General features: G+C 54.3%; 209 protein-coding genes, 1 tRNA gene and 1 riboswitch (2 of these 211 only partly in view). Of the genes, 114 read left to right on the top strand and 96 right to left on the bottom strand.

Annotated features, from left to right (window positions below):
- The 12 genes from ABD920_RS19905 to ABD920_RS19850 form a co-directional block, all read left to right on the top strand.
- Positions 1-1,795, top strand: the 3' portion of a protein-coding gene (locus ABD920_RS19905) for a SusC/RagA family TonB-linked outer membrane protein (protein ID WP_345161545.1). 1,565 nt of this gene lie to the left of the window's left edge; only the last 1,795 of its 3,360 coding nucleotides appear in the window; the start codon falls outside the window, past its left edge; its stop codon occupies positions 1,793-1,795.
- 19 nt (positions 1,796-1,814) lie between these two features.
- The gene (locus tag ABD920_RS19900) at positions 1,815-3,458 is read left to right on the top strand and encodes a RagB/SusD family nutrient uptake outer membrane protein (protein ID WP_345161542.1); all 1,644 of its coding nucleotides are present in this window, start codon (positions 1,815-1,817) and stop codon (positions 3,456-3,458) included.
- Between the two features lie 152 nt (positions 3,459-3,610).
- Positions 3,611-5,041, top strand: coding sequence for a nucleoside hydrolase-like domain-containing protein (locus tag ABD920_RS19895; RefSeq protein ID WP_345161541.1), 1,431 nt, complete (start codon positions 3,611-3,613; stop codon positions 5,039-5,041).
- A gap of 87 nt (positions 5,042-5,128) precedes the next feature.
- On the top strand, positions 5,129-6,766 hold the full coding sequence (locus ABD920_RS19890; protein WP_345161540.1) for a glycoside hydrolase family 140 protein: 1,638 nt from the start codon (positions 5,129-5,131) through the stop codon (positions 6,764-6,766).
- 272 nt (positions 6,767-7,038) lie between these two features.
- Entirely contained in the window at positions 7,039-8,067 is a 1,029-nt protein-coding gene (locus ABD920_RS19885; RefSeq protein WP_345161538.1) for a cellulase family glycosylhydrolase, read from the top strand.
- Positions 8,068-8,117: 50 nt separating this feature from the next.
- The gene (locus tag ABD920_RS19880) at positions 8,118-10,223 is read left to right on the top strand and encodes a right-handed parallel beta-helix repeat-containing protein (protein WP_345161535.1); all 2,106 of its coding nucleotides are present in this window, start codon (positions 8,118-8,120) and stop codon (positions 10,221-10,223) included.
- A 189-nt stretch (positions 10,224-10,412) separates the two neighbouring features.
- Positions 10,413-10,727 carry an alpha-L-fucosidase C-terminal domain-containing protein gene (locus tag ABD920_RS19875; RefSeq protein ID WP_345161533.1) on the top strand — a complete coding sequence of 105 codons (315 nt, stop codon included), beginning with the start codon at positions 10,413-10,415 and terminating at the stop codon, positions 10,725-10,727.
- Positions 10,728-10,874: 147 nt separating this feature from the next.
- Entirely contained in the window at positions 10,875-13,529 is a 2,655-nt protein-coding gene (locus ABD920_RS19870; RefSeq protein WP_345161531.1) for a PQQ-dependent sugar dehydrogenase, read from the top strand.
- Between the two features lie 52 nt (positions 13,530-13,581).
- A complete protein-coding gene (locus ABD920_RS19865; RefSeq protein WP_345161529.1) occupies positions 13,582-13,836 on the top strand; it encodes a hypothetical protein in 255 nt (84 codons plus the stop codon).
- Positions 13,837-14,004: 168 nt separating this feature from the next.
- On the top strand, positions 14,005-14,709 hold the full coding sequence (locus ABD920_RS19860) for an endonuclease/exonuclease/phosphatase family protein (protein ID WP_345161527.1): 705 nt from the start codon (positions 14,005-14,007) through the stop codon (positions 14,707-14,709).
- A gap of 196 nt (positions 14,710-14,905) precedes the next feature.
- Complete coding sequence (locus ABD920_RS19855) at positions 14,906-16,180, top strand: Gfo/Idh/MocA family oxidoreductase (protein WP_345161525.1); 1,275 nt, start codon at positions 14,906-14,908, stop codon at positions 16,178-16,180.
- A 65-nt stretch (positions 16,181-16,245) separates the two neighbouring features.
- Positions 16,246-19,665, top strand: a complete 3,420-nt coding sequence (locus ABD920_RS19850; protein WP_345161523.1) for a DUF1080 domain-containing protein — start codon at positions 16,246-16,248, stop codon at positions 19,663-19,665.
- A 101-nt stretch (positions 19,666-19,766) separates the two neighbouring features.
- Here ABD920_RS19850 and ABD920_RS19845 read toward each other — a convergent pair whose 3' ends face one another.
- Positions 19,767-20,642, bottom strand: coding sequence for an AraC family transcriptional regulator (locus tag ABD920_RS19845; RefSeq protein ID WP_345161521.1), 876 nt, complete (start codon positions 20,640-20,642; stop codon positions 19,767-19,769).
- 297 nt (positions 20,643-20,939) lie between these two features.
- Between ABD920_RS19845 and fucP the strand changes: the two genes are divergently transcribed.
- From fucP to ABD920_RS19800, 9 genes are all read left to right on the top strand, one after another.
- Complete coding sequence (fucP, locus tag ABD920_RS19840) at positions 20,940-22,274, top strand: L-fucose:H+ symporter permease (protein ID WP_345161519.1); 1,335 nt, start codon at positions 20,940-20,942, stop codon at positions 22,272-22,274.
- 84 nt (positions 22,275-22,358) lie between these two features.
- Complete coding sequence (locus ABD920_RS19835; RefSeq protein ID WP_345161518.1) at positions 22,359-22,700, top strand: L-rhamnose mutarotase; 342 nt, start codon at positions 22,359-22,361, stop codon at positions 22,698-22,700.
- 18 nt (positions 22,701-22,718) lie between these two features.
- Positions 22,719-23,483 carry an SDR family NAD(P)-dependent oxidoreductase gene (locus tag ABD920_RS19830; RefSeq protein ID WP_345161517.1) on the top strand — a complete coding sequence of 255 codons (765 nt, stop codon included), beginning with the start codon at positions 22,719-22,721 and terminating at the stop codon, positions 23,481-23,483.
- 516 nt (positions 23,484-23,999) lie between these two features.
- On the top strand, positions 24,000-24,857 hold the full coding sequence (locus tag ABD920_RS19825; protein WP_345161516.1) for a fumarylacetoacetate hydrolase family protein: 858 nt from the start codon (positions 24,000-24,002) through the stop codon (positions 24,855-24,857).
- Positions 24,844-25,677, top strand: a complete 834-nt coding sequence (locus ABD920_RS19820; protein WP_345161515.1) for an amidohydrolase family protein — start codon at positions 24,844-24,846, stop codon at positions 25,675-25,677. Before ABD920_RS19825 ends, ABD920_RS19820 begins: the two co-directional genes overlap by 14 nt.
- A 12-nt stretch (positions 25,678-25,689) precedes the next feature.
- Positions 25,690-26,478, top strand: coding sequence for an L-fucose dehydrogenase (locus ABD920_RS19815; protein ID WP_345161514.1), 789 nt, complete (start codon positions 25,690-25,692; stop codon positions 26,476-26,478).
- Positions 26,479-26,491: 13 nt separating this feature from the next.
- Positions 26,492-27,511 carry a zinc-binding alcohol dehydrogenase family protein gene (locus ABD920_RS19810; RefSeq protein WP_345161512.1) on the top strand — a complete coding sequence of 340 codons (1,020 nt, stop codon included), beginning with the start codon at positions 26,492-26,494 and terminating at the stop codon, positions 27,509-27,511.
- 135 nt (positions 27,512-27,646) lie between these two features.
- Positions 27,647-29,299 carry a UxaA family hydrolase gene (locus ABD920_RS19805; RefSeq protein WP_345161510.1) on the top strand — a complete coding sequence of 551 codons (1,653 nt, stop codon included), beginning with the start codon at positions 27,647-27,649 and terminating at the stop codon, positions 29,297-29,299.
- 342 nt (positions 29,300-29,641) lie between these two features.
- Complete coding sequence (locus tag ABD920_RS19800; protein ID WP_345161508.1) at positions 29,642-33,073, top strand: HEAT repeat domain-containing protein; 3,432 nt, start codon at positions 29,642-29,644, stop codon at positions 33,071-33,073.
- 70 nt (positions 33,074-33,143) lie between these two features.
- On the opposite strand, the gene ABD920_RS19795 is transcribed toward ABD920_RS19800, so the two are convergent.
- Entirely contained in the window at positions 33,144-33,635 is a 492-nt protein-coding gene (locus ABD920_RS19795; protein ID WP_345161506.1) for a VOC family protein, read from the bottom strand.
- 159 nt (positions 33,636-33,794) lie between these two features.
- Complete coding sequence (locus tag ABD920_RS19790; RefSeq protein ID WP_345161504.1) at positions 33,795-34,496, bottom strand: DsbA family oxidoreductase; 702 nt, start codon at positions 34,494-34,496, stop codon at positions 33,795-33,797.
- A 352-nt stretch (positions 34,497-34,848) separates the two neighbouring features.
- Here ABD920_RS19790 and ABD920_RS19785 point away from each other — a divergent pair, with 352 nt between their 5' ends.
- From ABD920_RS19785 to ABD920_RS19760, 7 genes are all read left to right on the top strand, one after another.
- Positions 34,849-36,390, top strand: a complete 1,542-nt coding sequence (locus ABD920_RS19785) for an alpha-N-arabinofuranosidase (protein WP_345161502.1) — start codon at positions 34,849-34,851, stop codon at positions 36,388-36,390.
- Between the two features lie 69 nt (positions 36,391-36,459).
- Positions 36,460-36,708 carry a DUF3823 domain-containing protein gene (locus tag ABD920_RS25010; protein ID WP_425568673.1) on the top strand — a complete coding sequence of 83 codons (249 nt, stop codon included), beginning with the start codon at positions 36,460-36,462 and terminating at the stop codon, positions 36,706-36,708.
- 367 nt (positions 36,709-37,075) lie between these two features.
- Complete coding sequence (locus ABD920_RS19780; RefSeq protein WP_425568653.1) at positions 37,076-38,941, top strand: glycoside hydrolase family 2 protein; 1,866 nt, start codon at positions 37,076-37,078, stop codon at positions 38,939-38,941.
- A gap of 81 nt (positions 38,942-39,022) precedes the next feature.
- The gene (locus ABD920_RS19775) at positions 39,023-40,132 is read left to right on the top strand and encodes a glycoside hydrolase family 43 protein (RefSeq protein WP_345161500.1); all 1,110 of its coding nucleotides are present in this window, start codon (positions 39,023-39,025) and stop codon (positions 40,130-40,132) included.
- Between the two features lie 79 nt (positions 40,133-40,211).
- Positions 40,212-41,813 carry a family 43 glycosylhydrolase gene (locus ABD920_RS19770; protein ID WP_345161498.1) on the top strand — a complete coding sequence of 534 codons (1,602 nt, stop codon included), beginning with the start codon at positions 40,212-40,214 and terminating at the stop codon, positions 41,811-41,813.
- Between the two features lie 82 nt (positions 41,814-41,895).
- A complete protein-coding gene (locus ABD920_RS19765; RefSeq protein ID WP_345161496.1) occupies positions 41,896-43,113 on the top strand; it encodes an aldose epimerase family protein in 1,218 nt (405 codons plus the stop codon).
- A 219-nt stretch (positions 43,114-43,332) separates the two neighbouring features.
- Positions 43,333-44,007 (top strand): HAD family hydrolase, encoded by a 675-nt coding sequence (locus ABD920_RS19760; protein WP_345161494.1) that lies wholly within the window; start codon positions 43,333-43,335, stop codon positions 44,005-44,007.
- 83 nt (positions 44,008-44,090) lie between these two features.
- Here the strand turns inward: ABD920_RS19760 and araA are convergent, their stop codons facing one another.
- The 5 genes from araA to ABD920_RS19735 all read right to left on the bottom strand — a co-directional run bounded on the left by araA (position 44,091) and on the right by ABD920_RS19735 (position 50,930).
- Entirely contained in the window at positions 44,091-45,596 is a 1,506-nt protein-coding gene (gene araA, locus ABD920_RS19755) for an L-arabinose isomerase (protein ID WP_345161492.1), read from the bottom strand.
- A gap of 83 nt (positions 45,597-45,679) precedes the next feature.
- The gene (locus tag ABD920_RS19750) at positions 45,680-47,554 is read right to left on the bottom strand and encodes a sodium/sugar symporter (protein ID WP_345161490.1); all 1,875 of its coding nucleotides are present in this window, start codon (positions 47,552-47,554) and stop codon (positions 45,680-45,682) included.
- Positions 47,555-47,699: 145 nt separating this feature from the next.
- Positions 47,700-48,398, bottom strand: a complete 699-nt coding sequence (locus tag ABD920_RS19745) for an L-ribulose-5-phosphate 4-epimerase (RefSeq protein ID WP_345161487.1) — start codon at positions 48,396-48,398, stop codon at positions 47,700-47,702.
- A gap of 9 nt (positions 48,399-48,407) precedes the next feature.
- Positions 48,408-50,126, bottom strand: coding sequence for a ribulokinase (locus ABD920_RS19740; protein ID WP_345161485.1), 1,719 nt, complete (start codon positions 50,124-50,126; stop codon positions 48,408-48,410).
- Between the two features lie 93 nt (positions 50,127-50,219).
- Positions 50,220-50,930 (bottom strand): NUDIX hydrolase, encoded by a 711-nt coding sequence (locus tag ABD920_RS19735; protein ID WP_345161483.1) that lies wholly within the window; start codon positions 50,928-50,930, stop codon positions 50,220-50,222.
- A 358-nt stretch (positions 50,931-51,288) separates the two neighbouring features.
- Between ABD920_RS19735 and ABD920_RS19730 the strand changes: the two genes are divergently transcribed.
- From ABD920_RS19730 to ABD920_RS19720, 3 genes are all read left to right on the top strand, one after another.
- Entirely contained in the window at positions 51,289-52,497 is a 1,209-nt protein-coding gene (locus tag ABD920_RS19730) for a DUF4861 domain-containing protein (RefSeq protein ID WP_345161481.1), read from the top strand.
- Positions 52,498-52,639: 142 nt separating this feature from the next.
- Positions 52,640-53,590: a UTP--glucose-1-phosphate uridylyltransferase gene (locus ABD920_RS19725; protein WP_345161479.1), complete on the top strand. Its 951-nt coding sequence runs from the start codon at positions 52,640-52,642 to the stop codon at positions 53,588-53,590.
- A 206-nt stretch (positions 53,591-53,796) separates the two neighbouring features.
- A complete protein-coding gene (locus ABD920_RS19720) occupies positions 53,797-57,132 on the top strand; it encodes a UTP--glucose-1-phosphate uridylyltransferase (RefSeq protein ID WP_345161477.1) in 3,336 nt (1,111 codons plus the stop codon).
- 174 nt (positions 57,133-57,306) lie between these two features.
- Here the strand turns inward: ABD920_RS19720 and ABD920_RS19715 are convergent, their stop codons facing one another.
- Genes ABD920_RS19715 through ABD920_RS19705 form a run of 3 tightly spaced genes read right to left on the bottom strand, consistent with a single transcriptional unit; the run spans position 57,307 to position 60,140 of the window.
- Entirely contained in the window at positions 57,307-58,713 is a 1,407-nt protein-coding gene (locus ABD920_RS19715; protein ID WP_345161474.1) for an NAD(P)(+) transhydrogenase (Re/Si-specific) subunit beta, read from the bottom strand.
- A gap of 6 nt (positions 58,714-58,719) precedes the next feature.
- Positions 58,720-59,010: an NAD(P) transhydrogenase subunit alpha part 2 gene (locus tag ABD920_RS19710; protein WP_345161472.1), complete on the bottom strand. Its 291-nt coding sequence runs from the start codon at positions 59,008-59,010 to the stop codon at positions 58,720-58,722.
- Positions 59,007-60,140, bottom strand: coding sequence for a Re/Si-specific NAD(P)(+) transhydrogenase subunit alpha (locus ABD920_RS19705; protein WP_345161470.1), 1,134 nt, complete (start codon positions 60,138-60,140; stop codon positions 59,007-59,009). The genes ABD920_RS19710 and ABD920_RS19705 overlap by 4 nt, the downstream gene beginning before the upstream one ends.
- Positions 60,141-60,945: 805 nt before the next feature.
- Between ABD920_RS19705 and ABD920_RS19700 the strand changes: the two genes are divergently transcribed.
- Entirely contained in the window at positions 60,946-61,479 is a 534-nt protein-coding gene (locus ABD920_RS19700; protein ID WP_345161467.1) for a TetR/AcrR family transcriptional regulator, read from the top strand.
- A gap of 369 nt (positions 61,480-61,848) precedes the next feature.
- On the opposite strand, the gene ABD920_RS19695 is transcribed toward ABD920_RS19700, so the two are convergent.
- The 9 genes from ABD920_RS19695 to kduI form a co-directional block, all read right to left on the bottom strand.
- The gene (locus tag ABD920_RS19695; protein ID WP_345161465.1) at positions 61,849-63,147 is read right to left on the bottom strand and encodes a TRAP transporter large permease; all 1,299 of its coding nucleotides are present in this window, start codon (positions 63,145-63,147) and stop codon (positions 61,849-61,851) included.
- A gap of 152 nt (positions 63,148-63,299) precedes the next feature.
- Positions 63,300-63,794: a TRAP transporter small permease gene (locus tag ABD920_RS19690; protein ID WP_345161463.1), complete on the bottom strand. Its 495-nt coding sequence runs from the start codon at positions 63,792-63,794 to the stop codon at positions 63,300-63,302.
- A 21-nt stretch (positions 63,795-63,815) separates the two neighbouring features.
- Positions 63,816-64,862, bottom strand: coding sequence for a TRAP transporter substrate-binding protein (locus ABD920_RS19685; protein ID WP_345161461.1), 1,047 nt, complete (start codon positions 64,860-64,862; stop codon positions 63,816-63,818).
- Positions 64,862-65,536 carry a bifunctional 4-hydroxy-2-oxoglutarate aldolase/2-dehydro-3-deoxy-phosphogluconate aldolase gene (locus ABD920_RS19680; protein ID WP_345161459.1) on the bottom strand — a complete coding sequence of 225 codons (675 nt, stop codon included), beginning with the start codon at positions 65,534-65,536 and terminating at the stop codon, positions 64,862-64,864. Before ABD920_RS19680 ends, ABD920_RS19685 begins: the two co-directional genes overlap by 1 nt.
- Before the next feature lie 35 nt (positions 65,537-65,571).
- Positions 65,572-66,585 carry a PfkB family carbohydrate kinase gene (locus tag ABD920_RS19675; protein ID WP_345161457.1) on the bottom strand — a complete coding sequence of 338 codons (1,014 nt, stop codon included), beginning with the start codon at positions 66,583-66,585 and terminating at the stop codon, positions 65,572-65,574.
- A 159-nt stretch (positions 66,586-66,744) separates the two neighbouring features.
- A complete protein-coding gene (locus ABD920_RS19670) occupies positions 66,745-68,190 on the bottom strand; it encodes a tagaturonate reductase (protein WP_345161455.1) in 1,446 nt (481 codons plus the stop codon).
- 85 nt (positions 68,191-68,275) lie between these two features.
- Positions 68,276-69,331 (bottom strand): LacI family DNA-binding transcriptional regulator, encoded by a 1,056-nt coding sequence (locus tag ABD920_RS19665; protein WP_345161453.1) that lies wholly within the window; start codon positions 69,329-69,331, stop codon positions 68,276-68,278.
- A gap of 45 nt (positions 69,332-69,376) precedes the next feature.
- Positions 69,377-70,165: a gluconate 5-dehydrogenase gene (locus ABD920_RS19660; RefSeq protein ID WP_345161451.1), complete on the bottom strand. Its 789-nt coding sequence runs from the start codon at positions 70,163-70,165 to the stop codon at positions 69,377-69,379.
- A gap of 6 nt (positions 70,166-70,171) precedes the next feature.
- Positions 70,172-71,011 carry a 5-dehydro-4-deoxy-D-glucuronate isomerase gene (gene kduI / locus ABD920_RS19655; RefSeq protein WP_345161449.1) on the bottom strand — a complete coding sequence of 280 codons (840 nt, stop codon included), beginning with the start codon at positions 71,009-71,011 and terminating at the stop codon, positions 70,172-70,174.
- 472 nt (positions 71,012-71,483) lie between these two features.
- On the opposite strand from kduI, the gene ABD920_RS19650 reads away from it, so the two are divergent.
- Positions 71,484-71,891 (top strand): VOC family protein, encoded by a 408-nt coding sequence (locus ABD920_RS19650; RefSeq protein WP_345161447.1) that lies wholly within the window; start codon positions 71,484-71,486, stop codon positions 71,889-71,891.
- A gap of 203 nt (positions 71,892-72,094) precedes the next feature.
- Here ABD920_RS19650 and fbp read toward each other — a convergent pair whose 3' ends face one another.
- The 5 genes from fbp to ABD920_RS19625 all read right to left on the bottom strand — a co-directional run bounded on the left by fbp (position 72,095) and on the right by ABD920_RS19625 (position 80,788).
- Entirely contained in the window at positions 72,095-73,099 is a 1,005-nt protein-coding gene (gene fbp, locus ABD920_RS19645) for a class 1 fructose-bisphosphatase (protein ID WP_345161445.1), read from the bottom strand.
- Positions 73,100-73,611: 512 nt separating this feature from the next.
- Positions 73,612-74,904 (bottom strand): MgtC/SapB family protein, encoded by a 1,293-nt coding sequence (locus ABD920_RS19640; protein ID WP_345161443.1) that lies wholly within the window; start codon positions 74,902-74,904, stop codon positions 73,612-73,614.
- Between the two features lie 131 nt (positions 74,905-75,035).
- On the bottom strand, positions 75,036-76,373 hold the full coding sequence (locus tag ABD920_RS19635) for a TolC family protein (RefSeq protein ID WP_345161441.1): 1,338 nt from the start codon (positions 76,371-76,373) through the stop codon (positions 75,036-75,038).
- A 30-nt stretch (positions 76,374-76,403) separates the two neighbouring features.
- The gene (locus tag ABD920_RS19630) at positions 76,404-79,487 is read right to left on the bottom strand and encodes an efflux RND transporter permease subunit (RefSeq protein ID WP_345161439.1); all 3,084 of its coding nucleotides are present in this window, start codon (positions 79,485-79,487) and stop codon (positions 76,404-76,406) included.
- Between the two features lie 218 nt (positions 79,488-79,705).
- Positions 79,706-80,788, bottom strand: coding sequence for an efflux RND transporter periplasmic adaptor subunit (locus tag ABD920_RS19625; RefSeq protein WP_345161437.1), 1,083 nt, complete (start codon positions 80,786-80,788; stop codon positions 79,706-79,708).
- A 205-nt stretch (positions 80,789-80,993) separates the two neighbouring features.
- On the opposite strand from ABD920_RS19625, the gene ABD920_RS19620 reads away from it, so the two are divergent.
- Positions 80,994-81,335, top strand: a complete 342-nt coding sequence (locus ABD920_RS19620; protein WP_345161435.1) for an MGMT family protein — start codon at positions 80,994-80,996, stop codon at positions 81,333-81,335.
- Positions 81,336-81,479: 144 nt separating this feature from the next.
- Here ABD920_RS19620 and ABD920_RS19615 read toward each other — a convergent pair whose 3' ends face one another.
- Positions 81,480-82,052, bottom strand: coding sequence for a hypothetical protein (locus ABD920_RS19615; RefSeq protein ID WP_345161433.1), 573 nt, complete (start codon positions 82,050-82,052; stop codon positions 81,480-81,482).
- Positions 82,053-82,822: 770 nt separating this feature from the next.
- Between ABD920_RS19615 and ABD920_RS19610 the strand changes: the two genes are divergently transcribed.
- The 4 genes from ABD920_RS19610 to ABD920_RS19595 all read left to right on the top strand — a co-directional run bounded on the left by ABD920_RS19610 (position 82,823) and on the right by ABD920_RS19595 (position 85,662).
- Entirely contained in the window at positions 82,823-83,236 is a 414-nt protein-coding gene (locus ABD920_RS19610; protein ID WP_345161431.1) for a hypothetical protein, read from the top strand.
- On the top strand, positions 83,233-83,433 hold the full coding sequence (locus ABD920_RS19605; RefSeq protein WP_345161429.1) for a helix-turn-helix transcriptional regulator: 201 nt from the start codon (positions 83,233-83,235) through the stop codon (positions 83,431-83,433). The genes ABD920_RS19610 and ABD920_RS19605 overlap by 4 nt, the downstream gene beginning before the upstream one ends.
- Positions 83,434-83,608: 175 nt before the next feature.
- Entirely contained in the window at positions 83,609-84,721 is a 1,113-nt protein-coding gene (locus ABD920_RS19600; RefSeq protein ID WP_345161427.1) for a sensor histidine kinase, read from the top strand.
- Positions 84,722-84,903: 182 nt separating this feature from the next.
- Positions 84,904-85,662, top strand: coding sequence for a LytR/AlgR family response regulator transcription factor (locus ABD920_RS19595; protein WP_345161425.1), 759 nt, complete (start codon positions 84,904-84,906; stop codon positions 85,660-85,662).
- Between the two features lie 259 nt (positions 85,663-85,921).
- Here ABD920_RS19595 and ABD920_RS19590 read toward each other — a convergent pair whose 3' ends face one another.
- A complete protein-coding gene (locus tag ABD920_RS19590; protein WP_345161423.1) occupies positions 85,922-86,299 on the bottom strand; it encodes a cupin domain-containing protein in 378 nt (125 codons plus the stop codon).
- Between the two features lie 117 nt (positions 86,300-86,416).
- Here ABD920_RS19590 and ABD920_RS19585 point away from each other — a divergent pair, with 117 nt between their 5' ends.
- Together ABD920_RS19585 and ABD920_RS19580 are read left to right on the top strand one after the other, a co-directional pair.
- On the top strand, positions 86,417-86,767 hold the full coding sequence (locus ABD920_RS19585) for a hypothetical protein (protein ID WP_345161421.1): 351 nt from the start codon (positions 86,417-86,419) through the stop codon (positions 86,765-86,767).
- A gap of 190 nt (positions 86,768-86,957) precedes the next feature.
- Positions 86,958-87,494: a ferritin gene (locus ABD920_RS19580; protein WP_345161419.1), complete on the top strand. Its 537-nt coding sequence runs from the start codon at positions 86,958-86,960 to the stop codon at positions 87,492-87,494.
- 64 nt (positions 87,495-87,558) lie between these two features.
- Here ABD920_RS19580 and ABD920_RS19575 read toward each other — a convergent pair whose 3' ends face one another.
- Positions 87,559-87,846, bottom strand: a complete 288-nt coding sequence (locus ABD920_RS19575) for a (2Fe-2S) ferredoxin domain-containing protein (protein ID WP_345161417.1) — start codon at positions 87,844-87,846, stop codon at positions 87,559-87,561.
- Between the two features lie 355 nt (positions 87,847-88,201).
- On the opposite strand from ABD920_RS19575, the gene ABD920_RS19570 reads away from it, so the two are divergent.
- Positions 88,202-88,888: a TIGR04283 family arsenosugar biosynthesis glycosyltransferase gene (locus ABD920_RS19570; RefSeq protein ID WP_345161415.1), complete on the top strand. Its 687-nt coding sequence runs from the start codon at positions 88,202-88,204 to the stop codon at positions 88,886-88,888.
- 168 nt (positions 88,889-89,056) lie between these two features.
- Positions 89,057-91,159 carry a M13 family metallopeptidase gene (locus ABD920_RS19565; protein WP_345161414.1) on the top strand — a complete coding sequence of 701 codons (2,103 nt, stop codon included), beginning with the start codon at positions 89,057-89,059 and terminating at the stop codon, positions 91,157-91,159.
- A 123-nt stretch (positions 91,160-91,282) separates the two neighbouring features.
- Here ABD920_RS19565 and ABD920_RS19560 read toward each other — a convergent pair whose 3' ends face one another.
- Positions 91,283-92,056: a peptidylprolyl isomerase gene (locus ABD920_RS19560; RefSeq protein ID WP_345161412.1), complete on the bottom strand. Its 774-nt coding sequence runs from the start codon at positions 92,054-92,056 to the stop codon at positions 91,283-91,285.
- 460 nt (positions 92,057-92,516) lie between these two features.
- On the opposite strand from ABD920_RS19560, the gene ABD920_RS19555 reads away from it, so the two are divergent.
- Positions 92,517-93,695, top strand: coding sequence for a S8 family serine peptidase (locus tag ABD920_RS19555; RefSeq protein WP_345161410.1), 1,179 nt, complete (start codon positions 92,517-92,519; stop codon positions 93,693-93,695).
- Positions 93,696-93,765: 70 nt separating this feature from the next.
- On the opposite strand, the gene ABD920_RS19550 is transcribed toward ABD920_RS19555, so the two are convergent.
- A complete protein-coding gene (locus tag ABD920_RS19550) occupies positions 93,766-94,266 on the bottom strand; it encodes a GNAT family N-acetyltransferase (protein ID WP_345161408.1) in 501 nt (166 codons plus the stop codon).
- Positions 94,267-94,393: 127 nt separating this feature from the next.
- On the opposite strand from ABD920_RS19550, the gene ABD920_RS19545 reads away from it, so the two are divergent.
- A complete protein-coding gene (locus tag ABD920_RS19545; RefSeq protein ID WP_345161406.1) occupies positions 94,394-95,392 on the top strand; it encodes a quinone oxidoreductase family protein in 999 nt (332 codons plus the stop codon).
- A 337-nt stretch (positions 95,393-95,729) separates the two neighbouring features.
- Here the strand turns inward: ABD920_RS19545 and ABD920_RS19540 are convergent, their stop codons facing one another.
- Positions 95,730-97,934, bottom strand: a complete 2,205-nt coding sequence (locus ABD920_RS19540) for a S9 family peptidase (RefSeq protein ID WP_345161404.1) — start codon at positions 97,932-97,934, stop codon at positions 95,730-95,732.
- Between the two features lie 166 nt (positions 97,935-98,100).
- Here ABD920_RS19540 and ABD920_RS19535 point away from each other — a divergent pair, with 166 nt between their 5' ends.
- Positions 98,101-98,358 (top strand): acyl-CoA-binding protein, encoded by a 258-nt coding sequence (locus ABD920_RS19535; protein ID WP_345161402.1) that lies wholly within the window; start codon positions 98,101-98,103, stop codon positions 98,356-98,358.
- Positions 98,359-98,416: 58 nt separating this feature from the next.
- Here ABD920_RS19535 and ABD920_RS19530 read toward each other — a convergent pair whose 3' ends face one another.
- The 4 genes from ABD920_RS19530 to ABD920_RS19515 form a co-directional block, all read right to left on the bottom strand.
- Complete coding sequence (locus tag ABD920_RS19530; RefSeq protein WP_345161400.1) at positions 98,417-98,860, bottom strand: putative signal transducing protein; 444 nt, start codon at positions 98,858-98,860, stop codon at positions 98,417-98,419.
- 20 nt (positions 98,861-98,880) lie between these two features.
- Positions 98,881-99,105 (bottom strand): CDGSH iron-sulfur domain-containing protein, encoded by a 225-nt coding sequence (locus ABD920_RS19525; RefSeq protein ID WP_345161398.1) that lies wholly within the window; start codon positions 99,103-99,105, stop codon positions 98,881-98,883.
- Positions 99,106-99,333: 228 nt separating this feature from the next.
- Complete coding sequence (locus tag ABD920_RS19520; RefSeq protein ID WP_345161396.1) at positions 99,334-100,011, bottom strand: hypothetical protein; 678 nt, start codon at positions 100,009-100,011, stop codon at positions 99,334-99,336.
- 378 nt (positions 100,012-100,389) lie between these two features.
- Complete coding sequence (locus tag ABD920_RS19515) at positions 100,390-102,834, bottom strand: GAF domain-containing protein (protein WP_345161394.1); 2,445 nt, start codon at positions 102,832-102,834, stop codon at positions 100,390-100,392.
- A gap of 246 nt (positions 102,835-103,080) precedes the next feature.
- On the opposite strand from ABD920_RS19515, the gene ABD920_RS19510 reads away from it, so the two are divergent.
- Complete coding sequence (locus ABD920_RS19510) at positions 103,081-103,710, top strand: hypothetical protein (RefSeq protein WP_345161392.1); 630 nt, start codon at positions 103,081-103,083, stop codon at positions 103,708-103,710.
- A 93-nt stretch (positions 103,711-103,803) separates the two neighbouring features.
- On the opposite strand, the gene ABD920_RS19505 is transcribed toward ABD920_RS19510, so the two are convergent.
- Complete coding sequence (locus tag ABD920_RS19505) at positions 103,804-103,953, bottom strand: hypothetical protein (RefSeq protein WP_345161390.1); 150 nt, start codon at positions 103,951-103,953, stop codon at positions 103,804-103,806.
- A gap of 220 nt (positions 103,954-104,173) precedes the next feature.
- On the opposite strand from ABD920_RS19505, the gene ABD920_RS19500 reads away from it, so the two are divergent.
- The 3 genes from ABD920_RS19500 to ABD920_RS19490 all read left to right on the top strand — a co-directional run bounded on the left by ABD920_RS19500 (position 104,174) and on the right by ABD920_RS19490 (position 107,256).
- On the top strand, positions 104,174-104,788 hold the full coding sequence (locus tag ABD920_RS19500) for a deoxynucleoside kinase (RefSeq protein WP_345161388.1): 615 nt from the start codon (positions 104,174-104,176) through the stop codon (positions 104,786-104,788).
- A gap of 296 nt (positions 104,789-105,084) precedes the next feature.
- Entirely contained in the window at positions 105,085-106,758 is a 1,674-nt protein-coding gene (locus tag ABD920_RS19495) for a dipeptidyl-peptidase 3 family protein (protein WP_345161386.1), read from the top strand.
- A 285-nt stretch (positions 106,759-107,043) separates the two neighbouring features.
- Positions 107,044-107,256: a hypothetical protein gene (locus ABD920_RS19490; protein ID WP_345161384.1), complete on the top strand. Its 213-nt coding sequence runs from the start codon at positions 107,044-107,046 to the stop codon at positions 107,254-107,256.
- Positions 107,257-107,460: 204 nt separating this feature from the next.
- Here the strand turns inward: ABD920_RS19490 and ABD920_RS19485 are convergent, their stop codons facing one another.
- The 8 genes from ABD920_RS19485 to ABD920_RS19450 form a co-directional block, all read right to left on the bottom strand.
- Entirely contained in the window at positions 107,461-107,964 is a 504-nt protein-coding gene (locus ABD920_RS19485; RefSeq protein ID WP_345161382.1) for a hypothetical protein, read from the bottom strand.
- A 209-nt stretch (positions 107,965-108,173) separates the two neighbouring features.
- Positions 108,174-109,313 (bottom strand): NAD(P)/FAD-dependent oxidoreductase, encoded by a 1,140-nt coding sequence (locus ABD920_RS19480; RefSeq protein WP_345161379.1) that lies wholly within the window; start codon positions 109,311-109,313, stop codon positions 108,174-108,176.
- A gap of 3 nt (positions 109,314-109,316) precedes the next feature.
- The gene (locus ABD920_RS19475) at positions 109,317-109,568 is read right to left on the bottom strand and encodes a hypothetical protein (protein ID WP_345161377.1); all 252 of its coding nucleotides are present in this window, start codon (positions 109,566-109,568) and stop codon (positions 109,317-109,319) included.
- Positions 109,534-110,217, bottom strand: a complete 684-nt coding sequence (locus ABD920_RS19470) for an alpha/beta hydrolase (protein ID WP_345161374.1) — start codon at positions 110,215-110,217, stop codon at positions 109,534-109,536. Before ABD920_RS19470 ends, ABD920_RS19475 begins: the two co-directional genes overlap by 35 nt.
- 212 nt (positions 110,218-110,429) lie before the next feature.
- The gene (locus tag ABD920_RS19465; protein WP_345161372.1) at positions 110,430-111,080 is read right to left on the bottom strand and encodes a hypothetical protein; all 651 of its coding nucleotides are present in this window, start codon (positions 111,078-111,080) and stop codon (positions 110,430-110,432) included.
- Between the two features lie 447 nt (positions 111,081-111,527).
- Positions 111,528-112,619: an acyltransferase family protein gene (locus ABD920_RS19460; RefSeq protein ID WP_345161370.1), complete on the bottom strand. Its 1,092-nt coding sequence runs from the start codon at positions 112,617-112,619 to the stop codon at positions 111,528-111,530.
- Between the two features lie 114 nt (positions 112,620-112,733).
- Positions 112,734-113,117: an SPW repeat domain-containing protein gene (locus ABD920_RS19455; protein ID WP_345161368.1), complete on the bottom strand. Its 384-nt coding sequence runs from the start codon at positions 113,115-113,117 to the stop codon at positions 112,734-112,736.
- A 2-nt stretch (positions 113,118-113,119) separates the two neighbouring features.
- On the bottom strand, positions 113,120-113,680 hold the full coding sequence (locus tag ABD920_RS19450; RefSeq protein ID WP_345161366.1) for a vitamin K epoxide reductase family protein: 561 nt from the start codon (positions 113,678-113,680) through the stop codon (positions 113,120-113,122).
- Between the two features lie 715 nt (positions 113,681-114,395).
- Here ABD920_RS19450 and ABD920_RS19445 point away from each other — a divergent pair.
- Positions 114,396-114,599, top strand: coding sequence for a hypothetical protein (locus tag ABD920_RS19445; protein WP_345161364.1), 204 nt, complete (start codon positions 114,396-114,398; stop codon positions 114,597-114,599).
- A 27-nt stretch (positions 114,600-114,626) separates the two neighbouring features.
- Here the strand turns inward: ABD920_RS19445 and ABD920_RS19440 are convergent, their stop codons facing one another.
- From ABD920_RS19440 to ABD920_RS19420, 5 genes are all read right to left on the bottom strand, one after another.
- Positions 114,627-115,094, bottom strand: a complete 468-nt coding sequence (locus tag ABD920_RS19440; protein ID WP_345161362.1) for an STAS/SEC14 domain-containing protein — start codon at positions 115,092-115,094, stop codon at positions 114,627-114,629.
- A 149-nt stretch (positions 115,095-115,243) separates the two neighbouring features.
- On the bottom strand, positions 115,244-115,603 hold the full coding sequence (locus ABD920_RS19435; RefSeq protein WP_345161360.1) for a Rieske (2Fe-2S) protein: 360 nt from the start codon (positions 115,601-115,603) through the stop codon (positions 115,244-115,246).
- Positions 115,604-115,608: 5 nt separating this feature from the next.
- Complete coding sequence (locus tag ABD920_RS19430; protein WP_345161358.1) at positions 115,609-115,989, bottom strand: DUF3221 domain-containing protein; 381 nt, start codon at positions 115,987-115,989, stop codon at positions 115,609-115,611.
- A complete protein-coding gene (locus ABD920_RS19425; protein ID WP_345161356.1) occupies positions 115,990-116,655 on the bottom strand; it encodes a DUF2461 domain-containing protein in 666 nt (221 codons plus the stop codon).
- A gap of 291 nt (positions 116,656-116,946) precedes the next feature.
- Positions 116,947-117,648, bottom strand: a complete 702-nt coding sequence (locus tag ABD920_RS19420) for a hypothetical protein (protein WP_345161354.1) — start codon at positions 117,646-117,648, stop codon at positions 116,947-116,949.
- Between the two features lie 434 nt (positions 117,649-118,082).
- Here ABD920_RS19420 and ABD920_RS19415 point away from each other — a divergent pair, with 434 nt between their 5' ends.
- From ABD920_RS19415 to ABD920_RS19400, 4 genes are all read left to right on the top strand, one after another.
- Complete coding sequence (locus ABD920_RS19415; protein WP_345161352.1) at positions 118,083-120,629, top strand: PIG-L family deacetylase; 2,547 nt, start codon at positions 118,083-118,085, stop codon at positions 120,627-120,629.
- A 63-nt stretch (positions 120,630-120,692) separates the two neighbouring features.
- The gene (locus ABD920_RS19410; protein ID WP_345161350.1) at positions 120,693-120,839 is read left to right on the top strand and encodes a hypothetical protein; all 147 of its coding nucleotides are present in this window, start codon (positions 120,693-120,695) and stop codon (positions 120,837-120,839) included.
- A complete protein-coding gene (locus ABD920_RS19405; protein ID WP_345161348.1) occupies positions 120,836-122,533 on the top strand; it encodes a sodium:solute symporter family protein in 1,698 nt (565 codons plus the stop codon). Before ABD920_RS19410 ends, ABD920_RS19405 begins: the two co-directional genes overlap by 4 nt.
- A gap of 165 nt (positions 122,534-122,698) precedes the next feature.
- Positions 122,699-124,054 (top strand): IS4 family transposase, encoded by a 1,356-nt coding sequence (locus ABD920_RS19400; RefSeq protein ID WP_345161346.1) that lies wholly within the window; start codon positions 122,699-122,701, stop codon positions 124,052-124,054.
- 208 nt (positions 124,055-124,262) lie between these two features.
- Here ABD920_RS19400 and ABD920_RS19395 read toward each other — a convergent pair whose 3' ends face one another.
- Both ABD920_RS19395 and ABD920_RS19390 read right to left on the bottom strand, forming a co-directional pair.
- The gene (locus ABD920_RS19395; RefSeq protein WP_345161344.1) at positions 124,263-125,180 is read right to left on the bottom strand and encodes a class I SAM-dependent methyltransferase; all 918 of its coding nucleotides are present in this window, start codon (positions 125,178-125,180) and stop codon (positions 124,263-124,265) included.
- A gap of 90 nt (positions 125,181-125,270) precedes the next feature.
- Positions 125,271-126,137: a DUF2911 domain-containing protein gene (locus tag ABD920_RS19390; protein ID WP_345161342.1), complete on the bottom strand. Its 867-nt coding sequence runs from the start codon at positions 126,135-126,137 to the stop codon at positions 125,271-125,273.
- 233 nt (positions 126,138-126,370) lie between these two features.
- Positions 126,371-126,467, top strand: a riboswitch (TPP riboswitch).
- A 75-nt stretch (positions 126,468-126,542) separates the two neighbouring features.
- Between ABD920_RS19390 and ABD920_RS19385 the strand changes: the two genes are divergently transcribed.
- Genes ABD920_RS19385 through ABD920_RS19370 form a run of 4 tightly spaced genes read left to right on the top strand, consistent with a single transcriptional unit; the run spans position 126,543 to position 129,245 of the window.
- Complete coding sequence (locus ABD920_RS19385) at positions 126,543-127,268, top strand: class I SAM-dependent methyltransferase (protein WP_345161340.1); 726 nt, start codon at positions 126,543-126,545, stop codon at positions 127,266-127,268.
- On the top strand, positions 127,265-128,329 hold the full coding sequence (locus tag ABD920_RS19380; protein WP_345161338.1) for an AIR synthase-related protein: 1,065 nt from the start codon (positions 127,265-127,267) through the stop codon (positions 128,327-128,329). Before ABD920_RS19385 ends, ABD920_RS19380 begins: the two co-directional genes overlap by 4 nt.
- Positions 128,326-128,976: a thiamine phosphate synthase gene (locus tag ABD920_RS19375; RefSeq protein ID WP_345161336.1), complete on the top strand. Its 651-nt coding sequence runs from the start codon at positions 128,326-128,328 to the stop codon at positions 128,974-128,976. The genes ABD920_RS19380 and ABD920_RS19375 overlap by 4 nt, the downstream gene beginning before the upstream one ends.
- On the top strand, positions 128,973-129,245 hold the full coding sequence (locus ABD920_RS19370) for a Trm112 family protein (RefSeq protein ID WP_345161334.1): 273 nt from the start codon (positions 128,973-128,975) through the stop codon (positions 129,243-129,245). Before ABD920_RS19375 ends, ABD920_RS19370 begins: the two co-directional genes overlap by 4 nt.
- A 100-nt stretch (positions 129,246-129,345) precedes the next feature.
- Here the strand turns inward: ABD920_RS19370 and ABD920_RS19365 are convergent, their stop codons facing one another.
- The 4 genes from ABD920_RS19365 to ABD920_RS19350 form a co-directional block, all read right to left on the bottom strand.
- A complete protein-coding gene (locus tag ABD920_RS19365; protein WP_345161332.1) occupies positions 129,346-129,873 on the bottom strand; it encodes a hypothetical protein in 528 nt (175 codons plus the stop codon).
- A 146-nt stretch (positions 129,874-130,019) separates the two neighbouring features.
- The gene (locus ABD920_RS19360; protein ID WP_345161330.1) at positions 130,020-131,837 is read right to left on the bottom strand and encodes an ABC transporter ATP-binding protein; all 1,818 of its coding nucleotides are present in this window, start codon (positions 131,835-131,837) and stop codon (positions 130,020-130,022) included.
- 219 nt (positions 131,838-132,056) lie between these two features.
- On the bottom strand, positions 132,057-132,980 hold the full coding sequence (gene rsgA, locus ABD920_RS19355; RefSeq protein ID WP_345161328.1) for a ribosome small subunit-dependent GTPase A: 924 nt from the start codon (positions 132,978-132,980) through the stop codon (positions 132,057-132,059).
- A complete protein-coding gene (locus tag ABD920_RS19350; RefSeq protein WP_345161326.1) occupies positions 132,977-134,227 on the bottom strand; it encodes a 3-deoxy-D-manno-octulosonic acid transferase in 1,251 nt (416 codons plus the stop codon). The genes rsgA and ABD920_RS19350 overlap by 4 nt, the downstream gene beginning before the upstream one ends.
- A 492-nt stretch (positions 134,228-134,719) precedes the next feature.
- Between ABD920_RS19350 and ABD920_RS19345 the strand changes: the two genes are divergently transcribed.
- Positions 134,720-137,194 carry a family 16 glycosylhydrolase gene (locus tag ABD920_RS19345; RefSeq protein ID WP_345161324.1) on the top strand — a complete coding sequence of 825 codons (2,475 nt, stop codon included), beginning with the start codon at positions 134,720-134,722 and terminating at the stop codon, positions 137,192-137,194.
- 320 nt (positions 137,195-137,514) lie between these two features.
- On the opposite strand, the gene ABD920_RS19340 is transcribed toward ABD920_RS19345, so the two are convergent.
- The 9 genes from ABD920_RS19340 to yihA all read right to left on the bottom strand — a co-directional run bounded on the left by ABD920_RS19340 (position 137,515) and on the right by yihA (position 143,893).
- Positions 137,515-138,153, bottom strand: coding sequence for a peroxiredoxin (locus ABD920_RS19340; protein ID WP_345161322.1), 639 nt, complete (start codon positions 138,151-138,153; stop codon positions 137,515-137,517).
- A 16-nt stretch (positions 138,154-138,169) separates the two neighbouring features.
- Complete coding sequence (locus ABD920_RS19335; protein WP_345161320.1) at positions 138,170-138,646, bottom strand: Fur family transcriptional regulator; 477 nt, start codon at positions 138,644-138,646, stop codon at positions 138,170-138,172.
- A 505-nt stretch (positions 138,647-139,151) separates the two neighbouring features.
- On the bottom strand, positions 139,152-139,925 hold the full coding sequence (locus tag ABD920_RS19330; RefSeq protein ID WP_345161318.1) for an enoyl-CoA hydratase-related protein: 774 nt from the start codon (positions 139,923-139,925) through the stop codon (positions 139,152-139,154).
- A gap of 107 nt (positions 139,926-140,032) precedes the next feature.
- The gene (locus tag ABD920_RS19325; protein ID WP_345161316.1) at positions 140,033-140,209 is read right to left on the bottom strand and encodes a hypothetical protein; all 177 of its coding nucleotides are present in this window, start codon (positions 140,207-140,209) and stop codon (positions 140,033-140,035) included.
- Positions 140,210-140,402: 193 nt separating this feature from the next.
- A complete protein-coding gene (locus ABD920_RS19320; protein WP_345161314.1) occupies positions 140,403-141,677 on the bottom strand; it encodes an aspartate kinase in 1,275 nt (424 codons plus the stop codon).
- A 274-nt stretch (positions 141,678-141,951) separates the two neighbouring features.
- The gene (locus ABD920_RS19315; protein ID WP_345161312.1) at positions 141,952-142,257 is read right to left on the bottom strand and encodes a hypothetical protein; all 306 of its coding nucleotides are present in this window, start codon (positions 142,255-142,257) and stop codon (positions 141,952-141,954) included.
- 64 nt (positions 142,258-142,321) lie between these two features.
- Positions 142,322-142,774, bottom strand: coding sequence for a DUF5606 family protein (locus ABD920_RS19310; protein WP_345161310.1), 453 nt, complete (start codon positions 142,772-142,774; stop codon positions 142,322-142,324).
- Positions 142,775-142,797: 23 nt separating this feature from the next.
- Positions 142,798-143,208 carry an energy transducer TonB gene (locus ABD920_RS19305; RefSeq protein ID WP_345161308.1) on the bottom strand — a complete coding sequence of 137 codons (411 nt, stop codon included), beginning with the start codon at positions 143,206-143,208 and terminating at the stop codon, positions 142,798-142,800.
- Positions 143,209-143,287: 79 nt separating this feature from the next.
- Positions 143,288-143,893 carry a ribosome biogenesis GTP-binding protein YihA/YsxC gene (yihA, locus tag ABD920_RS19300; protein ID WP_345161306.1) on the bottom strand — a complete coding sequence of 202 codons (606 nt, stop codon included), beginning with the start codon at positions 143,891-143,893 and terminating at the stop codon, positions 143,288-143,290.
- Between the two features lie 729 nt (positions 143,894-144,622).
- Between yihA and ABD920_RS19295 the strand changes: the two genes are divergently transcribed.
- From ABD920_RS19295 to ABD920_RS19275, 5 genes are all read left to right on the top strand, one after another.
- Positions 144,623-146,584, top strand: coding sequence for an OmpA family protein (locus ABD920_RS19295; RefSeq protein ID WP_345161304.1), 1,962 nt, complete (start codon positions 144,623-144,625; stop codon positions 146,582-146,584).
- 147 nt (positions 146,585-146,731) lie between these two features.
- Positions 146,732-147,454, top strand: coding sequence for a bifunctional demethylmenaquinone methyltransferase/2-methoxy-6-polyprenyl-1,4-benzoquinol methylase UbiE (gene ubiE, locus ABD920_RS19290; protein WP_345161302.1), 723 nt, complete (start codon positions 146,732-146,734; stop codon positions 147,452-147,454).
- Positions 147,403-148,170 (top strand): type IX secretion/gliding motility protein PorT/SprT, encoded by a 768-nt coding sequence (gene porT, locus ABD920_RS19285; RefSeq protein ID WP_345161300.1) that lies wholly within the window; start codon positions 147,403-147,405, stop codon positions 148,168-148,170. Before ubiE ends, porT begins: the two co-directional genes overlap by 52 nt.
- 7 nt (positions 148,171-148,177) lie before the next feature.
- The gene (locus tag ABD920_RS19280; protein WP_345161298.1) at positions 148,178-148,930 is read left to right on the top strand and encodes an SDR family NAD(P)-dependent oxidoreductase; all 753 of its coding nucleotides are present in this window, start codon (positions 148,178-148,180) and stop codon (positions 148,928-148,930) included.
- Positions 148,931-149,033: 103 nt separating this feature from the next.
- The gene (locus tag ABD920_RS19275) at positions 149,034-149,309 is read left to right on the top strand and encodes a hypothetical protein (RefSeq protein ID WP_345161296.1); all 276 of its coding nucleotides are present in this window, start codon (positions 149,034-149,036) and stop codon (positions 149,307-149,309) included.
- Between the two features lie 167 nt (positions 149,310-149,476).
- On the opposite strand, the gene ABD920_RS19270 is transcribed toward ABD920_RS19275, so the two are convergent.
- The 4 genes from ABD920_RS19270 to typA form a co-directional block, all read right to left on the bottom strand.
- The gene (locus ABD920_RS19270) at positions 149,477-151,069 is read right to left on the bottom strand and encodes a hypothetical protein (protein ID WP_345161294.1); all 1,593 of its coding nucleotides are present in this window, start codon (positions 151,067-151,069) and stop codon (positions 149,477-149,479) included.
- 233 nt (positions 151,070-151,302) lie between these two features.
- Positions 151,303-152,403, bottom strand: a complete 1,101-nt coding sequence (locus ABD920_RS19265) for a PepSY-associated TM helix domain-containing protein (RefSeq protein ID WP_345161292.1) — start codon at positions 152,401-152,403, stop codon at positions 151,303-151,305.
- Between the two features lie 4 nt (positions 152,404-152,407).
- Entirely contained in the window at positions 152,408-154,744 is a 2,337-nt protein-coding gene (locus ABD920_RS19260; RefSeq protein ID WP_345161290.1) for a TonB-dependent receptor, read from the bottom strand.
- 258 nt (positions 154,745-155,002) lie between these two features.
- Positions 155,003-156,808 carry a translational GTPase TypA gene (gene typA, locus ABD920_RS19255; protein ID WP_345161288.1) on the bottom strand — a complete coding sequence of 602 codons (1,806 nt, stop codon included), beginning with the start codon at positions 156,806-156,808 and terminating at the stop codon, positions 155,003-155,005.
- Between the two features lie 214 nt (positions 156,809-157,022).
- On the opposite strand from typA, the gene msrB reads away from it, so the two are divergent.
- The 4 genes from msrB to ABD920_RS19235 all read left to right on the top strand — a co-directional run bounded on the left by msrB (position 157,023) and on the right by ABD920_RS19235 (position 159,490).
- Positions 157,023-157,571, top strand: coding sequence for a peptide-methionine (R)-S-oxide reductase MsrB (gene msrB / locus ABD920_RS19250; protein ID WP_345161286.1), 549 nt, complete (start codon positions 157,023-157,025; stop codon positions 157,569-157,571).
- Between the two features lie 164 nt (positions 157,572-157,735).
- Positions 157,736-158,512, top strand: coding sequence for a DUF3050 domain-containing protein (locus ABD920_RS19245; RefSeq protein ID WP_345161284.1), 777 nt, complete (start codon positions 157,736-157,738; stop codon positions 158,510-158,512).
- Between the two features lie 130 nt (positions 158,513-158,642).
- Positions 158,643-158,909 carry a hypothetical protein gene (locus tag ABD920_RS19240; protein ID WP_345161283.1) on the top strand — a complete coding sequence of 89 codons (267 nt, stop codon included), beginning with the start codon at positions 158,643-158,645 and terminating at the stop codon, positions 158,907-158,909.
- 236 nt (positions 158,910-159,145) lie between these two features.
- Positions 159,146-159,490 carry a hypothetical protein gene (locus ABD920_RS19235; protein WP_345161282.1) on the top strand — a complete coding sequence of 115 codons (345 nt, stop codon included), beginning with the start codon at positions 159,146-159,148 and terminating at the stop codon, positions 159,488-159,490.
- Between the two features lie 67 nt (positions 159,491-159,557).
- On the opposite strand, the gene ABD920_RS19230 is transcribed toward ABD920_RS19235, so the two are convergent.
- On the bottom strand, positions 159,558-159,773 hold the full coding sequence (locus ABD920_RS19230) for a hypothetical protein (protein ID WP_345161280.1): 216 nt from the start codon (positions 159,771-159,773) through the stop codon (positions 159,558-159,560).
- A gap of 138 nt (positions 159,774-159,911) precedes the next feature.
- Between ABD920_RS19230 and metG the strand changes: the two genes are divergently transcribed.
- The 7 genes from metG (at position 159,912) to ABD920_RS19195 (ending at position 166,246) form a co-directional block, all read left to right on the top strand.
- On the top strand, positions 159,912-161,951 hold the full coding sequence (metG, locus tag ABD920_RS19225) for a methionine--tRNA ligase (protein WP_345161278.1): 2,040 nt from the start codon (positions 159,912-159,914) through the stop codon (positions 161,949-161,951).
- A gap of 257 nt (positions 161,952-162,208) precedes the next feature.
- The gene (locus tag ABD920_RS19220) at positions 162,209-162,445 is read left to right on the top strand and encodes a hypothetical protein (protein ID WP_345161276.1); all 237 of its coding nucleotides are present in this window, start codon (positions 162,209-162,211) and stop codon (positions 162,443-162,445) included.
- Complete coding sequence (locus tag ABD920_RS19215; RefSeq protein WP_345161274.1) at positions 162,427-162,732, top strand: type II toxin-antitoxin system RelE/ParE family toxin; 306 nt, start codon at positions 162,427-162,429, stop codon at positions 162,730-162,732. Before ABD920_RS19220 ends, ABD920_RS19215 begins: the two co-directional genes overlap by 19 nt.
- Before the next feature lie 72 nt (positions 162,733-162,804).
- The gene (locus tag ABD920_RS19210) at positions 162,805-163,302 is read left to right on the top strand and encodes a hypothetical protein (protein ID WP_345161272.1); all 498 of its coding nucleotides are present in this window, start codon (positions 162,805-162,807) and stop codon (positions 163,300-163,302) included.
- 77 nt (positions 163,303-163,379) lie between these two features.
- On the top strand, positions 163,380-163,874 hold the full coding sequence (locus ABD920_RS19205; protein ID WP_345161270.1) for a putative quinol monooxygenase: 495 nt from the start codon (positions 163,380-163,382) through the stop codon (positions 163,872-163,874).
- Between the two features lie 126 nt (positions 163,875-164,000).
- Positions 164,001-165,527 (top strand): glycosyltransferase family 39 protein, encoded by a 1,527-nt coding sequence (locus ABD920_RS19200; protein ID WP_345161268.1) that lies wholly within the window; start codon positions 164,001-164,003, stop codon positions 165,525-165,527.
- 140 nt (positions 165,528-165,667) lie between these two features.
- Complete coding sequence (locus ABD920_RS19195; RefSeq protein WP_345161266.1) at positions 165,668-166,246, top strand: O-methyltransferase; 579 nt, start codon at positions 165,668-165,670, stop codon at positions 166,244-166,246.
- Between the two features lie 230 nt (positions 166,247-166,476).
- On the opposite strand, the gene ABD920_RS19190 is transcribed toward ABD920_RS19195, so the two are convergent.
- The 7 genes from ABD920_RS19190 to purL form a co-directional block, all read right to left on the bottom strand.
- The gene (locus ABD920_RS19190; protein ID WP_345161264.1) at positions 166,477-167,139 is read right to left on the bottom strand and encodes a GAF domain-containing protein; all 663 of its coding nucleotides are present in this window, start codon (positions 167,137-167,139) and stop codon (positions 166,477-166,479) included.
- 545 nt (positions 167,140-167,684) lie between these two features.
- A complete protein-coding gene (locus tag ABD920_RS19185; RefSeq protein WP_345161262.1) occupies positions 167,685-168,953 on the bottom strand; it encodes an MDR family MFS transporter in 1,269 nt (422 codons plus the stop codon).
- Between the two features lie 53 nt (positions 168,954-169,006).
- Entirely contained in the window at positions 169,007-169,570 is a 564-nt protein-coding gene (gene pth / locus ABD920_RS19180) for an aminoacyl-tRNA hydrolase (RefSeq protein WP_345162365.1), read from the bottom strand.
- A gap of 287 nt (positions 169,571-169,857) precedes the next feature.
- On the bottom strand, positions 169,858-170,445 hold the full coding sequence (locus tag ABD920_RS19175) for a 50S ribosomal protein L25/general stress protein Ctc (protein ID WP_345161260.1): 588 nt from the start codon (positions 170,443-170,445) through the stop codon (positions 169,858-169,860).
- A gap of 184 nt (positions 170,446-170,629) precedes the next feature.
- Positions 170,630-171,559: a ribose-phosphate pyrophosphokinase gene (locus tag ABD920_RS19170; protein ID WP_345161258.1), complete on the bottom strand. Its 930-nt coding sequence runs from the start codon at positions 171,557-171,559 to the stop codon at positions 170,630-170,632.
- Between the two features lie 159 nt (positions 171,560-171,718).
- A tRNA-Gln gene (locus tag ABD920_RS19165) sits at positions 171,719-171,791 on the bottom strand.
- 108 nt (positions 171,792-171,899) lie between these two features.
- Positions 171,900-174,116, bottom strand: a complete 2,217-nt coding sequence (gene purL / locus ABD920_RS19160; RefSeq protein ID WP_345161256.1) for a phosphoribosylformylglycinamidine synthase subunit PurL — start codon at positions 174,114-174,116, stop codon at positions 171,900-171,902.
- Between the two features lie 268 nt (positions 174,117-174,384).
- On the opposite strand from purL, the gene ABD920_RS19155 reads away from it, so the two are divergent.
- The 5 genes from ABD920_RS19155 (at position 174,385) to atpC (ending at position 177,228) form a co-directional block, all read left to right on the top strand.
- Positions 174,385-174,585, top strand: a complete 201-nt coding sequence (locus ABD920_RS19155; RefSeq protein ID WP_345161254.1) for a hypothetical protein — start codon at positions 174,385-174,387, stop codon at positions 174,583-174,585.
- A gap of 175 nt (positions 174,586-174,760) precedes the next feature.
- Positions 174,761-175,036 carry a hypothetical protein gene (locus ABD920_RS19150; RefSeq protein WP_345161252.1) on the top strand — a complete coding sequence of 92 codons (276 nt, stop codon included), beginning with the start codon at positions 174,761-174,763 and terminating at the stop codon, positions 175,034-175,036.
- Between the two features lie 4 nt (positions 175,037-175,040).
- On the top strand, positions 175,041-175,169 hold the full coding sequence (locus ABD920_RS19145) for a hypothetical protein (RefSeq protein WP_345161250.1): 129 nt from the start codon (positions 175,041-175,043) through the stop codon (positions 175,167-175,169).
- A 208-nt stretch (positions 175,170-175,377) separates the two neighbouring features.
- Positions 175,378-176,889: a F0F1 ATP synthase subunit beta gene (atpD, locus tag ABD920_RS19140; RefSeq protein WP_345161248.1), complete on the top strand. Its 1,512-nt coding sequence runs from the start codon at positions 175,378-175,380 to the stop codon at positions 176,887-176,889.
- A 93-nt stretch (positions 176,890-176,982) separates the two neighbouring features.
- A complete protein-coding gene (gene atpC / locus ABD920_RS19135; RefSeq protein WP_345161246.1) occupies positions 176,983-177,228 on the top strand; it encodes an ATP synthase F1 subunit epsilon in 246 nt (81 codons plus the stop codon).
- A gap of 235 nt (positions 177,229-177,463) precedes the next feature.
- Here atpC and ABD920_RS19130 read toward each other — a convergent pair whose 3' ends face one another.
- Positions 177,464-177,829 carry a VOC family protein gene (locus ABD920_RS19130; RefSeq protein ID WP_345161244.1) on the bottom strand — a complete coding sequence of 122 codons (366 nt, stop codon included), beginning with the start codon at positions 177,827-177,829 and terminating at the stop codon, positions 177,464-177,466.
- 214 nt (positions 177,830-178,043) lie between these two features.
- Between ABD920_RS19130 and ABD920_RS19125 the strand changes: the two genes are divergently transcribed.
- Positions 178,044-179,174, top strand: a complete 1,131-nt coding sequence (locus ABD920_RS19125) for a trans-sulfuration enzyme family protein (RefSeq protein WP_345161242.1) — start codon at positions 178,044-178,046, stop codon at positions 179,172-179,174.
- 133 nt (positions 179,175-179,307) lie between these two features.
- Here the strand turns inward: ABD920_RS19125 and ABD920_RS19120 are convergent, their stop codons facing one another.
- Both ABD920_RS19120 and ABD920_RS19115 read right to left on the bottom strand, forming a co-directional pair.
- Entirely contained in the window at positions 179,308-180,441 is a 1,134-nt protein-coding gene (locus ABD920_RS19120; RefSeq protein ID WP_345161240.1) for an aminotransferase class I/II-fold pyridoxal phosphate-dependent enzyme, read from the bottom strand.
- Positions 180,442-180,850: 409 nt separating this feature from the next.
- Positions 180,851-181,465, bottom strand: a complete 615-nt coding sequence (locus tag ABD920_RS19115; protein WP_345161238.1) for a sugar transferase — start codon at positions 181,463-181,465, stop codon at positions 180,851-180,853.
- A gap of 194 nt (positions 181,466-181,659) precedes the next feature.
- Between ABD920_RS19115 and ispE the strand changes: the two genes are divergently transcribed.
- A complete protein-coding gene (gene ispE / locus ABD920_RS19110; protein WP_345161236.1) occupies positions 181,660-182,469 on the top strand; it encodes a 4-(cytidine 5'-diphospho)-2-C-methyl-D-erythritol kinase in 810 nt (269 codons plus the stop codon).
- Here ispE and ABD920_RS19105 read toward each other — a convergent pair.
- The 3 genes from ABD920_RS19105 to tgt all read right to left on the bottom strand — a co-directional run bounded on the left by ABD920_RS19105 (position 182,425) and on the right by tgt (position 185,701).
- Entirely contained in the window at positions 182,425-183,366 is a 942-nt protein-coding gene (locus tag ABD920_RS19105) for a DMT family transporter (RefSeq protein ID WP_345161234.1), read from the bottom strand. The two genes, ispE and ABD920_RS19105, sit on opposite strands and share 45 nt — an antisense overlap.
- 1 nt (position 183,367) lies before the next feature.
- Positions 183,368-184,444 (bottom strand): LptF/LptG family permease, encoded by a 1,077-nt coding sequence (locus tag ABD920_RS19100; protein WP_345161232.1) that lies wholly within the window; start codon positions 184,442-184,444, stop codon positions 183,368-183,370.
- Between the two features lie 126 nt (positions 184,445-184,570).
- Positions 184,571-185,701, bottom strand: coding sequence for a tRNA guanosine(34) transglycosylase Tgt (gene tgt / locus ABD920_RS19095; RefSeq protein WP_345161230.1), 1,131 nt, complete (start codon positions 185,699-185,701; stop codon positions 184,571-184,573).
- 430 nt (positions 185,702-186,131) lie between these two features.
- On the opposite strand from tgt, the gene ABD920_RS19090 reads away from it, so the two are divergent.
- The 4 genes from ABD920_RS19090 to rsmG all read left to right on the top strand — a co-directional run bounded on the left by ABD920_RS19090 (position 186,132) and on the right by rsmG (position 188,908).
- Entirely contained in the window at positions 186,132-187,196 is a 1,065-nt protein-coding gene (locus ABD920_RS19090) for a glycosyltransferase (protein ID WP_345161228.1), read from the top strand.
- Positions 187,187-187,795, top strand: a complete 609-nt coding sequence (locus ABD920_RS19085; protein ID WP_112303596.1) for an RNA polymerase sigma factor — start codon at positions 187,187-187,189, stop codon at positions 187,793-187,795. Before ABD920_RS19090 ends, ABD920_RS19085 begins: the two co-directional genes overlap by 10 nt.
- A 224-nt stretch (positions 187,796-188,019) precedes the next feature.
- Positions 188,020-188,268, top strand: a complete 249-nt coding sequence (locus ABD920_RS19080; RefSeq protein WP_345161224.1) for a hypothetical protein — start codon at positions 188,020-188,022, stop codon at positions 188,266-188,268.
- A 7-nt stretch (positions 188,269-188,275) separates the two neighbouring features.
- Positions 188,276-188,908 (top strand): 16S rRNA (guanine(527)-N(7))-methyltransferase RsmG, encoded by a 633-nt coding sequence (rsmG, locus tag ABD920_RS19075; protein WP_345161222.1) that lies wholly within the window; start codon positions 188,276-188,278, stop codon positions 188,906-188,908.
- A 37-nt stretch (positions 188,909-188,945) separates the two neighbouring features.
- Here the strand turns inward: rsmG and ABD920_RS19070 are convergent, their stop codons facing one another.
- On the bottom strand, positions 188,946-189,899 hold the full coding sequence (locus tag ABD920_RS19070) for a YheT family hydrolase (protein ID WP_345161220.1): 954 nt from the start codon (positions 189,897-189,899) through the stop codon (positions 188,946-188,948).
- Positions 189,900-190,030: 131 nt separating this feature from the next.
- Here ABD920_RS19070 and ABD920_RS19065 point away from each other — a divergent pair, with 131 nt between their 5' ends.
- From ABD920_RS19065 to ABD920_RS19055, 3 genes are all read left to right on the top strand, one after another.
- The gene (locus ABD920_RS19065; RefSeq protein ID WP_345161218.1) at positions 190,031-190,453 is read left to right on the top strand and encodes a hypothetical protein; all 423 of its coding nucleotides are present in this window, start codon (positions 190,031-190,033) and stop codon (positions 190,451-190,453) included.
- 254 nt (positions 190,454-190,707) lie between these two features.
- Positions 190,708-190,968 (top strand): 30S ribosomal protein S20, encoded by a 261-nt coding sequence (gene rpsT / locus ABD920_RS19060; RefSeq protein ID WP_115567336.1) that lies wholly within the window; start codon positions 190,708-190,710, stop codon positions 190,966-190,968.
- Positions 190,969-191,076: 108 nt separating this feature from the next.
- A complete protein-coding gene (locus ABD920_RS19055) occupies positions 191,077-191,241 on the top strand; it encodes a hypothetical protein (RefSeq protein WP_345161210.1) in 165 nt (54 codons plus the stop codon).
- Between the two features lie 223 nt (positions 191,242-191,464).
- Here ABD920_RS19055 and pyk read toward each other — a convergent pair whose 3' ends face one another.
- Both pyk and ABD920_RS19045 read right to left on the bottom strand, forming a co-directional pair.
- Positions 191,465-192,892, bottom strand: a complete 1,428-nt coding sequence (gene pyk / locus ABD920_RS19050) for a pyruvate kinase (RefSeq protein WP_345161208.1) — start codon at positions 192,890-192,892, stop codon at positions 191,465-191,467.
- Between the two features lie 2 nt (positions 192,893-192,894).
- On the bottom strand, positions 192,895-193,311 hold the full coding sequence (locus tag ABD920_RS19045) for an IPExxxVDY family protein (protein ID WP_345161206.1): 417 nt from the start codon (positions 193,309-193,311) through the stop codon (positions 192,895-192,897).
- 153 nt (positions 193,312-193,464) lie between these two features.
- Here ABD920_RS19045 and ABD920_RS19040 point away from each other — a divergent pair, with 153 nt between their 5' ends.
- From ABD920_RS19040 to lgt, 5 genes are all read left to right on the top strand, one after another.
- Positions 193,465-193,701, top strand: a complete 237-nt coding sequence (locus ABD920_RS19040; RefSeq protein WP_025609494.1) for an acyl carrier protein — start codon at positions 193,465-193,467, stop codon at positions 193,699-193,701.
- Between the two features lie 62 nt (positions 193,702-193,763).
- The gene (fabF, locus tag ABD920_RS19035; protein ID WP_345161195.1) at positions 193,764-195,017 is read left to right on the top strand and encodes a beta-ketoacyl-ACP synthase II; all 1,254 of its coding nucleotides are present in this window, start codon (positions 193,764-193,766) and stop codon (positions 195,015-195,017) included.
- A gap of 3 nt (positions 195,018-195,020) precedes the next feature.
- Positions 195,021-195,761 (top strand): ribonuclease III, encoded by a 741-nt coding sequence (rnc, locus tag ABD920_RS19030; protein WP_345161193.1) that lies wholly within the window; start codon positions 195,021-195,023, stop codon positions 195,759-195,761.
- Between the two features lie 206 nt (positions 195,762-195,967).
- The gene (nadE, locus tag ABD920_RS19025; protein ID WP_345161191.1) at positions 195,968-197,851 is read left to right on the top strand and encodes an NAD(+) synthase; all 1,884 of its coding nucleotides are present in this window, start codon (positions 195,968-195,970) and stop codon (positions 197,849-197,851) included.
- Positions 197,852-197,948: 97 nt separating this feature from the next.
- Positions 197,949-198,785, top strand: coding sequence for a prolipoprotein diacylglyceryl transferase (gene lgt, locus ABD920_RS19020; RefSeq protein WP_345161189.1), 837 nt, complete (start codon positions 197,949-197,951; stop codon positions 198,783-198,785).
- Positions 198,786-198,861: 76 nt separating this feature from the next.
- On the opposite strand, the gene ABD920_RS19015 is transcribed toward lgt, so the two are convergent.
- A complete protein-coding gene (locus ABD920_RS19015) occupies positions 198,862-199,698 on the bottom strand; it encodes a hypothetical protein (RefSeq protein WP_345161187.1) in 837 nt (278 codons plus the stop codon).
- 130 nt (positions 199,699-199,828) lie between these two features.
- Between ABD920_RS19015 and ABD920_RS19010 the strand changes: the two genes are divergently transcribed.
- Complete coding sequence (locus ABD920_RS19010) at positions 199,829-200,221, top strand: VOC family protein (RefSeq protein WP_345161186.1); 393 nt, start codon at positions 199,829-199,831, stop codon at positions 200,219-200,221.
- A gap of 171 nt (positions 200,222-200,392) precedes the next feature.
- Here the strand turns inward: ABD920_RS19010 and ABD920_RS19005 are convergent, their stop codons facing one another.
- Complete coding sequence (locus ABD920_RS19005) at positions 200,393-201,049, bottom strand: alpha/beta hydrolase (RefSeq protein WP_345161184.1); 657 nt, start codon at positions 201,047-201,049, stop codon at positions 200,393-200,395.
- 73 nt (positions 201,050-201,122) lie between these two features.
- Positions 201,123-201,605: a cytidine deaminase gene (gene cdd / locus ABD920_RS19000; protein WP_345161182.1), complete on the bottom strand. Its 483-nt coding sequence runs from the start codon at positions 201,603-201,605 to the stop codon at positions 201,123-201,125.
- A 129-nt stretch (positions 201,606-201,734) separates the two neighbouring features.
- Between cdd and ABD920_RS18995 the strand changes: the two genes are divergently transcribed.
- The gene (locus ABD920_RS18995; RefSeq protein ID WP_345161179.1) at positions 201,735-203,081 is read left to right on the top strand and encodes a saccharopine dehydrogenase C-terminal domain-containing protein; all 1,347 of its coding nucleotides are present in this window, start codon (positions 201,735-201,737) and stop codon (positions 203,079-203,081) included.
- 92 nt (positions 203,082-203,173) lie between these two features.
- On the opposite strand, the gene ABD920_RS18990 is transcribed toward ABD920_RS18995, so the two are convergent.
- From ABD920_RS18990 to ABD920_RS18970, 5 genes are all read right to left on the bottom strand, one after another.
- The gene (locus ABD920_RS18990) at positions 203,174-203,884 is read right to left on the bottom strand and encodes a tRNA1(Val) (adenine(37)-N6)-methyltransferase (RefSeq protein ID WP_345161177.1); all 711 of its coding nucleotides are present in this window, start codon (positions 203,882-203,884) and stop codon (positions 203,174-203,176) included.
- Between the two features lie 332 nt (positions 203,885-204,216).
- Positions 204,217-204,681 carry a ribonuclease HI gene (rnhA, locus tag ABD920_RS18985; protein WP_345161175.1) on the bottom strand — a complete coding sequence of 155 codons (465 nt, stop codon included), beginning with the start codon at positions 204,679-204,681 and terminating at the stop codon, positions 204,217-204,219.
- A gap of 120 nt (positions 204,682-204,801) precedes the next feature.
- On the bottom strand, positions 204,802-205,362 hold the full coding sequence (locus ABD920_RS18980; RefSeq protein ID WP_345162363.1) for a MarC family protein: 561 nt from the start codon (positions 205,360-205,362) through the stop codon (positions 204,802-204,804).
- A 125-nt stretch (positions 205,363-205,487) separates the two neighbouring features.
- Positions 205,488-206,549 carry an aminotransferase class V-fold PLP-dependent enzyme gene (locus ABD920_RS18975; RefSeq protein WP_345161173.1) on the bottom strand — a complete coding sequence of 354 codons (1,062 nt, stop codon included), beginning with the start codon at positions 206,547-206,549 and terminating at the stop codon, positions 205,488-205,490.
- A gap of 75 nt (positions 206,550-206,624) precedes the next feature.
- The gene (locus tag ABD920_RS18970; RefSeq protein ID WP_345161171.1) at positions 206,625-207,089 is read right to left on the bottom strand and encodes a type II 3-dehydroquinate dehydratase; all 465 of its coding nucleotides are present in this window, start codon (positions 207,087-207,089) and stop codon (positions 206,625-206,627) included.
- Between the two features lie 174 nt (positions 207,090-207,263).
- Here ABD920_RS18970 and xerD point away from each other — a divergent pair, with 174 nt between their 5' ends.
- Complete coding sequence (gene xerD / locus ABD920_RS18965) at positions 207,264-208,163, top strand: site-specific tyrosine recombinase XerD (RefSeq protein ID WP_345161169.1); 900 nt, start codon at positions 207,264-207,266, stop codon at positions 208,161-208,163.
- Between the two features lie 237 nt (positions 208,164-208,400).
- On the opposite strand, the gene ABD920_RS18960 is transcribed toward xerD, so the two are convergent.
- The gene (locus tag ABD920_RS18960; protein WP_345161167.1) at positions 208,401-209,543 is read right to left on the bottom strand and encodes a DEAD/DEAH box helicase; all 1,143 of its coding nucleotides are present in this window, start codon (positions 209,541-209,543) and stop codon (positions 208,401-208,403) included.
- 230 nt (positions 209,544-209,773) lie between these two features.
- Between ABD920_RS18960 and ABD920_RS18955 the strand changes: the two genes are divergently transcribed.
- The 15 genes from ABD920_RS18955 (at position 209,774) to ABD920_RS18885 (ending at position 226,788) form a co-directional block, all read left to right on the top strand.
- On the top strand, positions 209,774-210,091 hold the full coding sequence (locus ABD920_RS18955; RefSeq protein WP_345161165.1) for a hypothetical protein: 318 nt from the start codon (positions 209,774-209,776) through the stop codon (positions 210,089-210,091).
- Between the two features lie 183 nt (positions 210,092-210,274).
- On the top strand, positions 210,275-210,649 hold the full coding sequence (locus ABD920_RS18950; protein WP_345161163.1) for a DUF2255 family protein: 375 nt from the start codon (positions 210,275-210,277) through the stop codon (positions 210,647-210,649).
- Positions 210,650-210,866: 217 nt separating this feature from the next.
- Positions 210,867-211,901: a putative sugar O-methyltransferase gene (locus ABD920_RS18945; RefSeq protein WP_345161161.1), complete on the top strand. Its 1,035-nt coding sequence runs from the start codon at positions 210,867-210,869 to the stop codon at positions 211,899-211,901.
- 117 nt (positions 211,902-212,018) lie between these two features.
- Positions 212,019-213,050, top strand: a complete 1,032-nt coding sequence (locus tag ABD920_RS18940) for a quinone-dependent dihydroorotate dehydrogenase (protein ID WP_345161159.1) — start codon at positions 212,019-212,021, stop codon at positions 213,048-213,050.
- Positions 213,051-213,331: 281 nt separating this feature from the next.
- Positions 213,332-215,941 (top strand): FtsK/SpoIIIE family DNA translocase, encoded by a 2,610-nt coding sequence (locus ABD920_RS18935; protein WP_345161156.1) that lies wholly within the window; start codon positions 213,332-213,334, stop codon positions 215,939-215,941.
- 24 nt (positions 215,942-215,965) lie between these two features.
- Positions 215,966-216,610, top strand: coding sequence for an outer membrane lipoprotein periplasmic chaperone LolA1 (gene lolA1 / locus ABD920_RS18930; protein ID WP_345161153.1), 645 nt, complete (start codon positions 215,966-215,968; stop codon positions 216,608-216,610).
- 191 nt (positions 216,611-216,801) lie between these two features.
- Complete coding sequence (locus ABD920_RS18925) at positions 216,802-217,905, top strand: J domain-containing protein (protein WP_345161151.1); 1,104 nt, start codon at positions 216,802-216,804, stop codon at positions 217,903-217,905.
- Positions 217,906-218,445: 540 nt separating this feature from the next.
- Positions 218,446-219,273 (top strand): orotidine-5'-phosphate decarboxylase, encoded by an 828-nt coding sequence (gene pyrF, locus ABD920_RS18920; RefSeq protein WP_345161149.1) that lies wholly within the window; start codon positions 218,446-218,448, stop codon positions 219,271-219,273.
- A 58-nt stretch (positions 219,274-219,331) separates the two neighbouring features.
- A complete protein-coding gene (locus ABD920_RS18915) occupies positions 219,332-219,799 on the top strand; it encodes a YehS family protein (RefSeq protein ID WP_345161147.1) in 468 nt (155 codons plus the stop codon).
- A 52-nt stretch (positions 219,800-219,851) separates the two neighbouring features.
- The gene (locus tag ABD920_RS18910) at positions 219,852-221,135 is read left to right on the top strand and encodes a DUF2851 family protein (protein WP_345161145.1); all 1,284 of its coding nucleotides are present in this window, start codon (positions 219,852-219,854) and stop codon (positions 221,133-221,135) included.
- Complete coding sequence (locus tag ABD920_RS18905; protein ID WP_345161143.1) at positions 221,132-222,430, top strand: hypothetical protein; 1,299 nt, start codon at positions 221,132-221,134, stop codon at positions 222,428-222,430. The genes ABD920_RS18910 and ABD920_RS18905 overlap by 4 nt, the downstream gene beginning before the upstream one ends.
- A complete protein-coding gene (locus ABD920_RS18900; RefSeq protein ID WP_345161141.1) occupies positions 222,431-223,771 on the top strand; it encodes a N,N-dimethylformamidase beta subunit family domain-containing protein in 1,341 nt (446 codons plus the stop codon).
- A 65-nt stretch (positions 223,772-223,836) separates the two neighbouring features.
- Positions 223,837-224,472, top strand: a complete 636-nt coding sequence (locus ABD920_RS18895; RefSeq protein WP_345161139.1) for a NeuD/PglB/VioB family sugar acetyltransferase — start codon at positions 223,837-223,839, stop codon at positions 224,470-224,472.
- A 210-nt stretch (positions 224,473-224,682) separates the two neighbouring features.
- On the top strand, positions 224,683-225,651 hold the full coding sequence (gene trhO / locus ABD920_RS18890) for an oxygen-dependent tRNA uridine(34) hydroxylase TrhO (protein WP_345161137.1): 969 nt from the start codon (positions 224,683-224,685) through the stop codon (positions 225,649-225,651).
- A gap of 279 nt (positions 225,652-225,930) precedes the next feature.
- Positions 225,931-226,788: a nucleoside phosphorylase gene (locus ABD920_RS18885; RefSeq protein WP_345161135.1), complete on the top strand. Its 858-nt coding sequence runs from the start codon at positions 225,931-225,933 to the stop codon at positions 226,786-226,788.
- Positions 226,789-226,938: 150 nt separating this feature from the next.
- Here ABD920_RS18885 and ABD920_RS18880 read toward each other — a convergent pair whose 3' ends face one another.
- Together ABD920_RS18880 and ABD920_RS18875 are read right to left on the bottom strand one after the other, a co-directional pair.
- Entirely contained in the window at positions 226,939-227,238 is a 300-nt protein-coding gene (locus ABD920_RS18880; protein WP_345161133.1) for a hypothetical protein, read from the bottom strand.
- 100 nt (positions 227,239-227,338) lie between these two features.
- On the bottom strand, positions 227,339-228,349 hold the full coding sequence (locus ABD920_RS18875) for an aldehyde dehydrogenase family protein (RefSeq protein ID WP_345161131.1): 1,011 nt from the start codon (positions 228,347-228,349) through the stop codon (positions 227,339-227,341).
- A 109-nt stretch (positions 228,350-228,458) separates the two neighbouring features.
- Here ABD920_RS18875 and ABD920_RS18870 point away from each other — a divergent pair, with 109 nt between their 5' ends.
- Positions 228,459-228,809 carry a 4Fe-4S dicluster domain-containing protein gene (locus tag ABD920_RS18870; RefSeq protein WP_345161129.1) on the top strand — a complete coding sequence of 117 codons (351 nt, stop codon included), beginning with the start codon at positions 228,459-228,461 and terminating at the stop codon, positions 228,807-228,809.
- Between the two features lie 204 nt (positions 228,810-229,013).
- Positions 229,014-230,686, top strand: the 5' portion of a protein-coding gene (locus ABD920_RS18865) for a valine--tRNA ligase (RefSeq protein WP_345161127.1). 964 nt of this gene lie beyond the right edge of the window; 1,673 of the gene's 2,637 nt are visible here — the first part of the coding sequence; its start codon is at positions 229,014-229,016; its stop codon lies beyond the right edge, outside the window.

Raw genomic sequence — 230,686 nt, 5'->3', positions numbered from 1 at the left:
GTGGGTAAAAGGGCTTTCTGTGAGATCAGAAGGGTCTTTCGACCTGATCCAGGCGAACACGGTGTACTGGGTATCGCGCGACATTCGCAGCAATACAGCTGAACATGACGGGTCGTATGCGCAGGATAACACGGCTACCATTCAGAACTACAACTATAACTTATATGCCAACTACGCACTCGACTTAGGCGAGAACCATGACTTAACGCTCACTGCAGGTACCGAGTCACAGCGTACGTCCAGGTACGGTCGCGGTATGTCCGGCATGAACCTGACAGGCTCGTATCAGCAGTTGGGTAACCCTGGCTTGAGAACAGGCATGAGCGCAGGGCTTGGTGGAGAGCGCTATATACGTGCCTACTTCACAAGAGCCAACTACAAGTTGCTGGACAAGTACCTGTTTGGCGTGAGCTTCCGCCGCGATGGCTCCTCTGCTTTCCGCGACGACTTGCGCTGGGGTAACTTCGCCGCTGTTTCTGCGGGTTGGATCATCTCAGAGGAAGCGTTTATGCGCTCCATTCCGTTCATCAACTTCCTGAAGGTGAGAGGTAGCTTTGGCCAGACGGGTAACCAGAACATTCCGGGCAATGTGGACGTGATGACCTTCCGGGGCGATGTGAAGTATGGGTATGATGATGCCGGAGGAAGCCTGGGAACACGTGTTTCCAATATAGGCGCGGCTGATGTTACCTGGGAAACCACGGACAGCTATGACCTTGGTGTTGATTTCGGATTCTTCCAAAACAGATTGTCAGGCTCCGTAGTGTACTATCATCGCGACGTGACAGACCTGCTGTTGCAGGTGCCGCTGCCTCCGTCTGTGCAGCCAAGCCAGATATGGGCCAACATTGGCGATATGCAGAACAAAGGCTTTGAGTTCAACGTCTCCACGGTCAACATATCTTCCGAAGACTTCCAGTGGACCACTAATTTCAACTTCACTACAAACAGGAACAAGGTGGTGAAGCTGAACCCGCAGGCAGACCAGACAGGCAGCGGTATCCGGGACGGGAACACGCTTACTAAATCCGGCGAGCGGTTAGGCACCTGGTATATGGCGGACTATGCAGGCATCGATCCGGACAAAGGAGTGGAACTGGTGTGGGAACTGGATCAGGAAGAATTCGCAGCCTCCGGCCAGACGGTAAGGACTGGAAACAAAGTTCCGGCCACGATAAACAACCTGACCAACAACAGGTTCTTCCTCGAAGACAAAACCACGCTGCCTACCTACTTTGGCGGTTTCGACAACACCTTTACCTACAAAGGCTTCGACCTGAACGCGTTGTTTACTTTCTCGGGAGGGAACTACCTGTACGACAACTCGGAGAAGGCCACCAGCTATGCCGCCTACGGCCAGATGTTGTTACGCAAGAGCATTATCGGAAACACCTGGACGCCTGAAAACCGCAATGCGGAGTACCCGGAGCTGCGCTGGGACCACCAGTACCTATATGACGACGAAGGCAAACCAAGCACCGGAACCAACTATAACAACGAGACCCAGATCCATAACAAGTATCTGTACAAAGGAGATTATATCCGGTTACGCAATGTGCAATTAGGCTATACCTTCTCGTCGGCCTTCACAGAGCGCCTCAGAATTCAAGGGCTTCGGGTGTTTGTATCCGGTACGAACCTATTGACGTTCACAGATTTCCCTGGATGGGATCCGGAGGTGGTGACGAACGTAGGAAGCGGCCAGTCTGCCAACCTGAACCAGGGCTTTATCAGCACCAACCTTCCTGTGCCGTCGCTGAAGACATATACCGCCGGGGTTTCATTTAAATTCTAATTTTGAAAATCAAATCAATATGAAAAGTATATATAAAAGAAGCAGTTGGGCGCTGGCCGTTATGCTGCTCTTCCTGTCGGTGAGCTCCTGTAAAGAGGATGAGTTTTTCGAGCAGACGAACCCACCCGAGACGCCGTGGCTGAATGTGAATGAGTTTGAAAGAGCCGTGATTGGCGCATATTCCGCTTTGCTGGAGGATTGGTGGGGAGCCCCGATCAGTGCCCACAACTTTGTGAAGATCATCGGTTCTGATGTCACCTACTGGATACCCGGCGAAGGCGGAAACATGCCGTCCGACGCCATGTATTACCGCAAGACAGACCAGGAAGTAGGCTATGCCGCTGGCTTTTTTGCCACCAGCTACCGCGTGATCAACAACGTGAACGTCGCGCTTGACTTTATGGCCGCGCATGATGGCAACCCGTTTCCGAACGCATCGCAATCCGATATAGAGAACAACCTGCCGCGAATGGAAGGTGAGCTGCTCTTCCTCCGGGCTGTTACGTACCGGTCATTAGCTGCCATGCACCTGCCCTGGTACAAGCCTGAGGGGGGCAACGATGCCCGAATATTGCCTTTGCGCACCACGTTCCCGACTTCCGCAGAAGAAGCCGCTAACTCCAAGATCGGCACAACAGAGGAGATCTGGCAGTTGATTGTATCTGACCTGACCAGGGCCAAAGAGCTGCTACCTGAAAGATACGTCTCCGGTGTACACCATCCGTCTTACGAGCACGGCAGAGCAAACAAGTTTGCAGCCGCGGCGATGCTGGCCAGGGTGCATTTTCAGATGGGCAACTGGGATGCTGCCATGAAGGAACTGAACTTTGTGATCGATGAAAACGGCGGCCAGTATGATATGAGCGAAGACCCGATTGCGGCCTGGAACAAAGATAATCCGTCGCGTGGCCGGGAAGTGATCTGGTATCAGCTCTTCTCCGATCCGAACGACGGCGGACGTAACTTCCTGCACTATGCCAGTATCAACAAAAGCCACTATGAAGCCACCGGAGGCGGAGGGCCGGCATCCACAGGCGGTAATAACAGCGTTGCCCCGTGGAACGGCTTTACCGTGAGCTATGATGCCCTGAACCGTGTGGGTTGGATGGCCGATCCGAAGAACGGCGATTACACCGAAACCGAGGAAGCGAAAAGAGACAAGCGGTACCAGCAACTGTATTACCGCTACGAAGGCTACAAAGGTCCGCTTACGCCTGAAGAAGAGGCCCTTGGTATATGGGAAGCGCGTTTTGTGAACGTGACCACACCCATGGTTTGGGCAAATAAATACTACAGAGGCCCTGTGGGCATGGAGACAAACGTGCCCCTGCTGCGCCTCGCTGAAATGTACCTGACGCGCGCCATTATCCGTCACCGACAGGGCGACGTGGCCGGGGCCACTGCCGACGTGAACGTAATCCGTGTGCGTGCAGGCCTTGACCCGCTCGGCTCTGTGACGGAGGAAGACATTCACAACGAGCGCATCAAGGAGATGCACCAGGAAGGTGACCGCCTGGATTACCTGCGGGCACTGCACTTGCCGATCCCTCCGGGAGACCGTGACCCGAGCCTGCCGTTCAGCACCATCGAGTATCCTTACGAGGATTATACTTGGGCGATACCGCAGCGCGAGATAGACCTCAACGCAGGTTATGGCAAATAATTGATGATAAAAATAAAAGTTTTGAGATTGGATAACGCAGGGGGAATTCTTTGGATTTCCCTTGCTATTTCCCCCTTAAGCCTTCACCTGTTTCTATACAAGTAAGCCGGTGAACAGCAACACGATCAGCACCAAACCCTACTGAACAAGAAATGAACAACAGGCAACCGTTTTATTTGCTCGTACTCCTTCTCATCCTATATATAACTGGGCCAGCCACTGCGTCTGCGCAGGCAGGCGAAAGACTGAGAACCGTTGTACTGACAGACATTGAAAACGAACCGGATGATGCACAGTCGCTGGTCAGGTTCCTGACCTATGCCAACCAGTGGGATATAGAGGGCATCATCGCGACGACGTCCACGCACTCTAAAGATAAAATCGCCGACTGGCGCATCCACGAAATACTGAAGGCCTATCAGAAAGTGCAGCCCAACCTGCTGAAGCACGAGAAAGGTTACCCTTCCTACAATGAACTGCGAGAGAAAGTTAAGAAAGGACTGCCTGTATATGGCATGAACGGGGTAGGCGAGGGCCATGACTCCGAAGGCTCCGAGTGGATCATCAGATCACTGGAAAAAGAAGACAACAGGCCGCTCTGGATACAGGTCTGGGGAGGCCCCAACACGCTGGCGCAGGCGCTCTGGAAGATCAGGCACACCAAAGCACCCGCTGAGGCCGAGAAGCTTTACAGCAAAGTAAGGGTATATACCATCTCCGACCAGGACGACTCAGGTCCCTGGATCCGGAAAGAATTCCCCAACCTCTTTTATATATGCAGCCCCGGTTTCGACAACAAAGGAGGCTACCACCATGCCACCTGGCCCGGCATATCCGGCGATACTTTTCTGGGGCGTTTTCAGGGAGCGAACAGGGACGTGATCAGCAAAGAATGGCTCCGGCAGAACATCCAGCAGGGGCACGGACCCTTGGGAGCGGAATATCCGGATGTAGCTTACCTGATGGAAGGAGATACGCCATCTTTCCTGTACCTGATCCCGAACGGCCTCAACAGCCCCGAAAATCCCAACTATGGAGGCTGGGGCGGCCGATACGAGTTTTACACCCCCCGCATGCAGAAGTGGTTCCTGATGCCCGAAACCCGCCCCTTCTGGACAGATGCCGTGGATGAATACTTTTCGCCGGTGGACGAGAGCCACCACACCAGTAACAAGGTAACCGTCTGGCGCTGGCGCGAAGAGTTCCAGAACGACTTTGCCGCCCGCATGGACTGGTGCGTGAAAAGCTACAAAGAGGCAAATCATCCGCCGGTTCCCATGCTGGCACATCCGGAAAACATCACGCTAAAAGCAGGAGAAGAATTAAAACTAAGTGCGAAGGGAACCACTGATCCGGATAAGGATGCGCTGGCATATACCTGGTTTCACTATCCTGAGCCCGGCACCTACGGCAGCTATGAAGGGGCCATGAAAATAGAGAATGCCAATGCGATGGAGGCAAAAGCAAAAATGCCCGAAGTGGAAGTGCCGCAGACAGTTCACTTCATCCTGAAGGTTACGGATAACGGCAGCCCTGCGCTGACGCGCTATAAAAGAGTGATTGTAAGTATCCTGCCGGAGTAAATTCCTGATTTATTTGGAGCCAGCGTCATCTTCGGCATACAAAAAGAGCCGCTGACGTACTGGCTGAGAAAGATCAAAACAAATGAAATGCAAAAGCTAAAACCTCTACTTTTTACGATTCTCTTCTGCTTCTTTCTCCTGATTCCGGCGCTTGCGCAGGAGCAGGAGGGCATCTGGATGAAGTTTGACAAAAGCTTCACCAGCGCAAAAAGCTACAACAACCCGCTATATGATGTCAGCAAGTTTGAGGTACACCTTACTTCACCGTCGGGCAGGAAGAAAATGGTGAACGCCTTCTGGGACGGAGGAACGACATGGCGGTTCCGGTTTGCACCGGATGAGGTGGGCACCTGGACCTATATAACCGCGTGCTCCGACGAAAGTAACAAAGGACTGCACCAGGTAAAGGGTTCTTTTGCCTGCGTGCCGCATAAGAGCAAGCACGACATCTATACCAAAGGCGGTATTGTGCATCCGAAAGGAGCTTACCACCTTGCCCACGCCGACGGCACTCCCTTTTTCTACACGGCCTGCACCGCCTGGAACGGCCCCCTGAAATCCACAGAAGAAGAGTGGAGCACCTACCTGCAGCACCGGGTGAAGAACAATTACAACGTAGTCCAGTTTGTGACGACGCAATGGCGCGGAGCCGACCAAAACAGCCTGGGGCAGGTCGCTTATGCGGGCAACGGGAAGATCAGCATCAACCCGGAATTCTTCCAGCACCTGGACGGCAAAGTGGATGAGATTAACAAATATGGCCTGGTGGCCGCCCCTGTTTTGTTATGGGCGCTTCCGTTTGCGGATGGCAGGGAACTTAACCCCGGCTATGCCCTCCCGGACCCCGAAGCGATCCTGCTGGCGAAGTACCTGGTGGCACGCTATGGCGGTAACCAGGTGATCTGGATATTGGGCGGCGACGGGCAGTATGAATACCATTACGAGCAGCGCTGGAAAAACATAGGCCGGGGCGTATTTGGTGAGATGCAGCACCCGGGGGTGGTTTCGCTGCACCCCTATGGCGCCTCCTGGATCGGGGATGAATATGCAAACGAGGAATGGCTCGACATCGTGGGGTATCAGTCGGGGCACAACAACGAGGCCAAAACTGTTAAATGGATAAATGAAGGACCCGTGGCGGAGGGGTGGAAGCAGTTGCCACCCAAAGCCATCATCAACATGGAGCCCTGCTACGAGGAAATCTTCTTCAAGATCACCGATAAGGATGTGCGCAACGCCTCGTACTGGAGCCTCTTCGCCACGCCTGTGGCTGGCATTACGTATGGCGCAAACGGTATATGGCCGTGGCTCCGGCCGGGGGAGAATATCCTGAACCACGAGGACGCCACCGGCACGCACCCCTGGTACGAAAGCATCAATTTTCCGGGCAGCATGCAGATCGGCTACCTCGCCGGCTTCTTCAAAAAACTGGAATGGTGGAAGCTGGCCCCGGCAAACGAGCTGCTGGCGGAGCAGCCCGGCGCAGAGACGCCTCACCAGTTCGTCTCGCTGCTGAAATCAGAAGACAATAACACCATCCTGGCCTATATACCTGAAAAGGCAACGGCTAAAATCTATAACCGAGCTAACGCCCTATATGACGCGCAGTGGTTTAACCCCGTTAGCAACCAATATTCCAAAGCCAAACTGGTAAACAGGAACGGGCTGATAGAGGCCGCACCGCCAGTGGCGAACGATATGGTGCTGGTATTAAGGAAGAAATAGGCTGCTTCTCCGGCATATATGTATTCGGACAAAATTAGCTCAGCTTGTTTAGTCATCCTGAAAGGATCTTGTTAATAGAGGGACCCTACCCCCGCAAGCCATAAAATCTTAACCTCTCTTTAACCAAGATTCTTCCAGAATGACAGAAGGAAAGGGACAGTATAACTTAAATATGTTCCCTTACATATAAGAATGGATTTATATATACAGGACGTGCTGTCCTATATAAACTGCCTGCATTGAACACTACAAGTCATCAAAACCTATACAGAATGAGAAAAGATTTATCCCTGCTGTTCCTTTGCCTGTGCCTGCTGCTGGCACCGGCAGCCTTTGCCCAGAAACAGAACGGCCTGACGGTTTCCGGCACTTCCTTTTTAAAGAACGGCAAGCCTTTCTATTTTACCGGCATCGGCTTTTTTAATGCTTTGTATAACCCTGCATTCAATAAAAGCGCACAGGAGCGGGAGCAGTGGCTGGGCAAATTTCAGAAATACGGCATAAATGTGCTGCGGGTGTGGGGCCAGTGGAACAACACGCACGGCTTTGTGGACACCGCCCCGGATGCCACGCTATATATGCCTAGCGGGGAACTGCGCCCGCAGCCGCTGGAGCGACTGAAAGCCTTGATAACCGCTGCCGATAAAAAAGGAATGGTGATTGAGCTGGTGCTATTTTCGCAGGAAACCACAGACTCTGACAGGAAACTGAGCGATAAAAGCGCAGACAAGGCCGTGGCCAGTATTACCCGCGAACTAAAGCCTTACCGCAACGTGGTCTTCCAGGTGTGGAACGAGTCATCGGATCGGGTGGCGGACTATTACAAAGCCATCAAGCAAATCGATCCGCAACGGCTGGTAACCAACTCTCCCGGCCCTGGCGGTGACCTGGGCGATCAGCCCCAAAACCACATGCTCGATTTCCTGTCGGCACACACCACGCGGCAGTTTGCCGGAAGGCATTGGGAAATTGCTCCCAAAGAACTTGCCTACCTGCAGGCACGCTACCAGAAGCCCATCGTGGACGATGAGCCGGCACGTAACGGCACCCCGGATCATGGCGGGCCGCATGATGGATCCTCGCCCTACGACCATATTCTGCAGATATACAAGGTGTGGCAGCTCGGGGGCGGCATTGTGTACCACCACGATATGTTCCAGAAAGGCTACGGTGATCCATCCATTTCGCCTACCGGCATCCCGGACCCCAAGTTCAACCCTTACCACCAGCAGGTGCTCGAATTTATAGCCATGCAGGAGCGCTACCGCCCGGCATTAAAAGGGCAGGAGAAGGGAGAATAAATAATGTTTGGAAAACAGTTTTCAAGCCAGGTCGAAAGAAGCAAGCGGTTATGAAGCAGAAATTTATATATGTTTTGAGTGCAATGCTCTGGCTGCAGTTGCTTTCCTTTTCTTCAGAGGCTACGGACCAGGCTGCTGCGGACACGCTTACTTTTTTTGTGTCGAAAGGAGGAAGCAGTTCTCCCAAAACTATTCACCCAGATCAAACTTTTGCCACTATTGGTGAGGCGAAAACAGCTGTCAGGGAACTGAAAAATCAGGGGAGGCTCGACAGGCCGGTGAAGGTATACATCGAAGCCGGAGTCTATTTTCTGGATACTCCGCTGTTGTTCACGCCCGACGATTCCGGAACGGAGACGGCTCCGGTTATATATACCTCCTATGGCGGCAGGGCGCTTTTGCATGGCGGCAAAAAGATAAGTAACTGGAAGAAACACAAAGGCGATATTTACTCTACCACCCTGCCGGAGGTAAAAAAAGGAAACTGGCATTTCAACCAGTTATATATAAACGGGGAGCTACGACAGCGTGCCCGCACACCGAACAAGGGCTTTCACCGGGTTAAGGGCTTTCCGGACGGAGCCCACGACATTCACTACCACACCGACTGCCAGCGCTTTGAGTTTGCTGAAGGCGACATCAATCCTAAATGGAAGAACCTGGAGGATGTAGAGGTGATCGTCTATCATTTCTGGACCGATTCTCACCTGCCCATTCAATCCATCGACACGAAGAACAACATCGTGACCTTCCGGCATAAAGCGGGGAAAATATTTACAGACGGCTTCTCGGATGCCGGGGCCAAATATATCGTGGAGAATGTGTGGGAAGGACTGGACGAGCCGGGGGAGTGGTACCTGAACCGGAAAACGGGCAAGCTTTATTATATACCCTTGCCCGGCGAGGACATGGCCAAAGTGGAAGTGGTCGCGCCTTTCACGGAGAAGTTTATCACGATCGAAGGCGACCCGCTACAGAACCAGTATGTAGAGCATATAACATTCGACAAGCTGGATTTCAGCTACACTAACTGGCAGCTTCCGCCCGGTAACTCCAACGACGACCAGGGCTCAGCCAGCGTTCCGGCGGCCATCACGCTTACTGGTGCCCGGCATATAGCCTTTACAAATTGTGAGGTAAAGAACATCGGCACCTTCGCGTTTGAGGTGGGCAAGGGGAGTACATACAATCAATTTATATATAACACGATCAGCCAGATAGCCGCGGGAGGCTTCCGGGTGAACGGTGGCACAGACGAAGACCCGCCTGTGCTCCGGACCGGCAACAACATCATCTCTGACAATGACCTGCACCATTTCGGTGAAGTTTATCCCTCTGCGGTAGGCGTGCTGCTGATGCAGACCTACGGGAATAGGGTGGAGCACAACAACATATACAACGGCTGGTACACAGGCGTTTCGGTGGGTTGGGAGTGGGGCTACCAGCGCAGCATCAGCCGCGACAATATCATCGCCTACAACCATATCCACACCATCGGGCAAGGGCTATTATCTGACATGGGCGGCATCTATACGCTGGGCGTTTCGCCGGGCACCATCATCCGCAACAATTTGATCCATGATGTGCAGGCAAACCAGTACGGTGGCTGGGGGATATATAACGACGAAGGCTCCTCTTACCTCCTCGTGGAGAACAACGTGGTCTACAACACCAATTTCGCGGGCTACAACATCCATTACGCCAAAGAGATCACTGTTCGAAACAACGTTTTTGCTCTTGGGAAACTGGCACAACTGAGTAGGGGAAAATCAGAACCTCACAAGAGCGTATACTTCGAGAACAACATCATTTACTGGAAAGAAGGAGAGCTGCTGAGCGAGAACTGGAGCGACCAACCTTACCCGTTCTACAGGAAGCCCGAAGGGAAAGTGCAGGAGGCAAACAGCACCTTCGAGATGGACTGGAACATATACTTCAACCCGGACATGCCCCTCGAAAAAGTCAGCTATAATGGCAAGACCTGGGAGGCCTGGCACAGCATGGGGAAAGACCAGCACTCTGAATATGCCGATCCCCTTTTTGTTGATCCGGAAAACCACGATTTCAGACTGCGAGCGGAATCGCCTGCTTTTAAGCTCGGCTTCAAACCGATCGATATTAGTACAGTTGGCCCGAGGGAGGTTAAGAAGCTTTAGCGCTTTACCTCGGTCCGAAGATTTATATACCCTTCAGGTCAGGATATGGATTCTAACACCAATACTAAGAGAATATACGCTCCATATGCTAAAGAACCTTAATACAGAGATAAGCAAGAAATGGGAAAGACACCGATATGCCAAAACATAGCATCTGATAATTTTCACAGCTATACAATCAAGCGGTATATGATTTCAGACTACACGAAATTGACCATCTACGGCACCACCGCCTGGGAGAAGCGCCCGCAGGATATGAAAAAGCAAGGCATCTACTACACCGCCAAGGGCAACGACTTATATATGATTTGCACCAAATGGCCGGAGAAGCCTTTGACGGTGAATGGCATCGGCAAAGCCGGGAAAGTGAGTATGCTGCTCACCAATGCACAGGTGAAGTCGTCGGTGAAGAATGGCAAACTTACCATCACCCCACCGGCTCTGAAACCGGGAAATACGCCCAGCCAGTATGCGTGGGTATTTAAAGTGGATAAAGTTAAATAGAGTCTCACCTCAAAATGAGCGGAGGAGGCCCTGCCTTCTCCTGTTTCCAGTATGTTTTCAAAAAATACACTTACTGCTTGCTATAGCCAGTTAAAAAAAATCAGTCTCCTGCCTGCTGTTTTGCTGCCAGTACTACTGCCGGGCCTGATGACAGCCTGTACCAGTTCATCACAGGAGCATATACATGAGAACTACCAGGACAACGTGCTTCCAGAGGAAAACCGGTTTACGGTGGAAGTGCTCGAGACGAAGCTATTCGAGCCCATGGAACTGGCCGTGAGGCCTGATGGGAAGATTTTATATATAGAACGGAGGGGCGTGTTGCGCCTGTACGAGCCGGAGAAAAAGACCAGCCGCACCATCGGGGAACTCGATGTGTTTCACGAGAACGAGGACGGTTTGCTGGGCCTGGCACTGGACCCTCAGTTCGGGGAAAACAATTGGATCTATCTGTTCTATTCGCCGGTAGGCAACGAACCCATTCAGCGGGTATCGCGCTTCGATTTGGTGCAGGACAACCTGATCCTGTCCAGCGAAAAAATCCTGCTGCAGTTCCCGGTGTTAAGGCAATGCTGCCATTCGGGTGGTGCACTGGAGTTTGCCCCTGATGGCAATTTATATATATCCGTAGGCGACAACACCGTGGCCAGCACGTCTGATGGCTATGCTCCCCTGGATGAGAGGCCCGGCAAACTCATCAGCGATGCCCAGAAATCGGCCGCCAACTCAAGCGACCTGCGGGGCAAAATCCTGCGCATCAAGCCTACCCCCGATGGCACCTACAGCATCCCGGACGGCAACCTTTTCCCGAAAGACGGCTCCAAAGGACGGCCCGAAATCTACACGATGGGCAACCGCAATCCTTTCCGTATATCCATCGATCAGAAAACCGGGGACTTGTATTGGGGGGAGGTAGGCCCGGACGCTGGGAAAGATGAGGAAAGCCGCGGTCCAAAGGGGTATGATGAAATCAACCGCGCGAGCAAAGCGGGTAACTTCGGGTGGCCCTACTTTGTAGCGGATAACAAGCCCTACCGCGCCTACAACTTCCAGGACAGCACCTCTGGTGAATACTTCAACCCTGCCGCACCCATAAATGAATCGGTGAACAACACCGGCATCCGCGAGTTGCCTCCGGCGCAAAAAGCGCTGATCTATTACCCGTACGATGCGTCCCCGGAGTTTCCGCTGGTGGGGGAGGGCGGCCGCAATGCGATGGCAGGACCTGTCTTTTACCGAAGCCTGTTCTCCGCAAATACCCAAACATTCCCGGCCTACTACGAAGGACAGCTGTTTATATATGACTGGATGCGGGAATGGATCATGACAGCCAAAGTGGATGCCGACAGCATAAAGCTGGAGCGTTTCCTGCCTTCCACGCATTTTGCACATCCCATCGACATGCAGTTCGGGGCCGACGGCGCTTTGTATGTGCTGGAATACGGTACCTACTGGCACGCCAACAACGACGACTCTAAACTCATCCGCATCCAGTATCACCCCAACAACCGGAAGCCCATGGCCCGTGTTGCTGCTGACAAAGTCGCGGGGGCTGTGCCATTCAAAGTGCAGTTCTGCTCCGAAGGCACCATGGACTATGACAAAGGGGATGAGCTGACGTATGCCTGGTCTTTTGACGGGAGTACGGTGCAGTCTCAGGAAGCTACACCTACCTTCACCTTTAATAAACCCGGTATATACCAGGTAAGCCTGACGGTAACGGACAAGGAGGGCTACTCGGATGAAGCGAAGCTGGAGATACGAGCAGGCAACGAGCCACCGCAGATAAGTATCCAGACTGATCAGAACCGCTCTTTTTACTGGGATAATCATTCCTTTCATTACCAGGTGAAAGTGGAAGACAAGGAAGACGGAACCATCGTGACAGGTACTCCGCAGGGGCAGGAGGTAAAGGTGTTTTTCGATTACCTGCCGGAAGGATTTGACTTGGTGCAAACAGCTTTAGGACAGGATCTAACAGCCGTTTATTCTAACCTGAAAGGGAAAGCGCTGATCGAGAAAAGCGATTGCAAAGCCTGCCACGGGGTAACAAATAAATCCGTTGGCCCAAGCTATATGGAGGTGGCCACGCGCTACAAAGGAAAAGACAGCAAGGCAGTGCTGGCGGCAAAAGTAATCAAGGGCGGATATGGTAAATGGGGCGAGGTACCCATGTCCGCGCACCCGCAACTGTCGCAGGCGGAGGCGGAGGAAATGGTGGACTATATACTGGGCCTGGCGAATCCAAAAAGTGACCTGGAGCCTTTGCCTCTGAAAGGAAAAATGTCCACAAACCGACATAAAGGCAAAGAAGGAACCTACTTCCTCACCGCAAGCTACACAGACAAAGGCCATAACGGTATAGGGCCGATCACGACGCGGGAAGTGCTGACACTGCGGCACCCGGAAATCGACCCCTCCACCTGCGATGCGAGCAAAGGCGTCATGATCCGGAAAGACATCGGGCGCGTCCGGTTTACCGAAGATGGATCCTATATAACTTTTAAAGGAATTGACCTGACAGGCATCAGCGGACTGACCATAAACGTTGTGCCTACAAAAGTGACGGCTACGCTCGAAGTGCATACCGCTTCTCCGGCCGGGCCTACAATAAGTAAGGCATCACTTCTTGCAAATGAAAAAGAAAGTGACTATACTGTTAAATTAAAACCTACAGCAGGGGTGCATGACCTGTATTTTGTGCTGAAGGTAGAAAACAAAGAGGCGATCGGCATCTGGAACACATTGGACATCGGGCAGATTAAGTTCTCGCGAGCCAGGGAAAGCCAGGTAGTACAGTAAGCAGGTAGCACCTGACTGTAGAAGCTGATTATACCATACGTAACAAGCGCGAATGAAAAAGCATGCTTTAATCACCCTTTTAGCTGCCATTGTAACATCCTCCACTTCCGTAGCGCAAGAGCTGCCGAAGCCCACCCCCCGCCAACTGGAGTGGCAGAAAGCAAATCAGTACAATATTATCGGTTATAAACGGCTGTTACGGTTCCCGCTGATCAAAACCTTTAAAGTCCGGATAACGGTGCTGGAGGCAAAGCAGTCGGTTCAATTAGCCGAAGTGGGATTGTACAAAGTCTCCGCAAAAGCATAAGTGATGGAGCAGGGTAAAGCAAAGCTATCGTCTCTCAGACATTCATGTAGGTTCAGCAGGAAGCATGGCATATTGTGCCAGGCGGCTCTGCTTGGTATTACAGCTCTGCTGGCAGCTTGCTCCGGAAGCCAGCCTTCGTCTGTGAAAGGGGCGAAGGAGGTGCGGGTCATGACTTACAACATCCATCACGCGAACCCGCCGAGTAAAGAGGAGACCGGAGAAATTGACCTTGATGCCATCGTCCACGTCATCCGGAAAGAAAACCCGGACCTGGTTGCGCTCCAGGAGGTGGATGTCAATACAAAGCGCTCGGGCAAAGGTAACCAGGCGGAGATAATCGCTGGGAAGCTTGGCATGAAGGCGTTCTTCGGCAGGGCCATCGACCACCAGGGAGGTTTTTACGGAGTGGCTATTTTATCCAGGTACCCGCTCCTGGAGACCTCAGTGACACCTTTGCCAGAGGATGCGGCGCCAGCGTCGGAAGACCGCGTGCTGGCCACGGCAAAAGTAAAATTGCCTGGCGGCATGGTTATCCGCTTTGGCAGTACGCATTTAGATGTGGACAGCCCCGAGAACCGGGAGCAGCAGGTAAAGGCGATCAATGCGATAGCCGCGAAGGAAAACATGCCTTTCATCGTGGCAGGTGATTTCAATGCGGTGCCCGAAAGCAGCGCAGTCAGGGAGCTGGACAAGCGATTCACCCGCACCTGCGTCAGCGACTGCGCGCCCACCATTCCGGTGGACAAACCAGACAGGGCCATCGATTTTATTGCTTATTCAAAAGAGGCTCCTTTTAAAGTTGTCTCGCAGAAGGTGATCCCGGAAAGGTATGCGTCAGACCACTTGCCTGTTGTCGCGACGCTGCGTTATTAGCCTGGGCTTCTACAGTGCACAGAAGATGGTTTTTATCAGTGTACCCGGATGGTTGCTGCCAAGGGTCCAACGCTTTTAAAACCAGGGATACCATGGCAGAGAGGAGTCTATTACTTGCTATCTCCTGCATGCAGGAGTGCAAATTACTATATAAAGTATATAAAGAAAGTGTAAGGCTTTTAATCTTAATTTTTTCATGAAGAAAAATAGTGATCATTCGAGAAGGGACTTTATAAAAAAATCTGCGGCCACCATTGCCGCTTTCACCATCGTTCCCCGGTTTGTGCTGGGAGGCAGGGGCTACGTGGCCCCCAGCGACCAGCTCACCAAAGCCGTGATCGGCGTGGGTGCCATGGGGCGCAATCACTTCCCCTACGGCGACACCCGCGTGGTGGCTATCTGCGACGTGGACCGCCGCCACCTGCAAACCGCGATGGGTATGCTGGACAAGGGGGTAAAGACCTTCGCCGATTACCGCGAGATGATACAGCTTCCGGAGGTGGACATCGTGCACATCGCCACCCCGCCGCACTGGCATGGCATTATGGCAGCCGACGCGGCCAGGGCCGGCAAGGACATCTGGTGCGAGAAGCCCATGACCCGCACGATCGGGGAGGGCAAGCGCGTGGTGGAGGCGGTGCAGCAGCACGGCCGTATCTTCCGCCTCAACACCTGGTTCCGGTTCGAGGATATCTTCTACGGCATGGGCACCCCTGTCAAGCCGATCAAAAAGCTGGTGGAAAGCGGCATGCTCGGCTGGCCGCTGAAAGTGACAGTAGGACGCGGCACCGGCTTCGACTGGAAGTTCTACTGGGTGGGCAAAACCAACCTGGACCCGGAGCCTGTGCCGCAGGAACTAGACTACAACATGTGGCTGGGGCCCGCGCCCTACAGGCCCTATAACGCGCACCGCGTGCACCAGACCTTCCGGGGCTACTGGGACTATGACGGCGGCGGACTCGGCGATATGGGCCAGCACTACCTGGACCCCGTGCAGTACTTCCTGGGCAAAGACAACACCAGCCCTGTTTCCGTGGAGATCGATGCGCCACAGCAGCACCCGGACGCCGTGGGCACCTGGCGCAGGATCACCTATACCTACGAGGACGGGTGCCAGATCATCCTCGACGGTGAAGGCAAAGAGGAAAACATCCCCTATATAGAAGGTCCGAAAGGCAAGCTCTACCCCGGTTTCCGCTCCGATATACCGGACATATGGAAAAAGCTGGCCGCTTTCCCTGACCCCGAGCCGCAGGCGACGGACTTTATACAGGCGGTGAAGAACCGAACGAAATTCGCGCTGAACGAGGAGAACGGCCACCGGTCCTGCACCCTGGTGAACATAGGAAAAGCGGCAGTGCACCTGGGCCGGTCCCTGAAGTTCGATCCCGTCAAGCAGGTGTTTATAGACGACGAAGGCGCCAACCGCCTGATCAATCAGCCCATGCGACCGGACTGGACGCTGGTGTAACCTTACTGTCAAATTCATTTAGGTCCATGCTATTAATATATCGAGATTCTACTGAGAAATATATCATGAGAAAAATACCGTTACTGTTTATTGCCCTCATCACTGTCTGCGCATCCGCTTTCGGACAACGGAAGGATGACCAGCGGACGCTAACCACCAAGATCGCCGACCTGCTGGCGGAAATGCCGGCAAAGGACAGCGAACAGTTTAAGGCCAGCATGGGCGAGATCGCGGCCATGGGCAAGGAGGGGATTACCGCCATGGCCGGAATGCTGGTTTCCCCGGAAGAAGGGGATAACACCGGCATAGAGTATGCCCTTGGCGGCTTCTCCTATTATGTGGCGCAGCCGGCGCAGGAAAACTTGCGGCAAATGAGCGTGGAGGCATACTGCCAGGCCTTAACAGCGGCCGGAAACGAGGAAAGCAAAGCCTTCCTGATCAGGCAGCTCCAGCTGGTGGGCAAGGACGATGCCGTGCCCTGCCTGCAGGCCTACCTTAACGATGACCGCCTGTGCGCCCCCGCCGCTAGAGCGCTGATCAACATCAACACGCCCACAGCCAGCCGTGCCCTTCTGCAGGCCCTGCCGCAGGCAAAAGGAGACTGCCAGCTGTCGTTGGTGGAGGCGCTGGGAGACACCCGCACGAAAGAAGCTGTGGCCGCGCTCACCCCGTTGGCTGCCAGCCAGGACGGGAAGCTCCGGAAACTGGCGCTCTACGCCTTGGCCAACATCGCAGACCCTGCCTCAGAGCCGGTGCTGGCGAAAGCCGCCGGGGAAGACAATTTCACCTACGGAAGCGATAATGGGACCTCCGCCTATCTATTGTACACGCAGCGCCTGGCCGAGAGCGGGCAGCAGCAACAGGCGGAGAAAATAGCACAGTCGCTGCTCAGCGGTGCCGGGCAGGACACGCAGGTGCACACCCGCACGGCTGCTTTGGCGTTGTTGACGCACATACAGGGTGAGAAAAGCATGCCCCTGCTGCTGAACGCGGCGGCAGACAAGAACCCGGAGTACCGTGCCGCCGCCCTGAAGTTCGCAGGCGATTACATGACTCCCGCTACCACGGATATGTGGGTAAAGAAAATGAGAAGAGCGGATCCTGCGGTAGAAGCCGGCATCATCGAGATGCTGGGGATGCATGAGGCGGAGGCCGCCATGCCTGCCGTCCTGAAAGCGCTCAAAAGCAGGGACCGTCAGGTAAAACTGGCCGCGATGGGCGCGGTGGGTCGGATGGGCAACGAGGAGGCGCTGCCCAAGCTGCTGAAAGCCATCCGCAAGGGCGATACAGTAGAGATAAACGCCGGTAAAGAGGCCCTGCTGATCATGAAAGCCAACGGCCTGACGGATGCGGTGGCAGATGCCCTGCCGAAAATGCCGTCGGAGGCGCAGGCCGCCTTGCTTTCGGTGCTGGGCAACCGTGCCGCCAGCGGAAGGATAGATGATGTGTTCGCTTATGTGAAAGACAAGGATGCCGGTGTTCGGATGGCCGCGATCGCCGCGCTGGAGCAGATGGTGACAAAAGAGCACCTGCCCCGCCTGTTTGCCTTGCTGAACGAAACATCCCAACCGGAAGAAGTGCTTGCCGTGCAGGATGCCGTGGTGGCGGCCGTTAAGGACAATGAGGATTCGACGCACCAGGCTGATATCGTTCTGCAGCAGATGGCGACGGTTCCGGCAGAGAAGACGCCGCTGTACTTTAACATCCTCGCCAGTATCGGGGGCGAGAAAGCGCTGAACACCGTGGTAGCCGCCTTTGATGCGGGCGATGCCGCCACCAAACAGGCCGCTGTCGCTGCCCTGGCGCAATGGTCTGATGTGAGCGCGGCCAGTGCGTTGTACCGCATCAGCGAAAACCCAGCGAATGCCGCTTACCTGGACCAGGCTCTCAAAGGCTATATCCGGGCAATCAGCCAGTCGGACTATGCCGCTCCGCAAAAGGTACTGCTGCTCCGCAAGGCCATGGCCGTGGCGAAGACCCCGGAGCAGAAACAGCTGATCCTGAATCAAACCGGGCGAAACAGGACGTTCCCGGCGCTGGTTTTCGCCGGTCGCTACCTCGATGATCCCGCCCTGCAACAGGAGGCTGCCCATGCCGTGATGAACATCGCCTTGTCTGACACAGCTTTTCAGGGCGACATCGTGCGGGAACTGCTCACCAAAACCGTGCAGGTGCTGGAAGGCCCCGACAGCGAGTACCAGAAGCAGTCCATCAACAAGTTCCTGGCGGAGATGCCACAGGGCGAGGGTTTTGTGGCGCTGTTCAACGGCAAGGACCTGACCGGCTGGAAAGGCCTGGTGGAGGACCCGATCAAGCGGGCGAAGATGGACAAAAAGACACTGGCGGAGAAGCAAAAGGCTGCCGATGAGGAAATGAGAAGAGACTGGAAAGTGGCGGACGGCGAGATAACCTTTGTCGGCAAGGGGTATAACAACCTCACCACGGAAAAGAAATACGGCGACTTCGAAATGTTTGTGGATTGGAAGATATACGACGATGGCAAAGGGGAAGGCGACGCCGGTATATACCTGCGGGGCACGCCCCAGGTGCAGATGTGGGACACCTCGCGCGTGGCGGACGGCGCGCAGGTGGGTTCCGGTGGCCTCTATAACAACCAGGTGAACCCGAGCAAGCCGCTGAAGGTAGCCGATAACCCGCTCGGGGAGTGGAACAACTTCCATATCATCATGAAAGGCGACCGGGTGACGGTATACCTCAACGGGGAACTGGTGACGGACAACGTGATACTGGAGAACTACTGGGACCGGAGCATGCCGATCTTCCCTATGGAGCAGATTGAGCTGCAGGCACACGGCTCGCCGGTGGGCTACCGCGACATCTATATACGCGAGCTCCCGAGGCCGGAGCCGTTCGAGCTGAGCGCCGCCGAGAAGAAAGAGGGCTTCAAGGTGCTGTTCGACGGCACCAACATGCACAACTGGCAGGGCAACACGAACGACTACGTGATTGAGGACGGCGTGATGGTGGTGCGCGAGCCGAAGTTCGGCAGCGGGGGCAACCTGTACACCAAGGAGCAGTACGGCGATTTCGTGTTCCGCTTCGAGTTCAAGCTGACCCCCGGCGCTAACAACGGCCTGGGCATCCGCGCGCCCCTCGAAGGCGACGCCGCTTATGAGGGCATGGAAATCCAGATACTGGACAACGACGCTGCCATATACAAAGACCTGAAGGAATACCAGTTCCACGGATCCGTGTACGGCGTGATACCCGCGAAGCGCGGTTACCTGAAGCCGGTGGGCGAGTGGAACACCGAGGAGGTGACTGTGAAGGGCAATAAAATTAAAGTAGTCCTGAACGGCACCACGATCCTGGACGGCGACATTGCGAAGGCCAGCAAAAACGGCACGCTGGACGGTCAGAAGCACCCCGGGCTGAGGCGCGACAAAGGCTATATCGGCTTCCTGGGCCACGGCTCCACGGTCTTCTTCCGGAACATCCGGGTAAAGGATTTGGGTAAAAAGTAGAACCCCAACTATGTCCCTAACGAGAATCCCCCTGTCAGCATATAAAAGCAGCTGGCAGGGGGATTCTCGTTTTTATATATGGCTGCAATTGAAAGTCGCGTTTAAACTTCCACTTTCAGGTACTCATGCTGGTAGGCTTGCGGCGTTTTGCCCATGATCTGCTTAAAGTTCTTGTGGAAGCAGCTGAAGTTGTTGAAGCCGCTCTCGAAGCAGAGCTGCTTAATGCTCATTTTATTGTCAACGATCAGCTTACAGGCAAAGCCCACCCGGATCTCCGTCAGAAACTGGGAGTAGGTTTTTCCTGTCCGTTCCTTGAAATAACGGCAGAACGAGTTAGGCGTCATGCCGGCAATATCGGCAATCTCCCCGAGTTGAATCTTTCTTTTGAAGTGGGAGAGAGTGTGCTCATAGATGGCGTTGATGCGCTCGTTCTCCGCATCCGAGAGGTCAGCCTGGAAGCCGATGGAGGAGAGCATTGTGAGCTGCTCTTCCTCTGCAATAGCCAGCAGGCATTTCAGCAGGGCGATTATCCGGTGCACGCCTGCCGTCTGGTGTGCCTTCCGCATCAGCTTGCTTACTTTTTGCCCGGCCTTGCCCGTTATCAGGATGCCTCTTTTGGCTTTATCCAGCAGCACTTTCAGCTGTTTGTTTTCGGGCAGATGCAGGAACCGGTCGCCCCAGAAATTCTCCATGAAATGGATGGTGGTGGTATAGGCGACGTCGTCATTTTTATCGCACAGGTATACATCGTCAAAGCGCCAGTAGTGCGGCAGGTTTGCGCCCACCAGCACCACATCGTCCGGCCGGAACCGCATGATGCTGTCTCCCACGAACTGCATGCCGCTCCCTTTATGGAAATGGATCAACTCCACTTCCGGGTGAAAATGCCACCTGTTGTTCATATAGGGGATCATGTTCTGGCGGACACTGAAAGAGTTTGTGGGTCCTGTTGCAACTTTGAGAAGCTGTAGTTTCATGGATTATATCCTGGAATTACGGGTAGTTTTGGTTAAATAAGATAAAATACCATAATCATAGGTTAATTAGAGCCTATAAAGTTTCCTGAAATAGGCATTACTTTGAAAGATTTCGGTTAAGTGAGCAGTTACGCAAATTTTTGGCTCAGATACTACTTTTAGTTAAATTGGTTCAAATGTGTTAGTTTACCTGAACGGCGGGCCACAGGAGCACCATTCGTTTGTGCCGCTGCTTTGGGTTCAGGGATGGCGCTAGCACTGAGATACAGGACAAATTACCGGAAACATATATAAAACATGGCGGCAGGCACAAGCAAACTTTCTCTTATCAAGCCGGGCAACCTCTGGCCTTTTCTCCTCATCACCAGCCTGTTTTTCCTCTGGGGCCTGGCCAATAACATGACCGACACGCTGCTGGCGGCCTTCAAGCGCATCATGAGCATGTCCGATTTCCAGACCTCCTGGATACAGCTGGCCTTTTACGGGGCCTACTTCTGCCTCGCGCTGCCTGCGGCCATCCTCATTAAAAAGTACAGCTACAAAACCGGCATCCTAGTGGGCCTCGGCCTTTTCATTCTGGGTTCGCTGCTTTTTTACCCGGCCAGCATCACGATGGCCTACAGCCATTTCCTGATCGCCCTCTACGTGCTGGCCGGCGGCCTCTCGATCCTGGAGACGGCTGCCAACCCCTATATCGTGGCCATGGGGCCGGAGGAAACCGGGACCCGGCGCCTGAACCTGGCCCAGTCCTTCAACCCGATCGGCTCCATCACCGGTGTGCTGCTGAGCAAGATCTTCATCCTCTCCCAGCTTAACCTCTCCAGCGCCGATGAGCGGGCCAGCATGGACCAGGCGCAGCTGGCCGCGATCCAGTCGGAGGAGCTTACCTCGGTGATGGGGCCTTACGTGGGCGTGGCGCTGTTCCTGGTGCTCATCTGGCTGGCCGTGAAGTTCACCAACATGCCCAAGGCATCGGACGCCGGGGCGAAGCTGGACCTGCTGCCCACTTTCAAGCGGCTGTTGAAAACACCGCACTACGTATGGGCGGTGGTGGCGCAGTTCTTTTATGTGGGCGCCCAGATCGGCGTGTGGTCCTATACCATCCGGTACGTGATGCAGGAAATCCAGCTGAACGAGGACGACGCCTCCAGCTACTATATGGCCGCGCTGATCCTTTTCATGGTTTCCCGCTTCGTCTTTACCGCCCTGATGCGCTATGTGAGCCCGAGAAGCCTGCTGCTGCTAAGCGCCGCGGCCGCTTCCGTCTGCACGCTGCTGGTAATATATGGCAGCGGCTACCTGGGCGTGTATGCCCTGATCGGCATATCCGGCTGCATGTCGCTCATGTTCCCGACCATCTACGGCATGGGCATCCGGGGGCTCGGGGACGATACCAAGATCGGGGGCTCGGGCCTGATCATGGCGATCCTGGGTGGGGCCGTGATCACGGCCGTGCAGGGCTATGTGTCGGACCTGACGCAGGACATCAGCATGGCCTTTTATGTGCCGCTGGTCTGTTTCGTGGTGGTGGCCCTCTATGCGATAGCCTCCGGGAAACTGGAGCGCAACAGCGGCAGGCCCGGCAGCGAGGCAGAGGCTTTGCCGGGCGGCATGTTCCAGAAGGCGGGCTAAGGAGTCTGGAGTATAAGATTCTGTTTGATTTTGACGGGGAGCAGGCAATTTGCCGCCCGTTGCCTATATATAAAGAGCAAAGGAATGAAAAGGTATTGCCTGGCGCTGGACCTGAAAGACGATCCTGCGCTGATAGCCGAATATGAGCGCTGGCACAAGGCTATATGGCCCGAGATCAGGCAGAGCATCCTGGGTGCCGGCATCACGGTGATGGACATCTACCGGTTCGGTAACAGGCTCTTCATGATCATGGAGACGGACGATTCCTTCAGCTTTGAAAGAAAGGCGGCGATGGACCGGGCAAACCCCTTTGTGCAGGAGTGGGAGCAACTGATGTGGAAGTATCAGCAGGATATACCAGGGGCCGGGCCAGGGGAGAAGTGGGTGCTGATGGACAGGATCTTCTCGCTGCAGCAAAAGAGTTAATCAAATGATATATAAAATATGTTCCAACTGAACGACAAGACGGCCCTCGTGACCGGCGGCGGCAGCGGCATCGGGAAAGCCGTGGCGCTGACCTTCGCCCGCCAGGGTGCTACCGTGCATGTGCTGGATGTAAACCAGGACCAGGCCGCCCAAACGGCAGATGAAATCACGGGCGCGGGCGGAAAGGCCTTCTCCCATACATGCGACGTGACCAGGCAGCAGGAAGTGGTGGAGAAATTCCGGAGCATCGGCAAACTGGATATACTCGTCAACAGCGCCGGCGTCTCCCATATCGGTAAAGTCGAGACCACGCAGGAGCAGGACTTTGACCGCGTGTTCCAGGTGAACGTGAAAGGGGTATATAACTGCCTGTTCGCGGCTATCCCGCTGATGAAGGAGAACGGGGGCGGGGCCATCCTGAACCTAGGCTCCATCGCGGCCAACCTCGGCCTGCCCGATCGCTTCGCCTACTCCATGAGCAAGGGGGCGGTGCAGGCCATGACCCTGTCGGTGGCCAAAGACTACCTGCACGACGGCATCCGCTGCAACAGCATTTCGCCGGCGCGGGTGCACACGCCTTTTGTGGACGGCTTCCTAGCCAAGAACTACCCCGGGCAGGAGCAGGAGATGTTCGAGAAGCTGTCGAAGACGCAGCCCATCGGCCGCATGGCGAAGCCCGATGAGATAGCGGGCCTGGTCCTATACCTCTGCTCCGACGAGGCCTCCTTTATCACCGGCAACGACTACCCGATCGACGGCGGCTTTGTAAAGCTGAATAATTAAGATAGCTCTCAGATATATTCTACGAGTTGTGCAAAATCAGTAATCAATGAAATGGGTCATAAAGCAGTCTGTCTAAATTGTAGAAAGGCATTTAGCCTTGGCTCAACAAGTTTAAAAGAACAGACTTGTACTGAATGCGGTAATGCTTTAGTGTACTTTAACCATAAGTTCAGACCACCCAGAAGGGCTAATTTAAAGGCATGGAAAGTGGTGAGCTTCCTCTATGACCACGGTTTTACTTATCAGCACTTATACAAAGACATCTCACACAGTACTAAAGTGGATAGAAACAGCAGCAGTAACTATATTGAATATCCCGTGAGTATGGAAGAAGCAAAAGAATTTGTTGAGAAGAATAGTAACCAAGCACGAAAACTTAAAGAATAACTTTACACTACAAGGTTCAGCCTTTATGCTCGGCTACGCCATGATCATTGGCTGCACGAGTAAAGTTCAACATCAAAATCATAAACCAAAAGCCTGCTCTATATATAGAAAAGGCCTTACAGAAACACTATGAAATTAATACGCTACGGAGAACCGGGAAAAGAGAAAACAGGAGTGCTGCTGGGCGATGTGGCCTACGACACATCCGCTTTCGGGGAAGATTACAACGAACAGTTTTTCGAGTCCGGGGGGATATCCCGGCTGGGAAAATTCCTGTCGGAAAATGAAGGAAAGCTGGAGCGCATACCAGCGAACGCCCGCCTGGGGAGCCCGGTTGCCCGCCCCTCCAAAATTGTGTGCATTGGGCTAAACTACGCCGACCACGCCAAAGAAACAGGTGCCGCGCTGCCGCCCGAACCGGTAATCTTCATGAAATCCACCACCTCGCTGGTGGGGCCGAACGATGACATCATCATCCCAAAAAACTCCGTGAAAACAGACTGGGAAGTGGAACTGGCCTTTGTGATGGGCAAAAAAGCGAGCTACGTAAGCGAGGCCGAGGCGATGGACTACGTGGCCGGCTACTGCCTGCACAACGACGTGTCGGAGCGGGAGTTCCAGCTCGAGCGCAACGGCACCTGGGACAAGGGCAAGGGCTGCGACACGTTTGCGCCCCTCGGTCCGTTACTGGCCACCAAAGACGAGGTAGCGGACGTGGATAACCTACGCCTGTGGCTGAAGGTGAACGGTGAGACGATGCAGGACGGCACCACCGCCAACTTCATCTTCCGGATCCCTTTCCTGGTGTCGTACGTGAGCCAATTCATGACTTTACTGCCAGGCGACGTGATCTCCACCGGGACACCGGCCGGCGTGGGCCTGGGCATGAACCCGCCCCTGTACCTGAAGCCGGGCGACGTGGTGGAACTGGGAATAGATGGGCTAGGCACCTCAAAGCAGCAGGTAAAGGCCTATGCAAAGGCTTGATGCCCACCAGCATTTCTGGAAGTACGACCCGTCACGGGACAGCTGGATAACAGACGATATGGCCGCCATCCGCCGAGATTTCGGGCCGGAGGACCTGCAGCCGCTCCTGCGGCAGCACGGGTTTGACGGCTGCGTGCTGGTGCAGTCGGCGGAGCCGGAGTTGGAGAATGCCTTTCTGCTGAAGCAGGCCGAGCAGCATGCTTTCATCAAGGGAGTGGTTGGCTGGGTTGATTTTTTCTCAGAGACCCTGGAAGAGCAATTGGCGCAGTATGCCAGTTCCGTCAAGCTAAAAGGGTTTAGGTATATCCTGCAAGGGACGGAAGACCGGGCGCTGATGCTGCGGCCGTCGTTTATGCAGGGCATCCGGAAGCTGCTGCAGCACGGCTTCACCTACGATATCCTCATTTTCCCGGACCAGCTGCCCTATGCAGCTCAATTGGTCGCTGCCTTGCCGGATCAACCGTTCGTGATCGACCATATGGCCAAACCCTATATAAAGGCAGGGAAGATCACCGAGTGGAAAAAGGACATGAAAGCAGTGGCAAAGTATGCGAACGTGAGCTGCAAAGTGTCGGGGATGGTGACGGAGGCCGACTGGCAGAACTGGAAGCCCGAAGACTTTGCCCCCTATATGGATGCGGCGGTGGAGGCTTTCGGCACCGACAGGTTGATGTACGGGTCTGACTGGCCGGTTTGCCTCGTGGCGGCCACGTACGGGGAGGCGCTGGCCATCGTGCAGGAGTATTTCTCTGCCTTCAGCAAGGCGGAGCAGGATGCGGTTTTCGGCGGGAACGCCGCCAGGTTTTATAAGCTTTCATAACACAAAACATATATGGATTTAGGGCTGAAAGACAAAGTGATCATCGTTTCGGGCGGCGCGAAGGGCATCGGGAAAGGCATTGTGGAGGTACTGGCCGCGGAGGGAGCCATCCCCGTGATCCTGGGAAGAGATGGGCAGGACAATGCCAGTGCCGTGGCTGAAATCGAGGCGAAGGGAGGCCGGGCTTTCCAGGTGGCGGCAGAGCTCTCGAAGCCGCAAGAATGTGAGAAAGCGATCAGGGCGGTGATTGACCAGTTCGGCGAGATTGAAGGGCTGGTTAATAACGCGGGTTACAACGACGGGGTGGGGCTGGAAAACGGCAACTATGAGATGTTCATGGCCTCGCTGCACAACAACCTCACCCATTACTACCTGCTTGCCCATTACGCGCTGCCATATTTGAAAGAGTCTGCGGGAGCCATCGTCAACATCAGCTCTAAAACCGCCGAAACAGGGCAGGGGGGCACCTCGGCTTACGCGGCGGCCAACGGCGGCCGCAACGCCTTGACACGCGAGTGGGCTGTAGAGCTTGCCAAATACAGGATCCGGGTAAACGCCATCATCGTGGCCGAAAGCTGGACGCCCGCCTACGATAAATGGATCCGGACACTGCCCAATCCGGAAGAGAAACTGAAGGAAATCACTGCCCGGATACCGCTGGGGCAGCGCATGACCACGCCAGAAGAGATCGCCAACACCGTTGCCTTTTTGCTCTCGGAGCGGTCGAGCCACACCACCGGCCAGTTGATCCATGTGGACGGCGGCTATGTGCACCTGGACCGGGCAATGGCCAACGCTTAAACATACGTTATTTATGAAATCATTAGTGTGCACCACGCCCGGGATGCTTGCCTATACCGAGGGAGAAAAGCCTGGACTTACCAAAGGCAGCGCCTTGATACGGATAAAGCGGATAGGCATCTGCGGCACCGACCTGCATGCCTTCGAGGGCACGCAGCCTTACTTTACCTATCCGCGCGTGTTAGGCCATGAACTCGCCGGGGAGCTTGTTGATTTTGACGATGCACCTGGCTTTAGCAAAGGAGAGGCCGTTACCTTTGTCCCGTATTTTAACTGTGGCCACTGCGTTGCCTGCCGCACCGGTAAGCCGAACTGCTGCACCCGCCTGCAGGTATGCGGCGTGCACATAGATGGCGGAATGGCGGAATATATCTCCGTGCCTTCCGCTGCCCTTGTGCACGGCGCAGGGCTGAGCTACGACGCTCTGGCATTGGTGGAGCCGCTGGCGATAGGGGCGCATGGCGTGAGGCGCGCAGCCGTGAAAACCGGAGAATTCGTGTTAGTGGTCGGGGCCGGCCCCATAGGGTTGGGCACCATGGAGTTTGCCCGTATTGCCGGAGCCAGCGTGATCGCCATGGATATAAATGAGGCGCGCCTGGAGTTTTGCAAAGAGAAATTGGGCATTCCCCATACCGTTTATGCGGGTGCACCCGATGTGGAAGCGCAACTGCAGCGCATTACAGACGGCGATATGCCTACCGTCGTGATAGATGCGACCGGCAACCAGAGGGCTATAAACAACGCATTCCGGTATATGGCGCACGGTGCGCGCTATGTGCTGATCGGGTTGCAGAAGGGTGACATCTGCTTCAGCCACCCCGAGTTCCACAAGCGGGAGGCCACCCTGATGAGTAGCCGCAACGCTACCCGCGATGATTTTGAACACGTGATAGCCTCCATGAAAAAGGGATTGATTGACCCCACCACCTATATCACGCACCGGGTATCGTTTGATGACGTTGCCGGGGAATTTGAGGGTTGGCTGAACCCCGAATCGGGTGTTATCAAAGTGATGGTTCAGATGGACAGTTGAAGTTTGGAGAGGTATATGATGCAGAGGGTGGGGGAGAAGCTTATTCAGGTCTGCGCACTGTGTTTTTATCTCATTTTTGTAATAAATCCTGCTTTGTATTTGCAGCAATGGGCAGAGATAGATAAATATTTAACAATGATAAGTAAAATTTTAAAGGTGCATCCGCAGGATAATGTGGCTGTCGCTTTAACGGATCTGGAAGCAGGGGAGGCATTGGCCTATGGGGACGAGCATTATCTGTTAAAAAGCTTTGTACCGGCCAAACATAAGTTTGCCACCGTTGACATACCGAAAGGGGCAGAGGTGACCATGTATGGCGTGCTGGTGGGAAAAACGGAAACAGACGTGCCTGCCGGCGGGCTGCTTACTACCGCGAACCTGAAACACGCCGCACAGGACTTCTCTACCGGTGAGCGCAGAACAGGCTGGCAGCGGCCGGACGTGTCGCAGTGGGAGCAGATGACCTTCAACGGCTACCACCGTGCGGATGGCAGCGTCGGGACGGCCAACTACTGGCTGGTGGTGCCGATGGTGTTCTGCGAGAACAGGAACCTGGATGTGTTGCAGGAGGCGCTGGTGAACGATTTGGGCTATGGCCGCAACCAGGGCTACCAGCAGCAGACGAGGCAGCTGATAGAACTCTATAAGACCGGCAAAAGCGTGGAGGAGATTCTGCAGGCAGATATAAAAGTCAACAGCACCCGGCAGGCCTCACACCGTTTGTTCCCCAACGTGGACGGCATCAAGTTCCTGACGCACGCTGGCGGCTGCGGCGGCACGCGCCAGGATGCGCAGGCGCTGTGCGCCCTGCTGGCCGGCTATATCACCCATCCCAACGTGGCCGGTGCCACGGTGTTGAGTCTGGGCTGCCAGCATGCGCAGGTGGCGATGCTGCAGGAAGAGATCGGCAAGCGCGCGCCTGTGCTCGGCAAGCCTTTTTATGTGCTGGAGCAGCAGGAAATCGGGTCTGAGTCGGAGATGCTGTCTGAGGCCCTGAAGCGCACCTTTGCCGGAATCATGCAGGCAAACGAAAATGTGCGCCGCCCGGCCCCGCTGAGTAAGTTGTGCATCGGCCTGGAGTGTGGCGGCTCCGACGGGTTCTCCGGCATTTCTGCCAATCCGGCCATCGGCTATACTTCCGACCTTGTCGTTGCCCTAGGTGGCTCAGTTATCCTGTCTGAGTTCCCGGAGCTCTGCGGCGTGGAGCAGGACCTGAGCGACCGCTGCGTCAGCCAGGAAGACGCAGAGCGCTTCTCCTTCCTCATGCGCACCTACAACGACCGGGCCCATGCCGTGGGCTCCGGGTTTGATATGAATCCCTCGCCCGGGAACATCAAGGACGGTTTGATCACGGATGCCATCAAATCGGCGGGGGCGGCCAAAAAAGGCGGGACCTCCCCGGTGGTGGCAGTGCTTGATTACCCTGAGAAAGTGACCAGGCCCGGCCTGAACCTGCTCTGCACGCCTGGCAACGATGTGGAGTCCACCACGGCTGAGGTGGCATCGGGGGCTAACATCGTGCTTTTCACAACAGGCCTGGGTACCCCAACCGGCAATCCGGTGGCGCCGGTTATCAAAATTGCGAGCAACACCAAGCTCTACAACAAGATGCGCGACATCATCGATATCAATACCGGAACCATCACAGAAGGGGAGGAAACGATCCAGCAGGCTGGCGCGCGCATCCTCGACTATATCATTGCGGTGGCCAGCGGCGAAGCGGAAGTGGCCGCCGTGCGGCACGGGCAGGATGACTTTATCCCCTGGAAGAGGGGTGTGTCACTCTAACTGGTTGTTCATTGAGTCGGTATATATAGCTGAAGATTAACCACGGGCAGTTGGAGGAGCCAAAACGGGTAATCTGCTAAGGAAGAGACGGATGTTGTGCCACAAGAATGTGTGAGTTTTGCCAAAACTGTTAATCTCACACTAATAAATCGACGGGTTTTAGTATATTGCTGTGAGGTACAAAGCAATTCCTACAGTCTTTGTCTGTCTGTTACTTGTGCAGTTATAGTACGCGTGGCAAAAGCATATATAAACTGAGAAGCTCCGGCAACAGGAAAGCTGTTTTTTAGAGACGGTATTCCTACATAAATCCATAAGAAACTTTTCCTTAGATAATCTTACATGAAAAAGGCTGTTTTAGCATCCCTCAAAAACAACCCCAAGGCCTTCTGGCTGGCCGCCCTGATTCCGGGCATGCTCCTGGCTGGGTGCAAGGATTCAGAACCTGTCGATACGCGCATCACCACCATGGCACCTGAGAAGGCTGCCCAGCTGGCTGCATCCATCGAGAGCACCGTAAACCCGGAGCTGGCCGAGGGCCTTACGATGCGGTTGTGGGGCATGGACTCCCTTGTGGCAGATCCTATCTCTATTGATATGGATGACCAGGGCCGGCTGTACTACACCCGCACCAACCGGCAAAAGAACTCCGAGTTTGATATCCGGGGGCACCAGGACTGGGAGATCGAGTCGATACAGCTGCAGACGGTAGAGGACAAGCGGAAGTTTCTCCACAAGGTTCTCTCGCCCGAGAACAGCAAGAAGAACGAGTGGCTGGCTGACCTGAACAAGGACGGCTCCCATGACTGGAGGGACATGACCGTTGAAAAGGAGCACGTGTATCGCCTCGAGGACACCTCCGGTGATGGCGTGGCCGATCTTTCGCAGCTGGTGGTAGAGGATTTTAATGACGAAGTCACCGACGTGGCCGGTGCTATTTTAGCGCATGACGGTGATCTTTTTGTGGGCGTGGCACCCGACCTGTGGCGCATAAAGGACGAGAACGGCGACGGGGTGGCAGATGAGAAAACCTCTATCTCGCATGGCTACGGCGTGCATGTTGGTTTTGGCGGCCACGGCATGTCCGGGCTTGAGGTGGGACCCGACGGAAAGATCTACTGGGGCATCGGCGACATCGGCTTCAACGGAAAAGGCCCTGACGGGCAGAAGTGGGAACATCCGAACGGCGGCGTTATCGTTCGGGCGAACCCGGATGGCAGCGACTTCGAAGTGTTTGCCCACGGCCTCCGCAATACGCACGAGTTTGTGTTTGACGAATACGGAAACCTCATCAGCGAAGACAACGACGGGGACCACCCGGGGGAGAACGAGCGCCTGGTATATGTCGTGAACGGCTCGGACACCGGCTGGCGCATTAACTGGCAGTTTGGCAAATACCGCGACCCGGAAAACAACACCTACAAGGTGTGGATGGATGAGAAAATGTACAAGCCGCGCTTTGAAGGGCAGGCCGCCTATATAACGCCGGCCATTGCCAACTTCGTGAGCGGCCCGACCGGCATGCTGTACAACCCCGGCACCGCCCTGAGCCCGAAGTACAAGAACACGTTTTTCATTGCTGAGTTTGTGGGTAACCCTGCCAAATCCGGTATCCATGCATTCAAGCTGAAGCCCAAGGGCGCTTCGTTTGAACTGGGGGAATCGGAGAAAATCATGAGCGGCGTGCTGGCGACCGGCATCGACTTCGGCCCCGACGGCGCGATGTACGTGGCCGACTGGATAGACGGCTGGAACACCAAAGACCACGGCCGCATCTGGAAACTGGATGACAAGGACGGAGCCGCCTGGCCGGAGCGCCAGCAGACGGAAAAGCTTTTAAAGGAGGATTTCTCGAAGCGGAAGGACAACGAGCTGGGTGATCTGCTGAAAAACCCGGACATGCGCGTACGGCAGAAGGCGCAGTTCGAACTGGCCAAGCGCGGCTCCGATGGCGCCGAGGTTTTCGAGAAGAGCATCAACCAGACAGCACACCAACTGGCCCGCGTGCACGGCATCTGGGGCATCAGCCAGCTGGCCCGCGAAGACAAGGAGTACGCGAAGCTGCTGCTGCCCCTGCTGAAGGACAAAGACCCGGAGATCAGGGCGCAGGCGGCTAAGTGGCTCGGCGATATCCGTTATAAGGAGGCAGGCGCTGCCCTGGTGCCGGTACTGAAGGACACCAACAGCCGTGCCCGTTTCTTTGCTGCCGAGGCCTTGGGCCGCATCGCCTACGAGCCTGCAGTAGAGCCGATCATTGCGTTACTGAAGGCCAACAACGACGAGGATGCCTATATACGCCACGCCGGCAGCCTTGCCCTGGCGCGCATCGGTAAGCCTGCTCCTGTGGTCGCCTTAGCAAAGAATCCATCGCGTGCCTTGCGTATAGCGGCTGTAGTAGCCCTGCGCCGCATGCAGCACCCGGGTGTTGCCAACTTCCTGAATGACCAGGATGAATATATCGTGACGGAAGCGGCACGCGCCATCAACGACGACTTATCGATCAAAGAGGCTCTTCCGGCACTTGGCAATGTGTTGCAGAATCCCCGCTTTACAGACGAGGCGCTGATCCGGCGCGCCATCAACGCCAACCTGGAGGTAGGAACGCCGCAGGCCATGCAGAACCTGATCAACTATTCGCAGAAGGACGGTGCGCCGTTGGCGATGCGCGCAGAAGCCGTGGCAGCGCTCAGCACCTGGGCAAAACCATCTGTGTTAGACCGTGTGGACGGGCGCTACAGAGGGGAAATCAAGCGCGACCCGGCGCTGGTAAGGAACAAGGCGGCGGAGACAATCATCGAGTTAACGGGGCATCGGGATGCACCGCTGCGGCTCAGCGCTGTGAAAGCCATCGGCAAACTTGGGATAGACCAGGCGTCTCCGGAATTGTTCGCTCTCCTAAAGAGCGACAAGAACCCGGAAGTGCGGGTGGAGGCGTTAAAATCACTGACAGCCCTTGACGATGCCCAGATCGGGAAAGCCATCGAACAGGCGCTTTCTGATCCGGAAAAAAGCGTTCGGGTGGCAGGGCTTGACATGCTCGGGCAATTGGATATCCCCAAAGACCTGATGGTGAACCTGCTGTCTGATGTGATCAGCAAGCGAACCCCGGAGGAAAAGCAGGCCGCGGTCCTGACGCTCGGCACGCTGCCCGTAGCAAATACGCAGCCGGTATTTGACCAGCTACTGACAAAGATGGAGAACGGGAAACTCCCGGCCGAAATTCACCTGGAGCTGGCAGATGCGATAGACAGTACCGGCTCCGATCAGCTGATGGCCCGCTACAAGGCAATCAGTGAGAAGCAGAGCCCGGACGCGGTGGCTGCCGCCTTCGAAGGCAGCTTGTTTGGCGGGGATGCCGACAAAGGCAGGAGAATCTTCTTCAGCCACCAGACGGCACAGTGTATCCGCTGCCATTCCTATGACGACCTGGGCGGCAACGCCGGCCCGCGCCTGAACGGAATATCCAAAAAACTCACGCGCCCGCAGTTACTGCAGGCGCTCATCGACCCGAGCGCGCGGCTCGCCCCGGGGTATGGCATGGTAACCGTTGAGCTGAAGAACGGCCAGACGGTAAGCGGCGTGCTGCAGGAAGAGAAAGACAACAGCCTGTCGGTGAAAGTAGGCGGGCAACCGGACACGCTCATCCAGAAAACGGACATCGCGAAGCGCATCAATGCCTCCTCGAGTATGCCTAACATGCAGCATCTGCTGACCAAAAGGGAGATAAGGGACGTAGTGAGCTTCCTGGCTACCTTAGAGGAAGACCATATATAAAAGTCCTATATAATGCATCATAAAAAAGAGCGGGTTATATATAGCCCGCTCTTTTTATTGCTCCTTGGTATTAGTCAAGTTCCTTCAGAAGACTGTCGAGGTCGAGTGGGCGCGTGTACATATCGAGCGAGCCGTCGGGTTTGGAGGGCCAGTTCTCCTTTGGCCGGTCCCAGTACAGTTCCACGCCATTCCGGTCGGGGTCCGACAGGTATAACGCTTCCGATACGCCATGGTCCGAGGCACCGGCCAGCGGGTATTCTGCGTCGAGCAGTCGGCGGAAGATAGTAGCCAGGTCCTTGCGGGTAGGGTATAGAATAGCGGTGTGGAAGAGGCCAGTGCTGCTTGCCGGGGGCGGTGAACCGTTTTTGCTGTACCAGGTGTTGAGCCCGATATGGTGATGGTAACCGCCCGCGGAAATAAACGCAGCGTCCGCACCGTAGGTAGTGGTCACTTCGAAGCCGAGCAGGTCGCAGTAGAATTTTAAGGCGCGGGGCAGGTCCGCTACCTTCAGGTGCACGTGCCCGATCCTGGTTTGCGACGGAAGGGTATAAACTGGTTCCATAAGTTCGCTTTTCTTTATATATAAGTAGGGCTGAAGCTATATAAACCTCAGCCCTACCTGTATGATACGTGCTGTCAGCCGACTGTGGTGCTGTAGCGTCTGTTTTTTAGGTTACTCTATTCCAAGTCTTCAGAATTATAACGACTTGAAATAACCTGTTTAGCAATTGCCGTTGATGTCGCAGCTGCCGCCTTCCACCACGATTTCCTCCAGGGCAGGCGCAACCTGCGAAAATACCTGATGGAACGTTTCGGTTGGCTGTGCGCCACTTACCAGGTACTTGTCGTTGATGATGAAGGCTGGCACGCCTTTAATCCCGGCCGACTGCGCCCACTGCTCCATCTCCCGCACCTCCTTTTTGCCTTCTTCCCCGCTGAAGAAACCTTCCAGCCGCTCTGCAGGGATGCCGTTTTCAACCCCGATTTCCGTTAGCAGCGCCGGATCGTTCATATTCCGGCCTTCTGTAAAATAGCTGTGGAAAAGCGCGTTCGCCACCTGCTCCTGCACCCCGCACTCACCGGCCAGCCAGAGCAGGCGGTGGCCGTTAAAAGTATTGTTCACGGTTGTCAGCTTATCAAAGTTGAATTCGATGCCATCTGCTGCGCCGGCTTCTTTCAGGCGCTGGTTCATAGTGTCGAGCTGTGTCAGGATCTGCGGCCCGTAGTTGTTCCTGAAATAGGCAATGCGGTCCATGCCCTCCTGCGGAATAGTGGGGTTGAGCTCAAACGGCTTGAAGTGGATGACAAACTCATAATTGTCGCCTGCCGCTGCAATGGCTTTGTTCAGGCGCTGCTCGCCCACATAACACCACGGGCAGTTTATGTCAGATACAATATCAATTTTTATTTTCTGCTTATTCATCTGTTTATCTCCTGTAAATTAATATGTAGTTGCTACTTCATTGAATGAAGCGCGACTACATTTAGTGTTGCAACATATAAAACGGCTGTTTTGTTTAATCTGCTTTCATATATTTTATATCCCTGCATCGCTGTGACAAACGTTCCCTCTTGCCTCCTGCTTCTAAAAAAGTATGAGCGGATAAAAGATTCCTATGGAAGAGAATATATAAACAAGATTGTCGGGAAAATTTCAAAGCTAAAAATTCTGGTGGATGTTTTTTAAATGTAAGGTAAACACTTATATTGAAGTCTTGAAATTATAGAGGCCTCCTTTGTGCCTGAATCAGCAGATAATCAAACATAAACCCAGTATGAAAAAAACATTTACAGCATTTCTCGTCCTTGTCTGCAGCTTCTCCGCGTTTGCGCAGAACTCCGGTGAACTCACCGTGCCCGCTAAACCAGACCATGAAATCAATCGCCATATATACGGCCATTTTGCCGAGCACTTGGGCCGGTCAATCTACGGCGGTTTTTATGTGGGGGAGGATAACACTAAAATCCCTAATACCAATGGCGTCCGGAACGATGTGGTTGTCGCTTTAAAGAAACTGAAGATACCGAACCTGCGCTGGCCCGGCGGCTGCTTTGCCGACACCTACCATTGGAAGCACGGCATCGGCCCAAAGGAGGACCGGCCCACGATTGTGAACACCTGGTGGGGAGGCGTGACCGAAGACAACAGTTTTGGCACACACGACTTCCTGAACATGTGCGAGCTGCTGGAGACAGAGCCTTACCTGGCAGGCAACATAGCCACTGGCCTGGTGCAGGAAATGGCTGATTGGGTGCAGTATGTGAACTTTGCCGGGAAGAGCCCGATGTCGGACCTGCGCCGCGAGAACGGCCGCGACAAGCCCTGGAACGTGAAGTACTGGGGCATCGGCAACGAGGCTTGGGGCTGCGGCGGCAACATGACCGCTGAGTATTATGCAAACGAATACCGCAAATACGCCACTTTCCTGGCCGACTGGAACAACACCGGCGAACTCTTCCGCATCGCTTCCGGCGCCAGCTCCGATGACTACCACTGGACGGAGGTGCTGATGAAGAACGTTCCGGAGAGCCTGATTGAAGGCGTGGCGCTGCACCATTATTCTGTGATTGACTGGGAGAAGAAAGGCCCGTCCACCACGTTTACAGAGCAGCAGTATTTCACCACCATGCAGCGGGCACTGTTGATGGAGGAGCTGATACAGAAGCACACAGCCATCATGGACAAGTACGACCCGGAGAAGAAAATTGCCCTGGTAGTAGACGAGTGGGGCGGCTGGTACGAAGTGGAGCCGGGCACCAACCCCGGGTTTCTGTACCAGCAGAACACCATGCGCGACGCCATGATAGCCGGTGCGACGCTGAACATCTTCAACAACCACAGCGACCGCGTGCGCATGGCCAACCTGGCGCAGGCCATCAACGTGCTGCAGGCGGTCATCCTCACCGACGAGGAGAAGATGCTCCTGACGCCTACATACCACGTGATGGAAATGTACAACGTGCACCAGGATGCCGCATGGCTGCCGCTCAAGATCAAGAGCGCGGATTATGTGATGGGCAACGACAAACTCCCGGCCATATCGGGTTCGGCTTCCAAAGATAAAAACGGGCTGACGCATGTATCGCTGGTGAACATCGACCCAAAGAAAGCGCAGGAGGTCACCATCAACATCGACGGCGCGAAATACAGGGACGTGACCGGCCGCGTGCTGACGTCTAAAAAACTGCAGGATTACAATACCTTCGACAAGCCGAACACCATCAAACCTGAAAACTTCAAGGGTGCCAAACTGAAAGGGAACACCCTCACTGTAAAGCTACCGCCTTTTTCTGTGGCAGTGCTGGAGTTAAAGTAGCTGTAAGCGGAAGAGGTGCACGGGAAACCTGTAAAAACCAGCTGTTGCAGATAATAGTTAGACAAGGGAATTCTTTCAGGACATGAACCGCATCACTTTTATGTCGGAACCACCACGATCGTAGACGCGAACAATTTTGCTGCCGTCACAGATATTTGGGAGCCGAATGCCGAGACACTCAGTGCTCCTCTGAACTTAAGCATAGGCCTTCCTGCTGACCTGGCCGGAGGGGCATATGTTTACGCCCGGGCAGGTGTTAAAATGGCGGGAGTACAGGAAATGATTTATACCCCTGTTCAGAAAATAGCGCTTAGGTAAGTGCACGATCATGTGCTGGAGCTAGTCCAGGCAAGCCCCTTTAGAGGCTTGCCTGGACTAGCTCCTTTATTAGGGAGATACAGGCCTATCTCACGTGATATGAACGCTACCTTTATAGAGTCAGGGGCTTTTAAAGGTAAAAATCAGGACCGGGTCCTGTTTGGAAGGAGGCGCCACCGGAGCGCAGTCCCCGTTCTGCCCGCCATATAATTTTGCCGATGAGTAAGACTTGGTAAAGCCGGAGGAGGGGGAGCGCAGAAAGCTCCCCTCAATAAGGAGCTGCCTGGGGGAGACATAAATCCCAAGGATAGAGCAGCCAGATTATCATCCCTGCATGGAAAAATGATAATAATCTTTATATTTAGATATGAGAAGACCATATATACACTTTCTGATCTTCCTGTTGCTGCAGACAGGCATAACACAAGCGCAGGGCACTTCCGGCTGGAGCATGGTGAAAGGAAAAATCACCACGCCCTGGGCAGAGAAGGTAGACCCCGCTAATCCGCTGCCCGAGTACCCGCGCCCGCACCTGGTACGTGAAAACTGGCAGAACCTAAACGGCCTCTGGGACTATGCCATTGTGCCGAAAGCGCAGCAGGAAGCCATTCCGGACGAATTCCAGGGCAACATACTGGTGCCCTATGCCATTGAATCTGCCCTGTCGGGAGTAGGGAAGAGAGTTGGGAAAGACAGCCTGCTCTGGTACCGGAAAAGCATTAGTGTCCCCTCCAGAATGCGCAGGCAGAACGTGCTCCTGCACTTTGGCGCCGTGGACTGGCAGTGCGATGTCTATATAAACGGCAAGAAAGCGGGCTCCCACGAGGGTGGCTACGATCCTTTCTCCTTCGACATCACCCCGCACCTGAAGAACGGCAACAAGCAGGAAGTCGCCATCCGCGTGTGGGACCCCACCGATGACGGCCCGCAGCCGCGCGGCAAGCAGGTGAAGAAGCCGGAGTCAATCTGGTACACACCCGTGACCGGCATCTGGCAAACCGTGTGGCTGGAGCCCGTTCCCCAGACCTATATCATCTCCACGAGGCAAACCCCTGACATCGACAAAGGAACGCTTACCGTGGCGGCTGAGGCACAGTACCTGCAGACAAACGACCGGCTAAGGGTGTCGGCCTGGGACGGAAAAAAGATGGTGGCAGAGCAGGAAGTTGCCGCCTTAGAACCGGCTGTTCTTTCTATCAAAGATGCGAAGCTGTGGTCCCCCGAAAACCCTTTCCTGTATGATCTGCGGGTGGCGGTGGTACGGAACGGCAAAGTAGTGGATGAGGCGAAAAGCTACTTCGCGATGCGCAAGATCAGCATGGCCCCCGACGTGGACGGCGTACAGCGCATGCTGCTGAATGATAAGTTCCTGTTCCAGTACGGCCCGCTGGACCAGGGCTGGTGGCCGGACGGTTTGTACACGGCGCCAACGGAAGAGGCCCTTGTGTTCGATATCGACAAGACCCGGGAAATGGGTTTCAACATGATCCGGAAGCACGTGAAGGTAGAGCCTGCCCGCTGGTACTTCCACTGCGACAAAACAGGGATGCTGGTCTGGCAGGATATGCCCAGCGGCGACCTCGGCGCCCGCTGGGGAAACCACCCCGGCATCGAGGGGCAGGGCCACGACATGGACCGTTCTGCGGAGTCGGAGAAGATTTATCGCACAGAATGGGCCGAGATCATGCAGGATTTCCACAACTTCCCGAGCATCGTGGTGTGGGTGCCTTTCAACGAGGCGTGGGGGCAGTTCAAGACAGCTGAAATCACGAACTGGACGCTAGAGAAAGACCCTTCGCGGCTGGTGAACAGCGCCAGCGGCGGCAATTTCCACCCGGTGGGGCAGATCATCGACCTGCACAACTACCCGGACCCCGTGATGCCGCGCGCTGACCTGTTCGGAGCGGAGCAGGTGATTGTGCTGGGCGAGTTCGGCGGGCTTGGGCTGCCCGTGGATGGGCACACGTGGCAGCAGAAAGACAACTGGGGCTACCAGAGCTTCAAGAACGCGGACGAGCTGTTCGAGCGGTATAAAGCCTTTACCGAGAAACTGGAGGACCTGATCAAAAGAGGCTTATCGGCGGCGGTATATACCCAGACCACCGACGTGGAGATCGAGACAAACGGCCTGATGACGTACGACCGCAAAGTGATAAAGATCCCTGCCGAAAAGCTGAGACAGGTGCACAGCAAGCTGTATAATCCTGAGCTGGTGAAACTGAAGCAACAGTAAGGCAGCCAAAGGGGAAGGATTCAACAAGCCCTGCATGTGCTGGCTGAGCAGTCAGGCGACATTCCTTACATATACTTCTTCATGCTCTTCGATCATTCTAAATATACCTGTTTAATTAAGAAGGCGATTTTCGTTCTGCTGCTTTACCCTTCCTTACTTGTTGGGTGCACTACCGCTGAGGCACCGGCTATAGCGGAAAAAATCAACCTGCCGGCGGAGGAGGCGTACTTCACGAATCCGATTGCTGACGGTGCCGACCCGTGGGTAGTCAGGAATGACAGCGTGTACTATTTCTGCAGTGCAGGGAGCGGTGCCATCTATGTATCAAAATCCGGGAAGCTGACGGAGCCGGGGGAAAAAGTAGCTGTGTGGGAGACGCCTGACTCGGGCTGGAACAAGAGCAATGTGTGGGCACCGGAGCTGCACCGCTTCGGCGGCAAGTGGTACATCTACTACGCCGCCGCCCGAAAGCCCGGCGGGCCGTTTCTGTACCAGCGCTCCGGGGTGTTGGAGTCGCAGGGGGACGACCCGTTCGGACCCTATTTAGACAAAGGCATGCTGTACACCGGCGACAGCATCCAGTATGCTTCCGCCGCGCCGAAGTGGGCCATCGACCTCACGCCGATGCCGCTCAACGGGCAGCTGTACGCAGTTTGGTCGGGTTGGGAAGCGGATGCGGAAACAGACAGAACGAAGCAGCATTTATATATGGCCAGGATGCTAAACCCCTGGACGATCAGCAGCAACCGGGTGCGCATCTCATCACCCGAGGAGCCCTGGGAAACCGGAGGCGAGCTGGACCTGAACGAGGGGCCGCAGGTGCTGAAGCACAAGGGGAAAGTGTTCATCATCTACTCCACCCGCGAGTCGTGGCTGAAGGAATACCGGCTGGGGCAACTGACGTTGTCGGATACGCTGCTGAACCCGATGGAGCCGGCACACTGGGAGAAAGCCGGCCCGGTGTTCCAGGGAACGGACAAGGTGCTGGGCGTCGGGCATTGCAGTTTCACCACTTCGCCGGACGGCACGGAGCACTGGGTGCTGTATCACTCTAAAAAAACCGAGGCACCGGGCTGGGACCGGAACATCAGGGCACAGGAGTTCACCTGGACAGCGGACGGCTTCCCGGATTTCGGGGCGCCTGTACCGGTCGGGGTGCCTTTGCCTCTGCCTTCCGGGCAAGAGGAGTGAGGGGATATATAAATCGGCCCAAGGTGCTGACCCGATATATGACCTGCAAAGACATTACGCGAACATCGAAACGGAAAACATGAAAATAGAAACACTGCTCTGCTATATGGCTGGCCTGCTGGCTTTCTCCTGCAGCACCAACCCGACCACCAACCCGCCCGATGCGACAGACAGCGTCACCAGTCAGGAGATCACCTACACCAACCCGGTGATGCCCGGCGACTATGCCGATCCGTCGGTGGTGCGGGTGGGGAAAGATTACTGGGCAACGGCTACTTCCTCGGAATGGGCGCCCCTGTACCCGATCCTGCACTCTACCAACCTCGTGGACTGGGAGACGGTGGGGCATGTGTTCCCGGACAGGCTGCCGGAATGGGCGGATGCGCACTTCTGGGCGCCCGAGATCGCCTACGACAACGGGAAATACTACATCTATTACACAGCCAATAAAAAGGGCGGCAACCTGTGTGTGGGCGTGGCCAGCGCCACAAGTCCCACAGGACCCTATACCGACCACGGCCCGCTTGTTTGCCAGGAAGCGGGCTCTATCGACGGCTTTCAGGTGCGGGACAAAGACGGGGAACTGTACCTGGTCTGGAAAGAGGACGGCAACAGCCGGAGCTTGCCAACGCCTATTTGGGGCCAGCGCATGAACGAGGAACGCACGCAGTTGCTGGGAGAGAAGTTTGAGATGTTCCGCAACGAGCCCGGAACGTGGGAGGGCGGGCTGGTGGAAGGCCCGGCCATCGTGCGCCACGGCGATTATTTCTACACGTTTTATGCCGGGGACAAGTGCTGCGGACGGGAGTGCACCTACGGCGTAGGGGTGGCGCGGGCCAAAAGCATCAAAGGCCCCTGGGAGAAATACGGACAAAACCCGATCATGAAGCAGAACGAGGAGTGGAAGTGCCCCGGCCACGGCACGGTGGTGTCCGATGAGAGCGGCCGGGATTATTTCCTGTACCATGCCTATAGCACGGACGCCTTCGTATACCCCGGTCGGCAGGGCCTGCTGGATGAGATCATCTGGGGCGAAGACGGCTGGCCGCATTTCGAAAACGATGCGCCGAGCGTTACAGCGCAGCTACCTGCACCTGGGGCAGCGGCTGCCGCCACGGAAACAGACCTGGATATAAAGGAGGAGTTTGAAGGCGGTGAACTCTCCGAAACCTGGCAGTGGCCCGTTGCGCAACAGCAGGCCTATAAACTGAACGATGGCCTTTTGGTGCTGAATGCCTCCCCTGAAAAAATCGGGACCGTGCTTGGCAAGCGCACCATCGACGGCGACTATACCGCAACCACGGCCCTTCGAACAGGTAACGCGCACGGGGGCACCATGGCAGGCCTCACGGCCATCGGCGACAACGACAATGCCGTGGGCATCGCCCTGAGCGATGAGCAGATCGTGCTTTGGGCGATGAAGGGAGGTTCCTTCTCTACGATCGCCAGAGCCGCAGCACCGCAGGAGGGAATGGTGCAGTTTCAGCTGACCACCGAAAACGGAGACCAGATGCAGTTTGCCTGGAGCCCGGATGGCACCACCTGGCACACCCTGAACGAAGGCAAGGCTGTGGACGCGTCTTACCTGCCGCCCTGGGACCGGGGCGTGCGCGTGGGCCTCACGGCCAAAGGCCCGGCCAACGCCACGGCCGCGTTCGACTGGTTCCGGGTGGACAATTAGCTGGGCAGATAAGCAGAGGCTATATGATATTAATGCTTAAATTGAATTCAAAACTATACCCATACATTGCCTATATATCTATATGAAAAAAAGAGACCTGAGTAAAAAGCTTTTACTGTTAACTTTGGTGGGAAGTATCGGCGCCACGGGCTTGAGCAGCTGCTCCAGCCAGGAGACAAACGAGGCCGAAACCGAGACAACCACCGCATCAAACGATCAAGAGAACATGGAAATCAAAAAAGAGCCTTTCGGCAAAACCAAGGAAGGAGAGGAAACAACGCTGTACACGCTGACGAATGCGAACGGCATGCAGGTGAAGATCACAGACTACGGCGCCACCATCACGTCGGTGCTTACGCCGGATAAGAACGGGAAGATGGGCGACGTGGTGCTTGGCTTCGACAGCCTGGCCGGCTACCAGAGCCCCGAATACCTGAAGAGCGGGCCTTACTTTGGGGCGATTGTCGGCCGCTACGGCAACCGCATCGCGCAGGGAAAATTCACGCTGGACGGCAAGGAGTACACGCTGGCGAAGAACAACGGTGAGAACACCCTGCACGGTGGCAAGAAAGGCTTTGACAAAGTGGTGTGGGAGGCAGAGCCCCTGCCAGAGCAGAATGCCCTGAAACTGACTTACGTTAGCCCTGACGGGGAAGAAGGCTACCCGGGTAAACTCACCACCACCGTAACCTACACCCTGACGGACGAAAACGAGATCAAAATTGACTATAACGCCACGACCGACAAGGCCACCCCGGTAAACCTGACCAACCACAGTTACTTTAACCTGGCCGCCGGCCAGGCCGAGGATGCGCTGGACCATGTGGTGACGCTGAACGCCGACAAGTACACGGTGGTGAACGAGTCGCTGATCCCGACCGGAGAGCTGCGCGACGTGAAGGGCACCGTGATGGATTTCACGACTCCGCAGCCCATTGGCGCGCGCGTAGACGAGGTGGAAGGCGGTGGCTATGACCACAACTACGTGCTGACCGGCGCGGACGGAACTTTGAAAAAGGCCGCCACGGTATATGAGCCGACGAGCGGCCGTGTGATGGAAGTGTTCACCACCGAGCCCGGTATTCAGTTTTACTCAGGCAATTTCCTGGATGGCACCATTACCGGCAGCGGAGGCAAAACCTACAGGAAGCACTACGGTTTCGCGCTGGAGACGCAGCACTTTCCGGACTCTCCCAACCAAAAGGATTTCCCTTCGACCATTCTGGAGCCCGGAGAAACCTACGAGACGACCACCGTTTATAAATTCTCGGTAAGAGACGGTGCACAGAACGCGCAGTAAAAAGGCGCGATGTGTATAAGCGCCACCGCTGCAAAAGCCGCTTGAGCAAAAGCTCGGGCGGCTTTTGCCATATATGACACCACGCGGGCAGCGAGTTGAAAACAAATTGAAACCGGTTCAAGCAAAAAATCGGTAAACCCCCTGGGTGCCACTGCTCTTTTGTATGAACCCAACCGCCTGCTGCAAAGGTAGCAGGCATATATAAACCAAGCATATAGGATGAAGAATAAGAAAACCGCGTTCCTGTTCGATCTGAATGGAACGGTGATAGATGATATGGAGTACCACGCTGAGGCCTGGCACGAGATCCTGACCAATGACCTCGGCGCTGACCTTACCTGGGAGGAAGTGAAGAAGGAGATGTACGGCAAGAACAGGGAGGTGCTGAACCGCATTTTCGGGGAAGGCCGCTTCTCAGATGAGGAAGCAGACAAACTCTCGGTCCAGAAGGAAGAATACTACCAGCAGGCCTATAAACCCCACCTGAAACTGATCAATGGGCTGCACGACTTCCTGAAACAAGCCGCTGCCAACGGTGTGAAAATGGCCATTGCCTCGGCTGCCATCACGGATAACATCGACTTTGTGGTGGACAACTTGGCCATCCGGCAGTATTTCGATGCCGTTGTGAGCGCCGACGACGTGACGACCAGCAAGCCGGACCCGGAGACTTTCCTGAAGGCTGCCGAAAAACTACAGGCAGACCCGGCAGACTGCATCGTGTTTGAGGACGCGCCCAAAGGCGTAGAGGCGGCGCAGAACGCCGGCATGCGCTGCGTGGTCATCACCACCGCCCATCCCAAAGAAGACTTTGAAAAGTATGACAATGTGATCGCCTATATAGCGGATTACACGGATGCCTATATAACCAGATTTTTCTCAGAGCAGTCGTAAGCTATATATGGGATGGTATATAACAGCAACAGCGGGCTTTCGGGCCCGCTGTTGCTGTTATATACTGAATTGTATATGGCTTATCAGAACGTGCGGTTCACCTGGTAATACATTTCGCTCCAGCGCAGTTCGTTCTGTAACTGGCGCAGGCGGGTGTCTTTGTCGATCACCACAGACTCAATGCCCGCCATATCCGCGAAATCCTGGAGCTGCTCGGAGCTCAGGTTTTGGCTGTAGCAGGTATGGTGCGCGCCACCGGCCAGAATCCAGGCAGCGCAACCAGTTTTCATGTCCGGGTATGGTTTCCAGAGCACGCGCGCTACGGGCAGGTTCGGCAGGTCGTGCTGCGGCTCCACCGCCTCCACCTCATTTACCAACAGCCTGAAGCGGTTGCCCATGTCGATGATCGAGGCATTCAGCGCCGGTCCGCCGGCCACGTTGAATACCAGGCGCACCGGGTCGGCTTTGCCGCCGATACCCAGCGGATGCACCTCGCAGGAAGGCTTGCCGTTGGCGATAGACTCATCGATCTCCAGCATATGCGAGCCCAGCACGAGTGAATTATTCGGGTCGAAGTGGTAGGTATAATCTTCCATGAAGGCGTTGCCGCCTTTCAGGCCGCTGCCCATCACTTTCATGGCGCGCACGAGTGCGGCAGTCTTCCAGTCGCCTTCCCCGGCAAAGCCGTAGCCCTGGCCCATCAGGCGCTGTGCCGCGATACCCGGTAACTGCACCATGCCATGCAGGTCTTCGAAGGTATCAGAGAAGCCTTTAAAGTTGCCTTCCTCCAGGAAGGTGCGAAGACCGAGCTCGATTTTGGCGGCGTCGCGCAGCGCATTATATTGGTTTCCGCCTTTGCGAAGCGCTTCCACCACGGCATAGCGTTCTTCGTACTCCTGCGTTAACCGATCCACTTCCCCGTCGCTGACCTGGTTGATGACCTGCACCAGGTCACCGATGCCGTAGGTGTTCACGGAGAAGCCAAGCTTCATCTCAGCCTCCACCTTGTCGCCGTCGGTCACGGCCACAAAGCGCATGTTGTCGCCGAAGCGGGCGAATTTGGCGCCCTGCCAGTCGTGCCAGCCGCAGGCCACGCGTGCCCAATCGCCTAGCTGTTGCAGCACCTCGGTTTCCTGCCAGTGCCCCACCACCACCTTGCGGTTCATGCGCAGCCGCGACACGATAAAGCCGAACTCACGGTCGCCGTGCGCGCTTTGGTTCAGGTTCATGAAGTCCATGTCGATAGAGCTCCAAGGAATATCCCGGTTAAACTGGGTGTGCAGGTGCAGGAGCGGCTTCTTCAGTATCTTCAGGCCCCCGATCCACATTTTGGCAGGGGAGAAGGTGTGCATCCAGGCCACCACGCCCACACAGTTCTCCGCCACGTTGGCGTCCTGGCAGATGCGGTATATCTCTTCCGTAGTCTTCACCACCGGCTTAAACACCACCTGTACCGGCACCTGGCCAGCCTGGTCGAGGCCCTGCGCGATCTGCTGCGAGTGCTCTGCCACCTGGCGCAGCGTTTCCTCGCCATATAAATGCTGGCTGCCTGTCACAAACCAGATTTCGAATTGCTTTAAGTCTACCATATATATAAAGTGTATTTTTAACAGTAATTAGCAAAGGCAAAAAGAAAGCGTTGCGGCATCTTTGCCGCAACGCTTTCGGGATATTAGAACCACAGGAAGTAATAGATCAGACCGATAATAAGGATCACACCGGCCGCACCGATATTGAACGGGGTACCGGTGTTGAACAGCACCGGGTCCGACACAATGGCTTTCGGGTCAGAGAGCGGCATCTTGGCGTTGGTGTACAGGATGATGCCGATCATAGCGAACAGCGCTGCCAGGAAAAAGAGTGACTCAATGGCGTAATAGCTGTACTCCGGCGTGAAGATGATACCGGCGATGAGCGTAACCACGGCCAGCACTAAGAAGATATAGGAGTAAACTGCAATTTTACGCTGTCTGCTCTCCGGCGGGAGGGGCGACTTCACTTTAACCCCTTTCTCTGCAAAGCTGATAACGGAAGCGATCAGGCAAAGAATAATAAACACATAGCCCATGCGCAGCAGGAATGGCATGTCAGGGCTGATGATCTTGAAGAGTATACCGGCCGGAATGGTCGCGATAGCGGTCCAGAGCGCGGCATTGGCGGTAATCTGTCGCCAGAAAAGGCCCATGCCGAACACGGCCACCACGCCAGGGTATATATAGCCCGTGTACTCCTGTATGTACTGGAACACTTGGTCGAGCGAGCTCAGCTGCGGCGCCACTAAGGCGGCGATGGCAAGGGAAACAAGCGCTACGATCCTGCCAACCCGCACCAACTGGCGGCTGGAGGCGTTCGGCTTAAAGTAAGGGTTATAGATGTCCATCGTGAAGATGGTGGCGGTACTGTTCACCATGGAGGCCAGGGAAGAAACAATGGCGGCGGTGAGGGCGGCAAACGCAAGGCCCCTGATGCCGGACGGCACGAAGTTTTTCAGCAGCCACGGGTACGCCTCATCCGACTTGTCGATGGTGCCGATTTCCGCAACAGTCTTACCTAAGATGGCCGCGAGCTCATCCGGCGTGTGCGCGTTCAGGAGTACGTAGGCCGCAATACCAGGTATTACCACGATAAGCGGCATCAGTATTTTAAGGAAGGCAGCGAACAGAAGGCCGCGCTTGGCCTCGTTGATGCTCTTGGCCGCCAGGCCTTTCTGGATGATATACTGGTTAAAGCCCCAGTAGCCCAGGTTGGTAGCCCACATGGCACCGGCGATCACGGCGATACCGGGCAGGTCGATAAAAGCGTCTTTTTGGCCGCCTGTGCCATCCGGTACGTAAATCTTGCCTTCGGGAATAACCATGGTAAAATGCTCCCTGGACCTTTCATACAGATTAGCAAGGCCCGTGATAACGCCATCTCCCGCGCCCACGGCATCTAAGGCGAGGTACGTTGTCACGAGACCACCGCCCACCATAAACACTACCTGCACCACATCCGTCCAGGCTACCGCCTCCAATCCACCATATATAGAGTAGATTGCCGAGAAAAGCAGCAACCCGATGATGCCATACTGAAGCGGAACGCCCATGATGCTCTCCATCGCCAGTGCGCCGAGGTAACTCACGGAGGTCAGGTTCACGAACACGTACACCAAAAGCCAGAAAACAGCGAACGCCGTACTCACGCCCCTGTTAAAACGCTGGTTGAGGAACTGGGGCATGGTATAGATGCCCTTGTCAATGAACACTGGCAGGAAGAATTTGGCTACGACAAGCAGCGCGATGGCCGCCATCCACTCATAAGCCGAAATTGCCAGACCAATGGCAAAGCCTGAGCCGGAGGTGCCGATGAAGTGCTCGGCGGAGATGTTGGCCGCGATCAGCGAGGCGCCTACTGCCCACCAGGTCAGCGATTTGTCGGCCAGGAAGTACTCTTCAGATGTTTTCTCCACACCAGCCTTGGTTCTGGAGACCCAGAGCCCCAGAAACAGAATGGTAGCGGCATAAAGGACAAAGACTATATAGTCTAGTGTTGAGAATCCAGAGGTCATGTAGAAATAGTGTTATAGTTAAGTTCTTTAAATTTTTTTAAGATATGAGAAAATATTCATTTCTCGCAATTTTTAATTCGCAATCCTGTTTTTAAACCCTCAGCCAACCATTCAGGATTTCTGATACCTTACAAAACCGAAAGCGCTATTGCCCATAATAGGAGTCCGGGCCGTGCTTGCGCTCGTAGTGCTTTTTGATGAGAGAGTCCTGCAGGCGGGGCGCGTCTGGCCTGATCTGCTCCGTCAGGAAGGCCATCCGGGCGACCTCTTCCAGCACGGCGCTGTTGTAAACGGCCTTGGCTGCTGTTTTGCCCCAGGTAAAGGGCGCATGGTTGCCTACCAGCACCATCTCCACTTCTTCGTAGCGCATGCCTTTCTCCCTCAGGTAATCCATAATCTGGAATCCTGTCTCGTATTCGTAGTTCCCCTGGATCATCTCATCGCTCATGGGTGGGGCGCAGGGGATGTCCACGGTGTTGTGGTCGGCGTGCGTGGTGCCGTAGATCGGGATATCGCGCTGCGCCTGCGCCCAGGAAGTGGCGTAAGTGGAATGGGTGTGCACAATGCCGCCGATGTTCTCCCAGTGCTTGTACAGCACGGCGTGCGTCTTGGTGTCGGACGAGGGCCTGAGGCTGCCTTCCACGGTGTTGCCGTCAAAATCCACGATCACCATTTTCTCCGGCGAAAGCTCTTCGTAGGGTACTCCACTGGGCTTGATGGCGAATACACCTGCGCCGCGGTCGGCAGCGCTTACGTTGCCGAAGGTAAACAGCACCAGTCCCAGTTTAGGTAGTTGCATGTTCGCCTCGTAGGCTTCCTGTTTGATATGTTGATACTTGCTCATATATATGTGTTATCTCACCGCTTCTTCCTGAATGTCTGTTACCTGCGCCGTGGCCGGTGGAATCAGTTTCTCGATGGCCTCGCCGTGTGCCTTGTACTGCTCGTAGCGCTTGGCATAGATAGCGGCGCGGGTAGCGTCCGGGTGGTAGGCTGCGTCGAAGCCCTGGCCCATGGCCTCCATGGCGTCTTCTACCCGGCTATATATACCCGCTGCCGTGGCGGCAAACATGGCGGCCCCGATGGCGCATGTCTGCTCTGACTTATGGATGCGGATCGGCATGTTCATCACGTCGGCCATCATCTGCATGATGAAAGGCGACTTCTTCGCCACGCCTCCCAGCCCGATCAGCCCCTTCACCGGAACGCCCTGCTCGTTGAACCTGTCCACGATTTTTTTGGCGCCGAAGCAGGTAGCCTCCACCAGCGCCTTGAACACGCGCGGCGCGTCGCTGCCCAGCCCCAGCCCCAGGATCGCGCCCTTCAGCACCTGGTTGGCATCCGGGGTGCGGCGTCCGTTAAACCAGTCGATGGCAAAGGCATCCTGCTCTGATAGCGGCAGTTGCGCCGCCTGGTTGGTGAGTTCCGGTATTATTTTGTCTGAGATTTCCTGGTAAAGCGCGTCTGCCGTTTCATTGGATATCGTCTGCGATTGCGACAGCAACTGCTGGAGCGGCCAGAGCAGGAGATTCTTGAACCAGGCATACGTGTCGCCGAAGGCAGACTGGCCCGCTTCGAGGCCCATCATGCCGGGGATCACAGAGCCGGGCACCTGGCCGCATATGCCGCGCACCAGTTTGTTTTCCACCTCCGCGGTGGGGGCAACCAACATATCGCAGGTGGAAGTGCCCATCACCTTGCTTAGGTGGTATGGCTCTACCTGGCCGCCCACGGCACCCATATGGGCATCAAACGCACCCACTCCTATGACCACTTCTGTGCTGAGCCCTAAACGGTCGGCCCATTCCTGGCTGAGGTGCCCGGCGGCTTTGTCCGAGGCATAGGCATCCTTGAACAGCCGCTCCGTGAAGCCCTGCAGCAGCGGATCGAGGGAGGCAAAGAACTCATCCGGCGGAAGCCCCCCGAAGTCGGCGGCCCAAAGCGATTTGTGGCCGGCGGCGCAGACGCTGCGCTTCATCTGCATCACGTCGTTTCCGCCGGTCAGCAGGAACGGGATCCAGTCGCAGTGCTCAACCCAGGAGTATATGGCCTCCCGCACCTGTGCATCCTCGCGCAGTACGTGCAGCAGCTTGGCCCAGAACCACTCTGAGGAATAGATACCACCTACATACTGCAGGTAATTGGTGTCGAATTTGGTGGCGTGCTCGTTTATTTCTGCCGCCTCCCGCACAGAGGTATGGTCTTTCCAGAGCACAAACATGGCATTGGGGTTTTCCCCGAACCCCGGAAGCAGGGCCAGCGGCGTACCGGTTTTGTCCACGGCCACGGGTGTAGAACCTGTAGTGTCAACAGAAATGCCTTTGACGGCGGCCGCCACGTTTGCCCCGGCTTTGCGCACGCATTCTTTGATGGTATGCTCCAGGCCCTCCATGTAATCCAGCGGGTGCTGCCTGAACTGGTTTATACCGGCATTGCAGTATTGCCCCTGTTGCCACCTCGGATAGAAATAGACAGAAGAGGCTACCTCTTCCCCGTTTTGTGCATTTACCAGCACTGAGCGGACAGAGTCTGTTCCGTAGTCCACTCCAATCACATAGGATAGATCTTTCACAAGCACATTGCTATTAAGTTTTGTGTCAAATTAACACTTATTATGAAAAATAAAAAATTCCACTCCACATTCTGCTCTAATAAGTGAGCTTTGTCAGGGAACAAGGAATTTTTCGGGGTTCGGGATAAATTTCAGGAACGCCTGAAAGTTGTTGAGGTACTTGCCCTGGTCGAGCTTGAAGAAAAAGGCCCCCTTCTTGGAGCTGTCTTTGTCTTTGTCCTTCTGCTTTACAAAAAGCCCGGTGGAGAGGAGTTTCCGGTTGAAGTTTCTTTTGTCGAAGGTTGTGTCATATAGTCCCTCGTAGAGGGCCTGCAGTTGCGGCAGCGTGAACTTTTCGGGGAGCAGTTCGAACAGGATGGGGTGCAGCGCGGCCTTATAGCGAAGCCTGTTTTTGGCCATCTCCACCATCTGCGAGTGGTCGAAAATTAGCTCCGGCATTTCCTTCAGCGGAAACCATTCTGCGTGGTACTCTTTGCTTAGCTGCTTCTCGTATTTCTGGATGTCGATCAGGGCGAAGTAAGCTACCGCGATCGTTCTCTCCACCGGGTCGCGCCCTGGAGCGCCAAACGTATGGAGCTGCTCCAGGTACACGCTTTTCAGGCCTGTCAGCTCCCCCAGAATGCGGCTGGCGGCTTCGTCCACGCTCTCCTGCGGTTGCACAAAACCGCCCATCAGGCTCCATTTCTTCTTCTCGGGTGCAAAGCCTCTTTGGATGAGCAGTATCTTGTAGCCTTCGCCATCGAATCCGAGAATGATACAGTCCACGGCAACAAGCAGTCGTATTTGCCCAGAGTATTTCAACATAGAAAGGTTAATTTTTTAACAGCAACAGCAATATTTTACCAAAACTATAAGATAAATAGATTGCGAACCGCTTTTTAAATAAATTTATATATCCCGAAGCGCAACAGGTGCCTCTCAAAATAACTTTACATGTTAATTTAACAGGTATATATGATATATAAAATACGTTAGACATTTAATCGAAATATACCTGTGCAATTTTGCGCATACAACACTCTTTTTCCTGATTCAAGGGGGCCTTTCGTTTTAGATGCTGCTGTTACCGGGAAAGTGGATAGGGTAGGAGCGGTTAGTTGCTCCCATACCCAAGCAGCATAAAATCTTTGTTACATTTACATGATAAGCGCAGACGCCATACATGACCAATAGAATAAGAACCTGGGCGGGGCTGCTCTTCACCGCCGCCCTCTTTACATCCTGCCAGCAGAACGACGGTGCTATATCCATCACCGTAAAAAACCACCTGAACCTCGCGCGCGAATCTGAGACTGTCAGCATCCCGGTTGGGGAGGTGGAGGGCCTTGTGCGGGAGTTCGGAGTGGAAAATCTCCTGATCAGGGACGGGGAGACAGACATCGTGCTCGTGAGCCAGCCACTCGACATGAATGGAGACGGCACCGTCGACGAAATCCTTTTCCAGACCAACATAGGCGCCAGCGCCGAAAAGGCGTTCACCATCACAGGCGCAGCGAATGCGGCGGCGCTAAGGCCAGCCAGCGAAAGCAGGACGTACTCGCGCTTCGTGCCTGAGCGCACCGACGACTACACCTGGGAGAACGACCGGGTAGCCTTCCGCACCTACGGGCCTGTGGCACAGCAGCTGGTGGAACAGGGGAAGCCGGGCGGTACGCTCACCAGCGGGATGGATGCCTGGCTGAAGCGGGTGCCTTATCCCATCATCGACAAATGGTATGAAGGGTATCAGCAAAACAGCAACTTTTACCATATTGACCGCGGCGAGGGCTACGACCCTTACCACGTGGGCAAGAGCAGGGGCATTGGCGGCATCGGCGTGCTGGAGAACGACTCGCTGTATGTCTCCAAAAACTTTACGGGGTATAAAACCATCGCGGAGGGTCCCATTCGCACGGTCTTTGAGCTCACGTACGCGCCCTGGCAGGCAAACGGCAGAACGATTACCGAGACAAAGCGTATCAGCCTTGACCTGGGCAGCAACCTGAGCTACTTCGAGGAAGTACTGCAGAGCGACCGGCCTGTGCCAAACTACACAGTGGGCATTTCGCTGCACGAGAAGAAAGGGGAAGTGAAAGCCAACCCGGAGCAGGGGTGGTTCCGCTACTGGGAGCCGATGGATAGCGCGATGCTGGGAACCGCTATTGTGCTGGCCCCCGCCGCCGTGCAGTCCTACAAAGACCACCGCGTAGACAAGCCGGACCAGAGCCATTTATATGTTCTTGTGAAACCCGACAACGGCAAGGTAGCGTATTACGCGGGTTTTGGCTGGTCTGAGAGCGGGCAGTTCCGCACAAAACAGGAGTGGGACGAGTACCTGGCTGACTTTGCAAAACGGCTGGCATCGCCGCTGGATGTGAAGGTTGGAGAATAAGCGCCTACTCCATATATAAACAGTAGAATATAAACAGTAGAGAACACCGGATATAATGGAAGCCAACCCTGAAATAGACAGTTGCTGCCCTGATATCCTTGATTAAGCATATCTTTAAGTTCTGGAACATCATATATAAACAATGAGAATTAAAAAGGCTGTTATTACCGCGGCTGCCCGTGGCGAAAGACTTTACCCGGTGGCTGACACCATTCAGAAGGCCATGCTCCCGATCATAGACATCGACGGGTTGCACAAACCGGTTATCCAGATTATTGCGGAGGAGGCTTTTGCCAGTGGCATCGAGGAATTGTGCGTGGTATGCGCCCCCGGCGACGGAGAAAGGTATCTCAGCGCCTTCGCCTCGCTGCGTGATAACCTGCTGCGATCATATAAAGGCGTTGACTGGGCGAAAGAGGAAACCGATAAGTTGGACCTGTTGCTGAGCCGCATCCAGTTTGCGGAGCAGCAGGAGGCGCTGGGCTATGGGCACGCCGTGTACTGCGCCCGCGAATTTGTGAACAACGAGCCTTTCCTGCTGCTTTTGGGAGACTACCTGTATGTATCCAATCTGCTGCAGAAGCGTTGCGCCACCCAACTCATTGAGCTTTCCGCGCAGGAGAACTGTTCTGTGTCGGCGGTGAACCCCACCATTGAGCACCAGATTGGCCGCTACGGCACGCTTACCGGGAAGCAGCTCCCCGGCAACGCCGGTATATACCAGATCGAGAAGATCATTGAGAAACCCTCTTTGAGTGTGGCGGAACTGGAGTTGCAAACGCCGGGGCTGCGGGTAGGGTACTACCTGTGCTTCTTCGGGATGCACGTTTTCACGCCGGCCATTTTTGATATACTGGAGAAGTACATCGCCCGCGACGGCAGCAACATCCTGCTCACGCCCGCGCTGCAGGAACTCGCCGAGGCAGACAAGTACCTGGCGCTGGAAGTAAAGGGAAACCGATACGACCTGAGCAAAAAGCTCGGCTGGCTGCAGGCGCAGATTGCACTCGGCCTGGCAGGCCAGGCGCACGACGAGACGCTGACGGCAATGGTAGATCTGCTGGCCGAAGCCAACAGCCGGAAATCTGTTTAATCTTTATCAGAAATAAAGTGCGGAGAAAGTAACACATCCCTCCCAGCAGGAGATGTTTAGACTCTAATGTATTCCCCTCCTCCGAGGGATAGGGATGGGTAGCAGGCAATTGCCAATAGCCAATCACCCGCAACCATATATACCAAAACTGCCTGCTGCACAGCAAAGCTCAGGCAGGCTATATAGTGCTGCACCAAAAAAGCAACATGAATATCTTTATCCAAACCATTACCGCTACAGAGGCCGCCACGCGCAACCGCTCCTTTTTCGAGATCAGCCGGAAGCTGTCGGCAAAGGAAATGGGGACGGCCCTGCGCGAGCTGGACACGTTCCGGAAAACCACGCCAAACCTATATGAGAAGGTAAGGGCTATTCTCTTTTTATATGCCGGTTACCGGTTTTTCCTGATGGAGGCAAAAGAGACGCCTTCGGTCGGGAAAATCTCTTATGACGGGTTTGAGGACCTGCTGGCCCGCCGCTTTGAGCACGCCATCGCCACTTTTCTTCGCGAACTGGACAAGCACGGGCCCAATGCAGCCCTGTTCAGCGCCCTGGCCGATAGTTACCACCAGTTGTCGTTCCAGATCCTGGCCGATCAGGTTCGGAAAAGCGTGCGCTCGAGCAAGGGCAACCAATGGATGTTCCGGGTAGGGCACCAGGAGGAGCACCCGATCCGCATACACCCGAAACTGCTGGCGCGCCACGACAACTCGCTTTTTTACCCGATCCTGCACGAGAACACCTCCGTTCGGATGGACCTGACCCACAGCGGATGGTCCGATATCTTCTTCCTGGGGATGGATTACCCGGAAGGCGCGCGCGTCATCAACGTGTCCATCGACTTGGGTGTTTTTGGGCGCGATAAGGACATCAGGCCACCCCTGCACAGTTATGTGCGGGTGATTCCGGAGCCGGTGCTGCGCCTGACGAGCATCGACCTGAACACCTCAAAGGATATACACGACCTGGCGGACCTGTTCAACTTCGGGAATGATTACCTGAGCCTGGTGAAAGCCGGTGTGATCGCCTCCGGGCTTATTCCGCCTTCTTTTGAAGGAACAAACCAGGCCTTGCCTGAGATTTTGGCGCGCATCGTGGCCCCCGGCATGGGGATTGAGCTGGTGACGAAGGTGAATGATATCCCGAAAGGCTCCCGGTTTGCCGTTTCCACTAACCTGTTGGGCTCCATCATTAGTTTGCTGATGCGTGCCACCGGCCAGACACAGCGGCTGGAAGGCGGTCTGGAGGAGAGCGAAAGACGACTGGTTGCCTCGCGCGCCATTCTGGGCGAGTGGATCGGAGGCTCCGGCGGCGGCTGGCAGGATTCGGGCGGCGTGTGGCCGGGCATCAAAGCCATCCAGGGCACGTTTGCGCAGGAGGGCGACCCGGAGTTCGGTATCAGCCGGGGTACGCTGCTGCCGCGCCACCGGGTGCTGCAGGGCGAGGAAGTGCATCCGGAGATCGGTGAGAAGATCATGAACTCGCTCGTGCTGATGCACGGCGGCATGGCCTCGAACGTAGGCCCGATCCTGGAGATGGTTACTGAGAAATACCTGCTGCGGGGAGAGCGGGAGTGGGCTGCCCGGCAGCAGACAAACCAGATATTCGATAACATCCTGGGTGCTATCCGGGAAGGAGACGTCCGGAAGTTAGGCGCTAACACAGCCCGTAACTGGGAGCAGCCGATCAAGACGATCATCCCCTGGGCATCCACTTATTTCACGGAGCAGATCATCGCCAAAGCTCAGAAAGCGTTTGGGGAGGATTACTATGGCTTTCTGATGCTGGGCGGTATGTCGGGCGGCGGTATGGGCATGTTTGTGAACCCGGAGCGCCACGAGGCATATAAAACGGGCGTGCTGGAGATACTCCGCCAAACCAAGAACGAGCTGTCTGACGCGCTGCCGTTTGCCATGGAGCCGGTGGTATATAACTGGAGCATCAACCCCAAAGGGACCTGGGCGACGCTGCACGAGGGCAACGAGGCGCTGATGCCCGAGCAGTACTATGCCATTCATGTGTCGCAGCTGGTGCGGAAAGACCCCGCCACAATATCATATATACGCCGGGCGGAGATCGATTACTTTACGACGTACTGCGAAAAGAACAACCTGGCCTACCCGCTGCTCCGCACCATCATCAGCAACCTGTTTAAGGTATCGGACCCGAGCTCGCAGGGCAACCGCAGCGTGGAAAATGAGAAAGCGGAGAGCATCAAAAAAGAGAACGGATTTGACTATATACAGCACGAAGACATCCGGGAGGAGCTACAGAAAGGCCGCATCGGGCTGTCGCGCAACCGGTTGGCGGCGGAGACGACGATAGAGGATGTGCGGCCGCAGGACATTGTGCGGCTGGAAGAACTGGCCGCTTCCGGTAACACCGGCGAAGAAGCGATCAGAGCCGGCAAAGTAGCGGTGATGAGCCTGGCGGCAGGCGTGGGCAGCCGCTGGACAAAGGGAGCCGGTGTGATCAAAGCGCTGAACCCGTTTGTGGAAATAGAAGGCAAACACCGCAGTTTCCTTGAAATTCACGTGGCGAAGACACGCAAGATAGCGGAACGGTATGGCGCGAGAGTCCCGCACATTGTGGCTACCAGTTACCTGACGCAGGCGCCTATCCGAAAACAACTGGAAAAGACACAGAACTTCCAGTACGATGGTGCCATTCTATTGTCGGAAGGTCGTTCGATTGGCCAGCGCTTCGTGCCGATGGAGCGCGACCTGCGCTTTATGTGGGAGGAGATGCCCCAGGAAACGCTTGACGAGAACAAGCAGAAAGTCCGGGACGCTGTGCGCCAGAGCATGATCAACTGGGCAAAGTCCAAAGGCGAAGGCACGGATTATATGGACAACATCGCGGCGCAGCGCTTTTCGCCGCTCGGCCACTGGTACGAAGTTTCGAACCTGCTGCGCAACGGCACACTGGCTAGGCTCCTGCAGGAGCAACCGCAGTTGCAAACCATTATGCTGCACAACATTGATACCCTGGGGGCCGATATAGACCCGGCAGCGCTGGGCTACCACCTGGAGTCGGGGAACGCGTTGACATTTGAGGTGATCCCGCGCCGCATCGAGGACCGGGGCGGCGGGTTGGCGCGCGTGAACGGGCAGCTGCGGCTGCTGGAAGGCCTGGCCCAGCCACGTGAGGAGGACGAGTTGAACCTGAGCTACTACAACTCCAACACCACCTGGATCCAGATCGACCCGCTGCTCACGCTTTTCGGCCTGACGCGCGAGTCCCTGCAGGGTGCTGATGCAGGGCAACTGGCCAAAGCTGTCCGAAGCGTGGCGCACCGCATCCCCACCTACGTCACCATCAAAGATGTGAAATACCGCTGGGGCCACGGGCAGGAGGATATATACCCGGTTGCGCAGATCGAGAAGCTCTGGACGGATATGACGGCGCTTCCCAACCTGAAGTGCGGTTATATTGCAGTGCCGCGTTACCGGGGCCAGCAAATGAAAGACCCCGCACAACTGGATGCCTGGGTAACCGACGGCAGCAAGGACTACGTCGCCTCGCTTGGTACATTTGCCTGATGACTCAAAGACCTCGCGGCGTGCGCAGCTCCCGCGAGCGTCTGGGGCAAGGCCGTTCCATATAAGAGGCAAGTCACTTGCAAGTCCTGCGGATTGCCATATATAGACCCTGAAAAGAGACGCCCTCCCGATTTATAATGTCGGGAGGGCGTCTCTTTCTGTTTTATAAGCGAACTATGCCGGCATGAGCTCCTTTAGCTCGCTTACTACTTTCGTCATGGAGGACTTGGCATCGCCGAAGAGCATCAGGCAGTTAGGGAAGCCGAAGAGCTCGTTTTCGATACCGGCGTAGCCGGCGCTCATGCCGCGCTTGCAGACGATGACCGTGCGGGCCTTGTCGGCGTTCAGGATCGGCATGCCGTAGATAGGGCTGCCGGGGTTGGTGCGGGCCGCCGGGTTCACCACGTCGTTGGCCCCGATGATCAGGGCGATGTCGGTGTTGGCGAATTCGTCGTTGATCTGGTCCATCTCGATGAGCTTATCGTAGGAGATGTTGGCCTCGGCCAGCAGCACGTTCATGTGCCCGGGCATGCGGCCCGCCACCGGATGGATGGCGAACTTGACGGAGATGCCCCGCTTCTCCAGCATGTCGGCCAGTTCCCGCACAATGTGCTGCGCCTGCGCCACGGCCATGCCGTAGCCCGGCACGATGATCACCGAGGAGGCAGATTCGAAGAGCATGGCTGTTTCCTCCACACCTACTTCTTTCACCACAATGTCTTCCCCGCCTCCGGCAGCGGCGGCCGAAGAGCTTGTCTGGCCGAAGCCGCCCAGCAGTACGTTGACCAGCGAGCGGTTCATGGCCTTGCACATAATCTGGGTGAGAATGATACCGGAGGCGCCCACGAGCGCACCCGCGATAATCAGCACCTGGTTGTTGAGCACGAAGCCCGTGGCGCAGGCGGCGATACCGGAATAGGAGTTGAGCAACGAAATCACCACCGGCATGTCAGCCCCGCCAATCGGGATGACCGTGAGGACACCCAGCAGCAGGGCAATCGCCAGCACGCCCAGCATCCATATCTCTGCATTCGGCTGCAGCACCACCAGCACCGAGAGCGCCAGCACCGCCAGAAACAGGATGGCATTCACGGCATGCTGCCCACTGAACACCACGGCACGGCCGTTGATCAGGCCTTTTAGCTTTCCGAACGCCACCAGCGAGCCTGTCAGGGTGACGCAACCGATGATGACACTGATGATGATGGTGACGCCAACCACCATTTCCATGCTGTAGCCCGCCTCATGCGCCATGCGCCAGTACTCGGAGGTAGCCACCAGCACGGAGGCAGCCCCGCCGAAGCCGTTGAAGATGGCCACCATCTCCGGCATCGAAGTCATTTCCACGCGCTGTGCGATCACCGTGCCGATAACGGATCCGATGAGGATGGTCACAAATATCTCTGTGTAACTCAGTATCTGGCTGTCGAGCAGCGTCACGAGCACTGCAATCAGCATTGCAATGGCCGACACGAAATTTCCCCGGCGGGCCGTGGATGTTTTACCTAGCATCTTGATGCCGATGATAAACATCACCGAAGCGATCAGGTACGCAATCTTTATAATTAAATCTCTTTCCATAAGGGCTTACTTCTTTTTCTTCTTAAACATCTGCAGCATGCGGTCCGTCACCACGTAGCCACCCACCACGTTCAGGGTGGCCAGCAGCAGCGCGGCAATAGCCAGCCACTTGCTCACCGACCAGTCTTCCGGCCCGGCAGCCACAATGGCCCCCACAATGGTAATACCGGATATGGCGTTGGAGCCGGACATCAGCGGCGTGTGCAGCGTGGGCGGGACCTTGGAGATAAGCTCGAAGCCTACAAAACTGGCCAGCACCAGCACGTAAAGAAGTACAATTAATGTTTCTGCATTCATACTGTTTTAGCTAATATTTCTCTTGTAAACTGATGTACCAACTCCCCCTGGTGCGTAATCAGCGAACCTTTTGTCACTTCCTCGTCCATCTCCCACTTAAAGCCGTCCTTGGTGGCCAGGTGAAGCAGCAGGGTGCTGATGTTCTTGGCGTAGAGCTCGCTGGCGTTCACCGGCACCATGGCGGGCAGGTTCGACTCGCCGATGATGGTCACGCCGTGGCGCACCACCGTCTGGTTAAACTCGCTCAGCGCGCAGTTGCCGCCCGACTCCACGGCCATATCCACAATCACCGAGCCCGGCTTCATGCTGGCTACCATCTCTTCCGTTACCAGCAGCGGAGCCTTCTTTCCGATCACGAGAGCCGTGGTAATTACCAGGTCCGCGTCGGCTATGTGTTTGGTGATGAGCTCTTTCTGTTTCTGTAGATACTCGGCAGACACCTCGCGGGCGTAGCCGCCCTCGGTTTTCACGCCCTCGGCCTGCACCTCCAGGAAGCGGCCGCCCAGCGACTCTACCTGCTCCTTTGTCTCGGGGCGCACATCGGTTACCTCCACTACGGCCCCCAGGCGCTTGGCGGTGGCCACAGCCTGCAGGCCGGCCACGCCCGCCCCGAAGATGAGCACACGGGCCGGGGTAATGGTGCCGGCCGCCGTCATCATCAGCGGAAAAATCTTGCCCAGGGCGTTGGCCCCCAGCAGTACCGCTTTGTAGCCTCCCAAGTTGGCCTGCGAACTCAGGGCGTCCATCTTCTGGGCGCGCGAGATGCGCGGCACGGCATCCATGGCGAAGGCGCTGATGTTCTTGCTCAGGCATATATCCACCAGTTCGGGCACAGTGTAGGCATATAGAAAGGAGATCAGCGCGCTGCCGTCCCGCATCAGCAGGGCCTCCTCAGGCGTGGGGGCGTTTACCTTCAGCAGCACATCCGAATCTTTAAGCAATGCGGCCCTGTCCGGGAAAATAATGCCGCCTGCCGCTTCGTAGGCACCATCATAGAAGCCGGAAGCATGCCCGGCGTCGCTCTCGATGCCACATTTAAAACCGGCTTTCGTGAGTGACTTTACCACGTCCGGTGTCAGGGCTACCCTTCTTTCGGATAATTTGCCCTCTTTGAGTACAGCTATGTTCAAGGATTAAATGTATTAAGTGTAACCTGAAATAATATTGCAAATAGTTGTTGTGCAGCAGGCGCCTCTGTATCTGAATGCAGGGCTAAGCTGCCGGAGAGGCTACATGAAGCACCCTGTTTGCCATGGCCGCCCGTGCTCTTGCGAAAAGCCACCCCCGAAGGAATGGGAGAAAAAGTGTACGATATCCAGAAAGACGCCTCCTCTCACCCGTTGCCTTGCCCCGGAGGCTTCAATTTATCCAAAGCTTCGCCAGCCGGTTACTGCGCATAATCGACAAGCTAAGATAATAAAATTTTTAAACAGCCTTGCGTTTTGTTGAAAAGATAGCTTAAAAATTGATGAATAATTGTAAAAAGCGTTAGAACGGCAGCAAAAAAGGTAAGTTTGAGTCATTTTATATATACTTCAGCTCACGCTGCGTATAATCCTCAAAGAGGTTTCGAACTGCGGAGCGGCAGGTGAGTTGTAGGCAATAACAGGAAACTTCCGCTGCCTGTGGTTTAAGCCTGGCAGGCGCTGCAACGCGCAGCCGCATATTTTCTTTGCGTTTATTTATACCTTTTTGATGGTGATTCCGCTCACAGTACTTAATTTTGAGCGGTTATTTGTACGTACAAAATTTTTCCAGCTTCCCGTTATATATAGCTGACCGATCGCTATGCTATGGAATATCAGAAGGGGGACTTTGCAACTTCTTATCTATAAACACTATAGATAGCTTTTGTGGGTTCTCAAACCTGGGCCAACAGGGTAGTGCCCGGTCAGGTATCAGAACAGATGCTGAAACCCATTTCGCTATTGTAAGATGCTTAAAACGAAGAAAGAAATTATTTTAGAAACGGCTTTGAATCTTTTTGCTGATAAAGGATACGAAGCCACGCCCACCAGCTTAATTGCGAAGGAGGCAGGCGTGTCAGAAGGCCTGATTTTTAAACACTACCTCAGCAAAGAGAACCTGCTGGAGGCAGTGGTGAAGGCCGGGTACCGGCGTATCACGGACAGGAGCAAAGGACTTGTGGTGGAGGATGACCCGATCAGGCTGATCGAGAACGTGCTTGACATGCCACTGAAACTGGTGGAGGAGGAGCGCAATTTCTGGCGCATGCAGTTTCGCCTCGTAGACGAGGAAATCTCGCAGAAGCACCACATGCGCTACTCGCACTCGGTGATGCAGAAGCTGGAAGGGGCCTTCAAAAAACTGGGCTACGAAGAGCCGGAACTGGAGACGGAGATCCTGATGCTGCTGGTAGAGGGGCTGTGGAGGATGTACCTGACCAACGAGGACAAAGGGCACTTTGTGAAGATGCTGGACCTCATCAAGGCCAAGTACAGGAAGTAAGGAGCTTTAAGCAGACAAGCTGCAGAGCAGGTAAGCGCTCGTATTATATAGAGACTGGTTTATCTAACGCAGCACGCACCGGGCGATCATGCCCATGTGCGTGCTGCGTTCTTGTTTGGAGGATGTTATACCAAGTCTTCTAAACCTTCTTCCATATATGGCTTTATCATTTTAAATGAAATGGGAATGGCATTCTTTCTATAGCTATGGAAGGAAGAATAGTGGGTATGGCACTATGTATATAGAATCGTTTCCGCACAGCTCTTCATTGATTCGCGCGCAGAAACCTTTAGCTAAAGGAAGAAGAGGGATTGCCAACTTACAGCAGTTGCCATCGTGACGACACAGCAGGCTATATATACTGACCTGCTACAATCCAAACACCCTTGGCAGCCAAAGGCTGAGCGCCGGTATATAGGTTACCAGCAGCAGCGCAACCACCATGGCGAGGAACAGCGGGATAAGGGGCTTGATGACTTTGCTGATGCTAATTTCGGCTACCCCGCAACCCACAAACAGCACAGAGCCCACAGGCGGCGTGCACAGGCCGATACAAAGGTTCATCACCATCATAATGCCGAAGTGAACCGGATCGACTCCGAGCTCGCGCACAACCGGCAGGAAGATCGGGGTGAATATCAGTACCGCCGGCGTCATGTCCATGAAGATGCCCACAAACAGCAGAATTAGGTTAATGATGATGAGGATAATGATCTTGTTGTCGCTGACAGATAGCAGCGCGTCGCTGAAAGCCTGCGGGATGTTGGCATACGACATCACCCACGACATCCCCATCGACGTGCCGATCAGCAGCATCACGATGGCCGTGGTGATGGCCGTATGAATCAGGATATCCGGGAGGTCGCTCACCTTCACCTGGCGGTATACCAGCATCGAGAGAATGACGGTGTAAAGCACGGCCACGGCAGAGGCTTCGGTCGCGGTGAACACGCCGGCGATGATGCCACCGATTACCACCAGCAGCAGCAGCAGGCTGGGCAGGGCATCTAAAAACTTTCTGAGCACCTCCCGCAAAGAGGTGCGGTCTCCCACCGGGTATTTCTTCTTATAGGATATAACGCCAGCCACCAGCATCAGCACAAACCCCAGCAGGAACCCGGGTATGTAGCCGGCCACAAAGAGCGCGGCAATGGACACGCCGCCGCTGGCAAGGGAATACACGATCAGGATGTTGCTGGGCGGGATGATCATGCCCGTGGTGGCGGAGGTAATGTTCACCGCCGCGCTGAAAGGCCTGGAGTAGCCTTCCTTCACCATGCGCGGGTTCATGATGCCCCCGATCGCCGAGGCAGCCGCTACGGCAGACCCGGAGATGGCGCCAAACAGCATGCAGGCCACAATGTTCACGTAGGCCAGGCCACCCGGCAGCGTGCCCACCAGGCTTTTAGCCAGGTCGATGAGACGGGTGGCGATGCCGCCCCTGTTCATGAGCTGCCCCGCCAGTATGAAGAAGGGGATGGCGAGCAGCGCAAAGCTGTCGAGGCCGGTGGCCATGCGCTGGGCAAGGGTGGTGAAGGCGGGCTCCGGCGCAATGCTCACGAGCATCGTCAGGAGCGCGGCAATGCCGATGGAAAAGGCAATGGGTACCCCTAAAATAAGCAACACAACAAAGCTGACGACCAGTACGAGTATTTCCAAGAGTTCCATGTATGCCTGTTTATATATAGCCTGTCGGCTGTTGGGAATGAGATTTCAAATGAGGGCTTTATATCATCGCCATAAAAAATGGAGAATGTCACCCGTGCGAGCGGGCTATATATAGCAGGGCACTTTATTGTCCTGCGTCTTTTGCCTTAAGCCTACATCATCTCCTTGCCGATCTCCTCCGGATCTTCCGGGCTTTCGGTCAGGCCCGCGAGGCTGTAGTAGATGATGAGCAGGCCGCTGAGGGGAAGCACCATATACACATAGCCCAGGGGCACGTTCAGGGCGGCAGACGTCTGCCGCAGCTTCAGGGTGATATAGACCAGGTTGATGCCGCCCCACACCATCGCGAAGAACGCGAAGAGCGCCACCAGCACATGGATCAGCACGTTCAGGTTGCGCTGTTTCCTGCCCTCCAGGCTGGCAGGCAGCAGGTCGATGGCCAGGTGCATGCGTTTGCCAGTCACGTAACTGGCCCCGAGCAGGCTTACCCAGATCAGGAGGTACCGCGCCAGCTCATCGGTGAAGGAACTCGGCGCCCGCAGGATAAAGCGGGAACCCACCTGCCACAGCACGTTCAGCACCATGGCCGCCATCAGGGTTACCAGCACCCAGTACAGGGCCGTGTCCAGTCTTTCTCTGAATGTCATATCGGTTGCTTTATTTTGTCGTTAAGGGGCGGGTTGCGCCTGGGGGTTTTTCCCAGCGGCCTGGATCCGCTTGATGAGGCTGTACACCTCCGGTTCAGTTTTGTAGCTCTCGTAGAGTGGCTCCACCATTTTAGCGAAAGGCTCCTTATCGGGATAAGATACCTCGACACCAGCCTTTTTCACTTCCCGCAGCGCTTCCTCCTCCGCTTCCTGCCAAAGCTTCCGCTGCACCACCGCCGACTCCTCTGCCGCCTCCTGCAGCCACTGCTGCTCCTGGGGCGTTAGCTTTTCCCACACCTTGGTGCTCACCAGGAGGATGTCCGGAACCATGGTGTGCTCGTTCAGGGCGTAGTGCCGGGCCACCTCGTAGTGGCGCGACAGGTGAAAGGTGGGCGGGTTGTTTTCTGCACCGTCTACCACCCCTTGCTGCAGCGCCGTGTATATCTCGCCGGTGGAGATGGGCGTGGCGGCACCCCCGAAGGCGTTCACCATCTGGATGGCGGTGTTACTGGCCTGCACCCGGATCTTCAGGCCCTTCAGGTCGTCGGGGGTGTTGATGGGTTTGCTTGCCGTGTAGAAGCTGCGGCTGCCGGCATCGTAGTAGGTCAGGCCGCGCAGCCAGTACTGTTCCCCTTCCGTCAGGAGCTCCTGGCCAATTTCGCCCTCCAGCACACTGAAGAAATGCGCCTTGTCGCGGAAAATGTAAGGCAGGCTCAGCACCTTGAAATTAGGGGAGAAGCTCTCCATGGTGGCCGCAGACACTTTGGTCATGCCCAGGCTGCCGATCTGCAGCAGCTCCACCGACTCCCGCTCACTGCCAAGCTGCGAGTTGGGGTAGATCCCGATGGACAGCGTGCCCCCCGATTTCTCCTTTAACCTTTCGGCCATGTACAGCATCGCCTGGTGCACCGGGTGCGACACCTCCAGGCTATGCGCCAGCTTTATCTCCTTTTTGTCTGAGATTTCCCTGCACGAGGGGGCCAGGAGCAGGAGGAGAAAGGCGCAGAGGCCTGGAAGCAACCGCTGCAGCAGGAGACGCCGGGGACGGGGGTGAGGGTATATAAGCATTATTTTTTCCTTACTTTACTGATCGTCTCCAGCGCTGTCCGCGTCAGTTCTTCTAACCGGCTGTAATCCTGTGTAGCAATCAGGTCTTTGCTGATGAGCTGAGAGCCCATGCCCACGCAGTGCGCGCCGGCGGCAAACCAAGCCCGCAGGTTCTCTTCCTTCGGCTCCACGCCGCCGGTGGGCATAATGCTTGTCCAGGGGCAGGGACCTTTGATGGCAGCTATAAAATCCGGGCCGCCCACCTGCTGCGCCGGGAAAATCTTGATGACCTCGGCTCCCAGCTCCTCCGCCCGCGATATTTCGGTTAAGCTGCCGCAGCCCGGCGCCCACATGATCTTGCGCCGGTTGCAGACAATGGCCACATCCTCCTTCAGAACCGGCGACACGATAAAGTCGGCGCCGCACTGTATATATAACGCAGCGGTAGGCGCGTCCACCACAGAGCCTACCCCTAGCATTAGCTCCGGGAACGAGGCACGGGCATATTTGATGAGCTGCGTGAACGTCTCGTGGGCGAAATCGCCGCGGTTGGTGAACTCGAACACCCGCACGCCGCCATCATAGCAGGCTTTCAGCACCTGCCGGCACACTTCTACATCAGCGTGGTAAAACACAGGCACCATGCCCGTCTCTGCCATTTTTAACGCTACTTCTATTCTGCTGAATTTTGCCATATGGTTTGTGAATTTTTGGATTAGTACTGATAAAACTATCTCACGAGCCTTCCGGAGGTGTTGCCGGCCAGCAATGCCTCCACCTCTTCCACCGTCGCCAGGTTGGCGTCTTCCCGGATGGTGTGCTTGAGCACCGACGCGGCCACGCCAAAGTCCAGGGCCTTCTGATCGTCCCCGTACGCCAGCTGGCCATATATAAAACCGGCCATAAAAGCATCGCCGCCGCCAATGCGGTCAATGATCGGGTTCATTTCGTAGGTCTGGGTTTCGAGCATCTCCCGCCCGTTCCACAGCATGCCCGACAGTGTGTTGTGCGAGGCGCTGACGGAGCCGCGGGTGGTGTTCAGGATCTTCCTCACCTTCGGGAAGCGCTCCATGATCTGGCTGTAGACGGAGGCAAGTTCGTTGCCCTCCGGTTTTTTGGCGGTGATGCCCAGTATATCCCTCGCGTCGCCTTTGCCGGACACGATGATGTCGCAGCCGGCAATCAGCCCGGGCATGACCTCACCGGCGGTTTTACCGTACTGCCACAGGTTCTTCCGGTAGTTGATGTCCGCCGACACGGTCAGCCCTTTGCGGTTGGCCACGTCGATGGCTTTGGCGCAGCAGGCGGCGGCCCCGGCGGATATGGCCGGCGTAATGCCCGTCCAGTGAAACCAGTCGGCACCGGCAAACACCTCGTCCCAATCGATCATATCCGGCTCCAGCCCCGCGAAGGCAGAATGGCTTCGGTCATATATAACCTTGCTGGCCCGCACGCTGGCGCCGGTCTCCAGGAAATAGATGCCGAGCCTGTCGCCGCCATAGCGGATGTGCTGCGTGTCCACGCCATACTTCCGCAGCAGGTTCGTGGCCGATTTCCCAAGCTCGTTGTCGGGGAACCGGGTAACGTGGGCGGCGCCGATACCGAGCTGGGCCAGCGACACGGCCACGTTTGCCTCGCCGCCGCCGTACGTGGCGTCAAAGTGTGTGGACTGTATAATGCGTGCGTAATCAGGCGTAGAGAGCCTGAGCATGATTTCACCGAAAGTGATGACTTTTTTCCCCATATCAGAATCCGATATATGATGTAGCGTTGTTATAGCCTGTACTCTCCGCCACCTGACTGACATATATTTTCTGCTGGCAGTCGGCAAGGATCATATGGCTATATAGTTCTCTTTATTATTGATTTACAATGTAAACACTATTGCAGACTTCTGCAGCCCCTACTGTAGATTATCCCTTTCCAGTGGTTTGGTTTCGGATTTCATGAGCAGGAGGACCTGCTGCGTGACCATGTCCTGCAGCCCCCGGACGCGCGTCAGATCCGTGCCCCAGAGCCCTGCGTTTGCCAGGGCCTCGGCCACGGCGGCGGCCGGGTCGCCCCCCCGCCAGGCCTGTTCAAAGAATTGCAGCACCCCGGGCTCATCGCTGAGCGGGATCCGCTCGCCGCGCCACTCCCCGCGGTAGAAGAGCAGCAGGGCGGCCAGGGCGTGCAGCAGGCGCTCCGGCAGCTCTCCTCTCCGCTCTGTGTAGGCCAGCACCGAGGGCAGCACGCGCACCCGGTACTTGGAGACGGCGTTCAGGGCGATGGAGAGCAGCTCGTGGCGGATGAAGGGGTTCCGGAAGCGCTCCAGCACGTCGCCGGCGAACTGCTCGAGCTCCCCCCGCGGCATGTCCAGGGTGGGCAGGATCTCCTCATGTATAGCCTCCCGGATAAACCGGCCCACCTGCTCGTCCTCCACCGCCTCGCGCACCGTGCGCAGCCCCCGCAGGTAGGCCACCGGCACCAGGGCGGTGTGGGCGCCGTTGAGGATGCGCACCTTGCTGGCGCGCCAGGGGGTGAGGTCGGGGACGAACTTCACCTGCAGGCCGGCCTCCCCGGCCGGGAATTCCTGCTTCACCGCCTCCGGGGCCTCCATCACCAGCAGGTGGTAGGGCTCGGCCGTGACCACCAGCTCGTCGGCGTAGCCCAGCTCCCGCTGCACCTCCCCGATGGTGCCCCGCGGGAAGCCGGGCACGATGCGGTCCACCAGCGTGTTGCAGAAGAGGGTGTGCCCCTGCACCCAGTCGGCGAAGCCCCGCGGCAGGCCCCAGGTCCGGGCGTACTGCAGCACGATGCGGCGCAAAGCGTCGCCGTTGCCCTCGATCAGCTCGGTGGGGATGATAACCAGCCCCTTGCCTTCCGCGCCGTGGAAGTGCCCGTAGCGGCGGTGGAGCAGGGCCGTCAGCTTGCCGGGGAAGCTGGCCGGGATGGCGTCTATGCTGGTGTCGTTTTCATCATACATGATGCCGGCCTCGGTGGTGTTGGAGAAGATGAAGCGCAGGTCCGGGTTCTGGCCCAGCCGCAGGAAGGCCGCGTAGTCGTCGTAGGGGTTCAGGGCGCCGGCGATGCAGGTGACCAGGCGGCTGTGCCGGGTGGGCTCGCCGCCCTGCAGGCCGCTGAGCAGCACGTGGTAGAGCCCGTCCTGCCGGCGCAGGGCCTGGATCGTGTGCCGGGGCCGGTCCCTTGGCTGCACCACCACCACGGCCCCGGCGAAGGCGGTCTTCTCGTTGAGCACGTCGATGATCCAGTCCGCGAACCCGCGCAGGAAGTTGCCCTCGCCGAACTGGAGCACTTTCACCGGGTAGGCGGGGGGGAGCCCGGCGGTCTGTCTGTTGAGTGGCCTCATGGTTGTCTCTTGCCCTGCGGGCGTTTAGTTTCTATGTATACAGATGCGGGGCGTCCCTCTGACGGGCCCCGCCCGTTGGCTTTGCTTACAGATGGCCGGCTTCCCCGGCCAGAGGCCCTGTCCTCAGGGAGGAGGCGCGGACGATGAGCTCGGGCTTGAGGACGATCTTCTGGGGCACCGGGTTTTTGTTACCCGCCTTGAGCTGCTCGAAGAAGACCTCGGCCGTGCGCTTGCCCATCGTCAGGCTGAACTGGTCCACGGTGGTGAGGGCCGGGTCGGTGAAGGAGGTGAAGGGCTCGTTGCTGAAGCCAGCCAGGGCCACCTCCTGGGGGATCTTTATCCCGTGCTCTTTGAGCACCTGCATGGCCCCCATGGCCCCGTAGTCGCTGGAGGAGAAGACGGCGTCTGGGCGGTGCTCGAGCCCCAGCAGCCGCTGCATGCTCTCCCTCCCGTCCTCGAGCTGCAGGTTGCTGCTGACCACCAGCTCCTCGTCGTAAGGCAGGCCGTTGTCCTTCAGGGCGTCTGCGTACCCGCGCAGGCGCTCCTTGAAGATGCTCACCTTCTTGGGGCTGGTGAAGTGGGCGATGCGGCGGCAGCCCTGCCGGATCAGGTGTTCCACTACTTTGTAGGCGCCCAGGTGGTCGTCGACCATCACCTGGCTGACCTCCAGGGCGTCGGTGGTGCGGTCGAAGAGCACCAGCGGGACGCCGGCCCGCTGCACCCGCTGGTAGTGGTCGAAGGTCTCGGTGTTCTTGCCGATGGAGGCGATCACGCCGTCGACGCGGGCGCTGAGCAGGGCGTCGATGGTCTGCACCTCCTTCTCGTAGCTGTCGTAGGACTGGCAGATGATGACCTTGTAGCCCAACTGGTTGGCCATCTCCTCGATGCCGCGCACCACCGAGGCGAAGAAGGCCCGGTCGGCGGTGGGCACGATGATGCCGATCAGGCGGCTCCTGCCGTGGCGCAGGGCGGCGGCGATGTTGTTGGGCTGGTAGTTCATCTGCCGGGCGGCCCGGTGGACGGCCTTGCGGGTGGCCTCGCTGATGCGGGGGTTGTCGTTGAGGGCGCGCGAGACGGTGGAGGCCGTGATGCCGAGCCGCTGGGCGATGTCGTGGATGGTTACCTTGGGGTTGTTGTCCATATGTCTTGAATAGCCTGGAGGCCAGCCTGTAGCCGGCCCGGTTGCTTATTGCTCGTTGCGGGGTTTGCCGATGGTGGCCAGGATACCCCCGTCCACATAGATGATCTGCCCGTTGACAAAGTCACTGGCCTTGCTGGAAAGGAAAATGGTGACGCCCTCCAAATCACTGGGGTCGCCCCAGCGGCCGGCAGGCGTGCGGTTGATGATGAAGTCGTGGAACGGGTGCCCTTCCACCCGGATGGGGGCCGTCTGCTCGGTGGCGAAGTAGCCCGGGCCGATTCCGTTTACCTGTATGTTGTGCCGCGCCCACTCGGTGGCCAGGTTGCGCGTCAGCATCTTCAGGCCGCCCTTGGCCGCCGCGTAGGCCGACACTGTGTCGCGGCCCAGTTCGCTCATCATCGAGCAGATGTTGATGATCTTTCCCTGCTTCCGCTCCACCATATACCGGGCCACGTGCTTCGACATGATGAAAGGTCCGGTCAGGTCCACATCCAGCACCTTTCGGAATTCCTCCACTTCCATCTCCAGGGCCGGCACCCGCCTGATCATACCGGCATTGTTGACCAGGATGCTGATCGGGCCTACCTGCTGCTCTATCTGCGCAATGTTCGCTTTGGCCTGCTCCTCGTCCGTCACATCAAACAGGAAACCGTGCACTTCAAGCCCATCCTGCCGGTAACTTTCCAGCGCTTTTTCCATTTTGGCGGGCGTGTTGCCGTTAATCACGAGCGTGGCGCCCGCCTTGCCCAGGCCTTTGGCCATGGCCATGCCCAGGCCATGCGTGGCACCCGTAATCAGGGCAACCTGCCCGGTTAAATCAAATAAACTGTTCATCCGCATTTATTTTAGATCGGTTGGGGCCACTTTGTCCATGTCGTTGTAATCGAGGTTTTCGCCGGCCATGCCCCAAATAAAGGAGTAGCTGGCCGTGCCCGCCCCGCTGTGGATAGACCAGGGCGGTGAGATAACAGCCTGGGTGTTCTTCACGAACAGGTGGCGCGTTTCCTGCGGCTCGCCCATAAAATGCGACACCACCTGGTCTTCCGGCAGGTCGAAGTAGAGATAAGCTTCCATCCGCCTGTCGTGGGTATGGGCGGGCATGGTGTTCCAAACGCTGCCGGGCTGAAGCTCCGTCAGGCCCATCTGCAGCTGGCAGGTTTCCACCACCGAGTTGATGAGCACCTTCCGGATGATGCGATGGTTAGAATTTTCCAGCGAGCCCAGCTCCACCGTCTCCGCTTCCTCCAGCGAGACCTTCTTGGTGGGGTAGGCGTGGTGGGCAGGGGCGGAGTTGAAATAGAACTGCGTTTTGCCGGAGTCAGCCGGGTGGAAAATTACTTCCTTTACGCCTTTGCCTATATATAGAGCCTCCTTGTTTTGGAGTGAAATCACCTTGCCGTCTACGGTCACCGTGCTGGCAGCGCCAATGTTGATGATACCCAGTTCACGCCTGTCCAAGAAGTTCTCGGAGCGCAGCGTCGGGATCGTTTCCAGTTGCAGCGGCCCTGCGGCTGGCTGCGCCCCGCCTACGATCAGGCGGTCGTATAGGGTGTACACCATCCGCACTTCGTCTTGCAGAAACAGGTCCTCTATCAGGAAGGCCTCACGGAGTTTCGTGGTATCATAGGACTTGCTGTCGGCGGGATGGATGGCGTGCCGGGTGGTGTATTGTGTGCTCATGGCTCAGTATGAATATGGGTAAACTTCCGCGCAGAACTCCCTGATCGGATCCTGCTGCTCAGCGGAAGCGGTGTTAAAAAAATTCTTGTTAAATTGAATCACTTTACTGATCGAAGCAATGCAAGTCTTGATTTAACCTGTTCGCAGGTTTTATATATGGTATGTGCTGTTTCAACCGCCTTTAATTCGATCAATTATAATATTACAATCGATTGCGCATAAAAGCAAGTTAATTTTAAACCAATATGTAAGTGAGTACAAAGTCAAGTGCTATGAAATTGCTGTTTCTGGTCCTGTGCTGCTGTATTTCATCACCAAATGCCAGCTATTCGACCTGTGGGACCTATGTGCAAATTGTTTCAAACCGGCTGTAGCGGCGTATATAGCACCTGAAAGCGCGGATTGAGTGGCAGGATTAAATCGGGGCTATATTAGGACAAATCGAAAGAAATAGACTTAAAAAATAAATGAAATGAAACTAGAACATTTTGCGCTGAATGTTGATGATCCTGTTGCTATGGCTGCCTGGTACGTGGATAATTTGGGCATGCAGGTGGTGCGGCAGATGCAGGAGGCGCCTTACACCACATTTCTTGCCGACGACAGCGGCAGGATCATGCTCGAGATTTACAGGAACCCGGCCAATGAGGTGCCTGACTACCGCCATATGAACCCGCTGCTGGTGCACCTGGCTTACGTGTCGGAAAGGCCGGGGGAGGACAAAAATCGGTTGATGAAAGCGGGCGCAGGCTTTGAGACGGAGATGCAACTGGAGGATGGTTCGCACCTGGTGATGCTCCGCGACCCCTGGGGGCTTGCGCTGCAACTCTGCAAGCGGGGAGTACCGATGCTGCTAAAGGAGGAGGTAACCGGCCGGTAAAGTTCTTTTGATGCGGGAGTATGGGCAGCAACGAGAGCTAAGGATATCGGAGCGAAAGGTTTTAAGCCCTTGTAAAAGCCAAAGAGCGCCTTGCGGATCCGTCTAAAGAAGTTAACCATCCGGTAAAGAGAAGCCGGGGCTGCCTGTTGGCGGCCCCGGCTTCTCTTTTTATATATCCAATGCTAATATATGGTATGCTTCATCTATACAGCCACTAACTCTGCCTTCATAAACTCCTCCACCTTGTCGACCATATCGGGCGAGCCGATGACGAGCGGGCAGCGCTGGTGCAGCTCGGTCGGTGTCTTGTCCAGGATGCGCTCCGATCCGTCCGAGGCCTTGCCGCCCGCCTGCTCCACGATTAGGGCCAGCGCGTTGCACTCATACACGAGGCGGAGCTTTCCGTTCGGCGACGTTGCCGTTGGCGGGTATATATAAACGCCGCCCTTGAGCAGGTTGCGGTGGAAATCGGCCACGAGCGAGCCGATGTAGCGGCCCGAGTAGTTCTGCTCCTTGCAGTAGCTGATATAGGCCTTGATGCCATCGGGGAAGCTGTTGATGTTGCCCTCGTTGCAGGAGTAAAGTTTACCTTTTTTCGGCGTCCTGATGTTGGGGTGGGAGAGGAAGAACTCGCCCAGCGAAGGCTCGTAGGTGAAGCCGTTCACGCCGCAGCCGGTGGTGTAGACCAGCATCGTAGACGAGCCGTAGATGATGTAGCCGGCCGCCACTTGCTTCGTGCCGTTCTGCAGGCAGTCCTCCAGCGTACCGTCGCCGCCCTCCGACACCCGCCTGTAGATAGAGAAGATGGTGCCGATGGCCACGTTCACGTCGATGTTCGAGGAGCCGTCCAGCGGGTCCATGGCCACGATGTACTTGCCCCGGGCGTTGCCTGTCTGGATGATATGGTCCTCCTCCTCGGAGATGATGGCACATACCTCGCCGCCGTTGCGCAGGGCCCGGATGAAACGGATATTGGCGATCACGTCCAGCTTCTGCTGCTCCTCGCCCTGTATGTTCTGCTGCCCGAAGGTGCCCGTCACGCCCAGCAGGCCGGCGCGGTTGATCTCCCGGTTCACGATTTTGGTGGCCAGGGCGATGTCGCGCAGCAGCTGCGAGAGCTCCCCGGTGGCGTAGGGAAAGTCCTCCTGCTTTCTCATGATGAACCTGTCGAGGGTAGTGCCTACAGGTAATGCCAGTTGATCGTTCATAGATGTCCTTTCTAAGGGGTATGGTATGAGGTTTCGCGAGAGCATGCGGCCTCGCGTAGTCCAAGATGAACAGGAGTTAAATGGAAAAAAACAAGCACATGCCTGCCGGACAGGCATGTTCAGCAAGTGATTACACAACTCCTACAGGCCTCTATACTCCAAACAACTACCGAAAGATTTCGCGGAAGCCTTAAATTATTCCGCCCTTCCAGAGACCGTTCAGGCTTCCCACAGACCCGGAAATCAGAAAAGAATTTCAGCCATCGGAAGAAACATCTGGACCCTTGAGGAAGCTATAGTAATAGAGACGAAACCTGTCTAACCTGTTAAAAAGAAGACGCAAAATTGCGAAAATTATATTCAGGTTATTCGAAGACGGGAAAGGGTTAGAAATTTATATAAACCGGACTGCCTTGGAAATTAGGTGAGGGCTTGCGCAGTGATTTCGCAGGACGCTGACATTTGGGCCTCAGTTTCAGGCCCGGTGCAGGCCATGGCTTAAGGAAGCTGGATTAGAGAATTTCTTCAGCCACCTGATTAGGCGAAGCGGTGAACAACTGCAGATTTTCGGGCCACAGCCACAGCACCAGCAGACCGCCGATCAAAATCACCCCGAAGAGCACGGCCACTTTCCCGAACATCGCCCTGCTGCCCAGCACCCCGACCAGCACGCCCTTAAACGCCAGGTTAGAAAGCGCAGCCACCAGAATAACGCGCCAGCCGTTGTTGAACTCCAGCCCACCGGTGTTCATGAGCCTGGCCGTCGAAAGGGTGATCGCATCCACGTCGGTGAGACCCGAGATGACAGCCACAACATATAAGCCTTTGTCGCCGAAGTGGTCTTTTGCGAAAGCGGTCGCCAGTATAACGGCGGCATATATAGCCCCGAACACCAGGGCGGTTTTCAGTTGCGCCGGGTTGCCTTGGGGCGGCATTTCGTCGCGGCCCTTTTTCTGGTAGAAGTAAACGGCGCTCCCCAGGAGCAACATCAGCAACAGCACGGCGGCCAGCGGCGGCCCCACTGTGGCGAGCGTGGCAGGCGCCACTACCGCTACCTCTGTGATGATGCGGGCTACGGAAACGGCTGATGCAATGTAAACAACGAAGGCCGCCAACGTGCTGCTGGTGGCGCTGTCGTGTGTGCGGCGGGCATAGGTAACGGTGGTGGCAGTGCTGGAGATGAGGCCGCCTAAGGCTCCTCCCAACAGCGAGCCTGCTTTATGCCCGAATATCTGGTAAGCAAAATAACCCAGCAGGCTGATACCCACAATCAGCACCACCATGAGCCATATATTGTGGGGGTTCAGCACATCATAGGGGCCGTAGGTTTGGTCGGGCAGCACCGGCAGCACCACAAGCGAAATGAGGACAAACTGCATGATGGCCTTCAGGTCTTTTTCCCCGATTTTGGAGACGATGCCGTGCAGGGTGCTTTTTAACTGGAGCAACACGGCAACGGTGGCCCCAACGGCAATCGCCACGGTGCCGTCGCCGAGCACCAGGTATGCGCCCACGACATACATCAGCAGGGCGGCGGCCTCTGTCGTTAATCCGGCTTTGTAAGGCAGGCTTCTGCTTTTGATCACGTTGCCTGCCACGGTAAGGGCCGCAATACTCAGGATGCCCGCCGCGATTACCCAGCCTCCGAACTCCTGCGCCAGCATGGCCGACAAGGTGCCGAAGATGGTAATGAACGGAAACGTGCGGATGCCCGCGAGCTCAGACTGATCGTACTGGCGCTGTAACCCTACTAACAGCCCCAGCGCCAGCGATATGCCCAGTTTTTGGAAGAGTTCGTGCTCCATAGGTGATGGCAATGGTGCTTCAAGGTACGTCCTATAACTGCAAAAGTATAGCCGCGGCTATACTTTTGCAGTTATATATGGATTGCCGCAGTTATATATGGATTGCCGCAGTTATATATGGATTGCCGCAGTTACAGCTGCGTTTCCTGCAGCAGCGAGCTTGTCAGGCGTTTGATTTCTACCTCGGCGGCTTTGGCCTCGTACCGGATATCGATCAGGCGGTTGGACGCGATTAGTTCGTTGCGCTGCGCCTCTCTCAGCTCAATAGCGGTCAGCAGGCCTAATCGATAGCGTTCCAGCGCGATGGCGGCGTTTTCCTGTGCAAGCTTCACGTTTGATTCCTCGAGCTCCAATAGCTGTAGCCGGTTGGCATACTGGCTGTAAGCACGCGCTAAGTCTGCCTGCAGGCGGTTCTCGGCCTGCTGAAATGCCAGGTTTGCGGTCTCCTGGCTGATGCGGGCGTTCTGTGCCTGGCGGTTTATGTTAAAGCCATTGAAGATGGGCAGGTTAACCGTGAGGCCATAATTGTACCCTCTGTTCTGGTTAAACCGTGCCTGGAACTCGTTCAGGGGCTCGGCCTCCGAACGGTTAAAATTGTAGGCGCTGATAATGCCGACGGTCGGGTAGCGGCTGGCCTGGATGGCTTTTCTGTTGAGCTGTGCCAGTTGCCTGTCTAGCTGCAGGCGCTGCAACAGGGGGTTAGAGGCATATAAGCCATTGTCTGCTGCACTATATTTAAGGGTGGTGTCTACTACAATGCTGTCCGTAACAGCGAAATTTATATCCGGGTTGCGGCCCAGTAGCTGGTTCAGGTTAATCTTGGCATTCTGCAACGCCTCCTGCTGTAGCAGCAGCTCCGATTTGTCTGCATTGTAATCTACCTGCGCCCGCAATATCTCTACCTTGGCGCTCACGCCCACCTCATACTGCGCCTGCGCAATCTCCACCCGCGCCTCTGATATGGCAATGGCGTCCTGCAGCGCCTGGATCTTATAGGCCTGGCGGACTACCTCATAATAGCTGGCTGTAATATCGGAGAAGGTGTTTTCTACCGTTTCCTTCGTTAGGAGGCTGCCTGCTTTCTCCAGGGTTTTCAGCCGTTCCAGGTTGATGAACATGCCAAACCCGTCAAAAATAACCCAGTTGAGGTTAACACTGGAGTTCAGGTTATTAGAGCCGGCCCCGGTGCGTACCCGGTCCGGCCCGGTTGGGAATTCCTGCCTTGAGTTGTTCTCGCTGAAGGTGCGGGTGGCCCGTGCCTCCAAGGATGGCAAGAATCCTGCATTGCCGAGCGTGACGTTGTTTTTGTCGATCTGCTGCTCGTTTGCCACCACCTGGATGTCGAAGTTATGCTTTAACCCGATCCGGACGGCGTCCTGCAATGACAACCTGTCCTGGCTTTGGCCCAGGCGGGGCAGCAGCAGACCTACAGTTAAAAGTATTAAAACGGCTTTTTTATAAATCAGCATGCGTTGTTGCGGTAGTATATGCTTTAATGATTATGCCTTCACGGCAGCTTTGTGCTTCTTGGGTTCTTCCTCCGGCTCCTCGATGCGTTTCGACACTTTGGAAGAGAAGTAAGAGTAGATGGCCGGAATCACATACAGGGTTAAGCCCGTGGAGAAGAGAAGCCCGCCCACCACGGCGATACCCATAGATACCCGGCTTTCAGCGCCCGCGCCCCATGCCAGCGCGATCGGCAGGGTGCCGAGGATGGTGGCGAGTGACGTCATCAGGATCGGGCGGAAACGGGAGACGGCGGAGTCGATGGCGGCATCATATCTGCTTAGCCCTTCCTCTTTTCGCTGGTTCGAGAACTCCACCAGCAGGATGCCGTTCTTGGTTACCAGGCCCACCAGCATGATCATCCCGATCTGGCTGAAAATATTTAGCGTCTGGTCAGAGAACCACAGACTCAGGAGTGCGCCGGCAAGTGCCAGCGGCACCGTGAACATGATGATGATCGGGTCGCGGAAGCTCTCGAACTGTGCCGCAAGCGCCAGGTATATCAGCCCGAGGGCCAGCACGAAGGCAAACAGCAAACTGCCGGAGCTTTCCGAAAAGTCCCTTGACTGCCCCGTGAGCGCCGTCTGAAACGTTTCGTCCAGTACTTCGTCGGCAATGCCGTCCATCACCTCGATCCCGTCTCCAATGGTTTTGCCTTTTGCAAGCGTCGCGCTGAAGGTGGCGGACGCAAAGCGGTTAAAGCGGTATATCTGCGGAGAGGCGCTTTCCTCCCCGAGCTCGATCAGGTTGTCCAGCTGTATCAGCTCTCCCTTGTTGTTCTTCACATGCAGGCTGCGCAGGTCGAGCGGCTCGCTCCTGTCTTCCCGCGCCACCTGCCCGATGATCTGGTACTGTTTTCCGCCCTTCACAAAGTAGCCGAAGCGCATGCCGCTCAGCCCCGATTGCAGGGTCTGTGAAATATCCCGGGCGCTCACGCCCATCGAGAGGGCCTTTTCCCGGTCAATCTCCACCCGCAACTCAGGCTTGTTGAACTTCAGGTCCACATCCACAAAGTTGAAAGTAGGGTCTTTCTGAGCCGCTTCCAGGAACGGCGGGATGATCTCGCGCAACTGGTTCATGCTTTGCGCCTGCACCACAAATTGAATCGGTTGCCCGGCGCCACGGCCGCCACCCAGTCCTTTGTCGCCGGAGGCGAAGGCCCTGGCGCCCGGAATCTGGTTAATCAGGGTGGGGATATCCTCCACCAGCTCCTGCTGCGTTTTGTCGCGCTCACCCGGTGCTACCAGCCGCAGGCGAATAAAACCGGAAGTCGGGTTTCGCGTCATGCTCGTGATGCTGGCGATGCCGCCCACCGAATCATTTACCAGCGCCGTTACCTCGTTCATATACCTGTCCATAAACTCGAAAGAGGCACCCTCCGGGCCGGTGGCGTTGATGCGGATTCCGCTTCTGTCCTCATCCGGGCTCAGCTCGGATGGGAGCGTCGCCATCAGCCACCAGATGGCGCCCGCCGAGCCGATGATAAACACGAAGGCGAGCCAGCGCACATGCATAAAGCTCTCGAGGCTGCTACGGTAGCCCTTGGTCATGGCGGCAAAGAAAGGCTCTGTCTTGCGGTAGAACCAGTTTGGTTTTTCACGGTGCCGCAGCATCTTCGCTGTCATCATCGGCGTCAGCGTCAGCGAAACGAAGGCCGATATGATGACGGCACTCGCCACCACGATACCGAATTCACGGAAAAGCCGGCCGGTGGTATCTTCAAGGAAGGCAACCGGCATAAACACCGCGGCAAGCGCCACGGTGGTGGAGATAATGGCAAAGTATATTTCCTCGGAGCCCTTTTTGGCCGCCTTGTTGGGTTCCTGCCCGTCCTCTATGCGGGCATATATGTTCTCGAGCATCACGATGGCGTCATCCACCACCAGGCCAATGGCGAGCACGATCCCCAGGAGCGTGAGCACATTGATGGAGAAATCCATCAGGTACATCACAAAGAAGGTACCCACCAACGACACCGGTATGGCAACGATCGGGATGATGGTGGAGCGCCAGTCGCGCAGGAAAAGGAAGATAATGAGCACCACCAGGCCAAAGGCGATCAGGAAAGTTTCTTCCACTTCTGCCAGTGAGGCCTTGATGTACTGGGAGTTGTCGAAGCCGATCAGGAGCTCTATATCATCCGGAACGTCTTTTTTGATCTGCTCCAGGCGCCTGTAAAACTCATCGGCTATTTCTATCTGGTTTGAGCCCGGCTGCGGAATGAGCACAACGCCCAGCATGGGGATGCCATTGGTTCGGAGAACAGTTTTGTCATTCTCGGGCGCCAGCTCGGCGTAGCCTATGTCCTGAAACCGAATGAGGCGGTTGGCGTCTTCCCTGATCACCACGTTGTTGAACTCCTCAACGGTAGAGATACGGCCCATTGTCCTGACGGAAAGCTCTGTCGAGGCGCCCTCGATGCTGCCGGACGGCAGTTCCACGTTCTGGCGGGTGATGGCTTGCTGCACCTCCACGGGGGTTACCTGCAGGGCGGCCAGCTTGTTAGGGTCCATCCAGAGGCGCATGGAGTAGCGTTTATCGCCCCAGATCCCGACGGAGCTCACACCGGGTATCGTCTGCAGCTGCTCTTTGAAAACATTGGCCGCCAGGTCGGATAGTTCCAGGAGCGAGCGTGTCTCACTCTTAATGCCCAGCATCAGGATAGGGTTGGAGTCTGCGTCTGCTTTGGACACGGTGGGCGGCTCGGCGTCTTCCGGGAGCCTGCGCTGCGCCCGCGCCACGCGGTCGCGCACGTCGTTTGCGGCCGTCTCCAGGTCAACGCTCAGGTTAAACTCCACCGTGATGTTGCTCTGGCCCTCGCTGCTGGAGGAAGTGAGGGTGCGGATGCCGGCGATGCCGTTAATGGACTCTTCCAGCGGTTCCGTAATCTCAGACTCGATGGTCTCGGCGTTAGCCCCGGTGTAGGAGGTGGAAACGTTGATGATAGGAGGGTCAACGCTGGGGTACTCCCGAACGCCGAGGAAATTGATGCCGATAATGCCGAACACGATGATCGTGATGCTCATCACGATCGCCAGCACGGGGCGCCTGATGCTTATATTTGATAAACTCGCCATACTTTTCCTGTAATTGCGGAAGTTAAGATCCGGTAATTATTTGTTTTCAGTACTGGTGCCGGTCGGGCTGCTTTGCTGAGACTCAAGCTAAAGTCAGTTGCAGCAGCTACCGCTTTTTCCCCTCACATCCCTCCCCCGTACAACGGCAGGTATGGGGATATGCGTCTGTAGAATCTTTCATAACACTCGTTGCGGCCTTGATGCCGGCTGCGGAAGGGTTACTCTTTCGAAGACCGGACATTCCGGATGCTCAGGTCAGAGCCCGGGCGCGCCTGCAGTATGCCTGAGCTGATGATCGTGTCGCCGGGCTCGATGCCTTCCATAATCTGGATCATGGTTTCGGAGCGTTGCCCTATCTTCACCATCTTAGGAGCCGCCTTACCCGCTCTCACCAGGAACACTTTGTGCCCCGTGGCTTCGGGTATAATGGATTCCGTCGGGATCAGGATGGCTTCCTCTACCTCCTTCAGGGGCATGCTGATGCTTACGAATGCACCCGGCTTCACATCGTTGTTCCTGTTTTCGTAAAGCGCGCGTATCTGAAGGGTACGGGTCACGGGGTCGATATTTGGCTGGACGGCATAGATTTTGGCCTTGTACACTTCCGCGCTTCCCTCTGTTGTGAAGGTTATTTCCTGGCCTTCCTGCACCATCTGGCTGTAGCGGCCGGGTATGGCGAAATCGATCTTCACGGGGCTTACGTCCACAATGCGGGCGATGGGCGAGCTGGCGGTCACGTAGCTTCCCTCGCTCACCTGGCGCAGACCGATAATGCCGTCGAACGGCGCCCGGATATAGGCTTTGTCCATCGTGGCTTTCAAGGCCTGGATATCGGCGGTGGCGGTGGCCAGCTGGTTGCTTACCTGGTCATATTCCTGTGCGCTTATATACTCTTTCTCCAGCAGGATGCGCTGGCGGGCCTCCATGTCCTTGTACAGGCTTTGGTTTGATTGCAGCTTCTGTAACTGCGCCTGCATCTCGGCGGCATTAATGGTGAGGAGCAACTGCCCTTTCTTCACGCGGCTGCCCTCCTCAAAATTGATGTTCGTGATGCGCCCGGATATCTCGCTTCGCAGCTCCACATCTTCGTTCGGGATTACGCTGCCCGTAGAGGTAATATTGTTCTGGTAAGCCATCGGCGACACGACAAATACGTCCACGGCCACTTTCTGCGCCATAGGGCCGCCGCCCTTCGCCGCACTTTTTTGTTCTTCTGTCCCGGAAAATACTTTACTTACGAAGAGGTAGGCGATGGCCGACAGCGCCACCAGAATCAGGAGGGTTTTAACAGTTTTATTCATGTATGTTTGAACACTGGTTTGGGTCGGGTAAGCGACTGCAAGAAGAACACACTGGCCTAAAATTAGGTTTAGGCGGTAGCAGGATTAAAATTACGCCCTTATTCAGTATTTTAAAAGGAACAGGGCCTATTCGTCTGCAAACAGGCGCTAAGCTTAGACAGAAAACCCTATGAAAGGTTTAAAGTGTGTATGATTATTTTTTGCCATGACTGAGAAGCCAGCGAAAGGAAATTTTTTTGAGGACGTGTATGCCGTGGTGCGGCTCATCCCGAAGGGGCGGGTGACGTCTTACGGGGCTATCGCCAGTTATTTAGGATCCAAGGGCTCGGCACGCATGGTGGGCTGGGCGCTGATTGCCTCGCAGCCCTTCACGAATATCCCGGCGCACCGCGTGGTGAACCGCATCGGCATGCTCACGGGAAAACAGCATTTTGAGGACGCCAACGCCATGCAGGAGCGCCTGGAGCAGGAGGGGGTGCGGGTTACTAACAACCAGGTTGCCAATTTTAAGGAGCTGTTCTGGGACCCGGCAAAGGAACTGCTATAGCGGGCGGGTAAAAGCCTGTGCTTAGGCAAAAACAAAACACCTCGTCCCGGGATGGTATATATACCGGAACAAGGTGCTGTGGGGAGGTACGGCTGCTGTGCGTGTAGGCGAGCGCCTGGATGCGGACGCTTTATATTCCTTCAGCTAATTTCTGCTTTTCGCCACTTTGGGTTGCAGGCAGTGAAACTCCGCGGCAATGATCGAATTGCCCTGCCCGTCGGGTGTGCGGATCACTTTTTTAAAGGAACCGTCATCGAAGAAGAAGTACTGCCAGATAACTTTGTCGGAGATGTGTTTCTGCCCCTTCGCAGGTGAAAAGGCGATCATATTAAAATCAGGGTCCCACTTTCCGAACATGATCAGGTTGGTGTTGCCCACCTTGTCTATCTGCACAAACTCGAAGCGCTTGTTCGTCTCTGAGTAACGGAGCAGGCCTTCTGTCTCTTCATAACGGCCATCCGGCTGCTCTATGGCCAGTCTTTCGTGCACACAGCCGTCATCATCGTAGCGGAAGCTGGCTGCGCCGCTCGAGAAGGCAAACTTGCTTAGCCACGGCTGCCACGTCACGGACTTGATCTCCCAACTGCCTATCGATTTCTTCAGGAGATCGTTGGCCTGTTCAGTGGTGAGTCTGGCTCTGTGTTGTGCGCTTGCATTGGGTGCGGTCCACGCCAGCAGCACCGCAGCCAGCAGGAAGAAACTGATGATTTTTTTCATGGTTTTATTGGGTTTAGGGTTTGTCACAGCGTTTTTCTGCTTGGGTGTATACAAGTATATGTAATAAATCGAAGCTTGTTTTGGCTTTTAGACGAGCGCAGCATACAAGTAGCCATAGGCAGGTTTTGTATGTACTAATGTCTTCGGAGTAAGCTTTTATATCGATGAACGGACAGAGCCATCTTTCCCTCCTGAATGCATTCCACGGAAGCATATGGAGTTGAGTAGGAATAGGGGAAACCAAATTCTGTGAGCGCAGCTGTTGCTTAAAATGGCAGCGCCTCGCTCCATCTGCAGGCAGCAAATACTTCTAAAATGGTCAGCGGGGGAAGGAGGTCAGTGAAAATGGTTATGGCAGGTAGGTGCATACAGCCCAAAACACTCACGCAGATAGAAAGGAAAGTATGAATGGTTTCGATTAGTGGTTTATATAGCAACTTCAAGAAAACTGCACCAGCTTAAATTAAGAAATGGAAGATAAGGTTGTCGGTTCTAAGCTGATAAATTGTGCGTTTGTTTTGTGGTGATGCTGCAGTAAGTGACCTATAGCCTGTTTCTCCTGGACAGTATATAGGCCGCCATCCCCTCAGCCGCCGGGTAAGGTTCTAACGGTTGCGAAAAGAAAAATCACGCTGTATACCGTAACCTGAGTTTTTAATATTGAGAAAGGAAAGTTTTATTGTCTATATGTAAACTAAGCTTTACACTTTGAGTATAACAAGTATATTTGTGTAATCAATACTTTACATTTTATCAATATAGCTTGACTTATGAAAAAACAAGACGAAGAATGGGAGGTGCTCAATTGGAGAAATACCGTGCGCCTCGCCTCCTGGACGTTTGCCTGGACTGCCTCTGTAGCCCTGGCTACCTTTGGCCCGGAGTATTTCTGGCCCGGAAACACTTTGCCCACGGTGCTCGCCATCCTGCTGAACGCCAGCCTGGGAGCGGGGATGATTTTTGCAAACATCCGGCACCTGAAAGGGCAGGACGAACTGCAGCAAAAGATACAACTGGAGGCCATGGCGATCGCGTTGGGAGTCGGGGTGGTGGGTGGCCTGACATACTCGCTGCTCGACACTACCGACGTGATGGCCGGAGACGCCGAGATTGCCATGCTCGTTATCCTGATCGGGCTCACCTACCTGGGCGCTTCTATTATTGGGCAAATCCGGTACAGATGAAGAATAGGTTGAAAGTGCTCCGGGCGGAGCGGGATCTGACGCAGGCGCAGCTGTCGGCTGCGCTGGCGGTGTCGCGGCAAACGGTGAATGCGATAGAAACCGGCAAGTTTGACCCGAGTCTGCCGCTGGCGTTCAGGATATCCCGCTTGTTCGAACTGCCAATCGAGGAGATTTTTCAAGACGGCGATCCGCTATAAGGGCGGGTATATCTGGCATCGCCCATTTCTCCACCACTTAATATATAATTCCGGATATATAACCCCGGCGCTTTCAGGCGGGCAGCGGCTACTGCTGGGGGCTGGCATTGAGTTGCTCGTCTAAAAGCGCCGGCGGCAAGGTGGCGGCTTGCGCAAGAAAGTATAGCTTTGTACCATGGAAGTTAAGCTGAGTTCGGCGGGCGCATTGGAGACGGGCAGCACCTGGAGTTTTCCGGAGGTGCGGAACGTGGCACAGAGCAGGTTGCTGCTGCACCTTTTTTTCTGGACGGTATACGTCGTGTTCTTTGGCTTGCTTTACGGCAGCTACATCGACGACTATTACAACGCCTTTATGGTGGAGCTGGTGGAACTGCCGTTTAAGATGGGGCTGGTGTACTTTAACATGTACTACCTCATGCCGCGCTACCTGCTGCAGAAGCGTTACCTCGAGTTTTTCGTGTACCTGCTGCTGCTGATGGGGGCCATTGGCGCCCTGATGCAGTTTGTGCTGCTTCCTTTCCTGATTCACCCGATCTTTTGCCCCACCACCTGCACCGCCGATAACCTCACTTTTTACCGCTTCACCAAGAACATCGTGAACATCAACTACGTGGTTGCGATCACGGCGGTGATCGCCCTGCTCAAAAACTGGTACAGCCACCAGCAGGCGGCCCGCAACCTGACGCAGGACAAACTGGAGGCCGAGCTGAAGGTGCTGAAGGCCCAGATTCACCCGCACTTCCTGTTCAACACGCTCAACAGCCTGTATGCGCTCACGCTCAAAAAAGCCGACACCGCGCCGGAGGTGGTGCTGAAACTGTCGAGCCTGATGGATTATATGCTCTATGATGCCAACGCCCCGATGGTGCCGCTTGAAAAGGAACTGGCCTATATCCGGAATTATATAGCGCTGGAGCAGATGCGCTACGGAGACCGCGTGGATGTGCGCTATACAGAGGCTGGCAAAATAGCGGGCAAGCAGATCGCGCCCATGATGCTGCTCCCTTTCGTGGAGAACGCCTTCAAGCACGGCGTGAGCACCGAGACGACGAACGCCTGGGTGCGCATCGATGTGAAAGTGACCGATGCGCAACTGGTGCTGCGGGTGGAGAACTGCAAGTGCGGAGACAGCGCCAGCAACAGTTCCCGCGACATGGCCTCCGGCATCGGCCTTAAAAACCTGCAGCGCCGCCTCGAACTGCTCTACGAAGACCGTTACGAGCTGGAAGTGGAGGACGAGCCGGACAGCTACGCCGCTCGCCTGGTGCTGGACCTGACGAACGGGTGAGCAACAGCAATTATATAGAATCTGGCCATATGTACGGGAAACAGCGCTGTTTGCGAACAGGCAGGTTTATATATGAACAGGGCGTTGGAGCGTTTCCTTTAAAACGACCTGGCTTTTGTTCTCAGAAGGCGTTTGTCGGATGATCCTTTGTCCTATATAAGTTACTCGTATATATAAAAGGTATGAAATTACGGTGCATGATTGTGGATGATGAGCCGCTGGCGCTGGATGTGCTGGAAACGTTCATCGGAAGGCTCGATAGCCTGGAACTGGTGTGCCGCTGCCACAATGCCGTGGAAGCCTACAACTGCCTGCAGAGCGAGCACATCGATCTCATGTTCCTCGACATCCAGATGCCCAAGCTCACGGGCATCGATTTCCTCAAATCGCTGGCGAACCCGCCCAAGGTCATCTTCACCACCGCTTACCGCGACTATGCCGTGGAAGGTTTCGAGCTGAACGTGGTGGATTACCTGCTCAAGCCCATTGCCTTCGATCGCTTCCTGAAAGCCGTTTCGAAAGTGACCGCTGCGGAGCAACCTGTGCCTGCGGCGGCCGTACCGGCAACAGTGGCCGTGCCCGCTGCCACGCCCTTCTCCGCCCCGGATTACAAGGAAGCCTTCATCTACCTGAAAGCAGACAAGAAGATGGTGAAGGTGATGCTGGCGGACATCTTATATATAGAGAGCCTGAAAGACTATATCCGGGTAAAGACGGAGACGAAGGAGATCATCTCGTACCAGAAAATATCTTTCCTGGAGGAGAAGCTGCCGGCTGACAAATTTCTGCGCATCCACCGCTCCTTTATCGTGGCGCTCGATAAAATCCAGGCCTTCTCGGCCAGCGCCGTAGACATCGGCAAGTCTGAGATCCCGATCGGGCGCTTCTACAAAAATGAGGTGCTCCAGATCCTCAACCAGAACAACCTTTTAGAAGCCTGACGGCTTCAATTTCGAGTTCCGAATTCCGAGTTATGGAGGGAGCACTTGCTACCATATAGGAACCCCTGATACCCAGCGCGGATGTGGTGCTCTCAGGCCTCTCGGCCTGAGAGCACCACATCCAGCTATATAACTTAAAAGCTGTGAAGCCGGAGGTATTGACAACGGTTCAAAGCGTAAGCAGAATAATTACCGAGTTCAGGTTATAATAACAACTACTCCTCATAACTGGCCATATAACCCAACTCCAAATTCGTAATTAAATCTTGGATAGACGGGTTCTGGTGCGGTCGCTGTTCTCGAGGTTGCCGGTATTGATGGTAGAGGCGGGCTCGAACATGAGCACTTCCGCTTCCTCGTTGGCCACCGGGCGGTGCTCCACGCCGCGCGGCACGATCAGGAACTCACCGGGCCGCAGCGTCACCACCTTGTCGCGGAGGTGTATCTCTATCTGCCCCTTCATCACCATAAAAAACTCATCCTCGTTGGCGTGGTGGTGCCATTCAAACGGCCCCAGGAACTTCGCAAGCTTCACCTGCTGGCCATTCAGTTCGCCCGCGACGCGGGGGTTCCAGTGGTCGTTGATCAGGCTGAACTTCTCGGAAAGGGTTACTTTTTCTATCTCTGATTTTCCCATATAGAGATGATCTATATCATTTTTAAGAAATATACGCTGTTTTTATTTGGACTCAGTCTAAATAGTGCTTAGCTTTGTAATAGCATAACAGCTGCTACAGCGAATTTAGGATAGAAGATGAAAACAGCCGCCACTTTAGCCGAGATTTTTACAACAGCAACAGGAGCCATCTACCAGTGCGACAGCCGCAACCGTGTGCTGGTGCACTTCGCCGGCCAACTTACCGTGCTGAAGGTGGATGCTTTTCTGCGACTGAAGCGCGCTGTGGACCATGTGGACTTAGAGCAGATGGCCGCCAGCACTGCGCGCGCCGCTGACGTGGAGATTATTTCTGTTTGTGGCTGCGACCGCTGCTATGTCCTGACCCTGCCGGAGCTATATGCCTTCAAAGAGCTGCTGGACGGGGCGAAGTTCGCGATGTCGCTCAACAGCATGCTGCACGAGTGCCTCAGCGCCCAGCTTGCCTAAGCATATATAAATCTTTTTTTTCTGATGAAGCACAGCTATCTGCTGTGCTTTTTTAATTTAGACTCTTTCCATATTTCGCTAGGTTCTATACACCTGAGCGATAAAATCCGTAGATTATAGTTGTTAAGAAAGAGGCGCCAATTAAACGGGCACCCGCATATTGTCGCATAAATAAAGCATTACATACCTTATGAAGGACTTATTAAGACTCAGAACATCCCTTACAGAAGAGATCGAGCAAATACTGAACGAGCAGATAAAGATGGAGGCCGAGTCTTCGGCAACATACCTGGCCATGTCGAGCTGGTGCGACCGCAACGGGTTCGACAACAGCGCAGGCTACTTTAAGAAACAATCGGACGAGGAGCGGGAGCACATGCTGCGCCTGTTCAAGTTTGTGTCTGACATGGGCGGCCGCGCCGTTTCCCCGAGCATCTCGAACATTCAGGTAGAGTACGATTCTTTCAGGAGCGTATTCGAGCTGGCGCTGCAGCAGGAGGTAGCCGTTACGCAGTCGTTTAACCGCATTGCAGACCGCTGCCAGAAAGCGAAGGACTACGTGACGTTCTCTTTCCTGCAGTGGTTCCTGAAGGAGCAGATTGAGGAAGAGTATGTGGCCCGCCGTGCGCTGGAGTTGTTTGATGTGATCGGAGAGGATGGCACCGGCCGTTATGAGATAGACAAGCGTGTGCCGAAGATCAGCTATGAGAATACCTACGAAGGGTAGCCGACCAATAGAGCAAGTCATAGAAAAAGGCCTTTGGAGAATATCCGAAGGCCTTTTTCTATGACTACTTGGTGCTGGGCGAGGACTGGAGGATATGCTCCTGAAAGGCTCCCTTAGCTTTTGTTTCGTTCATCTGCGGCATCCAGGCATTGTCGGGTTGCATGCAGACAACCGGGGCGAAGTCGCAGCGGTCGGTACAGTCGGTTTTCACGACCTCGACCTGTCCTTTCAGCCCCATCTCCTTGATCATATCCCTGAAAAGCTTGCCCAGGTCTTTGCCGCCTTTCTTTTTGCATTTGCTGCCCGTGCACACATAAATCACTTTTTCGGGTATAGGGAAATTCTTGCTCATGTAAGGTTTTACGGTTGTATGAATAGGTACAGCCTGATTCCGGGAGAATAATTTTACAAATCCGGTTATATAAGTACGTAAACTTTTCATCGGTGGCAGGCTCATTGTTTAGCATCAGAACGCTCCCGAGCGTGATTTATATATAAATTACTCAGGTCCCGTGCTGTCCTTTCGCCGGTCCTGCTTCAGTAAGGTTGGCAGTGCCTGGCAAGTTTCCGGGTGCTGGATACCGAATTCGTGCGGGCGCTCAAAGAACAACTCCACGCTTGACAAGCTAAATATATAAATTTGATACATTTCCCGTAAGCTAAATTTTATATACTCTTACGATCCTAATATCAGCTACCGTATCTGCTTGAAGATCAGTGTTATTATACCGACTTATAATGAAGCCGCTGCGATAGGGCCGCTGCTGCAGTACTTACAGCGCCATATGAGTCCGGACACGGAGCTGATTGTGGCTGACGGAGGTAGTGACGACGGCACCCGCGCCATCTCGGATCAGCAGGGCGCGCAGGTTATACATTGCGGGCAGAGGGGCCGCGGCCCGCAGATGAACGCCGGGGCCAGGGCCAGCACCGGCGACCTTCTCTACTTCCTGCACGCCGACACGTTTCCACCCGAAGCTTTCGAGGCGCACCTGCGGCAGGCCGTGCAGCAGGGGGCCGGCAGCGGCTGCTACCGGCTGCGGTTCGATTTGCCGCACTGGTTTCTGCACCTGAATGCCTGGTTTACCCGTTTCAACGTCGACGCCCTGCGGTTCGGGGACCAAAGCCTTTTCGTGCGGCGGGATATTTTCCTGAGCGAAGGCGGGTTTGATGAGCGCATGCAGTTGCTGGAGGACCAGGAGGTGATCGGCCGGCTGCGGCGGAGGGCACCTTTCGTGGTGCTGCCGCAGCAGGTAACAACCTCGGCCCGGAAGTACAAAGCGATAGGGGTATACCGCCTGCAGGCTGGCTATTACTTTATATATGGGCTGTACCGCATGGGGGTGCCGCAGGAACGGCTGGTGCAGGTATATAAATGGGTGCTCCGGCCTTAGCAGAAGATACCTGTAGCTCATATGCTCTTCGGAAAACAAACTGTGAATAGAAGCAGGAAAGCCGTACTTTTTGCAGCTGTGCGGCAACCCTAAACAGCAGGTGTAGTATTGCTGTTAGAATCTTTGATGTGTTACCCCCAAAATCTCAGCTATAACAAACCCGGATTTATGAAAAAAACTTCCTTCACCACTTATCCAGCAGTGCTGGCAGCGTTGCTTTTGGGCAGCTGTAGTTCCTCCACCTCCACCACCGCCGACTCCGCGGAGGCAACCACAGCCGCGGCGACCGCGGCGGAAGCACCTGAGATGAAAATGGGCCGCGGCCTGGACCTGGCCAATATGGACACCACCGTGAACCCGTGCGTTGATTTTTACCAGTACGCGAACGGCGGGTGGGTTAAAAACAACCCCATTCCTGCCTCCGAAAGCCGTTGGGGCTCTTTTAACGAGCTGGCTGAGCGGAACAATGCGGTACTGCGCGACCTCCTGCGCGAGGCGGCCTCCAACACGGCTGCGCCCAAAGGCTCTGCCTCCCAGCTGATTGGTGATTTTTATGCCGTGGGGCTGGACTCCACGGCGGCAAACAAGGCAGGTATCACCCCCATAAAACCCGAGTTGGACAGAGTGGCCGCTGCTAAATCGACAGATGATTTGATCAAGGCCGTGGCTGACCTCAAGACAAAGGGCATCAGCGGGTTCTTCAGCATGTATGTGTCGCAGGACGATAAAATCAGCACGCAGTATGCGCTGCTGGCGGGGCAGGGTGGACTAAGCCTGCCCGACCGTGACTATTACCTGAAGGACGACGAGCGATCCAAAACCATCCGCACCGCCTATATAAACCACCTGCAGAATATGTTCCGGTTGATGGGTACGGACGAGGCAGCTGCGCAGAAGAAGGCGCAGACTATCATGGGCATTGAGAAAAAGCTGGCGCAGGCTTCCAAGGCGCGCGTGGATCTGCGCGATCCGTACGCCAACTACAACAAGATGACGATCAAGGAATTCTCCAGCCAGAACCCCAACCTGAAAGTGAGCCAGTTGCTGACGGGCATGGGCGCACAGGCCGCCAGGGAAGTGATCGTTGGCCAGCCGGCATTTTTTAAGGAGCTGAACAGCATGCTCAAGAACGTGCCGCTGGAGGACTGGAAAACCTATACGCAATGGCATATTGCCCGCACCATGGCCCCGTACCTGGGCGAGGACTTTGTGCAGGAGAACTTTAACTTCTATGGCAAGGTGCTGAGCGGCGCAAAAGAAATACAGCCGCGCTGGAAGCGGGTGCTGCGGGCCACAGACAGTGCCCTCGGAGAAGCCCTGGGCCAGCTGTATGTGGAGAAGACTTTTTCACCTGAGGCGAAGCAGAAAGCGCTCACGATGGTGGACAACCTGCAGGAAGCCTTTAAGGAGCATGTGCGCGACCTGGACTGGATGAGCGAGGAGACCAAGGCCCGTGCCCTGGAGAAACTGGGGGCCTTCGCCGTGAAGATCGGCTACCCGGACAAGTGGGAGGAGTATAAGGGGCTGGACATTAGCCGCGACTCGTATGCCGCCAACGTGATACGCGCCAGCCAGTTTGCCTTCCGCGACAACATCGGCAAGATCGGGCAGCCGGTAGACCGCGAGGAGTGGTTTATGTCGCCGCCCACGGTAAATGCTTACTATAACCCGAGCATGAACGAGATCGTGTTCCCGGCCGGTATCCTGCAGCCGCCTTTCTTCGACCCGGAGGCAGACGATGCCGTGAACTACGGGGGCATGGGCGCTGTGATCGGCCACGAGCTGACGCACGGCTTCGATGACCAGGGCGCCAAATACGACTTTGAAGGCAACCTGAAAGACTGGTGGTCGGAGGCGGACCTGGAGCAGTTTAACGCCCGGGCAAATGCCGTTGCCGACCAGTATGACCAGTACACTGTGCTCGATAACCTGCACGTAAACGGCAAGCTCACGCTCGGGGAGAACATCGCCGACATCGGCGGACTCAACATCGCCTATACTGCCCTGCAGAAGGCGCTGGAGAAAAACAACCCGGGCAAGATCGCCGGCCTCACGCCAGAGCAGCGGTTCTTCCTGGCCTGGGCCCAGATCTGGCGCGTGAACATGCGCGACGAGGCGCAGAACCAGCAAATACTGACAGACCCGCACTCGCCGGGGCGCTTCCGCACCAACGGTCCGGTGGCCAATATGCCGCAGTTCTACGAAGCCTTTGGCTGCGAACAGGGAGACCCGATGGTGCGCAACGATGAGAACCGCATCAAGATCTGGTAGGCTATATATAAGTCAAATATTATAAGTCATATATAAAAGGAGAAGGCGCTGCAGCTTACCTGCAGCGCCTTCTCCTTTTATATAAGCTTTACCCTACAAGTATATATACTTTTTCACGCCCCGCTAACTCTCTACAACCTTCACCGTGTGTTGCACTATGCGCCGTGGCCAGTCCGAGGCGTCAACCGGTTCCTGCTCTATCTTTTCCACGACGTCCATTCCCTCCACCACTTCGCCAAAAACGGTGTACTCTGTGTCAAGGCCCGGCTCCCCGCCCACCTCTAAATAGGTTTGCACCTGCTCCGGGGTATACTTCATGTTATGCTGCGCCTCTATTGCCCGCAGCTCATCTAGGTCTACCGGCTGCCCCGTTACAATGTAAAAGTTGTGGGAGGATGACTCCTTATCCGGGTTCCGCTCGTCGCCGTAGCGGGCCATGGCCAGTGCGCCGCGCTTGTGAATGTGTTTTGGGTTAAACTCCTGCGGGATCTTGTAAGAGCCCTGGCTCATTTTCCGCTCATCCGAATCGCCGCCCTGTATGGCAAAGTCCTTCACTACCCTGTAAAACTCCCCCTCGTTGTAAAAACCGGCCTTGGTGAGGCGCACGAAATTGGCGCGATGCAGCGGCGTGTCCTTATATAGCCGTACTTTAATATCGCCGTGGCGCGTGCTGATAACGGCAAGGCTGTCCGGGTGTTTTTGCCCGTACGCGGTCAGTACCTCTACAGCGTTTTCCGTGGTGAGCGGCTCCAGTTCCTGCCCGGCTTCCTCGGCCGCTGCCTCCGTTTCGGCACCGTTGCCCCCGGGGGAGGATTGGTTGCAGGCAGCGGTGGCGAAAAGACATCCGCTTACTAAGAGAACCCGAACGGATAAAGCTGATAGAAATATGTTTTTCATAGTAGTGTCTGTTTAGCTGGATTCCTAAATATACAACTATCTGCATGAATAAGACAACTGCCGCACAGGAAAAAGATTATGATGGTATAAAATATAAATAATCAAATAATTCATGGTTTGAAAAAACAGTTTTCCGTAAGCAAAAAGTTGTCCTGTGAGCAGTTGAATATTCAAAGTCATATATAATTATCTTCATCTATATAGAAACAGGGGCAGCGCGTAGTGTTTATCCGTGAGGCGGGTGCTGCTGCCTGTGTGCTAACAACAGGCGGAAGCTTAGAAGATGATGTGCCTGATTTGTACATGTTGATAAATAAATGATCTGCAAATGTTGGATTTAAGAACATTAGTCGATACTTTGGTTAAGACGTCATTTTAGATAATTTCATTTTTTTACTTTTCTAACCCCTAAGCAAGTATGAAAAACAGTTTACACTTTAGAGGCGTAATGCGCTCTCTTATGTTTGGATTTGCCGTAGCTACGGCAGCATGCACCTTCTCCGCCTGCGACAATGAAGCGAAAGATGTAGTGGAGCCCGCGGCAATTGCCCAGACTGATAGCCAGAACGGTGCTATTATCAGCGGCCAGTATATAGTTGTACTTAAGAAAGATGAAAATCTGCGCATGAGCGCCAGCGCCACCTATGCGCAACGCGTTGGAATGGTGCGTGAGATTGGGAAAAACATACTGGAAGAGAATGGCGTGAAGGACTTTAAGATCGAGCAGACGTACGGCCTAACCGTAGCAGGGATGGCTGTGCGCCTTTCGGAAAGTGAAGCAGCGGCCCTCCGAAGCGACCCCCGCGTGGATTACATAGAGCCAGACCGTATCGTGATGCTGGGCAAGCCGGGCACTGGCGGCGGCGGAACCACGGGGCAGGAAGTACCCTACGGAATTACTAGGGTAGGGTCTGCGAGCGGCGCAGGCAAAACAGCGTGGGTGATTGACACAGGCATTGACCTGGATCACCCGGATTTGAATGTGGACCTATCGCGTAGCGTCACGATGTTTACGAGCGGCCGGGACGCGGAATCTGCCAACGACCTGAACGGGCATGGATCGCATGTGGCCGGTACGATTGCCGCCAAAAACAATACAACCGGGGTGATTGGCGTAGCCTATGACGCTACCGTGGTGGCTGTGAAGGTGCTTGATGCGCGCGGTAGCGGATCTTACTCAGGCGTAATAGCCGGGGTGGAATATGTAGCGGCCAACGCGAGTTCCGGTGACGTGGCGAACATGAGCTTGGGAGGTCCTGTTTCGAAGGCACTCGACGATGCAATACTGGCCGCGGCAGGCAAGGGCATCAAGTTTGCACTCGCCGCCGGAAACGAAAGCACGGATGCGAACAACTCCTCGCCGGCGCATGTCAACCACGCCAACGTCTATACCGTTTCCGCAATGAACAATACGGACACGTTTGCCAGCTTCTCCAACTACGGCAACCCACCGGTCGACTTCTGCGCACCCGGTGTCAGCATTAAGTCGACCTGGAAAGACGGCGGATATAACACGATCAGCGGTACCTCCATGGCATCTCCGCATGTGGCGGGCCTGTTGCTGCTCGGCAACATCGCTACGGATGGCACCGTGAAAGGCGACCCGGATGGCACTCCGGATCCGATCGCACACAGGTAATCCTGATTAAGTTATATGGAATAGTAAAGGATGGCGGCCCTGTTGGTCGCCATCCTTTTTTATGCCTTGTTCAAAGTGCCTTGCGCATCACGTAATCGTTCATCCAGTAGGGGCCGATGGGAATATCTTCCTGCTGATAGACGCTGTAGCCGCAGCGCTCGTAAAACTGTTTTGCCTTGTTGTGGCGGTTAACGTTCAGGTCCAGGGCGAAAGCTCCTTTTTGTTTCACCTCCTCTTCCACGGCCGAGAGCAGCGCTTTCCCGTAGCCTTTCCCCTGGCACTGCGGCAACAGGTAGATCTTGTTTAACTTGTATAGCCTTTCCGCCTCATGCTTGACGGAGTAGGCGGCGAAACCCACGGGTTTATCCCCTTCATACAGCAGCAGGAAGGTTTGCCCCTCCTGCATTTGCGCCTTCAGTGCCTCCTCCGCGTAAATCACTTCAAACATATAGGCTATCTGCTCCTGCGTCAGAATGCTGCTATACGTAGAGGCCCACGTGGCCTCGGCAAGCTGCAGGATCACGGGCAGGTCTGAGACGGTCGCCGGGCGTATATGGTAGTTATGACGCATAAAGTTGAGAAAAGCTATGGCCGCAAGATACTTGCAGGAAAGCAGAATGCCAACGCCACCCCGTGTTCTCTACTCTCGCCGTATCTTCTATCTTTGTGTTGATCTTTCACCCAGCAATAGCAAACATATGAAAGCAGTTTACTTAGAAGCAATTGGCAAGCCTTTTACCCTCATCGATGCTGAAAAGCCCGTGGCGGGCCCAGGCGAGGTGGTGGTGCAGGTAAAGGCCGCCGCCCTTAACCGCCGCGACGTCTGGATTCAGCACGGCCGCTACTTTCTGAAAGAGTACCCCGCCATTCTGGGTTCCGACTGCGCTGGGGTGGTGGCTGAGGCAGGCGCTGGCGCAGACCAGTCGTGGGTGGGGCAGGAGGTGATCGTAGACCCAGGCACCGACTGGGGCGATAACCCGCGCGCCCACTCCGCCGATTACAAGATACTGGGCATGCCACAGCCCGGCTCCTTTGCCGAGTACGTAAAGGTGCCAGCGCAGAGCCTGCACCGCAAACCCGGCCACCTGGGTTTTGAGCAGGCGGCCGCATTGCCGCTCGCCGGCCTTACAGCCTTCCGTGCCTTGTTCACCAAGTGCCAGCTGCTACCCAACGAAAAGGTGCTGGTGACAGGCGGCGGCGGCGGTGTAGCCCTGTTTGCCGTGCAGTTTGCCGTGGCAGCGGGTGCCGAAGTGTGGGTAACATCCGGATCGGATGAAAAAATAGAGAAAGCGAAGGCCTTGGGCGCAGCCGGCGGTGTGAACTACCGGCACGATGGCTGGAGCAAGGATCTGAAAGCACTGACGGGCGGCTTCGACGTGCTCATCGACAGTGCCGCCGGGGAAGGCTTCGTGCAACTGGTGAAACTGGCGAAGCCAGGCGGGCGCATTGGGATATATGGCGGCACCACCGGCATGATCGGGCACATAAAACCCGCCGAGCTTTTCTGGAAACAGCTGACGATCTATGGAAGCACCATGGGCACTGCCGAGGATTTCACCCGGATGGTCCGGCTGGTGACGGAGAAGCAGATTGTGCCTGTGGTGGATGTGGTATACCCGCTGGAGGAGGCGGAGCAGGCCATGCGCTACATGGAAGCCGGCAGGCAGTTCGGCAAGATCGTGCTGCAGGTGGGGTAGGGTGTGCTTTTTGGAGGAGTTGGTTGTTAGTTTGATATGCGGATGCATGACCGCCACTGCCAAAACAGCCACCATTGATAATGCCGGGCGGGTTGAAAGTGTATCACCAGCTGATGTACTTAACCAAACCTAAAACCATATACCATTCCCGTCCCAGATATATCAAGTAGCCTAAACCTCCTTCCATATATGGGTACATCTTTCTGAATTTAAGGGTGTAGCATTTTTGCAAAGGAGTATATAGGAGTTGGTGTTGTAAATACTTCACAGTTATATATAAAAACAGAAGAAGCGGGCATGAGGCCCGCTTCTTCTGTTTAACATGGATCGATCTATTCTACTGGTTCTCCTCGAGCAGGTTCAGCAGGAAAGCGTACTGAAGCGCTGTTTCCTTGTAGCGCTCAAAGCGGCCGGAGGCGCCGCCGTGGCCGGCTTCCATGTTGGTGTGCAGCAGCAGCATGTTGTTGTCGGTCTTCATCTCGCGAAGCTTTGCTACCCACTTGGCGGGCTCCCAGTACTGCACCTGCGAATCGTGGAGGCCGGTGGTCACGAGCATGTTCGGGTAGGCTTTGGCTTCCACGTTATCGTAGGGCGAGTAAGACAGCATATAATCGTAGTACTGCTTCTCGGCCGGGTTGCCCCACTCGTCAAACTCGCCGGTCGTCAGCGGGATGCTGGTGTCCAGCATCGTCGTCACCACATCCACAAACGGCACGGCGGCAAGCACGCCTTTGAACAGGTCGGGGCGCATGTTCACTACGGCACCCATCAGCAAACCTCCGGCGCTGCCGCCCTGGGCGAACAGCTTGTCGGGGTTGGTGTATTTCTGCTCTACCAGGTACTCAGCGACATCGATGAAGTCGGTGAAGGTGTTTTTCTTTTTCAGCAGCTTGCCGTTCTCATACCACTGGCGGCCCATTTCCTGGCCCCCGCGTATATGGGCGATGGCATATACAAAGCCCCTGTCCAGCAGGCTGAGGCGCACGGAGCTGAAGCCGGGGTTCATGCTGTTGCCGTACGAGCCGTAGCCATATAGCAGCGTCGGGTTCTGCCCGTTCAGCTCCGTTCCCTTGCGGTACACCAGCGACACCGGGATCTTAGTGCCGTCGTCGGCGGTGGCGTAAAGGCGCTTTGCCTCGTAGTTCTCCGGGTCAAAGTCGCCCACTACCTCCTGGCGCTTCAGCAGCTCGCGTTCCTTCGTCTCCATGTTATAGTCGTAGGTGGAGGACGGCGTGGTGAGGGAGCTGTACTCAAAGCGCAGCTCTTTGCTGTCGAAGTCGGGGTTGGTGCTGATATAGGCGGTATAAGCCTCTTCGTCGAAATCAATATAGAAATCTGTTTTCGGGTCGTTCCACTTCTTCACGCGTATCTGCGAGAGGCCGTCCTTGCGCTCCTGCAAGGCCAGGTAATCTTTAAAAATCTCGATGCCTTCCAGCAACACGTTTTCGCGGTGGGGCACTACTTCTTTCCAGTTGGCTTTGCCGGGCTTGCTCACCGGCGTCTGCATCAGCTTGAAGTTGGTGGCGCCGTCCTTGTTGGTGACGATATAAAATTTGTCGCCGAAGTGGTCCACGCTGTACTCCAGCCCCCGCTCGCGCGGCTGTATCACCTTAAATTCGCCGTTGGGCTTGTCAGCATCCAGGAAACGGTACTCGTTCGAGAGCGTGCTGCCGCTGCCGATGATGATGTAGTCGTCGGACTTTGTTTTGTAGACATAGGTGCTGAAGGTCTCGTCGGCCTCGTGGTACACTTCCTTGTCCTGCTCCGCAGGGGTGCCCAGCGTATGCTTGAAGATTTTGAAAGAGCGCAGCGCCGGGTCCTTCATAGTGTAGAACACGGTCTTGTTGTCGTTGCCCCACACGGCGCTGCCGGTGGTGTTGGGAATGGCATCAGGTAAAAATCTGCCGGTTTTCAGGTCTTTAAAGCGGATGGTGTACTTGCGGCGGCTCACGGTGTCCTCGCCAAAAGCCAGCAGCTGGTTGTTGGGACTCACGTCCATGCCGGCGGCAGCGTAATAGCTGAGGCCATCCGCACGCTCGTTCGCGTTCACCATCACTTCCTCGGCAGCCTCCAGCGTGCCTTTCTTGCGGGCATATATCGGGTACTCCTTCCCCTCCTCGTAGCGCACATAATACCAGTAGCCGTCGTCTTTGAACGGCACTGACGCATCGTCCTGCTTGATGCGGCCGACAATCTCTTTGAACAGCTTTTGCTGCAGTTCCTCGGTACCGGCTAATCGCTGCTGTGTATAGGCGTTCTCGGCGTTCAGGTAAGCGATCACCTCCGGGTCCTCGCGCTGGTTCATCCAGTAATAGTTGTCGATGCGCGTGTCGCCGTGGGTGGTGAGCGCTTTGGGTGCTTTTTTGGCGACAGGCGGCTGGGGCAGCTGTGTGGCAGGCGCTTCGGCTACCACCGCCGTATCAGCAACGACGGAAGTGGCGGTGCCGCTGCCGGTATTGCTGGAGGTGCAGCCGGCTGCAAAGGCCAGGCAGGCGGTGAAAAGGGCGGCTGAGGCAGCCACTTTCGGTTTTATGCTTTTCATATAGGTTTTTTATAGGAACTGGAGAGGCGCTGCAACGGGAAAAAGACCGCAACACGGCGCTAAATTTAGTTAAAATCGACAGGAAACAAAACAGCTCAGGTGTTATGCATGCAGCTAAATAATTATTAATTTACCGCATCACCTAAACTATCCTATAGACAACAACATGGCTACACAAGCAGATTTCGAGAACGCAGTAGAACGATCAAAGACACTGGCGGAGCGTCCGGGCAACGATGTCCTGTTGCAACTGTACGGCCTCTACAAGCAGGCCACAGACGGAGACGTGAGCACGGAGCGGCCCGGCGGCTTCGATTTTAAGAACATCGCCAAGTGGGATGCCTGGAAAGCGCAGGAAGGGAAGAGCCCGGAGGCGGCGCGTGCAGAGTATGTGCAACTGGTGGATAAACTGGCGGGGAGATAAGCACAAGTGCCCCTTTCAAAGTAAAAAGAGCAGCTTTCCCGGAAAGGAGGCTGCTCTTTTACTTTGCTTTCCAGTGGTGGCCGCAGTTGTAACAGATAAATTTCCGGCTCAGGAAGGGGACCGGGAAGCCTAGCAGCAGATAGCTGATGGAGAAAACCGTCTTGTTGTATTTCTCCTCGCTGATGTTGTCGGAGCCGCAGACAGGGCAGGTCCTTGCCTGCACGTGCTCCTGCATCGGAGGCGCCAGTTCCAGGTCATCGGTGTACAGAAACTCGGAGGTGCCGCCCTGGATTTTGGACAGGATCGCGCGCGCCTCCTCCTCGTCCTGCGCGGTGACTTTTAGCTTTACGCCACCCACCGCCACCGAGTAAAACGGCTGCGCCCCTACAATATGCTCATCGCCTAGGAAGCAAAGGATACCCTCTGCCTCCAAACGGCCTTTCAGGATATGTGCCTCCGTGACATCGTTGAATGTGGCAATGGTGACAAAGCGATCAGCCATGCAGGTGGTGTGTCAGGGTGTTACTGTTTCTTTGGGGGAAGGTCGAAGGCAATGGCCTCGTGCTCAAAATGGCCTTTGTGCGAGCCGTCGCAGAATGGTTTGTTCTGTGACCGGCCGCAACGGCAGATCGACACCAGTTCGCGGCCATTCAAGCCATATACATTGCCGTCTTTGTCTACTATCTCAAACTCACCCTCAACCCGAAGCGAGCCGTTGTTATTTACCGTTATTTTAGTTTTCGCCATCTTGTGTGCCTTTTTTTGTAATGATGTTTGTTAACTGTTAACGTGCAGCAGGGAATCGGCTTTGGCCTATAGAGCCGCGTACACCGGAATCCCTGCGCACTTATAAGCAAATATAGCTAAATAAGGCGGAAAACTGGTAAACGCCGCAGCCGGGAAGGTGGAATTAAACAAAATCGGCCCCAGGCAAGACCCGGAGCCGATAAGGGAAATTTATGTTTTTGCGATAGCTTAGTTGCTATACATGTAGTTGTACGCTTCGTTTTTGCCGCTTGGCGTCACCACCGACTGCGTCAGCGGCAAACCGCGCTCATCGTACGTATACGTGTAGGCGTACTTATAGGTCTTCTTGCTGTTGTGTACCACGGCCGTCGAAGCCAGCAGGTTGTTCGGGCTGCTGGCATTGCCCGGCTCTGCAAACTCATGCAGCGGGTTCTGGTTGGTGTCATACGAATAGGTAGTGGTTGAGAACAGGCTGGCTTCGCCTTTATCGTCGATCACGTACTGCTTCTCTTCTGCAAAATTACCGTTTGGCAGTAGCTCGTAGGTGGTGTACGACTTCTGGACCGCCTCCTTTTTATCGTTCACTTCAAAGAGCGATTTCTGCTTCAGGTTCTTCTTCTCATCATACTCATAAGTGGCGTAGGCAGTATACTCTAACTTTCCGGCGTTGTAGTACAACATATCCGTCTTGGTGAGCTGGCCTTTGTCGTTGTAGGTGTAGGTTTGCTCAGAAAGCAGCGCGTGGCTGCCTGCGGCGTGCGTCGTGGATTTTAAGAGCTTTCCGCTGCCGTCGCGCTCGTACTTATCGTAGGTTTCGAGCTCGCCTGTTTTCTTGTTGTAGTGGTTTACCTGGCTCAGCTGCTTGCCGGCAAACGCGTAAGATGCTACTTCTGAAGAGTCTGCCATGATGTGGGAAATCATTCCCTGACTAAACTCCGGTTCTACAGATTCCTGCTCATTTTTTTCGCAAGAACTTAGTGCTACCACGCCACAAAAAAGGAGGGCGGGCATCAATCTGTTTTTCAATTTCATTTGGCTAAAAGTTGAAATGATGAAACATGACCTGCTTTTACAGGTTTCAGTCAAAACGCACCTTTTGTTTTAATAATTGCACTGGGTGTGAAATAATATTTCAGGGGGCTTCCTTTTAGAGAGGTATATATAAAGCTAAAGTATTGATAGTCAAAGTAAAGTAGATATAATAAGACAGGGTAATTTGGGATGCAAAATAAATGAGATTTGTGTAAATATGATGTTTTATATATAAGATATCAGGTGCCTGCCTCAGTTCAGGCTGGCGCTTTGCGCGATGTTCAGCAACTCGTCTCCGGCATCTATGTCGTGGCGCAGGGCCGCTTCCTTAAAGTTGATGGAAAGGCGCAGTGCCTTCAGGCCCGGCACGCCCGGCAGTTCCTCCACCTCCACGTGCTCCACCTGTTTGTGGATATACCCTTCCGACTGCAGGAAATCGATATAACGCTGGTACTCCACCACGTCTTTCTGTTGCATGTACACGATGGCGATCTTGCCGGGTTGTGTCAGGCGCTCTTCGGAGCCGCGCACGGTGGCTTTGTCGATCCGTTTCTTGATGATCTCGTAGCGCACGTTGTTGGCCCCGTCCACGTCAAACTTCTTCTCGTCCATCCTGAAGCGGATAGAGATCGGGTCGCTGTGAACCAGGATGAGCTGGGTAATCTCCAGGGGCAGTTTCAGGTTGGCCCGCAGCTTGTGTATGCGTCGGGCTACTTCGCAGGTGAGCATGAGTTGCCACAGACGCATGTTTTTAAGGTAGATCGGCTCAAAGCCGCCGTTGTTCAGCAGCGAGGCGCCGATATAGATGTTGTACTCCAGGCCATCGGTCCGGTACTTCTCGAAGTAGTGCGGAAACAGGCGCTGCGCCTTCTCCTCCTCCCGCTCCAGAAACGAAGAGATGGTTTCGTTTATCATGAAAAGGCTTTCCTCGTAGGCCCGGCGCTTGTTGTACACCACCTTGTAGGGGTTGTTGATGGCACTCCGGTATGCTTGTATGGCCGGTGCCGCCACCGGGTGCTTTTTCTGGAAATGGTCAAACAGCGGCTCAATCTCCGCACGCAGGAAGTCAAGCACCAGCACCTCGTCGCCGGAGGCCAGCTCACTCACGATGTTCTGCGAGTACTTATCCATTTTATACACCAGTTCGTCCAGTATCGAGAGCGGCAGGCTGTCTTTCACGGCCAGTATCACCTCCTTGGCGAGCACCAGCTGCTCCAGCAGGTCGCCCTGTATGGCCCTGTTTCGCTCAGTGGCCGAGCCCCGGATATCGGAGGCGCCATAAAGCGGGTATATGTCCCGGAAAATAATAGGCTCTATTTCGGAGCTGGCGTTGCGCTCCATCTTCTCCAGCAGGTTTACCGCAGCCTTCGTAAAGCGCCATTCCACCACCGGGTGAATGGCCGTGTATTTCTCTTTAATGATACTCTGGATGCTGTTGCGCAGTTCTTCCAGGCTTCGGTTGATGGCAAGGGCAAAGAGCGGAAGCAGTTCCTTCAGCCGGATGGTGGCCAGGGCGTTAAGCTCACCGGGTATCGGCGAGGCCAGCTCCATCAGGCCGATCGTTTTGCCGTCATACTGCAGCGGTGCGATGATCAGGTTCCGGATGCCCGCTTCCAGCAGCTTTTGCTCTATCCTGGACGGGTTCTGGAATACCTCCAGGTCTTCCACCACAATGGTGTTTGCGCGCCTGAGCACAGGCTCATAGATAGAGTTCTGCAGATCCTTCAGGATCAGGTCACAGTCCTGGGTCAGCACCAGGCCGTTCCATATCTTGCGCGAGTAGCTGGAGTCAAAGTCCTGCAGGGTGGGGCAGGAGGCAAAGCCCAGCCGGATGCCCGGCAGGCCAAACAGGATGCGCAGCTTCTGCTGCAGGTTCAGGAATCCCTCCTCGGTGCTCACAGAATGCCGGTCCAGCAGGTCGAAGCGCAGCGAAGAGATCGTTTCCTCGTTCGTTACCTCCGTGAAGTCATATATGGAGAAGCCCGAGAACTCGAAGTTGTCCGGCGGCAGCTTCATCATCCACAGGTCCAGGTCGTTGTAGCGGTTGATGAGGAAGTTGATCTCCTGGGCGCTTAGTTTCTTGATGTCGCCTTTGGCCTTCACCTCCATGAACTTCAGGTCGATGGAAAGCTTGTAGTGGCGCGGCAAACCCGTGAACTTGTCCTTGATGGTGAAGATAAAGGGCTCGTCTATGCTGAAGTTGGCGTTGTAAAACTTTTCAAGAATGAGGGTGTAGGCCGAGAGGGTGAGCCGGAAAAGCAGTGTCTTCAGGTCCAGGTTCAGCTTCTCAGTGTGGCTGCCGCCGTCCAGCAGCTGTAACTCCTCGAGCTTCGGCGTGGCATAAAAGCTGTGGAAGTGGAAAGGCACCACGGCGGCCATCAGCTCGTTCTCCCAGAGCGCGCTCGGGAAGATGTCCTCCATCAGGATGTCCACCGTATCCACGTACTTCTCGATAATAGACACGTCATCCAGGGTACCGACCAGTTCCGGGGTGCTACGCAACAAGTCGGCCAACTCACGGACCCGCGCAGCGTTACAGCTCGGGTCGGTTTTCTCCTTATTTTCCCAATAGGCAATAAGCGGCGACAGGCTGAGTGACGTCTTAAACGGGAATTTATCCACACTCAGGAATATGTCGTCGTTGTTGGAGATGGAAACGACAGATTCGTGAAAGCTGCCTCTATGAGATTTATTCATATATAAACTACTTGTTGCAAGTTAGTAAGGGGCTGCTTTAAACAGATTCACCTGGCTCGCTAATGCATACTAAACGAAGTTAAACCGCAAAAGATAGTCCAATTTAAGCTTCGGTAGTGATAAATTTGTGTACCCTCCAAGTACTGTCGTGAGCGCAAGGCAGCAGAAGAAATGGCTGGATGGGTGAAAGTGGCATAATTTTTACTATAAACGCATGTTATAGGTATTTAATAGAGAAACAACACTATGAAGAAAATGTTAAAATGGATACTGGCAGGGGTGCTGGCAACAGCCGCCCTGGGAGGCGGAGCGCAGGCGCAATCAAAGGTGGAACAGGACCTGACCGAGCTACGCGCCTGGATGCAGCGCAGGTCTGCGCAGGCGGACAGCACCATCCGCAAGGAATGGCCCAACGTGAAGCAGGAGTACAAGGAGCTGACATACGGCCTGAACCGCAACACGCAGCAACTCTCCGAAGAATCCCAAAAAGAGTACAAGACAATGAAGGAGCGCTACGGGGAGTGGGAAGCGCGCAACGAGAGCATATCCGTGGACCTGGACGGGCATGAACTGGAGCGGTGGGAGCGGCAGCTGACCGGTACCACCAACATCAGCCGCCTGAAGCCCACCAGAATGCGCGACGCCTATGTGCAGGCCCTGGACATCACGCGGTCGCAGCGCCGCGAGTGGAGCCTTCGCGACTGGGAGTACGCTGAGTTTGTGTTGGGGGAATTGAACAGCCGCAAAGCCGAGGTACTGAACCAGCTCAACAACAGCGACAAGATAAAAATAGCTGCGCTGCAGGTGGAGTTCGCCTCCCTCAAAAAAGGCCGTGAAGCCAGGGATGCCTACGAGCACATGCGCGAGAACAACTAATGCCCCAAAAACAGCAGGGTTCAGAAAAACCTTCGGAAGCAGCAAGCCCCGGCTATATATGGCCGGGGCTTGCTGCTTCCGAAGGTGTTCCTATCAAATGGCGATCCGGCCTTTCTTGCCGCCCGATTGGCCTTTGGGCTCGTTGCGGCCCTGGCTGGGCCTCTTATTCTCTTTTGTGTCCTTTGCGTCTAAGCTTTTTGGCAGGATCTGCTCGTTCGGTTCATGTTTGTGTCCTTTTGTCATAGCGTGCGAACGAAGGACAGGGAGATTTCGGAATTGTTCCGCGCGGAAACGGCTGCGGTTCATGCCGCTATATATAGCGTATGGCGCATACAGCCGGGAGTGAAAGTGGCAGGGGAGAATGTTGATAACGCCGTGGGGAAATTGCACCGGAACAACCACCGGCCTCTGCCGGAAAAGTCTTACTTTTGCTACCCTATTCAGATAAAAACTACGGATTACCATGCATATTGCAATCGTCGGCAACATTGGCGCCGGCAAAACCACCCTTGCGTCCAAGCTCTCGCAGCACTTTAAATGGGATTTATACCTGGAGGCTGTAGAGAACAACCCCTACCTGAAGGATTTTTACGAAGACATGGAACGCTGGTCCTTCCACCTGCAGGTATACTTCCTGAACAGCCGCTTCAGCCAGGTGCAGCAGATACAGGCCATTAACCGCAGCGTGATCCAGGACCGCACTATATATGAAGACGCCTTCATATTTGCAAAGAACCTGCACCAGTCGGGCCTGATGAGCACCCGCGACTACGAAAACTACCTGGCGCTGTTCCAGTCCATGATCAGCATGGTGAAGGCGCCCGACCTGATGATTTACCTGAAGGCTGACCTGCCCAAGCTGATCGGCCAGATCGAGAAGCGCAACCGCGACTACGAGAGCAGCATCAGCATCAACTACCTGCGCAACCTGAATGAACATTATAACACCTGGATGAGCAGTTACGACCTCGGCAAGCTACTGGTGATCGATGTGAACAATATGGACTTTGTGGCCAATCCCGAAGATCTCGGCAGCATCATCGAAAAAATCCAGGCAGAGCTTTTCGGCCTGTTTTAATGGAGCGAAGAAGCCATCCTCCTATATAAATAGCCCATCCAAAAACACCAACAGGAAAGGCATGCGTCTTTCCTGTTGGTGTTTTAACAAAGCTCTATAGGGCTGCGCAGGGAAAAATGTAAATGAAGCAGCATTGTGTTAATCCGGGTATGGTCAGGCGGGCTAATTCTTGCAGCAGGAAGCAGTACCTTTCCTGATGCCTGGTGCTGGATTACCTGTTGCCTGTGTCTGTGTGCGTTCTTGGCCACGGCCCGAATTTTGCTAACTTCGATGTCAGAAAAAACCACACAACACAGATGAAACCATACCATATACTTTTCGCTTCGGCGCTTACGGCAGCCTCCTTCGGCTGCACCAACACGACCACTCCTGCCGACACTGCCGGAGCAGAAACCGCGAATTCTGTTCAAGCCGATGACAGCCTGCAGCAGAAATTAGAGATGTATACCACCGTGCGTCTCACCTCCGACCTGGAAGGGCTAAGTGCGAAAGAGAAGCAGATGATCCCGCTGCTGATCGAGGCAGCTGACATCATGAACGGGCTGTTCTGGTACGAGGCCTACGAGCAGCGCGACTCGCTTCTGAATGCATTAGGCAGCGACGCCGCAAAGCGCTATGTACAGATTAATTACGGCCCTTGGGACCGGCTCAACAACAACGAGCCATTTATTGCGGGGGTGGGCCCAAAGCCGGACGGTGCCAATTTCTACCCGGCCGATATGACGAAGGAGGAGTTTGAGCAGGCGGATCTCCCGGATAAAACCAGCCAGTACACGTTTCTGCGCCGCGATGCCAGCGGGAAGCTGGTGACGGTGCCGTATCATGTGCAGTTTCAGGCGGAAGTGCAGCGCGCGGCGGATCTGCTGAAGCAGGCGGCGGCGCTGGCAGAGGATGCCGGCCTAAAAAAGTACCTCACCCTGCGCGCAGAGGCGCTGCTGACAGACAACTACCAGCCCAGCGACCTGGCCTGGATGGATATGAAGAACAACAGGCTGGATGTTGTGATCGGACCAATCGAAACCTATGAAGACAAGCTATTTGGCTATAAGGCTGCGCACGAGGCCTATGTGCTGGTGAAGGATATGGAGTGGAGCGAGCGGCTGGCTAAGTACGCTGCCTTTCTGCCAGAGCTGCAGCGCGGGCTGCCGGTAGCGGCCCCGTACAAAAAGGAAACGCCCGGCACCGACTCTGACCTGAACGCGTACGACGTGGTGTACTATGCCGGCGACAGCAACGCGGGCAGCAAGACTATCGCTATTAACCTGCCCAACGACGAAGAGGTGCAACTGAAGCGCGGCACCCGCCGCCTGCAACTCAAAAATGCCATGCGCGCCAAGTTCGACAAGATCATGGTGCCGATCGCAGGGGAGCTGATCGCAGAAGACCAGCAGCAGCACGTGACTTTCGATGCCTTCTTTGCCAACACCATGTTTCATGAGGTAGCACACGGGCTGGGCATAAAGAACACAATCAACGGCAAAGGCACTGTGCGCGAGGCTTTGAAGGAACAAGCCTCGGCGCTGGAAGAAGGCAAGGCTGACATCCTAGGCCTCTATATGATTACGCAGCTGCACGAAAAGGGCGAGGTAGAGGGTAGCCTGGAGGATTATTACACTACCTTCCTGGCCGGCATCTTCCGTTCCGTCCGCTTTGGGGCGGCCAGCGCGCACGGCAAGGCCAACATGGTGCGCTTTAACTTTTTCAGGGACAACGGCGCCTTCGAGCGCGATGAGCAGTCCGGCAGATACCGCGTGAATTATGTTAAAATGCGCGAGGCCATGAACAAGTTGTCGGAGAAGATACTGACGCTGCAGGGCGACGGCGACTATGCAGGCGTAGGCCAGTTGCTCGACCAGCAGGGCCAGATCAGCCCACAGCTGCAAACGGATCTAAATCGCCTATCCAAAGCAAGTACACCAGTGGATATTGTATTTGAGCAAGGTGTGGATGTATTGGGGTTAAAAAAGTAGTTAATATAACTAACTAATAATTAATTGGTTAAAACAAAGTTTGCTTCAATAAAGCTGCCGGGAAATATTTAATAATTAGATATTTTCGACTTATCTTAGTTAAGCGGTTACTCCTGTTTGGTGTAGCCGCTTTATTTTTTAGTGAAGCAGCAAATTTAGCTTGTGTTACTGTTTATATCACCAAATTCTTAAAAACATAATCATTTTGTTAGGAGTATCATATCCTTGGTATTCAAGTACTAAACATTTCCTTAAATAAAGATTAACCAAAATTAAAAACCAACCATGAAAAGCTTTTATGATTTCAACAGAAACACGCCGGAAGAGCGCCTGGAGCAGTATACGTTATTTCCTGAGATGGCTCTTTTCCATATAGCGCTACGCGAGGAGATGGGGGAGGAAGAGTACCAGGCATTTTACAGGGCGGAGAAAGAATCAGCGAAACGCATGGCGGCACCTATGTATCAACAAAACACGCGTAAATGGGCGACTGTATAAGTAACTTCGGTAATAGAAATTAAAAAGGCAAGCTGCATCTAAACGGCTTGCCTTTCTTCTTTATATGCTTCTTATATTAGATTATATATAGCTATCTTATATATACTTCTTTCCACAGCTACAGTAAAAATGCCATTCCCGTGCAATTTAATCTAAAAGGAGGAAGCCATAGATAGGGAAGAAGGTTTTCGCGACGTGGTATCATCAGGCATGTTTTGCGGCAGCCAGTTCCCTAAGCCTCTTCATGGCCCGTAGGCCCTTCAGGAACGCATACACCAGGAACAGTTTCAGTAACATCCCCGAGACAGGGGAACTGGGGCCTTCTCTTAGCGCAGTGAATACAAACAGCAGCCCCAAGTCTGCCAAAAGCACTGCTGCGATGGCATAGACAGCGAACGGGGCGAACCGACGGACGGCCAAGGCCACCACGGTATATATCACGCCAAGCACGATGCTGCCATACCCGAAGCCAATACTCAGCAGGATATCTGCGTCTGTTCCCGCTGCCACCGCACCAGCCATTATATTCAGAACACCCATAAACAGGGCCAGTTGCCAAACCGTTTTTTGCTGGCTGAGCGGGGCTGTGCTCTTGCCCGGCAGCGGCAGGCCGTCGTGCAGCAACTCCAGTTCGGGCCGGAAACCGCGCTTCAGACGCACCGATAGCAAGTGCCCGTCCGGCAGCACAAACTGCCGCCCGGCGACCAATTGCTTCCTCGTGGCAAAGGAACAGATCGCCTCCTCCTGAAAAACAAGCCTGAAATTGCTCCAGTCCTAGTTCCAGGAGGCAGAAAGACAATGTTTTCTCTCCTCGTCAAGGTAAAAAATGCGCTGTATCATAGCAGAAATAGCCAAACAGGGCCGCTTCCGGGTTGTATCTGTTTCTTTATAAGAACAGGCGCGCCAGTTTAAAAATTTCAAATCTGCTGCAGCACCAGTTCGGCTCCCTCTTCTCCCACCAGAGAGCCGATGGCAATGCCCATGCCGCCTAACCGGATGGCGCAGCTGATGCGCCCTGAAACCTGCTGCACGATGGTTGTTTTCTCAGCGCCCATGCCCATAATGCCGCTCCAGCGCTGTTCCACCTCAAAAGGCGTGTCTGGCAGTATCACCTCACGCAGCAACAGTTCCAGCTGCCCCTGCACCAGTTCCGTCAGCCCAAACTCCGTCGTTTGCTCCGTTTTGAAATCGAGGTTGCGGCCGCCGCCGAACAGCACGCGGTTCCCGATGTTGCGGAAGTAATAGTAGCCCCTGTCGTAGTGGAACGTGCCCTTTATGCGAAGGTCGGGAATCGGGTTGGTAATGAGCACCTGCGCCCGGGCCGGCACAATGGAGAGTTGCGGCAGCAACGTCCGTGCAAAGCCATTGGTCGCTACGAGTACAGCCTTCGCCTTGATGGGGATGCCATGGGCTGTATGCGCTTTGACAGAGCCGGGCTCCTCCTGCAGTTGCTGAACCTCCAGGCCGTTGAGCACGAGCACGCCCAGCGCCTGCACTTTCCGGGTAAGAGCCAGAATCATTTTGCCTGTGTCGATCTGCCCCTCAGCGGTGCTCTCGATCAGGTGGCGCACCTTCCGGAAGCCAAAGCCGCTGATCTTTGTATCTGCGCGGCGGTATATGGCCGCATCGCCCATAATCTGCTGTAACTGGTTGTTGAGGTAGGGGAGCCGCTCCATGCAAGTTTCATACAATCCCTGCTGGTGCTCCTCAAAAAGCTCATAGCCTCCCCAGCGGTGGAAGCCGATGGCAGCGTCGCCTAAGTTGTGGCGGAGACGCTGCAGCCCCCGCCAGCGGCGCTCCACCAGGCTGAACACTGCTTCCTCCGGCAGGTTTGCCAGGTCATCCAGCAGCTCTGAGGGGCTGCCAAAACATGCGAAGCCCGCGTTTTTAGAGCTGGCCCCGGTGGGCAGCAGGCCACGTTCCAGCACCATCACCTTCAGGCGCGGCTTCAAAGTCGTCAGGTGCAGGGCAGCGTTGAGGCCGACAATTCCACTCCCCACGATTAAAGCATCGATGTTACTGAAATAGGAGTCGCGCTCCCAGAAACTGAGCTCCATAGGCTATTCGTCTGTTCGGATATAGGGGTGGCTGTAGTGGCGGGCGCTGGTTTCGTCGAGCTTCTCAAAATGTGTGAGCATTACTTCGCGCTCGCCTTTGTTGAGGCCTTTCACGAAGGTGCTGTCCGGGGTTTCATATATGGCGTAGTTGTGCGGCCCGAACGGGTACAAGTTGTTGCTCTTCAGGATAATGGCATGTGTAAGGTCCGCCTGCTGTCCGTCAGGGGTAGTTACGATGTATTTGCTCTTGCTCATCGGTCTTTAGAATTTTGCTCAAGATAGCACTTATTTCATCGGCCCGATTCATCACCATCAGGTGCCCGCCCCCGGCTACTTTAATCAGCCCCGGCCTGTCGCGTAGCGGCAGCACCCGGTCGGCAGTCCCATGTATTTGTACCAGCCCCGGCAGCAGGTCGTGCTGTTGCCAGTTCAGCATCTGCCCAAGCGACCAGCGTAGGAACTGTTCATCTATGTCCAGGATAACATGTTTCAATAGCTTTCTGTCTTCCCCGGTATGGGCCCCGAAGAACCAGGGGGCCAGGGGCAGGGCGCTTTGCAGTAACTTCAAAGGGGCCCATATATGAAGCTTTGTTTTACCCAGTGCGCGGTAGTACTTCGGCAAATCGTGTCGGGTAGCCAGGCTGGAGATGATGACCGTCTTGCATGGCTGCAGGATTTTAGCCAACTCAATGGCTACCAAACCGCCATAGGACAGGCCGATGAGAATAGGGTGGGGATCGGTTATCTGCTGCTTCAGGCGCTGCGCATAGGCATGCAAAGGCTCGTCTAAGTGCTGGGGCGTTATCCAATCCACATGATGCCGCTTCAGGTGCTCCGGCAGTTTCAGGAAACGGAACATGCGCCAGTCGGCACCCAGGCCGCTGATTAGGTAAATAGTACTCATGCATGGCTATACGCAGCAGGAGGAGGTAGTTTACGGTTCTTGCTGATTTACGAATGCCTATGGGAAAAGTGTTTTAAATCTAGTAGAATTCGACGGAGATCGTCTATCCAATGGCGATACAGCAGGCGGTGATAAGGCTGTTGCTACCGCACCAATGGATGTTTTCTGAACGTGCTATCACTACTCAACCTCCAGCACTTCCTCTTCTTCGGCTATTGGTAAAGTTTTTTTTTCATAGCTATGTTTTGAACCAGCAGGCAGGTGCTAGTAAAGTAGTAAAACCAACCTACTATTCCCATAAACTTGAATCCTTCTTCAAGAAGGTAGAAAGTCTCACTTGCAACTTTTGTCTCAAATGCGTCAGTTAAAACGGAGAGGCCTAGAAAGCAGAGGGCAGATAACAGAACAAGATAGCCAGTATTCAGAATCTTGTTTATAAAGCAAGCCAGAAACAACACCATAAGAAGGGGGTACATGGAAATAACGTATTTTTCACCGATTCCTAAAAGCATCGGTATGGCTGCTTCATGCAGGAGGAAAAAGTCATCCATTAAAAGTACAATGGTAAGTAAGCCGCCGGATAACAGAAAGTTTCGGTGATAGGTTAGCTTCCAGTCCTTGAGAAGCACAGCCGTGAAAAGACATATGGCGGCAGTTGCACACCATAGTAGAATGCCTAAGTTAGAAACTAGGCCGTAGTAAAACCTTCCTTCTGCAACGGATATAGCATCGCGGGTTAGATCGCCTATCTCTACATAAGGTTGTGCATAAACTGCTATCATTATTAAAAGGGCCGGAACATAAAATAATAATGCTTTCAGCAGTGTGCGGATTTGTGAGTAAAAGTGGGCCCTTGGTTTCATATGATTGAGGCATATAAATATTGACTTCAAACCGTTTTATTGCAGAATAAGTTATTAAATATATTGAAATAATTATTGGTGAATAGCTGTTTTCGATGCAGAGCTTCCTATAGTTTGAACGATGCCAGAAAAAAATGGAAGGAGAGGAAATTTTATTTGAAAATTTCCTCTCCTTCCATGTAAACGATATAAATTTTTTTTGCCTTGTAGACCTTAAGGCAAATTGAGAAAATAGATAGGCGTTGTTTTTCCTTTGTTGTTTAAATTCAAACTTATCCCGTTTTGGAGCTTTTAGAAGCAATAGATATCTATAATCAGAACTAACAGAAGCATATATTCCAGTCGGAATAACCTTTACCATATACAGTAAGAGTAGAGTTTTATTCTCAAATGTATAGAGGTTTGAGAATCAGATATAAACCTACTGCTGGCAAAGATGCATTTCCTTTATAGGAGGTAGGCAGTTGTTTCGGCTTTGGTCCTGGGCATTCGCTTTAGAAATAAAATAAGAGGTATTCGGTATCTTAAGAATTTATTCTCGATGAGATGAGTAGCGAAAATAGCGAAGGCGCAGCTCAGGAACATATAGATAATGAACCCTTTTATGCCTGTGCCAAAATAATATTCTACGGGTATAATTAACAGAAAGTGCCATAGGTAAAGGTTGTAACTATAAATTGCAACCCTCTTAAAGGCGTTGGCATAGTGAATTTTGTAGTGGAAAGACCCAATTATAATCAGCGACCAGCAAATAGGTGACACTGTTCTCAGTATTAGCTCATGTGGATCTGTCGCTGTATAATCAACCGCTAGGAAAACGCAGAGGGTCGAGATCCCTATTATCAAAAAAAGCGGCTGTAACCTGCGAAAGCGAACACTGGTTTCTATATACCTGCTTTTCAGAAATATGAGTGTAAGAATACCCCAGGCAAAAGCATCAATGCGGTTATGCGTGTAAGTTGGCCATTCCGCAAAGGAAGTTAGAAGCGCCTGAAGTTTGAAAACAATGCCTAAGAGCGCTACTCCGGCCAAGTAAAGAACCAGTTTCTTTATGCTGAAACCAGATAATTTCCGAGCTATATAAAAACCCAAAGGAAGTATCAAGTAAAATTGCTCTTCCACACACAAAGACCAGACATGTTCAAAAATAAGGCGAGGTGGGGGACCAGCTAAGTTTCTATAGAAAAGAAGGTATTCCGGAAGTTCATATGCTTTGATTACATTCTCCGGAGAGATAGGCATTATGAAAAGATAGGCAATAAGGTAACCTGAAAAAATAAAAAAATAATAAGATGGAATAATCTTAGTTATGCGTTTGACATAAAATTCAGTCAGGTTAGCGCTTTGTCTGTCCTTATAAGCTGACAGGAGCGGCTGACTAACCAGTATTGCGGATAATACGAAAAAGAGATCAACAGCAGAACCTGCTAAACTTCCTTTCAAAGGCACGCCACTAAAATGAACCAATACTACCGTAGAAACAGCCAAAGTTCTCAGTAGGTCAAAGACTTCAATTCTGTCGTGGGTTAAGGAAGGCAATACTATCTAAACTTTAAATAAATTAAGCTTACTCTAAAGCAAAGATAGCAGCATTATTTTTCTGACAATAAATTATGATAGCGGATATGCTCCCCCGCCTGCACTGATTGCAGGTTACACCCGCGGCTGCTTCCGGGCCTCCTGCGCATGCAGGCTATCTGACTTCCAGATGGCAGACCAGCCACCGCCGTAGGTCTCTGTCACCTTCCCTTTCACAAAGCTCAGCCCTATTACCACGGCCCCGACCAGCATATCGTTCAGGACAGGCGTTGTGCTGTCGTAACCCAGTACCCATGGGGCTAGCAGCAGCCAGGCACCCAACGGGATGTTGTAAAGCCTGACCACCCGGGTTGCCTCCCACCATGAGATGACTGCGAACGACGCGATAATCGGACCGACGACATGGTCGTTGTCGGCGGCGATGTTCTCAAAACCGAGAATGGCTGGGGAAGCCATCAGCCAGATCCCCAGTATGGCATTTATGATTTGTGCCCACATAGTCAGATTACTTTTCCTTGTACTTCCTTATAGCCCCAAAACGCTTTCCATAACGAAACCCTGGCATCTTTGGCGCGCTTCATGTACTGCATGCTCGCCATGAACTCATCCATGGCCGGGCCAATCATGATAACAGAAATGGCCGCAGAGCAGAGGCAGAGGGTGCACCAGGCATCAAACATCACCGGTTGCAGAATCACAAGCAGAATGCTGATAAACCCCAGCGGACCGACAGCGAGCCCGAACATGATCACGATCCAGGGCATGGTGCGCCAGCGGCGCGTGCCCCCTACGGCCCCGGTAATGGCATCGGCCAGATAACCGATGGCTCCCAGTGCGGCGTCTGGGATGGGTAGTATCTTGGAAACGCTGGAAGTGAGGATTTTGCGGCTGTCGTTGCCGAAAAACGGTTCCCAAACGGTGTCAAAAACTTTCAACTGGAAGAGGGCCATATAGGTGGCAATGCCGAAACCAATTATCGCCAGCCCTACAATGGGCAGGCGTTGCCCCCAAGAGGCGGGGTTGTAACTCCACCCCGGTGGTATGCCTTCTTTTTCGCTCATAGCACGGTTCTTTGTGTGTTATCCATGTTTTTAGAGAGTATAGGCCTTTACTACGTGGCTTAACGCGTTGCGTTCTGTTTTGTCCTGAACAGGCCTGAGCAGCACCTCGGAGGGGGCATTGGCGAGCTGAGGGGCTGCTATGGTTACCTCAGCGGGCAGGCGATATAACTTATATATAAATCAGAGCGATGTTATTAGAAGGGGATGGTCTGATGCTGATATCCCTGTTTCAGGTACCCTTACAACGCTTCCTGCTTTAGAATCCAGCTTGCCTGGCCACCCTGTAGCTTTGAATCGATGTGCTGCAGTAAGGTACATCATGAATGAAGACCATAGGCCTGGTTAAAGCCAGAGCTATATAGGACAGGCTTATCCCGAGCTTCAGCCTGCTGGTGCTGTGGCTTTTTTCGCTGCTGTCCATATATGGCCTGGCTGCATCCTTCTCTCAAATAAGGGAGCATGATGTTCCTTTGTTCGCCTGGAGTGATTTCGGGGGGTGAAATAAAAGGAAAGAGGCTGAACGCTACCCATCGCTCTGGCAGTTTTTGAGCGAAAAAATATTTAAGAATTGATAGGAGTAGCACCGGAGTTGACAGACAAAAACGAAGTGTCTGTAGAAGAGTTTGTTGTAAACGAAACAGTACTTTGCATTACATAGTACTATATACTATCTTTGAAACATCAAATAATTGATAAACAACTAAAATTTAACACTATGAAAATCGTCGTTCTTCTTTTCGCCTCTTATTTCGGTTTCGGTCTTGCCATGAACGAGACAGTTCGTGTGCATGAGCCTGCCAACGTAGCTGCCAGCTACAACACTCCTTCTAATGCCTCCGTGGAACAGCCTGTGATGGATGTGCTGCTGGATACCGTTGAGGTTACAGCAGAGGCGCCTGTGGCTGTAGTTCTAAAATAACAAGGAGCGCCGGCGAGTCTTCCGGCATCAGGCGGTGCCGTCAGCAGTAGAGTAGGAAAGTAGCCAGGCCTCAGCGGCTTCGCGGTCGCTGAAGTTCTGCATGTTGATGCTGGGCGTGAGGCGCTGGAAGAGATCTCTGGCCGACAGTCTGCTGAACATGTTGCTCGAGTAGACGTGGGCCAGGCAGCGAAGCCCTGACCGGATTGCCTGTGGCATCCACTCAAACTCCAGCCAGTCGTTTGCCTCTGACCAGTCACCGGAGGCATTGGTCTTGTCGTTTAGCAGTGACGGAACCGGTGTTTTCTCGAGCAGGGCGAGGTAAACCTGCGCCGCCGTCACCACGTCATCGGCATTAATGTGCCCCGACCACTTCGCCTCTATATAGCCTTTGTGGTAGATCAGAGTCGCATATAAGTCCCCTTCCAGGTGCGTAAGCTGCACTGGCGCCGGCCAAGCCGCCACTTGCTTGTCATAATCAGGTACAACTGGTGCCATTATTCCCCCTGGCTTGTATATAGACTGTTTAAAAATCAAAAGTGGTCGTTAAAAAGGCTGTTAAATGCCATGTAGGCAGATGTAATACGTAAAAAGGGGGGTGGAAGTAAAAGAGCGGCACAAATATAATGGGCAGGGGGCGGCACCTGTCAGGCAGTAGGTTTTTGCCTGATGCCTATATATACCCCGTCACTCCGGATTTCTACGGGGTGCAGCACCGCATTCCGGGTGCGGTAGTCGCACTCGCGGCCGCTTTCCAGGTTGTATCGGTAGCTGTGCCAGGGGCAAATCACCTCATTCAGGTAGTTGGTGGTGCCGCGGCTCAGGGCGTGGCCCAGGTGGGGGCAGGCATCGTCGAGGGCAAAGAAGCCCGCGGCGGTATGTGCAAAGCAGATGGCGCGGCCGTCCACCTCCAGGTGATGCAGCTTCCGGAGCGCCACCTGTGCTTTGGCTTCCTCCTCCGAGGGAAATACCTTGTGCCAGGTATACTGAGTGTCAGGCTGTGGCATCGGCTTTAGTATATAACCCGTATAGCCTTGGCATATCCCTGCACCGGCATCGATTCCAGCACATCGCCCTCAAACCAGGCCTGTATCTCATGCCCTTCGCGCAACTGCTCCAGCTTCAGGGACTTGCCATTCATGTCCTCGATCTTCGTGTCTTCGTCTATCCTGATGCTGGCGTCCGGGTAATCTGCCTCCAGTCCCTCCATTGCCTTCACCATCACCACGGCTTTGGCAGCGTCGTTGTTGTTTGCCGTGCGCTTGATGCTGCCGATATACCCATGCACATCGGGCAGCGTGTCTGGAATACGCTTGGGCTCATCGCTGCAACTGCTGAAGAGCAACAGGGGGAGCAGGGTAATGTAAACTAAAATCAGGGGATGCTTTTTCACTTAAAGTTCAGTTATGGATCGGTTCAGAAAGTCGTGTAAGGGTTTTAGCAGCCTGAATAGCGGCGGCAGCCTATATATAAAATCAGGGGAGCACACTTCCTCGTCGGTAAAATAGTGCAGCACCTGGTACCCGCTGTACCGGAGCAGCGCTATCTCCGGATGCGACTTATCGTAGCCTTTCGGTGCGGATTTACGCTGTTCGCCGCGCAATTCTCCGAACGCCGCGTAAAAGGCCGGCTCTCTTAAAATACCCTGCAATTCTCCAGGGCAGTAGTCTATTTCCTCGTGGATCAGGTCAAGCTGCGTTTTGCCGGGTTTCCTGATGCCGCCGCCAACCCTTGATTTCCCGTTTGGCTCGAGCACCAGCACATAATTAGCATACGGCGAATGGCGGCCTCCGGGCGATATGCCCGCCCCGAAATGACCTTTATACGGGGCTTCTCCCTTTTTAGAGAAGTCATTTTTGTTTATTCTGAAGAGGCACTCCGCTGCACTTACGCCATGCAGCCGCTGGTCGAACTGCTGAAGCTCAGGGAGCAGGAGGGTAACAAGCGCCGTGAAATCTGATTTTGCCTGCCGGTACTCCTCCCGGTGCCTGTCCATCCAGGGCTTGCTGTTGTTCTGTTGCAGCGCACGCAGAAAAGCAAGTACAGCGTAATTATCCATGATCACAGTTTAGGGTCGGGCTTAGTGTTTTGGTGTTTTGGACTGGAACCAGATGAGGCCAATAATGACGATGATCGCGAGGAGGATGAGCAGGAAAAAGGTCATGGCTTCTTCTTATAGTGGTGTAGTCGATTAAAACTGCTTTAGGGCTGAGAGAACACGGTGCCTCAATTTCAAAACCATTACGGCGTGGCTTTAAAAGGTACCAGCTATATACTACTAAAGGTAAAGCCCTGATGTTGCAGATGAGTCTGCGACATCAGGGCTTTACCTTTAGCAACGAAGCTACAGTTACGCTACACGCAGGTAGGAATCGCCAAGCAGGCTTTTGCGGATGCGAGTTTCCGCCTCATACAGCGACAGAAAATCGCCCCGGCGGCAGGTTTGCGTCTTGGGCTCCTGCAACTGCACCACCTTGGCGCGTTTGCCTACGGTAATCACCCCGATGCCGCGCCGCTGGCATATACGGAGCAGGTGCTTTGCCAGATCATTCTGGCGGAAAGCAAGGCTGCTGATCGATAAACCAAGCCACTGCTCGTCGGCAGGTGTTTTCTTCAGGTCGTTGAGCAGGTGCTCCAGTTTCCGCTTCAGGTTCTTTCTCTCCAGGATGCTGTGCAGCACAAAGCCGGCGGCAGCCACGACCACTGCTAGGGGCAAGGCATATATATAAGGCAGTTGCGCTACCTTGATAGCTAAATAGAGCGAAACCAGCAGCAGCAAGCCCGCTGATAAGTATCGCAGTTTGCTGAGGCCCTTGTTCTTATAGTTCGTCAGAAGCGCAGCTATTTTAGGGGAGTTCCTGGTGCTGAGAGAAGCGACAAAAAGGCTTTTATCCGGGTTCTGAAAAGAGAAAAGGCCGTCGGTCAGATGCCCTTGCCTGGTGCGCTCGGCCCTGTCAGCCAGAATTTTCGTGGTGCCTGTGCGGGTGGCATAGTAGGACTGTATATGGTCGAAGGCAAAGTCTTCAATCAGGCTTTCTCTCTGGTTTGGCATATTACTTAATAATTTTTTAAGGGCTGACGGTAGCGTAGCAGAAAGCTTGACTGGAAGAATAAAGCCTGCTGCTGCCATGCCTTATCTTCTGTTATATTAAAGTACAAACATCAAAATAGAAAGCGTAATTATGCACCGGGCATCGGGCAAACATATATTATTTCTAATATAGATGCAATTAAAATTTAATTTTTTTATAATATACGCCTGCAACCAGGCCTGTAGTATGCGCAACAGCAATATTTAAAGAATAATTTCCTCTTGCCGCTGCTTCAGGCGCCCATACAGTGCCTGCTGCTGTTTATCTGGAGGAGGCGCCTTTCTGCAGACACACCGGGAATTGCAGTGTTTTACCTCAAGTTATTTTTATAGCTTTACAGAAAGAGCCGGTCATGAAGTGCCGACTCCCTGAAATACCGATACAGAAAACAAAAATGCGCAAACTTCCTCTCTTCCGCCGCAGCCTGCCGTTCCTGCTGGCGTTGTGCCTTGCACTGCCTGCCGCCCGGGCACAGGCACCCGCCAAGCCCTCGGCGGCCAAAGTGCTGCAAGACCTGAAAAAGCTGAACGTGCTGGGGTCGGTGCTCTATGTGGCCGCGCACCCCGACGATGAGAACACCCGCCTGATCGCGTACCTCGCCAACGAGAAACTGTACAATACCGGCTACCTGGCCGTGACGCGCGGCGACGGGGGCCAGAACCTGATCGGGCCGGAGATACGGGAAGGGCTTGGCCTCATCCGGACGCAGGAACTGCTGCAGGCCCGCCGCACCGACGGCGGGAAGCAGTTCTTCACCCGCGCCAACGACTTCGGCTTTTCAAAGAACCCGGAGGAGACCTTCACCATCTGGGACAAGGAGCAGGTGCTGGCGGATATGGTGTATGTGATCCGGAAGTTTCGGCCGGATGTGATGGTGACGCGGTTTCCGCCGGACAGCCGCGCCGGCCACGGCCACCACAGCGGCTCCGCGGTGCTGGCTGAGGAGGCTTTCGAGGCCGCCGGAGACCCAAAGCGCTTCCCGGAGCAGCTGAAATACGTGGAGGTGTGGCAACCCAAACGCCTGCTCTGGAACACGGGCATCTGGTCGTTCGGTAGCCAGTCCGAGTTTGATAAATACGTGGATGAGCTTCTGAAAATAGACGTGGGGATATATAACCCGCTGCTGGGCAAGTCTTACGGGGAGCTGGCCGCCGAGAGCCGCAGCATGCACAAGAGCCAGGGGTTTGGTTCTTCAGGCTCGCGGGGCACTGCCCTGGAGTACCTGAAGCACACCAAAGGCGACAAGGCGGAGAAGAACCTGTTCGAGGGGGTTGACACCAGCTGGGGCCGTGTAAAGGGCGGCGCGCCGGGGGCCAAGCTCATTCAGAAGGCGATCGACAGCTACAACCCTATGGCGCCCGCAGCGGTGGTGCCCACGCTCATCGCCGCTAAAAAAGAACTGGAGAAACTGCCCGACAGCTACTGGAAGCGCGTGAAGCTTGAAGAACTACAGGACGTGCTGCAGCATGCGATGGGCTTATATATAGAAGTGACAGCCAACGACTATGCGGCCACACCGGGCCAGCCGGTGGCGCTGCGGGTAGAGGCCATCAACCGGTCTGCCGTGCCCGTTACGCTGCAGCGCGTCCGCTACAGCTTCGCAACCCAGGACACCACGCTCAACCAGCAACTGAAAAACAACGAGCCGGTTACCTACAGCACCACGGCCACCCTGCCGCAGAACCTGCCGTATTCCCAGCCGTACTGGCTGCGCAAGCCAGGCACCGTGGGGATGTTTGCCGTGGAAAACCAACAGGAGGTAGGCATGCCCGAGAATGAACCTGCCGTGCAGGCGACGTTTGCGCTGCAGGTGAGCGGGCAGCCGCTGGAGCTAACCGTGCCGGTGGTATATAAGCGTACCGACCCGGTGGAAGGCGAAGTGTACAGGCCGTTCGTGATCACGCCGCCCGTATTTGTGAATGTTTCGGAGAGCGTGTACATGTTTGCGAGCCAGGAGCCGAAGCAGGTGCAGGTGCTGGTGAAGTCTGGCAAAAACGACATTGCCGGGAATGTGAAGCTGCAGTTGCCGAAAGGCTGGCGCGCCGAACCAGCCTCCGTGCCCTTCGACCTGAAAACCAAAGGGGCGGAGCAGCGGGTGTCTTTCACGGTGCATCCGCCGCAGGGGCAGCAGGAGGCAGAGCTGAAAGCCGTGGCCACCCTGAACGGCGAAAGCTATACGAAGGGCCTGCATGTGATCAACTACAGCCATATACCGGCGCAGGTAACGCTGCCGGAGGCAACGGCCAAAATCGTGAAGCTGGACCTGCAGACGAAGGGGCAGAACATCGGCTACGTGATGGGCGCCGGAGACGAGATACCCGTGAGCCTGCAGCAGATCGGCTATAACGTGACGCTCTTGCAGGAGGCGGATATGCGCCTGTCCCGCCTGCAGCAGTTCGATGCCATCATCCTGGGCGTTCGCGCCTACAACACCGTGGACCGGCTCAAGTTTTACCAGCCCACCTTGCTGGACTACGTGAAGAACGGCGGCAACCTGATCGTGCAGTACAACACCAACCACAGCCTCGTGCTCCCGGAGATCGCCCCGTACCCGCTCCAGCTTTCCCGCGACAGGGTGGCGGTAGAGGATGCCGAGGTGCGCATGCTGCAGCCAAACCACCCGGTGCTCAACACGCCCAACAAGATCACGCAAAAGGATTTCGAGGGCTGGGTGCAGGAACGCGGCCTGTACTTTCCGAGCGAGTGGAGCAAAGAGTACCAGGCAATCCTATCCTCTAACGACCCGGGTGAGCCCGCCCGCGAGGGAGGCCTGCTGATTGCGCCGTACGGCAAGGGGAATTATATATACACTGGCTACTCGTGGTTCAGGGAGCTGCCGGCGGGGGTGCCGGGAGCTTACAGGCTGTTCGCTAACCTCATCTCACTGGAGCCGAATACGCCGCCCGCCTCCTCCTCTTCCAAGGCCTCCGGGCAGAAGTAACCAAAATCTATCTCCACCTCAAAGCTTCCTATATATAGCTTTGCCCATAACCCTTGAAACCCGATGGAAGACACAAACCCCGTGGACACAGAAAAGCCCCTCGCGAAGCCACCGTTCTTTAAAAGCTGGTCCGGCATGTACTGGCTGGTGCTGGGCAATCTGGGCTTTCTGATCCTGTTGTTTTACGTCCTTACGAAAGTGTACGAATGAGGCTACTGGACTGGGTCGTGCTGCTGGGCACGCTGGGCTTCATCGTGACCTACGGCGTCTGGAAAACCCGCGGCAGCAAAGACATTGAGGGCTACCTGAAGGGCGACAACAGCATGAAGTGGTGGACGATCGGGCTGTCTGTGATGGCCACGCAGGCCAGCGCCATCACCTTTCTCTCCACGCCGGGGCAGGCATATGAGGACGGCATGCGCTTCGTGCAGTTCTATTTCGGGCTGCCCATTGCCATGGTCATCATCTCCATCACCGTCATCCCCATTTTCTACAAGCTGAATGTGTTCACGGCCTACGAGTTCCTGGAGAACCGCTTCGACCTGAAGACCCGTTCGCTGGCGGCGATGCTGTTCCTGGTGCAGCGCGGGCTGGCGGCTGGCATCACCATCTATGCGCCCGCCATCATTCTGTCGACCATGCTGGGCTGGAGCCTGAACGTGACGATCCTGATCATCGGCTTGCTCGTGGTGATCTACACCGTGTCGGGCGGCACCAAGGCGGTGAGCGTGACGCAGAAGCAGCAGATGGCCGTGATGATGGGCGGCATGCTGGTGGCCGGCTATATGGTGGTGCATTACCTGCCCCAGAACGTAAGTTTCGGGGACGCCGTGGCGGTGGCCGGCAAAATGGGAAAGATGAACGTCGTGGATTTCTCTTTTAACTGGGACGACCGCTATAACTTCTGGTCTGGGATAACTGGGGGCCTGTTCCTCGCGCTTTCCTACTTTGGCACCGACCAAAGCCAGGTGGCCCGCTATCTGGGCGGCAAGTCGGTGGGGGAGAGCCGCCTGGGGCTGCTGTTCAACGGGCTGCTGAAGATCCCGATGCAGTTCCTGATCCTATTCATCGGCGTGATGGTGTTCGTGTTTTACCAGTTCAACCAGCCGCCGGTTTTCTTCAACGAGGCGGCCAAGAGCCTGGTATATGCCACGCCTTATGCCGGCGACCTGCGGCAGCTGGAGGAGGAGTACACCACCGTATTTGAGCAGAAACAGCAGGCGGTACACGGACTGGTAACGGCCCTCAGGGGAGAGGATGAGGCCGCAATTGCCAGCGCGCAGCAGCAAGTGGAGACGCTGACCAACTCGGCAAAGGGAGTGCGGGACGAGGCGAAGGAGGTGATCAGGCAGGCCACACCGGAGGCGGAGGTCAGGGACACCGACTACGTGTTCATTTCCTTTGTGATGAAGTACCTGCCGACGGGGCTGGTGGGCCTGCTGCTGGCCGTTATCTTCTCGGCGGCCATGTCTTCCTCTGCCTCGGAATTGAATGCGCTGGCCTCCACCACCGTGGTGGATATATACAAGCGCTCGGTGAAACAGCAGGGCAGCCCGCAGCATTACGTCACGGCCTCGAAGGCTTTTACTGTGGCCTGGGGAGCGGTTGCCATCCTCTTTGCCATGTTTGCCTCGCTGCTCGATAACCTCATCGAGGCCGTGAACATCGTCGGCTCCATCTTCTACGGTACGATTCTGGGGATTTTCCTGGTGGCCTTTTACTTCCGCTATGTCCGCGGCAATGCCGTGTTCCTCGCTGCCGTGCTCGCCGAGCTCGTGGTGCTCTACTGCTACTACCGCACCGATATCGCCTTCCTGTGGTTCAACGTGATCGGGTGTGTCTGCGTGATTGTGTTCGGTTTTGTGCTGCAGCCGTTCGTCGGGAAGAAGGGGGTGAAGGTTTAACATCTGGCCCGACACTCGCAAGTCCTGCGGACGCTGCGAGATAGATAGATTACTTGGTTCTGAGCGCTCCGTCTGAACTCCAACCACCCCTGCCCCTCCTTGTCTAAGGCTACTATTAGGACACAAATTTAGCTGAGGTTGTGTTTGCCCCAGAAACAGGAACAAATGAGGGGAAGTATATTCAGCGACGAGCGGATTGCCCGCCGTATAGAGGTGTTAACGCGTAGCATCATCGAAAAAGAGAGTGTGGTGATCCATCGACTGGCAAAGAATGAGGCCGAGCAGCGGAGCTTTTACCGCCTGCTGCATAACCCGCGCCTGGAGACGGGGCAGGTGACGGAGTTCCTGCGCCGGGACTGCCTCAGGCAAGTCGAGGCCGGCGCCCATTACCTGGTGATCCAGGACACCACCCAGCCCAACTTCGAGCGCAACCGCCACAACATCTCCGATGAGCGGCAGCTGGGGGTGATCGGCGACCGGGCCTCGCTGGGCTTTTTCCTGCACCCCTCGCTGGTGGTCGACGCCACCACGGGGCGCTGCCTGGGCTTTAGCCAGGTCAAGTGCTGGAGCCGGGACGCGGCAGCCCCGGACAAGTCGCGCAGGGCCTACAAGAGCCGGCCCATCGAGGAGAAGGAGAGTTTCCGCTGGATCGAGTCGGCCCAGAGCAGCAACCAGCTGCTGGCCAGGGCGGGCATGGTGACCCACATCTGCGACAGGGAGGGTGACATAGGCGAGCTGTTCGGGCGGGTGCCCCAGGCGGAGAGGAGCCACCTGCTGGTGCGCTCGGCGCAGGACCGCCTGCTCTCGGGCGGGGGCACGCTCTCCACGGCACTGGCGACCGCGCCTGTGGCCGGCCACCGTACCCTCACCCTCAAACGTGAGGCGCGCACGGGCCGGCAGCGGCGCCAGGCCAGGCTGGAGGTGCGCTACAGCACCCTCACGCTGCAGCTCAAAGAGGGGCAAAGGGAGCTGCAGGCCGTGCAGGTCCGGGAGGTAAACGTGCCGCAGGGCCAGCAGCCGGTGCACTGGCGCCTGTTGACCAGCCACCGTGTCAGGAGCCTGGAGGAGGCCCTGGAGGTGGTGGAATGGTATAGCATGCGCTGGAACATCGAGCAGGTCTTCCGCCTCCTCAAGCAAAAGGGGCTCAACGTGGAGGCCCTGGAGGTGGAGACGGGCAAGGGATTGGTGCAGCTCACGCTGCTGGCCCTGTTTGCCGCCGCCAAAACCCTCTTGCTGCACCTTTCGGCGCGGCAAGAGGAACCCCAGCCGGTGGCCGGCGCCTTCTCCGACGAGCAGCTCGAATGCCTGGAGGCGGTAAACGAGCAGTATGAGGGCAGGACCCTGAGGCAGCAGAACCCTTACCCTGCCCGCACCCTGCCCTACTGCTACTGGGTGCTGGCGCGGCTGGGGGGATGGAAGCCGCAGGAGAAGCGGGCGGGCGTGATCGCCCTGCACCGCGGATTCATCGACTTCCAGAAGATATACGATGGATGGCTCCTGGCCAGGCAAATTGTGTCCTAATCGTAGCCTTGTCTAAGGAGGGGAGTTTTTTCTAATCCTTCTTCTTCCCTCCATGCCTCCAGCGCAAAGCTATATATGTTTTATATAGAATATACTTCAAATTGACAATTTCCTGTTAGCTATATTCTTTGGAGTTTGAGGAAACAGAAGCAGATTCCCCCCCTTGGACAAGGAGGGGCGGGGGTGGTTGGAGCCGCCAAACATCCTCTCACCTTGGCTTCTGGGCCGCCACGATATAGACCAGGCTTCCGCCCGCCGAGACGTACTCCTCGTTCTGCAGCTTCTCCTTCAGCATAATCTTGTTGTAGAGCAGCGTCTGCCAGTACGCGTCAAATTTTTCTTTCTGCCCGCCGCCGGCCATATAGTAGTTCAGGTTGTCCTGGTAATCGTAGCCCATCGCCTCCGACTCCACCCACTGCAGCATCTGCTCCACGCGCAGCATCTTCTCCTGCGTGTCGTAAGGCGGGATAATGGACAGGGCCTTGTCCGAGATCCAGACCTTTATGTCCCGCAGGCCCGCTTTCAGGAACAGGTCCGGGATCACGTCGCCCAGGGAGTTGAAGCCCTCGCCGAGCTGCTTTTTGCCCTTCTCGATGCGCAGCTTCACCTCCAGCACATCCAGCATGCTCTCCACGTTATAGTCTGTCTCGCCGTAGCGGTCGAACATGAGGTTGGGCACCAGGTTGTTGGGCTCCAGCGCCAGCACCCAGCCGCCCGGCTTCGTCACCCGGATCATCTCCTGTATCACGCGCTGCGGGTTTTTCACGTGGATCAGCAGCGTCTGGCACAGCGTCACGTCAGCGGTGTTGTCGGGCAGCGGAATGTCGGTGGCGTTGCCGACCCTGAACTCATAGTCGATGCTGTTGTGGCCGAACTGGCTCTGCGCCCGCTGCCGGGCCTCCTCTATATAGCCCGGCTCGTAATCCACGCCGTAAACCTTGGCGCCGGGGGGCATATACCTCGAGAACTTGAAGCCCATCATGCCCTTGCCGCAGCCGATGTCCACCAGCGTCTGGCAGTATTCTATATATAAACGCTTCGCCAGCAACTCCAGGTAATCCTCGTTCCACCAATACTCCCGGGCCGGGCCCAGGTGCTCCTCCGAATGTTGTTTTTCCTCTTGCACGGTAGCTGTGGTCTTAAATGTAAAGGGATAAAAAAGCCCCCGGGAAACACTTCCCCGGAGGCTTTATATACGATGAAAGCGGCTTAGGCTTTATTTCATCTTCTTCCAGTCGGCGATCGCTTTCTGGTTCAGGGCCACGTAGTCCTGGTTCTTGGCCTGCTGCGCCAGCTCGATTGATTTCTCAGCCGTCTTGATGGCGCTCTTGTAGTCCTTCATCTTTGCCTCGATCTTGGCTTGCGCGTGCAGGTTCCAGAACTTAGGGTCTTTGGCGTTGGCCTTCTTCATCCAGGTGAGGGCCTGCTTCAGGTCGCGGTTGGTTTCGAGGTAGTAGTTGGCGGCGGCGGCATATACATTCGGATCTGCGTTCGCGTTGTCGATCGCCTCCTTCTGGATCTGGGCCATCACCTTGTTATCTACATCGGTTTTGACAGTGAAGGGCACGATGGTGTTGTCCCAGAGGATTTCCACATCCGCAGCATCCGTTTTCAGGTTCGCGAAGTTGATAGTGAAGGACTCCACCTTGCGCGGGTTCTGCTGCGGCTTCACGGTGAAGCGCGCCTGGTCTTCCTCCTGCTTGTAGTCCGCCACGTTGCCTCCCAGCTTGGTGTTTTTAGACAGGATAACCGTCCACTCGTCCTGGTTCGGGATGGTGAGGATGGCGTACTCTCCGGCTGGAATTTTCTTTCCCTCGATGGTCACGTCATCTGAAAACTTGATTACCGTGGAGTTGTTCGCGCCGGTGCGCCACACTTTGCCGTAAGGCACCAGGTCGCCGAAAATAGTGCGGCCTTTGGCAGAAGGGCGGGAATAGTCGAGGGTTACCGTGGAAAGGCCTACTGCCTGCTCCACTTTCTGGGAAGGGCTTGCTGCCGGCATTTTAATGCCCTGCGCCTGCGTAGCTCCGGCACCGAATAAAAGGGCGGCAGAAAGTACAAAGCCGATAAATGATTTTTTCATGGGTATGCTTCTAAATTAAGATTGTTTTGCTGGTGCAATATTACGCATTATATCATGATTTAGCCAGTGTAATTTGCCGGCAGCACCGCCCGGAGTCTCACCCATCCCTTTACCTTTTCAAACCCGGGCAGACCACTATGTCTGCAGGCTTTTCCGTATAGGCGGCAGGCGCGGCAAGCGGGTGCGGACATTTTATTTAATTCGGCACTTTTATAAAATTTTCATACCTTCACCTATCATACAAGGGGTGCTTGATAAAATGTCAGGCTGAGATCATACCCTGCACCTGATCTGGATAATGCCAGCGTAGGAATGTAAATTATCTGAGCACCTTTTGCGTTGCTCTCCCGCCATTCCCTATCTGCTTTTCTCGTCAGGCTATTTTTAACCTTAAAAATACCTGCCATGAGCAATCTTCAACAACAAAAATTCGACCTCGTTACGCAAAACCTGCGCAAATGGCAGGGCCGCGAGGAGTGGTTCTTTAACCGCGACCATACCGACACCTATGAACTCTGGTATGAGGGCCGCTACAAACGCGCCGAAGTCTGGCAGAAGAAAGTCATCGGCGATCTTATCAAAAAAGACGGGCGGGTGAAAACCCTGCTGGAGTTCGGCTGTGGCACCACCCGCTTCACCCGCTGGTGGAAAGAGATCGGCATCGAGGCCAGCGGCGGCGATATCTCCCCCTTCATGCTGGGGCAGGGCGCTCATCTATTCGACGGAGACCTTGTGCTGGCCGACTCCCACCACATGCCGTTCAAGGACCACACGTTCGACTCCCTGGCTTTCATCACTACGTTCGAATACTACAAAGATCCCGTAAAGGTGATCCGGGAAGCGGTGCGCGTCGGCAAATACGGCATCGTGTTCGGGATGATGAACCGGAACTCCCCGAAGGTGGCCAGGAGAAGAATCCAGCAAGCGTTTGGCAAGAACCCCTTTTACGTCACCGCCACTTTCTACACGCCCGCTAAACTTACTGCCGTAATTGATGAAGCCCTTAAGGGACGTGATTATACGATAGAGTGGACAGCCACTGGTCTTCCGAAGTGGTTCCCGGTGCAGCAGTGGAGCCAGCCCTACGGCGATTTCTTTGGCTTGCATGTACGGCTAAATGACGTGAAATGAGTGCCTTCGAAGACAACTCAGGAAAAATAGCCGCCAGCACATTCAAGGATGTGCTGCTGCCGCAATGCGGCTATCACCGGGAGGAAGTGCTGGTAGGGCCGAAGTTTGGCGTAGACACCGCCGTTATCGACCTGGGCAATAACTTGGGGATGGCTGTCTCCAGCGACCCGCTCTCGCTCATCCCTTCCATCGGTATGAAAGCGTCTGCCTGGCTGTCAGTGCACCTGCTGGCGAACGATATGGCCTCTACCGGTTTCGCGCCGATGTATGCGCAGTTCGTACTCAACCTGCCGCCCAGCCTTTCCCTCGGAGCCTTCCAAGAGTACTGGGCCTATATCCACCAGTATTGCGAAGATATCGGGGTCTCCATCACTGGAGGGCACACCGGGCAGATTGAAGGCCAGAATTCTACCATATCGGGCGGAGGCACTATGTTCCTGACGGCTCCTCTACATGAGATCATCACCAGCAACAGGGCCGAGCCCGGGGATGTGCTTGTGGTAACCAAGGAGACCGCGCTGGTGGCATCTTCTATCCTGGCCATGAGCTTCCCGGAGACGGTGAAGAACAGGCTGGGCAAAGAGGTATATGAACAAGGATGTGAGAATTTCTACCGGACCTCTTCTCTGAAAGATGCCCTGGCTGCCACGGAGATACTACAAAATAATGTGGAGCTGAAAGCCATGCACGATGTGACGGAGGGCGGCGTGGTTGGGGCTATCTGCGAGATGGCGCAAGCCTCCGGCTGCGGTTTCAGGCTATATGACGAAGCGCTTCCCGTGGGGGAAGCCCAGCGCCGGATAACGCGGCTGTTTGAGATTGACCACCGGTTTTGCGTCGGGGCTGGCGCTATGGTCATGGCGGTACGAAAAGGGAAAGAGGAGACGCTTATCCGTCATCTCAGTTCCAGATCCATCAAAGCGACTGTGGTAGGGGAGATGACAGCGAAGGGTGATGGGTTCAGAATTGTGGAGGACGGCGAAGAGAAGGCGTTTTCTTTTGATGGGAAAGACCCCTATTGGGAAGCCTTCTTTAAGGCCCTTAATGCAGGTTGGAAATGAAGAAACAAAATTTGATAACTGGTGGCGTGTACCTCGTGCTGGACCCGGAAATGAACCGCGCTACGTTGCTGCACAAACTGAAGGAAGCGCTGACGGGAGGTGTCCGGCTGCTGCAGGTCTGGAACAACTGGCCTGCTTCTTTTGGCTTGTCCGCCAAACAAGACCTGATCGGGGATATACTGGCAGTCGCCTCAGCTTATAGCGTGCCTTTGCTGATCAATGAGGAATGGCAGTTGCTGAAAGACACCGGACTGGCCGGGGTGCATTTTGATACCATCCCTGCAGATTATGAGGTCATCAAAGCTGAGATCAAAAGAGACTTTATCTGCGGCATTACCTGCGGCAACGACCTGGAGGCGGTCCGGTGGGCCGAGCAAAACCGGGTGGATTATATCTCCTTTTGCGCCATGTTCCCTTCTTTGTCAGCGGGAAGCTGTGAAATCGTAAGCCCGGAGACGGTAAAGAAAGCAAGGGAAATCACACAGATTCCCTTTTTTCTCTCAGGCGGGATAACAACAGAGAATATGGCAGCGCTGCAGGAACTGGACTTTGCCGGGGTAGCGGTTATATCCGGCATTCTGAACGCCGCCTCTCCCCAAAAATCCGCGGCCGCTTATATATACGCCTTAAACAAACTGAAAAAATGAACACATCACTTCTGAACAAACTGTGCTGCCCGCTGGACAAGCACGACCTGGAGATCAAGGTTTTTGCACAGCACGAAAACGGGGATATAGTAGAGGGCCTGCTCACCTGCCCCGCCTGCAGGAGGTATTACCCGATTATATATGGCATCCCGATCATGACGCCTGACGAGTATAGGGAAAAAGCACTCGAGGAGCCAATCCTGAAAAAATGGAATCTGGCTATCGGGGAAAATGAAGCAACCCGGTTCCTGCTGCAGGGACAAGCTTAGGCAAAATGACGCTACTGAATCCTGGCGCTACGCTATATATAGGCGCATTGCGTCGGGGCTTGCAAGTACAGTTTGTGACCGGACTGCGTTAAGAATTGTTTTAAAAGCTTTTTCCTAGACTAAACCCTAACCGCGGGATAACGCCGACACCGGGTGTGCGGGAGTTCTTATCCGGGGAGATGAAAGGCGTCACAGCCACCCGCACCAGCAGTCCGCCTTTGGGCACCTGGTAGCGGAAGCCCAGCCGGGCGAAGTACATGTTCTGAAGCAGTTCGGGGTTGTCGGTGAAGCGGTGGGTGTAGCCAAGGCCTCCCTCAAAATGCTTCCGCTTTCGCCCAACCAAGGCCAGGGCCTCCACGGGCACGATGGGGTATACGGTTTCTTCGCCCTCCATGAAAAACAGGTTGGTGCCCATGCCGATGCGGATGGCCCCTTTTACCATCTCCTGCTGGTATACCACCCGGTCGTAATTGATGGAATAGGTGTCGCTGTTGCCGCCCGCCTCTACATAAAAAGCATTCAGGGCCCTGAAGTTTTGCGTGAACTCCTGCGCCAGGAGCCGGGCAGGGAGCAGCAGCAGGAAAAGGCAGAGAGTGAATAGTGCCTTTGGGGTGTGTTTCAGCATCATATAGAAGCAGCGGCAAAAAGGAGCCGCTGTAGGTTTGGGGTCTGTTTGGTTTGTGCCGCACCGTGCAGCAATGGTAAAAGTATAAAATAAAAAATCCTGCCGGATTAGCGCAGGCAGGATTTTTTCAAAATTATATATAAAGCAGCTTAGCTCAGCTCAAACTGCAGTTTCAGCAGGTTCGCATAAATTCCCTCCGGGTTCATGGAAAGCAGGCTGTGCGAGCCTTCCTCCACAATCTCGCCGCCGTCAATCACCAATATCTTATCTACCTTGCGGATGGTGGCCAGGCGGTGGGCGATGACAATGGTCGTGCGGTTCTGCATCAGCTCGTGCATGGCCTGCTGCACCAGTTGCTCCGACTCGGAATCGAGGGCGCTGGTGGCCTCATCGAGGATCAGGATAACCGGGTTTTTGAGGATGGCGCGGGCAATGGCCACACGCTGGCGCTGCCCCCCCGACAGCTTGATGCCGCGCTCGCCCACCAGCGTGTCGAACCCTTCGGGGAAGGACTTGATGAAGTCGTAGGCGTTGGCTTTGCGGGCAGCCTCCACAATCTCGGCCTCAGTTGCCTCCGGCCGGCCGTAGGCAATGTTCTCCCGGATGGTGCCACCGAACAGCAGCACCTCCTGCGGCACAATGCCGATGTTGCTGCGCAGCGTGGTCAGGTTCATGTCGCGGATGTCCTTGCCGTCGACCGTGATGCTTCCGCCGGAAACATCATAATAGCGCATCAGCAACTGCACGATGGTGGATTTTCCGGCCCCGCTCGGGCCAACCAGGGCCACTTTCTCCCCGGCGCGTACGGTAAAGCTCATGTCGTTGAGCACCTGCACATCGGTGCGTGTGGGGTAGGAGAACGCCACACTGTGATAGGCTATATCCCCGTGCAGCTTCGGTACCTCGCTCAGGGTTTTCACGCCTTTGTCTGTTGGCTCTTCCTCCTCCTGCAGTATCTCCAGGATGCGCTCCGTAGAGCCCAGCGCCGCCTGCACCTTGCCATATATCTCCCCGAGGCCGCCCACGGAGGCTCCGATGAACACGGTATATAAAACAAACGAAATCAGGTCGCCGGGGGCAATCTCGCCGTTGGCCACCAGCGTAGCGCCGTACCAGATCACGAGGATAATGCCGCCGAACAGGCCGATGATGATGAACGTGATGAACGCGCCCCGGTAGTAGGCGGCAGACAGGGCCGTGGTCACGGCTTTGCTGAGGGTGGATTTGTAGCGGGCAATCTCGAACATCTCATTCGTAAACGCCTTCACCGTGTTAATGGCCTGCAGCGTCTCTTCCACAATCACGTTGGTGTTTGCCAGCTCGTCCTGCGTCTTTTTGGAGAGGCTCTTGATCTTACGGCCAAACACCAGCGCCAGCGCCACCAGCACCGGGAAGGTAGCCAGCATAAACAGCGACAGCTTAATAGACACCCACATGATGATGATCACCCCGACCAGCAGGGTGGTCGTCTGCCGGAAAAGCTCGGCCAGGGTAATGGACATGGCGTCCTGCACCTGCGCCACATCGGTGGTGATGCGGCTGGTGATCTCCCCGACACGCCTTTTCTCAAAGAAAGAAATCGGCAGAAGCACAAATTTGCTATATAGATCCCGGCGGATGTCGGCCACGGCGTTTTCGCTTACCTGCGCAAAAAAGTAGACTCTGAAAAAGGAGAAAATGCCCTGCAGGATGATGACCGCAAAAAGCCCCAGCGCAATCAGGTTGATGTCAAGCAGCGGCCCCTCCGTGTTGCCGATAGAGGAGTCGACGAGCTTGCCCACCAGGTAAGGGAAAGCCATGAACGTCAGGCTTGAGAACAACAGGAAAACAAGGCCGGTGATGAACTTGAACTTGTAGGGTAGAACGTAGCCAAATATCTGCAGGCCCCGGCGAAAACTCTCTTTACTGATCTTTTTCCGTCCTTCTTTCTCCTGCTCTGTACTTAGCCCGAATCCTCGTTTTGCCATTAATGAAACTTTGCTTTATATATGTAATGAGACAGTCATTCGCCCGGTAAAAACGGGAGCTGCGTCAGTGGGTGCTGTGGTGCAACATCAAAGGGATGCTAATAATGCCGCAGCTCCTCTAAATCTTACAAAGGTAAGGATTCTGATGGAGAAAGAGACGATCTTGAGAGCTGATTATATGCATTCCGGCAAGGGATGCACCAGCCGGCAGCAGCCGGTTTACTTCCTGTTGTCCACGCCGTGCAGCATGCTGAGGTAGCTTTCGTAGCGGGTGAGGGAGATTTCGTTGCGGCGCACGGCCTCCAGCACCGCGCAGCCAGGTTCGTTAAAGTGGGTGCAGTTGTGGAAGCGGCACTGGTTCAGGCGCTCGCGCATCTCCGGGAAGTAATGGCTCAACTCGGCAGGGGGTATGTCCACAATGCCTAGTTCCTTAATTCCGGGCGTGTCGATGATATAGGTGTCCTTGCTTACTTCGAACATCTCCGCAAACGTGGTGGTGTGCACGCCTTTGTCAGAGAAATCAGAAATGCCGGAGGTTTTCAGCTCCAGGTCGGGCACCAGCAAATTGATGAGCGTGGACTTGCCTACGCCGGAGTGGCCGGCCAGGAGAGAGGTTTTGCCATGCAGCAGCGCCAGCAGCGCATCCATCCCCTGGTTCTCTGCTGCGGAAACGGAGATGCTGCTATACCCGATCTGCCCATACATCTGGCTGATCTGGCGCTGGTAGTTTCGGATGTCCTCGTCGTACAGGTCGGTTTTGTTGAAGACCAGCACGGTCGGAATCTCGTAGGCTTCAGCCGTTACCAGGAAGCGGTCGATGAACCCGAACGAGGTGCGCGGCGAGACCAGCGTCACGATTAGCAGGGCCTGGTCCAGGTTGGCGGCGATGATGTGGGCGTGGGCTGATTTATGCGTCGACTGCCGGATGATGTAGTTTTCGCGGTCCTCTATTTTATATATGACGGCGGTGTCCTCGCCGGTGTCTTCCACGTCAAACTCCACCCGGTCGCCCACGGCCAGCGGGTTGCTGACTTTCAAGTCCTTCAGCTTAAACTTGCCGCGCAGGCGCGACCGGTGCAGGTTGCCTTCCGCATCGCGCACCAGATACCACGAACCAGTCGATTTTACTACTACTCCTTTCATGCCTTCTCTGTGAGCAGGCGCTTTATATCCTCCATGATCCTGGTGGTGGCGCCTGCCTGCTGTTTTACGTATCGTTTTTCGTTCTCGGTGATGCGCTGCCGGAACTCAGGCGTGTTGTGCACCTTCCCGAAAGCCTGCAGCAGCCCCAAAGAATTCTTCACCGGGAAGGCGCAGTCCAGTTCCACCAGGTCCCTTGCCTCCTGGAATTTGTCGTAACGGGGGCCGAAGAACAGCGGCAAACCGAAAACCGCTGCCTCCAGCGTGTTGTGCAGGCCTTTGCCGAAGGCACCGCCAATGTAGGCGTACGTGCCGTAGCTGTAGAGCGATGCCAGCATGCCCACGTTGTCGATCACCAGCACCTGGTAACGGCCCACCTCCGCTTCCGTAGCCTGCGAGAAGCGTACGGCGCCCTCGCCAGCCAATTGCATCACCTCGCTGATGCTTCCCTCGTTTACCTCATGCGGCGCAATGATGAACTTGATACTTGAACGGTATTGAGAGATGAGGGGCTTCAACACTTCTATATCGGCGGGCCAGCTGCTGCCGACCACGAACACCTGTTGCTGCTGCACGAACGCCTCTACCAGCGGCAGGATTTTAACGGAGGCCGCCGTTTGCAGCACCCGGTCGAAGCGGGTGTCGCCGGCCACGCTTGCATGGGGCACGTTTATGCGCCGGAGCAGCTCCAGCGATTGGTTATTCTGGGTGTATATATGGGTGAAGCGCTTCAGGATGTTGCGGTAAAACTGGCCATAGGGCTTGAAAAACAGCTGCTCTTTGCGGAAGATGGCCGAGATGGAAATCACCGGGATCTGCTGCTGCTGCAACTGCTGCAGGTAGTAGTGCCAGAACTCATACTTCACAAACACCGCCAGCTTTGGCTGCACCAGCTGAATAAACCGGGAAGCGTTCTCTTCGCTGTCGAAGGGCAGGTACAGGATATAATCGGCGCCGCTGTAGTTTTTGCGCACCTCGTAGCCGGACGGGGAGAAGAAGGTCAGCAGGATTTTATAGCGTGGAAACGCCTCCCGGAACGCCTCGATCACCGGCCGACCCTGCTCAAACTCACCCAGCGAAGCGCAATGGAACCACACCACCGGCGACCGGTTCCCCTGCAGGGCCTGCTGCAGCCGCTCAAACTGCTGTTCGCGCCCCTGCTGCATCAGCTTCGCTTTCCCGTTGTAAGGAGCGGCCAGGGCAAGGGCTGCCTCATATGCCTTCAGACCGATGTCGTAGAGTAACTTCAAATTTTATATATAACCTTCATGCGCTGCAGGGCCACGTTCACACGTCCGAAGACGGTGTGAGGCCTGCTTTTTTCCTGCTGCAAATATAAGGTATTGGGCCGTTTAGTGGAGGTTTAGTTTTGAGAGGGCAGATGCTATGGGAGGTAAATCAGTTGAAGGCAAGTTGTATAAGATGAAATCTATATAAGGTGTTTGCTTCTGCAGTTACATTTGGACGGGTATAATGGGAGGTTTAACCTAATAACGTAAGCCATAATTATGCTTTACCACAGACAGAGATGAGGCGCATAGATGTAATCATAAAAGTGATTCATCACTTTTATGATTACTATAAATGTGTGTCTGATGTATCAAAAGCACGATATGATGAATTAATGTAGTAGTCGTGACCTCTATATGATGTATTTCTGATGTACTCTTATATTTAATAATCTGGTACTATGCAAGTACATTTAACCCATCAGTTATGTACAACACATTAAATGTCAGATCATGATGAGAAACATCTACAGAAAGTGGGTAAAAGCAATTACCTTGCTATGTGCAGCACTACTCTGCTCAAACCTTACTAATGCGCAATGCCCATCGCTTGTTTGGGCCGACGAGTTTAATGGCACTGCATTAGATCAAACCAAATGGAGCTATCAGATTGGGGATGGCTGTGCAGAAGGAGTTTGCGGATGGGGAAACAACGAACTGCAGTATTACCAGGAGAGCAATGTAACCGTGACCAACGGCCAGCTCCACATTACCGCCAAAAAACAAAGGGTGCAGTCTAAAGCATACACATCGGGCAGGATCAGGTCTATCAGCAAAGGAGACTGGACCTACGGCAGGTTTGAGGCTCGGGTAAAGCTTCCGGCAGGCAAGGGCCTTTGGCCTGCCTTCTGGATGTTGCCAACTGATGAAGCCTATGGCGGTTGGCCTCAAAGCGGCGAGATCGACATCATGGAATTTGTGGCTGCGGAACCTGATAAAGTTTTGGGCACCATCCACTACGGCGACCCTTACCCGAACAACAAGCACCAGGGCGCTAACTTTGTGTTGAATTCCGGCACCTTTGCAGATGACTTTCATAATTTCGCGATCGAGTGGGAGCCGGGTGTAATCCGCTGGTTTGTGGATGACATCCTTTACCTTACGAAAACAACCCAGGATCTCTCTCCATATAACTGGCCTTTCGACCAGCGCTTTCATTTCCTGCTGAACATGGCGGTGGGCGGCAACCTGGGTGGCCCCGTGGATGACAGCATCTTCCCAAAGAGCATGGACGTGGACTACGTGCGGGTATATAACGGGTTTAAGCCTTACGCTTCCGGCAAAAGAGTGGTGCTGAATCAGGAAACCGGCGTTAGCTACAGCATCGGGAACCTCACCGCCGGTACATCGGTTAACTGGACCGTGCCGGCCGGGGCTACGATCGTCTCGGGACAGGGCACGCCCAATGTGGTGGTGAACTTCGGGAATACGAGCGGCAACGTGACCGCTTCTTTTTCAGCTGCCTGTGGCTCCCAGCAACTAAGCGTTTCCGTTGAGGTGGAGCCTCCTTTCTCGAAGGAGTACAGCTTCGAAAACTTCGACCAGCCCGCTACTGCTACCATCGGCACCTACACCGGCACCCTCACAAAGGTATCGAACCCGGCTCCTGGTGGGGTGAATACGTCAACCATGTCAGGTAAGTATATCCGAAACTCCGCTGAGTTGTATGATGTGCTTACGTATAATGTCACGACCATCGCCGATGCCAGCTTATACTCCGATAAGAGCAAGAAATTCTATATCGATGTGTACACAAGTGCTCCTGTAGGCACCGAGATAATACTTCAGTTAGAAACCTCCACAGCCACCTCTAGCAATTATCCCACAGGAAGACACAGCCGGTATTCTGGTAAAACGACGGTGAGGAACCAGTGGCAACGCATCCCCTTTTCATTGCTTGACAGGCCGGACCCATCGGCTTCTAACACAGGGGTTACAAAAATAATCCTGCTTTTCGCCTCCAATTCCTTAACAGGTGACACCTACTATTTCGACAACCTCGACAGTTATCAGGCAGGCGCGGCTAACGCTGCTCCAACTGTTTCCATTACCTCCCCTTCCAGCGGGGCTACGTTTGCGGCAGGCACCTCAGTTGCTGTTTCTGCAAATGCGTCTGATTCGGATGGCTCGATTACAAAGGTGGAGTTTTTTGAGAACGGCAACTTAATTGGGACAGACACCAGCAGTCCTTACAGCATCAACTGGGTGATTGGCACGGGCACATTCTCGCTTAATGCAAGGGCTACAGATAACGCAGGCGCAACCACAACGTCGGGTAGCGTTTCGGTTACGGGCCAGAGCGGCAGTGCTGCCTCACTGTCTGTTTCTTCTATCGTTACAGGCACTGTCAGCGCCGGGGGCGGAAGTAAATACGGCCTGGCCACCGTGACCGTTAAAGACAACCTTGGTAACCTTGTGCCCAACGCAACTGTCTCCGGTACCTTTTCCGGGTCCTACACCGAAACAAAAAGCGGAACTACCGGGGCGAACGGATCCGTGGACATCGTAACGACCGGTAAAGCCAAAGGCACCGTAACCGTAGACTTCTGCGTGAACAGCGTTACCCATGGCACGCTGACGTACGATCCGTCTAAGAACACGGTCACATGCACCGGCGCAGCGGCTAGTATGGGTGCCAGCATGACCCAGAATGTTGAGATTAGCACCTCCAGTGCCACGGCCGTACAGGCTTTCCCGAACCCATCCCGAGGCGACTTCTATATAAAAGTGGTGGTGCCCGAGGAAAGCAACGTACAGGTTACGTTGTATGATACCCGCGGCAAGGTGATCGAACAATTGCCGGCTTCTACATTTTCTTCCGGAACCCATACCTTACAGCTTAACAGGCAGCTGAAAGAACCGGGGTTATACCTGCTAAAGCTTAGAGTAAATAATCAGGAATACCATCTACGGCAAGTCATTCAATAATAAAATGAACAGTTGAACAGTCCCTGGGCTAAATCGGGGACTGTTTTACTATTCTCCAACCTACACTTAAACTGTATTCTAAATCTTTTTTGGTAGATAATTTATTTCCTGATTTTAAAGTGTTCGGCTCTACAGGTTGTTCCTTTTTACAGAGGAACAGATAATATTGTATCGGAGTTGAAAATGAGGAAGATGATTTTCTTGTTACGCATCTTATCGATGGCTGAAAAATTCATGAGAAGTGATCGGGTAATGGTTAAATCAGAAAAGCCACCGCAATTGCAGTGGCTTTTCTGATATAAAACTAAAGCTGTATTAGCTTAGTTGAGCCTGTTGGCAAGGTACGAGGAAACGCCTTCTTTCGTGGCTTCCATCGCCAGTTCGCCTTCTTCCCAGTTCGCCGGGCAAACTTCGCCGTTATTCTCAAAATACTGAAGGGCATCCACCATGCGCAGCGCCTCATCGATGCTGCGGCCGAGTGGCAGGTCGTTCACTACCTGGTGGCGCACCACGCCTTCCTTGTCGATCAGGAACAGGCCGCGGTAAGCAACCGGCTCGCCCACAAAAGTAACCTCACCCTCTTCGTTGTAGTCGTAGTGGCCGGCCAGCACATCGAAATTCTGCGAGATGGTCTTCGCGGCGTCCGCCACCAGCGGGTAGGTAACGCCCTGAATGCCGCCTTGCTCCTGTGGCGTGTTCAGCCACGCGAAGTGCGACATATGGGTGTCGGTGGAGCAGCCTACTACGGCCACGCCTTTGCGCTCAAAATCTGCTAATCTGTCCTGGAAAGCAAGGATTTCCGTCGGGCACACAAACGTGAAGTCCATTGGATAAAAGAAGAAAACCACGTGCTGCTTGCCAAGGTATTGCTCTAATGAGAAATTTTCCTCGAATTCTTCACCGTTAACTACGGCTGTAGTTTTGAAGGACGGAGCCTTCTTACCTACTAAAACTGCCATTTTTTAAATTTTAAAGTTATAAATCTATTTTAGGTACTCGTGTTATGCTGATTTGCTTTTCCGGCTCCACCTTCTTCCCTGTCAGCTGCACTGAGACGCTCCTGATTTCGAAGTTGCCGAGGTTTCTGCGTTGCAGGAACTCCTGCAGCAGCGCGTCCAATTCCTCGTCCTCAAAATCTACGATCTCCCGGGTGTTGCTGCAGTATATATGGCTATGCGCCGAAGCATTGGCATCAAAGCGTTTGCCGCCCTCCTCCGACAGCACCTTATGGATCAGGTTTGCCTCCGCGAACGTGTCGAGGGTTTTATATACTGTCCCGAGCGAGATGCTGGGGTTGGCGGGCTTCAGAAGCTGGTACACCTCCTCCGCCATCGGGTGTTTGCCATGCAGTTCCAGCAGCGCCTCATACACCACAATGCGCTGGTGCGTCGCCTTCAGGCCGCACGCCAGCAGGCGCTCGCGCAGTGTATGTCGGTGGGTGGATTTCTGCATCTCTCTAAGTAAGAAAAATTCTTATTTAGTAAATTTTGGTGCAAAATTAAGTCAGAAACACTGCCCCTGCAAGCGTATAGGATTATCAAAAAAACGGGTAGTCTCTTCGCGCTGATTAAGGTTCTAACTCCCAGCGGCTTGTGGGTCAGATAAATTTTGAAAGGCTGATAATTTATCGTTGAGTAAGTCCTGTTCCCTGCTTTTAAGAATGGATGCTGTCGATATAGAAGCAGGAATTTACCGGGGGAGGGGAGGAGTGGAATGGCCAGAACAGGCTGTCGCTCCAGAGAGGGCTCAGCATATAGCAGGAGGATGAGGGCAAGGTCTTCAGGCTAAAGTCGTCCTATTTATGTTAATGCTGCTATATGGGAGCGGGGTCCTATCTAAACCGGCTTCTTCGGAAAGCGGTGAAGCCAGGAAAAGAATAGCTAAGGGTATGGAAGCGTGAGAGGTCTGCATAGGTTTGCATTCAGATCTCTCACAAAGGCAAAAAAATAAAGAGTTATCAGCGTCCTTTAAACGCAGGCTTGCGCTTCTCCACAAAAGCGTTCATTCCCTCGGTCTGATCTTCGGAGGCGAAGCAAAGGTAGAAGTTCTTTCGCTCGAAATGCAGCCCCTCGTCCAGCTGCGTTTCAAAAGCGCGGTTCACAGCCTCCTTGGCCAGCCGCGCCGCCACCGGCGACATCTGCGCCACCTGCGTTGCCAGCTCCAGGGCTTCCTCCAGGAAGAGCTCCACTGGCACCACCCGGTTGATCAGGCCGTGCTTTTCCGCATCGGCGGCCGTCATGAACTTGCCCGTCAGCACCATTTCCATGGCTTTGGCCTTCCCGATGGCTTTGGTGAGTCGCTGTGTGCCGCCAGCCCCCGGCATCACCCCGATCTTTATCTCCGGCTGCCCGAACAGAGCTGTCTCAGAGGCGATGATCATGTCGCAGGTCATGGCCAGCTCACAGCCGCCGCCCAGCGCAAAGCCGGACACTGCCGCGATAACAGGCTTTTTTGTTTTCCTGATCTGGTCCCAGGTGGCAAACTGGTCCACGTTCAGCATGTCGATGGCAGTTTTGCCGGCCATTTGCTTGATGTCGGCGCCGGCTGCAAAGGCGCGCTCATTCCCGGTGATCACGATGGTGCGCACGTGCTCCTCCTCATCCAGCTGCCTGAGCGCGTCGCGCAGCTCACTCATCAGTTGCAGGTTCAGGGCGTTCAGCTCTTTGGGCCTGTTCAGTTGAATAAGGGCGACATGCTGCCTCGCCTGCGGGTCTACTTGTATAAAATCCATGTTCTTTCTTGGTCTCTGGTGATATACCGAATGTACGGCTTTTACCTGAAAAGCATAAAAAAGCCCACCTGATGGGGTGGGCAGCATCTGAACGAAAAGCGGTCTTACTAAAGGGAGGCAGACGATTCGCTGCTGACCATCCTGAAATACAACTGCTGCATCTGTTCGGAGTCCGGGTCTATCGCTACTGATGGCCGCGAAGGCTTCAGGTTTTGTGCATCTACCGGTTGCGTTAAATCGGTGGTTTTGAACACAACACCTGTAATCAGAAGAACGAAGAGCACTAGAAGTTTAAAGAAGAAAGTAATGGTAAATTTTTCAGCAGTTTGCATAGTAGTGTTAGAGGTAAAGCAATCGCACAGCGGCAGTCGGTTTCACTTGGGCCTTTTGTATACGCAAAGTAAACACAAAGTTTTGGTATTCCGCAAAAGATGTGGATAGATTTAAAAAATAAATATAGGGCATATTATATTAACATCAGCGGCACACGAACTGGCAGGTGGTGCGGGTGCGCTGCTCCAGCAGCACTTCTTTCTTTCCTATTACCCTGTTTAAGCTCTCTGCGTCGTAGTTTTTGATGGTATAGAGCGTTAAGGCGGTGTTGTAATGGATGATGAACTGATCCTGCAGCGTCCCGATGAGGCGGTGCAGGCGCTCCGGGTGGTAGTCAGCGCAAATGGAGAAGGAGATGGCAGAGTTCTGCATCAGGTTGATCTTAATGCGCACCTCTGAAAGCGCCTTGAAAATCGTTCCAAGGTTTTGCTCGGACACGAAGGTGAAATCCTTCACGCTGAACGAAACAAGGCACTGGTTCTCTTTGATGATATAGGCAGGGGCGTATTTCTCAAAACGGCAGTCACCTATTCTGGTGCCCTTGCCCGCCGGGTGCAGGAACGACTTTACGTACAGCGGGATATGCTTGTTTGCCAGGGGCTTGATGGTTTTGGGGTGAATGACGGAGGCGCCGTAATAAGCCATCTCCACCGTTTCCTGGTAAGAAATCTCGGGGTAGCAGACTGTATCCGGGAAGTATTTCGGGTCAGCATTCAGCAGGCCCTCCACATCCTTCCAGATGCACATTTCGGCGGCATCAAGGGCATAGGCGAAAATCGCCGCGCTGAAGTCTGAGCCCTCCCGGCCAAGCGTGGTGGTAAGGTTCTCGCCGGTGCCACCGATAAAGCCCTGCGTCACCACCAGCTGCTGCTCCAGCAAAGGCGGCAGGTCGCGCTTGATGAGGCGCTCCGTACCGGGCCAGTCAATTCTGGCCTCGCGCCAGGTGCTGTCGGTTTGGATGTACTCCCGGCTATCGACCCAGGTGTTGGAAAGGCCCTGCTCCTGCAGGTAATGATGCAGCAGGGCAGAGGATATGAGTTCGCCGTAGCTCACCACCTGGTCGTAGGCTTTGTCGTAATTGTCGGATGAGCTGATGCGTTGCAGGGCGCTGCGCAGCTCGTCGAACAGCTGCTTTATGCGCCGGTGGGCCGCGCTATCGGGTGACGGGAAAAGCTCCTGCAGCACGTCAGCATGATACGCTTCGCTTTGCTGGAACACCGCCTCAAAATCCTGTTGCCTGTAGGCCAGGTCCAAGGCCTGCTCCAGGGCATTGGTCGTTTTGCCCATTGCCGATACCACCAACAGCAACTGCCGCTCCCCGCCATACGCGCGCACGATGTGGGCCACGTTGCGGAATGCCTCCGCGTTTTTTACGGAGGCACCCCCGAACTTATATACTTTGATTTTTTCTTTGCTCATATGGCATAAAAATAGGCATTGTTCTGAATAAAGCCTACCAACGGCATCCTTCGCTTCAGTTGATCAAGCTTTCGCGATGCAACCCCTATATCGTGAGCGGGAGCGACTACGGAGCCTCTGCCAGAATCAACGTAGCTATATATGGCTTGGGATGAAGGGGGAACTTCTATCTGGCTGCGACCAACGGGCTGTTTATATATAATGCTTCTCGCAGCTAGAGAATCCCCCAAAACAGTAACGGCTTCATGAGCCCGGCATATAGAACTGTTTGTAATTAGGAGCTGTAGCGGAAGCGGATCTCGGCCTTCTGGAGTTCCCGTTTCAGGATGAGGCGGGAAAGCCGCTCGGCTATAATCTCGGGCTCTTCGGCTAGCAGGGCCTCTTTTACTTTCCGCTCTTCCACATCTATGCGGTAGAGCAGGTGCAACAGGCGGTTAAAATCCGTCTGGAGCAGGTGCTGCACGAGGTGGGCAATTTTGTAATGCAGCGCCTCCAGGTCTTTGGAAGGGAGGCTGTCCACCTCAAAAACCTTTTGCAGGTGGTTGGTGGCGCTTGTCAGGATGGCGGGGGAATACGGCATGCTGTATGATGGGAAAATCGATGACGAAAACGAAAAAGCCCCCCGGTTGCGGAGGGCTTTATGTTTATGCCTTTTCTTCTTTGCTATCCTGTGCCTCTGCTGCCGGTGCGGCTGCTTCCTCTTCTTTGAAACCAACGAATTTCTTCACGATGTAGTACCAGTTCACGAGTTTTTTCATGTCTGATATATACACGCGCTCCTCATCGTACTCGGGCAGCACGTCGGCCAGCAGTTTTTTGTAATCCTCGTTTCCGGGCTTGTCGCTTAGCGGCAGCGCGTCACCGTACTTCTGGTGCATCAGGTCAAATACTTTGGCAAGGGGCACAGTGCCTTCCTCGTCGGTGGTGTAGATCGAGATCTCATCCAGCAGCGACATGCGGTGGCGCGCCTGCGCTACCAGGTTTTTCGGGTTCTCCTCGAGGCTTTCCACGATAACGCCTGTGCGCGTAGGTTTCACGACCTTAAAAAGTCCACTCATGCCAGAAATGGCGGCAACTTGTCTTAAATCAATAGGCATAATAAAGCGTAATCTGTTATTCGTTAGAGTTTAAATAAAATCGGGATGCTGGTATCGAGGGAATAGCCGGGAGCTTTGAACTTCAGCAGTTTGGCTACCCGCACGGCTTCCTCGCCTGTGCCCGCTCCCTGGCTGCGCAACACCTTGAAGTTGGAGGTAGAGCCATCCTCGTTGAGTGTAAAACTTACCAGGCACTCGCCCTGCACGCGGTTGCGCTTTGCCAGTGCCGGGTACTGCAGTTCGTCGTCGATGGCTTTGTACATGCCCTCCAGGCCGCCTTCGTAGTGCTCAGCCACCGGTATCACCTGGCTGGGAACCCAGACTTTTTTCTCTTCCTCCTGCGCCGCATCAGGCTTCTGGCCATCTGTTTGGGCCAAGGCGGAGAAGGTTGCCAGGGCAAAGAAAAGAAACAAAAACGAGATTTTGATTTTCATAAGGGTAAACATTTAGAGTTCAACATCACTGGGGTGTTCCGGCACCTAATATAAATGCATACCTACGGCACAGGCGGGGCTACTGGTTCTGAACCTGCGCGTTTACCTCTTCGATAAAGTTCAGAATCTCGTCGCGGCCTGTCTTCAGCTCAGCGGAGGTGCGAAACATTTGCGGCAGCTCGTCCCAGGTTTCACGCAGTTTACGCTGATAAGCTGCTATGGTTGAGTCTGTCTTGGCGGCCGACTGCTTGTCCAGTTTTGTAAATACAAGCACAAAAGGCACGCCTAAGGTTCCGAGGTGGTTGATAAAATCCAGATCCTGCTTCAGGGGCTCGTGGCGCGCGTCGATCAGCGCAAAAACACACGTCAGGTTCTCGCGCTTCTGGAAGTAATAGTTAATCATCTTCCGCCAGTCTTCGCGGGATTTCTTGCTGACCTGGGCGTAGCCATACCCCGGCAAATCCACCAGGTACCAGCTGTCGTTGATGAGAAAATGGTTGATAAGCTGCGTCTTGCCCGGTGCAGCCGAAGTCTTGGCCAGCCCCTTCTGGTGGGTCAGCATATTTATGAGCGATGACTTGCCCACGTTCGACCGGCCGATAAAGGCGTATTCCGGTTTGTCCGGGGCAGGGCAGTCCTCCACCCGGGTGTTGCTCATCAGGAATTTTGCTTCTTTTATATTCATACTGCTGGTGTCGTGTTTATATCTTCCATACAGGGTCCGCGCCGCTATACCTGGCACTTTTAAAAGGCTGGAGCTTAGCGTTTAGCGCGGCCGATGACTTAAAGCTGCAATTTACGCATTTATTTCCCCATATGTAACCCGCCGGGGCTGCCGGCTCTGACCAGCGGAGGCTGCGGGTGTTGGTGCTGCGAGGGAGTGTCAATCCGATTGCCGGTTTAGACCAAAATGCCCTTCGCCTGATTTATATATGCCGTGCACCAAAAAATCAGCGCTATTCTCCACACAATAATAGGAGCGTCCATTCAAAATGACTTATCTTCCCTGCTCTGAAGACAGCAATGCTCTTGGCAGAGCCGCTGCACCGGCTTGGCGGGGCATCACCGTCTGCCTGCAGATTGGCAGGCTCCGCAAGAGAAAGAAAGTGGAGGCAACTATAAAAAAGTTTGAAAATATTTATTATTTTATATATTTGTTGGTTCAAAAAATTGTGAGTAATATTATAATGAGGGTAAATGCGGCGGCATACAGTGCTTTCGACTGAAATTGCTCCCCGGAGAACTTCGACAGGGACGGAAGAATAATTTTGGGATAAGGGAGAAACAGAATATACTAATTTTAATATTAAGCGTATAGAAGCAAAATCAAATCAAACACACCTGTTAGATGGCGTTTCTGCTTCTAAAATTTATCAACTCAAACTCAAGGAAAGTATAACAAACCTTTTTACACATGAATCAACTAGCCAAATCTTTTACGCGGTTTTCAATGCTGCTGGTCTTTACCTGCCTTTTGGCGGCCTCAGCCATGGGGCAAAGCACCAGAAAGCAAATGCGGACGGCAAACAAGTTTTTCAACAAAGAGAATTACCGGGCAGCGCTTCCCGCTTATGAGGAAGTACTCGCCAAAGACCCGGATAATGCCCAGGCACTTTACCGCGCCGGCATCAGTTACCTGACATTTGACAAGGAGAAAGCGGCTGACTACCTGTACCGTGCCCAGAAGCTTAAGCCCAACATTGATAAGGAGCTTCATTACTGGTTAGGCCGCGTCGACCATATCAACTACCGCTTCGACAGCGCGATCGAGCATTTTCAGGCCTACCAGAAGGAAATACCGAGACGGAACGAGTATCGCCGTGAAGAGGTGGCACAGCTGATTCAGCATGCCAGAAACGCGAAGCGCGAGGTGGCCAACCCGAAGGATGTGTTCGTGAGGAACCTGGGCGGTACTGTGAACACGGCATTCTCGGAGCACAGCCCGGTGATATCCTCCGACTACAACTACCTGTTGTTTACGTCGCGCAGTGAGGCCTCTACAGGGGGGAAGGCAGCACAGGACGGGGAGTACTTCGAGGATATTTTCGAAACTAACCGACTTGGTGAGGATGAGTGGGAGAAGCCGCGCATTGTGTCTGGCGCACTGAACAGCCCGGGCCACGATGCCTCAATCCAGTTATTTGACAATGACACTAAGTTACTGCTGTACCAATCCGTTAACAACGGCGACATTATGGTGTCTGAGCGCCAGTCTGATGGCAGCTGGGGCGCCCCGAAGAGCATCAGCGACAAAGTGAACACCCGCGACTTCGAGTCTGATGCCTATATCACACCAGATGGCAAGACCTTATACTATTCCACCAGCCACTACTCAGAGAACGGCGACCTGGATTTATATATGATCCAGCGCGACAACAACGGAAACTGGGGAACACCTAAAAGCCTGGGCAGAGCCATCAACACGCCGTTTGACGAAGACAGCCCTTTCCTGGCCAGCGACGGTACGCTTTACTATTCTTCCCGTGGCAATAACTCCATGGGCGGGTATGATATCTTTGCGGCCAGGTATGACTCGGTAGCCAACAGACGCGGACGCCCTGAAAACCTCGGTGCACCCATCAACACGCCGGATGACGATACCTACTATCGCCTTGCGCCGGATGGCAGCTATGCGTACCTGTCGTCCTACCGCATCGGAGGCTACGGCGAAAAAGACATCTACACCATCAATTACATTAGAAATGCTGCACTGAACGGCCAGGTGTTCACCAAAGCTGACAGTATTCCAATCCCCGGGGTTGAGTTGGTGTTCAACGGCCTGCAGGCTGACAAACGCCCGATTTCTTACCGCGACGTGACCAAGCCTGACTCCGGCGCATATGCGGTGCAGGTGCTTTCCGGTAGAAAATACCAGGTGCAACTCTCCAGAGACGGTGAGGTGATCGAGACGCAGGAAATAGAGGTGCCGGTGGTAGTGAGCGACACGACTGCCATCACGCAGAACTTTTACATTGAGTTTGTGGACACAACCGGTGTACTTGCAGGTGGCACTTTTGCCATGGAGCCTGTGTACTTCGACACTGACGAGTACATTCTGCGACCCGAGTCGACGCAGGAGTTGGATAGTATTGCCCGGATCATGAAGGCAAACCCGAACATTAACATCAGCATTGAAGGCCACGCAGACGCACGGGCCTCCGACGAGTATAACCTGACACTGGGTCAGAACCGCGCTGACGCTGCCTACGATTACCTGGTGGGCAAAGGCATATCGCCGAAGCGCCTGGTAACCGTAACTTACGGAGAGCGCCGCCCGGCTGTGCCGAACACCTCGGAGGAGAACATGCAACTGAACCGAAGAACAGAGTTCAAGGTGCTGCCCCGCCAGGACGACGCAAACCAGACCGTTCAGTAAGCAGCAAAGGCCAACCTGACGCTGTTATATATAAAAAAAGCAGGCTGAGAATTTCTCAGCCTGCTTTTTTTATAATCTGGAACATAAACCGTGGATTATAGTTTTAGGTAAAGTATTTTTGCCGGAACCATACATTACAAACAACCCATGGCGGTAGTACCTTATAAAGACCAGAACGACGATAAGAAGTCGCAGGTGGCTACAATGTTTAACAACATCGCCGGCAAGTACGACTTTCTGAACCACTTCCTGAGCGCAGGCATTGACATTGTCTGGCGGAAGAAAGCAGTGAGCCTGCTGGCTCCTGAAAATCCGAAACTGGTACTGGACATTGCCACCGGCACCGCCGATTTCGCAATCGAGGCACTGCGCCTGAACCCCGACAAGATCATAGGGGTGGATATCTCGGAAGGGATGCTGGCCGTAGGGCGCGAGAAGCTGATGAGGAAAGGCCTGACGGATAAAATCGAGCTAAGGTACGGGGACTCTGAGAACCTGCCGTTTGAGGACAATACCTTTGACGCCATTACCGTGGCATTCGGGGTGCGCAACTTTGAGAACCTCGAGAAGGGCCTTGCCGACATGTACCGGGTGCTGAAGCCGGGGGGCACGGCCGTTGTGCTAGAGTTTTCGAAGCCGCGCAGTTTCCCGATGAAGCAGCTGTACCAATTTTATTTTAAGAATATACTACCAGTGGTAGGTAAGATCGTTTCTAAGGACAACGCTGCCTACACCTACCTGCCAGAGTCGGTGCAGGTATTCCCGGACGGGCAGGATTTTCTCAATATTTACCAAAAAGTCGGATTCAGAAGCACGAAATGGCATTCACTCACATTTGGAATCAGCTCTATCTATATAGGCAAAAAATAGCGCTGGCAGGTTTGCTGGCGTTGGCACTGTCGGGCGGCACCCCCGCCAGCGCGCAACAGAAAATCAAGGACATGAACAAGCCCGGCTATGATCTAAAGCCGGTGCATTACGGCTTTTACCTGGCTGTGCCGCTTACCCGTTACAATCTTCAGCACTCCCAGGCCTACGCCGATCAGCTTGAAAATGGGAACAACGATGCGGTTAACGCCAAGAGCGACCTGGGTTTTTATACCGGGCTGGTGCTGAACGTGCGCCTGGCGGAGTACCTGGATGCCCGCTTCGTGCCCGGTGTTGGCTTTTATGGCCGTACCCTCGTTTTTGATAATGTTGAGACCGGCGTGGAAACATCTCCTTCAATGAAAGAGACGGTTAGCAACACCATGATCGAACTGCCCCTCCTGCTAAAGTATAAAGCGAAGCGGCGGAATAACATCAGGCCCTATATGGTAGCCGGTGTGAAGGCCGGGATCGATTTAGGAAAAGGCAACAACGGGAAAACCCAGCAGGAAATAGCCCTTGAAGTCAAGGATTACGACCTGGCGCTGGAATACGGCATCGGGGTGGATATTTTCTACCCGTATTTCAAATTTGCCCCGGAGCTGCGCTTTTCGCATGGGCTGGTAAACGTGCACAAACCAGTGGCAGGCAGTACGTACAGCGGGTATATTCAGAAGCTGACGAACCACAATGTCTCTCTGATCTTTTTCTTTGAATAGATAATATATGTCTAAGATAGCATTAGTAACCGGGGCCACTTCTGGCATAGGCCGTGCCACTGCGTTCGAGCTGGCCAGGAAGGGGTTCCGGATTATCGCCACCGGCCGCCGGGGGGACCGACTGGAAGAGCTGCAGCAGGAACTGACCGTAGTGCCGGTATACACCCTTCAATTTGATGTGCGCGACAAAGGCGCCGTGCAGCAGGCCATAGACTCCCTGCCTGAGGCGTGGCGGCAGGTAGAGGTGCTGGTGAACAATGCGGGCAACGCGCATGGCATGGCCCCTATACAAAGCGGTGCGGTGGAGGATTGGGATGCCATGATCGACATCAATGTGAAAGGCCTGCTATATGTAACTAAAGCCGTGTTGCCGCTGATGCTGCAGCAGCGGAAAGGCCATATCGTGAATGTCGGCTCTATTGCGGGCAAGGAAGTATACCCGAACGGAAATGTGTACAGTGCATCCAAGTTTGCCGTGGACGCCATTACACAGGGCATGCGCATGGACCTGGTGCAGGAGGGCATACGCGTGTCAGAGGTAGCCCCGGGGCTGGTGGAGACGGAGTTCTCCGAAGTCCGCTTCAAAGGCGACAAAGAACGGGCGGCGTCGGTATACAAAGGCATTGCTGCGCTGCAGGCACAGGACATTGCAGAACTTATCGCCTTTATCGTGACAAGGCCTGCCCACGTGAACATCGCGGAAGTGCTGGTGCTGCCTACGGCCCAGGCATCAGCCACTGTCGTGCACAGGCAGCAGTAGCACCCTGCATATATGGAACTCGGAGGCCATGGCTGCGTACCTGATAGGGTGAAGCCTGTAACAAATGCAGGTACCACAAGCAATTCAAAACATCTATAGCGCTATGGCAAACGAAAAGGATCCGAAGAACAAGAAGAATGAAAGCGGGCAGGAAAGCAACAAGCCCCCCAGAAACGCAAACCCGCAACCCATGCCGGACGAGTACTCAAACGAAGCCAACTATAAAGGTGCGGTAGACCTGGGGACGGATGGCACGAAGGCGACTGCCTCGCAGCAACAGGGGCAAGGGGCCTGGAACGCAAAGGATAAAGATGAGAGCCGTGCAGGGAGCGGGGACAGTGGCGGAGGTCAGGCTTCTAAAAGCAAGGCAAATGAATAGAAGCTGATACGAGTAAAATAAAACGAGAAGGTCGAAACCGCGCATGGTTTCGACCTTCTCGTTTTTAGCGCCGCTGGGCGCGGTTATACCATGGAGTGACACACTACCAAGCGCTGGGCATATATGGCTTACTTCAGGTCTATTGTACGCGCTTGGGTGGAACTGCATCAGAAGCCTTCCCTGTCGAAGGCGTGCACGCGTACGTCACTTGTGCGTTTATCTTTCGTATCCGGGCCTGCCTCTAACTCAGTTCCCCGTTTGGTGTCATATACCCAGGTTTTCTTGCCCCAGCCTCCCACCTCTGAGGTGTCTTTTATCTCATCTTCGCCACGACCGCCCACGATTTTCACTTTAATGCCTTTGCCGACCTTGCCGCTGATTTCAAACTCATCGTCGCCGGCCAGTCCGTGCAGGGTGATGAGGTCGGTTTCGGAGCGGTAGAAGATCCGGTGGTACGTAATTCTGTCGTCAGACTTGCGCCGCATGGTTACCTCGGTCTCCTGGTCGTTCAGGCGCTTTACCTCGAACGCATCCTCCAGGTCAGTTCCTGTTACCAGTACTTCTTTTGCCAATATCTCGTAAAACTCTTCGGCGGCTGCAGGCAGAGTGTTGCGGCGGTTAATAAGTTTGCGCTTGGTGGTTTCTCCCACCAGTTCATATACCGAATCCGGGAACTGACGTACCGCTTTCTCTATCACCTCGTCGGTAATGGCCGTCTGCAGCACCTTTGCCAGCGAGTCGAACTGTTGCCGTGTCAGCTCAGACAGCGCGCGCTTGTCAATAAATTCAGAGTTGACGGTGAGGGCATATACGTCATTAAACTCATCATCAAAGGACTCGAACTTGCGGATGCCCCAGTTGCGGCTGAAGAGCCAGGGGATAATGCCGTCCTGAAAGCGGTAATAAACATTGTCGCGGTCCTTTGGGATGGGCCTGTAAATGCGGTTCCCTTTTTCTTTGTATTGCGCCCATTCCCACTGCCCCTCGTGGCGGTCCCAATCGTGGATCAGCAGGTCGAAGAGGCGGGCTTTGCCGAAGGCAAGTTGGTCAATAAAAACATTGTCCTGCCCGTAGCGGTTGTTGAGCACTGTGCCCGATCCGTCTATATCCACCGCATCGCCCAGGAGCGGAGTAATGGTGTTTTCATCGTCGAACTTCTCCTCCAGCATATAGACATGGTCGCTGAAGCGCGCGGTGTGTTTGCCGAAGGCGCTATCGGCAGGATGCACGTAGAACAGCCGAGGCGTAGAATGAGGGATTCCCGCAGCCTGTGCCATGGGCGCCACTGTGAGGGCAGCATACGGGTTGATGGCGGAGATCTGGTCGCGCAGCACATTCGCGACGAATGTTTTTTGCCATACTTTGGGGACAACGCTCACCGGGTCCTTGTCGAGGGAGCGCAGGGCATACGTAAAGCCGGTGGAGTCCGCCAGCGTCATGCTGGTGGTTTGGAAGCCCCCGCCTAAATCCTCAAACTTGAGGCCGCCCTGCACGGTATCCAGGTCCAGCACGGGCACCGTAACCGGGGCGTTCCACACGGGGCGGTAGTGCGTACCCCACAAAACGCGGTGCAGGAAGCCCCGCTTATAGTGTTTACCGGCTTTGATCGTGACACTATCCACGGTCTCGGGCGCATTTTTCAACTGCTCGTACACAGCCGGGTCTACAACAGGGGTGTTGGCGAAGAAGTTTTTACGGGCACAGCCAGAAGAGAAAAGAAGGAGTAATACAAGTAAGCCTTGTAAAGGGCGCTTATTCATATAGGGGTTGCGATATTACGTCTCTATTAACGTAAATCTGCTATAATGTTTTCACCCTGGTTCTGAAGCTTAAATTTTTGTGAGAAACCTAAGTATATAGGGCAAAGGCCTGTTTAACCAAGGCGAAGGGATCCGCGCAGCAAAGTAATGGTACGCATGCTTTATATATACCTATCAGTATCCACCACGCCTGCAGGAGGCAGCGCTGCGGATAGCACGAAAGCGGTGGTGCTTTACCCGATGGCTCTAACTCTTTTTGCCTGCGGCCTTTTTACCGGGAACTGCTTTCTGCGGATGTACCAGAGCACGAAGCCGGAAATGGAAAGGAGGCCGGGCATCAACCCGCCCACGCAGTACAGGATTTTGACGAAAAGCCCGGCGTAGTCGCCAAAGTGCAATGGGTGGAGTATGGTGAGCACGCGCTCGTGCCAGGGGTGCTCCCGCAGAAAGTCTACGCCCTCAACACTGCCCGTCTTATAATTAACCTGCACAGTGCTGTAGAGGGTGCCGTAATAAGCCGGGTCAGTCTTGAAGCGGCCCCTTAACTGCAGCTTTCCCTCTTCACTCACCGGAAAGCGCAGGTAAGTTACTTCGAAGCCGGGGTAAGAAGCCTCAATTTCCTGTATGGCTTTATCCACGGAGATAGGCACCCGGGGCACCTGTATGGCTGCCGTTCCGCCTTTCAGCGCAGCGTTCACAACCGTGATGGCCAGGGAAATGCCTGTAACGCACATGAGCAGGTTAAACACCAGCGCCCATACGCCTACCACCCGGTGCAGGCTGGAGAAAAGGCTGCGTCGGCTCTTCCGGGAGATGGTTTGCCGGAAGGTGATCACCTTCAGGATAGACTTGCGGTAAAGCAGGAAGCCGGTGACGGTGAGCAGCAGCAGCGCGAGCCCCGTCAGCAGCACCGCCACCTTCCCCGGGGTGCCCGCCAGCAGGTTGTAGTGCAGGTTTAGCAGGATATAAACGAGGCGGTTGTGGGCCTGTGGCACTGTCGCCACCTCTGCCCCCGTCTCGGGGTGCACAAACAGCCACTTCCGGAGCTGCCCCTGGCGCAACTCATATAGCAACGCCTGGTCAGGTGCTTCGGGCAGGGCCTGTATCCGGATGTCCCACCCCGGGTTTTCGTGGCGCACCCACCCAAATGACCTGTCGATGCGCAGGGCGTGGGCAGGCGTGCTCAGCTGCGACTCCTCGGCATATATGGCTGCATCAATGTCGTCATGGAAAACGAGCACAGCGCCTGAAAGGCTGATAGCCAGGATGAAAATCCCGGCTATCAGCCCACACCAATGGTGGAGGGAGAAGGTACGTTTCGTGCGCTTCTTCAAAATGCTACCAGTTATAAGACAACCCTAACTGGAAGCGCGCCCCGTTTGCCCTTGTGAAGTTATCATCCCGACCATACCAGTAGGCCTGTGGCAGGTAATAGGCTTTGTCGAGGAGGTTTTCTACACCCAGATTCAGGCTCAGCTTGTCAGTGGCCTGGTAAGAGGCTGCCAGGTTAAAGATGTCGAATGCTTTTACCGGGCCTTCGCCGGAGCTATAGCCTCCTTTTTCATTCTGTTCAAAACGGTCACGCTCGCCGGAGTAGATCCACTGCAGGTTCAGGTTCAGTTTCTCCACAGGCTTCACATTCAGGTAAGAGGTAATTTTAATCGGCGGGATGCGCAGGCCCGTCAGGTAGGTGTCTTCCTGATCAGAATACGCGCTGTTGTTGTTGATGTCTGCCTTGCCCTCGCTGTAGGCCACATTGGCGCCAAACGTGATTTTATCTGAAACAAACACGTCCACAAGGGCCTCCACGCCCTGCACACGCTCCGGGGCGCGTTCGATCTCGTACACGCCGTCCGCATTTGCTTTCAGGTTGGCACCCAGTTTAGACGTGCTGATAAAGTAAGCGCCGCTAAAGGAGACGATGCCCAGCTTGCTGTGGAAGCCCGCCTCATAATTATTCACGATCACCGGCTCCAGGTCCATCTGCGAGATAAAGTTCTCTTTGGCCCCACGCACATAACGGCCCACGTCAATCATCGAGAAGCCCTGTGAGTAGCTTATGAATGGTTTGAATGCCTCCATCCCTGTGTAGCGCAGGCCAACGTTAAACGTATGGGCGTCGAACTTCAGCGTGCCGCCTTCCACATACTCCCCGCCGGCGCCGCTCGCCAGCACCAGTTGCTGGAAGTCTTCAACGCCTACTTTCACGTTGTCATAACGGTAGCCCGCCTTGAATATGAAGTCCTGGTTCAGGTTCAGGTTAAGTTGTGCGTAAGGAGCCGCGTTCTTCAGGTCCATTTCCGGCACCCAGGTGCGGCCATCCACCAGCGGTTGCGACGTAACGTCATTCAGGTAATCCACGCCGTAGGTCAGGTTAGCCTTCGCCAAGCCCAGTTCAAAGGGTGTGTTCAGGCTTAGCCTGATGCCTTTTTTATTCGATTTGATGGTAGACTGCCCGCCATTCTCGAAGTAAGAGGTCCAGCCATACACGGTATAGAAGCTCTGCAGGTAAGTACTCAGCTCCAGGTCCGTGTTCAGGAACAGGTTTTTGCCAACGTAACGCGCCTGCGCGTTGTGGTTGTAGCGGGTGCCTTCGTCTTTTCCCAGATGCTCCCCTTTCACACCCGTCGTGGGTGTCTCGCCATAGGTGCCGAGCTGCTCCACATAAGCAGAGTTCTGGCCGCTACCGAAGTAGTTGTACATAGCCTCTACCCGGTGCTTCTCGCTGAAGTTGTAGCCTAACTTACCGAAGCCATTGTACATTTTGGTTTCGCCGAGACCATACACGGGAGAAATCACGTCGCCCTCACCATCTTTAAACACGCCTGTTTTCTCGTAAGTGCCGCTGGCCACATAGTCGAAGTTGTTTACCTTTCCGGAGAACTGCTGTGAAACACGGCCCCCGAGGGTGTTGTCGCTGTTAAAGAGCATGCCCGTGCCGGCAAGAGAAGTAGACGCGCTGAATGGCTTGCTTGCGTCTGCCTTTTTTGTGATGTAGTTGATCAGACCACCGTCGGCCCCGTTGCCATATATGGCTGTGGCGCCTTTCACCACCTCCACGCGCTCAATGGCGGCGGGGTCGATGGTGCGGACGTCGCGGCTGCCGTTACGCAGCGGCGTGGACTGCGGAATACCGTCTACCATGATGAGCACGTTGCGGCCGCGCAAGGTCTGGCCCACGTTGCTGGTGGTGTTGCTGTTGATGGCGAAGCCTGGAACGGTCTGTGCCAGAATGTTGGAGATATTGGTGGTAATCTGTGACTGGAGCTGCAGTGCACGCGAATCGAGCACGTAGACGGAGGCAGGCGTTTCGTCCAGGGCCTCCGGCGTGCGGCCGGCAGAGACAATGACTTCCCGCAGGACTTGCTGGCTCTGGCTGAGGCTGAGGTTTAACGTTGCATTGCCGCTGGTCAGATCCAGTGGCTGCTGCAAAGCACCGTAGCCGACACCTCCCACGCGTAAGGTATAGGTGCCTGATTTGATGCCTGTGATTTCAAAATAGCCCATGGCATTGGTATTGGTTCCGAGCGGCGTGCCCTCTAAGGCTACCGTGAGCATCTCAAGTGGTTGTCCTTTTTTGTCCGTCACTGTGCCAGAGACGACTCTAAACTGCTCCTGTGCCATGGTTATGGTTGCAGAAAGAAAAAACAGGATCAGAAGTAAATGCTTTTGCATGCGTGTTTCGTTATTTAGAACAATTCTATACAGTGCAAAAGTAGTGCACGACCTGCTGCCATACAAGCTCTATTTAAAATTATTCTAAATAATGGAACTAATCCCGTTTCCCGAACACAACTGTAGCCTGGCAATAGGCAGGCTACAGGAAATGTGAGGTGAATTTTCGATGTAGCACTAGCTCTTATACCTGTATATAAACAGGAAGCCCGCCTGTAAAACTACAGGCGGGCTTCCGCTGGTAAGAAAAAAATCTGCTTACACGTCTGCTCTGGAGTTGCGGTTACGCTCGTTCTCGTCGAGGTAGATCTTGCGCATGCGGACGTTCTTCGGCGTTACCTCCAGGTACTCGTCTTTCTGAATGTACTCCATGGCTTCTTCCAATGAGAAGTTCTTGGCAGGGGCGATCTTTACGTTGTTGTCAGAGCCGGAAGCACGCATGTTCGTCAGCTTCTTGCCCTTCTGGATGTTCACCGTGATGTCGTTCTGTCGGCTATGCTCCCCGATTACCTGGCCCATATATACTTCAACACCCGGATCAACGAAAAACGTACCGCGGTCCTGCAGCTTATCAATTGAATAAGCGGTGCCCGGTCCTGTCTCCATCGAGATGATAGAGCCGTTAATGCGGCCCGGTATAGTGCCCTTGTAAGGCTCGTACTGGCTGAAGCGGTGGTTCATGATGGCCTCACCGGCAGTGGCAGTCAGGATGTTGTTACGCAACCCGATCAGGCCGCGCGCAGGGATGTTGAACTCGAGGTGCTGCAGGTCTCCCTTCGGCTCCATGATGGTGAGTTCGCCTTTGCGCTGCGTTACCAGTTCAATCACCTTTCCGGCTGTCTCTTCCGGCACGTCCACTACCATGTGCTCGATTGGCTCGCAACGCACACCGTCAATCTCTTTATATATAACCTGCGGCTGGCCTACCTGCAGCTCATAGCCTTCGCGGCGCATGGTCTCGATCAGTACTGACAAGTGCAGGATGCCGCGTCCGAATACCAGGAAAGTATCTTCACGGTCTGTCTCCTGCACACGCAGCGCCAGGTTTTTCTCTGTTTCCTTGAACAAGCGGTCGCGCAGGTGGCGCGATGTCACGAACTTGCCCTCTTTTCCGAAGAAAGGAGAGTTGTTGATCGTGAAGAGCATGTTCATGGTCGGCTCATCTATGGAGATGCGCTTCAGGGGCTCCGGGTTGTTGATGTCAGCAATCGTATCGCCGATGTCAAATCCCTCGATGCCTGTTACCGCGCATATTTCGCCGGCTGATACCTCAGGAACGCTCTTTCTGCCTAGTCCCTCAAAGATCTGCAGTTCGGCGATCTTGCCTTTTTTGAAAGAGCCGTCGGCCTTGCACAAGGTGATCGGCATGCCTTCTTTCAGGGTGCCGCGGTGCACGCGCCCGATTGCGATACGCCCAACGAAGGAAGAGTAGTCAAGCGAGGTGATTTGCATCTGTGGGCTTCCCTCCAGGTACGGGGCCGGGGGAATCACGTCGATGATGGCGTCCAGAAGCGGCGTGATGTTATCGGTCGGCTTGTTCCAGTCGGTGCTCATCCAGCCTTGCTTGGACGATCCGTAAAGGGTTACGAAATCAAGCTGGTCTTCTGAGGCATCCAGGTTAAACATCAGGTCAAATACCTGCTCATGCACCTCGTCGGGGCGGCAGTTCTCTTTGTCCACCTTGTTTACCACCACAATCGGCTTGAGGCCGAGCTGGATGGCTTTTCCCAACACGAATCGTGTCTGTGGCATGGCGCCTTCAAAGGCGTCCACCAGCAGGAGCACGCCGTCGGCCATCTTCAGCACGCGCTCTACCTCACCGCCGAAGTCGGCGTGACCGGGAGTGTCTATGATGTTGATCTTAACGTCTTTGTAACGAACCGACACGTTTTTTGAAACGATCGTGATGCCGCGCTCCCGCTCCAGGTCATTGCTGTCCAGGATGAGGTCGTCAAAATGCTGGTGCTCCGAGAAAAGCTTGGATGCGTGGATGATCTTGTCTACGAGCGTGGTTTTGCCGTGGTCTACGTGTGCGATGATCGCAATATTTCGAATGTTCTGCATTGAATTGGTTTTTCGAACCGCAAAAGTACTAAAAAGCCTTTACAGTTTTAGTATGCAGCTCGAAATAAACAGGTTATGGGTGTAAATAAATCGCTGAGGCCGGTTGGAGCGCCAGTCAATGAGCAAACATAATTGGCTTGAAGTTTGTTTCTTAAGCTGTTATATAATTCAAAGGGCAAAAGCCGTCCGCGCGTTTGCCCCGTATCTATACCATATGAAAGCAATCTATTTTATCTTACTGACCGGCGTGCTGCACCTGAGCGCCTGTGCGCAGCAGGAAAGCGCTGCGGAGCGCGCGCCCACCACCGCCGGCACCGGCAACGAGCCCTTGCCAGCAGAGGTGGTGAAAGAACTGAACGAACAGGCGCTCGGTGACACCGTGGTGAAAACGGAGGCGGAGTGGCGAAAGCTGCTTACCCCGGAGCAATATTATGTGCTGCGCGAGGAGGGTACCGAGCGGGCTTTTAAGAACGAGTACAACGACAACAAAAAGCGCGGTGTATATAACTGCGCCGCCTGTGGCAACCCCATGTTCACATCCCAGACCAAATTTGACTCAGGCACCGGCTGGCCAAGCTTTTACGCGCCCATATCGGAGAAGCGCGTGAAAGAGGTGGAAGACCGAACCATGGGCATGGTGCGGACAGAAGTAGAGTGCGCCCGGTGCGGCTCACACATCGGCCATGTGTTCCCGGACGGCCCCGAGCCAACAGGCCTTCGCTACTGCCTGAACTCCGCTGCCCTTAAATTCGTGAAGAAATAAGAACTGAACGGACTAACCACCGTTTAGACTTTGACTGTTGCCGGATGTGTCGTGCCTGTCCGGCAACAGTCATTTTTATATCATATATAGAATCAACCGTATAATGCCCGTGCCCAGGCAGGAGGCCACGGGCATAGCATACAGGAACCCCTAACGCAAACAATATGAATAACCGCATAGAGGCGCTGCAACAGGCGCTTACAGGGCACCGGCAGCGTTTGCTCCGCCACAACGTGTACCAGTCGCTGGAGACGATGGATGACCTGAAGCTGTTTATGGAGCACCACGTGTTTGCTGTCTGGGATTTTATGAGTCTGCTGAAGGCCCTGCAGCGCGACCAGACCTGTATTACGTTGCCTTGGATGCCGGTAGGCAGCCCCAGTACCCGCCGCCTGATAAACGAGTTTGTGCTGGAGGAGGAAACCGACCTGGACCCGGAAGGCCGGCCGGTAAGCCATTTTGAGCTTTACCTGCGCGCCATGGACGAAGCGGGGGCCGACAAAAGCCTGATCGAGCAACTGCTGCAAAGCATCAGCGAAGGCAAAAGCGTGAACAACGCCCTCGATAAGGTCCGGATCGATGCGAGTGTGAAGTACTTTGTCCGGAACACGTTCAGCGTGATCAACTCCGGTAAGCCGCATGCCGTGGCTGCCGCCTTCACCTTTGGCCGCGAAGACCTGATTCCGGGCATGTTCCGGCACCTGATCGAGGACCTGAGCGAGCGTTTCCCCGGTAAGCTGGACACGTTTATTTACTACCTTGACCGCCACGTGCAGTTGGACGAGGAGGTGCACACGCCGCTGACGCTGCAAATGGTGGCAGAACTGTGCGGCGACGATGACGAGAAGTGGCAGGAGGCACTGGAGGTAGCCCAGGACTGCATCGAACAGCGCATTGGGCTCTGGGACGGTATCCGGAGCCTCCTGCCTTCGGAGGCGTGAGGCTAGTTGCTGGTTGTTGATTGATGATTGGAGCTCTCCATGATTGAAAACAACGAACAATCATCAACTAACAATTAACAATCACACAGCGGCAGCCGTACTTTAATCTCAAACCAAAAGACACAGAACGATGGTAGAATTACATTCAGAAGCAGATAATATAGAAAACGCGGCCCAGTGCATTATAGAAGCCTTCAAAGAGATGGACGTGCGGGAGGGGAACGTGCTGACGTACCAGCAGCTGTACCCGTATCTGCAGGAGCGCTACCCGCGGTATAAAGACGTGCAGAAGGAGGCCGAGCATCATCTGGCCAAAGAAGGATATATAAATCCGGCCCCGGACGGCCTGATGCTGACACAGGTGGGGCATAACCGCATCTATAACGAGGAGGCATAGCAATTCACGGCTCCCAGGCCCACACACTGGAGTTGTAAGCATATAAAAAGAGGCAGGCGATCAAACGTCTGCCTCTTTTTAATTAATGCTGTTAGCTACTGTATTTCAGTAATTTCTACCCTCCGAAGCGGCTATTAGGCTCTTTTTTCTCCGGATCATGCTTTTTGCCCGTATAAAAGGAGGGAGGCTTTCCGAAAGAAGGAGGGGAGCAGGTAGCAATTTAGCGTGATAAAGCAATGGAGCGATATAATTTATATATGATCGGAGCAGTGATGTTGGGTGCCGTCGTCGGCTGCACATCGCTGTCGGAGGGGCAGGAGAGCCTGCCGGAAGATGTGGTGGTGAACGAGCGGGTGACGCTGCGGCCGGGCCCTGAAGGCACACTGGGCCGGCAGATGGGCGGGGTAGCCAGCGAGATTAACCGCAAACGCAACATAGAGGAGTTCGACCGGAACGGGCCTGCCACCACGCCTAATGCGTTGCGCCCGCGCCAGCTGCCTTACGCGCCCGTCGACTCGGCTAGGCACAACATCTACTGGCCCATCAGCCCCAAAGTTCCGCCGATCCGGGTAAAAGAGTAGGAGCTTTATATGCACAGCGGCCCCCGGTTTATATATACCGGGGGCCGCTGTGTTTTGGGGGTGTTCTTTATTTTTTCCCCCGGGCATCGTCCACTTCCTCGTCTCCCAGGTGCAGCTCGTCGGGCTCAAGGTCCACGTACACTTCATGGTCGGGTGGGGTGTTTTCAGATTCCCGGTCAGTTTTTTTGGGAGCCGGGTTCTTTTTTACCTCCTCCTGCTTGCCCTGCTCGCCCAAACTGCTGTCTTCGTCCTTTCGCGTTCTGAAATTATCTTTGTTCTTCATGATTCTGTATCGGGTAGGTGATGGTTTGTCTTACGGAAAAAAGCGGGGCAGGTCAGGCCACAGCCCTGATTTTGCCATTCGCGACCAGGTGGCGGTGCATTACGCGCGCTATTTGTATATTTGTATTTTAGACCAGACATGACAGCAACACCAAAACGATATACCGTAACGGCGGCCTTGCCTTACGCCAATGGCCCTGTGCACATCGGCCATTTGGCAGGCGTGTACCTGCCCGCCGATATTTATGTGCGCTACCTGCGCTCGCAGGAGCGCGATGTGAAATTCGTGTGCGGCTCCGATGAGCATGGCGTGCCGATCACCATCCGGGCGAAGAAAGAAGGCATCACCCCGCAGCAGGCCGTAGACAAGTACCACGAGCTCATCAAGCAGTCGTTCGAGGACTTCAACGTGTCGTTCGATATCTACCACCGCACGTCTTCGGAGGTGCACGCCGAGACTGCTTCCGACTTCTTCCTGAAGCTCTACAACGACGGCAAGTTCATTGAGCAGACCACGCAGCAGTACTACGATGAGAAGGCGCAGCAGTTCCTGGCCGACCGCTACATTGTGGGCACCTGCCCCAAGTGCGGCAACGAGAACGCTTACGGCGACCAGTGCGAGAACTGCGGCACCTCCCTCAACGCGACAGACCTGATCAACCCGAAGAGCACCCTGAGCGGCCTGAAGCCCGTAATGCGCGAAACCAAGCATTGGTACCTGCCCCTGAACGAGTACGAGCCGTGGCTGCGCGAGTGGATCGTGGAAGGGCACAAGAACGACTGGAAGCCCAACGTATATGGCCAGTGCAAATCGTGGATTGACCAAGGCCTGCAGCCGCGCGCCGTTACCCGCGACCTCGACTGGGGTGTGCCAGTGCCCGTGGAAGGCGCCGAGGGCAAAGTGCTCTACGTGTGGTTCGATGCGCCCATCGGCTATATATCCGCGACCAAGGCGCTGACCGACGAGTGGGAGAAATACTGGAAAGACGAGGAGACAAAGCTGGTGCACTTTATCGGCAAAGACAACATCGTGTTCCACTGTATCATCTTCCCGGCCATGCTGAAGGCGCACGGCGACTATATACTGCCCGACAACGTGCCCGCCAACGAGTTTTTGAACCTGGAGGGCGACAAGATCTCCACCTCCCGAAACTGGGCCGTGTGGCTGCACGAGTACCTGCACGACTTCGCCGGCAAAGGCGACGTGCTGCGCTACGTGCTGGCCGCCAACGCCCCCGAGACGAAGGACAACGACTTCACCTGGAAAGATTACCAGGCCCGCAACAACAACGAGCTACTGGCCATACTGGGGAACTTCATCAACCGCGCGGTGGTGCTCACGCAGAAATATTACGACGGCGCCGTGCCTGCCCGTGGCGAGCTGCAGGATATTGACCGGGAGGCGCTGGAGCAGCTGGCGAAATACCCAACCATAATCGCGGAGCTGATCGAGCGGTACCGATTTCGAGAGGCGCTGAGCGAGCTGATGAACCTGGCGCGCCTGGGCAACAAGTACCTTGCCGACACCGAGCCGTGGAAACTGATCAAGACAGATGCCGAGCGCGTGAAAACCGTGCTGAACATCGCGCTGCAGGTTTCGGCCAGCCTCAACATCCTGATGGAGCCGTTTCTGCCTGCTTCAGCCCAAAAGCTGAGCGACATGCTGAACAAGCCGGTGGGCAAGTGGGCCGAGGCCGGTGCCGCCGACCTGCTGCCCGTGGGGCATGTGATCGGAACGCCTGCCCTGCTGTTCGAGAAGATAGAGGACGCCGCCGTGGAGGCGCAGGTGCAGAAGCTGCTCGACACGAAGAAGGCCAACGAAATAGCCAACGCCGTAGCGGAGCCAGCCAAAGAAAACATCTCGTTCGAGGACTTCTCGAAGATGGACATCCGCATCGGCACCATCCTGGAGGCCGAGAAAGTAGCCAAGACCAAAAAGCTCCTGAAGCTGAAGATCGACACTGGTATTGACCAGCGCACCGTGGTGAGCGGCATTGCGGAGTTCTTTGACCCGGAGAAGATCATCGGGCAGCAGGTCAGCATCCTGGTAAACCTGGCCCCGCGCGATATCAAAGGCATCACCAGCCAGGGTATGATCCTGATGGCCGAGAACGCCGACGGCTCCCTGGCCTTTGTGCAGCCCAGCAAGCAGATCGTGAATGGGGGCGGGGTAAGTTAAAAGCTGTATTATATCCTATATAGCAAGAGGCGCAACTGGCAAAGTTGCGCCTCTTTTTTTGTTCAGCAGATTCTAAATTCTAATGATTATATATAGTATATTCGTTAGTTCAGTTCCGTTTATCCGGCTATATTGGGTGGCTAAACGGAATTAATTCGGTATATCTGCAAGTTAGGGCGGATACAAATGGATTGAAAAAATCTTAAACTTCTTAAACTTATATTAAGTAAATTTAAGCAAGCAATCTTATATAATTTATGGAAGCTAATAAACTAAAGAATATACTCATCCAGCGTATCCAATCAATAAACGATGAAGCTTTTTTAAATGCTCTCAAAGTACTCACAGACGCTAAAGTTGAAGTTGACCAATATAGCCTTAGCCAATTCGAGCAAGAGAAAATAACTAAGGCAAGGCGGCAATACGTTAATGGTGAAACCTATTCACAGGAAGAAGTAAAGCGAGATATTGATTCATGGCTAAAAAGCGCATAGTCTGGTCTAAAGAAGCTCGCCTTGATTTTAAAGCAACTTTAGAATTCTACAACGAAAGAAATGGGAGCAATACTTATAGTCGAAAACTGGCTGACCAGATTTTTAATATTATAGAAAAGCTTCAATCCAACAATTTCTTAGGAATCAAGACTTCTGACTCAGAAGTGCGTGTTCTGATCAAAGGCACTTTTTCCATCTTCTACGAACTGAAAGAAGAAGAAATATTAATATTAATAATCTGGGACTCCAGAAGAAATCCAGATGAACTGAAAAAGTACCTGCCCTAACCCTGCACAGGCTCCATACTCGGCTACGCCTCGCTCGCAGCCTGTACTAACCGTTAGCGGTAACTCTAAATTATGAAGAAGGTTTTCAAACGATTTCATGAGCCATTCACAGCAGAGATACAGCATCCTCAAACCAGAGTGATTGAATTTATAGTAACTGAAAAGAGTAAAAGAAGAGGCTTGTTTAATTTCCTTAGCAGCAATCCAATTGACTTTAGAGAAATTACTCTTTCTAATGAGAGCTTAGTCATTGATGTCAAGCCTAAAATGCTTAATCCTTTCAGGGGAATGGGTAAGATATCTATGCATTTAGTTAAAGGGGAAAATTCTTCTTGTACAAAAGTAGAAGGGGAGATAGTACCTTATAATGATAGATATATACTTACTGTCTGCTTGTTCTTAAGCTTCTTGACTATTTGGACAGCCTTTGCCTTCATCATAGATACAAGCATCAATACTTATATTGTAGTAGCGCTTGGGTGGACAATATTTACTTTTATCTTATACATGCTTCCATTCTGGTACAGAAGCAGGCTAAGAGAGTATAAAACTCATTCTTGCTGCTATTGAATAGCAAAAGAATAAAGTAGAAAAGATTCCGCTAACAAAGCACATGAGTAACGCTTTGTCTACGCTTTGCTCACCTCATGTACGAAGCCGTTAGCGGCATTGAAAACAGACAAATGAACAGTAGCAAGCGATTAAGAATCAATATGCAATTTCTAAAAGTAGCTTTTGTAGCTTTTACAATCATACCGCTGCTTATTTCGTGTGTTAATCAGAAACAAGCAGTAACAAATCTCCAAAGGAATGACATGATGATTCGTATCTCTGAAATAGAAGTAGATTCTAATTATCTTGAAGCATATAATTCCATACTCAAAGAAGAAGCTGAAGCTTCCGTTAGGTTGGAGCCGGGTGTCATTTCTATTTACCCCATGTACCAGAAGGACAACCCAACTCAGATTAGAATCCTGGAAGTGTACGCTAACCGGGAAGCATACGAATCACATCTGAAAACTCCGCACTTTCAGAAATATAAAACCACCACTCTTAAAATGATAAATTCATTACGACTTGTTGATATGGAAGCGATCGACGCAGAAACAATGCCTAAGATATTTTCTAAAATGAAAGAGTAAATAAAAATTAAGGATTTTGTAAGCAAATGAATCCTGCCGTTAACATTGTGTAAACGCCTGTATCGGCCGAAGGAGCCGCAGCCGCTATTACGAGGCCGTTAGCCCCGAATCAAACGACAACCCCGGATGGCAAAAAAGACGATCATCTTACTGGGCTTTGTACTGCTGAAGTTCATCCTGCAGTATGTTCTGATAAGCCTCGCATATGACTTGCACCGGGATGAATACCTGCACCTGGACCAGGCAAATCACCTGGCCTGGGGATACCTGTCCGTGCCTCCTGTTACTTCCTGGATTGCTTTTGTCATCAAGCTGCTGGGCAACGATGTGTTCTGGGTCAAGTTTTTCCCGGCGCTCTTTGGGGCTTTGACCATCGTGGTGGTCTGGAAGACGATTGTAGAACTAAAAGGTAACTTATTTGCCCTGATGCTGGGGGCTGCCGGCGTCCTGTTCTCAGTGCTGCTAAGGCTGAATTTACTCTTCCAGCCGAACTCCCTGGATGTCTTATGCTGGGCGACCCTGTACCTGGTGGTCATCAAGTATATAAACTCAGAAAGCCCGAAGTGGCTCTATGTTGGGGCTGTAGTGTTTGCCATCGGATTTCTAAATAAGTACAACATCGCGTTTCTGCTCATCGGGCTGCTGCCCGCGCTCCTGCTCACGCGCTACCGTACGCTCTTTGTCAGCAAATCCTTTTACCTCGCCGTGTTAGCCGGGCTGCTGCTGGTGCTTCCCAACCTGGTATGGCAATACCTCCACGGCTTTCCCGTCATACATCATATGCAAGCCCTTTCGGAAACGCAACTGGTGCATGTAGACCGGTGGGGGTTTGGAAGATCCCAGTTGCTCTTTTATATAGGGTCGCTGTTCGTGATCGTCGCTGGCCTGTATGCCCTTTTGGTTTACAGGCCTTTCCAGAAGTACCGGCTTTTTTTCTGGGCCTTTTGCTTCACGCTGCTCGTGTTTATATACCTCAGGGCAAAAGATTACTATGCCATCGGCTTGTACCCCATATACATCGCCTTCGGGGCGGTGTTTTTGGGCGATCTGTTGAAGTCCGGCTGGAAAAGGTTTTTGCAGCCGGTAGCCGTCTTGCTGCCTGTGTTGTTATTTATCCCGATGTACAACTTTGTTTTCCTGAATAAAAGCCCTGCCTATATCCTCCAAAACCAACAGAAGTACCAGGCGTTGGGCCTGCTGCGCTGGGAAGACGGCAAGGACCACCCATTACCGCAGGACAACGCCGACATGCTGGGATGGCAGGAACTGGCCCGGAAAGTGGACAAGGTATATGCGGGCCTTCCCGACCCGGGCAAAACGCTGGTGCTCTGCGACAATTACGGGCAGGCAGGGGCGATTAACTACTACACAAGAAATGGTATCAGAGCCGTTTCTTTTAATGCCGATTACATCGATTGGTTTGATTTGGACAAACCCTATTCGAACCTGATTCGCGTCAAAGAGCTTGAAGAAAGGGAAAGCGAGCTGGCAGAGACAAGCCCCTATTTCCAGAACTCCAGCATGGCAGATTCCATCACAAACCCCTTCGCTCGGGAGCATGGCACCACCATTTTCTCCTTTGCAGGTGCCAAAGTGGACATCAACGCCAGGCTAAAAAAAGAAGTGGCGGAAGTGAAACTCGCTGTCGAATAAGGCATCTACCTTTAATGCGGCGAGGCAGCAATTCTAAGCTTTCGGCACGGGCCAAGGGTGAATGATGGCGCAGGCGCCAGCAGTAATTTAAACCGCCGCCAGCCATATATAAAACTGTTTAACCAGCCTCCAGATACCCCATGACAGAAGAAATAAACCAGCCGTTCCCGCCGGCTTACGGCAGCATAGCGGAAGCCACCAGGCGCTCCGGCTTCACGATGGCCTCCGATGTGCTCACCTGCTCGCTGCTGCGCACGCTGGCCGCTTCAAAGCCCGCGAGCAGATTCCTGGAGCTGGGCACGGGCACGGGGCTTTCCACCGCTTGGATCCTGGATGGAATGGATGAGGATTCTACCCTGCTTTCCATAGACAATGACCAGCAGTGTTTAGAAATCGCACAGCGATACCTGGGTGATGACAGTCGTTTGGAGTTGGTGTGCACAGACGGTGGCGAGTGGGTGGCGCAAAACAAGCAGCAGAGGTTCGATTATATATTCGCCGACACATGGCACGGCAAGTACCTGCTTTTAGACGAGGTGTTGGCTATGCTGAACAAAGGCGGTCTTTACATCATCGATGATATGCTGCCGCAGCCCAACTGGCCTGAGGGGCATCATGAAAAAGCGGACAAGCTGATCGGCTACTTAGAATCAAGGGAGGATCTGGTGCTGACCAAGCAGCTATGGGCAACGGGGATAATCGTTGCCGTTAAAAAATAAATGGCCTCCCGCGCCCTCACGCGTATCCTTGAGATTCCTATCTCAATCTCATAAGAGGAAGAGCAGTTATATATGCTGCGTGTTGCCCCGCAACGCATTCGGAAGATATGGGATACAGGCCGGATAACAATAGACTCCCAAAGCTGCTCCAGTTGATATGCGCAGCACTGGTAAAAGAAAATGGCTGCAACAGCAACTGTTGCAGCCATTTTATATATAGGTACATGCTGTCAGGCCTGCTCATTTAAATGCTCCTGAATATGCTGCACAATTTCCCTGGAGGAATCGGCCAGTTGCAGCACCGGGGTGCTTTTTTCAGCTAACGGGAGCTTCGCAATTTCGGCAATGGTGTCCTGGAGGTGAGATTTGGCGTCATCCAGTAGTTGGTTTACTTTTTTCGCAGACCTGCGTGCAGCCAGTCGCAGCTCAATCTCGTCCATGGCAATGCCTGCCAGCTCTTTCAGCGTCTCTTGTTGTGCCTCTGTCAGGTACCGCTGCTTTTGGTCGATGATGGCGAAGGTTCCGATGTTATACCCGTCCATTGTCTTCAGGGGGACGGCCGCGTAAAACCTTAGCCCGAAATCAGAGACAACCAGCGGGTTTGTGAGGGTGCGGGGGTCTTCAATGGCGTTCTCCACGATATAAATATCATCTGAGAGTATCGCCGAGGTGCATAAACCCGACTCAGTGCCAACCTCCCGCACATCTAAGCCGCAACGGGATTTAAACCAGACTCTATCCGTGTCCACCAAACTTACCACGGCAATCGGCATGTTAAAAACTTTAGCCGCCAGCCGGGTCAGCCGGTCCCAACTCCCGTCTTCTGGGGTGTCCAGAATTTCGTAGCGCCTCAATACCTTTTGTCTCTCTTCTTCTGTATACTTCTGGCTCATAAACGTTCAGGTTGGATAAATCATGACGTAGGGTTAGCAGCTCAATGTAAAACGATTTCCTTTGGCGTGCACCTATCCCCTAAAGAAACCGGGATACAGAGTAAAGATAGGGATATATAAGAAGAAAGTAACCTGTAAACGGCTTATTAATAAGGCATTCATTATATGAAATGCTATTTCAGAAGGCCCTTGATTTCGGTTTTCTGCCTATAGAACATACTTTGAAATTTGGTTACTGGCAGGAGAATGAATCTGTTTCAATTGGTCATCAGAAACCACGCTGCCTTTGCAGTACGATGAGTTTGTGGAGCACCTACGATTGCCTGCTCCCTCAAACCGACATTGGAAGGAGCGAGGATATATGCGACTAGATAACCCATTTGCGATATACTTACAAAGTCGAAACATGACCCACCCCCGCCCCTCCGGGGAGGGGAATTTCTCACAAACGGAATTTTATTCCCCTCTTGAGAGGGGCAGGTATTCACGCAGCAGATTTATATATCGCAAATAAGTTATATATACGCCTCCGCTGATGGCTGGTGTCAGGCAGTAGTCAGTTCCATATTGTCTGTCTCATCGATTTGCTGTAACTGCCGCCTTTGCCCCTCTATCTTTTGCACCACCCAGTAGAAGCCAGCCGCTGTCAGCACTGCCAGGATGCCGGTAGCCCACCAGAGCGTGGCGAAGCTATAGACGGAGATGATGGTGGTGCCCACAAACGGCGCGATGACGTGCGCCGCGGCGTAGGAGATGGTGTAGAGGCCCATATAGGCGCCGCGGTTTACGGTGTTGGAGCGCTCCACGGTGATGGTGGCCATAAACGGCATCGCGAAAATCTCGGAGATACTGAGAAGCAGCATCGAGAAATACAGCACGCTCAGGTGTTGCGTCATATTGAGCAGCACAAAAGACACCCCCAGGAAAAGGAGCCCGGTTGCGATGAGCACCTGCTTTTTAATGCGCTCGCCGATCAGGTACACCAGCACCATCTCCAGCAAAAACACGATCATCCCGTTCAGGGCCATCAGCAGCCCAATCTGGCTTTCCGGCAGGTCATATTCCCGCCGCCAGTACAGGGGCATGGTGGAGAACAGCTGGAAAAACATGACGGCGTAGCTGCAGCACAACAGCACGAACAGCAGGAAATACCCGTCGCGGTAAGGGGAGCGCACAGCTGCAGCGGGGACGGTAAGCGTCGCCTGCTGCTTTGGCGGCGGCCGGTGGCCCTGCTGGTTGCGGAAGTACAGGAAAAAGAATATACCCGCTGCGATACAGGTAAGGCCATCGGCCACAAAAAGCCAGCGGTACGAGAGCGCCGCCAGCAGACCGCCCACCGCCGGACCCACCGAGAAGCCGAGGTTAATGGCCATGCGGTTCAGCGAGAAAGCACGCGTCATGTTCTCGGGTTTGGCGTAATGCGCGATAGAGGCGGAGTTGGCGGGGCGCAGGCAGTCGTTCACGAGGCTGAGGATAAACACCCCGGCCGCCAGGTACTCGAACTGCCGCAGGTTGAGCAGCAGGAAGTACAGGCTTCCGCCCAGGGTGAGGCTCACGAACTGCACCTTAAAATGCCCGATACGGTCGGTCAGCCATCCGCCCAGAAAAGAACCGCACACCGAGCCCATGCCATATATACTCAGGATAATACCGGCCTCGCGCAGGCTATAGCCCAGCATATCCGTCACGTACAGGCTCAGGAAAGGCGTCACCATCGAGCCGCTGCGGTTAATCAGCATCACCACAGACATCATCCAGGCGGGCTTTGAGAGGCCGCCGAAGGCGTTGCGGTAGAGGAGGAGGATGCGCTTCATGGGTATATATAAATGATGCGAAAGGCTGCGGCCCGACTATTTATAGCTTTGCCTTACTTCGTGTTAAACTGGTTCATCGTTCGCTCCAGACCTATGGTACCGAAGGCAATCGCCGCCTCCGCCGATTTCTCGATCAGCGTCTGCAGCTCGATCTGCTCGTCGGCGCTGAAGGGGCTCAGTACAAAATCCACCTGCTTGCCTTTGGAGAACGTGTCGCCCACGCCAAAGCGGAGGCGGGGGTAGTTGTTGTGCCCCAGGGTCTGCTCTATATGCTTCAGGCCATTGTGCCCCCCGGGACTGCCTTTGGCCCGTATGCGGATTTTGCCGAATGGCAGCGCGATGTCGTCCGTGATGACGAGCATCTGCTCGGGCGGCAGCTTCAAGCTGTTGAGGTAATGCCCCACCGCTTTGCCGCTCAGGTTCATATAGGTGGTGGGCTTCACCAGCACATAGGTGCGGCCTTTGGTTTTAATTTCTGTTACGAAGGCATGGCGGCCCACGTCAAAGTTGCCATCGTATTTCCGGGCCAGGTAGTCCAGCACCATAAAGCCGATGTTGTGGCGCGTCTCCGCATATTCCGGGCCGATGTTGCCAAGGCCCACAAGCAGGTATTTCATTTGTGTATCGTCGTCAGTTCCGGCAGCTGGCGCTGCTGCCAGCCCCAGCCACTGTTTTAAAGTTTGCAGCATCACTCTTAAGTTGTTGGCTGCGGGTTGTTGATTTTTCCAACCTGAGGTGCAGCGAAAGGATATATGGTTTTTGGGTTGTATCGTTATTTTCAGGAAATGCGAATCAACCATTTAACCATGCGGCCATACAGCCATATATAAACAAGCAGAAACAAAAAATCCTGCCCGGCTTGGAGGCGGGACAGGATTTGATGCTGCTAAGCAACAGGAGCTGCTTATTTCTTGCCTCCGCGGGATTCCTCCACCTGCGCGCTCTTCAGGGCACGTGGTACAGTTACCGTTGCGATTGGGGCATTCGGGTTAGTCAGGATCTCGAAATTCTGTGCCTTCACTTTCGCTACTTTAATCGACTTGCCAAGCTCCAGGTCAGAGATGTCTACTTCTACGTAATCCGGCAGGTTAGCAGGAAGCGCTTTTATCTTCAGGGCGCGCAGCTTCACAGATAACTTACCACCGGCGATCACACCAGGGGATGTTCCGACAAATTTAACCGGGATGTCCATCTTCACAGGCTTGTCGTCCTGCAGCTGAAGGAAATCCACGTGCAGCAGCATCTCGTTCACCGGGTGATACTGTGCGTCCTGCAGGATAGCTCTATAGTGTGTGCCTTCGATATTGAGGTCTACTTCGTATACTTCTGGCGAATAAATCAAGTCTCTGAACAGGATAACCGGCGAGTAGAAGTGAACCTGCTCTCCGTTGCCATACAGCACACCTGGTACATTAGACTCATTGCGCAGCTCTTTCGTCTGCTGCTTTCCGAGATTTGCTCTTTTAAACCCTATAATCTCTAAAGTTTTCATAAAAATGAATTTGTTAAAATATATATGCTACAAAAGTATAGCCTGGTTTGATAGTTAAATTGCTCTATTGTTAAATTGTTGATTCTGGTATATATAATAACCATTTAACAATTAAGCCATTCAACCTTTAAATTGTCCGCTGCTTTTACCGTTGAGAAAACAATCAGCAACCAGCAAACAACAATTAAATAAACAGCGAGCTGATCGACTCGTGGGTCACCACGTTGTTGATCGCCCGGGCGAACAGGTCGGAGAAAGACAAGACCTTGATCTTAGACGTCTCCTGATTTAGCGGAATGGTGTCTGACACCACAAGCTCCTCCAAAACCGAGTTCTGGATGCGCTCATACGCCGGCCCGGATAAGATCGGGTGCGTGGCAATGGCGCGCACCGATTTCGCCCCTTTTTCCCGAAGCAGCTCGGCAGCCTTGGTGATCGTGCCGGCTGTATCCACCATGTCGTCTATCAGCACCACATCCATGCCGTCCACGTCCCCGATTACCTGCATCGAGGCTATCTCGTTGGCGCGTTTCCGGTACTTGTCGCAGACCACCATCTCCGCCCCGAAGTTTTTGGCGAAGGCCCTTGTCCTCACCACTCCTCCCACATCGGGCGAGGCGAAGATCAGGTCATCGCCCAGGTTCAGGCTGCGCAGGTAAGGCACGAAGATGGCGGAGCCATCGAGGTGATCTACCGGGATGTCGAAGAAGCCCTGGATCTGGCCGGCATGTAGGTCGCAGGTCATCAGGCGGTCGGCACCGCAGGACTGTATGGCGTTTGCCACCACCTTCGATCCGATAGAAACGCGCGGCTTGTCCTTCCTGTCCTGGCGGGCGTAGCCGTAATACGGCATCACCACAATCACCTTGTGCGCCGAAGCCCGCTTGGCGGCATCCACCAGCAACATCAGCTCCATCAGGTTGTCCGTCGGCGGAAAAGTGGACTGGACGATAAACACTTCCGCACCACGCACCGACTCATTGTAATGGACGCCGATCTCGCCATCGCTGAAGCGGGAGATCGAGACATCGCCAAGTTTGGTACCATATGCGGCTGCAATTTTCTCAGCTAAGTACTGAGAGGCAGATCCGGAAAAAATTTTAACCTGTGGCATAACGGGTGCTAAAAACTACGTTTAGGTTTGATAATTATGCCTGCAAAGCTACCAAAAATCCTGATGCCCTCCATCAAATAATTCTGATTTTAAATTACTTACGGCTGCTCCATAAGCAAAAAGGAACAACACCCACAGAGGATGCTGTTCCTTTTCTAGTTGTCCGACCAGGGCTCGAACCTGGACTCTTCTGAACCAAAATCAGACGTGTTGCCAGTTACACCATCGGACAATCTCCCGGCGGAATTCAGAACTTTCGTCCTGTTTTCGTTTGGTGATGCAAAGATAGAGAGACCATTTTAAACTGCAAACAATTGCCTGAAAAAATATTTTAAATTGTTTAGTCTAAAATCTGCTCCAGCGCCGTGTCATAGTGTTTTTTCGCCACCGTGATACCCCCGAAAAGGTCGCCGTCTATATGGCAGTCGTGGCCGGTAACGGTGCCTAATTTCGTGAAATTCACTTCCTTATTTTGCAGCGACTGCTCGAAGGCGGCCTGCTGCCCGGGTGCCACGCTCACCACCACGCGGCCCTGGCTCTCGCCGAAAAGATAAGCGTCTTTCCTGAAATTCTTATCCGTCTCCACATCGAACCCGAGCTCCTTCGGCATGGCAGACTCCAGCAGGGCGATATATAAACCGCCGTCTGCCACGTCGTGCGCCGACCGGATCAGCTGCTGCTCGATCACCTCCTTCACGGCTGCATGCAGCTTCAGTTCCTCGTCCAGGTTAAAATATGGGGCGGGGGAGAGCTTCACGTTGTGATACGAGTACAGGTACTCCGAAGAGGCAATGTCGTTTTTCGCCTCGCCCAGCATATAGATAAGGTCACCGGCGTCCTGGAAAGCCAGCGTCATCTTGTTTTTCTTGTCCTCCAGGATGCCCAGCATGCCGATGGTCGGCGTCGGAAAAACAGGCCCTTCGTCGGACGACTGGTTGTAGAAGCTCACGTTACCGCCTGTTACCGGCGTACCGAAGGCCTCACATGCTTTGCCCATCCCTTTGATGGCGCCCACAAAGTGCCAGTACACTTCCGGCACGTACGGGTTGCCGAAGTTCAGGCAGTTGGTGATGGCCACCGGCTCGGCGCCGGAGCATACGATGTTGCGGGCCGCCTCGGCCACGGCAATGGCAGTTCCCTCTTCCGGGTCGGCATACACGTAGCGGCTGTTGCAGTCCACGGTCACGGCGATGGATTTGTCTGTGCCTTTCACTTTCACGATGGCGGCATCCGAAGGGGAGTTTGTCGTCATGGTGGCGGTGCCTACCATGGAATCATACTGGCGGTACACCCAGCGCTTGGAGGCGATGTTCGGGTGCGTCGTCAGGAAGTCGGCCACGGCCTGGTAATCCTCCGGCTCCTGCACCTGGTCGATGTGAAACTTCTTTGCCTCCTGGAAGTAGGCAGGCTCGCGGTACTCGCGGTGATACACCGGCGCGCCGCCGCCCAGCACCAGGTCCTCGGCAGGTACCTCGGCTGCCAGCTCGCCGTGCATGTAGTAGCGCAGCGTGCCGCCCTCCGTCACCACCCCGATCTGCTCGCAGTACAGGTCCCACTTGTCGCAGATGTCTTTGATGGTTTTTTCAGCGCCTTTCTTCATCACGATGAGCATGCGCTCCTGGCTCTCTGACAACAGGATCTCGAACGGCACCATGTTCTTCTGGCGCATCGGCACTTTCTCCAGCCATATATCCATGCCGTGCTCGCCTTTGGCGCTCATTTCGGAGGTGGAGCAGGTAATACCTGCGGCCCCCATATCCTGCATGCCGATTACCTCACCCGATTGGATCACCTCCAGCGTCGCCTCCAGCAGGAGCTTTTCCTGGAAGGGGTCACCCACCTGTACAGATGGCAGGTCATTGGCAGAATCCTCAGTGATGTCTTTTGAGGCGAAGGCGGCGCCGCCCATACCGTCCTTACCCGTGGCAGAGCCCACGATGAACACCGGGTTGCCAACGCCATAGGAAGTGGCAGAGGCTGTTTCACCCACCTTCACGATGCCGGCTGAAAAGGCGTTTACCAGCGGGTTGATGTTGTAGCACTCGTCGAAGAACAGCTCGCCGCCCACCGTCGGGATACCAAAGGCATTGCCGTAGTCGCCGATGCCTTTTACCACACCTCTTAATAAGCGCTGCGTCTTTTCTGATTTTGGGTTTCCGAAGCGGAGCGAGTTAAGCTGCGCGATCGGGCGGGCGCCCATGGTGAAGATATCGCGGTTAATGCCGCCCACGCCCGTGGCCGCGCCCTGGTAAGGCTCGATGGCGGAAGGGTGGTTGTGCGACTCGATCTTAAAACTGCAGGCATAGCCGTCGCCGATGTCCACAAGGCCGGCGTTCTCCTCTCCGGCTTTGGCCAGCATGCGGGGCGAGTCTTTCGGCAGGGTTTTGAGCCACACGATGGAGTTTTTGTAGGAGCAGTGCTCCGACCACATCACCGAAAAGATGCTCAGCTCTGTGAAGTTGGGAGTGCGCCCCAGTATTTGCTTTATTTTTTCGTATTCCTCTTCCAGAAGGCCAAGCTTCTGAGCGGTCTCTACTGTAGTCAGTTGTTGTTCCACGGTATATGGCTTTTGTAACGGAAAAGCAAAAGTATAAACTTCTGCTTTAAGAGTACAGCAGAAGTTTGCGCTTTTTGCCCAGGTGCCCCGTCCGCCACAGTGCATCACAGTAATTTGGAGGGTGTGTGGCTTTTGGCCCGGGCGGGCTTTATTAAAAAAATTCTATGTTTTCTTTGTTCAGCGTGACACTTGCCGCCTGTATATGCGTAAAGAAACCTCCAAACCTTTTTATATCCCTTACATGATGATGACCACTAATCCAGACGTTGTGATTACAACTTGCGGCCGCGAATTAGATTTGAGTAACACGGAGTTGGTGATAGAGCGGTCAAACAGCCTCTTCAGCTACAACATCCACAAGCTGAGCTCCGGCGAGTATATCATCGCAGAGAAATTCTACGCTAACCCTTTTAACAACAGGTATATCCTCCTGAACGATGAGCAGATAGAACTCCTGAAGAACCTGTAGCGGCCCAGCGTAAGTTTTCGGGCTATAATTTGAAAATGGCAGTGTTAATTTGTACTTTCAGTACCTCTATAACAACACTGCTTATAAAAAACCGATACATCGTACTCGTCAGTCTGCTGGGCTCGTCGCTTTCTCCTCCGGAAGCCAACCCCAGCAGAAGAAAGCGCCAAAGGATATGGAGATTACCCACACGAACGTAGCGCAGGGCGACACGACGAAAGTCACGGCCAGTGCCTCCAAAAAGAAGAAGAAGAAAGAACGTAAGCCTTCAGCCGCGAACATCACCATGAAGCGGGACGTGAACCGTGCCACCATTTCCCAGCGAAGTGAGGAAGGGAACCAGGTAGAGATCGTGATCATGAACTCCGGAATCACGCTGCGCAACGTGGAGGATATGCAGATGATTGGCAGCAGCGGCAGCCCCATGTCCTCCAGCACCTATATGTTTTGATAACGTGAACTTCCCTTTTGAAGGGAATATCCGTTTCAAAGCCCCGAACAAACTGGGCACCGTGGTATATGACCGGGAGGTGAGGTTTAAAGTGAACGAGCCGGGGCAATGGACGCTCCGCATAGACCTGTAGTTGCATCATAGTCAGGCAGTAGACACAGAAGCTGCACTGTGGGGAAACATACCTGCGGTGCAGCTTCTGTGTTTGCGTAGTTCTGCCGGGGCAGGAAACGCGCGGCCCAAAAGTTTTTAAAGCCCTGCAAGGATTTATGCGTTTTATCCCTTAGTTTTGCACCCTGAAATAACTCCGTAACAATAGTTAATTAATTTAACAAAGTCAAATGGCGAATATTGGCAGAATTTCCCAGGTTATCGGTCCGGTGGTGGACGTTAGCTTTGTGGGTGATAACATTAAGCTACCAAATATTTTGGATGCCCTTCAAGTGACGAAAGACAACGGCCAGGTAGTCGTACTGGAAGTTCAGAATCACCTTGGAGAAGACCGTGTGCGTACCATTGCGATGGACTCCACTGAAGGTCTGACACGTGGCGCCGAAGTACTTGACCTGGGCGGTCCTATCAAAATGCCGACAGGCGAGGGCATCAAAGGCCGTCTTTTCAATGTGATCGGTGAAGCCATTGACGGTATCCCGCAGCCTGTGAGCACAGGCGGCCTGCCAATTCACAGATCCGCTCCCCGTTTCGAAGACCTTGCCACTTCCTCTGAAGTGCTCTTCACGGGTATCAAAGTAATCGACCTGATCGAGCCCTATGCAAAAGGCGGTAAGATCGGACTGTTCGGTGGCGCCGGTGTGGGCAAAACCGTACTGATCCAGGAACTGATCAACAACATCGCGAAGGCGCACGGCGGACTTTCTGTATTTGCCGGAGTGGGTGAGCGTACGCGGGAGGGAAATGACCTGCTGCGTGAGATGATTGAAGCAGGTATCGTGCGTTACGGCCAAAACTTCATGGAATCGCTGGAGCATGGCGGATGGGACCTTTCCAAAGTGGACCTGGAAGAGCTGAAGGAGTCTAAAGCGACCTTCGTGTTCGGGCAGATGAACGAACCTCCCGGGGCGCGTGCCCGTGTGGCCCTTTCCGGTCTGACGATGGCGGAGTACTACCGCGACGGAGAGCCCGGTTCGAGCGATGCCGGTCGCGATATCCTTTTCTTCGTAGACAACATCTTCCGCTTCACGCAGGCGGGTTCTGAGGTGTCGGCGCTTTTAGGTCGTATGCCATCCGCGGTAGGTTACCAGCCAACGCTGGCCACCGAGATGGGTGCCATGCAGGAGCGGATCACGTCTACCAAGCGCGGTTCCATCACATCGGTGCAGGCAGTTTACGTACCTGCGGATGACTTGACGGACCCAGCCCCGGCCACAACGTTTGCTCACTTGGATGCGACCACTGTACTTTCCCGTAAGATTTCCGAGTTGGGTATATACCCGGCTGTGGACCCGCTTGACTCTACATCTCGTATCCTTACGCCAGATGTAGTAGGTGAAGAGCACTACAACACCGCGCAGCGCGTGAAAGAGATTCTGCAGCGCTACAAAGAACTGCAGGACATCATCGCCATCCTGGGTATGGACGAGCTTTCGGAAGAGGATAAACTGGTAGTGCACAGAGCGCGCCGCGTGCAGCGTTTCCTGTCGCAGCCGTTCCACGTAGCCGAGCAGTTCACAGGCCTGAAAGGTGTGCTGGTGGATATCAAAGACACCATCAAGGGCTTCAACGAGATTATGGACGGCATGTACGACCACCTTCCGGAGTCTGCTTTCAACCTGGTGGGCACCATCGAAGACGCGGTTGCCAAAGGCGAGAAAATGATGGCCGAAGCAAGATAGATTTTATAGTTAAAAGTTAAGAGTTAAGAGTTAAGAGTTGGTAAACCCAATTATGACTCATAACTCTTAACTCTAAACTCTTAACTAATAAAGATGTATTTAGAGATAATCACGCCTGATAAAAAAGTATTTGCGGGAGAGGTCGTAAGTGCACAGTTCCCCGGCACCAATGGCTCTTTTGAAGTGCTGGACCTGCATGCCCCGCTCATCAGCACGCTGGAGCGAGGCAGAATCAGGGTTACTTCCAACACAGGGCAGGAGTTCTTTATGGTGGATGGCGGTATCGTGGAGGTGCTGAACAACAAAATCATCGTGCTTGCGGAGTCCGTGACCGCTTAACCGCTACATTCTACAGCAAAACCAGCAGCGCCTTCTGTTCTATATATGAGCAGAAGGCGCTGCTGGTTTTGTGGGTTTCGACGGCATGCGAACATGAGAGCGCATAGTAAATTATTGACCAGGAGAATAGCGCCTTTGGTGGAGTATGACGTTTTTACCTCATGAAAAAGGTCCCCGCATGGATAGGTTCAACCATTTCCTTTGGGTGGTAATTTATTGTTTTTCCTCACCTCATTCAGATGTAAAATTCACCAAAATGCCAGAGAATCCCGGATGGATCGTGCATAAAACATTCTCTCCCCCAGTCGTACGTGCGGATTGGGGTGAGTCTGACCCCTTTGTACTTTGCTGTCAGATCCAAAGCCAGAAGTTCGTTCCAGTAACGATCAACATCATCCACTTCTAAAAAAATCATCGAATTGTCTACCCAATCCCGGACATACGCATCCTGTAAATAAAACCCCAATCCCTGGGCACTGAAGTAGGACATATCAGGAGCCAAAACGCTTTCCAGAAAGCCTAAGTCCCGGTAAAAGCTCCGGGATAGTTCAAAGTTTTCAGCTCCGATAAAGGGCCGGATTGATCTAGCTTTGTGTTCCATTTTTTTCGTTTAAAATTGCAGGTAACGCATTAGCTAATATAACCTGATCCAGCAGAATTCCAAGCTGTTAATTCAGTCATTCCGATGCCATGTCCAGTGGCAGCCAGGATGTTCTGCATCCTTTCCCTATCGAACGGTCCTATATAAATTGGTTTTCGGCTTGCCTCTTGCCACAAATCCTGCTTACCTTGAGCGCAAATACAGAATCAGCAACATGCCGCAGATACATCCTAAAACCACGCCCATCTACCAAACCTCCGTTTTCACCTTCGAGGACCTGAACGCGCTGGAGCATTACTTTGAGCAGCCGGGGCAAAGCTATATGTACACCCGCTACAGCAACCCCAACTCCGACGAGTTGGCGGAGCAGGTGAATGCGCTGGAAGGCGGGGCTGGTGCGGTGGTAACTTCCTCAGGGATGTCGGCTATACTGGCGGCCATTCTTACGCTGTGCAAAGCCGGTGATCATGTGCTGTGTGCCGAGGAGATATATGGCGGGTCTTCCACCTTGCTGTCGAAGGAACTGACGCGCATCGGCATAGAAGTAACTTTCGTGCCTCCCGCCTCCATATATAGCCTGCAGCCTTTCGTGCAGCCCAACACGCGGCTGCTGCTAGTGGAAACCATGAGCAACCCGCTGTTGCAGGTAACCGATATAAAGCGACTGGCCCTGGAGACAAAAAAACAGGAGATAAAGCTTGTGGTCGATAATACCTTTGCCTCGCCCATTATCACGAAGCCGCTGGCGCTGGAGGCCGATATGGCCATACACAGCGTGACCAAGTACCTGTCCGGGCACAGCGACGTGACGGCGGGGGTAGTGGTGTGCCGGCACCCCGACGACCTGCAGCGCGTGCAGCAGGTGATGATGGTCTATGGCCTGAACCTGAGTCCGTTCGAAAGCTGGCTGGCCGCGCGGGGGCTCAAAACATTGCGCCTGCGCATGCGGCAGCACAGCAGCAACGCACTGGCGATCGCCGGTTTCCTGCAGGCGCACCCGAAGGTGGAGCAGGTGTGGTACCCTGGCCTGGAGTCGCACCCGCACCATACCCTGGCGAAGGAGCAGGGGCAGGGGATGTTCGGTGGCATGATGAGCTTCCGCATCAAAGACGACAGGGAGGCCGTGAACCGCTTCATGCAGGCGCTGCGGCACATCCCGTTTGCCCCGTCGCTGGCCGGTGTCAGCACTTCCGTTTCGTATCCCCTCGGCACCTCGCACCGGTCCCTGAAGCCGGAGCAGCAGCAGACAATGGGTATCACGGCGGGCGTCATCCGCTTGTCGGTGGGCATCGAGGAGCCGGAGGAACTTATTGCTGACCTGGAGCAGGCCCTGGCGGAGGTTTAAAAGCCGGGACGTAAGAGCGTCCGCAACTCTAATGTGTAAAAAACATAGCGGCGCCAGCGCCGGCAGCTAAGTTTTTAGCTTTCTGCTGATGCTGGCGCCGCTTATATATAACGTCGGCGCGAAGGACTTTCGGTTAAGCAACCTCCAGTATTCTTCGCAGGTGCTTTACCACTTTCTCTGCCTCTTCCTCGGTCAGGCTGCTGCTGCTGGGCAGGCAAAGGCCCCGCTCAAAAAGGCTGGCGCTCAGGTTATTGCCATAGTACGGGAACTTCGCGAACAGCGGTTGCAGGTGCATCGGCTTCCAGAGCGGCCGCGTTTCAATGTTTTCCTCTTCCAGCGCCAGCCGCACATGTTCGGGGTGGTGGCCTGCGGGCAGCAATACAGTGGTGAGCCAGCGGTTAGAGAAACAAGCTTTCGGCTCCGGCAGGAACACCAGGTCTTCTATATGCTGCAGCTGGCTTCTGTAGAAGTTGAAAATCTCCCGGCGCTGCTTCACGCGCTTCTCCAGCACCTCCATCTGTCCGCGGCCAATGCCGGCACTCACGTTGCTGAGGCGGTAGTTGTATCCCATCTGGGAGTGCTGGTAAAACGGGGCGTCGTCTTTGGCCTGTGTCGCCAAGAACAGCGCCTGTTCTGCCAGCCGCTGATCTTCTGTGACCAGGGCGCCGCCGCCCGAGGTGGTGATGATCTTGTTTCCGTTGAAAGAGTAGGCGCCTATACGCCCCATCGTGCCCACCTGGTGGCCGCTGTAGCGGGAGCCGAGCGCCTCGGCAGCATCTTCCACCACCGGGATGCCGAATTCGTCAGCCACCGCTATAATCTCTTTTACTTTGGCGGGCATCCCATACAGGTGTGTCAGCACGATGGCTTTCGGGAGCCTGCCATATGCCTGCCTCGCCACAATTGCCTCCTGCAAGGCGCCGGGGCACATGTTCCAGGTCTCTTCCTCGCTCTCCACAAACACCGGTGTCGCACCCATATATAAGATAGGGTTTGCCGAGCGCACGTACGTGAAAGTAGAGCAGAGTATTTCGTCTCCGGGTCTGACGTCGAGCAGCCGGAGCGCCAGGTGCAGGGCAGCCGTGCCAGAGTTAACCGCAACGGCATGGCGGGCATTGGTATGCTGGCAGATGTCATGCTCAAAGCCTGCCAAATTTGGCCCCAGGGTGGAAACCCAATTGTCTTCTATCGCTTTCTGCACGTAATTTTTCTCATGGCCGCCCATGTGCGGTACCGAAAGGAAAATTCGTCCTGGCCTGTAATTCATATAGCTATTTCGTCTGAGCTGGAACTCCGGCGGCACAAAAGCCCCGGTACTATGGGTAATATGGCCGCCCTGGCCGGCTAACACCACATGAGCCGCCTTCGGTGCCTCGCCTCGTTTGCCGATACAAACGCACCCGGCCTGCATTGTGTTGCGGCTACTATGTAGCGGAGGCTTCAGGCAGCAACAGTGGCCTCCGCTAACCGCCAGCAAGTGACACGGCGGCAACCGGTGGGGTGCCTGAAAACGCGCTTTAACTGGCTGCGAAGCCGTAGCCGGAGGGAATGACCCTCCCTACAAAGCTACCCACTACCAAGATGAATATAGTAAAAAAACTGTACAATAAAAGCAGGGAGGGAGATTAATATTCAGAAGGGGCTGCCAAACTGTTCGGCCCCTGAACGGCAGTAGTTCAGGCCTTCACACGCGATCCCTCGAACCGGGGCATGGTGGCATGGCCGACTTTGCTCAAGCCGCTGCCGCTCAGCACCACCGTCACCGTTTTGAAAAGTACAAGAAGGTCTGTTTTAAAAGAGATATGGCGCACATACCAGAGGTCGCAGGCAAAGCGGTGTTCCCAACTGGTGCTGTTGCGGCCGTGCACCTGCGCCCAGCCCGTCATGCCGGGCTTTACATCGTGGCGCCGGAACTGCTCCCGCGAATAGAGCGGCAGGTACGCCATCAGCAAAGGCCTCGGGCCCACCAGGCTTAGGTCACCGCGCAGCACGTTATATAGTTGCGGGAGCTCGTCGAGCGAAAGCCGGCGGATGAGTTTGCCCGCCGGCGTCAGGCGCTGCTCGTCCGGGAGGAGGTGGCCAGCGGGGCAACGCTCCTCCGTCATGGTCTGGAGCTTATATAGGGTGAAGGGTTCGCCCCACAGGCCGGGCCGCCGTTGCCGGAACAGGATGCGCCCGTTGTTCACGCGATACAGCACCGGAACAACCACGAGCAGCACAGGAAGGCTCAGGAGCAAACCGAAACTTGCCCCAACCAGATCCATTATGCGCTTGCCGTACTGCTGGTACATGCTGCCTGTTAATTTTTATGCTGTTTTATTTTCCTGTCGCTCCAGGCTTCAACCTGGTATGGCGGGTTAATTTACGAATTCCTGTTTACTGCAACAGCCCGGGCACGTACAAAATTCAGAAATGCAGGCAGCTGCGACAGCTGTGTCCGCGCATTTTTATAGATTGCACACAAAAACAGCTCAGCTGGCACTTTATGCTCGATTTCCCGAACGCAAAAATCAACCTTGGTTTATATGTTACCGCAAAGCGACCGGACGGTTTCCACAACCTCGCCTCGTGCTTTTTCCCGGTGAAGTGGTGCGACGCGCTGGAGATTGTGACCGCCCCGGAACTGGCCTTCACCATGACCGGACTGCCTGTGCCCGGTGATCCGGAGACGAACCTTTGCCTGAAGGCCTTCAAGCTGCTGCAAAAGGATTACAACCTTCCGCCCGTGCATATACACCTGCACAAGGTGATCCCGATGGGCGCAGGCCTTGGTGGCGGTTCCTCCGATGCCGCCTTTACCCTGCGCATTCTCAACAAACTGTTCGAGCTGAACCTGAAGGCCCTCGACCTGGAAAACTACGCCCGGCAGCTGGGCAGCGACTGTGCTTTCTTCGTGCAGAACAAGCCTGTGATCGCCTCGGAGCGCGGCGATGTGTTCCGGCCGGTGTTGCTGGACCTGACCGGCTACACGTGTGTGGTGGTTTACCCGAACATCCACATCACGACGGCGGAGGCCTATGGCAGCATCACACCGAAAGAACCGAGCTGTGCCATGGATCTGCTGGTGAAGCAGGACGTGCACGTGTGGAAAAATGTGCTGAAGAACGATTTTGAAAAGCCGCTTTTCCCAAAGTACCCGGAGCTGCCGCAGGTGAAAGAAAAGCTTTACGCCGCCGGCGCGTCCTATGCCTCCATGACCGGCTCGGGCTCCGCCATATATGGTTTGTTTAAGGGGGAGGCGCCTGCGGACTTAGTCTTTCCCCACCACTACGTTGTCTGGAAAGGCTTGCTTTAGTTTTTTGCGGCGCTCTGTGTACGCATCCAGCACGGGATATATGAACACGCTCAGCAAAATAACGGCCGCCCCATAATAGAACCCGGCCGACATCTTGTCGCCTTCATCAAAGATAAACCACGCCAGCACGATGCCATATACAGGCTCCAGGTTCACGGTCAGGTTCATGGAGTAGGCGGAGATGCGCTGCATCAGGCGCACGCCGGCGGTGTAGGCATATACCGTGCAGGCCAGCGTCAGCACCAGCAGGTACACCCAGTCCATGGCATCCAGCGCGAAGTTCAAGGTGCCGCTCTCCACAAAATACGCGGTATAGACAGGGAAGAACAATACCGTGCCCACGCAGGCGCCCGCCATCTCGTAGCAGGTAATGGTGGTGGAAGGTACTTTCTTCACCAGCTTGGCGTTGATGATGGTGAAAACAGAAGCCAGCAGCGCCGAGCCCACCGCCATGCCAATACCAAGCATGCTGTTAAACTCTGTTTCGTGCTGAAAGATGATATACAAGCCCAGGATGATGAGCAGCGCCAGCAGGATCTCGTGGGGCTTTATCCTGCTTTTGGTAAAGAGCGGCTCCAGGACTGCCGTCCAGAGGCTGCAGGTGGCCATGCCCACAAGGCATATGGACACGGAGGCTACCCGCGCCGCTGCGAAAAACAGGATCCAGTGCGCCGCGATCAGGAACCCCACGCTAAAAATCTGAAGGACGTTTTTGCGGCCGAGCCAGAACGGGGTGCCCCGCTTGTAGATGATCAGCCCCAGCGCGAGCGCCGTGATGAGCGTACGCAGCGTCACCAGTTCCACGGCCGGAATGCTGATGAGTTTGCCGAGGATGGCGGTGAAGCCCCACAGGAAAATAACGAAATGGAGCTCCAGGAAATCTTTAAAACGCGGCATTTTAACGCGGAACGTAACGGTACAACAACAAGCCTATGCCCGAGAAGATAATGGTCGGGACCCAGGCGGCAATCTGAGGGGCAAGGTCGCCTACCTGTGCCAGGCTCCGGCTCGCGATCACGAAGATGATGAATATAAAGGCCAGGAAAAAGCCCAGCGCGATCTGGAAACCCACGCCGCCGCGCGCCTTGCGCGCGCTCATGATCACCCCGATAATGGTGAGGATGATGATGGCGAAAGGATAGCTGAAGCGCTCGTATTTCTCGATGAGGTACACTTCGATGTCATCGGCCCCGCGGTCGATCTTCTCGTTGATATAGGCGCTCAGCTGGGGCAGCGTCATCGTCTGCTCCAGCTTATAGGTGCTCTCGAAGTCTTTCGGCCACATGTTCAGGGTGGTATCGAGCGAGACGCCTTTAAAAATGGTTTCCTGCTCGCCGTCGAAGGTGCGGATGGTGTAGTTCTCTATGCGCCACTTCTCCGCCTCGGGGTTCCAGGAAATGCTGTTGGAGGTGAGCTTTTGCTTCAGCCTGGTGCCCTCGATGTTCTCCATCGCGAAGTTGTACCCGATGTTTGCCGCGTTGTTGTAGCTCTCCATATACACGTAAGTCTCCGGGGCGATTTTGATATGGATGTTGCGGCTGTCGTAGGTGAACGGGCTTTTGATGTACTTGATCTGGAAGGCGACGCTCTCCTTGTTGGCGTTGGGGATCACCCAGCCGATCAGCAGGAAGATGGTGGCCGCGATCAGCGCAGAACCCATCAGGTAAGGCAACAGCAGCCTCCTGAAGCTCACCCCGCTGCTCAGGATCGCCACGATCTCGGTATGCGAGGCCAGCTTGGCCGTCACGAAAACTGTGGCGATAAACACCGTGATCGGGCTCAGCATGTTAGCGTAAAACGGGATCAGGTTCAGGTAATAATCGAAGATGATCTCGCCCACGCTCGGGTTGGTCTTGATAAAGTCGTCGTTCTTCTCCGTGAAATCAATCACCAGAATCACAGCCACCAGTATCAGCACCGTGAAGACGTAGGTGGTGAGGAACTTCTTTAAGATATATTTATCGAGGAGCTTCACTTCGATTAGTTAAGAGTTAAAAGTTATGGGTTAAGAGTGAAAAGTATGCAGCGTTTCAACTGGGTTTTTGCTCTGGCTGAATGTAATCTAATATTAACTTTCAACTCTTAACTTTTAACTGGCTTATCAGAGTCTTGTCATCAGTTTCTTTACCATCACGTCTTTCCAGGCGCGGAAAGTTCCCTGGAGTATCTGCGCGCGCGCCTGCTTCACCAGCCACATATAGAACGTGAGGTTGTGCACGCTGGAAATCTGGGCACCCAGCATCTCCCCGGCGTGCACCAGGTGGCGGAGGTACGCTTTGCTGTAGAACGTGCTGGCGTAGCCCCCCAGTTCCGCATCAATCGGGCTGTGGTCGTTTGCCCAGCGCACGTTCCGGATGTTCACGATGCCCTGCGTGGTAAACAACATGCCGTTGCGGGCGTTGCGCGTGGGCAGCACACAATCAAACATATCCACGCCCAGTGCGATGTTTTCCAGGATGTTGGCCGGCGTGCCCACGCCCATGAGGTACCGCGGCTTGTCCGGGGGCAGTATGTCGCATACCAGCTCCGTCATTTCATACATCATCTCAGCCGGCTCGCCCACCGACAGGCCGCCAATGGCGTTGCCCTCGCGCCCGAAGCCGGCGATGGTCTCCGCTGACTGCACCCGCAGGTCTTTGTAGGTGCTGCCCTGCACAATCGGGAAGAGCGTCTGGTTGTAGCCATATTTTGGTTCGGTGCTGTCGAATCGGTCCACGCAGCGCTGCAGCCAGCGGTGGGTGCGCTCCATGGAGTGCTTGGCGTAGGTGTAGTCGCAGGGGTAAGGGGTGCATTCATCGAACGCCATCACAATGTCAGCCCCGATGGTGCGCTGCGTGTCCATCACGTTCTCAGGGGTGAAATCAAGCGCCGAGCCGTCTATGTGTGACCTGAACTTCACGCCTTCCTCTTTTATCTTGCGGGTGCCCGCCAGCGAGAAAACCTGATAGCCGCCGCTGTCGGTCAGGATAGGGCGGTCCCAGCCATTGAACTTGTGCAGGCCGCCGGCGTTTTCCAGCACCTCCAGGCCCGGGCGAAGGTACAGGTGATAGGTGTTGCCCAGGATAATCTCTGCTTTGATATCTTCCTTCAGCTCGCGCTGGTGCACTGCTTTTACTGTTCCGGCCGTGCCGACCGGCATGAAAATGGGCGTTTCGATGGGGCCGTGGTCGGTTTGCACCAACCCGGCGCGGGCTTTAGACTGTGCGTCTGTTGCTACAAGGTTAAATTGCATGGTATCAGGGTTGCCGGGGCGTCATCTTGCAATAAATAAGTCCAGGGTGCCGGCGCTGCCGCAAGGGCTTCTGTTTCTTTCGTTTCTTATAAAAAAATAGACCTGCAAAGATACGAACTGCGGTGGTGCAAACCACAAACATCTAATAAATCATCCGGCGCTTCGGAAATGGTGCAAGAATAGCTAATTTTGAATGTAGGCGGCCAGCAGGCAAAAGTATATGGAAGTTCCTTTACAGCTATATAGACATCAGCGTTTAGGCTGCTGAAGTCGAAGCTTCTTATACCCAGGTGTGAAACCGTTGTGCGCTTCCGTCCGATCCGGGCCGAAGGCTATATAGAGTTCAATCCGGTATGCGGGCGGCAATCGACAAACAACAATAGACAATCCATTGATTTCAACGATACTGCTGGGGCTGCTGGCGCTGTGTGTGCTGGTTCAGCTTTACTTTTGCTTCTGTTATTTCCTGCCCCTTGCCCGCCACAGAGACCCGGACGCGGAGGCGGTGTGGCCGGTGTCGGTGGTGGTGGCGGCGCACAACGAGCAGGCCAACCTGATGGAGCTCCTGCCCATGCTGCTGGACCAGGAATACCCGGAGTTTGAAATAATACTGGTAAACGATCGTTCTGAAGACGACACGGAGTTTTACGTGTATGAATTAGAGCGCCAGTTTCAGAATTTCAGGGTGGTGACGGTGAAGAAAACGCCGGATTACCTCAACCCGAAAAAATATGCGCTGGCGTTGGGCATCCGGGCGGCTAAATATGAGCACGTGCTGCTGACGGATGCAGACTGCAGGCCCTGTAGCCTGAATTGGATAAGGAAAATGCAGAGCGGATACAAAAACGGCGCTGACGTGGTGCTGGGCTACTCTCCTTATGCACAAGTAAAAGGTTTTTTAAATCACTTGGTGCGTTATGAAACCTTGCTCACCGGAATTCAGTATCTGTCTCATGCAAACAAAGGTAACGCCTATATGGGCGTTGGCCGAAACTTATCTTATACCAAAGAGTGTTTCTTTAAAAACAAAGGTTTTGCATCTCATATCAAGACAATAGGCGGCGACGATGATCTCTTTGTTCGAGACGCCGCAAACAATAGTGACATTAGCATTGTTATCGACAAGGAAGGGCAGACGGTCAGTATTCCTAAAAAAACGTTTCGGGAATGGATTATTCAGAAACGGAGACACATGTCTGTTGGCGGGCGATACAACGCGTCGGATAGAAGAAGAATCGGGATTTTTGTAGCATCCAATATACTTTTTTACATTATTTCCATTGTTGTTCTTGTTCTCAGTAGCCATTTGGCTATCTTGGGCGCGCTTGTAGGTGTCCGATATCTGTCGGTTTTCCCGGTGTACGTGCTGGTTGCCCGCAGGCTGGATGACACGATATCCTTGTTGCTGTTACCGTTGCTCGATGTGGTTTATTTTTTGAACTACATGTTTCTTGGGATATCTGTAATACTGTATAAAAAATTCAGATGGAAGTAAACAAACAATTCTCTGCGAAAGCAAAACACGACTTCAAACTTATTCAGGCCGCAGTAGAGGACAACGACGAGAAAGCGTACGCCGAGCTGATGAGCATCTATAAGAAGCCCGTGTACCACGTAGTGCTGAAGATGGTGCGCAACGCCGATGATGCAGAGGACTTAACGATAGAGGCTTTCGCCAAGGCTTTCCGTAACCTGCACAAATTCAACCCGGAATACGCCTTCAGTACCTGGCTGTTCCGCATCGCCACCAACAACTGCATCGACTTTATCCGCAAGAACAGGATCAAAACCATGTCAATCGACTCCGCCATCAAGATCGACAATGGCGACGAGATCACGATCGACTTCAAAGACAAGAACCTGAACCCGCAGGAAGAGGCGATCAAAAACCAGAAAATCGAGATCATGCAGTACGTGGTGGCCAAGCTGCCCGACAAGTACCAGCGCCTCGTGACGCTGCGCTACTTCAACGAGCTGAGCTACGAGGAGATCGCGACGGAGTTGAACGCGCCGCTCGGCACCGTGAAAGCACAGTTGCACCGCGCCCGCGAGTTGCTCTATGACATGGTGAAGAACAAGAAGCACCTCATTTAATTGTAAAATTGTTGATTGCTGAGCTGTTCAATCGTTAAGCTGAAAATAAATAAGAATTGAATTAAGGTTGATTGATTACGTTTGAAGCCCCTGTTGCCTGAGTGCAGCAGGGGCTTTTTTCATGCAAGCTATTCCGGTTCTTATTTCATATTTTTGCTGCGGTGGCGCGAGTTGGTATATAGGCTCTTGTGCCTGCCAGTTGTATATAAAGAAGCCAGGCATGTATGAAGACGTCCTTTACTGATGCTATGCTCGCGCGCACCGGGAAGTTGTACTTACAACTGCGCCTTGGTAAGCAGAAGAGGGTGCAGCAGGTGCTTGACCAGAAATACGAGGGCCAGTACCGCAACGCCGGCCTCGTGCTGCTCTTCGACTTGCTGATGGCCTTCGCCGCAGTTGCGGTCGTATGCTTGATTGCCGTGATCTTATATATGGCGGTTACCCATACCTCATTCATAACTTTAAATTCGTAATTCATATATGCCTACCGCCATCCGCACCTTGCTATCGGGGTATTTCCCGGAGCTGACAGAAGACCAACTGCAGAAGTACGACCATATGGGCGAGCTGTACAGGGAGTGGAACCAGAAGATAAACGTGATCTCGCGCAAGGACATGGAGGAACTGGGGGTGCACCACATCCTGCACTCGCTGGGCATTGCCAAAGTGGTCCGGTTCCCGGCGCATACCGCTGTGCTGGATGTGGGCACCGGGGGCGGTCTGCCGGGCCTGCCGCTGGCGGTGATGTTCCCGGAGGTCAAGTTCCACCTCGTGGACTCAATCGGCAAGAAGATACACGTGGTGGAGGAGATTGCGCGCGAGCTGCACCTGCAAAACGTGACTGCCGCCCAGGTGCGGGCCGAGCACGTGCGGGAGAAGTTTGATTTCGTGGTGAGCCGCGCCGTGACCCGCCTTGCCAATTTCTACCCCTGGGTCATGAACAGCTTCAAGAAATCAGCCCTGCCCAACAAGGGCCTCTATTACCTGAAAGGCGGTGATCTAACCGAGGAAATTGCGGAGTCCGGGCTTATTGCGCAGGTATATGAATTGAAAGAATATTTTAACGAGGAGTTTTTCGAGACAAAAAAAGTAGTGCACATCCCGATGAAGTAAGGAGATTATAAAGGATGATTAGAGCCTATATGGCTTCCTAAACCCCCTCCAGCAAAAACGTAACGGCCCTTCGCTCCGAATAATAGCTCTCCCCCCTGAGGTCTTCGGTGAAGCCCACGTGGCCGCCCTCTTCCGGCATTTCAAGGTAAAAAAACGGGTTCTCCCTCGCCTCCTGCACCGGGTAGCACTCCGGCGACAGGAAGGGGTCGTTCTTCGCGTTCACGAGCAGCGTTGGCACCTGGATGCCTGGGATAAACTGCCTGGAGCTGACGCGGGCATAATAATCTTCGGCGCTTTTGAAGCCATGCAAAGGGGCGGTGTACCTGTCGTCGAACTCCGGGAACGACCACAGCACGTTGTAATCGCTTAGGTCCAGTTCCTGGGCATATACCTCCTTCTTCAGCTCCAGCTTCGTTTTCAGCGATTTCATGAAACGCCGGGTATAGAGCTTCGAGATTTTCTGAGCAGACCCTTTCAGGTCCACAGGCGTGGAGAACACGGCGGCGCGCTTCACCTGCGGCGGCACCTGGTCCGGCGCCTCGCCTAAGTATTTGAGCGTGATGTTGCCGCCCGCGCTGAAACCTACCAGGTATATATGGCTGTACCTGTTTTGCCGCAGTGCATGGCGCACCACAAAGTCCAGGTCGTCGGAGGCGCCGAGGTGGTAGGAGCGGAGCAGCTTGTTGGGCTCGCCGCTGCAGCTGCGGTAGTTCCAGGCAAGCGCGTCTATCCCTTCGAGGTTAAAGGCCTTTACCATGCCGGTTATATAGGGCCTGCCCGTGTCACCCTCCAGGCCGTGCGACAGGATAAGAAGCGCATCAGACCCCACCACAGACCAGTCTATGTCGATGAAATCATCGTCGGGCGTCGCCACGCGCTCGCGCTGGTACTGCACGCCCACCACCTGCCTGAAAAGGCTGGGCACAATGGTCTGCAGGTGGCCGTTGAAGAGGTAAAAGGGGGCTTTGTGTTTAGAAGGCAGGACAGGCATAGGGACAGTGGGTTTTAAAGCGAAATGCCTTTTAAGGCAATCACAGCGCTTTATGGCACATAATACGGTGCTCTATATATCAGTATAGCTTTAATGGCGTATAACGGTATACCACCAACAAATAATGAACCATGAAAGTTACATCAAAATTTAAAACAATAGGCCTTGCTTTGGCTCTGGGAGCCTTCTCGACAGCATGCAACCAGGAAGCGGTAAATGAAACGAACGCAGAAATAGACGAGGCGCAGACAGAGGTAGGGAACGAGGCCATAGACGCCAACAACGATTTAGATGAGTTTGAGGCGTGGGTAAACACCAATGCCAACCGCGCGGAGACCGCCACGGCGGAGGAGTGGGCTGAGCTAAGGACAGAATACGAGCGCCGTGAAGCAGAGCTTGAGACCAGAAGCGCTGACTGGGACGAAAGCAGCCGGCAGGAGTGGGAGGAGTTAAAGAAGGACTGGAATGAGATGGAGAATAAAGCACAGTCACGCTTAGGAAACATAGAGGACGTAGATGTGGATGTAGACGTTGAAAGAGAGAACAACCAGTAATAAGTAACGATAAATAGTGTTAGGTTGAGAGGGCCGCTGTGTTTTGCAGCGGCCCTCTTTGTTGCTGTCGGGCTTTCAGCGGGCAAAACACAAAACGGGCGGACCGGTAGCGAATGCCTTTCTGTTTCCCTATATTTGCATCGAAGCAAAGGGCCTTAATATTTTCAGAGCAGGTTTTGGAAATTAATGGCAAAGGGTATACCTTTGCAAACTCATTCAAAGATCGGAAAAAGCTTTAATTACATACAATTCATATGGCTAACCATAAGTCGGCATTAAAAAGAATCAGAGCGAACAACGCTAAACGTCTTCGTAACAGGTATCAAGCGAAAACCACTCGTACTTTCATCAAGAAATTAGAGAAAACAACTGATCAGGCAGAGGCGCAAGAACTTTACAAGACAGTTTCTTCTATGCTTGACCGTTTGGCTAAGAAAAACATCATCCACAAAAACAAGGCAGCTAACAACAAGTCTAGATTGGCGAAGTTAGTGAACGGCCTGGCCGCAGCTTAATTTTTTGCTGGATCAGCTTCTCAGAAGCCTTGCACATGGCGTGTAAGGCTTTTTGTGTTTTGTAAAAGCAGCGGCTTTATATATCATTTGGCGGGCATTGTTCAAGGCTTGCCTGAAAGCCAATACGCCACCTCCTCTCGTAGGGACAGGTCGCGACCTGTCCAATCGTTCCCGAACCAATCGTTCCCGAACCAATCGTTCCCGAACCAATCGTTCCCGAACCAATCGTTCCCGAACCAATCGTTCCCGAACCAATCGTTCCCGGTATCATGAAATGCAGCATGACGCTTCTTCGTAGGCCTTCGCGCGGACAGGTCGCGACCTGTCCCTACGGTAGCATTAGAAGTAAAGGGGTAGGGGTAGCGGCACAGGGAATGACACGAGAGGTCAGCCCGACTTAAAAGTACAAGCCCTGAAGGCGGTATATATAAATGAGGCGGCCCTGCAGAACATTTCTGCAGGGCCGCCTCATTTATATATGATTTTCCGCTATTGCTTAAGCAATGCTCAGCTTGATCATGTTGGTGCGCTTCTGCTCATTTATCGGCATGCTGGCCGTGTTGATGAACACATCGCCCTTCTGAAGATAGCCGCCATCCAGCAGTGTCTGCTTGATGTCATTGATGGTCGCGTCAGTAGACTCAAACTTGTCGTAATAGAAACCGCGTACGCCCCACACCAGGTTCAGGGTGTTCAGCAACGTGTGGTTTTCCGTGAATATGAATATATGCGCCTTCGGGCGGTATTTAGCCAGCTGAAATGCTGTGTAGCCAGATTTCGTCATGCCGATGACAGCGCTGGCGTGCGTGTCGCGGGCAAGGCTGCAGGCGTTCGCTACCAGACTATCGCTGTAGAACGTGCGGGTCTGCGGGTTCTGCACATAGGTCTTGTTAAAGATGTTCGCGCTCGCCTCTACCGTGCGGATGGTCAGGCTCATGCTGCGGATCGTCTCGATCGGATAGGCGCCTACCGCTGTCTCAGCGCTCAGCATCACCGTGTCGGCGCCGTCAATCACCGCGTTGGCCACGTCGTTTGTCTCGGCGCGGGTTGGGCGCGGGTTGGTGATCATGCTCTCCATCATCTGGGTGGCCACAATCACAGGCTTGCCGGCCCTGTTGCATTTCTCCACCAGCATTTTCTGGATCATCGGCACCTTCTCCATGCCAACCTCCACGCCTAGGTCGCCGCGGGCTACCATAATGGCGTCCGTTGCCTCTATGATCTCATCGATGTTTTCGATGGCCTCCGGCTTTTCGATTTTCGCGATAACGCGCGTCCCTTTGCCGCTCTCCTTGATGATGCGCTTGATCTCGTGGATGTCCTCGGCACGGCGCACGAAAGAGAGCGCCACCCATTCCACGTCGTTATCCAGGCCAAAATGCAGGTCTTCCACGTCTTTCTCCGTCATCGACGGGGCCGACACCTTGGAATCCGGCAGGTTGATGCCTTTGCGGGGCTTCACGGTGCCGCCATATATCACCTCAGCCTCCACTTCCATGTCCCCGTCTGTGCTGATCACGCGCACTTCCAGTTTGCCGTCGTCGAGCAGAATCGCGTCGCCGGGCTTCACGTCTTTGGCCAGGCCCTCGTAAATGGTGGAAAGCCTGCCTTCAATCGTGAGCGAACCGTCACAAACAAGCTTGATGCGCTGTCCTTCCTTGATCTCGATGGCCCCGTTTTTCACGTCGCCCAGGCGGATTTTCGGGCCCTGCAGGTCCTGCACTAGGCAGATGTTCAGGCCATGCTGGCTGTTGAGGTTGCGCACATGGTCAATCACTTTCTGGTGCTCAGAGTAAGCGCCATGCGAAAAGTTGAGGCGAAAGGCATTCACACCTTCTCTAATCAGAGCAAGAAGGCGGTCAGGAGTGTTGCTTGCCGGGCCAACGGTGGCCAGAATCTTTGTTTTATTGAAGGATATGTCCATACTTAGAATATCAGGTTTTCCTTTAGTTTAAGTGTAAGTGGGTCAATTTGTTGTACGTACTGCACCAGCGGAAGGCTTCGCAGCTTGGCAATGAGCTCCTGCGGGCACAGCTGCTGCAGCGCCCCGGTTATCTGCAGCACGTAATCGTATTCTTTTATCTCTGGCAGCAGGAATGCTTTCATTCCCTGTGCCTTGTTTTTGAGGAGGCGAACAACGGAATGGTCGGTAATATACTCATAATTCGATATAATTATGCGTTCCTGCCCACATAACTCGTAACTTAGGTCCGGCTGCTTTTTGAGGCGGAAGCCCAGGAGCCTGTTCAGGGCCCAGGCCAATTTGTACTCTTTTAACGGAGCAGTTAGTCCGTATACGTCAAAGTCATATTCGTACTCTATGTAAAGCTGGAGTGTCTGCATAGTTGTTGTTCGGCCCCAAAAGTAACAAGCGAACTTGGTAAAACGACATACAGGGCCTAAAACTTTTGTAAAACAGCGAATAGAGAGATTTTTTTTGACATTGTCTGCTGAAATATATTTCTTTGCACAGTGTTTTAATTAACTATAAGAAAAATGTCAGAAATCGCAGAAAAAGTAAAAGCTATCATTATTGATAAGCTTGGTGTTGAAGAGTCAGAGGTTACACCGGAGGCTAGCTTCACAAATGACCTTGGCGCTGATTCTTTAGATACAGTTGAGCTTATCATGGAATTTGAGAAAGAGTTCAATGTGTCTATTCCGGATGATCAGGCTGAGAATATCTCTACCGTAGGCCAGGCTGTAAGCTACCTCGAAGAGCACGCAAAGTAATTCCCCCTTTATTTTTTACTATCAGAACAAATTTTCTACTATCTGTCCTCTACTAGTGGCTTATGGAGCTTAAGAGAGTTGTAGTTACAGGGTTAGGCGCACTCACGCCACTTGGAAAAACCGTTTCAGAATACTGGGACGGTTTGGTCAACGGCGTGAGTGGGGCTGCCCCTATCACGCGCTTTGATGCGAGTAAGTTTAAGACGCAGTTTGCCTGCGAGGTAAAAGGATACGACCCGGAAGATTACTTTGACCGCAAAGAAGGCCGTAAGATGGACTACTTTGCGCAATTTGCGATGATAGTGGCCGACGAGGCCGTGAAAGATGCCAGGCTGATAGAGGATAACATTGACCTCGATCGGATTGGGGTGATCTGGGGGTCAGGCATCGGGGGATTGCGAACATTTCAGGAAGAGTGTGTGAACTTCGCCAACGGCGACGGGACACCGCGCTTCAACCCATTCTTCATCCCGAAGATGATTGCTGACATCAGTGCCGGGCTTATCTCGATCAAGCACGGTTTCCGCGGCCCTAACTTTGTGACTGTTTCTGCCTGTGCTTCTGCCACCAACGCCCTGATTGATTCCTACAACTATATCCGGTTAGGGATGGCCGATGTGATCGTGTCGGGCGGTTCGGAGGCAGCTGTCACGGAGGCAGGTGTCGGTGGCTTCAATGCCCTGAAAGCCCTTTCAGAGCGCAACGATTCCCCGGCGACGGCCTCCCGCCCTTTCGATGCAGACCGTGACGGCTTTGTGTTGGGAGAAGGGGCAGGGGCCATTATATTAGAGGAGTACGAGCATGCCAAGGCACGCGGCGCCAAAATTTACGCTGAGATTATCGGCGGTGCCATGTCTGCCGACGCCTACCATATCACCGCGCCGCACCCGGAAGGCCGTGGCGCCCTAACGGTGATGAAGAACGTGCTGCAGCAGTCGGGCATCAAGCCCGAAGAGGTGGATTATATCAACGTGCACGGCACTTCCACACCGCTCGGCGACCTGAGTGAGATCAAAGCCATCAAGCAGGTGTTCGGCGAGCACGCTTATAACCTGAACATCAGCTCTACCAAATCCATGACAGGCCATCTGTTGGGTGCCGCCGGCGCCATAGAGGCCATTGCCTCTATCCTGGCTATCCAGAATAACATCGTGCCTCCCACTATCAACCATTTCACAGACGACGAGAACCTCGACAGCCGCCTGAACCTGACCTTTAACAAGGCGCAGGAGCGGCAGGTAAATGTTGCCCTGAGCAACACGTTTGGATTTGGTGGCCACAATACTTCCGTGATATTCCGACAACTGAAAGACTAGTGTGTGTTTGGGCCTATAAAACCAGTTCGGCGCGCTTACCGCAGGTTATTTAACAAAGACAGAAATCTGGTAAGCGCTATTGCTGGCGTTACCGGCAGCACCCCAGATAACGTTCGCCTTTATAAGCTTGCCCTCACGCACACCTCCTTCGCCCGCCAGACCTCGGCAGGGAAGCATGAGACAAACGAGCGCCTGGAGTTTCTCGGTGATGCCGTACTGGGCGCCGTGGTGGCCGAGCACCTTTTCAAGAAATTCCCCTACGAAGACGAAGGCTTCCTGACCGAGATCCGCTCCCGCATCGTGAACAGAGAGTCGCTGAACATCATTGCCGTTAAGATCGGGCTGAACCTGCTGGTGAAGGTGGATACCACCAACCACGGCACCCGCCATAAATCGGTAAACGGCAACGCGCTGGAGGCGCTGGTGGGGGCCATCTACCTCGACAAAGGCTATGACAAAACCCGCCACTTTATCCTGGCCAAACTACTGAGGCCGCACGTTGACCTGCACAGCCTCGTAACCACCACCGCCAATTTCAAGAGCAAGCTGATTGAGTGGGCGCAAAGCCAGAACAAAGAGATCCGCTTCGATATCGTGAAGCGCAAGCAGCAGGGAAACACCACCGAATTCACCTCCGAGGTATACATCGACAACAAGCCCGTTGCCGTAGGATCGGGCCTCTCCAAGAAAAAGGCCGACCAGTCCGCCGCCGAAAAAAGCCTTGTCGCGCTGAACATCGGCTGAGTTGATGGCTACTTGCTATTTGTAGGCTTTCAGATAGTAGCGCTATGGTTTAATTGTTCCATGGTTAAACTGTTGAATCATATCTTCCCACACCAACCTTTAACACACAAACATACAGCAATCAGCTATTAGCAACCAACAACTCTATTCTTCAAAATTGATCCGCAACGCTTAACTTGCCTCAAAATGTTGCGTTAAACAAGCCCATGGAAGAAACAAGACTGATGCTTGCTGCCGCCGCCCTCAACCAGACACCAATGGATTGGGACGGGAACCTACAGCATATAAAAGATGCTATTACCGAGGCCGCCACGAACAACGTGCAACTGCTGCTTTTGCCCGAACTCTGCATCACCGGCTATGGCTGCGAAGACATGTTCCTGAGCCCGTGGCTCTCGGAGGTGGCTTTTGAAAAGCTGCTCCAGGTAAAGGAGTGGTGCGACGATATCACGGTGGCCGTTGGGTTACCCGTTTTCCTGGACAAGAAGGTCTATAATACGGCCTGCGTCATCAAGAACAAGGAGATCGTGGGCTTCACGGCAAAGCAGTTTCTGGCCAATGACGGGGTGCATTACGAGCCGCGCTGGTTCACGCCCTGGCCAGCCAACGTGGTGCAGGAGTTCGAGATGATGGGCCACACCTACCGCATCGGCGATATTATATATAACGAGCAGGGGGTGAAGTACGCCTTTGAGATTTGCGAGGATGCCTGGCGCCCCAACCGGCCCGCGGAGCGCCATATGCCGAAGGGCGTGCAACTCATCCTGAACCCAAGCGCCAGCCATTTTGCCCTCAGCAAAACCGATGTGCGGCACCGGCTAGTAGTGGAGGCCTCCAAACGGTACCAGTGCGCTTATGTATACGCCAACCTGCTGGGCAACGAAGCGGGCCGCATGATCTACGACGGGGAGGTGCTGATCGCCCAGAACGGCAAGCTGATTCGCCGCAACGAGCTGCTCTGCTTCAAAGATGTGGACCTGGAGTGCGCCGAAGTCTGTTTCTCCGCCAATCCGAAGATAGAGGACGTGATAGAATACCTGCCGCCCATCGATGAGAACAAAGAGGTGGTGGCAGCCCTGAGCCTGGCCCTGTATGACTATATGCGCAAGAGTCGCAGCCGGGGCTTTGTGCTGTCGCTGAGTGGCGGTGCTGACTCCTCGCTGTGCGCGGTGGCGGTGGCGGAGATGGTGCGCCGGGGCATCGAGAGCCTGGGTACTGTGCTGTTTGTCGCCAAGATGCAGATGTTCTCGATGAAGGATGTTGCTTATTTTGATACGTTGCCTGAGGAAAGGCTGCAGAAAGAACTGATTGGCCGCTTGCTGACCTGCGCCTACCAGGGAACGGTAAACTCCTCCGACAACACCTACAACTCCGCCAGGGGCCTTGCCGAATCCATCGGGGCGAAGTTTTACAGCTGGACCATTGACGAGGAGGTGAGAGGCTATGTCTCCAAGATAGAGGATGTGCTGGAGCGGCCGCTCACATGGGAGCAGGACGACCTGACGCTGCAGAACATCCAGGCGCGCGTGCGGGCACCGGGTATCTGGATGCTGGCCAACATCAACAACGCGCTGCTGATGGCGACCTCCAACCGCAGCGAGGGCTCCGTGGGCTACACCACCATGGATGGCGACACGGCCGGTGGCATCTCCCCGATTGCCGGCATCGACAAGGCCTTTATCCGGCAGCTGCTGGTGTGGATGCAGGTAGAGCTGGGCTACGAAGGTTTGCAGTACGTGAACAAACTGCAGCCAAGCGCGGAGTTGCGCCCCTCGGATGAGGAGCAGACGGATGAGAAAGACCTCATGCCCTACGAGGTGCTGAACCAGATAGAGCGGCTTGCCTTCCACGACCGCTATGCGCCGCACGAGGTCTACAACATCCTGCTGGAGCAGCAGGTGGCTGCCCCGGACGTGCTGCAGGCCTGGGTGACGAAGTTTTATACCCTCTGGTCGCGGAACCAGTGGAAGCGGGAGCGGCTCGCCCCGTCCTTTCACCTCGATGACTACAACATCGATTCGCGCAGCTGGCTCCGCTTCCCGATTCTGAGCGGCGGTTTTCACGAGGAGCTCGCTAAAATCCGCCCGTAAACTCAACCCAACGTGCAGGCGCTACCGGCAAACCGGGAGCGCCTGCGTTTTTTCCGTACCTGATTTATCGTAACTTTGGTACGAACATAAAACCCTTATGAGCATATTCAATTATATTCCCTGGAATGTTGATCCGGAGATTTTCAGTATCGGCCCGATCAGCATTCGCTGGTACGGCCTGCTCTTCGCACTTGGCTTTGTGATCGGGCAGCGCATCCTCACAAAAATATATGTGGCCGAAGGCCGCACAGAAGGCGACGTGGACGTGATCACGTTGTACATGATCATCGGCACAGTGCTTGGCGCCCGCCTCGGCCACGTGCTGTTCTACGACCCGGTGTATTACCTGAGTAACCCCAGCGAGATTCTGAAGATATGGGAAGGAGGTCTGGCCAGCCATGGGGCCACCATCGGCATCCTGTTCGCGCTGTGGCTTTTCAGCCGCAAGCATCGGTTCGACTATATGTGGGTGCTGGACCGCATCGTGATCGTGGTGGCCCTCGGCGGCGCGCTGATCCGGCTTGGCAACCTGATGAACTCCGAGATTTTCGGGCACCCGACCGACCTGCCCTGGGGCTTCATCTTTTACAGGAGCAACGAGTTTTCGCACGTGCCGCGCCATCCCACCCAGCTATATGAATCACTGAGCGTGTTCCTGCTGTTTGTGGTGCTTTACTGGCTCTGGCACAAATACAGGTCCGCCTTGCCCAAGGGACTCCTGTTTGGCCTTTTCGTCACGTTCCTGTTCACTTTCCGCTTCCTGATAGAGTTCCTGAAAGAGAACCAGGAGGCTTTCGAAGACCAGATGGCGCTGAACATGGGCCAGATTCTGAGCATTCCGCTCATCCTGGTGGGGCTTTTCATCCTGTTCAGAGTGTGGCAAAACCCTGCACCCGCTACACCCGGAGGCAGGCTGAGCGACTCCAGGGCGTAAGATTATATATAACCAGCAATCAAAAAGGCACCTCCCGTATAGACAGGAGGTGCCTTTTTGATTTGGTATTGAAAACTTATAACTGGTAGCGGTACAGGTTACCGCCCTCGCTCGTGATCACCAGGGTCTCCTCGTCCTCAAACGCGATGCCTTCGGTCTGGCCCGCATCTTTCAGGCGGATCTCGTTGTAGGTGCCTTCGTAGAAGGTTTCGGGCGAGTCGAAGTCCGTGAAAAGATGGATTTTCCCTTCGCTCAGCAGCGCCACTTTCTCCTCGCTGGGGCTGATGCCGGCGCCTGTGATCTCTGCTTTGATGTTGTGGCTGCCGATGAGTTTGGCCGTGTACTCCCCCGCTTTGGCCGGCACTTTGTAGACCTTGGCGGTTGTTTGGCGGCCCCTGTCCTTTGATACCAGGTAAATGCTGCCGTTGCTGTAGAAGATCGCCTCCACATCGAAGTTGCGGTCTTTCTTTGCCGGCGGGTACTGCTTCTGGTCTTCGTAGGTAAACCGGATGGTCTCTACCTGCTGTGGGTTTTCCGGCTTCAGCTTATATACTTTCAGCTCGCGGCGGTTGTTGTTGTTGTTGCCCGTCTCGGCTATATATACATAGCCCTCGTCGTCCTGCGTCAGGTCCTCCCAATCCTCGTTGTTCAGGTTTAGTTTGATCGTCTCCACCAGCTTGCCCTGCTCATTTATCTTGTAGAGGTAAGGCTTGTTGCCGGCATCGTTGTGGGTGAGGTACAGCCCTTTCTGCGGCAGGGCCACCAGGCCGGAGCTTTCCTCCACGGCGTTGGGCAGTTTGGCCAGTCTTTCAAGGGAGGCGGGCGCTGCGTCAGTCGGGGTAGCTTCCATGTCGCGCATATAATAGAACAGCAATGCTGCCACAGCCACAAAAACAGCTGTAATTTTTATCATCAGTTTCATTTTTATTGGATCGAAATCAGGTATTTACTTAACGGGAAGTACCTGCCCGGCGTTAACTATATAGGCTAAAAATATGGATTCCGGTAAATGGCCCTTGCACCGGGCTTAACAATAACGAGCGATGGACATCAAAAAGATAAAGGAGACCTGTCTGTATGTAACCAGCCTGGAGGCGAGCAAGGGCTTTTACAACGGAAAGCTGGGCTTTGAGGTGATCGGGGAGGTGAAGGAGCGGCACGTGTTCTTCCGGGCGGGTGCATCGGTCCTGCTGTGTTTTATCGCGGAAGCCTCTAAAAGAAGCACCACCCTGCCGCCGCATTTCGGTACAGGCCAGCTGCACCTTGCCTTTGAAGTGGAGCGCGCGCAGTACGGGCCCTGGAAGGAGAAGGTGAGAAATGCCGGAATCCCGATAGAGCAGGAGTTTAACTGGGGCGGCGGCTTCCTCTCATTCTACTTCCGCGACCCGGACCAGCACCTGCTGGAAGTGGTGATGGAAGGCATGTGGGAGCGGTAGGGGCGTATGTTAAATGACTTTATGTCGGATATATAGGATGAGTAAAACAGAGTTACCGGGTTGTCGTCTTGTAAGCTTCCTGGTTTGAGCAGGCACCGGTGTCGCTGCTTCTTTCAGTAATCCTATAGAAGGACAGCAGGAGTTTATCCACCTATATAAAAATGCAAGTACTCAGAAACGGCCAAGCCGCTCATGCACCAAGGAGAGTGTTTCCGCCTGGATAGTGTGGCCGCCGTCGAAGGTATATAGTTGTGGGCGGATGCCTAACTGCATCATCAGCGCCTGCTTCTTCTCAAGACCTTCCGGGGTGATGAACGCGTCTTGCATGCCATATACCAGCGCCACCGGCAACTCCCTGAAAGCGGAATTTCCTGCTTCAAAATCAATGTCTTCCGGGAAGGAGGCGGCCCACAGCACCAGCCGGTGCGCCGGCACGTTGCCAGAAGCCAGCCAGCGGCAGACGGTGGCGCCCCCCTGCGAAAAGCCCAACACCGTAACCCGCACCTCCTTCGGCAGAAGCCTTAGCTGTTCGGCCAGCAGCAGGTTCAGGTAATTGGCCTGGTCCCCAATTTCTGACAGGCGGTCTTCTTTCGTCATCCAGGTGGCGCCCACGCGGCCTGAAAAGCCATTCAGGTAAAACCTTGACAGCGCCTCAGGCGCCACCACCAGCGATTTGCCATCGTCCAGGCCGCTGAAGTGCCGCACGAAGTAGCGCCCCAACTGGCCGTAGCCGTGGCAAACGATCCAGAGGTCCTGGATGGCTTCCGAGGGAGTGCCCAGGGTATAGTAGCGGGCGGTGCGGGGCACTGTTAGTTTGTGTTCAGTCACATCGGATATTGTGTTTTGGTATCAATTCCAAAAGAACCAGACTCGGGACTCGGAATTCCGAACTCGTAACTCTCTATAGGCTGTCTTTCGTGAACTGGAACGGCAGCAGGTCGGCCACGCTCCGGAAGCGGTAAAACTTTCCGTCCTGCGCCTGCAACAGCACGGGTATATCTTCCTGCTGCTTGTACTCGTATTCGCCCATCACCTGGCGGCAGGCCCCGCAAGGCATGGCCGGTAAGTAGTGCGTTTCGCTTCTGCGGCGAGCGGTAACGGCAAGCAGCTTTATTTTTTTGTTCGGATGGTGCGCGCTCAGGGCAAAAAGTGCGGTGCGTTCGGCGCAGAGCCCGGAGGGGTAGGCCGCATTCTCCTGGTTGCTGCCCTTAAACATACTGCCGTCTTCGAGCAGCAAGGCGGCCCCCACCAGGAAATTGGAATAGGGGGCATAGGCATCATTGGCTGTTTCCTGGGCCAGTTGCATGGCCTGGCGCTCCTGCTCCGTCAGCTCAGCCGGCTCCAGCACATCCACACTAATATGTATATCTAATTTACTGGCCATTTCATATGGGATAAGTCAAAAAAGCGGAAAGGGGTTTTAAATTTAAGCTATTAATCTGATAAAACCATATATAGGATTTGCCTTACAAGCGGGAATGCCTAAATTAAGACTGTACCACAAACAGTTGCTATGAAAAGAATTCTGCTCCTTGGCGCTGGCCGCTCCGCCTCCTCGCTTATACAATACCTGTTAGACAATGCTGCGGCAGAAGACTGGCACCTCCGGATCGGGGATATCTCGGTGGCGCACCTGCAGCCGCTGGTGGAGTCTGTTGCCAGTGCTGATATCATGGTGTTTGATGTGCACAACGAGCGGCAGCGTGCGGAGGAAGTGGGGCAGGCGGACCTGGTGATCTCTATGCTGCCGGCTGCGTTTCATATAGCCGTGGCCCGGGAATGCCTGAAGCAGGGCAGGCATATGATCACGGCCAGCTATGTAACCCTCGCTTTCCGGGAGCTGCACGAAGCGGCGCAACAGGAGAACCTGGTGATCCTGATGGAATCCGGCCTGGACCCGGGCATAGATCATATGTCGGCGATGGCGGTGATACAGCGCATCCAGGCAGCCGGCGGCACCGTTACAGCTTTCAAGTCCTACACCGGAGGGTTGGTGGCACCGGAGTCAGACACAAACCCGTGGCGCTACAAGTTCACCTGGAACCCGCGCAACGTGGTGCTGGCCGGTCAGGGCACTGCTAAATACATCCAGCACGGCTCGTACAAATACATCCCGTATCACCAGTTGTTCAGGCGGGCAGACGCTCTCCATATAGCAGGCTACGGTGGTTTCGAGGGATATGCCAACCGCGACTCCCTGAGCTACCGCGAGCTATATGGCCTGGGCGATATCCCGACGATGCTGCGCGGCACCTTGCGCCGCCAGGGGTACTGCGCCGCCTGGGACGCGCTCGTGCAGCTGGGCCTCACTGACGACAGTTACACGCTGGAAGGCTCGGAGCGGATGACGCACCGCAGTTTTCTGGATGCCTTTCTGCCACCGGCTGCTTCTGCGGAGCAAACCCTTGCCGTGCGCATCAGCTCCTATATAAATATACCCGCTGACGGGGAAGTAATGGAGAAGCTGGCATGGCTGGGACTGTTTGAGGAAACGCCGGTCGGGCTGAAAGAGGCTACCCCGGCGCAAGTGCTGGAGAAGATCCTGAAGGCGAAATGGACGCTGGCTCCCGGCGACAAGGACATGGTGGTGATGCAGCACCTGTTCGAATATGAGCTCAGCGGGCGGCGGCACGAAATCTCCTCTACCCTGGTGGCAACCGGCGACGATGAGGTGCACACCGCGATGGCGAAAACCGTAGGCCTGCCCGTCGGGATGCTGGCCAGGCTGCTGCTGCAGGGGAAAATTGAACGGCGCGGCGTTATCATCCCCGTTTACCCGGAACTGTATGCGCCCGTGCTGGAAGAGCTGAAGCGTTATGGGATTGATTTTGTGGAGAAGGAGCGGGTGCTGTCGGAGTAGAGTATATATGGCTCCCCGATACAGCCCTGTTCAGGCAAACCTCGCAGCGTGCGCAGCTCCTGCGGGCGTTTGAGCAAATTCAAGCCCGGGCACTACAAGTGCAGGTAATACGGTTGCAGCAGTTCCACAAACTCCGGGGTATAGGTCACCTTGTCCGCTTCCCGGATATATAACTGCTTCGTGACCGGCGAATCCTCCGGTGCAAATCCATAGGTTTGTATATGGCGGATGCACTTGCCATTTATATAGGTAAAGACTTCAACGGTTTCTGAAAGGTACAACCCATAGGCTTGCGCTGCTTTTTGAAAATGCGCCGCCTCGGCAGGAGGAAGGAGCAGGTACAGGTTTCCTGTCGAGGTAAGGTGCCGCTGCGCGAAGAGCAGGATATCCCCGAAGTGCAGATCGCCGGTGTGCCTGGCGGAGTTTTTCGCTGCGCTGTCCGATTTCAGCGAAGCCAGGAAAAAGGGCGGGTTGGAGAGAATGACCTCATACGGCTGCCGCGGTGCATACTGTTGCAGCGGCATGGGGTGCAGCCGAAGCCGTTCCGCCCACGGACTCGCCGCGAAGTTCTCCGTTGCCTGCGCCTGCGCATCCGGGTGTATTTCCACTGCATCAACCAGAGCCTCGCTGCGCTGCGCCACCATCAGCGACAGCAGCCCCGTGCCTGCCCCGATGTCCAGCACCCGCTGTGCCCCTGCAACATTTATATAAGCCCCGAAAACGCAGGAGTCGGTGCACACTTTCATCGCGCACTTGTCCTGCTCTACCAGGAACTGCTTAAACTGGAAGTAATCGTTTGGCATGAGGGGGGAAATTAGAATGAGTGGTTGGGTGATTTGTTGGATAGTATATAACTCAAGTTGCGATATATAAATCTGCTGCGTGTAAACCCACCCCTACCCATCCCAAGAGGGGAATAAAAATTCCGTTTCTGAAAAATCCCCTCGTCGGAGGGGCAGGGGTGGGTCGTGTTTCTACTTTTGGGTTATATATATAATTCAACCAAAGGTTATCCAGCAAGCCTCCTTTTTCAGTTAGCAATTGCTTTGCCGCTTGCCCACAAGATCCTTCCAGGATGACAGGAAAAAAATATTCAGTTATTCAAAATTCACTCACTCCATCACTCATTCAAATCTCAGCTTGGTTGTGAGGCGCCGGATTCGAAGCCTTCGTCGATGGGCAGGTTAGGGGAGAGGGCGCTGGCAACGGCCAGTTCGTCGCAGCGTTCGTTTTCGGGGTGGCCGGCGTGGCCGCGTATCCAGACGAACCTGACCTGGTGCTTCGGGTAAATGCGCAGGAAGCGGGCCCACAGGTCGGCGTTGGCTTTGCCTTTGAAGCCTTTCTTCTGCCAGCCAAACACCCAGCGCTTTTCCACGGCATCCACCACGTATTTGGAATCGGAGTAAACGGTGACAGGCATGCCCGGCTTGGTGATGGCCTCCAGCCCCACAATCACGGCCAGCAGCTCCATGCGGTTGTTGGTGGTTTTGCGGAAGCCCTCGCTCATTTCCTTTACATGCTGCTTCCAGCGCAAAATCACGCCGTAGCCGCCTGGGCCAGGGTTTCCGCGGGACGAGCCGTCAGTGAAAAGTTCGATCATATATAAAGTGTTAAATTGCTGTATTGTTTAATTGTTGTGTTGAACCTGCACCAGCAATTAAACAATTGAACCGTCAAGCCATTATGTCCTCCAAAGGCAGCGGTTAGCAATTAGGCGGATTTACAAATTTGTCTTGAAAAGCTTGATGGCAATGGCCAGCAGGATGATGCCGAAGATCTTTCGGAGCACATCGGCGCCGGATTTGCCGAGCTTGCGCTCAATAACAGCAGACCCTTTGAGCACCACGTACACAAAGCCGAGGTTCAGCACAACACCTACCAATACGTTCGGGAGGGAGTAGGCGGCGCGCAGCGAGAGAAGCGTCGTCATGGTGCCGGCCCCCACGATGAGCGGGAATGCCAGCGGCACGATGGAGCCGGTTTTTGACTCCGGGTCGGTGTGGAAAAAGTGCTTCCCCAGGATCATCTCCAGCCCGATCAGGAAGATGATGATGGCACCGGCCATAGCGAACGACTGGAAATCGATGCCGAACAGTTTGAGGATAGACTGGCCCAGAAACAGGAAAACGATCATCAGGATACCCGACACGATGGTTGCCTTGCCGGATTCGATCCTGCCCTCCCGCTTGCGGAGGTCGATGATGATGGGGATGGAGCCGATGATATCGATCACGGCAAAGAGCGTGAGCGTGACGGAGGCTATCTCTTTAAAACTGAACAGATCGTTTAGGTTCACTTCGTTTTTTATATGCGGAGTTGTGCGTGCGCTATATAAACCAGGTACTTATCTACCTTTGACTTATATAGAGGCGCGCCTGCTTATACCAAGCCGCAAAGGTAGCAGACTTAGGCGTAATAGTGCAGGAAAAAGCGCTTCAGTTCTTCGTACTCTTCGTCGAGGATGGCCGGGAAATTGGCGATGCGGAAGGTATTGCGGGACCAGGGGCCGTAGCCGTTGCCGAGGCGTATGTTGTGGTGCAGGGCGCGCTTCTTCAGCTCATCCACCACTTTCTCGCTTCCCTGCAGGGCCAGCACGGTTTTAGAGCGCACCTCCTCGTTCTCCACCAGCAGCTGTATGTCCGTGAATTGCGCGAAAAAGGCATATAAATCCTGCGCCCTGGCCGTCAGCTCCCCGTCGATGGTTTTGATAAAAGGGCGCTCCTCGAGCACGCGCTTCATTAGGTAAAGGTTGAGCACATTGGGCGTGTGCGTGGTCTGGTAGTTCAGCATCTTCTCGTACATCGACACCATGCTGTTATAGTGTGCCCGCTCCCCCATCTGCTTCGCCCGGAAAATGGCGCGCGGCGAACAGGCCATCACGGCAAGCCCGGCCGGCAGGCCAAAGCACTTCTGCACCGAGGCAAACCATATATCCGCCTTGATCATTTTGAGGTTGAGGCCGGCCATGGACGAGGTGGCGTCCACGGCGATCAGTGTGTCGCGGAAGCGGTTGTGGAGGTTGAGGATGCAGGTGGGCGTTACCTGCGTGCCGTTGGAGGTTTCGTTCTGCGTGAAGCAGATCAGCTCCGTATCCGGACTCACCTGCAGCTCGTGCACCGGCATGGGGCTGTTCAGGTCAAACGCATATCCCTCTGATTTTGGGCGCAGCTTCTGGGCATACTGCAGCCACTTCTCCCCGAATGAGCCGTTGTATATATGGTAGCTCTTGTTTTTGGTGAGGCTCTGGACCAGAATTTCCCAGCACTCGGTGGCCGAGGAAGCGAAGAAGATATAATAGTCCTGCGGGATGTTGAGCCTGCGCTTGATGAGCCCTACCAGTTCGCGCGACAGCTGCACAAACTGATCTCCTCTATGCGGCGTGCTCAGGAACCCTTCGTCATACGCATCTACCAGGTAGTTGCGCACGTCGGGGTACACTTTGGAGGGGCCGGGATAGAAGTTGATCATAAGGATAAAGGTATAAAATTATATATAAAAAGCCATATATAAAAATCTGAAATAGGGCTTACTGGCTTAGAACGTTCAGGAGGATTGATTCTTTACACCGAACCCGATTTGTTTTGGCTTCATGCGCTCAAAGTACTGAAGCGCAAGCCGGTAACTTTCCAGCCCGAAGCCGCTGATGCTGCCCTGGCAGAACGGCGCCATCATGCTTTTGTGGCGGATCGCGTCGCGGGCAAACACATTGGAAATATGCACCTCCACCACCGGCGTCTCTATGGCCTTGATGGCGTCCGAGATGGCTAGGGAGGTGTGGGTATAGGCCCCCGCATTAAACACAATGCCTTTGTGGCTGCCGAAGCCCACTTCATGCAGTTTGTCGATCAGCACCCCCTCGGTGTTGGATTGAAAATAGGAGAGCTCCAGCGCCGGGAAAGCCTCCTTCAGTTCGTCAAAATAATCTTCGAAGGAGCGGCTGCCGTAGATGGCTTTTTCGCGGGTGCCCAACAGGTTCAGGTTTGGTCCGTTCAGGATGATGATCTTCATAGATTGCGTTTTATCTTGCAAATTTCCGAGGCTACAAAGGTACGTATTAAGTATCTTTGCTCCTGAAAAATTGTTTAATTGTTGGATGGTTAAATTGTTGAGACTACCTGAGAAATTCAGTCAGCACACAGATTCCACTCTTAACTTATACCTCTTAACTCTTAACGCACAACGGTGAACTGGCCTATCTGCATCAAGCAATTTGAAGAGTACCTGAAGCTGGAGAAATCGCTCTCGGGCCATTCCGTGGAGGCCTACCTGCGTGATATACGCAAGCTGACGGATTTCCTGGACCTGAAAAAGCTGCAGGTGGCGCCCGAGCATATAACGCCGGTCATTCTCCGCGATTTCCTGGAGTGGATCGGGGAGTTGGGGATGACGGCGCACTCGCAGGCCCGCACCCTGTCCGGTATCCGCGCCTTCTACAAGTTCCTGATCATGGAGGACATGCTGCAGAACGACCCCACCGACACCATCGATGCGCCCAAGCTCAGCCGCAAGCTCCCCGATACGCTCCACTTCCATGAGATAGAGCAGATGCTGGCCGCCATCGACTTGTCTACGCCCGAGGGGACCCGCAACCGCGCCATGCTGGAGACACTTTATTCTTCCGGGCTGCGCGTAACGGAGCTGCTGGACCTGAAAATGAGCAACCTCTACGAGGATATGGGCTTTCTGAAAGTGGCGGGTAAAGGCGACAAGGAGCGGCTGGTGCCGATCGGGCGCGACGCCCTGAAGCATATCCAGCTTTACCGCGAAGGCGTGCGCTGCCACCTCACCATCAAAAAAGGGCATGAGGATGTCCTGTTCCTGAACCGTCGGGGCGCTAAAATGTCGCGGGTGATGGTGTTCATGATCATCAAAGAGCTGGCCCTGAAAGCCGGTATCCAGAAAACTGTGAGTCCGCACACTTTCCGCCACTCGTTCGCCACCCACCTGATCGAAGGGGGCGCTGACCTGCGCGCCGTGCAGGAAATGCTCGGCCACGAATCCATCACCACCACCGAAATCTACACCCATCTCGACCGCGATTACCTGAAACAGGTGATCAGGGATTACCACCCCAGAAGCTAAACCGCATTTACCCCAAAACCTCGTGTTGCGCGCAGCCAGGGGGAGAGGACGAAGCTGCGTAGCGTCTGGAAAAAGAAAGGCTGCAGCCCCGTCGTTCAGACAATGGCAAGAGCTTCTAACTCCGCAACTCTACTTGAGGACCCAACACCATCTATAAAAGCCAGGCTTTCCATTCGTATAGAAGCTGTTACGGCTATATATAAGGTGAACCCGCAGCAGCGAAGCGCCGGGAGCCATTTACTGTCCCTGCAGATTCAGTTGGTCGGTTTCCAGGATCTCCACCCGCTTGCCCATTTTCTTCTGGATGATGCGGAAGTGGTGCCTGTCTTCAGGTGTGATCAGGGATATCGCTTCGCCCACGGCCTCGGCCCTGCCGGTTCTGCCGATGCGGTGCACATAGTCCTTGGGGGAGCGGGGCAGGTCGTAGTTGATCACGTAGGGCAGCAGCTGGATGTCGATGCCGCGGGATACGAGGTCAGTGGCCACCAGCACGGGCAGCTTCCCGGATTTAAACCGGCTGAGCGCCTCTGTTCTGGCTCCCTGGCTTTTTTTGCTGTGCATTGCCACCGCTTCGATACCGTTTTTCGTTAGTTTCTCCGCAAGGTTATCTGCCGTGCGGGTAGAAGACACAAATATCAGCACCTGCTGCATGTTGCCCTGCCGGATCAGGTACCGCAGCAAGGGCCCTTTCCTTTCCGGGGCCACATGATAGGCAATCTGCCTGATCTGCTCCAGGGGCTGCGCTTCCTCCTGAATCTCGATTCTGACAGGGTCGTGCAGCTGCGCTTTGATCAGCTGCTCTATGTCGTTGCCCAGGGTGGCGGAAAACAGGATGTTCTGGCGCTGCCGGGGCAACAGGCCAAGTATTCTGTTCATTTCCTCCTCAAAACCGAGGTTCAGCATCTTGTCTGCCTCGTCCAGCACCAGCGTCTCCACCTCCGACAAATGAACTGATTTGGAAGAGAGCAGGTCAAGCAGCCTTCCCGGCGTCGCCACCAGCACTTCGGTGCCCGAGAGCGCCATCATCTGCGGGTTCACGGACACGCCGCCATATACAGCCAGTGTTTTTACTTTGCGTGGGAGGCTGGCGCCAAGCATTTTGAAAACATCCGCTACCTGTACGGCCAACTCGCGCGTGGGCACCAGCACCAGCGTGTTTATATACCTGTTCCTGGATTGCTGCTTGCTCTGAAGCCTTTCCAGCAGGGGCAGCACAAAGCCGGCCGTTTTACCAGAGCCCGTTTTCGCGATCCCCAGCACATCCTTCCCTTTCAGAATAGCGGGGATGGCCTCCTGCTGGATGGGGTAGGGCTTGCTGTAACTTTGTTCGGCTACTGCTTTTAGAAGAGGCGCGGATAGGCCCAGGGCTGAAAACGACATGCTTTGCTTCTGATGATACAGCTACAACGTCTGCGGCTGTGCTGCAAAGGTACTTATAATTATAAGTAGAAGCGAGCGGGAGAAATATTGGAAGGGTAGTTATATTGTTTCGTATATATAGTATATTCGGCAGTTCAGTTCCGGTTATCTGTCGAAATCTACCAATAACCGGAACAGACTTCCGTTTACACCATAGTTGTGTGTAAGGCAGCGGGAAGCACATAATCAAGATGAAATTAAAAAACTGGATTCAAATCGTGCTGTTAGTCGGCCTTATATCATTAGGAATCGGTTCGGCCTTCTATGAAAAGTTTTTGTTAGATGAATGCTCAAAAGATTGGAAGGCAACTGTTGTGGACATGCACGAGAGAAGAAAAAGAGGATATTACATGAAATATCAATACTATGTAAATGGTAAGAAATTTTCTTCCACTGAGCCAATTCGGGATACGGAGGTAAGTTTATTTAATGTGGGGGACACCATAAACATTACGGTTAGTTGTTCCTATCCAGATGTTAGTAGTTACAAACCTATAGAGGGCATATAGAAGGCATTTTGACACATAATATCAAGCCTTCAATGAAATATAACATAAATAAGAAGCCCAGCACACAACACAGTTCAGCCTTTATGCTCGGCTTTGCCTCGCCCATCGGCTGCACCAGTACGTTGGAATACTACCATAATCATTTAAGATAGCAACCTAGCCCTCAAAACAAACCTTAACATAATGGCACCGACCGACCATAACCTCATCCACTATATAAACACCCACAACCTGATCGGCATTAAGGCCGGGAAGGAGAGGGATACGTTTCTGAACATCTGGATGGTGACCTGTGAGGACAGAATATTCGCGCGGTCGTGGGGCCTGGCCGAAAGAAGTTGGTACAATACGTTCAGAAAGGACGAAGCAGGCGAATTAAAATGCGGAGACCAGGTATATAAAATCAAAGGCGTAGTGCCTGCCGACCTGGAACGCATGAACGCGAAAATCAACCAGGCGTACCTCGCCAAATACGATGCCGGAGCAAACGCCTTCTATGCCCACGGGATCACAAAGCCAGAACACACGGCAAAGACAATGGAGTTTATACCCGTCTGACGAAGGCATCTTTTTCACTAAAATAATATGAAATGCCCCCTAACTACTGCTTGCCCTGTGCAATGCAGTATTTAACGTCTTGTAAGCCAACGGTCTATACTGGTTGTAATAATTATATATGGGCAATCTCCTGTTCAGGCAGTGACGGTGGCAGTCGCGGGCGGTGCATTTTGCGTAACAGGTTACGTTGATCCAGTGAACATTATAAGCGAACACGATGCAATCCCTTGACAGGCTATTGAAAGAGTACCACAACGCGCCGGAGATTTTTCAGGCGGGCAGATATTGGAAGACGTACGAAGACAAAATCGTCAGTGAAATAAAACAGGCTGATATAACCCAGCTCCGAAGCGGGAAATATCCCATATTCAGCACCTTCGGGTTTTCTGAAGCGGTATATAACTATCACCCGAACCTGCCCCTGCACGAAAAGCTGATCAAGCAGGCCATCCGAAAGCTGTTTGTCACGAACCGGGCGATCCTGCCCTACTCCCTGAAACTATCCGATATCCGGGAGATGGCCTATCACCACTGCGTGCTGCAGGGAGAGCTTGCAGGGGCAAAGCCTATATCCGAGATCGAGGCTAGTGCGTTCGGGAACCCCGCGGATCTGTTCGAGATCAACGGGAAGAAGTACACCATGCAGTTCCTGAATTTCTACATCAAGCTTTGCTTCGTGCAGCGAGCCCTCAGGCTCAAAGGCAATGAAACGATTGTGGAACTGGGTTCCGGTTCCGGGTTCCAGGTGGAGGTGCTGAAGAAGGTCTTCCCGGACTTAACCATTCTTTGCTTTGACTTACCCGCCCCGTTATACCTCTGCCAGCAATACCTTACCCACGTGCTGGGCGATGCGCAGGTCGTGCAATCAGACGAGACGATGGAGGTGGCTGACCTCGAAGGCTTTGTGGAAAAGGGGAAAGTGCACATGTTCGGGAACTGGAAGTTTCCGCTGCTGAAGACCTTTAAATTCGACCTGTTCTGGAATGCGGCAAGCTTCGGGGAGATGGAGCCTGATATCGTGAAGAACTACCTGAGCTATGTGAAGGGGAATTGCGACTACGTTTTTCTGCTGCAGGCCAGGCACGGGAAAGAAAGCACGGATTCGTTCGGGGTGTTGACTCCCCTGAAATTCAGTGACTACGACTCGATGTTAAGCGGCTATCGCGTCATCAAAGAGTCGGATGCCTATGAAGCGCACCGCAGAATATCCCAGACGGGCGGCTACTTTCAGGCACTATGGCAAAGGGAATGATACTGGATCAAACACGTTGCAGCAAACGGCCAGCCTATATATAATTTGCCATTTCACGGGCGCGCTTTGGCGGAGGTTCCTATCTTTGCAGGCAACGTGTAACCTAAGCCCAAGCCAGTGTACAAAAGCCTCCTGCGCCCGCTCCTTTTCCAACTCGACCCCGAGAAAGTCCATTACCTGACCACCGACATGCTGCGCGCTTCCATGAAGCTGCCCTATGCCAAAAGCATAAGCCAGCGCCTGTTCGGCGTGCAGGACCCGCGGCTGGAACGGGAGCTGTTCGGCCTGAAGTTTCCGAACCCCGTTGGGCTGGCCGCCGGCTTTGACAAAGACGCCTTGCTGGTGGATGAGATGGGGGAACTGGGCTTCGGCTTCGTAGAGATCGGGACGCTGACGCCAAAGCCGCAGCCGGGCAACGACAAGCCGCGCCTGTTCCGGCTGCCAAAGGACCAGGCCATCATCAACCGGATGGGCTTCAACAATAAGGGCGTGGACGCCGCCGTGGAGCGCCTGCGCAAGCGCAGAAGCAACATCATTGTGGGGGGCAACATCGGCAAAAACAAGGTTACCCCCAACGAGGAGGCCCTGAACGATTACCTCTACTGCTTCAGGGCGCTATATGAGGTGGTGGATTATTTTGTGGTGAACGTCAGCTCGCCCAACACCCCCGACCTGCGGGCGCTGCAGGACAAGGAGCCGCTGAAAAGGCTGCTGCTGGCGGTGCAGGAGCAGAACAGCAAAATGCCGAAGCCGAAGCCGCTGCTGCTCAAGATCGCCCCGGACCTGAACATGGCCCAGCTCAACGACATCATCGAGATTGCCACCGAAACCAGGCTGAGCGGCATCATCGCCACCAACACCACCGTGAGCCGGCAGGGGCTGGTAACACCGGAGCAACGCATTTCTGAAATCGGGATGGGCGGCCTGAGCGGAAAGCCGCTGACGCAGCACGCCACCCAGATCATCCGGCACCTGCGCACCTTCCTGCCCCCCGAGATCCGCATCATCGGGGTGGGCGGCATTATGACGGCGGAGGATGCCGTGGAGAAACTGCAGGCGGGCGCCGACCTGGTGCAGCTATATACAGGGTTCATCTATGAGGGGCCCGCGCTGATCAGCAAAATCAATAAGAAGCTATTGGATTGTTAAATGGTTATATGGTTGAATGGTTAAATTGTTGAGGAGACCGTGTCATGTCCGGCGGTTCAGAGATTTGGCGCATGGCGGTTGGTATATATAAAAGAAACTTTGATGCAGCAGCGCTTTCGAATTAAGAACATCTATATATAAAATTTAAACCATATAACCATTTAATAATTCAGCTACCAAGCCATTTACCCATTCAACAATTTAGCCATTTAACTATTTAGCCATTCCCGCCGATTCTACTCAAAAAAATGTAAATTTGGATCTTAACTTTAGTCAGGGGTATGGCCAAGAACACTTACAGAGACGAAGCGCTGCATACGGCGCGCAAGAACGAGGTGCGGGGTAAGAATGAGCCACGCAAAGCGAATTTGCCCAAAGGGGAGAAGCCGAAGAAGCCGAAGCGCAACTGGTCGTTCAAAATGCCCTCGATGCCCAGTTTCAGGATCGGGTTTCTGCACGACCGCCGCTTCAAGCTGGCCATCGGCTTTACTTTTCTGCTGTTCTCCTTCTTCCTGACCATCGCGTTTGTCTCCTACCTTTTTACCGGCAACGCCGACCAGAGCGTGGTGGAAACCGTGAGCGGCACCGGGTTGAAACAATCCGGCCAGGAGGCGGAGAACTGGCTGGGACTGGTGGGGGCCTGGGTCTCGCACCTGTTTATATATGGGTGGGTGGGCATTGGCGCCTTCTTCTTTATCCCGGTCATGTTCTTCGCAGGCATGCGCATCGTGTTCAAGCGGGTAAACATCTCCATGACCTATATCATCGGGCTTTGCAGCTTCATGATGCTGTGGACAAGCCTCACACTCGGCTATGTTGTTTTCTCGGCGGACGCCATTGACCGGCTCGGATTTTTGGGCGGTGGCATTGGCGTGGAGACGGCTATATGGCTCAACAGCCTGATTGGCTGGGGCTCCTGGCTGCTGCTGGGCTTCCTGCTGCTGATCTTCCTGGTGGGGTTCTTTAACATCACCAGCATCAGCTGGGGTTCTAAAACTGCTGTGGCGGCCGCCGGTGCCGATGATGAAGCAACTGTAAACAAATATGCCGATTCCTTAGGCGACGTGATGGGCGGCGCGGCCCGTGGCATCAACCACAACGCCGACCCGACGGCTTCGCTTGAGATGGAGGAAGAAGAGGAGGAAGAATATTTTGATGAGGAGGATGATGAGATCAACAGGGCGCTCGAGATAGAGCTGAACTCTATTCCGCCAAAAAACGAAACGCCGTCCGCGCCTGCCAAACCGGCTGCGCCAACGCTGGATCTGGATATAGAGAACAATGATGATTTAGAGCTGGAGGACAGTTTTGAGGAGGAGTATGAGGAGGAAATGGAGCTGGAGATTGCCGAGGTGCCGGAGGAGGTCGAGGCCATTGCGGGCGAGAACTACGACCCCACCCTGGACCTTGCCCGCTACCAGTACCCCCATATCGACCTGCTCACCGACTACGGCGTGAACAAAATACAGGTGAGCAAAGAGGAGCTGGAGGCGAACAAAGTCAAAATTGTAGAGACGCTTGGGCACTATAACATCGGCATCGCCAAGATCTCCGCCACCATCGGGCCAACCGTGACGCTCTATGAGATTGTGCCGGACGCCGGGGTGCGCATCTCCAAGATCAAGAACCTGGAGGATGACATCGCCCTGAGCCTCGCGGCGCTAGGTATCCGCATCATCGCCCCGATTCCGGGCAAGGGCACGATCGGTATCGAGGTGCCGAACACCAAGAAGGAGATGGTGTCCATCAAGTCGATCCTGGCAACGGAAAAGTTCATGAAAAGCGATATGGACCTGCCGATCGCCTTCGGAAGAACCATCACCAACGAAGTGTTCATCACCGACCTCGCCAAAATGCCGCACCTGCTGATGGCGGGTGCCACCGGCCAGGGTAAATCGGTTGGCCTCAACGCCATTCTGACCTCGCTGCTGTTCAAGCGCCACCCCTCGCAGCTCAAGTTCGTGCTCGTCGACCCGAAGAAAGTGGAATTGTCGCTGTTCAACAAAATCGAGCGCCACTTCCTGGCCAAGCTGCCCGACAGCGCGGAAGCCATCATCACCGACACCAAGAAAGTGGTGAACACGCTGAACTCGCTCTGTATGGAGATGGACATGCGCTACGACCTTTTGAAGGATGCCGGTTGCCGCAACCTGAAGGAGTATAACCGCAAGTTTGTGGAGCGCAAGCTGAACCCGAAGAAGGGGCACCGCTTCATGCCGTTTATCGTGCTGGTGATAGACGAGCTGGCCGACCTGATGATGACGGCGGGCAAAGAGGTGGAAACTCCGATTGCGCGCCTGGCGCAGCTGGCCCGTGCCATCGGGATTCACCTGGTGGTGGCCACGCAGCGCCCGTCCGTGAACGTGATCACGGGTATCATCAAAGCCAACTTCCCGGCCCGTATCTCCTTTAAAGTAACCTCGAAAATAGACTCCCGCACCATCTTAGATGCCGGAGGTGCCGACCAGTTGATTGGGCAGGGCGACATGCTGTTCTCCATCGGCTCCGATATGATCCGGATCCAGTGCGCCTTTGTGGATACGCCGGAGGTAGACCGCATCTGCGACTTTATCGGGAACCAGCAAGGCTACGACGACGCCTACCTGCTGCCGGAGTTTGTGGGAGACGAGAGCGGCAACGAGAAAGCGGACTTCGACCCCTCGAACCGGGACCCTATGTTTGAGGAAGCCGCCCGCATTATCGTGCAGCACCAGCAGGGGAGTACCTCGCTGCTGCAGCGCCGCCTGAAGCTGGGTTACAACCGCGCCGGCCGCCTGATCGACCAGTTGGAGTCTGCCGGGGTGGTAGGCGCGTTTGAGGGTAGCAAGGCCCGGGAAGTTTTAATTCCGGATGAATACAGTTTGGAACAGTTATTGAATACGCTGGGGTAGAACTGTAATAAAGTACCTGATAAAATGAAAAAGATATTCTCTCTACTGCTGGCGGCCCTGCTTTTCATAAACATTGCGCAGGCGCAGCAAGACCCGAAGGCAAGCAAAATACTGGATGCCATGAGTCAGAAATACGCGGCGATGAAAGCTTTTAAAGCCGACTTCGCCCAGACAATGGAAAACCCCTCCGCCAAAGTGAAAGAGACCATGGCCGGCAACATCGTCGTGAGCGGCGACAAATACCGCCTTGGCGTGAGTGGCCAGGAGGTCATCAGCAACGGAAAACTGATGTGGACGTTCCTGAAAGACGCCAACGAGGTCACCATCACGGAGAGCGACGACGAGGCGGAGGCGATGGCGCCAAGCAGGATCTTCGACATGTATAAGAAAGGATACAAATACTCCTTCGCCGGCACCGAAACCATGGACGATGGCAAATACGATGTGATAGAGCTTGCCCCGGAAGACCGCAAAAACCCGATTTACAAAGTACGCCTTTATATAAACCAGAAAGACAAAAGTCTGAAGAGCTGGGAGATGTTCCGCAACAACGGGAGCCGCTATACCTACACCATCAAAAAATTTGAGGCAAACCCGACGCTTACCTCCGATGCCTTCACCTTTAACAAGGCGAAGTACAAGGGCGTAAACGTGGTGGATCTGCGATAGGCTTTAACGATATACCCCTTATAAATGGAGGGCCGTCTATATATAGGCGGCCCTTCTTTTATAGGGGGTGGTTTATATATGGGGCTGTGAATTAGTTTCAGGTGATGCACCTGACACAGTTGGTTGAAAGAAATATCCATGTGATGCAGTTTCCGTAATCTTTTAAGACTTGCCACACCATATAAATACCAATGGCAGAATTTGAAAATGAAGGGGAAATGCCAGACAAGAATACATCTGCCAAAGGGCTTGTGCCGCAAATAACGGTTCAGGAGAAAAGCCCGCTTTCGAAGCTGCAGCGGCAGTTTAACAGCAAGATAAAGAAAATCAACACCCTGAAAAAGAACCTGGCGGAGCGGGAGGCGCTGGTGGTGCAGGCACGTGCGCGGGTAGAGACGGAGCTGCGGCCCATTATGGGGCAGTTGGTGGAGAAGCGGATAGAACTGGTGAAACTGCTGGACAGGTCATATGCCCTCACAGTTTTCAGGAAGCGGGAAAAGGATAAGATCGCCTTGCTCATCGAGGACATCTCTTACAACCTGATAGAGGCACATGGGGTGGAGGAACTCATTCCGCTGCACGACAAGTATGCCGCCATGCCCCATGCCGACGCTGTGAAACAGGCCGAGGAGGAGGCCAGGGAAATGACGCAGGACATATTCCGGAGTGTGTTTGGGCTGGAGGTGGAGGTAGACGATTTTGATCAGATAGAAGAGCAGATTCTGCAGCAACTGGAAGAGCGGGAAAAGGAGCGGTCGGAGAAGAAATCGGCCCGGAAGAAGACAAAGGCGCAGCTGGCGAAAGAGGAGAAACGGAAGGCCGAGATGAGCAACATCAGCAAAGCCAGCCGCCGCGTATATACCGACCTCGTAAAACTGCTGCACCCTGACAAGGAGCAGGACGAGGCGACCAGGGCCTGGAAAGAGGAGGCCATGAAACAGATCACGCACGCCTACAAGCAGGATGATTTTTTCGAGCTGCTTCGGCTGCGGATGGAGCATATACCGGAGCAGGATAAAAACCTTGACCAGCTGCCGGAAGAGCAACTGAAGTATTACCTGAAGCTGCTGAACGAGCAGGTGCGGGACCTGGAAGATCAGCAATACGCTTTTTTCTCAGGCCCTGACGCGAGCTTCTACCACCAGTATTGTGGCAACCCGAAGCAGATGGATCAGAAATTCGGAACCGCTAAAAACGACCTGAAAAAGGAGCTGAAGCAGCTGAAACAGGACCTGCAAAACTTGGAAGAGCCCGCCTACCTCCGGGCTTTCCTGAAGGAACTGCGGTTTAGCTGAGCCGGCCTATATATAGCCTATTGCACTACAAGCGTTTTGGTGATAAACACATCGTCGCCTTCCCAGAACTTCAGGGTATAGGTTCCGGGGCTTTCAGGCTTAAAAGCATAAGCCATATCTCTTGTGAGGATGGCGTCGGCGCAGACTTCGCCGCGATATTATTCTGGATATACTTTTATCGACAGGGTATCGCCGTCTTTCTTCACGTCAAAGCGGCCAAACTCACCACAGCCGTTGCTCACTTAAAAAATATCGGTATCCCGATGCTTTTTCCAGCTGTTAAAGTTTTCTCCGGCACAGCTACCTGCACGATGGGGGTGGAGCCCTTGCGCGCTAAGCCGTGGCATCTTCCTGTGCCCTGGAGCAACTGAAGCAAACGGCAGCGAAGAAGGCGAAGAGTAGTTTCAGGGGTTTCATACAGGAAGTCTTTGTTTGGTAGACCCGCTTCAGGATAAATCAGATTCAAGGGCTCTAAAATTGTATATTCTTTTCGCGGCCCGCGCCAAATGTATATTTTTGTGAGAACCTAAGCCCTGAACGATGACGAGAGAGCAGCTTTTCGAGCAGATACTACAGAAGAAATCTTACCTGTGCGTAGGCCTCGACACCGACCCCCGGAAACTGCCGCAGCACCTGCTGGACGCAGAAGACCCCGTATTTGAATTTAACCGCCAGATCATTGAAGCCACCGCCGATCTTTGCGTGGCCTATAAACCCAACATCGCCTTTTATGAGGCGCAGGGCCCGCAGGGCTGGGTGAGCCTGGAGAAAACACTCAAAGCCATACCTGATAATATCTTCACTATTGCCGATGCCAAGCGTGGCGACATTGGCAACACCTCGGAGCTATATGCCCGCGCGTTTTTCGAGACGATGCAGTTTGATTCCATCACCGTGGCACCCTATATGGGCGCCGATTCGGTGAAGCCTTTCCTGGTGCAGGACGGCAAGTGGGTGATTCTGCTGGCGCTCACCTCCAACGCCGGCAGCCAGGATTTCCAGATGCTGCGGCTGGAGGACGGAAACGAGGAATACCTGTTTGAGCAGGTGCTGCGCAGCAGCGCAGGTTGGGCCACCCCCGATCAGATGATGTACGTCGTGGGCGCGACCCAGGCGGAATACGTGCAGCGGGTGCGGCGACTGGTGCCGGAGCATTTCCTGCTGGTGCCGGGCGTGGGCGCGCAAGGCGGCAGCCTGGAAGAGATATCGCGGCTGGGCATGAACCGGCAGTGCGGCCTGCTGGTGAACGCCACCCGCAGCATCATCTACGCCTCCTCCGGCCCCGACTTTGCCGAGAAAGCCCGCGCGGAAGCCCTGGCGATGCAGCAGGAGATGGAGGCGCTGTTGGAAGAACTGATCAAAAAGTAAGGGGTTCATACCGGTTTCTTCCACAAAACCGCCTTTCCCACACAACAAAAAACAAGAAATGAACAATAACGATATTATCCGCCGCATCCGGTATACCTTCAACTTCAGCGACGCTAAGATGATTGAACTGTTTGGTATGGCGGGGTATGAGGTGACACGGGCCCAGGTCAGTGACTGGTTAAAGAAAGAGGAAGACCCGGAGTGCCAGGAACTCGATGACGAGCATCTGGCGGCCTTCCTGAATGGGTTGATCATCGACAGGCGGGGTAGAAAGGAGGGGCCGCAACCGGAGACGGAAAAGCAGCTGAACAACAACATCATCCTGCGGAAGTTGAAAATAGCCCTGAACCTGAAGGACGAGGATATAGTGGGCATACTCGAACTGGTGCGGTTCCGGATGGGCAAGGCAGAACTCAGCGCCTTTTTCCGTAACCCGGGGCACAAGCATTACCGCGAGTGCAAAGACCAGGTGATGCGTAATTTCCTGCACGGCATGCAGCTAAAATACAGCGAAGGCCAAAGTTAAACAGCTAAAACTATTTTTGCCGGTATTCTCCCCGCCCAAGACCTGAACCAAAGTGAAAGAAGACTTTCTGCACTATATCTGGCAGCATCAGTACTTTGATAAAACTGCGCTGGTCACTACCGCAGGGGAGGGCCTGCAGGTGCTGCGTACCGGGTTTTATAACACCGATGCCGGTCCTGATTTCCAGGAGGCACTGCTGAAGGTCGGCGAAGTGGAGTGGTCGGGGAGTGTGGAGGTGCACCTCAACGCCTCTGACTGGCACCGCCACCAGCACCAGCGCGACCTGAAGTACGACCAGGTGGTGCTGCATGTGGTGTGGGAGGCGGATGTGCCTGTATTATACAGTGACGGTACGCCGGTGCCTGTCCTCTCGCTGCAGGGCCGCGTAGATCTATCGCTGGTGAACACATATCAGAAGTTGCAGCAGGCAATGAATGCCATTCCCTGTGCGGCTTTCTGGCCCTCGGTGCCTGCCATCACGAAAACATTGATGCTTGAGCGGGCGCTGGTGGAGCGGCTCGAGGCAAAGGGGGAGGAGGTACTGCACAGCTTTCGGAGCTACAGCAACGATTGGGAACAGACTGCTTACCACACCCTGCTGCGCGGCTTCGGATTCAAGACAAACCAGCAGGGCTTTGAGCAACTGGCAAAGGCTTTGCCGCTGTCCGTGGTGCGGCGGCACCAGCACAACCCACTGCAGCTGGAGGCACTTCTATATGGGCAGGCGGGTTTTTTAGAAGAACCGGAGGATACCTATGGCGCGCTGCTCCAGAAAGAGCACGGTTTCCTGCAGCATAAATACACGCTGCAGCCGATGCCTCGCCACCGCTGGAAATTTCTGCGCATGCGCCCCGCCAACTTCCCGACCGTGCGGCTCGCCCAGCTGGCGGCCATGCTATACCGGCAGCAGGCCTTTTTCTCAAAGCTGCTGGAGGCAGACACGGTAGAGCAATACGAGGCGCTGTTCCGGGTTCCTGTGTCCGAATACTGGCAGCAGCATTACCACTTCGGGAGGCCTGCAAAAGCGCGCCAGAAAAGCATCGGGAAGGGGAGTGTGCAAAACCTTGTCGTTAACGTGGCAGTGCCGCTGTTGGCCGCTTACAGGTTATATACCGATGAGCGGGTTTATATCGAAAAAGCCGTATCGCTGCTGGAGCAACTCCGGGAGGGAAGCAACAAGATCACGCGCTTTTACCAGGAACTGGGCTGGCAGGCCAGATCCGCCGCCGACAACCAGGCGGCGTTGGGGCTTTACAAGAAGTACTGCGCCCCGGTCAACTGCATGCGCTGCGCCATCGGCCATAAGATCATGAAACAAAACAGCTCCGCCACGTGAGTGTGCTGGTGTATATGCTGAACCTGCTGCTGCTCGGGGCGCTGGTGTGGGCAATGCGGCGGCAGGAGTGGGCACAGGCAATTAAGCCGTTCTTCTACCCCGCCCTCTTTTTAAAAATGATATGCGGCGTGCTGCTGGGGTGGTTGTATTTCGAGTATTATGGTGCCGGAGATACAATCGCTTACCACCAGATGTCTACAACTGCTGCAGATGTTTTCCGGGAACAGGGAATTATGCCTTATAGTCGTTATTTACTTTTCGATGAGGTAACCAGCGAGCAATTAAAAGAATACCGGGAAGCGCACTATATGGGAGCTTGGAATGTTATTAAACTCTTTAGCCTGCTAAACCTAATTACTGCGGGGCATTATTACCTCATGGCGCTTTACTTGGCATTGTTTAGTTTCAGTGGCAGCGGTTACCTGGTCTTCCAACTTATGAAGCGATATCCGCATGCAGCGTCTTCGGCTATTTTCGCTTTTTTATTTCTTCCCTCTGTTGTTTTTTGGTCATCTGGCCTGCTTAAAGAGAGTCTGGTAATGGGGGGGATAGGTTTTTTTGTGGGGGCTGCTGTTGTTCTGGATGCCGAAGCAGGTACGAAGCTATTCTACCGACTGCTGTTGCTTTTCGCCTCTCTGGCTTTGATCTGGTTTGTAAAATACTTTATAGCGGCAGCTATAGGGGTATCTGTGCTGGTGGGAGCATTGGTGTACGTGGTTATTCGCTCAGGTGCCCTCGCAAGGCTTCATCTACTTTTAAAGGCGATCCTGCTGCTGGCGCTTCTGCTGCTTACCCTCTGGGTAGCCTCTAACTTAAATTATAACCTGCAGTTTGATCATTTGCCTGAGGTGGTAGTGGACAACTATCATAAATATCTCGCCATATCTGTTGGGAAACCACATGTCGAATTCGAAAATCTGCTGCCAACTTACTTTAGCCTCTTCTTACACGCACCCTTGGCTGTCCTCTGGATTTTGTTCAGGCCTTTTCTATGGGAGGGAACTGATCTAATTCATTTTTTAGCCGGTGCAGAGAGCCTGGTGTTGCTGCTGCTGACTATATGGAGCATATATGGCTTCCTCAGGCAGCGCCAAAAGCGTCTCGACTGGTTTATCATCAGTATGTGGCTGTTCTCCATCATGCTTGCGGTGCTTCTGACATATAGCATGCCGAACCTCGGTACTCTGAACAGGTATAGGATTGTTTTTTTGCCTTTCTTTGTCTACCTGTTGTGCTTAAATCCCTGTGTGGCATCAACAATAAATACGCTTGCCGCTAAACTTACCGGTAAATAAATGAAAAGGCTGTTGCTGATATCAGCGCTTGTGATCGTGGCTTTGCTTTTTGGCAGAGGGCTACAGTTCTATTTACAGAATGCCCGCTACGCACATTATATAGTGGAGGCCTATATGGAAGGGCTAGGCAGCGTGGTGGCGGATGGCTACACCGATAAACAGTCATATTATGTGGGAGAGCAGCAGGTTGTATATATAAATGGAGCTGATGAAGGAGACGCTACCGTCCGTTTATATGATGTTGCAGGCAATGTGGTGGACAGCGTAGGTACCTATTTGGTGCCACAGGAGCCGGGAGCCAACCCAAGCGAAGAAGGATTCGACTATAAATCGACATTCAATTACCCGGTACCAGCACTCAGGAGCGGGCTTTACCTCTGGGAAAATAAAATTCCATTTATCATCAAGGACAAATCAGCGCCTGTTGTGGTGCTTTACCCATCCAACACCATTAATGCCTATAACATAACAGGAGGGAAAAGCCTTTATAGCATTTTCTCGGAGCAAACGCACCAGGTTTCTTTTCACAGGCCCACGTTCCCGGCTGTGTCCTTCCAGGTAAAGGCTGGCATGGAGTGGCTTGCGGCATCGCCCTACCAAGCCAAGTATATAGTGGACTATGATCTGGAAGATAGTACGGTGTTAGATGGGGCCAGTGTACTGGTTATCATAGGTCATAGTGAGTATTGGTCGCGGCAGGCAAGGAAAACCATAGACGGTTTTATAGCAAAGGGAGGGGATTGTGCCATACTCTCCGGAAACACGATGTGGTGGCAGGTCCGCTACACGGAAGATGGTTCCGGCTTGATATGTTACAAGACGCTGCCCGACCCTATCCCCAATCCGCTTCTGAAAACAGTAAACTGGTACCAGGATATACTGCAATACCCGATATACGAGAGTATCGGGGTTGATCTTAGGTTTGGAGGTTACGGCAGGAAAAGCTCGAAGAGCTTTGGCGGTTACAAAATCGTCGAGGCAAACTCTCCTGTTTTCAAAGGCACAGAGCTGCAAAACGGAGAAATACTTCAGGTGCCAAGTAAAGAACTGGATGGTACTTTTTTAGTTGAAGGGCCCGATGGCTTATCGTTGAACAAGGCTGAACTTGGTTTTCACAGAGCCGAGCTGTTGGGGTACGAACATGCTGTGCTGTATGACAGGGGGTATGGCACTTTCCTGATTTTCCAGAAGACTCCCACCTCAGGCGTGGTTGTGAACGTTGCCTCTATGGATTGGTGTAGCGGTTATGGCATGGGCGGTGAGGACGCAGAAAAGATAAAGACGATAACGAAAAACATATTAGACGGGCTGCTCGCTGAAAGAAACCTGTTTAGCAAGTAGCGTTAGGCATATGTTTCAATCTCCCTCACAAATTCGTACCTTTGCGCCTTATTTAAGCTGTAGCTATGCAAAACCCCGTTATCATATTAGGCGCCCAGAAACTGGGCACTGCCGCGCTAGATGCCTTTAACAGCAACAGTGTGATCGTTTACTGCTTCCTCGACGACGAGAAAAAACTTCAGCACGAGGAGGTGAACAATGTGTCGGTGATGAGCAGCACGGAAGACAGCGAGTTCCTGAAACTGATCGGGAACAAGTGCGATGTGTTTGTAGCCGTAGAGGACGCTGCCGCCCGCAAAGGCCTCATCAAAATGCTGAAGGAGGACTACAAGGCAGTACCCGTTAATGCCATCCACCGTTTCAGTTCCGTTTCGGAGCATGCGTGGCTCGGCCACGGCAACCTGATCGGGGCAGGTGCCATCGTGAACAACAATGCCAAGGTGGGTAACTATTGCCTGGTTCAGTCCCGGGCGTTGATAGATGCCAATGCGGAGGTAGGGGACTTTGCGCAAATCGGGGCCGCGGCCATTGTCAATTCAGAAGCGGTGATAGAGGAGGGCGCTTTTATCGGCTCTGGCGCCGTGGTGGTCTCCGGCGTGAAGGTCGGCAAGAACGCCCGCGTCGGCGCAGGCTCTGTCGTGGTGGCCGACGTGCCCGCCAAAGCCACTGTTTTCGGCAACCCGGCCGCATCAGTCAAGTAAACTTTTGTATCGGCTGCCGCTGTTTCGTTTTAAAACTGATAAACGTCATTTTGAAATTGAAACGCGGCAGCTAATTTTGCTGTAAAATTGTTGATTGCTGGTTGTTATTTGTTGTACGATATGAATCCGAAATCTAACACAACCATTTAACCATTAAGCAATTTAACAATCAACAATCAAAAACTAACACTTAGCTGAATCTAAGCCGTTATGAACAAACCCTATAACATCCTGCTTTACTACTGCTACTCGCCTATAGCAGACCCGGAGGCCTACCGGGAGGAGCATCACCTGCTGTGCCTGGAGCTGAACATGCTCGGCCGCATCATTGTCTCCAACGAGGGTCTGAACGGCACCGTGTCGGGCCTGAAGGCGGACTGTGAGAAGTATATGCAGACCATGAAATCCGATCCGCGCTTTGCGAAGATAGATTTTAAGGTGGATGCCTCCGAGGCGCATGCTTTCACAAAACTGCATGTGCGCACTAAAGCCGAAATTGTGCACTCCGGCCTGCTTCATGTTGATCCGAATGTGCGAACCGGTGTGCACCTGTCGCCGAAGGAGTTTAAGGATATGAAGGACCGCGAGGATGTGGTGGTGCTGGACGTGCGCTCAGACTACGAGCACAGTGTGGGCCGCTTCAAAAATGCCGTGACGCTGGACATCGAGAACTTCCGCGAGTTTCCGGAGAAGGTCGGTGAGCTGAAGGAGAAGTACAAGGACAAGAAAGTTCTGACCTATTGCACCGGCGGCATCAAGTGCGAGAAAGCAAGCGCCTTCCTGCTGGAGCAGGGCTTCGAGAACGTGTACCAGTTGCACGGCGGCATCATCAAGTACGGCATGGAGGCCGGGGGAGAGGATTTTGAGGGCAAGTGCTATGTGTTTGACAACCGCGTGGCCGTGGAGGTAAACCGCGTGAACCCGACGGTGGTGTCGGAATGCCATGTGTGCGGCACCAAGAGCGACCGTATGGTGAACTGCGCCAACCCGGTATGCAACCTGCACGTGCCCATCTGCGAAAAGTGCGGTTGGGAACTGGATGGCGCCTGCTCCGCCGAGTGCAAGGAGCACCCGGAGAAGCGCCCGTACGACGGCACCGGCTACTATCAAAAAGAGACGAACGGCTATAACCCGTTGAAAGGGTTTAACCGCCGCAAGAGCTCCGGCGTGCAGCAGTAGGCAACTTTCAAGAATTCAGGAAAAGCGTGTACTTCCAGTGCACGCTTTTCGCATTTTATATATATTGCTGTATCCACCCCCCCCAACTTCTTTCTTCTAAGGTGTGGAGTTTATCTTACCCCAATCCACTCCTTCGACAAGGAGAGGAAGCACAAGCGTGTCTGTTCAATATAAGGCTACTTTAGCAGAAACTAATATATAACAGGGCTTCTACTTTGTTTTGCCAGGGAGGGGCAGGGGGGTAGCTTACCATAGTCTCAAACTACATCAACAAAAACCATGGCTGTAATCCCAGAATCAGAACTGATCATAAACCCGAACGGAACAATCTATCACCTCAACCTGCTGCCGGAGCATATATCGGATACGATCATCACGGTAGGAGACCCGGACCGGGTGGCAAAGGTAAGCCGGTACTTCGATGAGATAGAAGTGGCGGTTGCCAAGCGCGAATTTATCACCCACACCGGCTACTACAAGGGCAAGCGCCTGACGGTTATATCCACAGGCATGGGCACTGACAACATCGACATTCTGATGAATGAACTGGATGCGCTCGTGAATATTGATTTCCAGTCGCGGGAGCCGAACGAAGACAGGATCAGGTTGAAGATTATCCGCGTTGGAACCTCGGGAGCCTTGCAGAGTACCGTGCCGCTGGGCAGCCACCTGGCTTCGCATACCGCCGTTGGCCTCGATTCCTTGATGGAGTTCTACCCCTTGGAGCAGCGCAAAGACGAGTTATATATAGGAGAGGCGCTGCAACAGGCGCTTGGGCTGAGCTTCCGGCCATATTGTGTCTCCGGTTCCGAAAGCCTGATCAGGAAGGTGGCCTATGATATGATCCCGGGCAACACACTCACCTGCCCCGGGTTTTATGCGCCGCAGGGCCGCGTGCTGCGGGCGGGGCTGCGTAAGCCCGATCTGCTGCAAACTTACCGGAACTTCCGCGCTAAAGATTACAGGTTCACTAATTTCGAGATGGAAACGGCTGGCTACTACAGCCTGGGCCGCCTGCTGGACCACGAGGTACTGTCGCTGAACGCCATCGTGGCCAACCGGATTTCAAAGACATTTGCTGCCAATGCCGAGGAGGTGATCGATGATCTGATCTTAAAAGTGCTGGAGCGGGTGTAGAACCGCACATAGGACCATTTAAAAAAAGCTAAAAAGCCACAACTGGGGAACATAGCGCTCCGGGCTGTGGCTTTTTATCGAAAGAGAAGGTATTTCAGAAGAGGGCGCTTTTCTCCCTCCGTATATAGCGAGCTGAAGCGGGCTTCCTGCCTAAAAGAACTCTATGCCTACAATGGAAGTAATAGGGATAGAGCACCCGGCTTTCAGGGTCATATACTTTTCATCCACTGCCCATACTGTAGTATCCACGCGCTTCTGCTTACCCTCAGCGGTCTGAAAAGTGATCTCTACTTTGCCACGATAGACATTGCCCAGCGAGGTGGCGCGGTTCAGGTCCCACATGCGCTTCTTCCGCGCCTCCGGGTCAGTTAAAACGTCAGTGCTGCTGAAGTGGAAAGAAGGGACCTCTTCTTTTTCCACCAGTGGGATTGGGTTTGTTACGGTTATCATGCGTTCCTCTATATATGTGAGTGTAAGTAAGTGGTCAAACACTGCTTTAATATAGTAAACGCAAAATACGTTTGCTAATGGTGTCCCGGAATAAATTATTTTATAGTTTCTGGAGAAAATTCAGCGTGTCCACGCCATCGGCGTAGTCCCACACCATGGGCAGCTGCGCCTCCCCAAAAGGGATGCTTCCCTCCAGCCAGCCATGCGCCGACACCACCACCTGCGTCCGGTCTTTGATGGCCCTTAGCTTCTCGCGCAGTTCATGGAGCGAGCTGAACGTGTCGTAGAAGAGCACGGAGATCGGCGACACCAGCCCCTCGCTCTGCTGCACCAGCATAAAGCCGTTGTCGAAGTGCGGCACGCGGTTTACCAGCAGAATGGATTTGTTGTAGTCGTAGTTGTTGTGGTACTTATGGTGCTCGATGATGTTGGAGCGGTGCTGGTTGGCCTCAAAAAACCTGTCGAAAGTGTAGCCTTCCGGTACAAGCACCTTCGACACGTTGCGGCAGCCAAGGCCGTAGTAGCGGAAGATATCTTCCCCGAGCGCCTGCAGGTCGTCTTTCTCCTCGTGGCCTGTCAGGATGCCGATGCTGCTGCGGTTCTTGCGGATAATGTGCGGGCGCTTGGCGAAGTAATACTCGAAGTAGCGCGCGGTGTTGTCAGAGCCGGTGGCGATGATGGCGTCGGCGTCCTTCAGCAGGTACACAAACTCAAACTGGTTGGCAAAGGCCGGCTCAATGCCCACCAGCATGTTGGCCAGGCGCTTCATCAGCGGCTCGTCGGCATTGCTGAGCTTGGCCTGCAGGTAGTGCCCGCTTAGCAGCACCGACAGGAAATCGTGGAAACCCACCATCGGGATATTGCCTGCCATCACCACGCCAACCTTCTTGGGTGTAACCTGTTTGAGGTGATAGGGGTAAAGCCACTCACGGAGGTACTGTTCGTCCAGCATCCGGATGATGCCATCCAGTGCATGGGAAACGTTTTCCAGCGTAAACCAGTTGTTGCGCGACATGGCCGCCTGCGCCCACTCCTGCCGGTCTTCCGGGGTTAGTTTCTGCAGTTGTTTTCCAAGTTCTGCAAAAGCTTCAATCCTGTTCTCTAATGTCATGGCAAGTGCGTGCTTAAAAATTTATTTGATAGGAATACTTAATGTTCCTAATTTTGTTGTTTAATAAGATACGGATTACAAAAGTAAAAAATATACAGGAGATACGACTATGGCTATAATGATAACCGATGAGTGCATAAACTGCGGTGCCTGCGAGCCGGAATGCCCAAACACTGCCATCTACGAGGGTGGCATGGAATGGACGTGGGGCGGAGGCACCGAGCTGAAGGAGGTGGAGATCGACGGAGGGGAGGTTATCCCCGGCGATGCGCCGCAACCGCCTATTTCAGACGAGTTTTACTACATCGTTTCAGATAAATGCACCGAGTGCATGGGCTTCCACGAAGAGCCGCAGTGTGCCGCGGTCTGCCCCGTGGACTGCTGCGTGGACGACCCCGATTACCGCGAGACAGAGGACGAACTGCTGGCAAAGAAAGACTGGCTGCACCAGGCCAGCTAAGCGCTATTGCTGTTTGAGTTGAAAAGCCTGCCTCACCGCAGGCTTTTTTGTTGAACTTATGTAAGGCCGCTCACATGGTCGCGCAGCGTGCGCGGCTCCTGCGAGTGCCTGAGGCGGCAGCCGCTTGCAGTGCCGCTGTGCGGTTTGGTCACAAAAATTACCTAATTTTGCGTTTCCCAATTTTCCAGGAAATTATTCTGTACGATGTCGATCTCAACCAAATATAACCCCAAAGAAGTAGAGCAGAAGTGGTACGACAGCTGGATGCAGCGCGGCTTCTTCCACTCCGAGCCCAACCCGAACAAGGAACCTTACTCCATCGTGATTCCGCCGCCCAACGTGACGGGGGTGCTGCACATGGGCCATATGCTCAACAACACGATCCAGGACATCCTGATCCGGCGCGCGCGCATGCAGGGCAAGGAAGCCTGCTGGGTGCCCGGCACCGACCACGCCTCCATTGCCACGGAGGCCAAGGTGGTGGCGATGCTGAAAGAGCGCGGCATCAGCAAGAAAGACCTGACACGGGAGGAATTCCTGACCTATGCCTGGGAGTGGAAAGAGAAGTACGGTGGCATTATTCTGGAGCAGCTGAAGAAACTCGGTGCCTCCTGCGACTGGGACCGCACCCGCTTCACGATGGAGGAGGACATGAGCGCCGCCGTGATCGAGGTGTTCGTGGACCTGTACCGCAAAGGGCTTATCTACCGGGGCGTGCGCATGGTGAACTGGGACCCGCTGGGCGGCACGGCGCTCTCTGACGAAGAAGTGCTCCCGAAAGAAACCATGGCCAGGATGTACCACCTGCAGTATGAGGTGGTGGATGGCGCCTCGTCAGAGCCGGCCTATATAACGGTTGCCACCTCCAGGCCCGAAACGATTATGGCCGATGTGGCCGTGGCCGTTAACCCGAAGGACAGCCGATACACGCACCTGCACGGCAAAAAAGTGCGCATTCCGCTGCTGGGCCGGGAGATACCGGTTATCCTGGACGAGTACGTTTCCGTTGATTTTGGAACCGGGGCTTTGAAGGTGACGCCGGCCCATGACCTGAATGACTATGAACTGGGGCAGAAGCACCGGCTACCGACCATCGACATATTAAACAACGACGGCACCTTAAATGAGCAGGCCAAGCTATATGTAGGGCAGGATCGTTTCGCCGCCCGCCGCAACATCGTGAAAGACTTGCAGGAGGCTGATCTGTTGGTGAAGATAGAAGAGTACCAGAGCGTGCTGCAGACCTCGGAGCGCACCGGCGCCGTGATAGAGCCGCGCCTGTCGATGCAGTGGTTCTGCAAGATGGATGACATGGCAGCGCCTGCCCTTGAGGCCGTTCTGAATGATGACATTCGCCTGTACCCGCCGAAGTTCAAGAACATGTACCGCGCCTGGATGGAGAATATCCGTGACTGGTGCATCTCGCGGCAGTTGTGGTGGGGTCAGCGCATCCCGGCGTTCTACCTGCCGAACGGTTCTTTTGTGGTGGCGACTACCGCAGAGGAGGCCCTGGAGCTCGCCCGCGGAGAGAGCGGCGACAGCCAACTGCAGCTTTCGGACCTGCGCCAGGATGAGGATGTGCTGGATACCTGGTTCTCGTCGTGGCTGTGGCCAATTTCCGTGTTCAACGGTTTCAAAGACCCCGACAACAAGGATATTCTTTACTACTACCCTACCAATGACCTGGTAACGGCCCCTGAGATCCTATTTTTCTGGGTGGCGCGCATGATCATGGCCGGCTATGAGTTCCGGAAGGAAATGCCGTTCAAGAACGTGTACCTGACCGGCATTGTGCGTGACGCGCAGGGCCGTAAAATGTCGAAGTCGCTGGGCAACTCGCCGGACCCGCTGGACCTGATCGAGCAGTTCGGGGCCGA

Source organism: Pontibacter saemangeumensis (genome assembly GCF_039541895.1).
GTDB classification, from domain to species: Bacteria; Bacteroidota; Bacteroidia; order Cytophagales; family Hymenobacteraceae; genus Pontibacter; species Pontibacter saemangeumensis.
The sequence above is the reverse complement of the archived record's forward strand: the minus strand, read 5'-3'. Positions and strand labels throughout refer to the sequence as shown.

Bases quoted from the DNA above. Each gene is read 5' to 3' on its own strand.
- rsmG (WP_345161222.1), top strand. From the start codon at position 188,276: ATGCCTACCGCCATCCGCACCTTGCTATCGGGGTATTTCCCGGAGCTG.
- ABD920_RS19410 (WP_345161350.1), top strand. From the start codon at position 120,693: ATGGAAGACACAAACCCCGTGGACACAGAAAAGCCCCTCGCGAAGCCA.
- ABD920_RS19260 (WP_345161290.1), bottom strand. From the start codon at position 154,744: ATGCAAAAGCATTTACTTCTGATCCTGTTTTTTCTTTCTGCAACCATA.
- ABD920_RS19045 (WP_345161206.1), bottom strand. From the start codon at position 193,311: ATGCAGACACTCCAGCTTTACATAGAGTACGAATATGACTTTGACGTA.
- ABD920_RS19435 (WP_345161360.1), bottom strand. From the start codon at position 115,603: ATGCCACAGCCTGACACTCAGTATACCTGGCACAAGGTATTTCCCTCG.
- ABD920_RS19700 (WP_345161467.1), top strand. From the start codon at position 60,946: ATGCTTAAAACGAAGAAAGAAATTATTTTAGAAACGGCTTTGAATCTT.
- cdd (WP_345161182.1), bottom strand. From the start codon at position 201,605: ATGGCCAGTAAATTAGATATACATATTAGTGTGGATGTGCTGGAGCCG.
- ABD920_RS18995 (WP_345161179.1), top strand. From the start codon at position 201,735: ATGAAAAGAATTCTGCTCCTTGGCGCTGGCCGCTCCGCCTCCTCGCTT.
- ABD920_RS19320 (WP_345161314.1), bottom strand. From the start codon at position 141,677: ATGAGCAAAGAAAAAATCAAAGTATATAAGTTCGGGGGTGCCTCCGTA.
- ABD920_RS18935 (WP_345161156.1), top strand. From the start codon at position 213,332: ATGGCCAAGAACACTTACAGAGACGAAGCGCTGCATACGGCGCGCAAG.
- ABD920_RS19610 (WP_345161431.1), top strand. From the start codon at position 82,823: ATGAAAAAACAAGACGAAGAATGGGAGGTGCTCAATTGGAGAAATACC.
- ABD920_RS19275 (WP_345161296.1), top strand. From the start codon at position 149,034: ATGGCAAACGAAAAGGATCCGAAGAACAAGAAGAATGAAAGCGGGCAG.
- ABD920_RS19720 (WP_345161477.1), top strand. From the start codon at position 53,797: ATGAATATCTTTATCCAAACCATTACCGCTACAGAGGCCGCCACGCGC.
- ABD920_RS18895 (WP_345161139.1), top strand. From the start codon at position 223,837: ATGCAAAACCCCGTTATCATATTAGGCGCCCAGAAACTGGGCACTGCC.
- ABD920_RS19175 (WP_345161260.1), bottom strand. From the start codon at position 170,445: ATGAAAACTTTAGAGATTATAGGGTTTAAAAGAGCAAATCTCGGAAAG.
- ABD920_RS19730 (WP_345161481.1), top strand. From the start codon at position 51,289: ATGACCAATAGAATAAGAACCTGGGCGGGGCTGCTCTTCACCGCCGCC.
- ABD920_RS19450 (WP_345161366.1), bottom strand. From the start codon at position 113,680: ATGAGCGAAAAAGAAGGCATACCACCGGGGTGGAGTTACAACCCCGCC.
- ABD920_RS18975 (WP_345161173.1), bottom strand. From the start codon at position 206,549: ATGATCAACTTCTATCCCGGCCCCTCCAAAGTGTACCCCGACGTGCGC.
- ABD920_RS19565 (WP_345161414.1), top strand. From the start codon at position 89,057: ATGAAAAAAACTTCCTTCACCACTTATCCAGCAGTGCTGGCAGCGTTG.
- ABD920_RS19670 (WP_345161455.1), bottom strand. From the start codon at position 68,190: ATGAGGCCACTCAACAGACAGACCGCCGGGCTCCCCCCCGCCTACCCG.
- fucP (WP_345161519.1), top strand. From the start codon at position 20,940: ATGGCGGCAGGCACAAGCAAACTTTCTCTTATCAAGCCGGGCAACCTC.
- ABD920_RS19365 (WP_345161332.1), bottom strand. From the start codon at position 129,873: ATGATGCTGAAACACACCCCAAAGGCACTATTCACTCTCTGCCTTTTC.
- ABD920_RS19715 (WP_345161474.1), bottom strand. From the start codon at position 58,713: ATGGAAAGAGATTTAATTATAAAGATTGCGTACCTGATCGCTTCGGTG.
- ABD920_RS19890 (WP_345161540.1), top strand. From the start codon at position 5,129: ATGCAAAAGCTAAAACCTCTACTTTTTACGATTCTCTTCTGCTTCTTT.
- ABD920_RS19775 (WP_345161500.1), top strand. From the start codon at position 39,023: ATGCTCTTCGATCATTCTAAATATACCTGTTTAATTAAGAAGGCGATT.
- metG (WP_345161278.1), top strand. From the start codon at position 159,912: ATGACAGCAACACCAAAACGATATACCGTAACGGCGGCCTTGCCTTAC.
- kduI (WP_345161449.1), bottom strand. From the start codon at position 71,011: ATGAGCACACAATACACCACCCGGCACGCCATCCATCCCGCCGACAGC.
- ABD920_RS19415 (WP_345161352.1), top strand. From the start codon at position 118,083: ATGCGCAAACTTCCTCTCTTCCGCCGCAGCCTGCCGTTCCTGCTGGCG.
- ABD920_RS18885 (WP_345161135.1), top strand. From the start codon at position 225,931: ATGGCTGTAATCCCAGAATCAGAACTGATCATAAACCCGAACGGAACA.
- ABD920_RS19240 (WP_345161283.1), top strand. From the start codon at position 158,643: ATGGTAGAATTACATTCAGAAGCAGATAATATAGAAAACGCGGCCCAG.
- ABD920_RS19385 (WP_345161340.1), top strand. From the start codon at position 126,543: ATGAGCAATCTTCAACAACAAAAATTCGACCTCGTTACGCAAAACCTG.
- rnhA (WP_345161175.1), bottom strand. From the start codon at position 204,681: ATGATCGAACTTTTCACTGACGGCTCGTCCCGCGGAAACCCTGGCCCA.
- ABD920_RS19810 (WP_345161512.1), top strand. From the start codon at position 26,492: ATGAAATCATTAGTGTGCACCACGCCCGGGATGCTTGCCTATACCGAG.
- ABD920_RS19640 (WP_345161443.1), bottom strand. From the start codon at position 74,904: ATGGAGCACGAACTCTTCCAAAAACTGGGCATATCGCTGGCGCTGGGG.
- ABD920_RS19690 (WP_345161463.1), bottom strand. From the start codon at position 63,794: ATGACATTCAGAGAAAGACTGGACACGGCCCTGTACTGGGTGCTGGTA.
- ABD920_RS19010 (WP_345161186.1), top strand. From the start codon at position 199,829: ATGGACATCAAAAAGATAAAGGAGACCTGTCTGTATGTAACCAGCCTG.
- ABD920_RS19555 (WP_345161410.1), top strand. From the start codon at position 92,517: ATGTTTGGATTTGCCGTAGCTACGGCAGCATGCACCTTCTCCGCCTGC.
- ABD920_RS19120 (WP_345161240.1), bottom strand. From the start codon at position 180,441: ATGAATTACAGGCCAGGACGAATTTTCCTTTCGGTACCGCACATGGGC.
- ABD920_RS19625 (WP_345161437.1), bottom strand. From the start codon at position 80,788: ATGAATAAAACTGTTAAAACCCTCCTGATTCTGGTGGCGCTGTCGGCC.
- ABD920_RS19680 (WP_345161459.1), bottom strand. From the start codon at position 65,536: ATGGCAAAATTCAGCAGAATAGAAGTAGCGTTAAAAATGGCAGAGACG.
- ABD920_RS19855 (WP_345161525.1), top strand. From the start codon at position 14,906: ATGAAGAAAAATAGTGATCATTCGAGAAGGGACTTTATAAAAAAATCT.
- ABD920_RS19170 (WP_345161258.1), bottom strand. From the start codon at position 171,559: ATGCCACAGGTTAAAATTTTTTCCGGATCTGCCTCTCAGTACTTAGCT.
- lgt (WP_345161189.1), top strand. From the start codon at position 197,949: ATGAGCATATTCAATTATATTCCCTGGAATGTTGATCCGGAGATTTTC.
- ABD920_RS19885 (WP_345161538.1), top strand. From the start codon at position 7,039: ATGAGAAAAGATTTATCCCTGCTGTTCCTTTGCCTGTGCCTGCTGCTG.
- ABD920_RS19015 (WP_345161187.1), bottom strand. From the start codon at position 199,698: ATGATAAAAATTACAGCTGTTTTTGTGGCTGTGGCAGCATTGCTGTTC.
- ABD920_RS19860 (WP_345161527.1), top strand. From the start codon at position 14,005: ATGACTTACAACATCCATCACGCGAACCCGCCGAGTAAAGAGGAGACC.
- ABD920_RS19295 (WP_345161304.1), top strand. From the start codon at position 144,623: ATGAATCAACTAGCCAAATCTTTTACGCGGTTTTCAATGCTGCTGGTC.
- ABD920_RS19505 (WP_345161390.1), bottom strand. From the start codon at position 103,953: ATGACAAAAGGACACAAACATGAACCGAACGAGCAGATCCTGCCAAAA.
- ABD920_RS19490 (WP_345161384.1), top strand. From the start codon at position 107,044: ATGAAAAGCTTTTATGATTTCAACAGAAACACGCCGGAAGAGCGCCTG.
- lolA1 (WP_345161153.1), top strand. From the start codon at position 215,966: ATGAAAAAGATATTCTCTCTACTGCTGGCGGCCCTGCTTTTCATAAAC.
- ABD920_RS19185 (WP_345161262.1), bottom strand. From the start codon at position 168,953: ATGAAGCGCATCCTCCTCCTCTACCGCAACGCCTTCGGCGGCCTCTCA.
- ABD920_RS19405 (WP_345161348.1), top strand. From the start codon at position 120,836: ATGAGGCTACTGGACTGGGTCGTGCTGCTGGGCACGCTGGGCTTCATC.
- ABD920_RS19630 (WP_345161439.1), bottom strand. From the start codon at position 79,487: ATGGCGAGTTTATCAAATATAAGCATCAGGCGCCCCGTGCTGGCGATC.
- ABD920_RS18925 (WP_345161151.1), top strand. From the start codon at position 216,802: ATGGCAGAATTTGAAAATGAAGGGGAAATGCCAGACAAGAATACATCT.
- ABD920_RS19825 (WP_345161516.1), top strand. From the start codon at position 24,000: ATGAAATTAATACGCTACGGAGAACCGGGAAAAGAGAAAACAGGAGTG.
- ABD920_RS19475 (WP_345161377.1), bottom strand. From the start codon at position 109,568: ATGAGCAAGAGCAAATACATCGTAACTACCCCTGACGGACAGCAGGCG.
- ABD920_RS19830 (WP_345161517.1), top strand. From the start codon at position 22,719: ATGTTCCAACTGAACGACAAGACGGCCCTCGTGACCGGCGGCGGCAGC.
- ABD920_RS19560 (WP_345161412.1), bottom strand. From the start codon at position 92,056: ATGAAAAACATATTTCTATCAGCTTTATCCGTTCGGGTTCTCTTAGTA.
- ABD920_RS19600 (WP_345161427.1), top strand. From the start codon at position 83,609: ATGGAAGTTAAGCTGAGTTCGGCGGGCGCATTGGAGACGGGCAGCACC.
- ABD920_RS19360 (WP_345161330.1), bottom strand. From the start codon at position 131,837: ATGGCAAAACGAGGATTCGGGCTAAGTACAGAGCAGGAGAAAGAAGGA.
- ABD920_RS19760 (WP_345161494.1), top strand. From the start codon at position 43,333: ATGAAGAATAAGAAAACCGCGTTCCTGTTCGATCTGAATGGAACGGTG.
- ABD920_RS19665 (WP_345161453.1), bottom strand. From the start codon at position 69,331: ATGGACAACAACCCCAAGGTAACCATCCACGACATCGCCCAGCGGCTC.
- yihA (WP_345161306.1), bottom strand. From the start codon at position 143,893: ATGAATATAAAAGAAGCAAAATTCCTGATGAGCAACACCCGGGTGGAG.
- ABD920_RS18950 (WP_345161163.1), top strand. From the start codon at position 210,275: ATGGCACCGACCGACCATAACCTCATCCACTATATAAACACCCACAAC.
- ABD920_RS19735 (WP_345161483.1), bottom strand. From the start codon at position 50,930: ATGTTGAAATACTCTGGGCAAATACGACTGCTTGTTGCCGTGGACTGT.
- ABD920_RS19425 (WP_345161356.1), bottom strand. From the start codon at position 116,655: ATGGATAATTACGCTGTACTTGCTTTTCTGCGTGCGCTGCAACAGAAC.
- ubiE (WP_345161302.1), top strand. From the start codon at position 146,732: ATGGCGGTAGTACCTTATAAAGACCAGAACGACGATAAGAAGTCGCAG.
- ABD920_RS19620 (WP_345161435.1), top strand. From the start codon at position 80,994: ATGACTGAGAAGCCAGCGAAAGGAAATTTTTTTGAGGACGTGTATGCC.
- trhO (WP_345161137.1), top strand. From the start codon at position 224,683: ATGAACAAACCCTATAACATCCTGCTTTACTACTGCTACTCGCCTATA.
- tgt (WP_345161230.1), bottom strand. From the start codon at position 185,701: ATGCAATTTAACCTTGTAGCAACAGACGCACAGTCTAAAGCCCGCGCC.
- araA (WP_345161492.1), bottom strand. From the start codon at position 45,596: ATGGTAGACTTAAAGCAATTCGAAATCTGGTTTGTGACAGGCAGCCAG.
- ABD920_RS19575 (WP_345161417.1), bottom strand. From the start codon at position 87,846: ATGAGCAAGAATTTCCCTATACCCGAAAAAGTGATTTATGTGTGCACG.
- ABD920_RS19470 (WP_345161374.1), bottom strand. From the start codon at position 110,217: ATGAGTACTATTTACCTAATCAGCGGCCTGGGTGCCGACTGGCGCATG.
- ABD920_RS19245 (WP_345161284.1), top strand. From the start codon at position 157,736: ATGAATAACCGCATAGAGGCGCTGCAACAGGCGCTTACAGGGCACCGG.
- ABD920_RS19815 (WP_345161514.1), top strand. From the start codon at position 25,690: ATGGATTTAGGGCTGAAAGACAAAGTGATCATCGTTTCGGGCGGCGCG.
- ABD920_RS19605 (WP_345161429.1), top strand. From the start codon at position 83,233: ATGAAGAATAGGTTGAAAGTGCTCCGGGCGGAGCGGGATCTGACGCAG.
- ABD920_RS18990 (WP_345161177.1), bottom strand. From the start codon at position 203,884: ATGCCAAACGATTACTTCCAGTTTAAGCAGTTCCTGGTAGAGCAGGAC.
- ABD920_RS19480 (WP_345161379.1), bottom strand. From the start codon at position 109,313: ATGGAGCTCAGTTTCTGGGAGCGCGACTCCTATTTCAGTAACATCGAT.
- ABD920_RS19695 (WP_345161465.1), bottom strand. From the start codon at position 63,147: ATGGAACTCTTGGAAATACTCGTACTGGTCGTCAGCTTTGTTGTGTTG.
- ABD920_RS19105 (WP_345161234.1), bottom strand. From the start codon at position 183,366: ATGCCGCGTTTTAAAGATTTCCTGGAGCTCCATTTCGTTATTTTCCTG.
- ABD920_RS19465 (WP_345161372.1), bottom strand. From the start codon at position 111,080: ATGAAACCAAGGGCCCACTTTTACTCACAAATCCGCACACTGCTGAAA.
- ABD920_RS19375 (WP_345161336.1), top strand. From the start codon at position 128,326: ATGAAGAAACAAAATTTGATAACTGGTGGCGTGTACCTCGTGCTGGAC.
- ABD920_RS19190 (WP_345161264.1), bottom strand. From the start codon at position 167,139: ATGAGCCAGAAGTATACAGAAGAAGAGAGACAAAAGGTATTGAGGCGC.
- ABD920_RS19380 (WP_345161338.1), top strand. From the start codon at position 127,265: ATGAGTGCCTTCGAAGACAACTCAGGAAAAATAGCCGCCAGCACATTC.
- ABD920_RS19865 (WP_345161529.1), top strand. From the start codon at position 13,582: ATGAAAAAGCATGCTTTAATCACCCTTTTAGCTGCCATTGTAACATCC.
- ABD920_RS19215 (WP_345161274.1), top strand. From the start codon at position 162,427: ATGGCTAAAAAGCGCATAGTCTGGTCTAAAGAAGCTCGCCTTGATTTT.
- ABD920_RS19330 (WP_345161318.1), bottom strand. From the start codon at position 139,925: ATGGATTTTATACAAGTAGACCCGCAGGCGAGGCAGCATGTCGCCCTT.
- ABD920_RS18955 (WP_345161165.1), top strand. From the start codon at position 209,774: ATGAAATTAAAAAACTGGATTCAAATCGTGCTGTTAGTCGGCCTTATA.
- ABD920_RS19280 (WP_345161298.1), top strand. From the start codon at position 148,178: ATGTCTAAGATAGCATTAGTAACCGGGGCCACTTCTGGCATAGGCCGT.
- ABD920_RS19310 (WP_345161310.1), bottom strand. From the start codon at position 142,774: ATGCCTATTGATTTAAGACAAGTTGCCGCCATTTCTGGCATGAGTGGA.
- ABD920_RS19595 (WP_345161425.1), top strand. From the start codon at position 84,904: ATGAAATTACGGTGCATGATTGTGGATGATGAGCCGCTGGCGCTGGAT.
- ABD920_RS19580 (WP_345161419.1), top strand. From the start codon at position 86,958: ATGAAGGACTTATTAAGACTCAGAACATCCCTTACAGAAGAGATCGAG.
- ABD920_RS19065 (WP_345161218.1), top strand. From the start codon at position 190,031: ATGAAAGTTACATCAAAATTTAAAACAATAGGCCTTGCTTTGGCTCTG.
- ABD920_RS19805 (WP_345161510.1), top strand. From the start codon at position 27,647: ATGATAAGTAAAATTTTAAAGGTGCATCCGCAGGATAATGTGGCTGTC.
- ABD920_RS19510 (WP_345161392.1), top strand. From the start codon at position 103,081: ATGAAGAAAATGTTAAAATGGATACTGGCAGGGGTGCTGGCAACAGCC.
- ABD920_RS18945 (WP_345161161.1), top strand. From the start codon at position 210,867: ATGCAATCCCTTGACAGGCTATTGAAAGAGTACCACAACGCGCCGGAG.
- ispE (WP_345161236.1), top strand. From the start codon at position 181,660: ATGCTCGATTTCCCGAACGCAAAAATCAACCTTGGTTTATATGTTACC.
- ABD920_RS19305 (WP_345161308.1), bottom strand. From the start codon at position 143,208: ATGAAAATCAAAATCTCGTTTTTGTTTCTTTTCTTTGCCCTGGCAACC.
- ABD920_RS19230 (WP_345161280.1), bottom strand. From the start codon at position 159,773: ATGAAGAACAAAGATAATTTCAGAACGCGAAAGGACGAAGACAGCAGT.
- typA (WP_345161288.1), bottom strand. From the start codon at position 156,808: ATGCAGAACATTCGAAATATTGCGATCATCGCACACGTAGACCACGGC.
- ABD920_RS19635 (WP_345161441.1), bottom strand. From the start codon at position 76,373: ATGCTGATTTATAAAAAAGCCGTTTTAATACTTTTAACTGTAGGTCTG.
- ABD920_RS18915 (WP_345161147.1), top strand. From the start codon at position 219,332: ATGAACAATAACGATATTATCCGCCGCATCCGGTATACCTTCAACTTC.
- ABD920_RS19785 (WP_345161502.1), top strand. From the start codon at position 34,849: ATGAAAAAAACATTTACAGCATTTCTCGTCCTTGTCTGCAGCTTCTCC.
- ABD920_RS19660 (WP_345161451.1), bottom strand. From the start codon at position 70,165: ATGAACAGTTTATTTGATTTAACCGGGCAGGTTGCCCTGATTACGGGT.
- pth (WP_345162365.1), bottom strand. From the start codon at position 169,570: ATGAAATACCTGCTTGTGGGCCTTGGCAACATCGGCCCGGAATATGCG.
- ABD920_RS19195 (WP_345161266.1), top strand. From the start codon at position 165,668: ATGACAGAAGAAATAAACCAGCCGTTCCCGCCGGCTTACGGCAGCATA.
- ABD920_RS18870 (WP_345161129.1), top strand. From the start codon at position 228,459: ATGGCTATAATGATAACCGATGAGTGCATAAACTGCGGTGCCTGCGAG.
- ABD920_RS19520 (WP_345161396.1), bottom strand. From the start codon at position 100,011: ATGGCAGACTCTTCAGAAGTAGCATCTTACGCGTTTGCCGGCAAGCAG.
- ABD920_RS19870 (WP_345161531.1), top strand. From the start codon at position 10,875: ATGACAGCCTGTACCAGTTCATCACAGGAGCATATACATGAGAACTAC.
- rpsT (WP_115567336.1), top strand. From the start codon at position 190,708: ATGGCTAACCATAAGTCGGCATTAAAAAGAATCAGAGCGAACAACGCT.
- ABD920_RS19315 (WP_345161312.1), bottom strand. From the start codon at position 142,257: ATGCCGTATTCCCCCGCCATCCTGACAAGCGCCACCAACCACCTGCAA.
- ABD920_RS19040 (WP_025609494.1), top strand. From the start codon at position 193,465: ATGTCAGAAATCGCAGAAAAAGTAAAAGCTATCATTATTGATAAGCTT.
- ABD920_RS19675 (WP_345161457.1), bottom strand. From the start codon at position 66,585: ATGGGGAAAAAAGTCATCACTTTCGGTGAAATCATGCTCAGGCTCTCT.
- ABD920_RS19790 (WP_345161504.1), bottom strand. From the start codon at position 34,496: ATGAATAAGCAGAAAATAAAAATTGATATTGTATCTGACATAAACTGC.
- ABD920_RS19390 (WP_345161342.1), bottom strand. From the start codon at position 126,137: ATGAAAAAATCATTTATCGGCTTTGTACTTTCTGCCGCCCTTTTATTC.
- ABD920_RS19535 (WP_345161402.1), top strand. From the start codon at position 98,101: ATGGCTACACAAGCAGATTTCGAGAACGCAGTAGAACGATCAAAGACA.
- ABD920_RS19845 (WP_345161521.1), bottom strand. From the start codon at position 20,642: ATGAAACTACAGCTTCTCAAAGTTGCAACAGGACCCACAAACTCTTTC.
- ABD920_RS19200 (WP_345161268.1), top strand. From the start codon at position 164,001: ATGGCAAAAAAGACGATCATCTTACTGGGCTTTGTACTGCTGAAGTTC.
- ABD920_RS19550 (WP_345161408.1), bottom strand. From the start codon at position 94,266: ATGCGTCATAACTACCATATACGCCCGGCGACCGTCTCAGACCTGCCC.
- ABD920_RS19545 (WP_345161406.1), top strand. From the start codon at position 94,394: ATGAAAGCAGTTTACTTAGAAGCAATTGGCAAGCCTTTTACCCTCATC.
- porT (WP_345161300.1), top strand. From the start codon at position 147,403: ATGGCATTCACTCACATTTGGAATCAGCTCTATCTATATAGGCAAAAA.
- ABD920_RS19495 (WP_345161386.1), top strand. From the start codon at position 105,085: ATGAAACCATACCATATACTTTTCGCTTCGGCGCTTACGGCAGCCTCC.
- ABD920_RS19875 (WP_345161533.1), top strand. From the start codon at position 10,413: ATGATTTCAGACTACACGAAATTGACCATCTACGGCACCACCGCCTGG.
- ABD920_RS19880 (WP_345161535.1), top strand. From the start codon at position 8,118: ATGAAGCAGAAATTTATATATGTTTTGAGTGCAATGCTCTGGCTGCAG.
- ABD920_RS19515 (WP_345161394.1), bottom strand. From the start codon at position 102,834: ATGAATAAATCTCATAGAGGCAGCTTTCACGAATCTGTCGTTTCCATC.
- ABD920_RS19070 (WP_345161220.1), bottom strand. From the start codon at position 189,899: ATGCCTGTCCTGCCTTCTAAACACAAAGCCCCCTTTTACCTCTTCAAC.
- ABD920_RS19850 (WP_345161523.1), top strand. From the start codon at position 16,246: ATGAGAAAAATACCGTTACTGTTTATTGCCCTCATCACTGTCTGCGCA.
- ABD920_RS19710 (WP_345161472.1), bottom strand. From the start codon at position 59,010: ATGAATGCAGAAACATTAATTGTACTTCTTTACGTGCTGGTGCTGGCC.
- pyrF (WP_345161149.1), top strand. From the start codon at position 218,446: ATGACGAGAGAGCAGCTTTTCGAGCAGATACTACAGAAGAAATCTTAC.
- ABD920_RS18960 (WP_345161167.1), bottom strand. From the start codon at position 209,543: ATGTCGTTTTCAGCCCTGGGCCTATCCGCGCCTCTTCTAAAAGCAGTA.
- ABD920_RS19590 (WP_345161423.1), bottom strand. From the start codon at position 86,299: ATGGGAAAATCAGAGATAGAAAAAGTAACCCTTTCCGAGAAGTTCAGC.
- ABD920_RS19650 (WP_345161447.1), top strand. From the start codon at position 71,484: ATGAAACTAGAACATTTTGCGCTGAATGTTGATGATCCTGTTGCTATG.
- ABD920_RS19130 (WP_345161244.1), bottom strand. From the start codon at position 177,829: ATGGAACACAAAGCTAGATCAATCCGGCCCTTTATCGGAGCTGAAAAC.
- ABD920_RS19455 (WP_345161368.1), bottom strand. From the start codon at position 113,117: ATGTGGGCACAAATCATAAATGCCATACTGGGGATCTGGCTGATGGCT.
- atpD (WP_345161248.1), top strand. From the start codon at position 175,378: ATGGCGAATATTGGCAGAATTTCCCAGGTTATCGGTCCGGTGGTGGAC.
- ABD920_RS18900 (WP_345161141.1), top strand. From the start codon at position 222,431: ATGAAAAGGCTGTTGCTGATATCAGCGCTTGTGATCGTGGCTTTGCTT.
- ABD920_RS18875 (WP_345161131.1), bottom strand. From the start codon at position 228,349: ATGACATTAGAGAACAGGATTGAAGCTTTTGCAGAACTTGGAAAACAA.
- ABD920_RS19335 (WP_345161320.1), bottom strand. From the start codon at position 138,646: ATGCAGAAATCCACCCACCGACATACACTGCGCGAGCGCCTGCTGGCG.
- ABD920_RS19745 (WP_345161487.1), bottom strand. From the start codon at position 48,398: ATGAGCAAGTATCAACATATCAAACAGGAAGCCTACGAGGCGAACATG.
- ABD920_RS19900 (WP_345161542.1), top strand. From the start codon at position 1,815: ATGAAAAGTATATATAAAAGAAGCAGTTGGGCGCTGGCCGTTATGCTG.
- ABD920_RS19440 (WP_345161362.1), bottom strand. From the start codon at position 115,094: ATGGCACCAGTTGTACCTGATTATGACAAGCAAGTGGCGGCTTGGCCG.
- ABD920_RS19220 (WP_345161276.1), top strand. From the start codon at position 162,209: ATGGAAGCTAATAAACTAAAGAATATACTCATCCAGCGTATCCAATCA.
- ABD920_RS19150 (WP_345161252.1), top strand. From the start codon at position 174,761: ATGGAGATTACCCACACGAACGTAGCGCAGGGCGACACGACGAAAGTC.
- ABD920_RS19085 (WP_112303596.1), top strand. From the start codon at position 187,187: ATGGAAGTAAACAAACAATTCTCTGCGAAAGCAAAACACGACTTCAAA.
- ABD920_RS18970 (WP_345161171.1), bottom strand. From the start codon at position 207,089: ATGAAGATCATCATCCTGAACGGACCAAACCTGAACCTGTTGGGCACC.
- ABD920_RS19420 (WP_345161354.1), bottom strand. From the start codon at position 117,648: ATGCCAAACCAGAGAGAAAGCCTGATTGAAGACTTTGCCTTCGACCAT.
- ABD920_RS19615 (WP_345161433.1), bottom strand. From the start codon at position 82,052: ATGAAAAAAATCATCAGTTTCTTCCTGCTGGCTGCGGTGCTGCTGGCG.
- ABD920_RS19725 (WP_345161479.1), top strand. From the start codon at position 52,640: ATGAGAATTAAAAAGGCTGTTATTACCGCGGCTGCCCGTGGCGAAAGA.
- ABD920_RS19210 (WP_345161272.1), top strand. From the start codon at position 162,805: ATGAAGAAGGTTTTCAAACGATTTCATGAGCCATTCACAGCAGAGATA.
- ABD920_RS19800 (WP_345161508.1), top strand. From the start codon at position 29,642: ATGAAAAAGGCTGTTTTAGCATCCCTCAAAAACAACCCCAAGGCCTTC.
- fbp (WP_345161445.1), bottom strand. From the start codon at position 73,099: ATGAACGATCAACTGGCATTACCTGTAGGCACTACCCTCGACAGGTTC.
- ABD920_RS18880 (WP_345161133.1), bottom strand. From the start codon at position 227,238: ATGATAACCGTAACAAACCCAATCCCACTGGTGGAAAAAGAAGAGGTC.
- atpC (WP_345161246.1), top strand. From the start codon at position 176,983: ATGTATTTAGAGATAATCACGCCTGATAAAAAAGTATTTGCGGGAGAG.
- pyk (WP_345161208.1), bottom strand. From the start codon at position 192,892: ATGGACATATCCTTCAATAAAACAAAGATTCTGGCCACCGTTGGCCCG.
- ABD920_RS19115 (WP_345161238.1), bottom strand. From the start codon at position 181,465: ATGTACCAGCAGTACGGCAAGCGCATAATGGATCTGGTTGGGGCAAGT.
- ABD920_RS19770 (WP_345161498.1), top strand. From the start codon at position 40,212: ATGAAAATAGAAACACTGCTCTGCTATATGGCTGGCCTGCTGGCTTTC.
- ABD920_RS19125 (WP_345161242.1), top strand. From the start codon at position 178,044: ATGCCGCAGATACATCCTAAAACCACGCCCATCTACCAAACCTCCGTT.
- ABD920_RS19235 (WP_345161282.1), top strand. From the start codon at position 159,146: ATGGAGCGATATAATTTATATATGATCGGAGCAGTGATGTTGGGTGCC.
- ABD920_RS19795 (WP_345161506.1), bottom strand. From the start codon at position 33,635: ATGGAACCAGTTTATACCCTTCCGTCGCAAACCAGGATCGGGCACGTG.
- ABD920_RS19820 (WP_345161515.1), top strand. From the start codon at position 24,844: ATGCAAAGGCTTGATGCCCACCAGCATTTCTGGAAGTACGACCCGTCA.
- ABD920_RS19400 (WP_345161346.1), top strand. From the start codon at position 122,699: ATGAGGGGAAGTATATTCAGCGACGAGCGGATTGCCCGCCGTATAGAG.
- ABD920_RS19345 (WP_345161324.1), top strand. From the start codon at position 134,720: ATGATGAGAAACATCTACAGAAAGTGGGTAAAAGCAATTACCTTGCTA.
- rsgA (WP_345161328.1), bottom strand. From the start codon at position 132,980: ATGAAAGGAGTAGTAGTAAAATCGACTGGTTCGTGGTATCTGGTGCGC.
- fabF (WP_345161195.1), top strand. From the start codon at position 193,764: ATGGAGCTTAAGAGAGTTGTAGTTACAGGGTTAGGCGCACTCACGCCA.
- ABD920_RS19750 (WP_345161490.1), bottom strand. From the start codon at position 47,554: ATGACCTCTGGATTCTCAACACTAGACTATATAGTCTTTGTCCTTTAT.
- ABD920_RS19270 (WP_345161294.1), bottom strand. From the start codon at position 151,069: ATGAATAAGCGCCCTTTACAAGGCTTACTTGTATTACTCCTTCTTTTC.
- ABD920_RS19525 (WP_345161398.1), bottom strand. From the start codon at position 99,105: ATGGCGAAAACTAAAATAACGGTAAATAACAACGGCTCGCTTCGGGTT.
- ABD920_RS19895 (WP_345161541.1), top strand. From the start codon at position 3,611: ATGAACAACAGGCAACCGTTTTATTTGCTCGTACTCCTTCTCATCCTA.
- ABD920_RS19540 (WP_345161404.1), bottom strand. From the start codon at position 97,934: ATGAAAAGCATAAAACCGAAAGTGGCTGCCTCAGCCGCCCTTTTCACC.
- ABD920_RS19080 (WP_345161224.1), top strand. From the start codon at position 188,020: ATGAAGACGTCCTTTACTGATGCTATGCTCGCGCGCACCGGGAAGTTG.
- ABD920_RS19340 (WP_345161322.1), bottom strand. From the start codon at position 138,153: ATGGCAGTTTTAGTAGGTAAGAAGGCTCCGTCCTTCAAAACTACAGCC.
- ABD920_RS19530 (WP_345161400.1), bottom strand. From the start codon at position 98,860: ATGGCTGATCGCTTTGTCACCATTGCCACATTCAACGATGTCACGGAG.
- ABD920_RS19445 (WP_345161364.1), top strand. From the start codon at position 114,396: ATGAAAATCGTCGTTCTTCTTTTCGCCTCTTATTTCGGTTTCGGTCTT.
- nadE (WP_345161191.1), top strand. From the start codon at position 195,968: ATGGAAGAAACAAGACTGATGCTTGCTGCCGCCGCCCTCAACCAGACA.
- ABD920_RS19585 (WP_345161421.1), top strand. From the start codon at position 86,417: ATGAAAACAGCCGCCACTTTAGCCGAGATTTTTACAACAGCAACAGGA.
- msrB (WP_345161286.1), top strand. From the start codon at position 157,023: ATGAAAGCAATCTATTTTATCTTACTGACCGGCGTGCTGCACCTGAGC.
- ABD920_RS19835 (WP_345161518.1), top strand. From the start codon at position 22,359: ATGAAAAGGTATTGCCTGGCGCTGGACCTGAAAGACGATCCTGCGCTG.
- ABD920_RS19205 (WP_345161270.1), top strand. From the start codon at position 163,380: ATGTACGAAGCCGTTAGCGGCATTGAAAACAGACAAATGAACAGTAGC.
- ABD920_RS19685 (WP_345161461.1), bottom strand. From the start codon at position 64,862: ATGCTTATATACCCTCACCCCCGTCCCCGGCGTCTCCTGCTGCAGCGG.
- ABD920_RS19500 (WP_345161388.1), top strand. From the start codon at position 104,174: ATGCATATTGCAATCGTCGGCAACATTGGCGCCGGCAAAACCACCCTT.
- ABD920_RS19765 (WP_345161496.1), top strand. From the start codon at position 41,896: ATGAAAAAAAGAGACCTGAGTAAAAAGCTTTTACTGTTAACTTTGGTG.
- ABD920_RS19370 (WP_345161334.1), top strand. From the start codon at position 128,973: ATGAACACATCACTTCTGAACAAACTGTGCTGCCCGCTGGACAAGCAC.
- ABD920_RS19780 (WP_425568653.1), top strand. From the start codon at position 37,076: ATGAGAAGACCATATATACACTTTCTGATCTTCCTGTTGCTGCAGACA.